The sequence below is a fragment of the Pseudomonas sp. MF09156 genome (genome assembly GCF_059862305.1).
The window spans coordinates 1-165,995 of record NZ_JCBCUR010000013.1; the positions used below are offsets into that span (position 1 = coordinate 1).

The following is a 165,995-nucleotide window of genomic DNA, read 5'->3' on the forward strand; positions in this document are numbered from 1 at the left end:
CAGGCTGAAGCCTTGGGCATGACTGATTTGAATGGTGGCGCGCTCTTCAACGCTGAGTTCGGTATAAGACATAGGGGCAGCACCGTACCGGAAAGGTCAGGTGTTGCACTCAGTTTTTGCCGCCGCCGTTCATTTAACACTCCAGGCTTTAGCTTGGCAGAGTTTCTTTATGAAATTTTTTATAATTATAAAAAGCCACCAGCACGTGAGGATTTATCCTACGTGCCGGCAGACATAATTTCATACAATAGATAACTCCAGCGTGACCTGAAAATTACTTCTATGTCAGCGAACAGTAAGCAGGCTCAAAAAATACCGAACAACCTTGCGCAGTTAGGGCCAACGCTAACTAGCTTCCGTGAGGGCAGTTAGTACCCATAACCTTGTATTCCAGGGTGTTGAGCTTGCCCGCCGAATCTTCATAGGTCATGCGCGAAGGGGCTACGCCACAGGTTTTATTGGCTTGAGTGGTACTGATTACCTTTTGGACATCGAGGTTCATTCCATATTCATAATGAACAACTTCAGGTGTCGTCTTTCCGTTTTCTAAGGCGTACTGCTCCATCGCCTTCTGGTTCTCTTGCATCATTCGACCATAAACGCGGTCACCACCTCCTTCAGCCATGGCCAAAGAAGACATGGTCAAGATGGTAACGGCAAAAAAAACTTTTAGTGATTTCATGATTTTCTCCTAGTGTTCACTTACTTCTGACTAGAGGATAACCAGTGATGCCTTTCAGAAAGCTGCCGCGAATATTACATATGTGTAAGGTGTTCCACAGCACACGTGAGCTCGACTATTAGAAATTTAACTTATTGGCAGAGTAGGCTCAGTGGTGGTTGAATTCAGCATCGTTGCGAAGTGTTGGACCTGACAAATTAAATCAGCTACGCCAAGTGCGGTTTCTAAAAGATTTGGCAACTATGAAGGCGTTGATGGAGCAACATCGTCTGCTACTCAAACCCAGGTTTGATCGCGTGGAGGCTGTGTTCAGATGGAAGCTGGGTCGGCATGGGTTTGCTCGCTGGACCAGGCCTAATGGTGGTTATTTTGTCAGCCTGGAGGTGCTGCCCGGCACCGCCACTAAGGTCGTCGAGCTGGCGGCAAAGGCAGGCGTTATCTTCGCGAGTCCAGGATCGTGTTTTCCCTACGGAATCGATTTCGCCGATTCACAGCTTAGAATCGCACCATCAATGCTTGAGTTGGAGCAACTAGATTGGGCTCTTGCGGTGATTGCCACCTGCGTGATCAAAGCTGTGTGCAGTGCACTGAAGGCCCTTCCCCCGGCTTGAATAGAGTCACGACGGGGCGTTGCGATAAAGATATGATGGGCATCGTTGCAGTGAAGCTTTGCTCTGGGTCAGTTCTCAGAGAAACAAACACAGACGCACTGTCCACTATCTTTGGCCTCATTGTCCAAGCTCGTCTTAAGCACCTGCGCCTCACAACACGTATGTTCTCCATCTTGGGCTCCTGGAGATTAGGTGGCCGAAATCCTTAGCGTCTTGAATAGCAGGCTGTACAAGCTGTCGACCGGCTTTGACCCGAGCGAGGCGTGACTGCGGTAGACGGCAACCTCCATCGGTTCAAGTGGGCCTAGGCCATGCTCAGCGCCGAGGATCTCAAGATGATCTGGCACACTGCATCGAGTCAGTACGGCGACAGCCAGACCACTTTCGACTGCAGCTAGTTGGCCTGCCAAGCTCGAGCTGTTGTAAATCACCTTGTACTGGCGGCCTTGCAAAGCCAGCGATCTAATGGCGCTGTGATGTGGTAGGAAGAGGTACTCGGCGGTCGCGACGGCACCACGCAATGATCACTACACCTGCTCGCGGTCTGGATTCAGATCGCATTGTTTTAGAATGGGCTAGGATTGAAAAATGGTGATAGCGAGCACTTTGAGTGATAACTCAAGTTATGAATCTTTACATATTTGATGACTAAGTCGCGACAGCCCAGTAATTCTTGGATGGGTAACCCTGCTATTCGGCGAAGTTTGTTTGATGAAACGGGAACTAGTAGTTTTGCGTATTCTGCTACCGCCCATTTAATCAAACGATCCTGAAAGCTTTCCTTAGGCTCAGCTGCTGTTGCAAAAATACGTGATATCTCCGATTTGTAGGGCTCTGGAAATGATTGTGGTTGAGTTACTCCGCAGTCTTGTCTTAAGCGTGTTGCGGTGAGACGGGCTGGTCGTTCAGATTTGTTAAATTCTTTTTTCTTTTCGGCTTCAATGGCGAGTCGAATTTGCTGAAAACGTTCACCCCAGGCTGTTCTATTGGTAGGGCCATGATATTTTCTAATAGGTTTTGGGATGTTCTCGCTTGTCCATAATGAGTCGTTAATCAATACAGTATCCATGTACGACGAAAGGGTCTGGCGCAATTCAGTGCGGGTGATGTCGGGTTGTGATTCTACGAGTGCCAAAAGCTTTTCCTTGGCGTGCTGAGTTTTTGAGATTTCCTTGCTCGATTTTCCGCAGAGAAGAAGATGAGGCTGGTCGCCAAAAATTAATGATATGGTATATTTACCTAAGTCAAAAACTCTGCAAGCTTCTCTGAGCCCCGTACCATTCTTGATTGCTTCTCTGATCTCTTTTAGCACGTGCCAACCAATACGGTCACACTGCTTTTCAGTTAGTGGTATGGCTATTTGATGATAGCGCGCAGCGGTACGGAAAATGCCTTCATTTATGTTTAAGCTTTTTGCCGCCGTAACTACCGCGCCTTTAGCTTGGCTCAGTGCGTTTTGAACTGCCGCCTTGTCGGGGTAGTGTTTTTTGCTGAGAGATTTCGATGGGTTAAGAGCTATAACTTTTGGTAAGTCGCATATTTTGCTGATGTCGCGTATGTCGTCGAAAAACAGCTTTGCAACAAATAAGTTATATATAATATTGGTTCCATTATGATTGGTACGAAAAACACGAGCAAGATCATGCCGGACCGAGCCCCTGCGAGAGCATTCGACAATAAAGCCAAACTCGTATAATAGGCTGGACCCAATTTCTTTCTCCAAAGCGTGTATTAGGACGCTATTTCTAATTTTTCCTGATGGCATTATAAAGTCATGCAGTTTTAACAGCTGTCGTAATTTGGATGTTATGTCTGTATGCAGAGAACTGCTGTTCAGCAGATGATCAACCTGCAGCGCCACCCATAATAGAGTGTTTTTTGAGGTTTCATCTGTTGCTTCAACGACCATAGGATGAATAGGCGTTTCGCAATCGCATTGTCCGGCCATTCGCCACATGATTGCCCTAGTCCGACTGTTGCAATTTACACAGCTGAAATGCAGCGGACAGCTGTGGCGTGCGCAATACTTTACGAACGCTGGCTGATGTTGTCGATACAGGACAGAAAATCCCAGGTTCTCGATGTCTTCAGTGACGCAGCTAGGACAGAATTTAGAATTGTGCCGGCCATTTTGGCCAGTTGTTTTTTTTCGTTTGGTTAGTCCTAAAGTCGCTGAAGGATTTCCATTTAGTCCATGACTTATTTCTTCCATTTTACTTTCGTAAAACTCTGGGCCTGATGAGTGCAGGAAAAGTGGAACTATAGTGTGGCTCTCAACAATCCTTCTTGGATTGTTACACCAAGGGTGTCCATCAGCCATTCTGCCTGCAAGTTCCACAACCGCGATGGGCACTATGGCTGCGGCGCTAGCTCTATCAAGTCCGATTAAGCCAAGATTGCGCTTAGTATAACCAGCAGTGCGGTGTAAATAACGTGCCACAACTGAAGAGTATAATTCGCCCGCCACTGGTATAGGAAAACCCGGGACTTTCATGGGCGCTCCAAGATCTTACTTAGATCGTCAGGGTTCTCATTCAGCACCATTTGTTTAATCTCTTCCTTTGAAAGCGGTTCACTTTTGCTATTTGCTTTCTCTACTCGGCTGGAGGGTTGGCGCTCTCGTATAGGATTTAGTGTGTTCTGTTGGGTTAGTAGCTGGCTTTCAGGTAGTCCTGTATTGGGCGAGAGCGCGTTCGAAAGTGCCTCGTCAAATTTATCTATCAAACGTGGGCTGTTGGACTTCAGGATGTTTACTGCAGGATGAAGCGGGGTCATTCGCAAGTTGTACGTTTCAATTATAGTATTTTCATTAATTTTCTCAGAGCCGTCTTCGATTGCAGCGAGTTGAGCGCTAGCAAATACGCTGAGCATAATTCCTGTTATGCCTTGGCTAACATCATAAAGAGCGTCAATAATTCTGTCGCTTATTTCGGATCGTTCTTTGGTCCATTGGTATTTCCAAGCAATCTTACATAATTGATTAAAACTTTCATCATCGGCAGAAAGCGGCCGTTTCAGGTCATAGTACCCACCCTCTACCAATCGCCGAGAGATGCTAAGATCACCCTCTAACAGCCTAAGGGCTTTATAGGTACCCGCGATCACGATAGGAATGCCGAGTTCATCGCGGAGGTTTACAAGAAATGCTATGACTTTTGCAGCACCGACTCCCATCAGTGAAAGGTTTTGAAATTCGTCTAAGACTAGCAACCCAACATGATGAGTGGTTATGATTTTTCGTATTTCAGAGAGGTAGAAGTTTCTGTCGCCTCCACGCACATCCTGAAAAATGCCATGGTACAGCTTTAAGCCAAGAATGCGATCCGTATAGTCGCCAAAAGATGCGCATAAAGTTTTAACTGTACAGTGTTCGGGTACATTACGACGAAGCCACAGTATTTGCCGTTCTGGGAAGGGTTGATCTTGAAATAACGCATGTTGATAACTCTGCTGCCCTGCGCTCTCAAGCACTCGGTCGAGTAAGGTCGATTTACCCATTCCAGAATGTCCAGCTATAAGCGATATAGTTGGGCGGATGGTGATGTCTGCCTTGCCACCGTAAAGTGCCCTCTGCCCCTCGGCTGACATAGGGTTTCGAGGGATATATCCGTCAAATAGCTGAGAGCTAATTCCAATAAGCGCTCTTCGATGCACAGGATGTGTTGGTGCGAAAAAGTGCCTGAGTCGGTTGATTTTTATTCTTCTAAGATACGTGGGAAGCTCACGGTCTAACGTATCGTACTCAGGTTTTAACCCAAGTCTTATGAAAGCTTGGCGATCATTATCTGGCGGAAGATTCAAATGTGCTATCAACGGATTGTCATCAATTTCCGCTGCGCCAGATTTTTGATATATTATGTCATTTAATGATGTTGACTGCATCGACTTCATCCCAAATGGATATCTCGTTTTGGTTATGCTCTGTATCCATGTTTTCAGCGGACAGGTTCGGATGTGGAGTTGCTTCAGGTGTCTGGTTTGGGTGTATACCTCCGTTTAATCCCGGAGAGCGCTCATTTGCCCTTTCTTGCGCCCGATTTTGGCGAATATCCACTCCGTGACCCGCCTTAGGCGAATTGCGTTTCTCCACAACAGATTTTTGCACTGCGGCTTTGACGGCTCGTACACTAACCCTGCGTTTGCTGTAGTGGATGAGTTCGGCTTGGCTGACTAATTGCTTCTGGATCGCTCGAAACTCTTTAGCCTCAGGGAACGACGCTCTAATGTCATAGATTTCCGGGTCTGTATTGAGCGCCGGTAGCCATGAGTTGATACTCGAATCATAAAAATATATTTCGCTAGCAAGCAGCGGGTTGTACGAAATTTTAACTTTTATAGACTGATTGACTGAGGCGCTCAGTAGGCCGGATGTTCTGAGATGGTCACAAATGTAGGTCTCTCCTTGGAACAGTATGCCAAGCGGAGAAATTCGGCCACTACCATTTGTCAGTAAATATTCATATATGAAATGTGGCCCCATATTTCGGGTGAAGCCGGCTCGGTTCGATAGTGCCCAACGGTGTAGTCCAATGCGAGTTGCTACCCTCGGACCTTCGGCTAGAGCATCAGGCGGTATTTTTTTGGGATCAACCGCCGTGTTATTCAAGTCCATGATTATTTCTACTAGGATCTTTTCAAATTCAAATATATCCAACGCAGCTGTTTTTTTTCCGTCGGGCGACCGTCGTTCTCTTTTCTTTGAAAACCTACCAGGCAAATCGAATCTGCTGCTTCTGTTTTTTTTAAGTTCGGCGTTCTTGCCCTCCACGGTACCTTTCGCGATCGGTGTCATAGAAGGTGTGATTTCTACACGTATTCCCGATTGAGGAAAGTTATGCCCCATGTTGGAGATCAACTCTGCGCGGTCTGCCCGCAGTAATGTTGGCAAATGGTGGCACGGCCAATCTGCTGAGGAGTACGGCAGTCCTAGTCGTTCAAAGACTAGAGACTTATCGCTGAAGCAATTGTACAATGCTAGCGCCGCAGTGGCCCAACTAGGGTTTTCCAAGCTTACGGCGTAACCTACAATGGCCCCATCATAGGTATCAACTATTAGATAGACTGTAGGCCTTCCAACGAGCAGGCTTTTTGTAATCCTTGAAACAAGCTGGATTTGAAAGTGAGTCGCGTCGATTTCGTAAAAGCCTGGGCCAGGCACATTGTCGCTAGCCTTGCCTCTTGATCCTCTAGGTGATTCTGCTTCTAATTCGTCATTGGCTTTCTTTAGTTTTCGGCAACGATATCTAAACTGCCGCCATGTAGGAACTTTGTGTTTTTTAGCAAGCGCAGGGTTTAAAAGTAATCCGTCGGTCCCGTCGGATATGGCCTCAGGCGGAAGCTTGTAGGTTGTTAAAAGCATTTCATGAAAAGCATCCTTCCAAGTCATCCGTTGCTGAGCTATATATATTTCATAAGCTTTTTTTATTTGGGGCTCCACTTCGTACGATGGTACCTCAGTGTCGGCTGATAACAGATTTGGTTTTGCTCCCCTTTTTTTACCAGATGTAGGCGGGTTAAATACCCTGGCATCTTTCACAACGAATTTACTAACAACTGCGACCGTATTACGACCTGCTTGAAGCCAGTCACTCACCCAAAGTTTAATAGTTTTCTCTGTCAGGTCTAACGACGCAGCAATCTGCTTTATCTTTGAGTTGGCTGCTTTTTTATTTGTGAGAAACTCAGGCATGACAGAAAGCGCGGAAGTGATGTCAGATACCTGTTTCAGCCTTTTTTCTGCAGCTTGCGGAAGTTTGGGAGGTATCGAAGGGAGATCGCCTAACGGGTCTGATACTTTCACTAACCTTTCGGAAGCGAGCAGGTCAATCCACTCTGAATAATCAACGCTGAATGGCTTAGTGGCTTTATTCTTCTTGATTTTTATGAGTATGACCTTTTTTAGCTCAACGGTTTCCAACACTCTGACCGGGCAGTCGAACATATGGGATGGCGTTGTTGCTACGTACACGTCGTGTATCTCGTACATTTCAGGCCACCTCCCTCAAAAGCACATTCCCTCGGTGTCTTAACGTATTTCTTTCTATGTCAAGTCGGCTTTGATGTCTCCAGACAGCTTGGCCTAAGAGGGTGTGGCCGGTATGCACGTCGATGCCCATTTCCCTAATGGATTTTGTCATGATTGCGTTGAAGGAAAGCTGACGACTGCAGTTTTCCTCAAACCGCCGGCTGAAATCTTCCGGCGTGATTAGTGATCTGAGGCGGCAATCGTCCGAAAGTGACAATTCAAAAAAGCAGAGATTATTAACCCTATGAGTTGAAATCTCTTTCTCGGTGATAAGAACCCACTTAACGCCCCGATTATTCCAATAAACCTTTTCTATCAGCAGTTTTTCGAGGTTACGAGGCGTTAGGTCCTTGGTCAGCTTCACGCTGATCGCTAGGAGTTGATCCCCATTCGGCCGATCAAGTGTGAGTAAAAGATCAGTGGTCATCACTGTTGGTGTTTTTGTCGCAGGGTATGTTGGATGACGCACACCGAGATCTGCCGCTATTTGCTGGGTTTCCGCCAAGGGGAGCAGTGCGTACTGTTCACGAATGTCTCTCGTGGACCTTGAATACTCGGCTTCAAGATGGACCTTGAATTCTTGCCGAGATAGATAGTGATGCGTGCGTCCGGTCAGCCGGCTTTTGACCATACTCGACGTCCCGGTGGAAGGAACGTCTCGGACGTACATGAACGGCTTATAGCCGGCACCGTCACCCTGCCCGTAACCGGCTGCTATCCACCTGTCCACCAAATCTGGATTTGGTGCTCTGCATTTCGTACCTGCCATACCGCCTCCTGATCGGCGATCCCGCGCCCGCTGAGCGAGGGAGATTGAGCTAGGAAATCATCGGTAGTCAGAGTGGTAGCTGGGTTCGATCATAAAGGCTTCGTTCCGTAGCCGGGTGAGTTAAACTAGGAGATCGTGAAGACGCGTACGCCATGGCACGTTGCTACCTAAGATCGTCCATCAAGCGGCGCATATTGGAAATTCTTTTGGCCCCTTCCAGAAATATAGACAAATTTTTTGGCCCTGGGAGAAATTCTTTTGTCCCTCTACACCTAGGAGAACGTTATGGCCCGTGGGGTTAACAAAGTCATATTGGTCGGTACATGCGGCCAGGATCCCGAAGTTCGCTACTTGCCTAACGGTAACGCCGTGACCAACCTGAGTCTGGCGACCAGCGAACAGTGGACTGACAAGCAGACTGGCCAGAAGGTCGAGAAAACCGAATGGCACCGTGTGTCGATGTTCGGCAAGGTCGCAGAGATCGCCGGTGAATACCTGCGCAAGGGTTCGCAGGTCTACATCGAAGGCAAACTGCAGACCCGCGAGTGGGAAAAAGACGGCATCAAGCGTTACACCACTGAAATCGTGGTCGACATGCAAGGCACCATGCAACTGCTGGGCGGCCGTCCACAGGGCGACCAACAGGGCCAGGGTGGCATGTCCAACTCGGCGCCGCGTCCACAGCAGTCCCGTCCGCAGCCAAGCCAGCAGCCACAGCGTGAGTCGCGTCCAGCGCCACAGCAGGCGGCACCGCAGCCAGCGGCTGACTTCGATAGCTTTGATGATGATATTCCGTTCTAAGGCCACATCGGCACGGACTATCCAGTAACACCAGGAACCCCCGCTGGCATTTGCCTCGGGGGTTTCTTGTTTTTGAGTGGGAAAAGTCCAGAGCCCTGGCATTTGTCCCTGGGCGCCACAAGACTTAGGCTGTAGCGCATTCCCTTACCCAAGAAGGAAGCCCCGATGACCTGGTCTGCCAAACAGTATTCGATGTTTGAACAACAGCGCACCCGTCCCGTCCAAGACCTGGTCGCCGCCATCCCCGCGGGCGATGTGCGAACGGCGGTCGACCTGGGTTGTGGCCCGGGCAATTCCACCGAGGTGTTGGCCGGGCGTTTCCCCCAGGCGACGATTACCGGCTTGGACAGCTCGCAGGACATGCTGGTTAGTGCCCGCGAGCGGTTGCCGGCACTTAACTTTGAATTGGCCGATATCGGCGCCTGGAAGCCTGCGCAACAGTTCGATGTGATCCTCGCCAACGCCTCACTGCAATGGGTGCCGGACCACGCCAGCCTTTATCCACACCTGGTGGCGCAATTGACAGCGGGCGGGACGCTGGCGGTGCAAACCCCGGATAACCTCAACGAGCCGGCTCACCGCCTGGCCCGTGAGGTGGCAGCGCAAGGCCCTTGGGCGGGCAAGATCGGCGCGGTCAAACATGAAGCGCGTCATCCGGCGAGTTACTACTACGAGTTGTTGAGCAAACATTGCAGCACCGTGGATGTATGGCACACCACCTATTACCACCCGCTCACCGGTCATGAGGCGGTGGTGGAATGGTTCAAGGGCACGGGCTTGCGGCCATTCCTGGCGCCGCTGGATGAGGCCGCGAAAGGCGCCTTCCTCGACGCCTACCTGGCGCGCATCCGCGAGGCTTACCCGGCCCTGGCCGATGGCACAGTGTTGCTACCGTTTCCACGGCTGTTCATTATCGCTACGCGCTGACAGTCTTCAGGAACTCCTCCGCCGACACCACGCTGGCATAGGCAAATGCCAGCGATGCCATGTAGGCATCATGTACCTGGGCGGCGGCAATGGTCTTGCCATTGAATTCCAGGTCGCGCGTGGCACAGGCGTCATGGATCACCGTCACGTTGTAGCCGTAGTCCGCTGCTGCCCGAACCACTGCGTCAATGCACATGTGGCTCATGCTGCCGACCACCACCAGGTCGGTGATGCTGCGTTGTTCCAGTACCTCGCGCAGGTTGGTTTGGCGAAACGCATTTACAAAATGCTTGAGCACCACCGGCTCGTCGTTTTCGTTCTGCACCTTGGCATGTATATGTGCGCCTTCGGAGCCTGGGGTGAAGAAGGGCGCATCCTCGGAGGTGAACTCATGGCGCACGTGGATCACCGCGTCGCCGGCCTGGCGAAATGCCTGGAGCACCTGTTGCGCCCTGTCGGCCGCCGCTTCCACGCCGGTCAATGGCCACTTGCCCTGGGGGAAGTAGTCGTTCTGGATATCGATTAGGATAAGTGCTTGCTTGGCCATGTGTATGTTCTCGTGATGGGTTGATGCGCCCAGTATCGTGACTGACGCGTGGCACGGGGATTGGCCGTACCGACAATAACAGGGGGAAAACTGACAATGGCTCTGGAACGCTCGATCGTCGAGCTCGGCGTGCTGATTTATCGCGGTGCGCAGATGGCCGCAGTACATGGCTTGACCGACTTGTTTGGCGTCGCCAATCGCATTGCCGCCGAGCATCAGAGCCAGCAGTTGCCCTTGTTACGTGTCAGCCACTGGCAGGTCAATGACGATGGTACCCCTGTTCGAGGTTTCGACAGCCTGCCCGGCCCCGATCAACCCCTGATGGCCGTGCTGGTGCCGCCGTCGATTGGCGAGTTTTGCGAAGAGCAGGCGCCGCCCGCGCTGCTGCACTGGCTGCGCGAGCAGCATGCGGCCGGCACCGTGCTGGGAGGCGTGTGCATCGGTTCGATCATGCTGGCGCGCAGTGGTTTGCTCGATGGGCGCAGCGCCACCACCCACTGGTCTTCGGCCAACACCTTCGCCAGCCGGTTTCCTGCGGTGCGCCTGGAGGCCGACAAACCCATAGTGGACGACGGCGACTTGATCACCACCGCCGGGCTGATGGCCTGGTCCGAACTGGGCCTGCGCCTGGTCGACCGTCTCATGGGCCCCAGCATCGCCGCCGACACCGCGTGCTTTCTGGTGATTGAGCACAGCGACAGCGCCAGCCAGTGCGGCAGCAATTTTGCACCGATCCTCAGCCATGGTGACGGAGCGATCCTCAAGGTCCAGCACGCGTTGCAGGCCAGTGGTGCGGTGGATGTCTCGCTTGCGGCGATGGCCCAGGCGGCCGGCCTGGAAGAGCGCACCTTCCTGCGCCGTTTTCGCAATGCCACCGGCTTGAAACCCACCCAATACTGCCAGCACCTGCGGGTCGGCAAGGCGCGGCAGATGCTGGAGTTCACCAATACCACCATTGATCAGATTGCCTGGACCGTGGGTTATCAAGACCCGAGCGCCTTTCGCGCGATCTTCAAGAAAATCACCGGCCTTGCGCCCAGCGATTACCGCAACCGATTTGGCGTGAAGGCCCCTGCTTGATTGCCGGACACGCCACCCCACCAGTGTGGGCGCGAGCAAGCCCGCCGCCACATTTTTGATCGCCTGCGCGCCCTGGATCGTGCAGAACGCCGGCCGCTCCATCGCCCTTCGTGCAAAATGAAGCAGGCCAAATGCCACTGCTCTTCCCCTAACCGCTTGATCCACCAACCCTTTGCCTGAGTCGCGCCTTGGCCTGATCCCTGCAACCTTTGCGATACACACCCGCAAGCCTTGCACAAGGGGGACGCATGACCCCGACCAACCGCAAAAAGATCGTGGTGGCGCACTCGGTCCGGCCCGATGCCCCACTCCATGAAGTGGAAAGCAACCGCGCCCTCGCTCGCTGGCTGGCGCAGATCCTCGGGCTCGACTACGGCGGCAGCTACAGCGCCGAGCTGCATGCCCATACCGATCTGTACCTGCTGCCTACCCAGACCCTGGTCGGGCCGGCCCAGGCACTCAGCCTGGGGGTGAAGGGGCCGGAGGATTTGTGGGGCGGTTATGTGGACCACGATTTCATCTGCACCAAGGCCATCACCCATGGCTTGCACGACACGGCTGCCCTGGCGCCCGAGGGTTGGTCGCCGCTGTTTGCCGAGCGGGTGCGCGCCGTGGTGCTCGACGGCTGGAGTGTGTTTGGCGTGGAAGATGCCCGCGCTGCCGCCATCCAGTTGCTGGCGCTCGGGCCGATTCGCCTGAAGCCGGTACATGCTTGCGCCGGTCGTGGTCAGGAGGTGGTCGACAACCTCGAGCAATTGCATGCAATCCTCGCCCGTGCCGATGCAGCGCAGCTGTTCGACCAAGGCGTGGTGCTGGAGCAAGACCTGCAGGACGTAGTGACCCACAGTGTCGGCCAGAGCTTTATCGGCGGGCATGTATTCAGTTACTGCGGCGAGCAGTACCTGACCCAGGACGGGCAGGGCGAGGCGGTCTACGGCGGCTCCGACCTGCTGGTGGTGCCGGGTTATTACGAAGCATTGCTGGCCCTGGCGCTCAACGAGGACGTGCGCCTGGCCATTGAGCAGGCACACGTCTTCGATAACGCCGCCGATGAGGCCTATCCTGGTTTCTATGCCTCGCGGCGCAATTACGACATCGCCCAGGGCCTGGACAGCCAAGGCCAGCGCCGCAGCGGGGTGCTCGAGCAATCCTGGCGCATGGGCGGTGCCAGCAGCGCGGAGGTGGCGGCATTGCAGAGTTTTATCAACGACCCCGGCCTGCGTGCGATTCGCGTCTCGTCCGTAGAGACCTATATCGAGCAGTCCTTGCCCGCCAATGCCATCGAGATCTACCGCGGCCCGGCAGAAAACAGCGACTTTCTTCTCAAGTACGTAACGGTCAAATCCTATGACGGCTAGAAGCGAAACCATCACCATTGATATCGACGACGAACAGATGAGCGCCACCTTCCTCAGTCCCAAGTCAAAAGTGCCAGGGGTGTTGTTTGTGCATGGCTGGGGCGGTAGCCAGGAGCGTGACCTGGAACGGGCCAAGGGCATCGCCGGCCTTGGCTGTGTGTGCCTGACCTTTGACCTGCGCGGGCATGCTGGCAACGGCATTCCCTTGTCGCGGGTCACCCGGGACGACAACCTGCGGGACTTGCTGGCGGCCTATGATCGACTGCTGGCGCACCCGGCCATCGATACCTCGGCGGTGGCGGTGGTGGGCACCAGTTATGGTGGCTACCTGGCGGCGATCCTCACCTCATTGCGCCCGGTGCGCTGGCTCGCACTGCGGGTGCCGGCGCTGTATCGCGACCAGCAATGGCACACCCCCAAGCGCGACCTGGATAAAGCCGACCTGATGGATTACCGCAGCACCCTGGTGCAGGCCGAGACCAATCGCGCGCTGCACGCCTGCGCCGCATTTACCGGGGATGTGCTGATTGTCGAATCACAAACGGATGACCATGTGCCCCACGCCACCATCATGAGCTACCGGGCTGCGTGCCAGCAGACCCATTCGCTGACGCACCGGATCATCGACGGTGGCGATCATTCATTGAGCGACCCGGTATCCCAGCAGGCCTACACCTCGATCCTGGTGGACTGGATCACCGAGATGGTGGTGGGCGAGCGGTTGAGCATCATCCAATCCCAATGATGCGTTTCACGCCGGTGTTTTTTTCACCCGCAAGGCCTTGGCCTTCGCCTCCACCGCGAGGTACATCACCAGGGCGATCAGCAGCGGCAAGATAAAATAGATCGCCCGGTAGGCAATCAAACCGGCGAGCAAGCTGCCCCGTGAGGCCTCATGTTGCAGCAGCGCGATAAACACCGCCTCCAGCACGCCAAGGCCGGCCGGAATGTGCGTGACCACGCCGGCAATCGCACTGATCAGCAACACCCCCAGCACCAGCGGGTAGTCCAGCTTCGCCGGCAACAAGGTGAAAATCACCGCTGCCATCAGCGACCAGTTCAGCGCGCCGAGCGCCAGCTGCAGGCACGCCATGCGTAGCGACGGCAGGTTGATCTCGATCCCGCGAATCGACCAGGCGCGCTTCTTCGAGAACTGACAGGCAGCCAGATAGCCGAGGCTTGCCAATACCAGCAACACCCCGACACCTTGCAACGCGCCACTACTGAGCTTCCAGCCCGGCGGCATGGTCACCAGGCCGCTGCTGAACACCACGCCGGCCAGGGCCATATAGCCAAACCAATTGGTGGCCAGGCTCAAGCCAAGGATTTTCGCGATGTTGCCGTTGCTCACCCCCAGCCGCGAATACAGCCGATAGCGCATGGCAATCCCGCCGACCCAGGCGCTGAGGTTGAGGTTGAACGCATAGCTGATGATGCCCACCGGCAGGATCTGTTTCCAGCGCAAGGGCTGGCGGATGTAGGTTCGGCCAATCAGGTCAAAGCACGCATACACGAGGAAACTGCACAGGGTCAGCCCGGCTGCGATCCACAGGGTGCGCAGCTTGAAGTCGCCGAGGGTGTCGAACACTTCGCTCCAGTCGATACGCCGCGCGAGCAGGGTAAACAGCACAATCAGCAGCACAAAGAACGCGACGGTCAGCGGCTTCTTCCAGCGTTTGAACGCATGGGGGCGGGCATCATCCGCGCGGGCTTGGCTCATGGATGCACAAAGGGTTTCAAACGCGGTTTATGCGCGGGCAGCCAGCCGGTCCAGGCCGGGAAATGGCGCAGCACATGGAACACCACAAACCCCACGGTCACCCGCCATAACCAGCCGCGGGGGCTGCGGTTTTCCGGCATGGTCTTGCAGTGGTTGCGGCTCAGGTCTTGCAGGCGCTCGAACAACAGTTGATTGAACCCTCGGTCACGAATCAGCACGTTGGCTTCCAGGTTCAGCGACAGGCTCAACGGGTCGAGGTTGCTCGAACCCACGGTGCTCCATTGCTCATCCACCAGGGCCACCTTGCCGTGCAGTGGGCGCTGGCAATACTCGTGGATCACCACGCCTTCCTTGAGCAGATAGTCGTAGAGCATGCGCGCCGCCAGCTTGGCCAGCAGCACGTCCGGCTGGCCCTGCATGATCAACTGCACCTGCACGCCGCGCCGCGCGGCATTGCGCAATTCGCGCAGCAGGCGATAACCGGGAAAGAAGTAGGCATTGGCGATCACCACGCGCTGGCGGGCGTGGCGCAGGGCGTGCAGGTAGGCTTCTTCGATATCCGAGCGGTGTTGCAGGTTATCGCGGTAGATCAGGCGCACCAGGCCGTCACCTTCCTCCGCAGCCCAGGCAGGTTGTTGCCGGCGCCGCCAACCGCGCCGCATGCGCACCGGGCGGCCGCTTTGCGCGAGGGCAAAGTGATGCAGGTCCGCCACCGCCGGCCCGATCACCTGCACCGCATAATCCTGCTTGGCCTCGGGGCCGAAGTCCGCCAGATGGTCGGCGGAAAAATTGATCCCGCCGATAAACCCCACTGCCGCGTCTACCACCACGATCTTGCGATGCAGGCGGCGAAACCAGTTGGTGCGAACCCCCAGGGTCTTGGGCGCCGGGTCGAACATCTGCACCGTGACCCCGGCCTGGGCCAACTCGCCGAGAAACCCGGGGCTCAGTTCGCCGCAGCCAAAGCCATCGAGGCTGACCACCACCTTCACCCCACGCTGCGCGGCTTCGATCAGAATCCCGTGCAGTTCATGGCCGACCTTGTCTTCGAACAGAATAAAGGTCTCCAGGAGGATTTCCTGGCGGGCCAGGCGCAGGGCCTCGAACACCTTGGGGAAGTACGCCTCGCCGTTTTCCAGCAATTGCACCTGGTTACCGGCCTGCCAGCCGTAGTCCAGGTCCCTGGCCCTGGCGTCACCCGGTGGCTGGTCGGTGGCGATGTGTTCCACGGCGCTGTTCATAACTCAATCTCCACCGACAGCGGCGCGTGATCCGACAGGTGCGACCAGGGGCGCGCCGTCAGCACTTGCGGCTGATGGGCCTTGAGGTTGCGCACATAAATGCGGTCCAGCGCCAGCAGTGGCAGGCGCGCCGGGAACGTACGCGCCGGCTTGCTGTGGGCCTGCACGAACACTTCCTTAAGGCCGCTGCGGCTCAGGTCGGCCTGCTGGCGCCAGTCATTGAAGTCACCGGCGACAATCAGCGGCGCTTCGCCGGGAATCTCGGCAACCCGCCGGGCCAGTAATTTCAGCTGTTGTTGGCGGTGCACCTCGCGCAAACCCAGGTGCACGCAAATGGCATGTACCTCCTGGCCGGTGCCGGGCAGGCGCAGGATGCAATGCAACAGCCCGCGGCTTTCGTGGCCGCTCTGGGAGATGTCGAGGTTGTCATAGCGGATGATCTGGAATTTCGACAGCAGCGCATTGCCATGGTCACCATGGGGATACACCGCGTTGCGCCCGTAGGCGAACTGCGGCCAGATGCTGTCGGCGAGAAACTCATACTGGGGCATGCTCGGCCAGTTGCTGTAGCGCCGGGGATGGTGCTCATGGGTGCCGTGCACCTCCTGCAGGAACACCACGTCGGCCGCCACACCGCGCACCGCCTCGCGCAACTCCGGCAGGATGAAGCGTCGATTGAGGGCAGTGAAGCCCTTGTGGGTATTGACCGTCAGCACCTTGAAGCGGGTGATGGCAGCGCTGGGCGTGACAGGCACCCATTCTGGAATCACAGCCATGGTGGCTCCCGTGGGTTGGCGGGGCAGTGGCCTCCGTTCGTTAACGGCTGACTGTGGTGCTGGCGCGAAAGTTTCGACGATCCTACCAACGGCACTCCCTCTGAAGGCGCCTGAGCCTTGTGCCGTCAATCGCGCAGCGCGTGCCACAGATTGAAGAGGAAGCAGCGCCACTCAACGCCACTTAGTAAGTGACGGTTGCGCTACAAACCCGCAAAATGCAACGATTCTGGCAAATACTAACGGCACGGCATCAACGCCTGTCGATAATAGCCATCGTTCCAAACAGACCGGGCCTGCTCAATCTATGCGAATGCGCCTTATGTTACTGGGCGGCGGGAATGCCCTCGGGCAGGCGCTGATTCGCCTCGGTGCAGAGGAAGATATCGGTTTCCTCGCCCCGCGCCCGCCACAAGACGGCTGGGATGCCGCCAGCCTTACCCAATTGCTCGACGACACCCGTCCCGATGCCTTGATCAATCTCGCCTACTATTTCGACTGGTTCCAGGCCGAAAGCGTGAACGAGGCGCGCCTGGCCGGGCAGGAATCTGCTGTCGAGCGCCTGGCGGAACTGTGCCAGCACCACAACATCACCCTGCTGCAACCGTCCAGCTATCGGGTGTTCGATGGCTCGCGCGCCACCGCCTACAGCGAAAAAGACGAACCCGTGCCCCTGGGCCTGCGCGGCCAGGCGTTATGGCGCATTGAGCAAAGCGTACGCGCGACCTGCCCGCAACATGTGCTACTGCGCTTTGGCTGGTTGCTCGATGACAGTGTCGACGGCGCGCTCGGGCGTTTCCTGGCGCGTGCCGAGAAACCCGAGGAGTTGTTGTTGGCCGATGATCGACGGGGCAACCCGACGCCGGTAGACGATGCGGCACGGGTGATTATCTCGGTGCTCAAGCAGCTCGATTGTGCGGCGCCGCTGTGGGGCACCTACCATTACGCGGGGCAAGAGGCGACCACCCCTGTGGCCCTTGGCCAGGCGATCCTCACCGAAGCGCGTAACTTCCATGCGCTGGCGGTCGAAGCACCGACAGCCCAGGCCCACGCCGCGCGGCCAGATGCCGCCGACGAACCGCAACACGCAGTGCTGGCCTGCAAGAAGATCCTGCATACATTCGGCATCAAGCCACGGGCGTGGCGTGCGGGGCTGCCGGCGTTGCTGGACCGCTTCTACCGGCATCACTAGCTGACAGAACGCAAAAAAATGTGGGAGCAGGCATGTGTGGGAGCTGGCTTGCCTGCGATGCAGACACCTCGGTCTATCAAAGACACCGAGGCGATGCTATCGCAGGCAGCCAGCTCCCACACAAGCCCGCTCCCACATTGTTGTGTGGCGTTTGTTAAGTCGTGCTTAGAACTTGTAGCCGATACCCACCATGTAGACCATTGGATCCACGTCCACATTGACCTTGGCACGAGTACCCGCCGCCAGGGCGTTGTTGTCCACGGTGGCTTTGGTGCTGATGTCGATGTAGCGCACCTGGCCGTTGATCATCCACTTGTCGTTGATCATGTAGTCCGCACCGATCTGCGCGGCCCAGCCCCAGGAGTTCTCGGCCTTGAAGTTGCTGAAGCCTTCGCCCTGGGCGCGGCTGCCGACGTGTTCGTCATAGATCCAGGTGTAGTTGATACCGGCACCGACGTAGGGCTGGAACGCCGACTTGCTGTCCAGCGGGTAGTACACGACGCTCAGGGTTGGCGGCAGGTGCTTGAGGGTACCAAGCTTGCCGTTGGCGGCGCCGAGGGCGGTGTTCTTGATCTTCACATCATGCTCGAACGGCGTGGCCGCCAGCAGCTCGATACCGACGTGGTTGGTCAGCATGTAGGCGAAGTTGAGGCCCAGTTGCGTGTCGCTGCTCATGGTCGCCTTGCCGCCCAGGTTGGTGCCGGCCAATGGACCCTGGTCAACCTTGACGCTGCCGCTGTCGGCCTTTGGGTTAACGGTGATGGCACCGGCGCGAACGAGGATGTCGCCAGCTTCGTGGGCATGGGCGAGAGGGGCGGCGAGTGCAAGCGCGAAGAGGGAAGCGCTGAGCAGTGACTTGTGCATGGGTGGCTCCAAAGGACGTTTTTAGTTGGCTGTGTCCAATGGTAAAGATCGCTGCGGCGGGGCTTTTGACTCAGCTCAATGAAACGGTGATCAGCCAAGTCCGCCGCCAATCAACAGTTTGGGCGCGGGCTTGCCCGCGATTGCAGACTGTCAGTCGCTGCATTTGTCGCTGACCCACCGCCATCGCGGCGATGCGGCGACCCGACAAGCCCCACATTTGATTGGTGGTGCTATTCCGGCAACTCATAGATGTAGATCTTCTCGGCCTCCATCTGATAGCCAGCATCTGCCAATTCGCTGGTGGACGGCTTGACCTGCATCTGGCCTTCGATCCAGTACGGCTGGTACAGCTCTTCCAGCTTCACGCCGATCTCGCTGCGCACATGCACGATCTGGTTCGACGGCGGTGGCGGCACATGGATGCAGGCGCCGAAGTACGGCACCAGCAGGAACTCGGTGGTGCGGCCTGCCTCGCTGACTTCCAGCGGCACGATATAACCCGGCAGGCGGATATGCTGGCCGTTGAGGGTCGCCACCACCGGCGCGTTGGGCAAGTCCTGCCTGGCCGCTGGCGCGGCTTCCGCCGACAGGGCGTCGGCCATGTTCGACAGGTCGTGCAGCGGCGTCATATTCGGCACTTCCACCGGCGCATCCGGCGGAATCATTTCTTGCCACGACAAGTCCCGGGGCGCCTCGGCCCAGGCGGGCAGGGCCGCCATCAATAACAGCGCAAGCAGGGCACGGCGCATCAAAGCCTTCCTCATAAACGGATCGACAGACCATCGGCCAACGATTGGCGATAGGCGCGCCAGGCCGGCACGCTGCCCATCAGCAGGGCAGCGGCCAGGATACCGGCGAGCAGCGTCCATTCATACGGGCTGGGCAGCGCCAGCGGCAGGTCCAGGCCGTAATTGGCCTGCAAATAGCCACGGGACGCGGCGATGCACACATACAGCAGGCCGACCCCCGCGACCACTCCGGCCAGTGCCAGGGCGAACGCCTCGAAAACCAGCAGGCTCGCAATGTGCCACGGCCGTGCGCCCACTGAGCGCAGGATTGCCATTTCCCGGCGGCGCTCGTTGAGGCTGGTGAGGATTGCGGTGAGCATGCCGATCAACCCGGTCAGCACGACAAACAGCGAGATCACGAACAGCGCTTTTTCGGCGGTGCCCATCATGCTCCACAGCTCTTGCAGGGCCACGCCGGGGAGGATCGCCAGCATCGGTTCGCCACGGAATTCGTTGATCTGCCGTTGCAGGGCAAAGGTCGAAATCTTGTTGTTCAGCCCCAGCATAAACGCGGTGATGGCTTGCGGCGTGAGGTCCATGTTACGCGCCTGGTCGGCACTGATCCGGCCCTTGCCCTGGGCCGGCACGCCGTTGTGCCAGTCGATGTGGATCGCCTCCATGCCGCCGAGGCTGATGTGCAGCGTGCGGTCCACCGGGGTGCCGGTGCGTTGCAGGATACCGACCACGGTGAACGGCTTGTCATCGTGCTTGACCAGGCTGACCACCGCCACGCCGTGGGCCAGCACCAGCTTGTCTCCGAGCGTGTAGTGCAGGGCGTCGGCCACTTCGGCGCCGAGCACCACTTCAAACGGGTCGGTATCAAACGCGCGGCCACTGGCCAATTGCAGGTTTTGCTTGCGGCCGTACTGGTAATGCTCGAAGTAGGCCTGAGTGGTGCCCATCACCCGGTAGCCGCGATGGGAGTCGCCGAGGGACATGGGGATTGCCCATTTCACCTGCGGGCTGACGGCAAAGTGCTCGAAGCTGTCCCAGCGGATGTTGTTGGTGGCGTTGCCAATGCGAAATACCGAGTACAACAGCAGGTTGACCGAGCCGGAACGGGCGCCGACGATCAGGTCGGTGCCGCTGATGGTGCTGGCAAAGCTGGCGCGGGCCTCGGTACGCACGCGCTCTACCGCCAACAACAGGCACACCGACAGGGCGATGGCGAAGGCGGTGAGGATCGCGGTAAAGCGGCGGTTTGCCAGGCTGGCCATGGCTAGACGGAACAAATACATCTCAAACCTCGAGCGGCGTGGCGGCGCGATTGAGCTCGGCCAGCGACAGGTTGCGGTCGAACAGCGAAGCCAGGCTCTGGTCATGGCTGACGAACAACAGGCTGGCGCCCGCCTCGCGGCATTCGGCGAACAACAGTTGAAGGAAGGCTTCCCGGGCGTCGTGGTCCAGGGCCGAGGTCGGTTCGTCGGCGATCACCAGTTCCGGCTGGCCGATCAATGCCCGGGCGGCGGCCACCCGTTGTTGCTGGCCGATCGACAGCGCATCGGCGCGGCGCCCGAGCAAGTCAGGGTCCTTGAGACCCAGGTGTGCGAGCAGGGTCGCGGCGGCCTGGTCGACACTGCCATGGCGCTGGATCGCCCGCTGCGCGCGCAGCTTGGAGAAGTGGCAAGGCAGTTCGACGTTCTCGCGGACCGAGAGAAACGGCAGCAGGTTGAACTGCTGGAAGATATAGCCGGTGTGGTCGACCCGAAACCGATCACGGGCGCCGGCCGACAAGTCGGTCAACTCCTGGCCCAGCAGGCGGATGCTGCCACGGCTGGGTGTCTGCACCCCGCCCAGCAGGCCGAGCAAGGTGGTTTTGCCGCTGCCGCTGGGGCCCTTGAGGAACAGGGTTTCCCCCGGCTCCAGGCGAAACGCCGGGATGTCCAGCAACTGCGGGTGACCGGGCCAGTTAAAGCCCAGGTCGGACAGTTCGATCAGTGCTTGGGTCATGGGAACTCAATATCACCTGCAGAGCGCGGTCACCTGTGGGAGTTGGCTTGCCTGCGATGCAGACGACGCGGTGGATCAGTGACACCGCGTCGATGCCATCGCAGGCAAGCCAGCTCCTACATCAACCGTGTGGGGTCAGAATTTCAGGGTCGCGGCAGCCGCCGTTGCTTCAACACCCTGCTGGCCGCTTGGGCCGATCAGTTGTACCTGAATTTTCTGGGTGGCGGGGAAGGTCTTGAAGATGTTCGCCAGGTCGAGATTTTTCAGCGCTGTGGGGTTGGCGCAGGTGAACTGGTAGTGAGCGTGGATTTCACTGTGATCGTGGTCATGGGCGGCCGCGCCTTTGCCATCGGTGGCGTGGTCATGATCGTCTTCTGGCTTGTCGCCAAACAGCGGGCTTTCCAGCTCCTGGGTGCTGACCACGCAACCGGCAGCCTTGGGCAGGCTGAACAGCACCAGCGGTTGTTCCAACTGCTTGCGGGCGGCAGCGACCTTGGCTTTGTCGGCGTCGGTGGTGGCCAGGTGTTCGAAACCCACCAAGTTCATCGCCGGGCTTTCCAGCTCCAGTTCCAGCGCCTTGCCGTCCAGCACCGCATTCAGGCGGCCAACGCCGTGTTCGTGGGCGTCCAGGCTGCCATGTTCATGGTCATGATCGTGGTTATGTTCGTCGGCGGCCTGGGCAGCCAGTGGCAACAGGGCAAACGGCAAAGCGAGCAACAGGCGGCGCATAGGGAGACTCCAGGGCGTGAATGAAGATTTTGTTATGTGATCTTATAACAAAAGTGCCGAGAGTTTGACCCTCTGCTTGGCGTTGCGCAAGACGCGTGGGAGCATGCTCGTCAGAAAAGTGCTGGAGGACGAGCAATGATGCGAATTCGTGGAACCATCGGCGAGCTGCCCGTGGACTTGACCCTGGAGCTGGACGAAAGCGATTGGGCGCGGCTGGGCGTGCACCTGCAGACGGCCACGCCGGCGCCGGAGGCAGTGCCCGCCGCTGCGCCGGTCAATCAGGATGAAAATCTGTGGCAGGCCGCCCAGGACCTGCTGCGCGAGGCCGGGCAACTCAGCGGGTTGGAGTTGTCGGATCGCCTCGAAGCGCTGGCCGGCAGCGCCCAGGCCGGCAAGCGCCTGCTGGTGCGCTTGCGCCATAGCGCCAAGGTGAAGGTGTCCAGCGGCGGGGATACGCCGCAGTACAGTTGGATCGCGGATTAGTACAGCGCGGCAAACAACTTGCGGCGATACACCGTGACCAGCGGGTGGTCGTTGCCCAGCAACTCGAACACTTGCAGCAGCGTCTTGTGCGGCAGGCCTTCGTTGTAGCTGCGGTTGCGGATAAACAACTTCAGCAAGCCTTCCAGCGCCGCGTCGTATTGCTGGCGGGCCAATTGCTGCACGGCCAGTTGATACGCCGCTTCATCGTCTTGCGGGTTCTGCGCCAGGCGCGCCTTGAGGTCAGCGGTGTCCGGCAGGTCGGCCGCCTGGCGCAGGAAAGTGATCTGCGCCTTGGCGCCGGCGAGGGCCGCCTTGTGCGCGTCGCTCTTGACTGCATCGAGCACGGCCTGCGCTTCGCCCAGTTCGCCACGCTCGGCCAGGCAGCGGGCGTAAAGGATCAACGCGGCGGCGTTGGTGTTGTCTTCACCGAGCAAGGCCACCAGCACCGCCTCGGCCTCACTGATCCGGCCTTCGGCAAACAGCGCCTGGGCCTGTTCCAGCGGATCCGCCTCAGCCGGTGGCGGCATCTGCACATGGGGCTCCAGCAGTGCGCGAATCTCAGACTCGGGCTTGGCCCCGGCAAACCCATCCACCGGCTGGCCGTCCTTGAACAGCACCACGGTCGGCAGGCTGCGGATACCAAAACGCGCGACAATATCCTGCTCGGCTTCGCAATCGACCTTGGCCAGCAGCAACTCGCCCTGATAACTCTCGGCAATCTGCGCCAGCAACGGCATCAACGCCTTGCACGGCGCACACCATTCGGCCCAGAAATCCACCAGCACGGGTTTGTGGAACGAGTTTTCGATGACAGCCTGGTCGAAGGTGGCGGTGGTGACATCGAAAATGTAGGGCGTGGGCTCACTCATGGGGTATCTCGAAGAAAGCGGGAATGGGGCAACTATAAGGCTTGGTGGGGTTGGCTGAAAGCGTGGGCAGGTCAAACAGGCTTTGTAGGCGCCGGCTTGCCGGCGATGGCCTCAAGACCTGCGCGAATGGTACAGACTCACTTTACGAAACTCCCAAGGCTCCGCCAGGTCCGGCAGCGTCAGCGCCTCGAGGATCCCCAGCCGTTGGTAATCGGGATGTTGGAAATCGCGTACCCGCGAATCGGCGACCAATGCTTGCCGTCCGCGTGTGAGGAATTGATCCAGCAGCGGCAGGTTCGCCCGGTCGTACAGCACGTCGGCCACCAGGATCAGGTCGAAACGATCGGCTTCGGCAAAAAAATCCGCCGAATAACCCAGCGTTACGCCATTGAGTTGCGCATTCGCACGGCAGGCGCCCAGTGCCAGTGGGTCGAGGTCGCAAGCCACCACTTCCAGGGCGCCGGCTTTCACGGCGGCAATCCCTGCCACCCCGGAGCCGGCGCCAAAATCCAGGACGCGCTTGCCCGCCACCCACTCGGGGTTGGCGGCCAGGTAGCGGGCCAGTGCCAGGCCACTGGCCCAGCAGAAGCTCCAGTAGGGCGGCTCATGGAGGATGCGCCGGGTTTCTTCGGGGCTGAAGGCGCGGTCCATGTTGTCGGCGTCCAGCAGCCACAACGACAGGTCGGTGCCCGGTAACGGGCAGGGCACCAGTTGCGCGTCGCCGATCAGTTCGCTCAAGGCCCGTTGCAGGTGCAGCGGTGGCGTCATGGTGCGCGAACGAGTTGCAGCGGCCCGGTGGTCTGGGTGATCGGCTGTTGGATGCGCACCGCCGGCAGGTGCAGGATCAACTGCCCGGACTGGCTGGCACGCCCTCGCAGCTCAACGCGGGCACCGGCGGGGAACGCTTGCGGGTTGAAGCGCAGGCGAAAGGCCAGCGGTTTGTTGTTGCCGATCAGCACGCTGCTGGCCAGCAGTTGTTGCGGGCGGCTGCGGTCGTCGATCACCAGCAGTGCCAGTTCCACTTCGGCGCCGGCCGGTACGCCGTTGAGGGTGCCGCTCACTTCACGCTGGTAGGCCGGCAATGGCCCGAGCGGTTCCTGGCCGGGGATTTTTTTCTCTTGTTGCGGCGTCGGTTGCGGGGCCGCTGGTTTTGGCGCTTCGCTGCTGCACGCGACCAGGAAACTGAACATTGTGAGTAAAACCAGCGGTCGTAACGGCATGTACGGCTCCAAAAAGGGCAAAAATCCGTGAACTAAACATAAGAAACATAATAGTCAGCCTATATACCGTAAAGGCTATGGCTTGTCTTGCCACGGGGATGCGCTACCATGGCCCTCCCTTTTTTTGTTGCCTGCCACCATGCACTGTCCCTTCTGCGGTGCCAACGACACCAAGGTCATTGACTCGCGTCTGGTCGCCGAGGGCGATCAAGTACGTCGCCGGCGCGAATGCCTGGCCTGCGGTGAACGTTTCACCACCTTCGAAACCGCCGAACTGGTACTGCCACGCCTGATCAAGTCCGACGGCAGCCGCCAGCCCTTTGACGAAGACAAATTGCGCGCCGGTATGCAGCGCGCCCTGGAAAAACGCCCGGTGAGTGTCGAGCGGCTGGAGGCGGCGCTGGCGCATATCAAGCACAAGCTGCGCGCGACCGGCGAGCGCGAGGTCAAGAGCCTGGTGGTGGGAGAGCTGGTGATGGGCGAGCTGCAAAAGCTCGACGAAGTTGCCTACATTCGTTTCGCCTCGGTGTATCGACGCTTCCAGGACCTCAACGAGTTCCGCGAAGAGATCGACCGCCTGGCCCGTGAGCCGGTCAAAGAATGAACCCTCCTTCTGCAGAACAGGCTGTGCTCGACGCCCATTACATGGCCCGCGCCCTCGAATTGGCGCGCAAGGGCCTGTACACCACCCATCCCAACCCTCGGGTCGGCTGCGTGATTGTGCGCGATGGGCAGATTGTCGGCGAAGGCTGGCACGAGCGCACCGGCGAGCCCCATGCCGAGCCCAACGCCTTGCGCGCCGCTGGCGACAAAGCCCGCGGTGCCACGGTGTACGTGACGCTTGAACCGTGCAGCCATTATGGTCATACGCCGCCCTGCGCCGAAGCGCTGGTGAGCGCTGGCGTGGCACGGGTGGTCGCGGGTATGCAGGACCCGAACCCGGAAGTGGCCGGGCGTGGCATGCAGCGCCTGGCCCAGGCCGGTATCGAGGTGCTCAGCGGCGTGCTGGAAAGCCAGGCGCGTGCCCTGAACCCTGGGTTCCTCAAACGCATGGAGCATGGCCTGCCGTTTGTGCGGGTCAAGCTGGCGATGAGCCTGGACGGCCGCACCGCGATGGCCAGTGGCGAGAGCCAATGGATCACCGGCCCCGCCGCCCGCGCCGCCGTGCAGCGCCTGCGTGCCCAGGCCAGTGTGGTGCTGACCGGTGCCGATACCGTGCTGGCCGATGGTGCGCGCCTGACCGTGCGTGCCGCCGAACTGGGCCTGGATGCCGAAACCACGGCCCTGGCCATGTCGCGCCCACCGCTGCGCGTGCTGATCGACGGTCGCCTGCGGGTGCCGCTCAATGCGCCGTTCTTCAAGGCCGGGCCGGCCCTGGTCATCACCTGCGTGACCCCGGAGAACCAGTTCCCCCGTGGCCCGGAATGCCTGGTGGTGCCGGGTGTCGACGGCCAGGTCGACCTGCGCTCGGCGCTGGTGGCGCTGGCGGCCCGTGGCGTCAACGAGGTGCTGGTGGAAGCCGGCCCAAGCCTGGCGGGCGCGTTTGCCCAGCAGGGCCTGGTGGACGAGTATGTGATTTTCATCGCTGGCAAGTTCCTGGGCTCCGCCGCCCGGCCTTTGCTCGACTGGCCGCTTGAGAAACTGGCCGACGCCCCCCAACTCAAGATCACTGAAATGCGCGCTGTAGGCGACGACTGGCGAGTCACTGCCATACCTGTGCCAGCAGCGAGCGTATAATTCCGACCGGGCGCCCAGGCGCCCGTACCGTTTTCCAGGAGAAGGCCATGTTCACCGGCATTATCGAATCCATCGGCAGCATCCGCGCCATGACCCCCAAAGGCGGCGACGTGCGCCTGCTGGTTGAAACCGGCAAGCTGGACCTTGGCGACGTCAAGCTGGGCGACAGCATCGCCGTCAGCGGCGTGTGCCTGACCGTCATCGAACTGCCGGGCAATGGCTTTGCCGCCGACGTCAGCCGGGAAACCCTGGACTGCACCGCGATGAATGACCTCAAGGCCGGCAGCCCGGTCAACCTGGAAAAAGCCCTGACCCCGACCACCCGCCTGGGCGGCCACCTGGTCAGCGGCCATGTCGACGGCGTCGGCGAAGTAGTGGCACGCAGCGAAAACGCGCGGGCCGTGGAATTTCGCATCCGTGCGCCGAAAGAATTGGCCAAGTACATCGCCCACAAAGGCTCGATCACCGTCGACGGCACCAGCCTGACCGTGAACGCCGTCAATGGCGCCGAATTCGAACTGACCATCATTCCCCACACCCTCAGCGAAACCATCATGGCGTCTTACCAGCCAGGTCGCCGGGTGAACCTGGAAGTCGACTTGCTTGCCCGTTACCTGGAGCGCCTTCTGCTTGGCGATAAGGCCGCAGAGCCAAGCCTTTCTCAAGGGCCGAGTAACATCACCGAAAGTTTTCTGGCCGCTAACGGCTACCTGAAATCCTGACCAAGGGGGTGCCGCGTGGCGCTCAATAGCATCGAAGAACTGGTTGAAGATATCCGCCAAGGCAAGATGGTCATCCTGATGGATGACGAAGACCGCGAGAACGAAGGCGACCTGATCATGGCCGCCGAGTTGTGCCAGCCTGAACACATCAACTTCATGGCCAAGCACGCCCGTGGCCTGATCTGCATGCCCATGAGCCGCGAGCGCTGCGAACTGCTCAAGCTGCCGCTGATGGCACCGCGCAATGGTTCTGGGTTTGGCACTAAGTTCACCGTCTCGATTGAAGCGACCACCGGCGTGACCACCGGCATCTCTGCCGCTGACCGCGCCCGCACCGTGCAAGCCGCGGCTGCCAAAGACGCCAAGGCCGAAGACATTGTCAGCCCTGGCCACATCTTCCCGCTGATGGCCCAGCCCGGTGGCACCCTGGCCCGTGCCGGCCATACCGAAGCTGCCTGCGACCTGGCGCGCATGGCCGGTTTCGAGCCGAGCGGGGTGATCTGCGAAGTGATGAATGACGACGGCACCATGGCCCGTCGCCCGGAGCTGGAAGCCTTTGCCGCCGAGCACAACATCAAGATCGGCACCATCGCCGACCTGATTCACTACCGGATGATCCACGAACGTACCGTTCAGCGGATTGCCGAGCAGCCGCTGGACAGCGAACTGGGGCATTTCAACCTGGTGACCTACCGTGATTCGGTGGAAGGCGACGTGCACATGGCGCTGACCCTGGGCAACATCTGCGCCGAAGAGCCGACCCTGGTGCGCGTGCACAACATGGACCCGCTGCGCGACCTGTTGATGGTCAAGCAGCCGGGCCGTTGGAGCCTGCGAGCCGCCATGGCTGCGGTTTCCGAGGCGGGCAGCGGGGTCGTGCTGCTGTTGGGTAACCCGGTGGATGGCGACGTGCTGCTGGCCCATATCCGCGAAAGCGCTGACCAGGTGCCGGTGAAAAAACCGACCACCTACAGCATCGTCGGCGCCGGTTCGCAGATCCTGCGTGACCTGGGCGTGCGCAAAATGCGCTTGATGAGTGCGCCAATGAAATTTAATGCGATATCCGGTTTCGACCTGGAAGTAGTAGAATACGTGCCCTCCGAATAAAGGCCGGCGATTGTCGCACCTTGTTCGCGGTTCAAATATCACTAAGGGGCGCGTCAGATACGCGTCCCGGCTCTTTAAGAGATTTGTCGAATGACCCTGAAGACCATCGAAGGTACCTTCATCGCCCCCAAAGGCCGCTACGCCCTGGTGGTTGGCCGCTTCAACAGCTTCGTGGTTGAAAGCCTGGTAAGCGGTGCCGTGGACGCCCTGGTTCGCCACGGTGTGAGCGAAAGCGATATCACGATTATCCGTGCCCCTGGCGCCTTCGAAATTCCACTGGTTGCGCAGAAAGTCGCGCAACAAGGCGAATACGCAGCAATCATCGCCCTGGGCGCGGTCATTCGTGGCGGCACCCCGCATTTCGAATACGTGGCTGGCGAGTGCACCAAGGGCCTGGCCCAGGTGTCCATGGAGTTCGGCGTGCCAGTGGCCTTCGGCGTCCTGACTGTTGATTCCATCGAGCAAGCCATCGAGCGTTCCGGCACCAAGGCCGGTAACAAAGGCGCTGAAGCTGCCCTGTCCGCGCTGGAAATGGTCAGCCTGCTGTCGCAGTTGGAGGCCAAGTGATTTCCGACGAGAGCGATCGTTTCAACCCGCGCGAGCCACGTCCTGCGGACGCCGGCAAACCATCGAAGAACGAAAAGCGCCGGGCTGCCCGTCAGTTGGCGACCCAGGCGCTGTATCAGCGTCAGATGGCGGGTACTTCGCTGAACGAAATCGAAGCGCAGTTTCGCGTCGACAACGATTTTACCTTCGCCGACCTGCCGTACTTCCACGACATCCTGCACGGTGTGCATGCCAATCTGAGCGAGATCGACACAGCCCTGGCACCCTGCCTGGACCTGACCCTCGAAGAGCTGGACCCGGTTGAACTGTGCGTGATGCGCCTGTCCACCTGGGAGCTGCTCAAGCGCGTTGACGTGCCTTACCGCGTAGTGATCAACGAAGGTATCGAATTGGCGAAAGTCTACGGTTCGACCGACGGTCACAAGTTCGTCAACGGCGTGCTCGACAAGCTGGCCCCGCGCCTGCGTGAAGCCGAAGTGAAGGCGTACAAGCGCTAACCTGCGCTTGGCTCCCTGATGGGCGAGTTCGAGCTGATCCGCACCTACTTCGCCGCCGCGCCCTGTGCGCAAGGCGGCGAGGGCATTGCCCTGGGGATCGGCGACGACTGCGCCTTGCTGGCGGTTCCCCCCGGGGAACAGCTGGCAATTTCCACCGATACCCTGGTGGCCGGCGTGCACTTTGCCGACCCCTGCGATCCGTTCCTGCTCGGCCAGCGCTCGCTGGCGGTGGCAGTCAGCGATCTGGCGGCCATGGGCGCCAATCCCCTGGCCTTTACCCTTGCACTCACCCTACCGACGGTCGCGGCCGATTGGTTGCAGCGCTATGCCCAGGGTTTGAACGCCATGGCCCAGCGCTGCGGCGTGGGCCTGGTGGGCGGCGATACCACTCGTGGGCCGCTGAGCCTGACCGTCACCGTGTTTGGCCGTGTCCCGGCGGGCCTGGCGTTGACTCGCAGTGGCGCGCAGCCGGGCGACCTGCTGTGTGTCGGCGGTGACCTGGGCAATGCCGCCGCAGCCTTGCCGTTGGTGTTGGGCCAGCGTAGTGCCGCGGCGGATGTCGCCGAACCGTTGCTGGGCCATTACTGGTCGCCGCAACCGCAGTTGGCCCTGGGCATAGCGTTGCGTGGCAAGGCGACGTCTGCGTTGGATATTTCCGACGGCCTTCTAGCCGATTGCGGGCATATCGCCAAGGCGTCAGGCGTAAGCCTGGTGATCGAGCGGCAACGGCTGCCGCTGTCGGCGGCGCTGCTGGCCTTTCTCGGCGATGACGGTGCGCGGGCTGCCGCCTTGAGCGGTGGCGACGATTATGTCCTCGCGTTCACCCTGCCGCCCGCTGAGCTGGCGCCGTTGCTGGCCGACGGTTGGCCGGTGCAGGTTGTCGGGCGTGTGGAAGCGGGGGCGGGCGTCAGGCTGCTGGATGCCCGCGGCCACGACATCACCCCGGCCGTGCGCGGCTATCAGCATTTTCGCCAGGCGCCGTGACACGGCGGGCTGCGCTACCCTTTACAGCGTTGTAGAACAGATCGCTTTTCCCAGGAGGACGTCATCATGGGGCTACGTCGCTGGTTGCTGATCCTGCTGTGTGTTGTCGCGCCTGGCGTATGGGCCGATGACAGCTCTGAAGTGCCCAGCCAGATCCGTCTGGCCAGTGAAACCTGGAATGACTACACCAACGCCGACGGCAGCGGCCTGGCCTGGGATGTGTTGCGGGAAATCTTCGAGCCGGCCGGGGTCAAGGTCAAGATTCGCAGCGTGCCCTACACCCGCTCAGTCGGCCTGGCACGGCGGGGCGAAGTGGATGCCTGGGTCGGCTCCTATCATGATGAAACCGAAGGCGTGCTGTACGCCCGCTGGAACTATGACGCCGACCACATCTACGCCCTGGGCCTGGCGGGCAGCCCCGTACCGACCCTGGTGACCCTGGGTACTTACCGCCTGGCCTGGGTGCGCGGCTACAAGTACGAGGAGTACCTGCCCAATATTCATCGTTTCAACCAGATCGAGCGTCGTGGCGGGATTTTGCCGATGCTCCAGCACGGGCGGGCCGACTTCTACATCGATGCCCTGGCCGAATTGAAATACATCCTGGGCCAAGCCGACGACCCGTCCGCGTTCAAGCTCACGCACATTGCCGAACTGCCGTTGTTCCTGGGGTTTACCGACAATGAGCGGGGGCGGGCGCTGATGGCGTTGTTTGACCGGCGCATGGAGGCGCTGGTGAAAAGTGGCGAGTTGAAACCGATTTTCCAGCGCTGGAATCAGCCGTATCCGTTTTGACGCCCATAGAACCAAGGCAAAGGCCAATCGAACCGATTGATCTTTATCAGCGATAATTCAGCTTAAGCGTCTGTAGGAACGTGCTGTTACAATGCCTGCCTCTGTGAAATCTGAAATCAGGAGCACACGGTGCCCGTCGTTTTCGTCGCTGCTTCCAAGCTGCCTACCCCTTTTGCCACGTTTACCATGCATGGCTTTCTTGAAAAAGCCTCCGGGCGCGAGCATGTCGTGCTCAGCCTGGGCGATGTGGCCGATGGCGCCCCGGTCCTGGGCCGCGTGCACTCCGAATGCCTGACCGGTGACGCACTGTTCAGCCAGCGCTGCGACTGCGGTTCGCAACTGGAAGCCGCCTTGCAAGCCATCGCCCGTGAGGGCCGTGGCGTGCTGCTGTATCTGCGCCAGGAAGGCCGGGGCATTGGTTTGCTGAACAAGATCCGCGCCTACGAACTGCAAGACGGCGGCGCCGACACCGTAGAAGCCAATGAGCGCCTGGGCTTTGCCGCCGATCAGCGCGACTACGGCATCTGCCTGCCGATGCTCGAACACCTGGGCATCCAGTCCCTGCGCCTGATGACCAACAACCCGCGCAAGGTCAACGCCTTGACCGAGATGGGCATCACCGTTGCCGAGCGCGTGCCGCTGCACACCGGGCATAACCCGCACAACAAACTCTACCTGGCGACCAAAGCCAGCAAGCTCGACCATATGATGGGCAACGAGCATCAGGGCGAGGTCGACCGGGCGTGACGCGCGGCCAGGTCAAGCGGCGGCTGTCCTTCAGTTGGTGGCAGTACCTGGCGCTGGCGTTGCTGCCGTTGTTCGTGATCAACCTGGTGTTTGGTCAGGGCGAGCCGCTGTTGCCAGTGTTGGCGATGCCGTTCTTTATCGCCGGCGTTGCCTCGATGTTTGCCAGCCTGCGTTACTTCCATGGCTATAAACATGCGCTGATTGCCACCTCCAAGGCCCTGGATACACCTGAAGAGCCCGCCGCCTGGATCACCCTCGCGGCTCGTCGACGCACGGCGCTGCTGGTCGCGGCGTTCCCGGCCTGGATCGGTGCGCTGGCCGTGTTCGTCGGCCTGGAGGCAGTGCCGCTGTTTCTCCTGGCCTTGTCGACCCTGGTGCTGTTCTACCTCTATCGCATCCCGCGTCAGCTCGGTTGATGCGCTTGTGGCTGGCGGTTCTGCTGCTGGCCGCCAGCGCGTCGGCGGCGGCGGTCGAGCGGGTGGTCAGCCTCGCACCGTCCCTATCTGAAATCGTCGTTGAGCTGGGTGCGAGCGATCTGCTGGTGGGCGTGCTCGACGGCGGCGAACGGCCTGACGCGCTGCGCAATGTGCCCTCGGTGGGCCGTTATGGGCAGTTGGATCTGGAGCGGCTGCTCAGCCTGCAGCCTGACTTGTTGCTGCTCTGGCCCGGCAGCGTCGGCCCCGCCCAGCGCGAGCAGCTCAAGCGCTTGAACATCCCGATCTACGTCGCCGAACCCCATAGCCTTGAACAACTGAGCAGCCAGGTCGAAGCCATCGCCCAACAGTTGGGCCGCGCCGAAGCCGGTCGCCAACTGGCCGACCGCTTGCGTCAACGCTTGGCCGAGTTGCGCCAGCGTTATCAGCGTAGCGAGCCGTTGCGCGTGTTCTACCAGGTCTGGAACCAACCGCTGTACACCGTGGGCGGTGGGCAGATCATCAGCGATGCGCTTAGCGTATGTGGCGCGCGCAATGTGTTTGACGACCTCAAGTTGCCAGCCCCGCAGGTCAATATCGAGTCGGTGTTGCAGCGTGATCCCCAGGTGATCCTGGCGGCGGATCAAGCGCAACTGGACGACTGGAAGGCCTGGCCCCAGGTGGCGGCGGTGGTCCAGGGGCGCTTGCTGATCGTGCCGGATAAAGGGCTGGAGCGGCCCAGTGGGCAGATGGTGGAGGCGGTGGCGAGGTTGTGTCAGGTGATTGCGCCGAACCGCTAAGACCGCTATCGCAGGCAAGCGAGCTCCCACATTTGACTGTATTCACACATCAAAAGGTGGGAGCTCGGCAGTGCAGAATATTTTGGCCACACCACAGAACAAATGTGGGAGCTGGCTTGCCTGCAATGGCGTCGGCCCGGACAACCTCAGAGCTGCGGCGTCCACGTCACCCCAAGCATCCACGTCCGGCCTTCTTCGCGGTACGGCTGGTTGTTCGCGAAGTTCGGATCGTCATAGCTGTACCACGCCCGTGTATAGCGGCGATCCAACAGGTTATCGACCTTCAGCGACAGCGCCACTTCCCGATTCAGCGCCCAGCCGCTGCGCAATCCCACCAGGTAATAGCCCGCTAGCCGGTTCTGGTTGTCTTCGGCGTCGTAGCTGCTGCTGATGGCCTGCCAACTGGCGCCCAGGCTCAATTGGTCGAACTGCCGATCCAGGTCCAGGTTCAGGGTGCGCCGGGCACGACGGGCCAGGGTGTGGCCGCTGTTGCGGTCGCGCGGGTCGATGATCGACAGGCCGAGGTTGCCTTGCCAGCCGAAGAACTCCTGCTTGAGGGCGGCTTCGAAGCCGTTGATGCGGGCGGTGGCGACATTTTGTGGCTTGCTGCTGGCGTCGAGGATGATCGCGTCTTTTAAGTCGGTGCGGTACAGCGAGGCTTCCAGGCGTGTGCTGTCACTGAGCTGGCTGCGCCATTGCAGTTCATAGCTTTTCGATGTCTCTGGCTGCAGGTTCGGATTGCTGTACTGGGTGTCGGGGTAGTACAGGTCATTGAAAGTCGGTGCGCGAAACCCTTCGCTGTAACTCAGCAATACGTCGTTATCGCTGTTGACTGGCAAGGTCAGGGTGCCGCTCCAGCTGTTCTGCCCGCCAAATTGCTGGTTCTGGTCGCGGCGCAGCCCCAGTTCGGTGGAAAACCACTCGCCCTTGAAACGATGCTGGATAAATGCGGCACGGTTCCAGCGGCTGTTTTCGCTGAACGTGGTGCTGCCGTGAAAGCGGTCTTCATACCAATCACCGCCCAGAATCAGGCTGTTCTGCTGGTCGAGCGTCAGGTCGTTCTGCCAGTTGATCGAGTCGCGATAGGTGTTGAACACACTGAAGTCAGTGCTGAGCTTGTCGCGCTTGGTGTCGCGGTTTTCGCTGTGGCCCAGCTCTACACGGGTCTGCCAGGCCTCGTTGAGTTGGGCGTCGATGTAAGCGCTGGCGCTGCTGACGGTGTAGTCGGTATAGGGCTTTTGGCCGACACTTTGCCCCGTGGCGAAATCATAGCGTCCAAAGCTGTTGTCATATTCCGACTTGCCCCGGCTATCCAGCAGGTTAAAACCCACCTCCAGCTCATCGCTGAACTCATGGCTAAGGTTCAAGCTCAGCGACTTATTGCGATAGGCATCATGGTCGCGGTCGCTGGGGAAGGAGGCGTGGCTCCAGTCGATACCGGCGGTGTCATCCAGGCTCGCGCCCAGGTTGAAGCGCGTGCGTTGATCACCGCCCGACAGGCCCAGGCTGCGCTCCCAGGTGTTGTTGCTGCCAAAGCCCAACTTCAGGCGCGGTTGCAGGCCTGGTCCGGCATTGCGTCGGGTAAATATCTGGATCACCCCGCCAATCGCGTCACTGCCGTAAATCACCGAGCGCGATCCGCGCAGCACTTCCACCCGTTCAATCTGGTCGACATTCAAGTATTGCAGGCCACTGTCGCCAGAGGTGGCATTGGCGATCCGCTGGCCATCCACCAGCACCAGGCTTTGCGCCGACTTTGTGCCGCGTATGAAGATCCCCGGCAAGCTGCCCCGGCCACCGGTCCGCGCCACTTGTACACCGGGCACGCGGCTGAGCAGGTCGGTCACGCTGGAGGGTTGCAGGCGGTCGATATCGTCGCGAGTGAATACGGTGTTGGCGGCGCTGCTGTCATTGCGCGCCTGCACCTGGCGGTTGGCGCTGATGACCACATCGGGGAGCTTCAGGGCGGCGTCGCGGGTGTCGGCGAGCAGCTCTGGAGTGGGTAGGAGCAGGAGTGGCAGGGCAAGTCGAAGGTGTTTCATGGGCCGTCCATGGGTTCCAAGGCAATACAAAACAAATGTGGGAGCTGGCTTGCCTGCGATGCAGACACCTCGGTCTTTCAGATAGACCGGGGTGATGCTATCGCAGGCCAGCCAGCTCCCACAATTTGATCCGGTTTACAGGCCGAGCAAGGCCATGCGCTGGCGAACCGCAGCCTCGATCCCCGCTTCATCCAGCCCGCACTCAGCCAGCATCTGCGCCGGCTTGGCGTGCTCCACATAAATGTCCGGCAAACCCAGGTGCAGCACCGACTTGAGGATATTCTCCCGCGCCAGGAACTCACTGACTGCCGCACCGGCGCCGCCCATGATGGCGTTTTCTTCAACCGTTACCAGCAATTGATGGCTGCCGGCAATCTCGCGCACCAGGGCTTCATCCAGGGGTTTGACGAAGCGCATGTCGATCACGGTGGCGTCGATTTTTTCCGCCACTTTCAGGGCTTCGGCCAGTTGCACGCCGAATACCAGGAACGCAGTCTGGCTGCCCTGGCGCCGCACGATGCCCTTGCCGATCTCGATCGGCTCCAGGTCTTTCTCGATCAGCGCATTCGGGCCGTTGCCACGGGGGTAGCGTACCGCTGCGGGGCCGTTGTACAGGTGGCCGGTGCTGAGCATCTTGCGCAGCTCGTTCTCGTCGCTTGGGGTCATCACCAGCATGCCGGGGATGCAGCGCAAGTACGACAGATCAAAGCTGCCGGCGTGGGTCGGGCCGTCTTCGCCCACCAAGCCGGCGCGGTCGATGGCGAACAGCACGTCGAGGTTCTGCACCGCCACATCGTGGACAAGCTGGTCATAACCGCGTTGCAGGAACGTGGAGTAGATCGCCACCACGGGCTTGGCGCCTTCGCAGGCCATGCCAGCGGCAAAGGTCACTGCGTGTTGCTCGGCAATCGCCACGTCGAAGTAGCGCAGCGGGAAACGCTCGCTGAACGCCACCAGGTCGGAGCCTTCCTTCATCGCCGGGGTAATGCCCACCAGACGCGGATCAGCGGCGGCCATGTCGCACAGCCATTCGCCAAACACACCGGAATACTTCGGCCCACTGGCCTTTTTCGGCGCCGCCACGGGCGCGTCCAGCGGTTCGAGCTTGGTGATGGCGTGGTAGCCAATCGGGTCGACTTCCGCCGGGGCGAAGCCTTTGCCTTTCTTGGTGACGATATGCAGGAACTGCGGGCCCTTGAGGTCGCGCATATTGCGCAGGGTAGCGATCAGGGTCGGCAGGTCGTGGCCGTCGATAGGGCCGATATAGTTCCAGCCCAGCTCTTCGAACAGGGTGCCGGGGACCAGCATGCCCTTGGCGTATTCTTCGGTACGGCGGGCAATTTCCCAGGCGCCGGGCAGGCGGGACAGCACTTTTTTGCTGCCCTCGCGCATGCTGGCGTAGGTGCGGCTGGACAGGATCTTCGCCAGGTAATTGGACAAACCACCGACATTGCGCGAGATCGACATGTCGTTGTCGTTGAGGATCACCAGCATGTTGGCGTCCACTTCCGGCGCATGGTTCAGCGCTTCAAACGCCATGCCGGCTGTCAGTGCGCCATCACCGATCACGGCAATCGCCTTGCGATCGCTGTTTTGCAGACGGGCGGCAATCGCCATGCCCAGGGCTGCGCTGATCGAGGTGCTGGAGTGGCCGACGCCAAAGGTGTCGTATTCGCTCTCGGAGCGGCGCGGGAAGGCGGCGATGCCGTCCTTCTGGCGCAAGGTGGCCATGCGCTCGCGGCGTCCGGTGAGGATTTTGTGCGGATACGCCTGGTGGCCCACGTCCCACACCAGCCGGTCGTCCGGGGTGTCGAATACGTAATGCAACGCGATGGTCAGCTCGATGACGCCAAGGCCAGCACCAAAATGCCCACCGGTCTGGCCGACCGTGTAGAGCAATTCCAGGCGCAACTCATCGGCCAGGGTTTCCAGCTCGGCTTCACCCAGGCGGCGCAGGCCGGCCGGCGTGTTAGCACGGTCCAGCAGAGGCGTGGTCGGGCGCTTGCGGGGAATCTCTTGAAACGTCGTGGGCATCAGGCGAATCGTTATAGGTATAGAAGAGGCGGCAGTTTACCTCAAGCATCGCAAACTGCCCACGCAGAGCACCGAACTTGGCCGATATGCGGCGGTAAAGGCCGCTGTAATCAGTGGCGGCGTTCGACGATATACCGCGCCAGGTCACGCAGCGGCTCGGCTGCCGCGTCGAATGGTCGCAGGGCGGCCAGGGCCTGGTCGCACAGCTCCAGGGCATAGGCCTTGGCGGCTTCGAGACCCAGCAGTGACGGATAGGTCGGCTTGTCACGGGCAATATCGGCGCCCTGGCGCTTGCCGAGGGTCGCGGTATCGCTTTCTACGTCGAGAATATCGTCCTGCACCTGGAACGCCAGGCCGATGGCCCGGGCATAGGTCTGCAAGGCGGCCAACTGCGCCGCTTCGGCGCGGCCACTGGCCAGGGCGCCGAGGTGCACGGCAGCCTCGATCAGCGCACCGGTCTTGTGCCGGTGCATATATTCCAGGGCTTGCTGGTCCAGCTTGAGGCCCACCGACCCCAGGTCAATCGCCTGGCCCCCGACCATACCGGCCGGGCCCGCAGCGCTGGCCAACGCGGTGACCATACGCAGGCGGATCTCGGCATTCACGCCGCTCAGGCGCGGATCAAGCAAGGCGCTGAACGCCAGGCTTTGCAGGCCGTCACCCGCGAGGATCGCACAGGCTTCGTCAAAGGCTTTATGGGTGGTGGGCTGGCCGCGCCGCAGATCGTCATCGTCCATCGCCGGCAAATCGTCATGCACCAATGAATAGGCATGAATCAACTCCACCGCACACGCCGCGCCATTGGCTTGCGCGGCGTCCACGCCCAGCGCCTCGCAGGCCGCATAGGCGAGCAATGGCCGTACGCGCTTGCCGCCGTTCATCACGCTGTAGCGCATGGCCTCATACAACCTGGCCAGCTCCGGGCTGGGTGCCACAAACAGCGGTTCGAGCGCAGCATTGACCCGAGCCTGACTGCTGGCCTGATAAACGTCGATCATTGCGCTTGTTCCGCGTCGAAAGGTTCTTCGGCCAACTCCCCATCCCGTTCCAGCAATACCTGGACCTTCTGCTCCGCCTGCGCCAGGGCGCTCTGGCAGTCGCGGGTCAGGCCGATACCTTGCTCGAACGCCGTCAACGAGTCTTCCAGCGACAACTCGCCGTTCTCCAGACGCTCGACCAGGGTTTGCAGGTCGGCGAGGGATTGTTCGAAATCGAGTGCAACTTTTTTGCGGGCCATGGCGGCTATTCCGGTTGACGGTAAACGGGCGCGACACTAGCAGATAGGGGGTGGAGGGGCAAATGAGGGGCGTTTTGGCACGCCGGGGTTTTTCAGTCATACAGCCAAGGCTTCAGCTCCTAAGCAGCTCAATGAAATGGTCAGGAAGATGCTGGATGAGCATCAGGACGTGGCCCAACCCGGCGACTTCGAGCTCGATGACATCGTACTGCTGCGTGAAGCTAATGGTTTTGCCCAGCAATGGGTTGGCAGCATGACGCGGGAAATCCTGGCAGAAGAGCGCGTCCTGCAAAACAAATGGGGCGACCTGCTGAACTAGCCGATGCGCGCCGTGCCGGTTTCCACCAGACGTGCAAACTGGCACTGACCCTGGGCCTGTTCCAGGCTGCCCTCAAACGCCACCAGCCCTGCATGCACTTGCTGCAGGGCTTGGATCTGCGTCATCAACTCGAGTTTCTTTTGTGCTATCGCCTGGTTGGCGCGCTGCCAAGGCAGTTCATTGCCACGGTACCCGTGAAGAATCCCCTGCAACTCCTTGAGCTTGAAGCCCAACTGCTGCGCGCACTTGATAAACGTCAGCAGCTCAACGCTCTGCGCCGAATACACCCGATACCGCCCCTCGCGTTGCGGCTGCGGTAGCAAGCCGATGTCCTCGTAGTGACGAATCGCCTTGATCGTCGTGCCTGACAACTGCGCGGCTTTACCGATGTACATGCAGGTCCTTTCCTAAAAGAGTGTGCGGGCCTTCTTCAGCCACTTGTCGCGCTGCGCTGCAGTAGAGCCCAGCAGTGGGCCGAACATCAACGTCTTGATCGGCTTGATGCCACAAAACTCAAGGGTGGTCTTGCGCATTTGGTGCAGGCCGGGCATGCGGTAGAACCAGCGGTAATACCACGGTGGCGTATCCATGGTCACCAGCAGGTGGGCGGTGCGGCCCTTCAAGAGCTTGTCGGGGAACGCCTTGCCCTTGCGGTATTTGAAGGCGAAGCCGGCAAGGAAGATCCGATCGATAAACCCCTTCAACAACGCCGGAACACCGCCCCACCAGATGGGGAACACGAACGTCAGATGAGTAGCCCAGAGGATGTCGGATTGGGCGCCGAGCAAGTCGGGCTCCAGGGGTTGGGCCTGGTGATAGGCATGGTGCAGGATCGGGTCGAACGTCAGCTCGCCCAGGCGCAGGAGACGTACCTCATGCCCGGCGTTTCTGGCCGATTGCAGGTAGGTCTCGGCGAGGGCCGAGCAGAAGCTGGTGCTGGAGGAGTGGCCGAGGATGACCAGGATGCGCTGAACCACGGGAAAGCCCTTGGGGAAATGATCTTCAGCGTAGGGTCTGCCGTATAGGGGAGAGTCAAGGGCCCTACAAAAAAGCCTGCCGTGTAAGGCAGGCTTGGCGCTGTTGCCCACATCAGCCCGGGAGGCTGGAAAGTGGCGACAGAATATCGCTCCACACCTTGTCCCGCAGATGGGGCAGTTGGCTCTTCTCCAACTCGGTCAGCCCGTAGCCATCCGGGTTCTCCAGCACATCGAAGAATTTGACGATGCGGCAGTTGAAACGCGTGTCATCCAATCTTTCGTTAACGATGTAGATAGGCAGTGCTTTGACGTTGAACAGGCGAGTAACACCCAGGAATTTCCCGATGCTGAATTTGAGGGTGTAGGCCAGTTTTGAGTTACGGCTTTCGGGGTGATAACTGACGAAGTCGCCGAACGCGTAGATCACCAGCGCATCCTGCTTGCCAGGGCGCGGGATAAGTTCTGCGGGCTGGCTGACATGCGCATGGTTGCCAAGGATCGTGTCTACACCGCAGGCAATCACCTTGCGTGCGGCTTCCACGATATTGAGGTGGGGGTACATCTCGAACTCCCAGCCCCAGTGGCAGTAGGCGATGATCCAGTCCGCCCCCTTGGCTTTGGCGCGGGCGACCTGTTTTTCGATCAGTGAGTAGTCGGGCGCCGGGTTTACATCGTTGAAGCGCACCACGTTGGCCAGGTACGCCTTGTCAGGCGATGGGTCTCGGCCATTGAGGTCAAAGGTGTAGGCCAGCAAGGCAACCTTGATGCCGTTTTTTTCCACCACCACCACGTCATCCTGCTCGGCCTGGCTGGCGGCAGTGCCGGCATAGTAGGCGCCGGAGCGCTTCAGTACATCGAGGGTGGCGAGTACGCCTTGTTCATCCCAGTCCATGGCGTGGTTGGTCGCGGTACTGAAGAAGTTGATTTTCGCCTCGTCACGGAACTTGCGGAACATCGCCTCGGATGTATTCATCTGGGCCGGTTGCCCTTTGGCCTGATGGCGTCCCGGTTTTCTGTGGCAGTCAACGGTCGATTCCAGGTTGGCGCTGACGATGTCTGCGCTGCTGTAGAAATCCGTGATGTCGTCGAACAGGTGCGGGGTGTTTTCCGGGGTCAGGACATCGACCGCCAGCAGGTCTCCGGCACATGAAACCGAGACCGAACGCAAAGGCGGGTTGCCGAAGCCTGGATCTATCGGCGATTGATTCAGGTTGAAGAAGTTGAACGCCTGGGACTCAAACAGCTCCTCCAGCCCGGAGCCTTTCTCGGCCACTTCAAGTTGATTGAACCAGTAGCGGTAAAGCCATTTGAGTTTTTGGAAAGGCTTGCCCGAGATGTCGTACACCCCGGTTTCTGGCTGTGGGTAGTGGAATTGCTCATAAAAGATGTAGCTGGCCAGAAGTACCGCGAGTCGGGTCAGGGCGCGCAGGTCAATGTGCTTGAGAGCCGGCGGGATGATCCCGAACGGCGGGCCTTCGATGATTTCATCGAGGGTGATGCCGGCGCTCAACTTGGCAGGATCGGCCAGCACGGGCTGGATCGCGGCAAACACCTTTTGCGGGCCCTCCTGCGCCACCCAGCCGAACAGCAGTCGGGCGCACTCCTGCTCATCGGGGCTGAGCGTCTCGGTCATCTTCAGCTCGCCCGTGGCTACGCGGCTGAGTGTGGTGACGACCTCATCCTGATGCTGGTCGAGACGGGTCTGGACCTTTTGCATGACCTCTTTTAACGCTTGCACCAAATATGCACTCATCATGAACATCCTCTGTGGTTTGAGTGGGTACCCCACCGATAGTGGGCATTTTTGTCATTCAAGGCGCGTGGCAAGACCGCGCAGGGTCAGCGCAGTCACTTCTCGGGCTTGTTCCAGGACCCGGCGCTTCCAGAGTTCGGTGTCGATGTAGAAGGCATCGCGCAACTGGCGCTTGATCTGCACCCGTCGGGCTTGTGCCGTATCCGGATGGGCGTGCAGCCAGTGATCGGCACGTAGCGCTTCAAGTACCCGTGGCCCTGGCTGGGTGCCGTATTCCAGGGTCAAGCCGTTGTATTGCGCGTGCGGGCATTCCTCCATCACGGCCAGATCCAGGGTGCCATTGAGCATGGCCGACGAGGAGGTTCCGTCTGCGCTGGCCGTGACCTGCGCGCCCCACCAGCTTCGTGCCCGCGCAATATCGTTGGGGTGGTTGAGCCCTTTATAGATCCGCTCACCCACGCCACACGGGCCTAGCCCGGTGTGCACATCGATCCAGCCGATGCGCCGGCAGTGGTTGCCCAGGCGACGGATAATCTGGCGTAGTTGCAGGTTGCTCCAGGCGGGGGCCGCGCCTGCGTAAAACAGGCCTTCAGGGTGGCTGTGTTGGCCCCGGGTAATGGCTGACTGTAGGGCTTTGGTGCCATGTCGCAGCGCATATCCGGCCAGGCCCAACGTGCTGAGCAGGGTGGGTGGTTGCCGGCGGGGAAGCAGCAGCGGGGCGAGGGCGCGGTAGTCTGGGTTGTCGGGCAGCGGTTGGTTGAAGTCAATGAAGTTACGATTGAGGTCGATATTGTCTTCGTTGACCCGGCGTAGCCAGGAGAAGCCGTAGGGGTTGATCGCATGCAGGTACAGCACCGCCAGGTCCTGGCGCTGGCAGTGCTCCCCCCACTCGCGGTTGCGCAGGTGATCAACCTGTACGGCCGAGCCGCAGAAGCCTTCCACACCATGTACGCCGCTGCTCAGGACCAGCAGGTTGGTGGCCTTTGGTGAGCCGGCAAATACCACATCCAGGGCCAGTTCCTCGCCATCAATACCCGGTAGTGGGTGAGGATGAGATTGAGCCTCCAGACCCGCATTGGCACAGGCCTGGAGGAATTTTTGCCGAGCTTCGGCGTAGCTTTGTGAAAAGCAGGATAAGTCCATCGGGTGTTCCCTATTGGCAGTCGTGCTGGGCGCCGCGCGCAGCGCTCAAGGTGGTGGGCAATCACTGCGCGGTTTAGGCCGGGCTGGTGGCCTCAAAAGCTGCGCTGGGAGTGCTGGCAAGGAGTTCACGACGACTGCGCTCCGGGTCGATCAGTACCAGGCCCAGCAGGCTGAACACCAGCAGGGCAATGCCGAACAGGCCGATCGCCAGCTCGAAGCCGGTCACCAGGTCGCCGTTCTGCCAGCCAATGGCCTGGCCGACCAGCACTGGCGCGAGCATGCCGGCAGTGGTCAGCAGCGCAATATGGATCGCCAGCATGCTCCCGCGCTGGCGGGCCGGGGCGATGTGGGCAACGATGCTGAAACCGAAGGCCGACAGCAGGTTGAGGAGGATGCTGCCGAGCAGGAAAAACCCCAGGGTCACCGTCAGGCTGGTGCTGGTAAAACCCATCAGGATGTAGGTGACGGCGGCGACCAGGCACGCCAGCAGCGGCGGCACAACCATCGCCTTGCGCAGGCTGGCGCCGCGTTTCATCGCGCGTTGCGCCAGGCTGGAAACCAGCAAGTTGATAAAGATCACCCCCAGGGTGGTGGCCAGCACCAGGTACCCCGATTGCATCGGGGTCATGCCCAGGCCCCTTTGCAGGTAGGTGGGCAGCCAGCTGTAGAGCAAGGCATTGGGCAGGTAGCTGCAGAACGCGACCAGGGTAATGCAGACAAACGTGCGGTTGAGCAACAGGCGCTTGTAGGGCAGCGTGGGCAGCAGGTCGCCCTGGGTGTCCCGTGTATCGTCATGCTGGCCTTCACGGCCATAACGTTGCCACAGCAGCAGCCACACCAGGCCGACACCGGCCAGCAGCACATAGCCCGTGCGCCAGCCGTACTGCTCGATCAGCTTGGGCAGGGCGACCGCTCCGGCAATCGCGCCGAGCATGATTGCGACCTGGATCAGCGCTGCTGGCAGCACCCGCTCGCGGCTGGTGTACCACTTGAAGCAGGCGTGCTGGGTCACCGCCGTGCCCGGGCCGCAACCGGCACCGAGCAGGATGCGGCTGGCCAGCAGGGTGAAGAAACTGGTGGACAGGGCCGCGAGCAATTGGGCGGTCATCCATACCAGGGCCATGCCGGAAAGAATCCAGCGACTCGGCATATGGTTGGCGAGAAAACCCACCAGTACCCCAGAGATCGAATAAAGAAAAAAGAACGCGCTGCTGATAAAACCGAACTGTGCTGGCGTGAGCTTTAACTCATCAATGATCTGCGGGCCGGCGAAGGCAAAAATGGTCTTGTCCAGCACGCTGATAATCACCACTGTCATCAGCAGGGCAACGACGAGCGGGCGTCGGCTATCGGTAAATGAACTCATGGTTATGGCCTTGTTTTAAGGGGGACTGCTAGAAGCGAATACCGACACTGGCCTCTAACAGGCTTCGATCTGCCACCAGGTTGTAATCGCCGCCACCGGTGTTCAGGTAGCTGAGATCGAAGGTGTAAGTGTTTTTGTAATCACCCTTCACACCGAGTATTTGCGCGTAGCGGCCTTCGGAAAATACCCCGTCATAGGCGTGCCCCTCGATGTCATAGACGAGTGTCAGCGAAGGCGTCAGGTCCAGCCCGGGCAACACATTCCTGTAGTTGATTTCCCCTTTGATACGGGTACCCCAGGCAAACGGCGTGATAAATCCGTCATCCGCACATCTGGCCGCCGGGCCTGTGCACTTCGCCGCTTTGCCGTAGGGCGCACTGCCAAAACCGGGGCGTCCGTACCGGATCTGGTCGGTGTCGGGCAGGTCATGTACATATTTCAACCCGGCTTCTGCCGATAGCTTCATCGCACCGCCCAGCACTTGGCCAAAAGGGTGGCTGGCGCCGAGATTCAATTGGCTGACGTGGAAGCGGTCGTAGCCGCTTGCCAGGTAGCCCGTCGGGGTTTTGGACAGGTAGCCCATCGGCCCGCTGCCGGCGAGCAGCCCGGCAATAAAGTCAGCGCCGTTCCAGGCGATCGGTTGATTGGGGCGGTAACTGTATTCGGCATAAATCCCGGTGCCACCCGGTAGCCGTGTCTTGAAGTTGAGGGCGTACAGGCGAATGCGGGTTGGGTAGGCGCGTTGATAATAGGCCGCCACTCCAGTAGGTGTTGCCTGCCCCACGTTCGCGGCCGGTGGTGTCAGTACGCCGGGGCCGGTACGCATGACTTGTGTCAGCGCTTCCCGGCTGCTGTAGTCGGCGAAATACAAGCCGAACAACCCGACGTCCTTCCATAAATACTGCAGGCTGGCGCCGTATTGATTATTGCCTGGGCGATGGTCCGGGCCGCGGGCCACGTGATCCAAGGGGTTGTTGAGGGCCTGGCCGTCAGTGGTCGAGATCGGTCGGCCTGCTATCGCGCTCATCACGCTGCCGTTAAGGATAAATTGGTTGCAGCCGGGTTGGGCGTAGTCGCTGGTCGACAGAAATGTGCCACAGCCAGAGTAGGCACTGGGGCGCAATTCAAACTGATTGAACGCATCCACCGACAGGTTCTCGGTCAGGGCCAGCTTGGCGTACAGGGTCGGCATCGGCACGGTGCGGGCTTCGGCAATCGAGGTGGCGCGGCGTGCGGCGGCCCAGTCAAACGCGTTCACTGCCTGCAAGCCACCGCTGATGGTGGTGGGCGTGACCCAAGGGATCGCCTGGTCGCCCAGGCGCACCAGCAGATCATGCCCGGCGGGCTGGAAATTGCCGTAGACATAGGCGTCGTTGAACACCGCATTGGAGAAGCGCGCCAGGGAATCGAACCCCGAATCACTGAGTGGTTCTCCCGAGCGATAGCCGTTGGGGACGCTGCCATGCCCGACGTCCTGGTGTTTCTGGGTGTAGTCGTACCAACCCTTTGCGCTGACGAAAACCCCGAGGTTACGGTGGCTGAGGTCCGCTTGCAGGTAGGCTTCGGCCGACGTGGAAACCGCATCGCCGCGCTTGTAGTTGAGGTTGCCGTCGTTGAACAGGTTCATACCGTATTCGGCACTGGTCAGGCGGTGGCTCGGGTCGTCCATGCGTCGCACTGTGCCCAGGGCCAAGGCGCCTTTTACCTGCAGACGGGTGTCTTCATGTTGCCATTGCATGCCATTCCCCAGCCCTGACTTGAGGTCACTGAACACCAGTTCTCCTGCGGTGACTGGAGTGCCGATGCCAGCACTGAGCAAGGCCGTGGCCAACCCTGCCATCACAGGCTTGCCGGTGTTTCTTATTGTTGTTTTCACTGACTGATACCCTTGTTTTTTTCTTTGCGCAGCTCAGGTGTTTTTCAGTCTATCGTCGAAGCGGTCTCGGTAATAAGGCGAGTACCGACAGCGATAAAGCCAATATCGCCAGTAAAAATCCCGGGCAATTGACTGTTAAAAGCCAGGTGAAAAGGCGGTTCGACCCTGTTTTTAAAGGAGCATCACGCAGGCCGGGCGAGCGGTCGGGAGACAGCGTGAAAAGGCAGGGCTAATATCGCCAACAATAAATCCAATATCGCCAGGTAAGCCCATGAATGTCCGCGTCGATTTATTGCATGGCCCGCACAGTCTCACTGGCACGCTGTTTAGCGTGATCGACATGCTGCGCACCTTTAACAGCCTCTGGCAGTTGCGCAACCCGGAAAAGCGCGGCGCGTTTTTTCACTGGCGCCTGATCGATGCGGCGGGCAATGAGCTGCCGCTTCCCGACTGGCTGGCGCAAATGCGCCCGCCCAACGCCGGCCGCAAAACCCTGCGGCCCTCGCAGACAGCCCTGTTTGTTCCCGGCGTGCAGATGAAAAGCGTGCCGGACCTGAACCATGTTCTCGATCAATGCACCGCCGAGCTGAACTGCATCGCGCGTTACCACGCCCAAGGGCGCGTGATTGCTGCCAGCTTCAATGGCGCGGTGATGCTCGCGCGTGCAGGTGTCCTGGATGGCCGGCGCGCGACGGTCACCTGGATGATTGCCAATTGGTTCGCGTGCGCCTTTACGAAGGTGCAATTGGCGATGGAAGGCCCGGTGGTGGTCGACGGCCCGGTGTTCACCGCTGGAGCCCCGGCGGCGGTCTGCGATTTGATGGTGGAGTTGATCCGGCACTTCGCCGGCGAAGAAATGGCCCAGGTCGCGACCAATGGCCTGCTTTATCACCCGATGCGCTTTGAACACTCAAGCCTGAATTTCCCCGGCATCTCGGTAAAAACCCGCGACAGTGTGGTGTTCCGCGCCAAGCAGTGGCTGCAACAGCATATTCAGACGCCCTACAGCCTGGACGAGGTCGCCCAGGCCGCGACCGCCAGCCCGCGGACCTTGCTGCGTCACTTCAAAGAGGTGGAGGGCATGACCCCCCTGGATTACCTGCATCGCCTGCGGGTTGAGCGCGCCAAGCAGTTACTGGAAGTGACCCTGATCGACCTGACGGAAGTCATGGAGTACTGCGGTTATCAAGACGCCAGTGCATTTCGGCGCCTGTTTTTGCGCAGTACGGGGCTGACGCCTTCGGAGTATCGGCGGCGCTACACCATGCGCATCTCCAGTCGGCGCTGGCGGGCGGATGAAGCAGGGGAGGATTTGATTGAGGGGTTGGGGCTGGAGCGCCTGTGATGTTCGGCCTCAACTGCCCCGATGGGTCTGCCGATACTCGCCCGGCGGCACACCGGTGCGGCTCTTGAAGGTGCGGTGGAACGAGCGCGGCTCGGTGAAACCCAGGTATTGGGCGATGTCCTGGATCGGCAGGTCGCTGTGCAGCAGGTAGTGCTCGGCCAGTTCCTGGCGCAGGTCGTCGAGGATCTGCTGGTAGGACGTGCCGGCCTGCTGCAACTGGCGTTGCAGGGTGCGCACCGACATGGCGAACTGCTCGGCCACCTGTTCCTTGCGCGGCAGGCCTTCCTTGAGCAACTGGCGCAGGGCGTTTTTCACCCGCAGCGCCAGGGTTGAATCGTCCAGTGAGGCCATCAGGGCCAGGGCATGTTCTTCCAGGGTGCGCAGCAATTGCGCATCGGCCTGGCGCAGGGGCGTTTGCAGGTAGCTCAAGGGCGCCACCAGGGCCGAGCAGGGCTGTTCGAACAACACCGGGCAGCCGAAGAAGTCCTCGTATTGGCTTAGTTGTGCGCCGTCCGGCAGCGGATGTTCGAGCAACACCTGGCTTGGCGACAGCTCTGTGTCGGCGATCCAGCGGGCATACACCAGCCAGGATGCCAGGACGTTTTCCACCATGTGCCGGCGGATCTGCGGCTGCTGGTGGCGGCAGTTCCAGATCAGTCGCACCTGGTCATGGACCATTTCCGCGCGGCTGGTGCCCATGTCGCCCACCAGTTTTTCGAACGGCATGATGCGGTTCATCGCCTCGCCCAGGGTCGCGCAGTTCATGGTGATGTAGCCGAGCACGCTCCACGAGTTGGGCAACACGAAGCGCGCCGAATTGAGCCCGAACAGCAAGTCCCCGGAATGTTCGCAGAAGTACCCCAGCAGGCGCTCGTGGGCTTCCACGGGCAGGCGCAGGCTGTTGTCGTCCAGTTGGCCGACAGTGATCCCGGCCGCGTCCAGTGCGGGGGCGGTTGCCACGCCAAGCTGTTCGGCATGGCGCAGGTACTTCAGCAGAGGGGGGACGGAGGTAGAGCCGAGTGTCTGCATGATCGGGTTCCTTGCGGGGTGTTGCTGGCGGCAGTGCCTTGCGCGCGTCGATGGCAGGCAAGGTAATTTGAAATCGTGACTAAAGTAAATGCTCCCGTGGATACATCCGGTAATACAGCGATTGACCCAATTGGCTACTCCATCTGTCCCGATGCGACCGTGACAGCGCGCACCGGCTGTTTAGTATGGGGGCACTGAAAATCATAAGATCTGCTGGGAGAAACAGGCATGCGACGCTGGAACGGCTGGGGCGAAGAAACTACGCAGATGGAGATGCCCGCCCATGGGGCCGCGTTTCTGCGCGAGCGATTGGGCGACGGGCACACCCTGCCGGACGCCAGCCTGGAGCGCGCCCTGGCCGCGGTGCCCGCGTCGCGCCTGGCGCCCCATCCGCTTTACAGTATCGAGCCCCGGGATCGCCTGATGCATGCCCGCGGCCAGAGCCTGCCGGACTGGCTGGCCCTGCGTGAAGGTGCGCTGGGCCGGTACCCGGACGCCGTGGCCCTGCCGGAAACTGTCGAGCAGATCCGCCAGTTGCTGGCCCTGGCCGACAGTGCCGACCTGTGCCTGATTCCCTACGGCGGCGGCACCTCAGTGGCCGGGCATATCAACCCGCCGGCATCCACGCGCCCGGTGCTGACGGTGTCCCTGGCCCACATGAACCGCCTGCTCGACCTCGACGAACAAAGCCTGATCGCTACCTTTGGCCCCGGTGCCAGTGGGCCCCAGGTGGAGAGCCAGCTGCGTGCGAAAGGCTACACCCTGGGGCACTTCCCGCAGTCCTGGGAGCTGTCGACCCTGGGCGGCTGGGTGGCCAGCCGATCGAGTGGCCAGCAATCGCTGCGCTATGGGCGGATCGAGCAACTGTTCGCCGGCGGCACCCTGGAGACTTTCGCCGGGCCCCTGGAAATCCAGAGCTTCCCGGCCTCGGCCGCGGGCCCCGACCTGCGGGAGGTGGTGCTGGGCAGTGAAGGGCGTTTCGGCATCATCTCCAAGGTCAAGGTCCGGGTCAGCGCGTTGCCCGAGGACGAGCGCTTCTACGGCGTATTCCTGCCAGATTGGCCCAAGGCCCTGCAGGCGATCCGCCAACTGGTGCAGGCCCGAGTGCCGCTGTCGATGCTGCGCCTGTCCAATGCCATGGAAACCCAGACCCAACTGGCGCTGGCCGGCCATCCCAATCAAATCGCCTGGCTGGAACGCTACCTGGCACTGCGCGGGGCTGGCGAGGGCAAATGCCTGCTGACTTTCGGCGTCACCGGCAATCGTCGGCAGAATGCCTTGTCGTTGCGCCAGGCGCGCCAGCACCTCAAGGCTTTTGGCGGGGTGTTTACCGGCACCCTGCTGGGCAAAAAGTGGCAACAGAACCGCTTTCGCTTCCCCTACCTGCGGGAGAACCTCTGGAATGCCGGCTACGTGGTCGACACCCTGGAGACCGCGACCGACTGGTGCCATGTCGACGCCCTGCTGCACGCGATCGAGGCCAGCCTGCGCGACTGCCTGGCGGCCGAGGGCGAGCGCGTCCATGTGTTCACCCACCTGTCCCATGTCTATGGCGAAGGTTCGAGCATCTACACCAGCTATGTGTTCCGCCCGGCGGCGGACTACCCGGCCACCCTGGAGCGCTGGAAAGCCCTCAAACAGGTGGCCAGCCGCACCATCGTCGAAAACCACGGCACCATCAGCCATCAGCATGGTGTGGGCAAGGACCACGCGCCTTACCTGCCGAGGGAGAAGGGCGAATTGGCGATGGCTGCGCTGCACAGCCTGAGCCGGCATTTCGATCCGGCCGGGCGTCTGAACCCCGGCACCCTGCTGGAAGACTAGGCCCATGAGCGATGACTGGAATGCCCAATGGCGCGAGGCCGTGTTGCCGCAACTGGCGCGTGAACCCTGGGACTTGATTGTGATTGGCGGCGGCATCAGCGGCGCCGGGATCCTGCGCGAGGCGGCCCGGCGCGGTTGGCGCTGCCTGCTGCTGGAGCAACGGGATTTTGCCTGGGGCACCTCCAGCCGTTCTTCAAAAATGGTCCATGGCGGCCTGCGCTACATCGCCAAGGGCCAGTGGCGCCTGGCGCGCGATTCGGTACGCGAGCGCCAGCGCCTGATGGGCGAAGCACCGGGGTTGGTGGAACCCCTGAGTTTTTTGATGCCGCACTATCGTGGCGGGTTTCCCGGGCCGCGGGTGTTCGGCGGCTTGCTGCGGGTGTATGACGCCCTGGCCGGTTGCCGCAGCCGGCAGTTCCACCGGCCTGCACAACTGCGCTACTTGGCGCCGGGGCTGATGGAGCCGGGGCTGCTGGGGGCGTCGCAGTTTCGCGATGCGCTGACCGACGATGCCCGCCTGGTCATGCGCGTGTTGGCCGAGGCCCGCGCGGATGGCGCCTGGGCGCTCAATGGCCTACGGGTGCGCCAGTTGCTGCGCGAGGACGGGCGGGTGTGTGGGGTCGAGGTCGAAGACGCGCAAGGCGGCGCCGTTATGCAAGTGCGTTGCGCGGTGCTGGCGGTCGCCACCGGCGCCTGGGCTGAGCGCCTGCAACCGGGCGGCGGGCAGCGGCAGTTGCGGCCCTTGCGTGGCAGCCACTTGTTGTTGCCGGGCTGGCGCTTGCCGGTGGCCCATGCCTTCAGTTTTATGCATCGGCGCGACGGTCGCCCGGTGTTCGTCTTTCCCTGGGAAGGGGCCACCGTGGTGGGCACGACCGACCTGGATCATCGCGAGGACCTGGACCTCGAGGCGAGCATTACCCGTGAAGAACTCGACTACCTGCTGGAGGCTTGCGCCCAGCCCTTTCCCCAGGCCGAGGTGACGGCGGCGGACGTGCTGTGCACCTGGTCCGGGGTGCGCCCGGTGGTGGGCGCCGCCGATTCCCAGGCCAAACCCTCCAATGAAACCCGCGAGCATGTGCTGTGGCAGGAACCGGGCTGCGTGACCCTGGCGGGGGGCAAGCTGACCACCTTCAGGCCCCAGGCCATCGAGGTGCTGCGGGCCTGTGCCGGGATGCTCGGGAAGACCCTGGAGGATGACGGCGCGCCAGTGTTCCAGGCTGTGTCGCGGCAGGCGATCCCCGGGCTGAGCGATGCCGGCAGGCGGCGCCTGGCCGGGCGCCATGGCCGCGATCTGCCCCGCCTGGCCAGCCTGATACATAGCCTGGGCAGCGAGTGTGTCGGCGCCAGCGATACCCTGTGGGCAGAGCTGGCCTTTGCCGCCGAGGCCGAGATGGTCCTGCACCTGGACGACCTGTTGTTGCGGCGCACCCGTCTCGGCCTGCTCCTGCCCGGCGGCGCCGCCCACTACCTGCCAGACATCCGCCGGCTATGTCAGCCGCGCCTGGGCTGGGACGACGCGCGCTGGGAACAGGAACAGCAGCGCTACCTGCAACTCTGGCAACGCCATCACAGCGTCCCGTCCGCCTCGATCTGAAGAGCGCGTCATGAATAAAGAGAGCTTCGTGGATAACAATTCCCCCGACAAACACTATGTACTGGCGATCGACAACGGCACCCAGAGTGTCCGCGCGCTGTTGTTCGACCTGCAGGGCAACCTGCTGGGCAAAGGCAAGGTCGAGTTGCAGGCCTACTACTCCACGCAGCCTGGCTGGGCCGAGCAGGATCCGGATTACTACTGGCGCAAACTGGGCGAAGCCTGCCAGCAATTGTGGGCGCAGACCGGCATCGACCGCAGCCTGATCCGTGGCGTGTCCCTGACCACCCAGCGCGGCACCTTGATCAATGTCGATGCCCAGGGCCAGGCCTTGCGCCCGGCCATCCTTTGGCTCGACCAGCGCCAGTGCGAGCCGGAGGGCGGGATCAAGGGCCCCTGGGGCTGGCTGTTCAAGTTGATCGGCGCCGAGGCCACGGTGGACTACTTCCGCGCCCAGGCCGAGGCCAACTGGATCGCCCAGCATCAGCCGGATATCTGGGCCGCCACGGACAAGTTCCTGCTGCTCTCGGGCTTTCTCAGCCATCGCCTGACCGGGCGTTTTGTCGACTCGGTGGGGTGCTGCGTGGGCTACTTGCCCTTCGACTTCAAGCACCTGCGCTGGGCCGCGCCCCGGGACTGGAAATGGCAGGCCCTGGCGGTGCGTGCGCAGCAACTGCCGCGCCTGTACAAGCCAGGAGAAGAACTGGGCCGCATCACCGCCGAGGCCAGCCGCCATACCGGGATCCCCGAGGGTCTGCCACTGATTGCCGCCGGCTCCGACAAGGCCTGCGAGGTGCTCGGCTCCGGCGTGGTGGAGGCGACGACTGCGTGCCTGTCCTACGGCACCACGGCGACCATCACCACCACGCGCTCGCGCTACCTGGAGATAGTCCCGCTGATCCCGCCGTATCCGGCGGCAATCCCCGATCACTACAACTGCGAGGTGATGATCTATCGCGGCTACTGGATGGTCAGTTGGTTCAAGAACGAGTTCGGCATGCGGGAAATGCAGCAGGCCCGGGAGCAGGGCCTGGAGCCGGAGCAGTTGTTCGATGCGCTGGTCAACGCGGTGCCGCCCGGCTCCATGGGCCTGACCCTGCAACCCTACTGGTCGCCGGGCATCCGCGAGCCGGGTGTAGAGGCCAAGGGCGCGATGATCGGCTTTGGCGACGTGCACACCCGGGCCCATATCTACCGGGCGATCCTCGAGGGCCTGGCCTATGCCCTGCGCCAGGGCAAGGAGCGTATCGAGCGCCGTTCGAAACTGTCGATCAAGCGCTTGCGCGTGGCCGGTGGCGGTTCCCAGAGCGATGCGGCGATGCAACTGACCGCCGATATCTTCGGCCTGCCCGCCGAGCGCCCGCATGTCTACGAGGCCTCTGGACTGGGGGCGGCGATTGCCTGTGCGGTGGGGCTTGGGTTGTACGCGGACTTCGATACCGCCATCGCGGCCATGACTCGCACTGCCGAGGTGTTCATGCCCCAGCCCGAGGCGCAACAGATGTACGACCGCTTGTACCGTGAGGTCTACCTGCACATGTATCGCCAGCTCAAGCCGCTGTACCAGAGTATTCGCGAGATTACCGGCTACCCGGCGTAGACCCAGGCTGTATGGCGCTATTGGAGAGTCTTTTTGGCAAGATCGGACAGTGTCGGGGGGTACCCGGATTGTTAGGCTGAACGCATCTACAACAAGAGCGTAAAGCCATGAAGTTGCCGTCGTTGCTGCTGTGCCTGGGGCTGTGCAGTCTGTCGCCCTTGGCCGGTGCATGGTCCAATCACAGCGTGGGTAGCTACCTGGCCTTGCGGGATTTGCCCGCCTTGCGCGAGGCGCCCGAGGTGGCGGTCGAGTCCCTCGAGCAGTTTGTGTCCGAGCAGTATCCAGGCCTGGTGGCTTTGCTGGACGAGCAGGAGAACTTCGCCCGCAGCCACTTCCCCGACTATCCGCCGCGCCCCGACAACCTGCGCCTGGCGCCGCAACCTGGGGCCGATCTGCGCCGGGATTTGCTCATGGCCCTGCGGGTCAACCCGCAGATCCACCTGGCCCAGGTGATCCAGCCCATGCCCGGCGAGGACCTGGCGGGACGCCCGCAGCTCAAGGCCGCCGACGTGATGGTCGAGCAAACGCTTTCGCCGTGGAATCGCCAGCGCTTCATTCAACTGCAGCCGGGGCAGCAGGTCGCGCCACTGGCCGTGCTGGCGACCGCTGCGGACGAGCCGGACTACGGTCACGATATCAATCTGTTCAGCGATAACCCGGGGGCCGTCGGCGCGTTGTATGGCTTCGGCGTGCAGTCGTTTGGCGACGCGCGTTTCCAATACAGCTCCCAGGCGCCGTTCCATATGGGCTTCTTCCACGAGAGCGCGGTGGTCTACGTCGCGGCGCCCTTCCTGCTGCGCAACTGGCCGGACTGGCGGGCCTACCAGTACTTCGGCCTGGCGCGTTTTGCCTTTGCCAATGGCCATCCCTACTGGGGCTATCGCTTCCTGGGCTGGGGCATGCACTACCTGCAGGACCTGACCCAGCCGTATCACGCCACGACCCTGCCGGGCGATGACCTGACCAGCATGCTGCTGATGGAGGGCAAGGCCCTGGCTGGCTATGACAGTGACAAGCGGGCGGCGATCGAGCGTGTCGCCACGCGCCACAACGAGGTGGAGCGCTACCAGTTCGCCTGGCTGCGCCACCTGCTGCTGACGGGGGCGAGCAACCCGATGCTGACGGCCTATGCCGACGCCTCCCGGGACGCCGATTACCCGGCTTATTCGACCGATTACCTGCGCCAGGTAGTCAGCGCCGAGGCGGATGCCCAGGCGGTGGCGTTCGACGAGGCCATCGGCCAGTGGTTGGCGACGCCCGGGGCGACCCAGAGCTTCAGTGCGGGCAACCAATTGCCCGCCGAACGCTACGACCATGCCCAGCTCAACGAACAGTTGGTGCAGTTGCTGCGCCACTTTGGCGCCCACAGTCGCAACTACGTCAGGGCCGGCCTCGACCGCCCGGCGCCGTGACAACAGACATCGCAGTGCAATAACAACAAAAAAGTTGCAGGGGAGAGACGGCAATGAGCACCACAGTGCGCGCGCAAGGCTCGGGATCCGAGGGTAAATGGTCCATTAAATCCACGGGGGCGGGCGTCGGCCTGGTGGGCCTGCTGCAACTGTGCAGCGGCGGGACCGTGCAGGCCATGGAGTTCAGTGTGCTGGACAACCAGGTCACCGGCTCGTTCGACAGCACCCTGTCGTATGGGCGCTTGTGGCGGGTCCAGGGGCGTGACAAGGGCAACGATGACGTCAACACCAACGACGGCAATCGCAACTTCGATACCGGGCTGGTTTCCGAGGTGTACAAGATCACTTCGGAGCTGGAGGCCAACTATCAGAATTACGGGCTGTTCGTGCGTGGCACGGGGTTCTATGACACCCAGATCATGGACAAGCGCAACGACTACTACCGCAACAACAACCCGTCGCAACCCAGCCAGAGCCATCCCCAGGATGACCACTTCACCGACCAGACCCGCGACATCGCCGGTAGCCGCGTGGAGATCCTTGACTCCTATATCTATGGCAACTGGGACGTGGGCCAGATGCCTCTGACCGCGCGTCTGGGGCGCCAGGTGTTCAACTGGGGCGAGGGCATTTTCTATCGCGGCGGGGTCAACACCACCAACCCGGTGGACGCGGCCAAGTACCGGCTGCCGGGCGCCGAGGTCAAGGAAGTGCTGATGCCGGTGGAAGCCATCAGCTTCAATATCGGCTTGAGCGACAACCTGTCGATGGAGAGTTTCTACCAGTGGAACTGGAAGGAGACCCGCATCGATCCGGTCGGCACCTTCTATTCCCAGAGCGACCTGTTCGCCGATGGCGGCCGCACGGGCTACAACAACTTCACCGGCAGCGCTCTCGACACCCCGACGCCCATCGGCGGCAACGTCATCGGGTTATACGACGCCCTGGGCAACAACCCGATGCTCGGCGGCATGCTGCGCAGTACCGGGCTGTATGCCAACGGCATGACCCCGGCCTACGGCAACACCCTCAAGGTGGCGTCCATCGGCAAGGACTACAACGCGCGCAACGATGGCCAGTACGGCTTTGCCTTCCGCTACATCGCCGAGGAACTCAACAGCACCGAGTTCGGGCTGTACCTGGTCAACTACCACGCCAAGGAGCCGACCATTGCCGCTGACCTGGCGGGCTACAAAGGCATCGACATGGCAGCGCTGACCAGCATGCTGTCGTCGGTGGCCGGCAGCCAGGCGGCGGCCTTGGCCAATGGCCTGGCGACGGTGGACGTGATGGGCAATATCCAGGCGCACCGACGCTATGCCGAAGATATCCGCATGTACGGCTTCAGCTTCAACACCACCCTGGGCAAGGCCTCGGTGTTTGGTGAGCTGGCCTACCGGCCGAACCTGCCCATCGGCGTCGCCGCTACCAACGACCTGATCGGCGACCTGGCCAATGGTGCCGGCGCGGCGGCGGGCGGGCAGTACATCAATGTCGGCGGGCAGATGGTCAACCTCAACAGCCAGATCGACAACTCCGAGCGCGTCGAGGCCTTCAACACCTCCTTGGGCAGCATCTACAACTTCGGTCCGGGCCTGAGCTTCGACTCGCTGTTTGGCGTGTTCGAACTGGCCTCCGAGCACCTGCGTGGCAGCAGCCTGAAGTACCAGGCCTACGATGGCAGCACCCGCTACTACGCGGGCAGCGGCAACACCTCCTATGTGTCTGGTGGTGAGCGTGATGACCAGGTCAGCCGTGATTCCTACAGCTATACGGTGATGTTCAACGGTACCTGGAACGACGTGTACGCCGGGGTCAACCTGTCGCCCTACGTGGTCTACAAGGACGACTTCAAGGGCAACTCCTATCAGGCCGGCAACTACATCGAGGGACGCAAGGCCTACACCCTGGGGCTCAAGGCCAACTACCAGAACAAGCTGGAAGCCGAGCTGCAATACACCGAGTTCTTTGGTGGCGGCCAGAACAACGTGATCCGCGACCGCGACAACATCGGTTTCAACCTCAAGTACTTCCTGTAAGCCGCTGCCGTGCTGCGGCGCGAGGGCGGCTGCCCGCCCTCGTTTTTTTGGAGATTTGCCATGTTCCACACACCTCGAATGCTCACCGCTAGCCTGGCCCTGGCCCTCGGCCTGGCCGCTGGCAACGCGCTTGCTGCGCTCTCGCCTCAAGACGCACAACAGCTCAAGGCCCAGCTCACCCCGTTCGGCGCCGAGCGCGCGGGCAATGCCGCCGGCACCATCCCGACCTGGGAAGGCGGCATCACCCAGGCACCCAAGGGCTATGAAAAGGGCAAGCACCATGTCGATCCCTTTGCCGGCGACAAGCCGCTGTTCACCATCACCAAGGCCAACCTGGAACAGTACAAGGCCAACCTGACGGCGGGCGAAATTGCCTTGTTCAACAGCTACCCCGACACCTTCCAGATGCCCATCTACCCAAGCCGGCGTTCCGGCTCGGCACCCCAGTGGGTGTATGACAACACCTTCAAGAACGCCACCAGCGCCAAGCTGCTGGACGGTGGCACCGGCTTCGCCGACGCCTTTGGCGGCGTGCCGTTCCCCATTCCACAAAGCGGTGTCGAGGCATTGTGGAACCACATCACCCGCTACCGTGGCACCTACGTGGTCCGCCGCGCCTCGGAAGCGCCCGTGCAACGCAATGGCAGCTTTGCCCTGGTGACGGCGCAGCAGGAAGGGCTGTTCAACTACTACCGCCAGGGCGGGCAGTACGCCGACCTGAAGAACATCCTGTTCTACTACCTGACCTTCGTAAAAAGCCCGGCCCGCCTGGCCGGTGGTGCGACCCTGGTACACGAGACCCTCGACCAGATCAAAGACGCGCGCCAAGCCTGGATCTACGACGCCGGCCAACGCCGCGTACGCCGCGCGCCGAACCTGGCCTACGACACACCGATCTCATCCTCCGATGGCCTGCGCACGGCGGACGACACTGACATGTTCAACGGCTCGCCGGATCGCTACGACTGGAAACTGCTGGGCAAGAAGGAAATCTACATCCCCTACAACAACTACAAAGTCGCCAGCGCCGACGTGAAATACGCCGACCTGCTCAAGGTCGGCCACCTCAACCCGCAATACACCCGCTACGAACTGCACCGCGTGTGGGTCGTCGAAGGCACCCTGAAACCGACGGCGCGTCACCTGTACTCCAAACGCGTGCTGTACCTCGACGAAGACAGCTGGGGCGCAGCAGTGGTTGATCAGTACGACGGCCGTGGCGAACTGTGGCGGGTGTCGATGGCCTACCTGAAGAACTTCTACGACCTGCCCACGACCTGGAGCGCATTGGATGTATTCCATGACCTGCAGGCGCGGCGGTACTACGTGCAGAACCTGGATAACGAAGAACCGCAGACGGTGGATTTTGGCCAGGCGATTCCTGAGGATTCGTACTTTATGCCGTCGGCGTTGCGGTTGCGGGGTACTCGGTAGGGCTGTTGCTGCTTAGTTAGCGAGAGCTGCACGTTAGGGTGCGGCTCTTGGCTTTTGGTCGCAAGCCTTGCGTGAGTAGTTGGGCTGATGGGGGGCTTTTAGATGGGATTAGATTGTTTGGGGTAATTAAAAAGCCGGCTTGTGGCCGGCTTCTCGGGGACTGGTTAAGTCTATTTTTGGTAAACCTCACCAGCCTTCAATCGTTCACTCAAGCGCTCGCCCAAGTGATAAAAGGGGCATCAGCGGGAACTCCTCCGCATCGCCGGTCAGGGTGTGTCGACGCTACGCCAACCCCTGCCAAATGTGCCGCGCATGATACTGACACTCCTCTCAGTTTTCCAGCGTCTGGTCTGATTTAGAGCTGTCGTAGCCGACCAAGTGCTCGTCCAGCGGGACCGGTGGGCGGCGGTTGTTGAGGGTGGACCACCAGAAGACCCAGCCCAGGATCTGTAGGTTTTGCTCGAAGCGTTGGTCGTAGGTCAGGAGTTCGTCGGGGTGTTCGTTGCTGTTGTGGCTGCGCATGCGCAGGCCGCCGCCGGGGCGGTTGTAGAGGTATTTGATACGGAGCATGCCGTCGTGCTCGAGGGCGTATATTTCGCCGTCGATGATTTGGGTGCGGCCGCGGTCAATGGCCAGGGTGGCGCCGTCCTGGATGATGTCGATCATGCTGTTGCCGACCATGTAGGCCCCCAAGGCGCGGTCGGCGGTGACGTTGAGTTGTTCCAGGGTGCGCAGGGAGAGGCGTAGGCTTTCCTGGGTGTTGAAGGAGGCGTGGAGGGGGATTTCCACGTCGATTTTTTCCGGGCCGCTGCTGGGGCCGCAGCGGTAGTGGCCGCAGTCTTCGCGGGCGGTAGCGCTGTTTGCGTGGTTGGGGCCTTCCAGCTGGAGGTTGGTCGGCGGGTATTTAGGGCCTTCGCCGGTGCGCAGCCAGCGGCTGGTGACAGACAGCAGTTCTGCTATTTCGTCGAGCCGGGCCATGGGCACGCCGCGCTTGAACCAGTTGTTCACGTGCTGGGGCGTGACGTCGCGATTCTTGGCGAAGTCGGATGCGGAAAGATGAACTTCCCGAAGTAACGTTCTTAAGCGATCACCTGATGTATTCATAAACGCAGAGTTTACTGGCCGGAAAATAAGATCAAATAAACTATGTGTTGAGTTGGTGTATGTAGGTATTTCCTTATTGGAAGTAAAGTCGCACTCCAAATTGATCAAGTTAAACGGTAGTTGTATTTATGTTTATCTAATTGAACTTGTCGTTTAAATTTTCCCACAAAAAAAGCCCCGAATGATCGGGGCTTTTTTGACTGCCTTGGCAATGAGTCGTGGTATCAGCCTTTGTAGGCCGCTACCGACTTCATGATCTCGGCACGGGCGGCGTCTGCGTTGCCCCAACCGTCGATCTTCACCCATTTGCCTTTTTCGAGGTCTTTGTAGTTCTCGAAGAAGTGCTTGATCTGTTCCAGCAGCAGTGGCGGCAGGTCGGTGTATTCCTTTACGTCGACATACAGCTGGGACAGCTTGTCGTGTGGCACTGCGATAACTTTGGCATCGCCGCCGCCGTCGTCGGTCATGTTCAGGATGCCTACCGGGCGGGCGCGGATGACCGAGCCTGGGGTGACCGGGTAAGGGGTCACGACCAGCACGTCGAGGGGGTCGCCGTCGTCAGCCAGGGTGTTGGGGATAAAACCGTAGTTGGCCGGGTAGAACATCGGGGTGGCCATGAAACGGTCAACGAACAGGCAGTCGCTGTCTTTGTCGATTTCGTATTTGATCGGCGCGTGGTTGGCCGGAATCTCGATGGCGACGTAGATGTCGTTCGGCAGGTCTTTGCCAGCCGGAATCTTGCTGTAGCTCATTGGGCGTTGCCCCCGTAGTTGGCCAAGTAAATTGGCCGGATTGGCCTAAAAGTGGCGGCGATTATAGGCATATTCCTGCGCCGATGCCACGCGCCAGACGTCGTACGGTACTTAGCCTTCAGTCTGATAGCGTGGGTCGCTGGCTTGCAGATGTTTGAGGCGGGCCAGTGGATCCTGGCGGTAAAAGTGGCTCAGTTGCTCGTAGACCTGTGGATAACTGTCGGCGAGCAAATCCGGAGCACTGAAAAAATATTCGCTGGTGACCGCAAAAAATTCCGCGGGGTTTTCCGCAGCATACGGATCGATGGCGGTTTCGGCGTCGGGGTTGTGGTCGAGCTGGCGGTTGAGGTCATCAAACGCGCTCTGCATCACGCTGGCCCACTCTTGTACGCGCATGTCGTGGTGCAGCGGCGGTAGGCCGTTGGCGTCGCCATTGAGCATGTCGAGCTTGTGCGCCAACTCGTGGATCACCAGGTTGTAGCCTTCCCAATTGCCGCTGGCCAGTACGCCCGGCCAGGCGAGGATCACCGGGCCTTGCTGCCAGGCTTCGCCGCTGTGTTCACCATCCCATTCATGTTCCACGCCGCTGGCGTCGCGATGGCGCTGGGGGCTGCGAAAGTCATCGGGGTAAAGAATGATTTCATGGAAGCCCTGGTACCACTCCAGGTCGCCCAGGTTCATCAGCGGCAGTTGCGCCTGGGCGGCGAGCAGCAGGCGTTGTTCCTGGTGCAGTTCGACCCCGGGCAGGGCAGTGAGGTGTTTTTCGGCGAGGAACAGCACGCTGGCCTCACGTAACCATTGGTCCTGTTCGGCGCTGATGCCGTCGAGGAAGGTCAGGTGATGGCGCACCCGTTGCCAGGTTTCATCGGCAACCGGGTGCTTGGCCAGGACGCGCCGGCGACGCCAGGCGCTGAGGGACCACATGGCCGATCAGTGCGGCTTGGCTTCGGAGGAGGTGCGGCCAAAACGGCTACGGACCACGCCAATGATCATCGGCACCAGCGACAGCAGGATGATGAACACCACCAGCAGCGACAGGTTTTTCTTGATGAACGGTACGTTACCGAAGAAGTAACCGAGGGTGACCAGGCCACCGACCCACAGAATGGTGCCCAGCACGCTGAAGCCGAAGAAGCGCGGATACGGCATTTTGGCGACACCGGCGACGAATGGCGCGAAGGTGCGCAGGATCGGCAGGAAGCGCGCCAGGGTCACGGTCTTGCCGCCGTGCTTGTCGTAGAAGTCGTGGGTTTTTTGCAGGTAGTCGCGGCGGAAGATTTTCGAGTTGGGGTTGCTGAACAAGCGTTCCCCTGCAGTGCGGCCGATCACGTAGTTGGTGCTGTCACCAAGGATCGCCGCGAGCATCAGCAGGCCGCCCAGCAGGACCGGGTCCATGCCGCCACCCGCAGCTACCGCGCCGGCAATAAACAGCAGGGAATCGCCGGGCAAAAATGGCATGACCACCAGGCCGGTTTCGCAAAAAATCACCAGGAACAGAATGGCGTAGATCCACGGACCGTAATTGGTTACCAGCAAGTCGAGGTAAACGTCGAGATGCAGGATAAGGTCGAGCGGGTTGAAATCCATGGATGGCACCTGTGTGAATGGCCCGACTCAGCGGGCCTGTGCGGAGGCAGCGGGTAATAAGGCTACGCGTGTATGCCGTTTTTCTTACAACCCTAAAAGGTCGGCATTATACGGATTGAATGATGAAAAGCGTGTTGGTTTTGTAGCGGGGGATGTCGCAGCTATTCTGACTAGCACTGATCCAAATGTGGGAGCGGGCAAGCCCGCTCCCACATTTTTTTGGTGTTTGGGTGAATGGCTTTTAGTCTTCGCTGATCGGCAATGTGTAGTTCTTGAACTCGGTGTCTTCACGAAAGCCCATGGACTCATAGGTCTTCTGCGCCACGGCGTTATCACTGCTGGTCGACACGCGCAAACGCACGGCATTGGTTTCCTTGGCCATTTTTTTTGCGGTGCGCATCAGGTTGTCGGCCACCAGTTGGCGGCGGGCATCTTCGGCGACGTAGATGTCATTGAGGATCCACACCCGTTTCAACGACAGCGAAGAAAAGCTCGGATACAGCTGGCAAAAGCCCAGCAGTTTGTGGTCGTCGTCATCCGCCAGGGCCAGGTAAATCACCGATTCCTTGCGCCGCAGGCGCTTTTCCAGAAAGGCCCGGGATGAGTCAGGAAAGGGCAGCGCACCATAGAATTCGCGGTATTTGACGAATAATGGGGTCAACAGGTCCAGGTGTTCCAGAGTCGCTTGAGTAATCCGCATGCTAGGCCTCAACTTCTATAGGAATACGACGGCAAACGGTCCATTACTCGGGCGCCCGCTGCTTGATGCTGCCTAAAGCGGCGAAAAATCGCAATCGTGCCGGCATCACTCCTTGGGTGGGCTGAGCAGGAAGTTGCCTTTCATCAGGTCAGGATCGTCCGACTCCAGGGTCTGAACCTGGGCCTCATCCTTGAGGTTGACTCCCGACAACTGCCGCCGACAGGCCTCGCGCATCAAGTACAGCAGGCGGTGCGCGGCCATCCCGTAACTCAGGCCCTCCAGGCGCACATTGGAAATACAGTTGCGGTAAGCATCGGTCAGGCCAACCTTGGGGTTGTAGGTGAAATACAGCCCCAGGCTGTCCGGTGAGCTGAGCCCCGGCCGTTCGCCGATCAGGATCACCACCATTTTGGCCCCAAGCAACTGGCCGATCTCATCGGCGACCGCCACCCGGCCTTGTTCCACCAGGATCACCGGCGACAATGACCAGCCTTCGGCGTGGGTCTGTTCTTCCATGCGTGTCAGAAACGGCGCGGTATGTTTATGCACCGCCAGCGCCGATAAACCATCGGCCACCACCACCGCCAGGTCCACCCCGCCCGGGTTGGCCAGGGCGTAGTCGCGCAGTATCTGTGCCGACTCATCGCTCAGGCGCCGCCCCAGGTCCGGGCGTTGCAGGTAGCTGTGGCGATCGGGCGCGGCGCTGTGCAGCAACAGGCTGTCGCGGCCGCGCTCGGTCATTTGGTTGCTCAGGCCGGCATGGTCAAACGGTAGGTGTACCGCGTCGCGGGCCTGGGCGTGGGCGAACTGGAAGTCCAGTTGCGCGCCCGTGGGAATGCTGGTGCCGGTACGGCCCAGGGCGATCCGCGCCGGGGTCAGGCGCCGCAGTTCCAGCCATGGATTATCGCTTTCAGGTGTGTCGATTTGCACTGGAGGCTCCTTCATCCCAATTGCGCCAAGGCGTGGCGGAAGGCCGGTGGCAGATTGTTGCCAAACCGCACCTTGCCATCGGCTTGGGTGAAGATGCCCATTTTCGCCAGCCACTGTTCAAATTCCGGCGCGGGCTTTAAGCCCAGGGTTTGCCTGGCATAGAGCGCGTCGTGGAAGGAAGTGGTCTGGTAATTGAGCATGATGTCGTCGGAGCCCGGGATGCCCATGATGAAGTTGATCCCGGCTACGCCCAGCAGGGTCAGCAGGGTGTCCATATCGTCCTGGTCGGCTTCGGCATGGTTGGTGTAGCAGATGTCGCAGCCCATGGGCACGCCCAGCAGCTTGCCGCAGAAATGGTCCTCGAGGCCGGCGCGGATGATCTGCTTGCCGTTGTACAGGTACTCGGGGCCGATAAAACCGACCACGGTGTTGACCAAAAACGGCTTGAAGTGCCGCGCTACCGCATAGGCACGGGTTTCGCAGGTTTGTTGGTCAATCCCAAAGTGGGCATTGGCCGACAGAGCGCTGCCCTGGCCGGTTTCGAAATACATCAGGTTTTGCCCCAGGGTCCCGCGATTCAGGCTCAAGCCCGCGTCGTAGCCCTCCTGCAGCACACTCAGGCTGATCCCGAAACTGGCGTTGGCCGCCTCGGTGCCGGCAATCGACTGGAACACCAGGTCCAGCGGCACGCCACGGTTGATGGCTTCGATGGAGGTGGTGACGTGGGTCAGCACACAGGCCTGGGTCGGGATTTCGTAGCGCTGGATGATCGCATCGAGCATTTCCAGCATGGCGCAGATCGAGGCGATGCTGTCGGTGGCCGGGTTGATGCCGATCATGGCGTCGCCGTTGCCGTACAGCAGGCCGTCGAGGATGCTCGCGGCGATGCCCGCCGGCTCATCGGTCGGGTGATTGGGTTGCAGGCGCGTCGACAATCGCCCGCGCAGGCCCAGGGTGCCGCGAAACTGGGTGACGACGCGGATCTTCTGCGCCACCAGCACCAGGTCCTGCACGCGCATGATCTTCGACACGGCGGCGGCCATTTCCGGGGTCAGCCCTGGCGCCAGGGCGCGCAGGCTGTGTTCGTCGGCCGCGTCGCTGAGCAGCCAGTCCCGCAGGCCGCCGACGGTCAGGTGGCTGACCACGGCAAAGGCCTGCTGGTCGTGGGTGTCGATGATCAGGCGGGTGACTTCATCGCTTTCGTACGGGATCAGCGCCTCTTCCAGGAAGTGCTTCAACGGGATATTGGCCAGGGCCATCTGCGCCGCCACCCGTTCGCCGTCGTTCTGCGCGGCGACGCCGGCCAGAAAGTCCCCGGAGCGGGCGGGACTGGCCTTGGCCATCACGTCCTTGAGGCTATCGAAACGGTAGGTCAATGCACCGACCGAGTGGGAAAAACTTGCCATACAGACTCTCCATGACGGCGCGGGCGTTGGCCCGCGCCGTGGTTTACGGCGTTTAGTGCAAGGCGGCCTCTGCGGCCTGGATCGCCGCGAATTCCTCTTCCGGCGTGCCTGCTACCAAGTGATGCCGACTGTAGAAAGCAAAGTAAGCAATTAATACTCCATAGATGATCGCGGCGCCAATCACCACGCGCGGATCCACCAGGAAGCCCGCCACTACAGCGATGCAGGCCAGTACCAACGCCAGGCCCGAGGTGAAGATGCCGCCCGGTGTGCGGTATGGCCGCTCCATTTTGGGGCGACGGATGCGCAGGGTGATATGCGCGGCCATCATCAACACGTAGGAAATGGTTGCGCCAAATACCGCCACCAGGATCAGCAGGTCGCCCTGGCCGGTCAGCGACAGGCCAAAACCGATAATCCCGGGAATGACCAGGGCCAGCACCGGCGCCTTGCTTTTATTGGTTTGCGACAGTTTGCGCGGCAGGTAGCCCGCGCGGGACAGGGCGAAAATCTGCCGGGAGTAGGCGTAGATGATCGAGAAGAAGCTCGCGATCAGCCCGGCCAGGCCCACCAGGTTGACGAAGCTGCCCATCCAGGTCGAGCCACCATAGGCCAGGGCCAGGGATTCCACCAGCGGGTTGCCGGACTTGACCAATGCCAGGGTGCCGGCACCGCCCGGAGCGATCACCAGGATCAGCAGGGCGAAACTGGTGAGCACCACAATCGCGCCGATCAGGCCACGGGGCAGGTCGCGCTTGGGGTTCTTGGTTTCTTCGGCGGCCAGGGGCACGCCTTCGACGGCGAGGAAAAACCAGATCGCATAAGGGATCGCGGCCCACACGCCCACGTAGCCGAACGGCAGGAAACTGCTGGCGCCCTTGGCCTCGGTCACGGGAATGTCCAGCAGGTTGGCGACGTTGAAGTGCGGCACCATCGATACCAGGAACACGCCCAGGGCAATGGCGGCGACGGCGGTGATCACGAACATCAACTTCAGCGCTTCACCGACGCCAAAGATATGGATGCCGATAAAGATGATGTAGAACGCCAGGTAGATCATCCAGCCGCCAATGCCGAAGAGCGACTCGCAATAGGCGCCGATAAACACCGCGATCGCGGCGGGGGCGATGGCGTATTCGATCAGGATCGCCGTGCCGGTAAGGAACCCGCCCCAAGGGCCGAAGGCGCTGCGGGCAAAACCATAGCCGCCGCCCGCCGTAGGAATCATGGAGGACAGTTCGGCCAGGGAGAAACACATGCACAAGTACATGGTGGCCATCAGCAATGTGGCGAGAAACATCCCGCCCCAGCCGCCCTGGGCGAGGCCGAAGTTCCAACCGGCGTAGTCGCCGGAAATCACATAGGCCACGCCGAGGCCGACCAGGAGCACCCAGCCGGCGGCGCCTTTTTTCAATTCTCGTTGCTGGAAGTATTCGGAGCCGACTTTTTCGAAGTCGACGGAGGATCCTGTCGGTTCGCTAGGCATGGGGAAGTACCTTTCATTGTTATTGTTTTAGCTCGACATCTTTGTGCCGGATGAGGAAGCAAGCACTTGGCGACGTTCATTGTAGGAGCTGGCTTGCCAGCGATGGGGCCGGTCAAGTCAGCATCTTTGCTGAATGTGGAATTGCTATCGCTGGCAAGCCAGCTCCTACAGTTGGTTGCATTTCAAATGTAGGAGCGGCGTACCATTTAGTAGAGGCTTAGAAGAAGCCCAGTGGGTTGATGTCGTAGCTCACCAGCAGGTTCTTGGTCTGCTGATAGTGATCCAACATCATCTTGTGCGTCTCACGGCCCACACCGGATTTCTTGTAGCCACCAAACGCCGCATGCGCGGGGTACAGGTGATAGCAGTTGGTCCACACACGCCCGGCCTTGATCGCCCGGCCCATGCGGTACGCGCGGTTGATGTCGCGGGTCCACAAGCCGGCACCCAGGCCAAACTCGGTGTCGTTGGCAATCGCCAGGGCTTCGGCTTCATCCTTGAAGGTGGTGATGCTTACCACCGGGCCAAAGATTTCTTCCTGGAACACGCGCATCTTGTTGGTGCCCTTGAGCAGGGTCGGTTGGATGTAATAGCCGGTTGCCAGGTCGCCGGTCAGTTTCTCCACTTTGCCGCCGGTCAGCAGCTCGGCGCCTTCGCCTTTGGCGATTTCCAGGTACGACAGGATCTTGTCGAACTGCTGCTCGGACGCCTGGGCGCCCACCATGGTGTCGGTGTCCAGCGGGTCGCCACGTTTGATCGACTCGACCTTCTTCATCACCACTTTCATGAAGTCGTCGTAGATCGACTCTTCCACCAGCGCGCGGGATGGGCAGGTGCACACTTCGCCCTGGTTGAAGAACGCCAGCACCAGGCCTTCGGCGGCCTTTTCGATAAATTGCGGTTCGGCTTTCATGATGTCGGCGAAGAAGATGTTCGGCGACTTGCCGCCCAGCTCAACGGTGGACGGAATAATGTTCTCGGCCGCGCAATGCATGATGTGCGAGCCCACCGGGGTGGAGCCGGTGAAGGCGATCTTGGCGATACGCTTGCTGGTCGCCAGGGCTTCGCCTGCTTCCTTGCCGAAACCGTGTACCACGTTCAGTACGCCCGGTGGCAGCAGGTCGCCGATCACTTCCATCAGCACGTTGATGCCCAGCGGGGTCTGCTCGGCGGGCTTGAGTACCACGCAGTTGCCTGCGGCCAGGGCCGGCGCGAGTTTCCAGGCGGCCATCAGCAGCGGGAAGTTCCACGGGATGATCTGCCCGACCACGCCCAGGGGTTCGTGGAAGTGATAGGCGGCGGTGTGTTCATTGATCTCGGCGCTGCTGCCTTCCTGGGCGCGGATGCAGCCGGCGAAGTAACGGAAGTGGTCAGCCGCCAGGGGGATATCGGCGTTGAGGGTTTCGCGCACTGCCTTGCCGTTGTCCCAGGTTTCGGTGACGGCCAGCAGTTCGAGGTTCTGTTCGATGCGGTCGGCAATCTTGAGCAGCACCAGCGAGCGGTCCTGGGCCGAGGTCTTGCCCCAGGCGTCGGCGGCGGCGTGGGCGGCGTCCAGTGCCTTGTCGATGTCCTTGGCTGTGGAGCGTGGGAATTCGGCGATGGGCTTGCCGTTAACCGGCGAAGTATTGGTGAAGTAGTTGCCATCGACCGGGGCCACAAATTCGCCACCGATGTAGTTGCCGTACTTGGCCTTGAACGAAACGATAGCGCCTTCAGTACCGGGGTGTGCGTAACGCATGGTGGGTATCTCCTGACTTCTTATGTTTATTGGAGTGCAGCGTGGCTGCGCTTGATAAAGCGTAGAGCAAAGGTCGGGCCAGTGCCTTGCAGGCCAGGTAAATCAAGGGTTCTGGGTTTGTTGCAAGGCGTTGTTGTGACAGGTCTGGTACAGCCTGTGTGACACTTTGTGCCATGCAAGGTACAGCCTGTGACCCATGGGTCGCCCCGGGATTGCAATGCGCCAAGGCCTGGAGGATGCTGGGTGCCCCGGTCCGCGGTGTGTCCCACGCAACAGGAGAACAATAAGAATATGCACAACGATCATTTCAGCCGCCATGCCCGGCAAGTCCTGACGGTCACCCGTGGGCAAGACCCGCTGCACGGTCCCGGCAGCGACCCCTCGATTGCCCGCTCCTGGCTGCGCTGCCTGGAGGATTACCACCTTGACCCGGCCCTGACCGTCGCTCCCACGGTGCTGGAGCATGATCGCCTGCTGGAAAGCCGCGAGCGCCTGCAACAGGTGCTGCATATCGCCGGCACTGAAATGAACAATTTGCATCAACAGCTTTCCGGCGCCGGGCACGCAGTGCTACTGACCGATGCGCGAGGGGTGATCCTCAATTGCGTCACCGCGCCCAGCGAACGCAAGGTGTTCGAGCATGCCGGCCTGTGGCTCGGCGCCGACTGGAGCGAGGCCTGCGAAGGCACGAACGGTATCGGCACCTGCCTGGTGGAGCGCCAGGCCCTGACCATTCATCGCGACGAACACTTTCGCGGGCGCCATACCGGGTTGACCTGCTCGGCCAGCCCGGTGTTCGACCCCCATGGCGACCTGCTGGCGGTGCTCGACGTGTCCTCGGCCCGCGAAGCGGTGTCGCGCCAGAGCCAGTTCCACACCATGGCGCTGGTCAATCTTTCGGCGAAGATGATCGAGAGCTGCTATTTCCTGCGCCACTTTGAAAACCACTGGCTGCTGCGTTTCCACCTGCAGGCCGAATCCGTGGGCCTGTTCAGCGAAGGGCTGTTGGCGTTCGACGGTGAAGGGCGGATCTGTGCGCTCAACCAAAGCGCGCAGAACCTGCTCGGCCAGCCACGCGGACGCCTGTTGGGCCTGCCGGTGGAGATGTTTTTCGACTGCACCCTGGATGACTTGCTTGGGCGCGCCAGTTCCAACGCCAGCGCCAGTTGGCCCTTGCGTACCCGTGATGGGCGCGGCCTGTTTGCGGTGCTGCGTGGCGAAGCCCGGCGCGCCCCCAGCCCGGTAGTAGCGCCGCCGCCCAAGGTCGAGCGGCCGCACTTGCCGGGCATCTGCCTGGGCGATGAGGCGCTGCAGAATGATTTTCGCAAGGCCCTGCGGGTTTTTGAGCGCGACGTGCCACTGCTGATCAATGGCGAAACCGGCTCCGGCAAGGAGGCCTTCGCCAAAGCTGTACACCACGCCAGCCAACGCGCCGACAAAGCCTTCGTGGCCCTGAACTGCGCGGCCATCCCGGAAAGCCTGATTGAGAGCGAGCTATTTGGCTACCGCGGCGGCAGCTTCACCGGCGCCCGCAAGGAAGGTATGCGCGGCAAGCTGCAACAGGCAGATGGTGGCACGCTGTTCCTCGACGAGATCGGCGACATGCCCCTGGCTTTGCAGACCCGGCTATTAAGGGTGCTGGAAGACCGGTTGGTGGTGCCCATTGGTGGCGAGCCGCAAGCGGTGAACGTGCGCATCATCAGCGCCACCCACCGGGACTTGCTGGCGCGGGTCGCCAACGGCACCTTCCGTGAAGACTTGTACTATCGCCTCAACGGCCTGGAAGTGGCGTTGCCGCCGCTGCGCGAACGCAGTGACAAGTCCCAGCTACTGGACTTTCTACTGGCGCAAGAAGCAGACGGACAGGCGATAGCACTGGCTGTCGAGGCTCGTCAGGCGCTGCTGGATTATTCCTGGCCGGGAAACGTGCGCCAACTGCGTACGGTGCTGCGCACACTGGCCGCCCTGTGTGACGGTGGGCGCGTTGGGCTGGACGACTTGCCGGCGGTCATCCGCCAGGTTCCTTCTCCGGCACATATCTCCGTACAGCGGGGCAAGCAACCTTTGGAGGACGCCGAACGCTTGGCATTGCTGACCACGCTGGAGCAGCAGCGCTGGCATATGACCCTGGTCGCGGAGCAGTTGGGCGTTAGCCGCAATACGCTGTATCGCAAGCTACGCAAGCATGGCATCGCTCTGCGCTCAGCGGGCTGAATCGAGACGAGGGCAGCGCCAGCCCTCTTGCGCCTTTCTTGGCGCATTCACTCGCGCGTCGGCACCGTACGGGTTAAATCTGTAGTCAACCGGCTTTTAGATAAGTGTGTTTTAACTTGGCGGTGTGAGGTTTTTTTTTGGAAGTGAATGTGAAGTAATTATTTAATGCGGGCGTTCTGCTTTTTTAAGCTTGCAGCTATTGCCGCTAATGTGGAGTGTTGCGAGTTGTAATGACTGCTTTAATTTCCCTGCTTAGTGGAACTGAACGCTAGTTTATTCGTACTCAAGGTGAAAGGACGGTTCATTATTTTAGAGCGATTGGCTCTAGGCGTAGGCAAGTTTTGTTCAGGCGTCATGAACGTATTTTTACTATTGAGGTGATGATATGAATGTTACAGGTTTGCCTGTTTCGGTTCCGTTGCAAGTGAAAGATTTAATGCCTGGTATTTCCAATCAACAGGCGTCAGCCAGTACCCAAGGTGCTCCGAATTTAAATGAAGTAGCGGATGAGTTACAGGCCCAGGGCTCCAGCGCGGCCAATAGCACGGGTGAGCATTCGGGTGATGGTTCTGTGCGTGTTAAAAGAGGGTTTAAAGTCCGTAGTTTTCCCAGGGGAATGACCTCGGTCAGTCTTAATTCGCCAAAAATCCCAACTATTGGGCTAGAAGGTAAGTTTGTACCTACATCAAGTTTGGGCCCCCGTGTGCCTGTCGGCCCTCGCAACAGCAAGGCAATCAGTGACTTCAGGGAGATTGCGTTCAAGACGCAGCACCCTGGCTCGTCGCTCTCTGGGCCGGCAAAGCCCGTGGTCGCACAACCCAAGACATTTGGTGATGTGGCAGCCAACCTGATTGCGGCAGATCGCCTAGTCAAGGCGGGCGTGTTTAAGACCGATACTTCCCTGAAGACTGTTACCCGTGATGCTTTTGTGAATGCTTCTATAAATGGGCTTGTCAGCACGCCGTTGAGTGTTGGCACTTACGCGGGGTCTGTCTGGAGTGGTGAAAGTATCAAGGGCAGTTTTACCGCTTCTACCCCATTACTACCTCCTGCTCACCTGCCAGCCCCGAGTAAACTCCCTAATGGCGTGGCGGCAGCAGGTAGTACTGGGTCGCAAGACGCCTCAATGGTGAGTTTGCGCCTGGAAAACGCCGAGATAAAATATTTGTATGCGGCTAATACGATCCAGACATTAGCTGAAGGTGGCGAAGCCGCGGCTCTTGGGAAAAGTCCGAACTGGCCAACCGAGACCGATGCTCGCCTTGACACTCTCGAGAAACTGTACGGTGCAGCAGAGAAAAACCTGGAGGCGGTCGCCACGCAAAACGATTTTGTTTTCAGGCCCTACAAAGCAGAAGCGACGCCCGGGACCCAAGATGCTGCTGGACGATTAGACGCGCTTGATAAAAGGAATGAAGCGATCAATAAAGGGATTGGCAGGTTAGTGGCCATTCGAGAGTTGGAGACGCAGCGCAAAGAATGAGGGTTTTTAAGTAAGGCTTTCTTGTTTTCGATTCGTTAGTTTGAGTGTGATTGTATATTTCCTTGAGTCGCTTTCCAGGCCCCGGTGTTGTAGGGAAGTCCCGAACTCCGGGCCTGATTTCAGCTTATAAACACCCAATGGCGGTGGGTCCCGGCTAGCCACGATCAATGACTGAAAAGATCGCACGTCAATCGCTAAAAGAGTGCGATTTTTCCCACCCTACGCTAACCTGCCTCGATGTTTTACGAGGTCGACTATGCACATTCATATTCTCGGTATTTGCGGCACCTTCATGGGTTCGATGGCGGTCCTGGCCAAAGAGCTGGGTCATCATGTCACCGGCTCCGATGCCAACGTCTATCCGCCCATGAGCACGCAATTGCAGGCCCAGGGCATTGAGCTGACCCAAGGTTACGACCCGGCGCAGTTTGATCCGGTGCCGGACCTGGTGGTGATCGGCAACGCGATGTCCCGTGGCAACCCCGCCGTGGAATACGTGCTGAACAAAGGCCTGCCTTATGTTTCCGGACCGCAATGGCTGGCTGACCATGTGCTGCAAGGCCGTTGGGTGTTGGCGGTGGCCGGTACCCATGGCAAGACCACCACCAGCAGCATGCTGGCCTGGGTGCTGGAACACGCGGGCATGAGCCCCGGCTTCCTGATTGGCGGCGTACCGCAGAACTTCTCGGTGTCGGCGCGCCTGGGCGATACCCCGTTTTTTGTTATCGAAGCCGATGAATACGACAGTGCGTTCTTCGACAAACGCTCCAAATTCGTTCACTACCGCCCGCGCACGGCGATCCTGAACAACCTGGAGTTCGATCATGCGGATATCTTCCCCGATCTGCCGGCCATCGAGCGGCAATTCCACCACCTGGTGCGCACCATTCCCAGCGAAGGCCTGGTGATTCATCCCACCACTGAGCCGGCCCTGCAGCGCGTGATCGAGATGGGCTGCTGGACCCCGGTGCAAACCACCGGCGCGGGCGGGCAATGGCAGGTCAAGCTGTTGAGCGAGGATGGCTCCAAATTCGAAGTACTGTTTGAGGGCGAGGCCCAGGGCATTGTCGATTGGGACATGACCGGCCAGCACAACGTTGCCAACGCCTTGGTGACTCTGGCGGCAGCCCGGCATGTCGGCGTGGTGCCGGCCATGGGTATTGCCGCGCTGAGCGCGTTCAAGAGCGTCAAGCGGCGTATGGAAAAGGTCGCTGAAGTGAATGGGATTACCATCTACGACGACTTTGCCCACCACCCCACGGCGATTGCCACCACCCTCGACGGCTTGCGCAAGCGTGTCGGCGATGCGCCGGTGATCGCGATTATCGAGCCACGCTCCAATTCCATGAAACTGGGCGCGCACCGTGATGGCCTGCCGGAAAGCGTCAACGATGCCGACCAGGTGGTGTGGTACGCGCCGGCCAACCTGGGTTGGGACCTGGCAGCCGTGGCCAGGCTTTGCACCGTGCCCTCGATTGTCAGCGACTCCCTGGAAGGCATCATCGAACGGGTCAAGAGCCAGGCCAAGCCCGGTACCCACGTGGTGATCATGAGCAATGGCGGCTTTGGCGGCCTGCACGGCAAACTCGCCGAGGCGCTGCGATGAACGGGCCGGAGCGCATCACCCTGGCGATGACCGGCGCGTCCGGCGCACCTTATGGGCTGCGCTTGCTCGATTGCCTGGTGCGCGAAGACCGCGAAGTGCATTTCCTGATTTCCAAGGCGGCGCAATTGGTGATGGCCACCGAGACTGATGTCTCGCTGCCGCCCAAGGTGCAGATGATGCAAGCCTTCCTCACTGAATACACCGGTGCGGCGGCGGGGCAGATCAAGGTCTATGGCAAGGAAGACTGGATGTCACCGGTCGCATCCGGTTCCGGTGCGCCAGCGGCGATGGTAGTGGTGCCATGTTCCACTGGCACCTTGTCGGCGATTGCCACCGGGGCGTGCAACAACCTGATCGAGCGCGCGGCGGATGTGACCTTGAAGGAGCGCCGCCAGTTGATCCTGGTGCCGCGCGAGGCGCCGTATTCGAGCATTCATCTGGAGCACATGCTCAAGTTGTCGAACATGGGCGTGACCATCTTGCCGGCGTCGCCAGGCTTTTATCACCAGCCGCAGACCATTGATGACCTGGTGGATTTTGTGGTGGCGCGGATTCTCAACCTGCTGAACATCCCTCAGGACATGCTGCCGCGCTGGGGCGAGCATCATTTGAGCAGCGATGAATAAAACCCTGCTGATCGTGCTGGCGCTGCACCTGACGGGCTGCGCCACCGCACGCACCCTGGATGCGGCGAAACCCGGTGCGCCGGTGGTGTATGCGGGCACGCGCCTGGATCTCTATGCGATGCAGGGTGGTTGCTGTGCGATGGATCGCTTTGGTGCCGAAGCGCCGAGCTATCCGGGCCTCGACCTGCCGGCGAGCGCGCTGCTCGACACGCTGCTGTTGCCGCTGTCGGCGTTGACGGTATTGGGGGTTGGGTTTAATGCGACGGGTGGGTTGTAGCCTGTAGCGGTGGATGTTGTGTGGGCGGGCCCCATCGCAGGCAAGCCAGCTCCTACAGGTGATCGGTGAATACATTCGAGTGCAGGAGCCGGGCTTGCCCGCGATGAGGCCCGCCCGGTCAGCGCAGATTCACTTGCCGAGCTTACGCAACTCATCCGACTCGACAATCCGCACCCCATCCTGCTCTTCCAGCGCCAGGCGCCACATGGCCCGGGCCAGTTCACACACTTCGATGCCGCGATACTTGCCGGGAATCAGCCGCGACAACGGCCCCGCAAGTTTCTCCGCCAGGCGTGTCTCCAGGCGTTCGCCCAGTAGCAGCGAAGGCCTCACGATGGTCAGTTGTGGCCAGCCCTGGGCCTGCAGGGCCTGCTCCATCTCGCCCTTGACCCGGTTATAGAACACCGAGGATTTTGGGTCGGCGCCTATGGCGCTGATTACGATCAGGTGCCGTGCGCCCATGTCCCGGGCGCGCTTGCCGAATGCCACGACCAGATCCAGGTCAACCGCGCGAAAGGCCTGTTCGGAGCCAGCCTGCTTGAGGGTGGTGCCCAGGCAGCAGAAGGCCAGGTCGACCCGGCCGCTCAGTTGTGGCAGCAATACGCTGGGGTCGCCGACCGGGTTTTCCAGGTGCGGGTGTTCTGCCAGCGGGCGGCGGCTGGGCGCCAGTACGCGGGTGACGGTGGGCTCGTTGAGCAGGCGGTCCAGCAGATGTTCCCCGGTCAAGCCCGAGGCTCCGGCAAGCAATATATGCTGAGGCGTCAAGTACATGGTGTTTCCCCCCTTGATACAGTTTCAGCTTAGTTGCTCTTTGCTTCCTTGCTATTGATAGAGACGCTTTCCAGCGCCTTTCGTGCCTGCTGTTTACGCAATAATTGCCAACGCGCGATCACGCCCTTGGGCGCCCAGATCTGTGGTTCGGAGGCTTCGAAGTTGTCAGCCATTTCGCGCTCGGTCACATGCCGTTGCGCCAGCTTGAAGGCGTGCTGCAAGTCGTCGGTCTGGGTCAGGGCCTGGGCAAACAAGGCGTCGCCGAAGTAGGTGAAATTGGCCTCTTCGGAGCAACCGAACGACACGCGATCGGCGCGGGAGGCGGTCATGATCAGGGTGTGCTCATCCTTGAGCGCCGGGATGAAACCACCGGAGTAACACGCGGAAATCACGATGACCTTGTCGCGGTTTTTCAGTGGTGCCATCACCGCAGCCAGTTCGTCGCTTGGCAGGTCGGCCAGCTCCATGCGGGGTTGGTCGAGCACCAGTTGGTGTTCATGGGTGCCGTGGCTGGTCAGGTAGATAAACACCAGGTCTTCGGGGCCGGTGCGCTCGGCCAGGGTCTGCACGGCGCGGCGCAGGCTTTCGCGGGTCGCCATCGGGCGGTCGGCGATATGGTCGCGGTGGTTGACCAGGCGGATCTGCCCGCGCGCGCCAAAGCGGCTGGCCAGCAGGTTGCTGACATAATCTGCCTCACGCAGGAATACGCTTTGCTTGCCGTCACCGGCCACCACCAGGCTGTAGAGCTCGACGGCCGGGGTGGACGCTGGCACGGCCGCGAGGGCGTCGTCAAGCAAATGGCCCTGGGCCAGGACTCCGACTTCCAGGGCATCGGGCAACAGCTTGCCGTCGGCATCGCGCACGCGCAGGCCGTTGGCCCAGGTCCCGGCCTGCACCGTGCCATCGGTGAGCACCAGGGTGCCCTGGCCGTGATAGCTGTCGTTGTCGAAACCGCCGATATAGAAGCTGCCATCACTGAGGTTCAAGCGCCCTTGACCGGTAAAGCGCCAGTCACTGAAGTGCCCGATGTAATGGCTGCCATCCACGCCGGTCAGTTCGCCTTTGCCACTCAGGGCGCCTTCGCGGAATTCGCCGGTCCACACGTCGCCGTCGGCGTTTTCGTAGCGGCCCTTGCCGTTGAGCTGGTTCTGTTTGAAGTGGCCGATGTACATGTCGCCTTCGGCGCTGTTGAAGGTGCCGTTGCCTTCCAGCTGGCCGTCGACGAAGCGCCCGCTGAACTGGTTGCCGCTGTCGTCGTTGCGCTGGCCTTCGCCGTTGGGTTTGCCGTGGGCGAACAGGCCCTGGTATTGGCTGCCGTCTGCCAGCTCCAGGCGGCCGAGGCCGGAATACTGGTCGTCCTTGAATTCGCCGCGATAGGTCATCTGCCCCTCTTTGAGGGTGCCTTCGCCGTTGCGCCGGCCTTGCTTGAAACCGCCGACGTAGGTGTTGGCCGCTGTGGTCAAGGTGCCTTGGCCATCGAACAGGCCTTGCTGGAACTGGCCTTTATAGACCTCGCCATTGCTGCCATGCCATTCGCCCTGGCCGTGCCACTGGCCCTTGTCGAATTGCCCGGCGTACCAACTGCCATTGGGGTAATCCACCCGGCCCTGGCCTTGCAGCAGCCCATCGACCACATCTCCGCGATAACGCCCGCCGTCCGGCAGCCGGGCATCGGGCGGCAACAGGGATTCGCCGTCGCCGCAAGCGGTGAGCAACAAGGCGAGAGCAAGGGGGACGATTGGGCGCATAGCGGGATCCGGATAATTGAGCGCCGAGTATGCCGCAGCGGGCGAAGCTATACCTAGTGGTCTATGTGTGAATTAGGACTTGTCGGCGATGGCGCGCCTGCTGGCGCTATCGCCGGCAAGCCGGCTCCTACGGGTGCATCAGACGAAGCACAGTGACAACGACTCGGCGATGTAGGCCGGTTTTTCCTGGCCGTCGATTTCCAGGGTGCAGGTGGCCTTGAGCAGCCACTGGCCGGGCTTTTTCTCGGTGGCGTCGGTGAGGGTCACCGCCAGGCGCACCTTGGAGTTGACCTTGACCGGCTGGATAAAACGCACGCTGTCCAGGCCGTAGTTGACCGCCATCTTCAAGCCCTCGGGCATGATCAGGATGTCTTCGATCAATTTGGGGATCAGCGACAGCGACAGGAAACCATGGGCGATGGTGCTGCCGAACGGGGTCTGGGCGGCTTTTACCGGGTCGACGTGGATGAACTGAAAATCGCCGGTCGCTTCCGCGAACAGGTTGATACGCTCCTGGTCGATGGTGAGCCATGCGGAACGTCCCAGTTCCTTGCCGACATAATCATTGAGTTGCGCTACAGGTACGAAGGGCATTGCGACTCTCCTTGGTTCATCGATCTCTCCCTGGCGGCGCGGGCACGCGTGTACCGGCAGGGGTGTTGTTGTTTTAGGTAGATTGCAGAGAACCAATGTAGATCATCATGGGCAAATGGCCCGGTCAACCCACCATGCTTTTGGCGAATGCCAGTTCATAGGGGCGGCATGCTTATAATGCCCGGGGGCTTTTGGGGAGAAGGCGGATGTTGTTACGCGGTCTTACATGGTTGGTGTTGTTTCAATTGCTCGGCACGGCGATCAATCACTTGTTCCTGCCGGTCTTGCCGGGACCGATTGTCGGCCTGCTGTTGCTGCTGGCGTACCTGGTGTGGCGCGGCGAGGTCGGTGAACCGCTGAGCCTCGCGGCCGGCAGCCTGTTGCGTTACCTGCCATTGCTGCTGGTGCCGCCGGCAGTGGGGGTGATGGTGTATGCCAAGGACATTGCAGCCGACTTCTGGGCCATCGTCGGTGCGCTGGTGTTGTCGCTGGTGATCGCCATGGCGTTTGTCGGCGTGCTCATGCAAAAACTGGTCAAGCGCCAGGCACAGCGGGAGGAGGGGCAATGACCTTCGATTGGCAGGGCGCGTGGGCGGCGGTCATCCACCATCCGTTATTTGGCATCGGCATCACCCTGGGCGCCTATCAACTGGTGCTGGCGGGGTTCGAGAAAACCCGCTGGATTTTCCTGCAACCGGTGCTGGTCTCGATGTTGCTGGTGATCGGCGTGCTGCTGGGGTGTGGCCTGACCTATGTCGAGTACCGCAAAAGCACCGAAATCATGAGCATCCTGCTGGGCCCGGCCACCGTGGCGCTGGCGGTGCCGCTGTATCTGAACCTGCGACGGATTCGCCAGTTGTTCTGGCCGATTTTTACTACGCTGGTGGTGGGGGGCGTGTTTGCCACTGGCCTGTGTGTATGGCTGGGTTGGTGGTTTGGTGCCGAACACATGGTGCTGATGACCATGGCGCCCAAGTCGGTGACCTCGCCGATCGCCATGCTGGTGGCCGAGCAGATCGGCGGCGTCGCGGCACTGGCGGCGGTGTTCGTGCTGATCACCGGGGTGATCGGTGCGATGATCGGCCCGGCCTTTTTGTCGCGCCTGGGGGTACATAGCCCGGAGGCACGGGGCATGGCCCTGGGCATGACCGCCCACGCGGTCGGCACTTCGGTGGCGTTGCAGGAGAGCGAGGAGTGCGGTGCCTTTGCGGCATTGGCGATGAGTCTGATGGGCGTGGCCACGGCGGTGTTCCTGCCATTGGCCGTGTCTTTAGTGATCTAAGTCGGGTTTAAGGAACGCTTTATGAGTCTGGCACTGTTCCCTCTCAATACCGTGCTGTTCCCGGGCTGCACCCTCGACCTGCAGCTGTTCGAGGCGCGCTATCTGGATATGATCAGCCGCTGCATGAAAAAGGACGAAGGCTTTGGCGTGGTGTGCATCCTCGATGGCCAGGAAGTCGGCCTGGCCCCGGACGGCTATGCGGTGATTGGCTGCGAAGCCCTGATTCGTGATTTCAAGCAGCAGGACAACGGCTTGCTGGGGATTCGGGTCGAGGGTGGGCGCAGGTTTCGCGTGCGCGAGGCCCAGGTGCAGCGCGATCAGTTGTTGGTGGCCGATGTCGAGTGGCTGCAAGAGCAACCCGAACGAGCGCTGGACGAAGAAGATGCCGATCTGTTGGCCCTGCTTGAGGCCCTGGCGCAACACCCGATGGTCGCTTCGCTGGACATGGGCGCCGATGCGCAAGGCCAACAGGAGTTGAGCCACCGCCTGGCCTACCTGTTGCCGTTTACCGACCCCGACAAGATCGAGTTGCTGCAACTCGACGACCCCCAGCAACGCTTGGACGCCATTCAATTGCTGCTGGACGAGTTGCAGGGCGAGCTGTTCCCGTGAGCCTGGTAGGCTCGGATTTATCCGCGCCAGCTTGGGATTTTTCAGCGGTGCCGCGTGCCCATCGCCTGAAATAGTGGAGCCTCAGCCACCACTATCAGGGAATGAACATGATTCGATTGTCGCCATCGGAGCAATTGGTCTGGGACGCTTTTTTCGTCAGTGTGACCGCACAAGTGATTCAGCAGGCAGGCGAGCGTGGCCCGGAGTACATTGCCGAGCGCGCTGCGCAAATTGTCGATGAAATGTTGCTGGAGCGCCGGGAGCGCTGCGCCGAGCGGCGTTACGCTCCCGTGGATTGGATGAGCCCGGCGTAGCTCAATAAGCGTAGCGCAGCAAGGCGTGGGAGGTGCCGGTCAGGGCAAAGAACCCCAGGACCGCCACGCACCCCGGCACGATCAACCACCACACCTTTGGCGCCATGGCCGGTAGCAGGCTGTGGCGCTGGCTCAAGGTCAGGCTGAAGGCGCAGACCGTCATGGCCAGCAAGGTGCCGGCGAGAATATCGCTCGGCCAGTGGGCCCCCAGGTACACCCGCGACAGGGCAATGGCAGCGGCCGGAATGGCGCCCAGCAGCAGCCAGGCCAGGCGCATGCGGGTCGGTTGGCCGCGACCGGCCAGCACCGCCAACGCGAGGAAGAACGCAAACGAGCCCGAGGCGTGGCCGCTGGGCATGCTGAAGCTGGTCAGCGGGTCGACGAGGATTTCTGGCCGGCCGCGGGCAAAGAACAGCTTGCTCCCGGTATTGATCAGTGCGGCCCCGAGCAGGGTGGCGCCGACGAAAATCCCCTGGCGCCATTGGCGTGCCAGCAACAGCAGGCCGGTCAGCACCGCGCTGGCGACGAACATCTTCTTGAACTCACCCAACTGGGTGATCATCACCATGGCCCGGTCCATGGCCGGGCTGCGGTGTTCCTGGACCAGGGCCATCAAGCCTTGGTCAAAATGGTTCAGGTGCGGGTAGCCGATAAACATCGCGATCAACAACGCCAGGCTGGCGCAGCCCATCCACAGCGTGGCCCGGCGGTGGCCGCGCAGGGTGCTGTTGAGGGCGATGCCGAACAACACGGCCAGGCAGGCGGCGACCACCCCGGCTTCGGGCCAGAACCCTTCGGGCAGCGGCAACCGAAACGCCGCACCGGCGGCCCAGCCAGGCAGCAGATAGGCTATTGACCAACCGGTGGCGGCCAGCACGCTGACGGCGGCAAAGCGCGGGAAGGGCATGTCGCACATCCCGGCGACCATGGGCAGCATCGGCCGCAATGGCCCAATGAAACGTCCTACCAGCAAGCTGACGATGCCGTACTTTTGAAAGTAAGCCTCGGCCCCGTCCATCCACTCGGGATGATGGCGCAGGCCGGGCAGGCGCCGGATATTCTGGTGGAAATGCCGGCCCAGGTAGTAGGAAATCCCGTCGCCCAAGAGCCCACCAAGCAGGCCCAGCAGAAGGGTTTCACCCAGGGACAGCGCGCCGCTGCCGGCCAGTGCGGCAATGGCGAACAGCAACACCGTGCCTGGCACGATAATCCCGGCGATGGCCAGGCATTCCACAAAGGCGACGATAAACACCGCCGCGGCCAGCCATTGCGGGTTAAGGGTCAGCCAGCCAGTAATGCCATCGAGCCATGGGCCCATACAATCTTCTCCATCAGTGGTGATGTCCCTCTGTAGGAGCGAGCTTGTGTGGGAGCGGGCTTGCTCGCGATGCAGGCGACTCGGTATGACTGACAGACCGAGGTGATGCTATCGCGAGCAAGCCCGCTCCCACATAAGCCCATTCCTGCAGGGCATATTTCAAATCAAAACGTAATCGCGGCCTTCGACCTGACCGCGTCGCAACGGGTTCCGTGTGCAATAGGGCGCGAAGCCAGCATCGACGAAGCGATACATCAAGTGTTCATCCCGCCCACCGGGAATGCCCAGGCGGGTGGTCTGGATAATCTGCGCGGGCGCCACGCCCACATCTTCGACGTACAGCTGCTCCTGGTCGAAGCGCTTGGCGTCCCACATCGGCACCTTCAACCCCAGGGCCTTGCACAGCAGGGTTTGTCCGGCGCAGAGCTTTTGGGCCGGGCGCGGGCGGCCGTTGGCGTCGGGGTTGTTGAGGAGCATTTGCGCCAGGCTGGCAGGTCCCGAAACGTCATCTACCCAGGGGTAAGCCGACTTGATCAGCACAGCGTTGCCCGGCCCCTGCGCGCTGAAGTTCAGGGAGTCGCCGCCGCGGGCGTAGTACATATAGATGTGGCCGCCATCCAGAAACAAAGCCTTACGCTTTTCTGTGTAGCCTAAGGACGCATGACTGCCTTTTTCGGCCAGGTAATAGGCTTCGGTTTCAATAATTCGCGCCGACAGCCACAAATCGCCGACCCGATGGCGGATGACTTTGCCCAGCAAATCTTTCGCGAGCGTTTGCGCGTCGCGGTCGAAAAAGCCATCAGGCAGGGGGTTGGCGGGGATCTTGGGGGGGGAATTGGACATGACGATGGACGGTTGCACAGGCCAAATGTGACAGGATGATATCAACTTCAGCCTTAATCACCGCTGAACGTCGAGTTTTTACAGTTCATTTCGACCATCCGCCCCTCACCGCTGTCCGTAGGACGGCGCGACAGCTATAATCTGCCGCTTTCCTCTTTGCCAAGACCCCACCAGACCATGACTGAGTCCGTTCTTGACTACATGACCCGCCTGGGTCGCGCTGCCCGTCAGGCCTCGCGGTTGATCGCCCGTGCGAGCACCGCGCAGAAGAACCGTGCCCTGCTGGCCGCCGCCGACGCTCTGGATGCCGCGCGCTCCGAGCTGACCGCCGCCAACGAGCTGGACCTGGCCAACGGCCGGGCCAATGGTCTGGAGCCGGCATTGCTGGATCGCCTGGCGCTGACGCCGGCACGTATCGACGACATGATCGAAGGCCTGCGCCAGGTAGCCAAGCTGCCTGACCCCATCGGTGAAATCCGCGATATGCGCTACCTGCCTTCAGGTATCCAGGTCGGCAAGATGCGCGTGCCCCTGGGCGTGATCGGCATCATCTATGAGTCGCGTCCCAACGTGACCATCGACGCCGCGAGCCTGTGCCTGAAGTCCGGCAACGCCACCATCCTGCGTGGCGGCTCCGAAGCCATCCATTCCAACCGCGCCATCGCCGCCTGCATCCAGCAAGGCCTGGCCGTGGCCGAGTTGCCGGCTGAAGTGGTGCAAGTGGTGGAAACCACCGACCGCGCCGCAGTCGGGGCGCTGATCACCATGCCGGAATATGTCGACGTGATCGTGCCGCGCGGTGGCAAGAGCCTGATCGAACGTGTCAGCCGTGATGCCAAGGTGCCAGTTATCAAGCACCTGGATGGCGTCTGCCATGTATTTATCGACGTGGCGGCCGATCTCGACAAGGCGATCCGCATTGCCGATAACGCCAAGACCCACCGCTACGCGCCGTGCAACACCATGGAAACCCTGTTGGTCCACGCCGGCATTGCCGAGCGCGTGTTGCCGCCGCTGGCTGCAATCTACCGTGACAAGGGCGTGGAGCTGCGGGGTTGCGAGCGTACCCGGGCATTGCTGGGCAGCGACGTGATCGAAGCCACCGAGCAGGACTGGTACACCGAATACACGGCGCCGATCCTGTCGATTCGTATCGTCGATGACCTGGACCAGGCCATCGAGCACATCAATACCTACGGCTCCAAGCATACCGACGCCATTGTTTCCGAGCATTTCAGCGATGCCCGGCGTTTTCTCACCGAAGTGGACTCCGCTTCGGTGATGATCAACGCCTCGACGCGTTTTGCCGACGGCTTCGAGTACGGCCTGGGGGCGGAGATCGGGATTTCCACTGATAAGCTGCATGCCCGTGGCCCGGTTGGCCTGGAAGGCCTGACGAGTGAGAAGTACGTGGTCTTTGGCGACGGTCATGTGCGCACTTGATGGGTAAACGCATCGGGCTGCTCGGCGGTACCTTCGACCCCGTGCACATCGGCCATCTGCGCAGTGCCCTGGAAGTGGCGGATACCCTCGGGCTGCAAGAGCTGCGGCTGATCCCCAATGCCCGGCCGCCGCACCGGGACACGCCACAGGTCAGCGCGCAGGAGCGCCTGGCGATGGTGCAGTGCGCGGTGGCCGGGATTGCCCCGCTGGTGGTGGACGACCGCGAGCTCAAGCGCGATAAACCGTCCTACACTATCGACACCCTGGAACAGACGCGGGCCGAGTTGGCCGCCGATGACCAGTTGTTTCTGCTTTTGGGCTGGGACGCATTTTGCGCACTGCCCACTTGGCATCGCTGGGAAGAGTTGCTCCAGCATTGCCACATCCTGGTTTTGCAACGCCCGGATGCCGACAGCGAACCGCCGGATGCCTTGCGCAACCTGCTGGCAGCGCGGTCGGTAAGTGACCCACAGGCCCTGACCGGGCCGAGCGGGAATATTGCATTCGTCTGGCAGACCCCGCTTGCGGTGTCCGCCACCCAGATCCGTCAACTGCTGGCCAGCGGTAAGTCGGTACGTTTCCTGGTGCCTGACGCGGTCCTGGCCTACATCGATGCGCACGGGCTTTACCGTGCGTCGAACTGAAAAGGCGCGCTTGAAGGCACGAATAGTCGTGTATTGAAGCGCCCGAACTAATGAGCAAAACGAGTTTTATATGACGAACAAAGACGTAAGCAAAGTTAAGCGCAAAGGCACGTTCAAGAGCGCACCGTTGCCGGTAGAAGCCCTGCTGGTCCCAGCTCCAGAAGGCGAAGCGCTGGTAGCGCTGGCTGTAGCCGCCCTGGAAGACGTGAAGGCCCAGGACATCCAGGTCCTGGACGTGCGCGACAAGCAAAGCATCACCGACTTCATGATCATCGCCACCGGTACCTCCAACCGCCAGATCGGCGCGATGCTGGACAAGGTGCGCGAAGCCGTCAAAGCCCAGGGCGTCAAGCCACTGGGTGAAGAAGGCAAGGGCGATAGCGACTGGGTGCTGGCTGACCTGGACACCGTGATCGTCCACATGATGACCAGCAACGCTCGCCAGTTCTACGACCTGGAGCGCCTGTGGAAAGGCGCCGAGCAGAGCCGTGCCGCCGATGGCAAGCACCACAGCCCTGAAGTCGGTCACGCGCACTTCGACAAGCTCAACAAAGACCAGGAATAAGGAACGGCTGTGCGCCTGCGTCTGATTGCTGTCGGTTCACGCATGCCCAAGTGGGTGGAAGAAGGCTGGCATGAATATGCCAAGCGTCTGCCATCCGAATTGGCGCTGGAGCTGGTGGAAATACCCCTCAACACCCGGGGCAAGAACGCCGATGTGGCGCGCTTTATCCGTCAGGAAGGCGAGGCGATGCTGGCCAAGGTCGGTGCCAACGAGCGCATCGTCACCCTTGAGGTGCACGGCAAACCCTGGAGCACCGAGCAGTTGGCGGTGGAACTGGATCGCTGGCGCCTGGATTCGCGCACGGTCAACTTCATGGTCGGCGGCCCCGAGGGGCTGGCGCCGGAAGTCTGCGCGCGGGCCGATCAGCGCTGGTCGCTGTCGCCCCTGACGTTGCCCCATCCGCTGGTGCGGATTCTGATTGGTGAACAGCTGTATCGCGCCTGGACAGTCCTGTCCGGGCACCCTTACCACAAATAGTCTGCGCCCTGCCTGATGACCCAGCCGATCCGCATCAAGGACCACGAGAAAGACGCACGTCTTGTACGCGCGCGCGTGATCTTTGGCGCGATCGCGGTGGTGGCGTTGATGTGTGTGTTGATCGCCCGCCTGTATTACCTACAGGTGATCCAGTACGAGTATCACTCCACGTTGTCGGAAAACAACCGGGTGCATGTGCAGCCGATTCCGCCGACCCGTGGCCTGATTTTCGACCGCAATGGCGTGGTGATCGCCGATAACCGGCCCAGTTTCAGCCTGAGCATGACTCGCGAGCGTTCCGGTGACTGGCAGCAGGTCCTCGATGTGATTGTCGAGGTGCTGCAACTGACGCCGGAAGACCGGGTGATCTTCGAGAAACGCATGAAGCAGGGGCGGCGCCCGTTTGAACCGGTGCCGATCCTGTTTGAGCTGACCGAAGAGCAGATCGCCAGGATCGCGGTGAACCAGTTCCGTCTGCCGGGGGTGGAAGTGGTGGCGCAGCTGGTGCGCCATTACCCGCAAGGGGCGCACTTTGCCCACTCGGTCGGTTATATGGGGCGGATCAACGAAAAAGAGCTGAAAACCCTCGATCCGGTCAATTACAGCGGCACCCACCATATCGGCAAGACCGGCATCGAACGTTTCTACGAGCCGGAACTGCACGGCCAAGTGGGTTACGAGGAGGTCGAGACCAACGCCCGTGGCCGTGTGCTGCGGGTGCTCAAGCGCACCGACCCGATTCCCGGCAAAGACATTGTCCTGAGCCTGGATATCAAGCTGCAGGAGGCCGCGGAAATGGCCCTCGGTGGCCGTCGTGGCGCGGTGGTGGCGCTGGATCCGAACACCGGCGAGGTGCTGGCGATGGTCAGCCAGCCGAGTTTCGACCCCAACCTATTTGTCACCGGGATCAGCTTCAAGGCTTATGCCGAGCTGCGTGATTCCATCGACCGGCCGTTGTTCAACCGGGTGCTGCGCGGCCTGTATCCGCCAGGCTCGACCATCAAGCCGGCGGTGGCGATTGCCGGCCTGGATGCGGGGGTTGTCACTGCTTCCAGCCGGGTTTTCGACCCGGGTTACTACATGTTGCCCAACTACGATCACAAGTACCGTAACTGGAACCGCACCGGTGACGGCTATGTGGACCTGGATACGGCGATCATGCGATCCAACGACACCTACTTCTATGACCTGGCCCACAAGCTGGGGATCGATCGTTTATCGACCTACATGGGCAAGTTCGGCCTCGGTCAGAAAGTGTCCCTGGACATGTTTGAAGAATCCCCAGGCTTGATGCCTTCCCGCGAGTGGAAGCGTGCTACCCGGCGCCAGGCCTGGTTCCCGGGGGAAACCCTGATCCTGGGGATCGGCCAGGGCTATATGCAGGCCACGCCCTTGCAGCTGGCCCAGGCTACGGCGCTGGTCGCCAGCAAGGGCAAGTGGATCCGCCCGCACCTGGCCAAGACCATCGAGGGTGAGAAACCGGTGGATGAAAACCCGATCCCGGACATCGTCCTGCGTGATTCTTCCGACTGGACCAAGGTCAACCATGGTATGCAGCAAGTGATGCACGGCGCGCGCGGTACTGCGCGCAAGGCCGCTGCTGGCGCGCAATACCGGATCGCCGGCAAGAGCGGTACCGCCCAGGTAGTGGCGATCAAGCAGGGCGAGAAATACGACCGCTCCAAGGTTCAGGAGCGCCATCGCGACCACGCCTTGTTTGTCGGTTTTGCCCCGGCCGACAACCCGAAAATCACCGTGGCGGTGATGGTCGAGAACGGCGAGTCCGGTTCCGGCGTGGCCGCCCCGGTGGTGCGCCAGATCATGGACGCCTGGTTGCTGGACCAGGACGGCAAGCTCAGGCCTGAGTTTGCCAACCCTTCAAGCGCGGAGGCTACGGCCCGTGAAGAGTAATTTCGACCGCATTCTCTCCAGTGAGGATGTGATGCGTCGCCGCGCCACCTTGTTGCAGCGCATGCACATTGATGGCCCGTTGCTGATCCTGCTGCTGACCCTGGCGGCCGGCAGCCTGTTCGTACTGTATTCGGCCAGTGGCAAGAACTGGGACCTGCTGATCAAGCAAGCGTCGTCGTTCGGCCTGGGCCTGTTGTCGATGGTGGTCATTGCCCAGCTGGAGCCGCGTTTCATGGCGCGCTGGGTGCCGCTGGGATACGTCGCAGGCGTGCTGCTGCTGGTGGTGGTGGACGTCATGGGGCATAACGCCATGGGCGCCACCCGCTGGATCAATATCCCGGGGGTGATTCGCTTCCAGCCGTCGGAATTCATGAAGATCCTGATGCCGGCGACCATCGCCTGGTACCTGGCCAAGCGCACCTTGCCGCCCCAGCTCAAGCACGTAGGCATCAGCCTGATCCTGATCGGCATTCCGTTCATCCTGATCGTGCGCCAGCCCGACCTCGGCACCGGCCTGCTGATTCTCGCCGGCGGTGCGTTCGTGCTGTTCATGGGCGGCCTGCGCTGGCGCTGGATCATCAGCGTGCTGGTGGCAGCCGTGCCGGTGGCCGTCGCCATGTGGTTCTTCTTCATGCACGATTATCAGAAGCAGCGGGTCTTGACCTTCCTCGATCCCGAGAGCGATCCGTTGGGCACCGGTTGGAACATCATCCAGTCCAAGGCGGCCATCGGTTCCGGCGGCGTGTTTGGCAAGGGCTGGTTGCTGGGCACCCAGTCGCACCTGGACTTCCTGCCGGAAAGCCACACTGACTTTATCATCGCGGTGATGGGCGAGGAGTTCGGCCTGGTGGGCATTTGCGCACTGCTGCTGATCTACTTGCTGTTGATCGGGCGTGGCCTGGTGATTACCGCGCAAGCGCAGACGTTGTTCGGCAAATTGCTCGCCGGTGCGCTGACAATGACTTTTTTTGTTTACGTTTTCGTCAACATCGGTATGGTCAGTGGCCTGCTGCCGGTGGTTGGGGTGCCGTTGCCGTTCATTAGCTACGGCGGAACTTCGCTGGTGACATTACTGTCAGCGTTTGGGGTTTTGATGTCGATCCATACCCATCGCAAGTGGATCGCACAGGTTTGAATAAGGTGAAGATGTCAATGCAAGCAATGCGCGGCTGGGCTGCTCGATATGCGTCCTGCCTGGGCTTGTTGGGCGCCTTTGGCGCTGCACAGCCAGCCCTGGCCGGCGATTACGACGGCTCGCCCCAGGTCGCCGAATTTGTCGGTGAGATGACGCGTGACTATGGTTTCGCCGGCGAACAACTGATGGGCGTGTTCCGCGAGGCGCAGCGCAAGCAGGCGATACTCGACGCCATTTCCCGCCCCGCCGAACGCGTCAAGCAGTGGAAGGACTATCGCCCGATGTTCCTCACCGACGCCCGCGTGGCGCGGGGTGTGGATTTCTGGCGGCAGCACGAGGCCGTGCTGGCCCGTGCCGAGCAGGAATATGGCGTGCCGGCCCAGGTGATCGTCTCGATCATCGGCGTTGAAACCTTTTACGGGCGCAATACCGGCAGTTACCGGGTGATCGACGCCTTGTCGACCCTGGGCTTCGATTACCCGCCCCGCGCCGAATTCTTCCGCAAGGAACTGCGTGAGTTCCTGCTGCTGGCCCGTGAAGAGCAGGTCGACCCGCTGACCCTCAAAGGCTCCTACGCCGGGGCCATGGGCCTGCCGCAGTTCATGCCTAGCAGCTTTCGTGCCTACGCCGTGGATTTTGACGGTGATGGCCATATCAACATCTGGAGCAACCCCGATGATGCCATCGGCAGCGTTGCCAGCTACTTCAAGCGTCATGGCTGGGTGGCTGGCGAGCCGGTGGTGATCCGCGCCGATGTCACGGGCGATCGCGCCGATGAAGGCCTGACCCAGGGGATCGAGCCGGTGAAAACCGTCGGGGAGTTGCGGGCGCTGGGCTGGTCAAGTCATGATGCGCTGCGCGATGATATGCCGGTTACTGCCTTCCGCCTGGAAGGTGCAGACGGCCCGGAGTACTGGATGGGCCTGAAGAATTTTTACGCAATCACGCGTTATAACCGCAGTGTGATGTACGCCATGGCCGTGCATCAGCTGTCAGACATGCTGGTTCAAGCACGGGGCGTCAAGTAATGCGGGTATCGCCGATCAATAAACCGCTCAAGCTGGTGGCGCTGGCCGCATTGTCCTTGCTGGTTGTCAGTTGCTCCACCAGCCGCGCGCCGGCGCAGAAGGCCAGTGGCCCGGTAGTCCGCGCGCAGCCGGGGCTGGATATCAACCGGGCCCACAAGGACGGCGCGCCGTGGTGGGACGTCGATGTCTCGCGCATCCCGGATGCCACGCCGACCCTGCATACCGGCAACTATAAAGCCAACCCCTACACGGTGCTGGGCAAGACCTACTTCCCGCTGCAAGAGTCCAAGAACTACGTGCAGTCGGGCACCGCATCCTGGTACGGCACCAAGTTCCACGGCCAGAACACCGCCAACGGCGAAGTGTATGACCTGTATGGCATGAGCGCGGCGCACAAGACCCTGCCGCTGCCGGCCTACGTACGGGTGACCAACCTGGACAACAACCGCGTGGTAATCCTGCGGGTCAACGACCGTGGGCCGTTCTACTCCGACCGAATCATCGACTTGTCCTACGCTGCCGCGAAAAAACTCGGCTATGCCGAATCCGGCACGGCGCGGGTCAAGGTCGAAGGCATCGATCCGGCCCAGTACTGGGCCCAGCGCGGCAAGCCAGCGCCATTGATGCTCAACGAACCACAAAGCGCACAACCGCAGATCACCGCTTCGGCGGGCAAGGTCGAGCAGTGGACGCCGCCGCCCCAGCAGCACGCCGCGCCAGTCGTGGCGGTGCCACAGGCGGCGCCGGGCAATGCAGCGGGCGGGCAGTACCTGCAAGTCGGCGCTTTCGCCAACCCGGATGCGGCAGAACTGTTAAGGTCCAAGCTCAGCGGGATGGTCAGCGCGCCAGTGTTTATCAGCTCCATCGTGCGTAACCAGCAGACCCTGCACCGGGTACGCCTGGGCCCCATCGGCTCGGCGGGCGAGATTGCCCAGGTGCAGAACAGCGTGCGACTGGCCAACCTGGGTCAGCCCAGCGTGGTCAGCGCCGAATAAGCAGTAGCGGATCTGGGGTGCTGGCGCGTTTGCGTGCCGGGGCCCTGGTTGCAGGCTCGTCGAATAATAAAAACCCGAAGGCAAGGGTTGAGCTGGCAACTGAATACGCGACAGCCTGGCAACGGGCTGTCTGAATAGTTTTGCCCGCGAGGGCAAGTTTCCATAAGCAATTTCGAGAGACGGATGAACATCACCACCTTAGCCAAACGCCTGTGCCTGCTTGTCCCGCTGATCATCGCGCCCGCTGCCTGGGCCGTCGAAATGATGCCAGCGCCACCGCAACTGGCTGCCAAGTCCTACGTGCTCATGGATGCCGCAAGCGGCAACGTGCTGGTCGAAAACAACGGTGACCAGCGCCTGCCGCCGGCCAGCCTGACCAAGCTGATGACCGCCTACATCGCGACCCTGGAAATCCGTCGCGGCCAGATCGGTGAAAACGATCCGGTGACCGTCAGCGAAAACGCCTGGCGTACCGGCGGTTCGCGGATGTTCATCAAGGTCGGCTCCCAGGTGACTGTCAGCGACCTGCTGCACGGCATCATCATCCAGTCCGGTAACGACGCCAGCGTCGCCCTGGCCGAGCATATTGCCGGCAGCGAAGATGCATTCGCCGACATGATGAACAAAACCGTGACTGACCTGGGCATGACCAACAGCCACTTCATGAACCCGACCGGTCTGCCAAACCCAGACCACTACTCGTCGGCCCATGACATGGCGATCCTGGCCCGCGCGATCATTCGCGTCGACCCGGTGCACTACGCCATCTACTCCCAGAAAGAGTTCTTCTGGAACAACATCAAGCAGCCTAACCGCAACCTGTTGCTGTGGCGCGACAAGACCGTCGATGGCCTGAAAACCGGCCACACCGACGAGGCCGGCTACTGCATGGTGTCCTCGGCTGTGCGTGATGGCCAACGCTTGATCGCCGTGGTGTTCGGCACCAACAGCGAGCAGGCCCGTGCGGCTGAAACCCAGAAGCTGCTGACCTACGGTTTCCGCTTCTTCGAAACCCAGACCTTCTACCAGAAGGGCGCTGAGCTGGCCCAGGCTCCTGTGTGGAAAGGCACCGAGCGTCAAGTCAAGGCCGGCCTGGCTGACGACCTGACCTTGACCATGCCTAAAGGCCAGCTGAAGAAACTGGCTGCCAGCATGACCATGAACCCACAACTGACCGCGCCAATCGCCAAGGGCGATGTGATCGGTAAAGTCGAAGTGAAGCTGGACGACAAAGTCGTACACAGCGCCGATCTGATCGCACTCGACGCCGTTGAGGAAGGTGGTATCTTCCGCCGCGTGTGGGATAGCATCCGTCTATTCTTCTACGGCTTGTTCAACTGATTGTGTGCACCCGCAAAGCCCTGCGTTGATCCGACGCGGGGCTTTGCTCGTCGCCACGGCTTACCGCTTACGAGGCCGTTACGCCATGACCGATAAAGAAGTAAAGGCGCCAAAGATCGAATTCCCGGTGACGGACTATCCCGTCAAGGTGATCAGCGATACCGGTGTGGGCAACAAAGACAAGATCCTCGAGATCATGCGTAAACACGCAACGATCAACGACAACCGTGTGGATGAGCGCTTGAGCACCAACGGTAAGTACACCACGATCCAGTTGCACATCGTTGCGACCGGTCAAGACCAGCTTTACGACATCAACAGCGAACTGCGAGCCACCGGTTTCGTACATATGGTGTTGTGATGTCACAGGTCCTGGGCTTTCGCGAGCTCGGCCAGATGGCGTACGAGCCTGTCTGGCACGCCATGCAGCGCTTTACCAATGAGCGCGGCAGCTCGGCTCCCGACGAAATCTGGCTGGTGGAGCACCCGCCGGTATTCACCCAGGGCCAGGCTGGCAAGGCCGAGCATCTACTACTTCCGGGTGATATTGCGGTGGTGCAGGTCGACCGGGGTGGTCAAGTGACTTACCATGGGCCCGGACAACTGGTGGCTTACTTGCTGCTGGATGTGCGCAAGCTGGGTTATGGCGTGCGTGAGCTGGTCAGTCGCATGGAGAACTGCCTGATCGAGCTGCTTGCCAGTTACGGTGTGACTGCCGCGGCCAAGCCCGATGCTCCAGGTGTGTATGTCAACGGCGCGAAAATCGCCTCCCTGGGCCTGCGTATTCGTCATGGCTGTTCCTTTCATGGCCTGGCCCTGAACGTGGACATGGACCTGGCGCCGTTTCTCCGGATCAATCCCTGTGGTTACGCCGGTTTGGCCATGACCCAGTTGAGCGATCACGCAACACCCATAGAATTTGCCGAGGTAAGTGCCCGGCTGCGCGCGCAGCTCGTCAAACACCTCGACTATGCTGAGCAGACGACCCTGACGGGCGGAATCGACTGATATGACTACTGATGTTGTGCAAACCATGATCCCGACGCTGGACATTACCGACCGTCCGGCCCCGGCTCCGCGTGCCAAGGTGGAAGCCGGCGTCAAGCTGCGCGGCGCCGAGAAGGTTGCACGCATCCCGGTGAAGATCATTCCGACCACCGAACTGCCGAAAAAGCCCGACTGGATTCGCGTGCGCATCCCGGTCTCGCCGGAAGTCGACCGTATCAAGGCGCTGCTGCGCAAACACAAACTGCACAGCGTGTGCGAAGAAGCCTCCTGCCCGAACCTAGGCGAGTGCTTCTCTGGCGGCACCGCGACCTTCATGATCATGGGTGACATCTGCACCCGTCGCTGCCCGTTCTGCGACGTTGGCCACGGCCGGCCCAAGCCACTGGACGTCAACGAGCCGGAAAGCCTGGCCATCGCCATTGCCGACCTGAAACTCAAGTACGTGGTGATCACCTCGGTTGACCGCGATGACCTGCGCGACGGCGGTGCCCAGCACTTTGCCGACTGCATCCGTGAAATCCGCAAATTGTCGCCGAATGTGATGCTTGAGACCCTGGTCCCGGACTACCGTGGCCGCATGGACGTCGCCCTGGAAATCACCGCCGCCGAGCCGCCAGATGTGTTCAACCACAACCTGGAAACCGTGCCACGCCTGTACAAGGCCGCGCGCCCGGGTTCGGACTACCAGTGGTCGCTGACCCTGCTGCAGAAATTCAAGCAGATGATGCCGCACATCCCCACCAAGTCCGGCCTGATGCTGGGCCTGGGCGAAACCGACGAAGAAGTCATCGAAGTCATGAAGCGCATGCGCGAACACGACATCGACATGCTGACCCTCGGTCAGTACCTGCAGCCGTCGCGCAGCCACTTGCCGGTGCAGCGTTTCGTGCACCCGGACACCTTTGCCTGGTTTGCCGAAGAAGGTTACAAGATGGGCTTCAAGAACGTCGCGTCGGGCCCGCTGGTGCGTTCGTCGTACCACGCCGACGAGCAGGCCAAGCTGGTCAAGGCTAGCCTGGTTTCCTGAGCCTTGGCGCCCATCTGTCTGGATGGGTGTGTATGGAGCTGGCTTGTGTGGGAGCGGGCTTGCCCGCGATAGCATCGCCTCGGTGCAACTGATACACCGAGGCGTCTGCATCGTGGGCAAGCCCGCTCCCACAGTTCGTTGCGCTGTACAGAATAGGGAGAACCAAGGATGACCGACCCGCTTGCCACCGCCGTACCCGCCCTGCGCGCCGAAGGCGTGATCGGCCTCATCGCTCCCGCCGGCCCCGCCGCGCTGGATGTTGACAAGGCCGGGCAATGGATGCGCGCCCGTGGCTACGAGCTGCGGATCTTCTCGGGGGTGTATGAGCGCGATGGCTACCTGGCCGGCAGCGATAAAGTCCGCCTGCGTGATCTGCATGCGGCCTTTGCCGACCCCGAGATCGACGCCATCTTCTGCCTGCGCGGCGGCTACGGCACCCCGCGTTTGCTCGACAGCGTGGATTTCGCGCTGCTGGCGGCCAATCCCAAGCCCTTCGTCGGCTACAGCGATATCACCGCGCTGCACTTGGCGATCAGTCGCTACGCCGGCTTCGTGACTTTCCACGGCCCGATGCTGAATGCCGACCTGCTCGGTGACAAGCAACAACCCACCGAATCATCACTGTTCAGCCTGCTGCGTGGGCGGCTGGGCGCTGGCAGTGTGCTGGCGCACCCAGTGGCGTACCCGTTGACCACCGTTGAGCCTGGCATCGCCTGTGGGCGCCTGTTGGGGGGCAACCTGTCGATGATCGCGGCCGTGATGGGCACGCCCTTTGAGCTTGATGCCGACGGCATCATTCTGTTTATCGAGGACGTCAATGAGCCGATCTACCGCGTCGACCGCCTGCTGACGCACTTGCGCCTGGCGGGCAAGCTGGCGCAGGTGCGCGGTGTGCTGGTGGGGGATGTGGCGGGGGTGGATAGTGTGGCGCTGGAGCGGCTGTTGAAACAGACCTTCCAACCATTCTGTGTTCCGGTCCTGTCCGGCTGGCGCAGCGGCCATTGCGACCCCAATCTGACCTTGCCGATGGGCGCCTTGGTGCGCCTTGATGCGGGGGAGCAGCGGTTGGTGCTGGAGCAGGATGTGGTGTCTCGGCTCTGAGTGTTTTGCCGCCTGTCAGCACGCTATCGCGAGCAAGCTGGCTCCCACAGGGAATGGCATTCCAAATGTGGGAGCGGCAGTCGCCCTACGCCGATTTATCGGCTACGCAACGACTCCAACAACTTCACTGTCGGATACCCATCCGCCGGCCAGCCCAACGACTGCTGCGCCGCCCGAATCGCCTTGCGCGTATTGGCGCCGATAATCCCGTCCGGGTTGCCAGCCTCATAGCCCTTGGCACTCAACACCGTCTGCAATTCGATACGCTGGGAGCGGGTCAGCGGCAGTTCGTCCGTTGGCCAATCCCCGCGAATCACCCCGCCACCGCCAAAGCGCTCGGACAACAGGCCGACCGCCAGGGCGTAGGACGACGAGTTGTTGTACTTGAGGATTGCGCGGAAGTTGTCCAGCACCAGGAACGCCGGGCCGCGATGGCCGGCCGGCAGCAGCAGGGCGGCCGATAGCGTTTCTACGTTGGGTGGCACGCTGGCCCCGGCCGGCACCTGCAGGCCGAGTTTCATCCACTCGCCGACCGGCTTGCGCACTGCACCATCCGCCAGGGCATAGTCGAAGTTCGCCGGCAATTGCCGCACCTCAAAGCCCCACGGTTGGCCTTTCTGCCAGCCCGAGCTTTGCAGGTAGTGCGCGGTGGAGGCGAGGGCGTCGGCCGAGCTGTTCCAGATGTCGCGGCGACCGTCGCCATCGAAGTCCACCGCGTGGGTGTTGTAGGTGGTCGGTATGAATTGGGTCTGGCCCATGGCACCGGCCCAGGAACCGCGCATTTGCTCGGCCGGGATATCACCGTGCTGGATGATTTGCAGCGCAGCCAGCAACTGCGCCTGGGCGAATGCCGGGCGACGGCCTTCGTAGGCCAGGGTCGCCAGGGAGCGGATCACCGAGTTATTGCCCTGGAACGAACCGAAGTTGCTTTCCATGCCCCACACCGAGACCAGTACCTGGCGATCGACACCGTAGCGCTGCTCAATGCTTTGCAGGATATCGGCGTGCTTGACCAGCAGGGCCTGGCCGTTGCGCACACGCAGCGGCGACAGGGCGCCGTTGAGGTATTCCCATACCGGGCGGGAAAACTCCGGTTGGCTGCGGTCGGCACGGATGACCGCCATGTCAGGGGTGACGTTGGCGAAGGCCGTGTCGAATACTGCAGGGGTGATACCGGCTTTCAGCGCTTCGACGCGAAAACCTGCCTGCCATTGGGCAAAGGTCTGGGTCGGCTGGATATCGAGATTGCTCACGGCCAGGGGCGCAACTACGGCGGGTGCGGCAACCGGTGCGGTCTGGAGCGTGGGCAGGGGCTGAGCGTCGGCGGCGGTGGGTTTTTCGGCGCAGGCGACTAACAGGATCAGGCTGGAGGCAGCAATCAATTGGCGAAGGTGCCAACGACGGGAAAGACTAGAGGGCATGCACAGGTCCAGGAAATACGAATCAGGTGCAGACCTTATCATGCCAGAGGGGCGCTTGCCTTCAGGCAGCCAGAAAGTAAGAAGCCTCCCAGCTATTAGACTGGAAGGCTTCGCGGCGGTAGCTGCCTTTGCCTTTGCCGGCGGGTTCCTGGCGACTGCGGAACAACGGCTGGGCGATGATGGATTTGGCCTTGTTGGGGCCATGCTTGGATGGCTTTTTGCTCATAATCGGGACTCTCCGATGGGGTGGGGGATGCGGTGCGAATCATCTGCCGAAGTTTGGCTGCTGTCCAGCCCGGCGCGATGTAGGAAATATCAAAGACCTGAATACGGCGACGATCAAACCTGTAGGAGCTGGCTTGCCAGCGATGCAAGCACCTCGGTATGTCAGTCACACCGTGGTGATGCCATCGCTGGCAAGCCAGCTCCTACATTGGATTTGTGGTGTTTGGGCGAGCGTGCTATTCGGCTGGCAGTGCCAGGCGCTGGCCGGACATCAGCAGCGACAAACGGCTCAAGCTCATCCACGGTGACCCAGCCGCCTGGCCCTTGATCTGCGCATCGATGCGCTGGGCTTCGAGCAACAGTTGCGCCCAGCGTTGCGCCGAGTGCCGTTGCAGGGCCTTGCTCATCAGGGGCTTGCGCTTGTCCCATACCGGCGGGCGGGCTTGGCTGAAAGCCTTGTCCAGCGGCGTACCCTGGCTGTATTGCAGGGCGATATTGGCCAGCAAGCGCAACTCCCGCGCCAGGGCCCAGAGAATCACCGGCGGCTCGACCCCTTCACCGCGCAGCCCTTCGAGCATGCGCAAGGCATGGGCCGCGTCGCCATTGAGGATCGCATCCACCAGCCCGAACACGTCAAAACGCGCGCTGTCGGCCACCGCGCCTTGCACTGTCTCGACGGTGATCTGGCCACCTTCGGCCATCAGCTTGAGCTTTTCGATTTCCTGGGCGGCGGCCAGCAAGTTGCCTTCAACCCGGGCGGCGATCAACTCGACCGCGTCCTGGCTGGCAGACAACCCGGCTTGGGACAGGCGTTGGCGAATCCATTGTGGCAACTGATTGCTGTCGACTGGCCAGATCTGGATGAACTGGGTTTGCGCCCCTTCCACCAGGGCCTTACCCCATTTGGTCTTCTGCGCACTGCCATCGAGCTTGGGCAGGCTGATCAGCAACAGCGTGTCCTCGGCGGGGCGGGCGCAATATTCCATCAGGGCCGCCGCGCCTTTGTCGCCGGGCTTGCCCGAGGGCAGACGCAGCTCCAGCAGGCGTTTTTCGGCAAACAGCGACATGCTCGCCCCGGCCTGGAGCAGGGTGCCCCAGTCGAAGCTGGCATCGGCGCTGAACACCTGGCGCTCATCAAAGCCTTGCTGGCGCGCAGCCTGGCGGATGGTGTCGGCAGCTTCCTGGCACAACAGCGGATCATCGCCACTGACGATGTACACAGGCGCGAGGTTGCCTTGCAGGTGTTTGGCGAGTTGGGCGGGGGCGAGTTTCATAGGCTGGATGGACGGGGCGCATGACGCGCCCCGCCTGGTTTACTCGGCAGGGACTTCAACAGGCGATTGCTTGGGAATGCTGTTTTCGTAGTCCTGCGCGGCTTTCAGCGCCTCGGCATCTGCCTTGGCCTTGGCGTCGGCAGTCTGTTGCAGAGCGTCGAGCTGGGCCGGGCTGATCATTTGCAGGCGCAGGACCATACGCTGGACCAGGTCACGGCGCATTTCATTGCGCACCTGATTGACCTCCGTGTCGGAGCCCACCAGGTTGTTGCCGTCATGCGTCACGACTTTCTGCACTTGCAGCTTGTCGCTGATCAGCGGCAACTGGTCGTGGCCCTGGATCTGGAACATGAGCACGCTGCTCAACTCGATGTCCGAAGACCGGCCGGCACTGGCGTAGCTGAGGTTACGCTGGGTCTCTTTCTCGTCGATCAGTACCAGCTTGTAAGCGGCACCGTTATAGACTTTGACGCCGCTGTTTTCCAGGGTTTGGCGCAGCTGGGTCACGGTTTCGCCATAGGCGTTGCGCGCGCTGACATCCAGTTCCTTGATCGCCAGTTCCGTGGTGCCAGTGCCGCGCAGCTGGAAGCCGCAAGCGCTCAGCAGTACGGCAAGGCCCATAACCAGCAGGTTGCGTTTGATCATTTTGTTGCTCCCCTTGAAACCATGTGGGCCTTATCGAGGCCCTGGAGGTTTTGTTCGGCGCCGGGGCTCTTTCCCTGGCGCCCGATCCGATTAGCTAGCGACGATATTGACCAGTTTGCCGGGCACCACGATCACTTTGCGGATCGTCAGGCCTTCGGTGAAGCGCAGCACGTTCTCGTTGCTACGCGCGGCGGCTTCGACTTCTTCGCGGCTGGCGCTGGCAGGCATGTCGATCTGGCCGCGCAGCTTGCCGTTGACCTGAATCACCAGTTGCAGCGTGTCCTGGACCAGGGCGCTGTCATCCGCGACCGGCCATGCAGCATCGATCACCGCGCCGCTGTGGCCCAACTGGCTCCACAGGTCGTGGCTGATGTGCGGGGTGATCGGCGCCAGCAGCAGGACGACTGCTTCCAGGCCTTCCTGCACCAGTGCGCGGTCTTGTTCGGTAGCCTGTGGCGCTTTTTCCAGCACGTTCATCAGCGTCATGACCTGGGCGATGGCGGTGTTGAATTTGTGATGCTGGCCCACGTCCTGGCTGGCTTGCTTGATGGCCAGGTGGGTGCTGCGGCGAATGAGCTTTTGCTCGTCGCTCAACGACGCCACGTCCAGCTTGCCCGGCAAGCCCTGGCTGATATGGGCATGCGCCAGGCGCCAGACGCGCTTGAGGAAGCGGTGCGAACCTTCGACACCGGAGTCCGACCATTCGGCGCTCATGTCAGGCGGCGAGGCGAACATCATGAACAGGCGGCAGGTGTCGGCGCCGAACTGGTCGATCATCGACTGTGGGTCGACGCCGTTGTTCTTCGACTTGGCCATCTTCTCGGTGCCGCCGATTTCCACCGGCAGGCCGTCGGATTTCAACTTGGCACTGATCACCTTGGCCTTGCTGTCACGCTCAAGCTCCACGTCCGCCGGGTTGAACCAGGTGTAGGCGCCATTGGCTTCGCGGCGATAGTAAGTCTCGGCGATCACCATGCCCTGGGTCAGCAGGTTCTTGAACGGCTCGTCGGAGCTGACCAGGCCTTCGTCACGCATCAGCTTGTGGAAGAAGCGTGCGTACAGCAGGTGCAGGATCGCGTGTTCGATGCCACCAATATACTGGTCCACCGGCAACCAGTGGTCGGCCGCGGATTTTTCCACCAGGCCGCCTTCATAGTGCGGCGAGGCGTAGCGGGCGTAGTACCACGAGGACTCGACGAAGGTGTCCATGGTGTCGGTTTCACGCTTGGCAGGCTGGCCGCATTTCGGGCAACTGCACTCGTAGAACTCGGGCATGCGCGCCAATGGCGAACCGGCGCCGTCCGGCACCACGTCTTCAGGCAGTACCACCGGCAATTGGTCTTCCGGTACCGGTACGTCGCCACAGCTTTCGCAGTGGATGATCGGGATCGGGCAGCCCCAGTAGCGCTGGCGGCTGATGCCCCAGTCGCGCAGGCGGAACTGGGTGCGCGAGGCACCGAGGTTTTTCTTGATCAGGGCGACTTCCATGGCGTCGAAGGCGCCTGCGAAGTCCAGGCCGTCGAACTCGCCGGAGTTGATCAGGGTGCCGTGTTCGTTATAAGCGTCCTGCCACGGGGCCGGGTTGGTTTCACCGGAGCTGGTGCGCACCACGGACTTGATCGGCAGGTTGTACTTGGTGGCGAATTCGAAATCGCGCTCGTCGTGGGCGGGCACTGCCATTACTGCGCCATCGCCGTAGTGCATCAGCACATAGTTGGCGACCCATACCGGCAGTTTTTCGCCGGTCAGCGGGTGCTCGACAAACAGCGAGGTCGGCAGGCCCTTTTTCTCCTGGGTGGCGACGTCGGCTTCGGCCACGCTGCCGCCTTTGCATTCGGCGATAAAGGCCTGCAACTCAGGGTTGTTTTTTGCGGCCAGGGTGGCCAGCGGGTGTTCGGCGGCCACGGCGACGTAGGTCGCGCCCATCAGGGTGTCGGGACGGGTGGTGAAGACTTTCAGTGCGCCAGCAACGCCTATGGAATCCACGTTGTACGGGAACTGCACTTCCATGCCCTTGGACTTGCCGATCCAGTTGCGCTGCATGGTCTTGACCTGTTCAGGCCAGCCCGGCAGGTCGTCGAGGCTCGACAAGAGCTCATCGGCATAGGCGGTGATCTTGAAGTAGTACATCGGGATTTCGCGCTTCTCGATCAGCGCGCCGGAACGCCAGCCGCGACCGTCGATCACCTGCTCGTTGGCCAAGACGGTCTGATCGACCGGATCCCAGTTCACGGTGCCGCTTTTTTTGTAGATCACGCCTTTTTCGAACAGGCGAGTGAACAGCCATTGTTCCCAGCGGTAGTAGTCCGGCTTGCAGGTGGTCACTTCGCGCGACCAGTCCACGGCCAGGCCCAGGCTGCGCAGCTGGGTCTTCATGTAGGCGATGTTTTCGTAGGTCCACTTGGCGGGCGCTACGTTGTTTTTCATCGCGGCGTTTTCCGCAGGCATGCCGAAGGCGTCCCAACCCATAGGTTGCAGGACGTTTTTGCCGAGCATGCGCTGGTAGCGGGAAATCACGTCGCCGATGGTGTAGTTACGCACGTGCCCCATGTGTAGTTTGCCGCTGGGGTAAGGGAACATCGATAGGCAGTAGTAAGTCTCCTTGCCTGGCTGTTCACTGACTTCAAAGGACTTTTGCTCATCCCAGAAAGTTTGGGCGGCATTTTCTATTTCACGGGGCTGATATTGTTCGTGCATGGCTACTTTTGAACTGAATAGGGGTGGCCTAATCCTCTTCGGTGCATTGTCCGGGTTGATCGACACCAAAAAGCGGCGCGTCCGTGCCCAAACCCTGCGGGAAGTGGAGTTACAGGAAGCGCCGTAGCATACATGACCCCACTCTATCGAGGGAAACCCTGATTGCGCAGCGCAGGCCGTTGGTCGCGGCGTGCGGTTGGTTGCGTCAGCGCAGCTACGCTGTTTATTGGGGAGTGAGACTTATCTTTAATGAGGTGAGGGGATGGTTGATTCGCAGCGAATGAGAACGAAACCGGAAGTGTATGAAGGACTGATCGACCGCTTGGGTCGAGCACTGGACGCAGCAAGAACCGCGGGCCGATTGCGTGACGAACGGCCCGATGAGCTGGAACTGCGAGGCTTGAGCCCTGCAGAGTTTGAAGTGATCAAGGCCTACCTGGACTTGAACGCGCGCCCAATTCCGCAATGGGTGGCTCCTGTGCCAGCCAGGGAGGCGGTGCGATCGTCCAAGGTGGTATGGCTCAAGGACTTGTCGGCCGGCCGCGGCCCGGAAAAGCTGCGGTCTGTACGATTCAAGTAACCTGCTCAGCGTTATCCGCCGCTGGTAAAGATTGTCGCTAAACCCCGTTACACCTTAGGCTTCGGGCATCTTTGGAGATGCTCGATGCCTATTCGTTATTTCATCAAACAATTATTGCTGCCGCCCGGCATTCTCTTGCTGCTGCTGGCCCTTGCCTGGTGGTTTCGCCGCACCCGCCCACGCTTGGCTGGCGTGTGCTTTGCCCTGGGGTTTGGCGGGATGTGGCTCATCAGCCTGCCGGTGATGGTGGAGTGGGGCGCGCGTGCCCTGGAAACCGAGCCGCCATTGGCCCTGGACGACTGGGCCAGCCTGGCACAACGGGCCGATGCCATTGTGGTGCTGGGCTCGGGCCGCGAGCGCGGTGACCCGGCCTGGGGCGCTGATCAGCCGACTGGCGTGGGCCTGGAGCGTCAGCGCTACGCGGCGCGATTGGCCAAGGCCTCGGGCTTGCCGGTGCTGACCACCGGCGGCCTGCACTATGGCACGCCGCCCAGCGAGGCAGAGTTGATGGCGGTGTCGATGCAGCAAGACTTTGGTGTGGCCGTACGCTGGAAGGAAGAGCGCAGCCGCACTACCTGGGAAAATGCGCAGATGAGCGCCGAGATCCTGTTGCCCCAGGGCGTCAAGCGCGTGGTAGTCGTGACCCAGGCCTGGCATATGCCGCGTTCAGTGTGGAGCTTCGAGAAGGCCGGCTTTACCGTGGTGCCGGCGCCGGTCGGCTTCCTGGGAGTGGACAATGCCCGGCCGCTGGGCGGCTGGATGCCGGAGTTCAAGTCGATCTGGCAGAGCGGGCAGTTGATCAATGAGGCGGTGGGGCAGGTAGGTTACCGCCTGTTCTATCGTTGATGGCGCAAATCAAAATGTGGGGCTTGTGTGTCTGTCAGACGGTCTTGGCCATGCGCCCGGCCAGCAGCGCCCAGCCAAACAGCCCCAGGCACAGGATGATCAGCGGCCACGAACGCCATTGCAGGTATGGCGTCAGGTTGTGCATCGGCACCACTTCCCCATAGAGGATGCCGCGTTCGAACTGCGGGATCTGCTCGGTTATCTGCCCGAATGGGTTGATCAGGCCGGTCACGCCGTTGTTGGTCGCGCGAATCATCCAGCGGCCGGCTTCCAGGGCGCGCATCTGGGCCATTTGCAGGTGTTGCAAGGGGCCGATGGAGGTGCCGAACCAGGTGTCATTGCTGATGGTCAGCAACAAGTCGCTGCGGGCGGCGAGGCCGGCGGCAAACTCCGGGTAGACCACTTCGTAGCAGATATATGGCGCGATCTGATAACCCTTGGCTTGCAGCATGGCCTGGTCCTCAGGCCCGCGGGCAAAGTCCGACATCGGCAGGTCGAAGAACGCAATCAGGCCGCGCAGCACATCCTGCAGCGGCACGTACTCGCCAAAGGGCACCAGTTTCTGCTTCAAATAGGTGCCATCACCCTGGCCAACCACGGTGATGCCATTGAAATAGCGCTTTTCGTGGCGTACTTCCTGGCGGATCGGCACGCCGGTGATCATCGCGGCATCCCGGTCGGCGGCGAACTTGCCCATCATTGCCAGGTAGCCCTCGACGGACTCCTTGAGCACCGGCACGGCGGTTTCCGGCCAGATCAGCAGGTCCACGCGCTTGGAGGCAAAACTCATGTCGCGGTACAGCGCCAGTTGCTCATTGAGCTGCGCCGGGTCCCACTTCATGCTCTGCTCGACATTGCCCTGGATCGCCGCGACGGTCAGCGGTTCACCGGCAGGGCTGGTCCAGGCGTGGTGCTTGAGCGCCAGGCTAATCGCCCAGGGCGCAACCAGCAGCACCAGGCCCGTGGCGATGAACGCGTTGCGCCTGGCCGCCAGCAAACGCGGCAGGTTGACGATCAGCGCCGCGCTCAAGGCCAGGGCAAACGAAATCAGCCACACCCCGCCCAGCGGCGCGAGCCCGGCCAGCGGGCCGTCGAGCTGGCTGTAACCGGAATACAGCCAGGGAAAGCCGGTGAGGAACCAGCCGCGAAATGCTTCCTGGCCCACCCACAGCGCGGCAAACGCCAGGGCATCGGCCAGCGGCGCTTCGTTACGGCGCAGCCAGCGGGCCCAGAGCCAGGCAGGCAGGGCAAAGAACAGCGCGATCGCGGCGGTAAAGGCGAGCATCAACAGCCCGGCCAGCAACACCGAAGCGCCACCAAAGTGGTGGATGCTGTAATAAATCCAGCTGGTGCCCGCGCCAAACAGGCCAAAACCGAAGCACCAGCCACGCCCGAAGGCCTGGCGTGGTGTCAGTTGGCGCATTCCGGCATAGAACACCCCGACCGCCACCAGTGCCAGCGGCCAGATATCGAACGGCGCCAGCGCCAGGGTGGTGATAGCACCGGCCACCACGGCCAGCAGGTTACCGGGCCAGCCGGGTGCGGTGAGACGGCGCATATCAGTCCTTAGCGGGCAATAGGTGTCAGGCGGATCAGGTGGATGCGACGGCTATCGGCATTGAGGATGCGGAAGCGATAGGCGCCGATCTCGGTGGTTTCGTTACGCTTGGGCAGATGGCCAAACGCACTCATCACCAGGCCGCCGACGGTGTCGAATTCATCGTCGGAGAATCCGCTGTCGAAGAACTCGTTGAAGTTCTCGATCGGCGTCAGCGCCTTGACCAGGAAATCACCGCTGGGCAGGGGCTTGATGTAGCTGTCTTCTTCGACGTCGTGTTCGTCTTCGATATCGCCGACGATCTGTTCCAACACGTCTTCGATGGTCACCAGGCCCGCGACGCCGCCGTATTCGTCAATGACGATGGCCATGTGATTGTGGTTGGCGCGAAACTCGCGCAGCAGCACATTCAGGCGCTTGGATTCAGGCACGAAGGTCGCAGGACGCAGCAGGTCCTTGATGTTGAAGCTGTCGCCGTTCTCCTTGAGGATCAACGGCAGCAGGTCCTTGGCCAGCAGGACACCCATGACGTCGTCATGGCTTTCGCCGATCACCGGGTAGCGCGAGTGCGCCGAGTCGATCACGGCCGGGAGGAATTCCCGTGGGGTCTGGGTCGCCTTGATGCTGATCATCTGCGAACGCGGGACCATGATGTCCCTAACTTGCAGGTCAGCCACCTGGATGGCGCCTTCGACGATGGCCAGCGCTTCGCTGTCCAGCAACTTGTTCTGATGGGCCTCGCGCAGCAGCTCCAGCAGCTCCTGGCGGTTTTTCGGCTCGTGGGCAAAAGCCTGGGTCAGTTTACCCAGCCATGACTTTTGCCCGTTGCTCGATCGGTCTTCGCTCATAGCGATTACTCTAAATCCTTGATTGTTTCAGTTGAGTGTCGATTAGTGTTCGTCGTCTGCATAGGGGTCAGGATGACCCAGCTCTGCAAGCAACGTTCGTTCCAGTGCTTCCATTTCTTCGGCTTCTTCATCATCTATATGGTCGTAGCCCAACAGATGCAAGCAGCCGTGCATGACCAAATGGGCCCAGTGGGCCTCAACGGCCTTGCCTTGTTCTTGCGCTTCGCGCTCCACCACGGCGACGCAGATCACCAGGTCACCCAGCAGCGGGATATCCAGCAGTTCGTCCGGTACATCGGCGGGGAACGACAGCACATTGGTCGCGTAGTCTTTCTGGCGCCAGGTGTGATTCAGCTCGCGGCCTTCAGGTTCGTCCACCAGACGGATGGTCAGTTCCGAGTCAGCGCTGCGCTGGCGCAGGGCCAGTGCGCACCATTGGCGGAACTGCGCTTCGCTGGGGGCTGGCGCTTCGGTGGCCAGTTGCAGGTCAAGCTCAAGCATCGCGGCGGTTGTCCTTCGACAGGCCGTCGTCGCGGTGTTCGAAACGCTCGTAGGCCTCGACAATGCGCTGTACCAACGGGTGACGCACCACGTCCTTGGGCATGAAGTGGGTAAAGCTGATCCCCGGCACGTCCTTGAGCACCTCGATTACTTGGCCCAGGCCCGACTTGGTGCCCTTGGGCAGGTCGACCTGGGTGATATCGCCGGTGATCACGGCCGTGGAGCCGAAACCGATGCGCGTCAGGAACATCTTCATCTGTTCGACCGTGGTGTTCTGGCTTTCGTCGAGGATGATGAAGCTGTTGTTCAACGTGCGGCCGCGCATATAGGCCAGCGGGGCGATCTCGATCACCTGGCGCTCGATCAGCTTGGCCACGTATTCGAAGCCGAGCATTTCATACAGTGCGTCGTACAGCGGGCGCAGGTACGGGTCGATCTTCTGGGCCAGGTCGCCGGGCAGAAAGCCCAGTTTCTCGCCCGCTTCCACCGCCGGGCGCACCAACAGGATGCGTCGCACCTGTTCGCGCTCCAGGGCGTCTACCGCACAGGCCACGGCCAGGTAGGTCTTGCCGGTACCGGCCGGGCCGATGCCGAAGTTGATGTCGTTGCCGAGGATTTCCTTGACGTACTTCTGCTGATTCAAGCCCCGTGGGCGAATCATGCCTTTTTTGGTACGCAGCGCCACGCTGGCTTCGGCCACCGGGTTGTTGGCCAGGTCTTCCACGGCCGATTCCTGCAGGTACAGGTGCACCGTTTCCGGCGACAGCTCGCTACCCTTGGTCTCGCGGTAGAGGCGACGCAGCAGGTTTTCTGCAGACGTGGTGTGCTGGGGTTCACCAATAAGCTCGAACTGGTTGCCGCGGTTGCGGATCTCGATGCTCAGGCGTTGTTCGATCAGGCGCAGGTGCTCGTCGAACTGTCCGCACAGATTGGCGAAACGACGAGCCTCAAACGGCTCGAGGAGGAAACGATGGGGTTCTGCTATGGGTGCGTTCAAGGTTGCTTTTAGCCGCCCTTTGGCTGTTTAGGTGAAATAGAGGATAACGCCAGCTGCCGGTGTGCGAAAGCACTTAAATGGACGGGCTTGGCTCTCAGGAACAACGAAGATCCACTGTGGGAGCTGGCTTGCCTGCGATAGGGCCGCCCCGTTCGAAAGAGATACTGCCTGTTACATCGCTATCGCAGGCAAGCCAGCTCCCACATTTGATCTGCATTTGCCTTCGGATCTGCTCCGTCAGTTGATCAACGAGCCGCGCAGCGAGTGCGGTTGCGCCGCGTCGATGTGCACGTCGGCGAACTGGCCGATCAGCGTCGGGTTATCACAGCGGAAGTTGACGATCCGGTTGTTCTCGGTGCGCCCCTGCAACTCGCCCGGGTCTTTCTTCGAGTAATCGGTGACCAGGATACGCTGGGTCGAACCGACCATCTGTCGGCTGATCTCGAAGCCTTGCTGGTTGAGGCGATGCTGCAGCGCGTTCAGGCGCTCCTTTTTCAGCTCCTCCGGGGTTTCGTCGACCAGGTCGGCAGCCGGAGTGCCGGGGCGCTGGCTGTAGACGAAGGAGTAGGAGAAGTCGAAACCGACGTCTTCAATCAGCTTCATGGTCTGCTGGAAGTCTTTCTCGGTCTCGCCGGGGAACCCAACGATAAAGTCCGAGCTGATGCAGATGCCCGGCACGGCGGCGCGCAGTTTGCGCAACTTGGACTTGTACTCCAGCGCCGTGTGGTTGCGCTTCATCGCCGAAAGGATACGGTCCGAACCCGATTGCACCGGCAAGTGCAGGTGCTTGACCAGCTCCGGCACTTCGGCGTGGGCCTGGATCAGGCTGTCGGAGAACTCCAGCGGGTGCGAGGTGGTGTAGCGAATCCGCTCGATGCCATCTACCGCCGCAACCACGCGAATCAGCTCGGCCAGGTCCGCCAGGCGCCCATCGTGGGTCTGGCCGCGGTAGCCGTTGACGTTCTGCCCCAGCAGGGTCACTTCACGCACGCCGTTTTCGGCCAGGTGGATGATTTCTGCAAGCACATCGTCGAACGGCCGGCTGACTTCTTCGCCACGGGTATAAGGCACCACGCAGAAGGTGCAGTACTTGCTGCAACCTTCCATCACCGACACATAGGCGCTGGGGCCGTCGATGCGTGGCTCGGGCAAATGGTCGAATTTTTCGATTTCCGGGAACGAGACGTCCACCTGCGGCAGCTTGGTGATACGCGCAGCGTCGATCATTTCCGGCAGGCGGTGCAGGGTCTGCGGGCCGAAGACCACGTCGACGTAGGGCGCGCGGTCACGAATGGCGGCGCCTTCCTGGCTGGCCACGCAACCGCCGACGGCGATTACCATGTCCGGGTTGGCCAGTTTCAGTTCGCGCCAGCGGCCCAGCTGCGAGTAGACACGGTCCTGGGCCCGTTCGCGGATCGAGCAGGTATTGAGCAGGATCACGTCGGCATCTTCGGCGCGAGCCGTGACTTCCAGGGCCTGATGTTCACCCAGCAGATCGACCATGCGCGAGCTGTCGTACTCGTTCATCTGGCAACCGTGGGTTTCGATGTAAAGCTTCTTGGCCATGGGAATCGTCAACTGGTGGTAAAGAACCGCGCATTATAGGGGGCATGCCCATTGGTTCCTAGCACTGTGCATCAGGTGCCATGCTATAGTTCGCGCCCTCATTTATATCCGCCGATGTGCTGCCCGCCCCCCATGACCAAACGTGAAGCTCCAATCTACAAGGTGATTTTCCTTAACCAGGGCCAGGTGTTCGAAATGTACGCCAAGCAGATCTATCAAAGTGATCTGTGGGGCTTCCTGGAAGTGGAAGAGTTCGTCTTTGGCGAGCGCACGCAACTGGTCGTCGATCCGGGCGAGGAAAAGCTCAAGGCCCAGTTCGAAGGCGTGGTGCGCAGTTTTGTGCCGATGCATTCGATTGTGCGTATCGATGAAGTCGAACGCTTGGGTACGCCGAAGATCAGCGAAGCGCGGGGCATGAGCAATGTCATGCCGTTTCCGATGCCGATGCCTGAGAAGTAGGCTTTTAGACCGCGTCGCGCCCATCCCAGGCAAGCAAGCTCCCACATTTTGATTTGTGAACACATTCAAATGTAGGAGCTGGCTTGCCTGCGATGACGTCAGAAGGGTTTAGACAACCTCAAGGCAGCGGCGAAAAGGGCGAGCGCCCATCCGCACTCTGCAATTCCTGCAAGTAATTGCGGAAAATCTGCCCCAGTACTTGGGTCGCCACTTCCAGCTCATCACGCTGCATGTGCTCGGCCACTTCGTCAGCGGTGTCGAGGGCATCTTCGGCGCCGTTGACCGCCGCCATCTTCAGCACGATATACGCCTGCACGTTATTGGCCGGCACGCCTTCGCCGTGGAAGAACATGCTGCCCAGCTTGAACTGCGCCTGGGCGTGGCCCTGCAACGAGGCTTTCTCGAAGAAACTCAGGGCTTTGTTCAGGTCGCGGGCAGGGTTTTTGTCGTCGTAGAAGAATTCGCCCAACTCGTATTGCGCCTGCGCATCCCCGCTATCGGCCAGGGCCTGGCAGGCGTTCAGCGCCTCGGCCTGGCTGTCGGGCTGAGTATTGAGGGTGCAACGACCCATCGCTGGGATCAACAACGAGTTGCCGCCCGCTTGTGCATGTGCAAGCAGCGGTTGAAGGAGCAACAGGCAGCCCAGAACCAGGGTGCGGCCGGTGCGTTTCATGGGAATCGACTTACCTCTGACGGGGCGCGTGGAGCCACGTGGGGATCCAATAAGCGCGCATTATGAAATAAGCAGGCCTCTGCTTACAAAGTCTTTACTCGTTTTTCTGCTGCGTGGGCAAGTTATCTGCCGGATTGCAGGTGATTTCTCGAAAAAACGAGGAAATTTCTGTAAGCAAGGTAGCAAATCTGACGCCACCAGGGGCGGCGTCAGGTTGTGGCTGTCTTACTTCAAAGCGGCGAAGGCACGCTCGCCAGCATCCAGGGTCAGTTTCAGCTCGGCTTCGCCATGGGCGATGGAGGTGAAACCGGCCTCGAAGGCACTCGGTGCCAGGTACACACCGCCTTCGAGCATCAGGTGGAAGAAGTGCTTGAACAGGTTGGCATCGCTGCCCATCACATCGTCAAAGGTGACGATATCGTCGGCGCCGCTGAAATACAGGCCGAACATGCCGCCGGCCTGGGTGGTGACGAACGGGATGCCCGCCGCATCGGCGCGTTGTTGCAGGCCGTCCAACAGGCGAGTGGTGTAGTCGCTCAGTTCGGCATGGAAGCCCGGGCGGCTGATCAGGCGCAGGGTGGTCAGGCCGGCGGCCATGGCCAGCGGGTTACCGGACAGGGTGCCAGCCTGGTAGACCGGGCCCAGTGGCGCGATGTGCTGCATGATCTCGCGCTTGCCGCCGAAGCAGCCTACCGGCATGCCGCCGCCGATGATTTTGCCGAAGGTGCTCAGGTCCGGCGTTACACCGTAGTGAGCCTGGGCGCCGCCAAGGGCGACGCGAAAACCGGTCATCACTTCGTCGAAGATCAACACCACGCCGTGCTTGTCGCACTGCTCACGCAGACCTTCGAGGAATCCCGGGGCCGGTGGCACGCAGTTCATGTTGCCGGCCACCGGCTCGACGATGATGCACGCCACCTCCTGGCCGACTTCGCTGAGCATCTGCTCGACGGCGCCGATGTCATTGAACGGCAGGGTCAGGGTGTGCTTGGCAAACGCTGCTGGCACGCCCGCCGAACTCGGAACACCCTGGGTCAGCAGGCCGGAACCGGCCTTGACCAGCAGGCTGTCGGAGTGGCCGTGGTAGCAGCCTTCGAACTTGATGATGCTGTCGCGGCCGGTGAACCCACGGGCCAGGCGAATCGCGCTCATGGTCGCTTCAGTACCGGAGCTGACCATGCGCACCATCTCCATCGACGGCACGATCGAACACACCAGGTCCGCCATCTCGGTTTCCATGGCGGTGGGTGCGCCATACGACAAACCATGCTCCAACTGCTTGCGCACCGCGTCCAGCACGTCGGGATGGCTGTGGCCGAGGATCATCGGGCCCCATGAACCGACGTAGTCCACGTAGCGCTTGTCATCTTCGTCGGTGACGTAGGCGCCTTCGGCGTGCTTGAAGAACAGGGGCGTGCCGCCGACGCTCTTGAACGCACGCACGGGGGAGTTCACACCACCGGGGATGTGTTTCTGGGCATTGGCAAACAACGTTTCGGAACGAGACATGGGCAGGCTCTCTGAATTCAGGATTTGAGGAGTTCGTTGAAGGCGCGGGCGCGGCGCGTCACTTCCTGGGTGCTGTCGGCACCGAACAGGCCGTGGACCACCGCCAGCAGATCGGCGCCGTGCTCCACCAGGGGCGCGGCGTTTTCCAGGGTGATGCCGCCGATCACGCAGATCGGCAGCTGCAAGCGGGCGCGGGCCTGGGCGAGCATTTCAACGGTGGCCGCGGGCGCGCCGGGCTTGGTCGTGGAGTTGAAGAAACGGCCAAAGGCAACATAGCTGGCGCCTTCGCGCGCGGCTTGTTCGGCCAGTTCGATCTGGCTGTGGCAGGTGGAACCGATGATGGCATTGCGCCCGAGCAGCGCCCGGGCCGGGGTCAGCGGGCCGTCGGTCTGGCCCAGGTGGACGCCGACGCCAAGGCGCGCGGCCAGTTCGGCATCGTCATTGATGATCAACTGGGTCTTGTAGCGCGCGCACAGTTCACGCAGGGCCTCGGCTTCGCGCAGGCGACGGGCCTCGTCGCTGCTTTTGTCGCGGTATTGCAGCAAGGTCACGCCGCCTTCCAGCGCGGCCTCGACGTAGGACAGGAACTTACCGGCCAATAGTTGGCTGTCGGTAATGGCATACAGGCCACGTAGTTTCATCGAGCAGGCCCCTTGGTGTTACGAACAGAAATCCAGTGGCAGGCGCCGCGGCACAAATTGCCCCTGGCCCAATTGTTCGGCGTCCCGCAGGGTGCGCCAGGTGTAGTTGAGTGCCGACTCCACGGCGCTGGCCAGGCCTTCGCCCTGGGCCAGGCGGCCGGCCAGGGCGCTTGCCAGGGTGCAGCCGGAGCCATGATAGCTACCGGGCAGACGCTGGCAGGTGAAGGTGCGGCGCGTGCCATCGCGGCTGTACAGGCGATTGTGCACCTCATGCTCGTCGCCATGACCGCCGGTGATCAACAGGTGCTTGATAAACGGCAGCAGCTTTTCGGCGCATTCGTCTGCCGTGCCTTCGGGCAGTTCGGCGAGGATGCGTGCTTCAGGCAGGTTGGGCGTGGCGATCAGCGACAACGGCAACAGCCGCTCGCGCATCGCATAACCGACCTCATCCTTGCCCAGGCTGCCGCCGCCACCGGCGCGCAGCACCGGGTCGCAAACCACCGGCAGGTGCGGCTGCTGCTGGAGCAGTTCGACCACGGTATCGACCATCACGGTGGAGCCGAGCATGCCCAGCTTGACCGCCGCAACTTGCGAGTCGCCGAGCACGGCGTTGGCCTGGGCCAATACCCACTCGCGGTCGAGCACGCGAAAATCACTGACATTGACGGTGTTCTGCACGGTCAGCGCGGTCACGGCTGGGGCCGCATGACAGCCTTGGGCGAGCAGGGCTTCGATATCTGCCTGCAAGCCGGCGCCACCACTGGGATCATGGCCGGAGAGACAGAGGACAACGGGGCGGGAGCTGTAGATATTCATGGTGCGCGAGCTTACCACCAAACGCTTTTTGCGTGGCTGTCGGGCAGTGCTTGTATTTTACGCCGGAGCATGCGCAAAAATGGCTATAAGCCATCATTCATTTGTGGGCGATTGAACGCTGAAAGCCCCGTCCTAGAGCCTTTCAAAAAATTATTTCAATGGTGTCTTTTGGCCTTTACCGGCTATGCTAGAGTGGATCCAAACAACTTAAATGTATCGCCGGTGTACGTCATCTCAAAAGGAATGGGGGGCTTTTGACATAACCGGACAGGCCACGCTGGGGCTCTATGCGCTATTTGCTGATGTTTCTCTTGTGCGGGCTGCCGATGCTGGCCGGCGCCGTCGAGTTCAATGAAACCACCCGCAGCCTTCCCCTCGGCCGGATCATGCAAGTCCTCGAAGATCCCAGTGGCAGCGTCACTATCGCCGATGCCCGTTCCGCGGCACTGGCCAACCGCTACACCCGCCATGATAAAGACACCCTCAATGCCGGCTATTCACGCTCGGCGTTCTGGCTCAAGGTCGACCTGCATTACCTGCCCAAGGATCCCCACGCCCAGCGCACCTGGCTGCTGGAACTGGCCTATCCGCCCCTGGATCATCTTGAGTTGTACGTGCCCGATGGCGCCGGTGGCTACCGCCTGGCCGGGCGCACCGGGGATGCATTGCCGTTTGCCAGCCGGGAAATCCGCCAGAACAACTACCTGTTCAATGTCGATTTCAAGGCGGGCGAGGAGAAGACCCTCTATCTGCGCCTGCAAAGCGAAGGCTCGATCCAGGCCCCGTTGACCCTATGGTCGAGCACCGCCTACCTGGAAGACCAGCCGCTGCGCCTGTATGTGCTGGGCCTGATCTACGGTGTGCTGCTGGGGATGCTGGTATACAACCTGTTCATCTACCTCAGCGTGCGCGATACCAGCTACCTCTATTACATCCTCTATATCGCCTCGTTCGGCATGTACCAGCTTTCGGTGAATGGCGCGGCGGTGGAGTATTTCTGGCCGGACAACCCCTGGTGGGCGAATGCGGCGACACCGTTCCTGATCGGCGCGTCGGCATTGTTTGGCAGCCTGTTTGCCCGCAGCTTCCTGCACACCGCCCTCTATAGTCGCTGGGTGGACCGGCTGCTGCTGGTGCTGGTGGGCACGGGGGCGGTGGTGATGGTGTTGTCGCTGATGACCAGCTATGCCCTGGCCCTGCGCCTGGCGACCGCGCTGGCGCTGATTTTCACCGTGACCATCTTTGTCGCCGGGATCAGGGCCTGGTGCTGTGGCCAGCGCGTGGCGCGGTATTTCATCATCGCCTGGTCGGCGTTCCTGATCGGCGGGGTGGTCAACACGATGATGGTGTTGGGCTACCTGCCCAATGTGTTTCTCACCATGTACTCCAGCCAGATCGGCTCGGCCATCGAAGTCGCCCTGTTGTCCCTGGCCCTGGCCGACCGGATCAACGCGATGCGCGAACAGCAGGCGCAAATCCTGTTTGATGCCAGCCAGAAACTGGAAGTGCTCAACCAGCAACTGGCCCACAGCAACCAGTTGAAAGACGAATTCCTCGCGACCCTGACCCATGAACTGCGCACGCCGATGAACGGGGTGATTGGTTCACTGGAACTGATGCAGACCGAGCCCCTGGCCGGCGACCTCGCCCAGTACCAGCAAACCGCCGCCGGCTCGGCGCGGGACATGATGCGCATGGTCAACGGCATCCTCACCCTCACCGAGCTGCAGGCCGGCCGCCTTAGCGCGCAGCCGCAGGTGTTCAGCCTGCGCGGGGTGCTCGATACCTTGCGCCAGCAGTTCCTGGGTAATGCCCAGGGCAAGGGCCTGGAGTTTTCCATTGATGTGGCGGGCGAGTTGCCGGATCGCCTGGAGGGCGATGCTGGCAAACTGATGCAGTGCCTGGAATGCCTGCTGGATAACGCGTTCAAGTTCACCCACGAAGGCGCCGTGCGCGTACGTGTGGTGGGGGTGCCCCGGGCTGATGGCCATTTGCATCTGACCTTTATCGTCACTGACTCCGGGATTGGCTTTGCGCAGTTGGATGAGGCGACCCTGTATCAGCGTTTCTTCCAGGTGGATGGCTCGACCACCCGCGAATACGGCGGCCTGGGTATTGGCCTGGCAATCTGCCGGCAGTTGATCGAGTTGCTCGGTGGGCGCCTGACCCATCATTCCGAACCGCGCAAAGGCAGCCGTTTCCAGCTGGAGGTGGCGGTGATCGCGGTGCCGCCGGAGCCGTCCCGGGCCGTGGAACTGCACCGCGCGCCACAGGACTGCACGGTACTGCTGGTGGACGACAACAGCGTCTCGCAATTGGTCTTGCGCGGCATGTTGCTCAAGTTGGGCTACCGGGTAAAAGTGGCCGACAGCGGCCCCGTAGCCCTGGCGATGCTGCAGGAAGGGGCGTTTGATGCGGTGCTGCTGGATGTGCCCGAGGACGGCTTTTCCCTGTGCTGCCAGGTCCGCGCCTTGCCAGGCTGCGCTGAGCTGCCGGTGATCGCCTTGAGCGACTCCCTGCAAGGCAGCGCGCGCCAGCATTGTCATGGCATCGGCTTGACGGAGCAGTTACTCAAGCCGGTGCGTTTCGAGTTGTTGCAGGCCGTCTTGCAGCGGCGCCTGCTGTGCCCGCTAGAGGGTGAAAGCGCCGGCAGTTAGGCGCATATGCCACTTTTTTAAGGGGGGTGACGATGCTTAACTGAATTCAAGGCCCCAATGAACGTGGCCTTTTATCAGGAGGCCCGTCATGAATCTGCACCAGTTCGCCGAAACCCACGACGTTACCAACCAGCCGCCGTCCCTGGACGGCGCCAATCTGTATCGCCTCGACCTGCCCTTGCAAGAGTGGTCGCGGCGTTTCGGGGCGGGCTGGGCCGAAGCGCGTATCGATACCTACGGCGCCTTGGCAGGCGGGCCGCTGATGGAGGCGGGGTTCCTGGCGAATCAGAACAAACCAGTGTTCAGCAGCCATGATCGCTATGGCCACCGCATTGACCTGGTGGAGTTTCATCCGGCCTATCACGAGCTGATGCGCACCGCCGTTGAACATGGCCTGCCGTCGCTGCCCTGGGCCCATCCGCAGCCTGGCGCGCATGTTGCCCGTGCGGCCATGACCTACCTGCACAGCCAGGCCGAAGCCGGCACCGGTTGCCCGCTGACCATGACCTTCGCCTGCGTACCGGCCCTGCGCCTGCAGCCAGACCTGGCTGATAGCTGGCTGCCAAAAATCCTCAACACCGAATATGACCCGCGCAATGTCGGCATCGCCCACAAGGCCGGCGCAACCATCGGCATGGCCATGACCGAGAAGCAGGGCGGCACCGATGTGCGCGCCAACACCACCCGCGCCTATCCCGTGGGCGCCGGCGGCCCTGGCCAGCCCTATGAGCTGGTGGGCCACAAGTGGTTCTGCTCGGCACCGATGTGCGATGCCTTCCTCACCCTGGCCCAGACTGACAAGGGCCTGACCTGCTTCCTACTGCCAAGACAGCGTCCGGATGACACGCGCAATCAGTTCTATATCCAGCGCCTGAAAAACAAGCTCGGCAATTGCTCCAACGCCTCCAGCGAAGTCGAATTCCGCGGGGCCCTGGCGTGGATGGTCGGCGAAGAAGGCCGTGGTGTGCCGACCATTATCGAGATGGTGGCCATGACCCGGTTCGATTGCATGGTCGGTTCCAGCTCCTTGATGCGCCAGGCGCTGACCCAGGCCAGCCATCATTGCGCTCATCGGTTGGTCGGTGGCCGGGTGCTCAGTGAGCAACCGTTGATGCAAAACGTGCTGGCCGACCTGGCCCTGGAAAGCGAGGCGGCCCTGGCCTTGAGCCTGCGCATGGGGCGGGCGTTGGATCATCTGGATGATGAGCAGGAGGCCAAGTTCGCGCGGCTGGTGACGGCGGTGGGCAAGTATTGGATCTGCAAACGTGCCCCGGCGATGATCAACGAAGCCGCCGAATGCATGGGCGGCGCCGGGTATGTCGAGGACAGCATCCTGCCGCGCCTGTACCGTGAGGCGCCGGTCAATTCGACGTGGGAAGGTTCTGGCAACGTGCAATGCCTGGACGTGCTGCGGGCCTTGTCGAAAGAGCCGGGCGTGCTGGAAACATTGTTTGTCGAGTTGGGCGACGGGCATGGTGATAAACGCCTGGCTCGGCATATCGAGCAGTTGAAATCGGCGTTTATGGACACCCAGGACATCCAGTACCGGGCGCGACAGCTGACCGAGGACATTGCCGTGGCGTTGCAGGCCAAGCTGTTGCTGGAGGCGGGCAATGCCAGTGTCAGCGATGGATTTATAGCCAGCCGCCTGGGTGAGTCGTCGGGGCGGGTATATGGCACCTTGCCACGGGGTGTGGATGTGCAGGCCATCGTCGCCCGCTCAACCCCGTCTCTCTGAATAAACCCGGTAAAAAATGTGGGAGCTGTGGCTTGCCTGCGATAGCGCTGGGTCAGCTACCTATGTATTGGCTGACCCGCCGCCATCGCAGGCAAGCCAGCTCCCACAGAGATTGCATTGATCTTGAGTGGGCGTGCCAATTCAGAGTTTGCGTCTGGCGGCGATGCAGGCAAGATGACCTCCTGCATGTAAGAAAACAGGAAGCCTACCGTGACCGAAGCTTTTGTTGTCGTTCAAACCGCCGAAGAGGCCGTGGACCGGCTGGCGGCTCTGCATGAGCGTGCCACCGGCGCGCTCAACCAGGCTCTCAAGCAATACCTCAAGGATCGCGTCGAGCCCGACGCCGCACAACGTGCGCTGTTTCGTTACCCGGAACTGCGCCTGACCTACCACTGCCACGGCGAAGTCCCACAGACCACTCGCGCTTACGCCAAGGTGCAGTTGCCGGGTACCTACAGCGTCACCGTCACCCATCCGGCGGCGTTCCGTAAATACCTGCTGGAACAACTGGTGCCGCTGATGCACGACTTCACCGTGACGGTGGAAGTGGGCGTCAGCCAGCAGAACATCCCTTATCCATACGTGGTGGAGCAGGGTGACGAACTGGCTGGCTCCGGCGTGACCGCCGCGACCCTGGCGCGGGTATTCCCCAGCACTGACCTGTCCGCCGCCACCGATGGCATCGCCGATGGCCTGTATGACTGGGAAAACACCGACCCACTGCCCCTGGCGCTGTTCGATGCGGCCCGCGTGGATTTCTCCCTGCGCCGCCTGGTGCACTACACCGGCAGCGATTGGCGCCATGTGCAGCCGTGGATTCTGCTGACCAACTACCACCGCTATGTCGACCAGTTCATCGTCCATGGCCTGGAGCAGTTGCGCAGCGACCCACGCTTTATCCGCATGGTGCTGCCGGGCAACGTGATCATCGAAAAAGGCATGGACCATGGCGAAGCGTCTGCCATTGCCGCAGGCGTGGTCTGGCACCGTTATCAGATGCCGGCCTACCACTTGCAGGCCAGCGATGGCCACGGCGTGACCCTGGTCAACATCGGTGTCGGTCCGTCCAATGCCAAGAACATCACCGACCACCTGGCGGTGCTGCGTCCCCATTGCTGGTTGATGATTGGCCACTGTGGCGGCCTGCGCCAATCCCAGACCATCGGCGACTATGTGCTGGCCCACGCTTATATGCGGCGTGATGGCATTCTCGACCGCGTGGTGCCGCCGAACATCCCGATCCCGGCCCTGGCCGAAGTGCAGATGGCGTTGCAACAAGCGGCGGCCAACGTCACTGGCGAGAGGGGCGAAGAGCTGAAAAAACGCCTGCGCACCGGCACCGTATTGACCTACGACGACCGCAACTGGGAACTGCGCTGGGCCCAGGAACGGCCGCTGATCAACCTGTCCCGCGCGGTGGCCGTGGATATGGAAAGCGGCACCATCGCCGCGCAAGGCTACCGTTTGCGGGTGCCTTACGGCACGTTGCTGTGTGTGTCGGACAAGCCGTTGCACAGTGAAATCAAGTTGCCTGGTTCGGCCAACGCGTTCTATGAGCGGGCCGTGAGCCAGCACCTGAAGATCGGCATCGAGGCGGTGGACTTGTTGCGCACCGAGCTTAACTCGTTGCATTCGCGCAAGCTGCGCAGCTTTGACGAGCCGCCGTTCCGCTAAGTAGCGGGGTGGTTATTTAACGGTCAGGCCACTAGCATGGTCGGCCCTGACCGTTAGATATTCCGTTGCCATGTCCCGTCCGCCCCGTCCCGACTCGCGCCGTCCTGGCGTGAAACCTCCCCATGTCGCTGCTCGCCGTGTCGCCAAGGCGCCGCCGGCCGAGCCGAAGTTGATCCTGTTCAACAAACCTTTCGACGTGCTGACCCAGTTCAGTGACGAAGGCGGGCGCGCGACCCTCAAGGACTTCATCGATATCCCGGGCATCTATCCGGCCGGGCGCCTGGATCGGGACAGCGAAGGCCTGTTGCTGCTGACCAATGATGGCCAGTTGCAGGCGCGGATTGCCGATCCCAAGCACAAACTGGCGAAAACTTATTGGGTGCAAGTAGAGGGCGAGCCCACCGAGGAGCATCTGCAACGCTTGCGCGCGGGGGTGGAGTTGAATGACGGCATGACCTTGCCGGCTGAAGCCCGTCGACTGGACGAGCCGGCGCTATGGCCACGCAACCCGCCGGTACGCTTTCGTAAAAACCTGCCGACCTATTGGTTGGAACTGGTGATCCGCGAGGGGCGCAACCGTCAGGTGCGGCGCATGACCGCCGCCGTGGGTTTGCCGACGTTGCGCCTGGTGCGGGTGAAAATCGGCGACTGGTCGATTGAAGGCCTGGGCCAAGGCCAGTACCGCGAAGTGCCGGCGCGCTTATAAAGCCCCGGACTCGATCAGGCCGATGACCACGCTCTTGATGATAAACGCGGCCACGCCCAGGCCCAGCACGAAGAACAGAATCAGCGAGCCAAAGCGCCCGGCCTTGGACTTCTTCGCCAGGTCCCAGACGATAAAGCCCATGAAAATGATCAGGAGGGTGACCAGGCCGGTCATCATCCACTCTTCAAACAGCACGGGGTCAATCGAATTCATTGGGCAGTTTCCGACAAAGGCAGGCGCGAAGTATAAGGCAAGGGGGTAGGTTCAAAGTTGACCTGCGTCGGTGCGTCGCACCCAGGTGTCACCGCCTGAGCGCGCTCAAAATGTGGGAGCTGGCTTGCCTGCGATAGCGGACTGTCAGCTGGCATATCAGCGACTGAAATTTCGCTATCGCAGGCAAGCCAGCTCCTACAGGGGGTTAGTGGTGAGTTTCAGGTGCGCAGGTGAGTCAACGGCAACTCGGTGCTGTTGAGCACCTGGTTCAGCACAAAGCTGGAGCGCACGCTGGTCACGCCTTCGATCCGGGTCAGGTGGCCCAGCAGCAGTTTTTGATAGTGATCCATGTCCGGCACCACCACCTTCAGCTGATAGTCGGCATCCATCCCGGTGACCAGGCTGCACTCCAGCACCTGCGGCAAGGTGCGGATCGCCGCTTCAAAGTTCTCGAAACGCTCGGGTGTGTGTCGGTCCATGCCGATCAATACGTAGGCCGTCAGGCTCAGGCCGAGCATCTTGCGGTCGAGCAGGGCGACCTGGCGTGAGATGTAGCCGTCGTCCTCCAATTGCTTGACCCGGCGCGAGCAGGGTGACGGCGACAGGCCAATCCGCTCGGCCAGCTCCTGGTTGGAGATCCTCGCGTCGCGCTGTAATTCCGCCAAAATACTCAGGTCGTATCGGTCAAGTTTGCTCATGGGGCTGGCCTTTGTCGTAACTATTGCTGCGAATTATCTATCCAGGGTTAAAAATTGCGCAAGCACTGTTTATTGACGCAATCTTCGCAATCATCTACCAGCGCCTCACGCCTATGATTACCAACAGAATCACTGCCCGGACATAGAGTCCACTGCAGCCCGCCCAATCAGGCCGGCTGCGGCCCGCCAACCCCACCGGGTTGCGCCGGCCCCCGGGCTGCACACTGTCCACAAGACGGCGTGAGGTGAGCCAACGTCATAAGCGTTGAGCCAGGACGAAGTTCTCAAGGGGCGACCGACGGGTCGCCCCTTTTCTTTTGCCGGCGAAAATTGTGCGGGTGACTGTTAACCTGTTGCAGAACCGGGCCCGGCTTTTCCAGTCTCATGCATAGGCCCTAATCCGCAGTGAGGAATAGCATGAAGCCCATCTGGCGCTTGGCAGGTGTAGGTGTGTTGATGGTCACCATGGGTTTTCAGGTGATGGCCGACGAACGAGACAATGCACCCCGCCAGGGCCAAGGCCCGCAGGGTGGTGGTGGGCAGCATGAGCGAGGGCCGGGGAACAACCAGCCGCGCCCGGAACACAACCAGCCCCGCCCGCAAAACCAGCAGGGCGAGCGCGGCGGCCAGAATGGCCAGTGGCAGGCTCGTCCGCAAGGCAATCAAGCCCCGCACCCGGCACCCCAGGCGGGAAGCAATCTGCCGATCCAGGCCCGGCCCGATTCTGTCGGCCAGACCCAGGAGCCGCGCCAGGGCAACTACCGTGACATTCCCCGGCGCAATGATGGCAACCCGCATTGGCAAGCTGGCGGCCCCGGCTCGCGTCCTGGCTACGACGGCCACCCCAATGACAACCGCTGGCCAGGCCGCCCCGACGGGCACGGCAATGGCTGGGGCCCGGGCCCGCAGTATCGGCCCGGCTACACCGTGGATCGCTTCCCCGACCGCAATTACCGCGTGCCCTATCGCGGCCAGGATTATTTCTTTTCGGGCGGCTATTGGTACCGGCCCCAGGGCCCGCGCTACGTCGTGGTCACGCCTCCCTATGGGATTCGTGTGCATTACCTGCCGGACTATGCGCGGGAAGTGTGGGTCGGCAGCGCGCTGTTTTTCCTCGCCGCTGGCGCCTATTACAGCTACGAGAGCAGCACCCAGCAGTACGTGGTGGTGCAACCGCCGGTCGCCAGCCTGCCGCCGCAGCCGGCGCCCCAAGGCAACGGCTATGACGTGGTGGCCTATCCCGCCAACGGCCAATCGCCCGCCCAGGTGCAGCAGGACGGTTACGATTGCTATCGCTGGGCGGTGCAGCAGAGTGGCTTCGATCCCCAGACAGTCACCTACGCGCCTGCGCCGGCGGTGGTGCAAACCTACCGCCAGGCCCAGGGCAACTGCCTGAGCAGCCGCGGGTATCAGGTGACCTACTAGGCCTTGTTCCCCGTGACCACTTCCTGCGGGTCGGCGTGCACCAGCACTTCGGCCCGTGGATAGGCCTGGTGGATGGCATCGGCGGCCTGGTCGCTGATGCCGTGGGCCACCGACAGGCTCAACTCTCCCGGTAACTCCAGGTGCAACTGCACAAACCAGTGGTTGCCGGAGATCCGCGTGCGCAAATCGTGGGCGCCCAGCACGCCAGGCACGCCCTGGGCCAGTTCGAGCATGTGCTGGCTGACTTCGGCCGGTAGCTCTTCATCCATCAGCACCGCAAAGCTTTCCCGGGCGATCTGGATCGCGCTCCAGATGATGTAGACGGCGATCCCCAGGCCAAACCAGGCATCGACTTGATGCAAGCCGAAGGCGGCCAGCACCAGCGCCAATAAAATGCTGCCATTGAGCAGCAGATCCGAACGGTAGTGCAGCGAGTCGGCGCGCACCGCGTTCGAGCCGGTTTCGCGGATGACCCGGTGTTGCAGGATCAGCAGCGCCACGGTCAGCGCCAGCGACAGCACAATCACCGCAATACTCAGCCAGGGCGCACCCACCGGTTCCGGGTGCTGCAAACGCTGGTACGCCTGGAAGGCGATCAACACCGCACTGCCGGCGATAAACAGCGCCTGGGCCATGCCCGCCAGGGATTCCGCCTTGCCATGCCCATAACGGTGATCGTCATCCGCTGGGCGCAGCGCGTAGTGCACCGCCAGCAGGTTGACCAGCGAGGTCACGCCATCGAGCAGCGAGTCGGTCAACCCGGCGAGCATGCTCACCGAACCACTGAGCCACCAGGCGATGGCTTTGCCGACAATCAAGACACAGGCCACGCCGACCGAGGCGCGGGTAGCCAGGCGCAAGAGCCGGGCGTGTTCGGTGCTGGTGCTCATGGGGCGCTCAAATCCTTATGCCGCAGGTTGCAGGCCCAGGGTGGCGAGTTGTTGCACGCTGCCCTTGAACTGGATCAGGCGCGGGTCGTCCAGCGGCAGGCTGCGGCCGGTTTCGTGCTCGATGATGGTTTGCAGCTTGGTGTTATCCACCTTGCCGTCGGCGCCGATGGCTTCTTGCAGTTTTTCGGGGGCCACTTGTGCGGTTTTGCCGGGCTCGAAGTAAATCGCGCCGGTGGCGAAGTCCACGCCAAAGGCGATCAGGCCGGGGATCACATAAAACAGCAAGCCGACCGCATCGAGCACGGCAATTGCCGGGTCGATCTTGCCGTCGATCTGGCCACGGCGATCAGGATAGAAAATCGAACCGCAAGCCGTCAGTTGGCTCAGCAGGGTGACGGCCAGAACACCGCCGATGACACGGGAAGCAATACGCATGGGACTCTCCTGAACACTTGTAGGGTGTGACTATAAAGCAGATCTGCCTGGTGCCATCGCTCAAATGTGGGAGCCGGCTTGCCTGCGATAGCGGTGGGTCAATGAACAAATCCGCTACTGGCCCAGCGCTATCGCAGGCAAACCAACTCCCACATGTGGCCGTATTTGAGCACCTGAGAGACCATCGATATCCAGCCGTTCGCCGTTATACTCGCCGTTATGCCTTGGAGCCAGTATGAATTCGTTGCCAATCGATGATGTTTTACCCGCCTTGCGTGAAGCCTTGGCGACGCGCCATGAAGCGGTGCTTGAAGCACCGCCCGGCGCCGGTAAAACCACACGGGTACCGTTGGCGCTGTTGCAGGAAACCTGGCTGGCCGGGCAAACCATCCTGATGCTTGAGCCGCGTCGGCTCGCCGCTCGCGCCGCCGCCGAACGCCTGGCCAGTGAGTTGGGGGAGAAGGTCGGCGAAACCGTCGGCTACCGCATCCGCCTGGACAGCAAGGTCGGCCCCAACACGCGGATCGAGGTGGTCACCGAAGGCATCCTCACCCGCCGCCTGCAGGATGATCCTGCGCTGGACGGCGTGGGTCTGCTGATCTTCGACGAATTCCACGAACGCAGCCTCGACGCCGACCTGGCGCTGGCCCTGAGCCTGAACGGCCGCGAGCTGTTTCGTGACGAGCAGCCGCTGAAAATCCTCCTGATGTCTGCCACCCTCGAAGGCGAACGCCTGTCGGGTCTGCTGGGCGACGCGCCGATCCTGCGCAGTGAAGGGCGCATGTACCCGGTGCAGATGCGCTGGGGCCGGCCATTCCAGCCCGGTGAATTTATCGAGCCGCGGCTGGTGCAGACCATCCTTGAAGCCCTGCACGACGAAACCGGCAGCGTGCTGGTGTTCCTGCCAGGGCAGGCGGAGATTCGCCGGGTCAATCAGCAGTTGGCGGACGCCCTCGGTGAGCGCAGCGACGTGCTGCTCTGCCCGCTGCACGGCGAACTCGACCTGACAGCCCAGCGGGCAGCCATCGACCCGGCGCCGGCGGGCAAACGCAAAGTGGTGCTGGCCACCAACATTGCCGAGACCAGCCTGACCATCAATGGCGTGCGGGTGGTGATAGACGCCGGGTTGGCACGGGTCCCGCGTTTCGACCCAGGCAGTGGCATGACCCGCCTCGACACCCAGCGCATCTCCCGTGCCAGTGCCACTCAGCGCGCCGGCCGGGCCGGGCGATTGGAGCCTGGCGTATGTTACCGCCTGTGGTCCGAGGACCAGCATGAAGGGCTGGCGGCCTATGGCAGCGCAGAGATCCTCTCGGCGGACCTGGCCGGCCTGGCCCTGCAACTGACGCGTTGGGGCGTGACGCCGACGCAACTGGTGTGGCTCGATGTGCCGCCCACCGCCGCCTATGCCCAGGCCCAGGATCTGCTTGAGCGTCTGGGCGCGTTGAAGGACGCGAGCTTGACCACCCACGGGCAGAAAATGGCCAGCCTGCCGGCGCACCCACGTATCGCGCATTTGTTGTTGCGCGGTCAGGACCTGGGGTTGGCGAATATGGCCTGTGATGTCGCCGCGCTACTGGGCGAGCGCGACATCCTGCGCGGCGCGGGCGCGGATTTGCACAGTCGCCTGGCATTGCTGTCCGGCGAGGAGCGGGCCCGTGGCACTCAAGGTGGTGTGCAGCGGGCCAGGCAGTTGGCGCGGCAATATCGCGGCTATCTCAGAGGCAAGGCCGAGCAACCGGTGGCCGATCCCGATCATCCGCGCTGGCTGGGTGCCTTGCTGGCGTTGGCCTACCCGGACCGGGTGGCCCAGCAACGCCGCGCCGGCGGCGCTGAGTATCGCCTGGCCAATGGCCGCGCGGCGCTGTTTGCCGAAGCCGACAGCCTGATGAAACAGCCGTGGCTGGTCATCGCCGACCTGGGCAGCCGCCAGGGGCAGCGTGAGGAGCGGATCTACCTGGCCGCCGACTTCGATCCGGCATTGTTCGATTCGGTATTGGCCGAGCAAGTGCGCAGCTTCGATCAGTTGGATTGGGACGAACGCGAAGGTGTATTGCGTGCCGAGCGCCAGCGCAAGGTCGGTGAATTGGTGCTCAGCCGCGAGCCACTGACTGGCCTGGACGAGTCCGCCCGCAGTCAGGCGCTGGTCAACCTGGTGCGACGCAAAGGCCTGGAACTGCTGCCCTGGACCCCGGAACTGCGCCAGTGGCAGGCCCGTGTCACGTTGTTGCGCCAACTGGACGCCGGCAAACCCAGCGAATGGCCCGACGTCAGTGACAGCGCCTTGCTCGCCAGCCTGGAGCGCTGGTTGATGCCGTACCTGGGCAAGGTCTCGCGCTTGAGCCATTTCGCCAACCTGGACATCTCCAGCTTCCTGCACAACCTGTTGCCCTGGCCGCTGCCCCAGCGCCTGGACGAATTGGCGCCCCAGCATTTGAAAGTGCCGTCGGGCTCATCGGTACGCCTGGATTACAGTGAGCAGCCGCCGATTCTCGCGGTGCGCCTGCAGGAGCTGTTCGGCCTGGCCGACACTCCGCGCATTGCCGGTGGGCGGCAGGTGGTGAAGTTGCACCTGCTGTCGCCAGCGCGGCGGCCGGTGCAGGTGACCCAGGATCTGGCGAACTTCTGGCGCAGTACCTACGCCGAGGTGAAGAAGGATCTAAAAGGGCGGTACCCCAAGCATTACTGGCCGGATGACCCGCTGGTGGCGGAGGCGACTGCGCGGATCAAGCCGCGCAAATAATCATGCTTAATATCCAAATGTAGAAGCTGGCTTGCCTGCGATAGCGGTGGGTCAGTTGGTCAGGTTCTGGCTGACAGACCGCTATCGCAGGCAAGCCAGCTCCTACGCAAACCCTATTCCACATCCGGTTGTGTGCTGTGGGCTATTGCGCAGCGGGCAGCAGGAACCGCGCAATCACCGGCAGGTGATTGGAAATACGCAACGTATCGTCCTGCCTCACCCGCGCTTCAACCTTCTTCAGCCTAGGGCTATAGAACAGATAATCCACCGTGCGATCCGGCCCATCGAGGCCCGGGTCGTTGGGGAAGTGGGTCAGCCACTGCGCCCGGTCAATCCCGCTGGATTGGCTGTTGCTGGGGACCATCGGATATTTGTCCCACAGCAGATGCAGTTCACTGTCCGGCGAATACTGCCCGCGTCTGCCGGCGTCCAGGCGTAGGAATTGCCCCAGCGGCAGCAGGTTGAAATCCCCGCCAATCAGCCACGGCGTGCCCCGGCTTTCGAATTTATCCAGCAGCTTGATGGTCGCCTGCACCTGCTCGCGCACTGCGCTGTGGCCGGGTGCGGCGTTGTCCAGGCGAGTGTTGAGCACCGCCAGTTGGCCGCCGTCGCTCAACGGCAGGTAGCTGAGCAGCAACGCAGGCTTGGGCTGGAACTGACGGCTGATCAGGTTGGCCGGGGCCACCGGCAGTTGCAGGCGCTCGGCATGTTCGATCTGGTAGCGGCTCAGGGTCACCAGCTTGCGGCCAACACTGCCGAAGATATGCCAGTCGGGCACAAAGTCGGCTTTCCAGTCGAAGGCCTGGACGCTGCACGGATAGAGGTCCACCAGGCGCTCCTGGAGCAGCGCCAGTTGATCCTGGTAATGGGATGGCTTGGCGCCTTCGTCCAGTTCCTGCAGCAACAGCACGTCTGGCTGTTCGTCGCGGATCACCCGCGCCACTTCGTCCAGGCTGGAGGCCATGTCTTCGATAGTGGGGCGCTCGTCCGGGCCGCTGCCGTCGGGGGTGTCGTACCAGAACACGTAGTTTTTGCCGGCCAGGTATTGCACGTTCCAGGTCATCACCTTGAGCGCCTGGCCGGGCAGCAGCGTCGGCGCACGCGGGGCGACACAGCTTACGGGCAAGGTCTCTTTTTCGGCGGGGCGCCAGGTCAGGCTGTAGACTAGGGCGGTCAGCAAGCCTGCGAGGATCAGCAGGCCCACCAGGGTGGTACGCAGTAAACGGGTCATCGGCTCGCCTTATGGCGCTGCTGAACAGGCCCCGAGCATACCCGACCGGTGGCCGGGAGCCCAAGGACCATGTTAGCGGGCGTCGGCATCACCGGCGATCAGCATGAACAGGCGGAACAGCACCACGCTGGTAAACAGCTGCAGGAAGCTGTGGGCACTGTCGATCAGCACCGCCAGCAACGGGTTCTGCGGGTCGGGCCAGGCCGCGACGCTGGCGCCCTTGAGCAGCCACAGCGGGGTCATCACGCACAACAGGCAGACCAGGATGCGCAGGAAATGCCCTCGGGTCAGGCGAAAACTTTCCTTCATCGCCGCCAGCGCCGTCATACCACGCAGTACCAGCAGGTATTCGGCGAAGGCCAGGGTGACCATCAGCCACAGCCCCGGCAGGAAATACAGCGACAGCCCGAGCAGGATCAGCAGGGTGCTCATGGCGGTCAGCAGCGCATAGCGGGGCCACAGGGTCAGCGCCATGGCCAGCACGTCGGCGGTGCGCGGCGACTCGCCACGGCTGCGGGCGTCGAGGAACAGGATCAGGGCGGCGGTGTACAGCGGGTACACCAGCAGGCCGACGATCATGCTGTAGCCGGTAAACGCCTGCGGGCCCAGGGTGCGATCGAGCACTTGTTGCAGCACGGCTTCCAGGATCACCAAGGGCAGGCACAACTGTACGATGGCGCCCAGGTTGCGCTGGAAAAAGTAGAAAGAGTCGCGCAGAACGGTCAACGGATTCATCAAAGTCATCACAGGCCAAAAAAGCAGCGGACACTTTAACCGATCACCGACAAACGTAAACCTTGGGTAAAGATCATTGAAACGCCGCAGGCCAGCCCCATTACTGGTGGCGTACCTTGCCCAATGCGGGCGGGACGCAGATTTTTACCGGCAATCTAACGAGGTCGCCATGAACAGCGAAGAGCAAACCCTGATCGATGGACTGTTTTCACGGTTGCAGCAAGCCGAAACGGACTCAGCCCCCCGCGACGCCCAGGCAGAAGCGCGGATCAAGGAGCACATCACTCGCCAACCGGCCGCCGGGTATTTCATGACCCAGGCGATTCTGGTGCAGGAAGCCGCGATCAAGAGCCTGGATGCGCAGAACAAGCAGCAGGCGCAGCAGATCCAGCAATTGCAGGATGAACTGCAACGGGCCAGGACAACGCCGCCGGCCACCAGCGGTGGTGGGTTCCTGTCGAGCATCTTTGGCGCCAGCTCACGCGAGCCGCAACCTGCGACCAGCGCACCGGCATCGAACGCGGGTGGTTGGCGCGAGCCGACCCGGCCGGGCTTCAACAGCGCGCCTGCGCCGCAACAGAACTATCAGCAACCCCAGCAGGCGGCCCCCGCAGGTGGTGGCTTTCTTGGCGGCGCCCTGAAAACCGCAGCCGGCGTGGCCGGTGGTGTGATGCTGGCCCAAGGCATCAGCAGCCTGTTCAGCCACAACCAGCAACCGCAGGTAGTGGAAGAGATCATCCGCGAAGAGCCGGCGCCTGCCAGTGACAACAGCGGCTGGGGCAATGACAGCGCGGACACCTACGCCGACAGTGGTTATGCCGACGATTCCTCCTTCCTTGGCGACGACGACTCCTTCGTCTGACACACACTGAACCGGGGCGCGCGGTCGCCCCGGTCTGATTTTTCTCGGAAACCTCCTCTTGACTGGCATACTGACGGCCTTTGCGGGCCATCACGTCCCCGTGCCATGAGGATATGCGGTGAAAAAAATAGCAGTGTTCGCCGATGTCCAGAACCTCTACTACACCGTGCGCCAGGCCTACGGCTGCCACTTCAACTACGCCGCCCTGTGGGCTGATATCAGCCAGCGCGGGCAGATCGTCGAGGCGTATGCCTATGCCATCGACCGTGGCGACAGCAAGCAGCAGCAATTCCAGCAAATCCTGCGCAACCTGGGCTTTACCGTGAAGCTCAAGCCGTACATCCAGCGCAGCGACGGCTCGGCCAAGGGCGACTGGGACGTGGGCATCACCATCGACATCATGGACGCCGCCGCCCATGTCGACGAAGTGGTGCTGGCCTCGGGGGATGGCGACTTCGACATGTTGCTCGATCGCATCATCCACAAGCATGGCGTCGAAGCCGTGGCCTACGGCGTGCCGGGGCTGACGGCCAACTCGTTGATTCGCGCGGCCAGCCGCTACGTGCCTATCGAAGGCGCGTTGTTGCTCAAATAGATTTTCAGATGGGGTTGGAACAGGTTTGGAACGGATAGCGGTCATCGACTTTGAAACCACCGGCATCTCGCCGAGCAGCAGTTGCCGGGCCACGGAAATCGCCGTGGTCATCCTGGAGCAGGGCCAGATCGTGGACCGCTACCAAAGCCTGATGAACGCCGGCGTACGCGTGCCGGGGTTTATCGAGCAACTGACCGGCATCAGCAACGCCATGCTGCGCAGTGCACCGCCGGCCGAGCGGGTGATGAACGAGGTCAATGAATTCGTCGGCACTACACCGCTGTTGGCGCACAACGCCGCGTTCGACCAGAAGTTCTGGGACTTCGAGCTGGGCCTGATCCGCCGCACCCGCCTGCAAAAATTCGCCTGCTCGTTGCTCCTGGCCCGCCGGCTGATGCCCACGGCGCCCAACCACAAACTCGGCACCCTGACGTCCTACGCGCAACTGCCCCACACCGGCAAGGCTCACCGGGCGATGGCGGATGCGGAAATGGCGGCCAACCTCACCGCCCACCTGGCCCAGGAACTGCGCCGCACCCACGGCTTGCGCGAGCTGTCCCATGATCTGCTGTGCAGCTTGCAGAAAGTACCGGCGGCGAAGATCACTGATCATCTGAAGAAACATCGCGGGTTCTGATCCCAATCCTGAGAACAACCAGGACCACGCTGTGGGAGCCGGGCTTGCCCGCGATGGCGCCCGCTCAGGCGCCGCCATTCTTCCCCTCCAAATGCCCCAGCGGCACCCGCCGCGCTATGGCGCTCGACAAGATGATCGAGGTCTTGCTGAAGCCGAACTTCGCCACCCGGTTGATCAGGTTTTCCAGTTCCGGCATCGAGCCCACCGCCGCCTGCATGATCACGCATGGGTCCCCGGTGACTCGGTGGCATTCGGTCAGCTCGGGGATTTCTGCCAGTGCGTCGTACACCTTCTGGCTGCCGTTGTTGGTCAAGCGCAGTTCGATCGTGCACTGGATCGGCAAGCCGATCTTGGACAGGTCCACTTTGGCCTGGTAGCCGGTGATCACGCCGCTGGCTTCCAGCTTGGCCACGCGCTCGGCCACGGCGGGGGCGGAGAGGTTTACGGTGCGGGCCAATTGCGCGTAGGTGGCGCGGCCATCCTCCAGCAGGGCGCTGAGGAGCATGCGGTCGTATTTGTCCATGATAAGGCTCTGGCAATAGGGGGCTTTCGAATACAAGGCTTATAGCCCTGATAACCATGATTTGAAAAGTGTATGGGCGCTTTAAACAGGTTTTGTAACTTATGTTTACGGGCGTGGATTCCTAAAATAGCGATCCCTTGTCCTGCCGCAGAGCTGCCCATGCCTGGCCCACGTCGTTTTCCCTTACCGTTGATCGCCGCTTTTTTTGCGTTGTACGTGATCTGGGGTTCCACCTACCTGGTGATCCGCATTGGCGTGGAGTACTGGCCGCCGCTGATGCTGGCGGGGATTCGTTTTTGTACGGCGGGGGCGCTGATGTATGGCTACTTGCGCTGGCGCGGGGTGCCGGCGCCGACCTGGGCGCAGTGGAAAGCCGCGGGCATGATCGGCATCTTGCTGCTGACCTTCGGTAACGGCGCGGTGAGTGTGGCTGAACACACCGGCGTGACCTCCGGTGTCGCCGCGCTGGCGGTGGCGACGGTGCCGTTGTTTACCTTGCTCTGTGGATATTTCTGGGGCGCGCGTAATACCCGTCTGGAGTGGGCCGGGGTGATTCTGGGGATGATCGGCATCGCCATGCTCAATATGGGCTCCAACCTGCAATCGAGCCCGCTGGGCGCTGGTTTGCTGTTGTTCGCCGCCGCTTCCTGGGCTTTTGGTTCGGTATGGAGCCGGCACTTGCCGTTGCCGCAGGGCGCCATGGCCAGCGCCGCAGAAATGCTGATCGCGGGCGTGGTGCTGTTGATCGGCAGCGCGCTCAAGGGTGAGCACCTTGACGCGATGCCCCCGGTGGAAGGCTGGCTGGCCCTGGCTTACCTGACCGTATTTGGCTCGATCATCGCCTTCAACGCTTATATGTACTTGCTCAAGCACGTGCGTCCGGCAGCGGCCACCAGCTATGCCTACGTCAACCCGGCAGTGGCGGTGTTGCTGGGGATTGTGTTCGTGGGCGAGACCATCGGCCTGGAAGAAACCCTGGCGATGCTGGTGATTATCAGCGCCGTGTTGCTGATCAGCCTACCCCAGTGGCGCAAGCCGAAGCCGGAAATAAGGTAAACTGCCGCGCATTACGCCCTTGCGCTGAATTTTTCCTACGGTAAACACATGACTTTCGCCACACTTGGCCTGATCGAACCCTTGCTGCGCGCCCTCGAGGCGCTTGGCTACCAGACCCCGACGCCGGTGCAGGCGCAAGCCATTCCGGCGGTGCTGGCCGGTCGCGACCTGATGGCTGCGGCCCAGACCGGCACCGGCAAGACCGCCGGTTTCGCCGTGCCGCTCCTGCAACTGCTGACCCTGGAAGGGCCAAAAGTCACCGCCAACTCGGTGCGCGCGCTGATCCTGTGCCCAACCCGCGAGCTGGCCGAGCAGGTTCACGCCAGTGTTGCCCAGTACGCTGAACACCTGCCCCTGACCACTTACGCGGTGTATGGCGGTGTCAGCATCAACCCGCAGATGATGAAGCTGCGCAAGGGTGTCGACGTGCTGGTGGCCACCCCTGGCCGGCTGATCGACCTGTTCCGCCAGAACGCGCTGAAACTCAATCAGCTGCAAACCCTGGTGCTGGATGAAGCCGACCGCATGCTCGACCTGGGCTTCTCCGAAGAGCTGGCAAATATTTACCGCATGCTGCCGAAAAAGCGTCAGACCCTGCTGTTTTCCGCGACCTTTTCCGATGATATCCGCCTGCTGGCCGGGCAGATGCTCAATGACCCGTTGAGCATCGAGGTCAGCCCGCGCAACGTCGCCGCCAACACTGTCAAGCAGTGGGTGGTGCCGGTGGACAAGAAGCGCAAGGCCGAGTTGTTTGTGCACCTGATGCGCAAAGGCAAATGGAAACAGGTGCTGGTGTTTGCCAAGACCCGCAATGGCGTGGATGCGCTGGTAGATAAGCTACAAGGCTTGGGGATCAATGCCGACGGCATTCACGGCGACAAGCCACAAGCCACGCGCCAACGTGCGCTGGATCGCTTCAAGGCCAGCGATGTGCAGATCCTGGTGGCCACCGATGTGGCAGCCCGTGGCCTGGATATCGAAGATTTGCCGATGGTGGTCAACTTTGACCTGCCGATCGTTGCCGAGGATTACATCCACCGTATCGGCCGCACTGGCCGGGCCGGCAACACCGGCGAGGCGATTTCCCTGGTATGTGCCGATGAAGTGAACATGCTCTCGGCCATCGAGATGCTGACCCGCCAGACCCTGACCCGCAAAATGGAGCAGGACTTCGAACCGGAACACCGAGTGCCGGACACCGACGCCAGCGGCCAGGTGGTGAAGAAGCCGAAAAAACCGAAGAAGCCCAAGACCTCCGGTGGTGGCGGCAAGCGCAACCTGGGCAAGTGGGTGGAGAGCGGTGACGTTGCGGCAGAGCCATCGATCAAGCCGGTGCGCAAGGTGCCTGTGTTTAATACCGGGCCGCGTAAGAAGAAGTAACTTCTTTGGCGCCTGTCAGGGCCTCATCGCAGGCAAGCCAGCTCCTACATTTTGATCTGTGAATACGTTCAAATGTGGGAGTTGGCTTGCCTGCGATGGCGGACTGGAACTCACCGCAACTATCGGCGCTGGAGCCACTCCAGCATGCCCCGCCCCGCCGCCCGCCCGCTGGCAAAACACCCCGTCAGCAGATACCCGCCCGTCGGCGCCTCCCAGTCCAGCATCTCGCCGGCACAAAACACCCCCGGCAATTGCTTGAGCATCAAACGCTCATCCAAAGCTTCAAACGGCACGCCGCCTGCGGTGCTGATGGCTTCGTCCATTGGCCGGGTTTTCACCAGGGTCAACGGCAGAGCCTTGATATCGACGGCCAATTGCTGCGGGTCGTTGAAGTGTTCGGCGGGCGCCAACTCGCGCAACAGCGCGGCCTTTACCCCATCCAGGCCCAACTGGCTGTGCAAATGCTTGCTCATCGAACGTGAGCCGCGAGGCTTGGCCAGTGCCGCCTGCACCTTATCCAGCGGCTTGCCCGGCAGCAGGTCGATATGCACGGTGGCTGAGCCTTCGCGGTTGATCCCTTCGCGAATCGGTGCCGACAGGGCGTAGATCAAACTGCCTTCGATACCCGTGGCGGTGATCACGCATTCACCCAACCGAGGCTTGTCATCCGCAAGGCCAATGGCGACGTTTTTCAACGGCGCGCCGGCGAATTTGCTCACCATCAATTCGCTCCAGGCTGACACCTCGAAGCCGCAATTACTCGGCTGCAGCGGGGCGTAGGGCACGCCTTGGTCTTCCAGCAACTTGAGCCAGGCACCGTCCGAGCCCAGACGCGACCAGCTGCCGCCGCCGAGGGCCAGTAGCACGGCATCGCTGTGGACAGTTTTTTCGCCCTCCGGGCTGTGGATAATTAAGCCGCCGTCGGCACTCCAGCCCAGCCAGCGATGGCGGGTGTGGATAACTACCCCCTGGTCGCGCAGGCGCTTGAGCCAGGCCCGTAGCAGCGGTGCGGCTTTCATATCGGTAGGGAATACCCGGCCAGAGCTGCCGACAAAGGTTTCAATGCCCAAGCCATGGATCCATTCGCACAACGCCTCGGCACCGAACTGGCGCAGCAAGGGGGCAATGTCCGACGCACGTTCAGCGTAGCGTGAGAGAAATGCCGGGTAGGCTTCAGAGTGGGTGATGTTCATGCCACCCACGCCTGCCAGCAGGAACTTGCGCCCCACCGATGGCATGCCGTCATACAGCTGCACCCCAACCCCGGCCTGGCTCAGGACTTCGGCGGCCATCAGCCCGGCGGGGCCGCCGCCGATGATCGTGACGTGAAAAGGCTGGGCTGGGATCTGGGGCATGGGGGTGACTGCGGTTCGGCGAAGTAGGGCGAGCATTCTACCCGAGGACCGCCAAACTGCCTGATCAAAAAACGTACACCTTCCTACAAGCTATGCGACGCCTGGCTTACAGGCGGTTACGCTCAAGTTATCCACAGGCCGTTCCACAGGCATTGTGGGTAACGCCCACGTTTCAATGACAACCTGATGACGTCCACACCCGCTGGGCACTGTGGTGCAGGATGCCGTGGCGGCGGGCCAGGGCGTGGCGGTCCTTGCTGTAGCCGCCACCGATCACGCCCACCACCGGGATGTCGCGGCCCAGGCAATGGCGCATCACGCTTTCGTCACGGGCGGCGACGCCGGCGTCTGTCAGCTTGAGGTAGCCGAGGGCGTCGTCCTTGTGCACATCCACGCCCGCGTCATACAGCACCAGGTCGGGCTGATACAAAGGCAGCAGGTAGTTGAGGGCATCGTCCACCACCGTGAGGTAGTCAGCGTCGCCCATGCCCATGGGCAGGGGGATGTCCCAGTCGCTGGTGGCCTTGCGCGCCGGGAAGTTCTTTTCGCAGTGCAGGGACACGGTAATGGCATCCGGCGTGTCGTGGAGGATGCGCGCGGTGCCATCACCCTGATGCACGTCGCAGTCGAAGATCAGTACCCGGTTGACTCGGCCGCTGGCCAGTAGGAAATGGCTGATCACGGCCAGGTCATTGAAGATACAAAAGCCCGCCGGGTAATCGTAATGGGCGTGGTGGGTGCCCCCTGCCAAGTGGCAGGCCAGGCCGTGTTCCAGGGCCTGTTCGGCCGCCAGTAGCGAACCGCCGACCGCGCGCACGGTGCGTCGGGCCAGGGCTTCGCTCCAGGGCAGGCCCAGGCGCCGTTGGTCTTCGCGGGACAACTCACCGCTCATGTAGCGTTCGATATAGCCAGGGTCATGGGCCAGGGCGAGTACTTCGGCCGGGCACAACTGGGGGCGCAGCAGTTGGCTGTCCTGGGTCAGGCCGCTGTCGACCAGGTGATCGCGCAGCAGTCGGAACTTGTCCATGGGGAAGCGATGATCCGCCGGGAACTCGGGGCTGTAGTCGTCGTGGTAGATCAGTGGCAAAGGCATGGCAATTTCTGACAGGAACCAGCGAAGGATCTTAACAGCGCTGTACACTCACGCACATGGCAAGGGAGGGGAACGATGGAGCCGATACTGGAGTTGGAAAGCGCGCGCCTGGTGCTGCGCCAATGGCGCGACAGCGATTTGCCGGCGTTTGCCCGGATGTGCGCCGACCCGCAGGTGATGCGCTATTTCCCGGCCCCCCTGGACCGCCTGGAAAGCGCGGCATTGATCGGGCGAATACGTGGTCATTTTGCCGAGTATGGGTTTGGCCTGTGGGCCCTGGAGCGCAAGGACAGCGGCGAGTTTATCGGCCTGACGGGCTTGATGAATGTCGGCTTTGAAGCCGGTTTTACCCCGGCGGTCGAGATTGGCTGGCGCCTGGCCCGCGAGCACTGGGGCCTGGGTTTTGCCAGTGAGGCGGCCTGGACTGCACTGCGTTGTGGGTTTGACCGTTTGCAGTTGGAGGAGATCGTGGCGTTCACCACCGAGGCCAACCTGGCGTCGCAGAAAGTCATGCAGGCCATCGGCATGCATTACGATCCGGCGGCAGATTTTCAGCACCCAAGGCTCGCGGCGGATGATCCGCTGCGCCATCATGTGCTGTACCGCATCACCCGCGCCCAATGGTTGGATACGCTGCACGGATAGGCAGGCCGCCCGATGTTATTACCCGCCGCAGCCAAGACTGCGCGGTTTTGCCCTGTGTGAGGAGAATTTGAATGAGCCAAGTGTTGGAAGATCTGGTCGACTTGCTGACCCTGGAACCGATTGAAGAAAACCTCTTTCGCGGCCGCAGCCAGGACTTGGGCTTTCGCCAACTGTTCGGCGGCCAGGTATTGGGCCAGTCGCTGTCGGCAGCCAGCCAGACCGTCGAAGAAGCGCGGCATGTGCATTCGTTGCACGGCTATTTCCTGCGCCCTGGGGATGCCGGGCTGCCGGTGGTCTATCAAGTGGACCGGGTACGCGACGGTGGCAGCTTCAGCACGCGCCGGGTGACGGCGATCCAGAAGGGCAACCCGATCTTCACCTGTAGCGCCTCGTTCCAGTACGACGAAGAAGGCTTTGAGCACCAGACCACCATGCCGGTGGTGGTGGGCCCCGAGAACCTGCCATCGGAGCTGGAGCTGACCCAGCAGCGGGCGCACCTGATCCCCGAGGCCATGCGCGAAAAACTGCTGTGCCCCAAGCCGATCGAAGTGCGCCCGGTGACCGAAAAAGACCCGTACAACCCGCAGCCGTCCGATCCGGTCAAGTATGTGTGGTTCCGCGCCGATGGCGCCCTGGCCGATGCGCCCGCGCTGCATAAATACCTGCTGGCCTACGCCTCGGACTTCGGCCTGCTGACCACTTCGCTGCTGCCCCATGGCAAGACCGTGTGGCAGAAGGACATGCAAGTGGCCAGCCTTGACCACGCCTTGTGGTTCCACGCCGACCTGCGGGCCGATGACTGGTTGCTGTACGCCATGGACAGCCCGTGGGCCGGCAATTCCCGTGGGTTCTCCCGTGGCAGCGTGTACAACCGCGCCGGCCAACTGGTGGCCTCGGTGACCCAGGAGGGCTTGATCCGCCATCGCAAGGATTGGGCATGAGCCTGGCGCACGTTAAGCACTGGGTGTTTGATATGGACGGCACCCTGACCGTGGCCGTGCATGACTTTGCGGCGATCCGCGTGGCCCTGGATATTGCGCCTGCCGATGACATCCTCACCCACCTGGCCGCGTTGCCAGCGGCTGAGGCGGCGGCCAAACATGCCTGGTTGCTGGAACATGAACGCGAGCTGGCGCTGGGCTCGGTAGCGGCCACAGGCGCGGTGGAGTTGGTGCGCGACCTGGCGGCACGGGGCTGTCGCCTGGGGATCCTGACGCGCAACGCCCAGGAACTGGCGCACATCACCTTGAAAACCATCGGCCTGGCGGACTGTTTTGCCGTGGAAGATGTGTTGGGCCGCGACGACGCACCGCCCAAGCCGGATCCCGGTGGCCTGTTGAAGCTGGCCCAGGCCTGGGAGGTGGCGCCCGCCGAGATGGTGATGGTGGGGGACTATCGCTTTGACCTGGATTGCGGGCGGGCGGCGGGGGCGCAGACGGTGTTGGTCAACGTTCCCGAAAACCCATGGCCGGAATTGGCCGATTGGCATGCCAAGGACTGCGCGGCATTGCGCCAGATGATCTAGCCAACCCCCCACAAATCACCGGTAGGAGCTGGCTTGCCAGCGATAACGGCGGGTCAGCCAATACAGATGTTGACTGATCCGTCGCTATCGCAGGCAAGCCAGCTCTTACATTTTTGATTAGGGGGGATCAGTGGAACACGGCCTTCTGCCCCTCGGGCGAGGTGAACATCTTGTCGCCGTCATGCCCAACCCCTGGCACTTCAACCAACCTCTGGCTCAATTGCGGATGCCGCAGCTTGAGGTAGTCAAAATAGTTGTGCCCACGAATCAGCCGATAAGCCCCCTGGGTCTCTGCTGCGCAGCTCTTGTCCAGGGCCGGGTGGTTGGGGTCGGTATCCTGCTGGCCCAGCAGGTAAGTGATATCGCGCGCGACGTAGGCTTTTTCCAGTTGCTGGGGGCTTTGGCCATTGGCGTAGGCCGGCAGCTTTTGCATGCCGTACTTCCAGTCATTGAAATCCGGGCAACTGGCCGGGGCAAACTGCACCGGGCGTTGCGGGCTGAAGTAGGCGTAGGACGACGGGTTGGCGATCACATAGCGCAGGCTGATCCCCGCCGCTTGCAGCGCCGGGTGGTCATGGCCGGTCAGGGCAAAGCGCTGCACCACCTGCCCGCCACCGGAATGCCCGGCGACCACTATTTCCTTGAGGGCCGGGAACAGCTTGCGGTTGCCCAAGTGCTTGATGATCTGGTCCAGGGCGCCGTAGGAACTGATCTGGCCATGGCCGATTGACGCCTCGCCAGCCATCCACCCATTGCCATGCCAGCGCAGCACGCTATCGCCCAGGTGATGGCGCTGGATATCGGCCGCGTTGAGAAACTGTGGCGCGATTACCAGGGTATTGGCACTTTGCCCGGCATGGGCCGCTGCGTCTTCGGCGCTTTTGAGGTAGGTCTGGGCGTTGCGCAGCCGGCCATGCACGATGATCAGCGCGCGGGTTACTTGCGGCAGCGGCTGGCGCCAGTCCTGGCTCAGGCCCAGGCTCAGGTCGCCGGCTTGCAGGGTGAAACGTTCGGGGCTGACCACCTTGACCGCCTGCCCGGCGGCGAAGGTGGTGGCAGAGCAGGTGACCATCAAGCCCAGCAGCCATGCGGATCGTCTGTTCATTTAAAGACTCTTGGCCGAAAACGTATCGCATTGGCTGATCTGGCCCTGGGCAAAGCCAGTCTTGAACCAGCGGACCCGCTGCTGCGAGGTGCCATGGGTGAACGAGTCGGGTACCACGCGGCCCTGGCCCTGTTGCTGCAGGCGGTCATCGCCAATGGCGTTGGCGGCGTTCAGTGCTTCTTCGATGTCGCCCGGTTCCAGCCAGTTCAGGCGCTTTTGCGCCCGGTTGGCCCAGACTCCGGCGAAGCAGTCGGCCTGTAGTTCCTGGCGCACCAACAGGCCGCCATCGCCTTGCATCTGCCGGCCTTGCTGGCGCGCGACCTGGATCTTCGACGAAATCCCCAGCAGGGTCTGCACGTGGTGGCCGACTTCGTGGGCGATCACATAGGCCTGGGCAAAGTCGCCGGCCGCCTGGAAGCGCTGGGACATTTCCCGGAAGAAATCCAGGTCCAGGTAGACCTGCTGGTCGGCCGGGCAGTAGAACGGGCCGCTGGCGGAGGTCGCGCCACCGCAGGCGGAATTCACCCGGCCACGGAACAGGATCAACTTGGGGTTCTTGTAGGCCAGGCCGTTTTCCTGGAACACCTGGCCCCAGGTGTCTTCGGTGTCGCCCAGTACGGCGCGTACGAAGTCTGCCTGCTCATCATTGGCGGGCGGTGCCTGGCGTGTTTGCGGGCTGACCGAAGGGGCCTGCTCGGTCATCTGGCCGCTCAGTTGCCCGAGGATCTGCATCGGGTCCTGGCCGGTGAGCAGGCCGATGCCGACGATCAGCACAATGGCGGTCAGGCTCAGGCCCTTACCGCCGCCAAAGCGCATGCCGCCGCCACCGCCGCCGTCATTGCGCGCGTCGACCACGTTGTCGCTGCGTCGACCCTTTTTCCATAGCATGGGGCAATCCTCTTGATGTACCTGTTTGCACCGCGTTTTTGTAGGAGCCGGCTTGCCGGCGATGGTCGTCAACGATGATGTTGGCTACCTGACGCCCCGCGCGCTAAATCGGCTGCTATCGCCGGCAAGCCGGCTCCTACAGTGGGGGTTGTGATTGAGTATGGCCGTTATTCGCGGCAATACCCTTCGCCCGTATTGACCACCAGGCAATCTTTTTTATCTGCCAGCCATTTCAAGCCAGTGGCGGCGCCGTCGCCGGCACGCAGCATCTGCGGGCCGTCCGGGCGGTTGAAGGTGATGCCGTCTTCGCTGGCCTCACCTTTAAACGTGCCGGAGGCGTCGGCATCCAGGCCGTATTGCATGCTCAGCAGGTAATGCCCGCGACCGATGCTGTCGTCCTTGCTGACGGTCAGGTGCAGGCCTTCGACGCCGATCCACTTGCCGACCCATTTGTCGGTGGGCGGGGTTTGCGGCACCAGGGTCGCCTGGACCGATGGCGGTGCGGGCTTCGGGGCCTCGGGGGCTTTATCGCAGGCGCTGAGCAGGGCGAGGGTCGAAAGGAGCAACAGGGTTTTTTTCATCGGGGATTGGCCTTGGTTAAAAAGCCTGCAATGGCAGGCTGGCGTGCAGCGTTGGACTGGGTTTGGGCGAATTAGTGCGCTGATCGCCCGCTGTTTGGTTATGCTCTTGAGACCGATGCACCACCCGCTCTAGATTAGCGCGTTGAGTGCCACTGCTTGCGGCGGTCATTTCAGCCTGTCACGCACGAGAATTCAATGACCCTCAGCACCCCTCTTTCCGGCGTCAACCATCCCTTCAAGGGCATCGTGCTGATTGTGCTGGCGACGTTTTTGTTTTCCAGCCACGACGCCTTGTCCAAATACCTCGCCGGCTTCTATCCGATCGTGATGGTGGTGTGGGCCCGCTACATGGTGCATACGCTGCTGATGGCGGGGATTTTCCTGCCGCAATCGGGCCTGCGTGTGCTGCGCAGCAAACGCCCGTTGTTGCAGGTGGCCAGGGCCTTGTGCCTATTGGGTACCAGCCTGTTTTTCACCGCAGCCCTGCATTACATCCCGCTGGCGGAGGCCACGGCGGTGAACTTCCTCGCGCCGATCCTGGTGACGGCCCTGTCGGTGCCGCTGCTGGGCGAGCATGTAACGCGTGGCCAGTGGCTGGCGGTGATCTGCGGGTTTGTCGGGGTGATCATCATCGTGCACCCGGGCGGTGAGTTGTTCACCCCGGCGGTGTTGTTGCCATTGGTCTCGGCGTTGTTCTTCTGCTTCTACCAACTGCTGACCCGCATCCTCAGCCAGTACGACAGCCCGACCACCAGCAACTTCTTCGCCGGCCTGTGCAACACCCTGGTGATGAGCGCGCTGGTGCCGTTTTTCTGGGAGGTGCCGAGCCTGGGCCACGGCCTGCTGATGCTGGCGCTGGGCACCTGCGGGATGACCGCGCACTTGATGCTGACCCAGGCCTTCCGCTTTGCCGCGCCGGCCTTGCTGGCACCGTTTGGCTATTGCCAGATCGTGTTTGCGGGGTTGTTGGGCTGGCTAGTGTTCAATCACACCCCGGACCTGACCACGGTGGTCGGGATCGGGGTGATCTGCCTGAGTGGCTTGGCCGCTGCCTGGCAGCAGCGGCGGCGTTGAGTCACACCGCGACGGTGGGGATCTTGCGCGGCGCCATGAAGTACATCCAGGTCAGGGCGATGAAGTACATCGCCGGGATCAGGGTGAACAGCACGGTGTAGTTGTTATGGGTCACTGTCAGGATATGGCCGACGATCTGCGTCATGAACATCCCGCCGATGGCTGCGCACATCCCGCCAAAGCCAAACACCGTGCTCATCATGTGCTTGGGCGTGTAGTCCATCACCAGGCTCCATATATTGGCGGTCCAGGCCTGGTGCGCGCCGATGGCCAGGGAGATGGCAAACACCGCGACCCACAGCTGGCTGGAACCTGCGGCCATGATCACGCCGACGATGCAGCAGGCAAACAGCAGCATCGACAGCAAGCGCGCCTTGATCGGCTGCATGCCGCGCCCGATCAGGAACGAGGACAGAATCCCGCCGCCCACGCTACCGAAGTCTGCCGTCAGGTAAATGATGATCAGCGGGATACCCATCTGCGTCACGTTGATCCCCAGGTTGTATTGCTGGTTGAGGAACGGCGGCAGCCAGTACAGGTAGAACCAGAACACCGGGGCGGTCAGGGCATAGGCAATAGCGAAGGCCCAGGTGCCGCGCATGCGCAGGATGCGGCTGAAAGGCACGCGGGGCTGTTCCGGCTCGATTTCCTGTTGCACGTAGTCCAGTTCTGACTGTTTTACGCTCGGATGGTCTTCCGGGTTGTAGTACTTCAGGCCCCAGAACACCAGCCAGATCCCACCCAGTGCCGCCATGCACAAAAAGGCGGCCTGCCAGCCCCACACATGCAGCACCAGCGGCAGCAACATTGGCGTGAGCATGGCGCCGACGTTGGTGCCGGCGTTGAAGATCCCGGTAGCCACTGCTCGCTCACCGGCGGGGAACCACAGGCGGGTGGTCTTGACGCAAGCGGGGTAGTTGGCCGCTTCGGTCAGGCCGAGGATAAAGCGGCAGACCATAAAGCCTACCGCCGAGGTCGCCAGGCCGTGGGCGCCGGTGGCGATGCTCCACAACAGCACTGCGCAGAAGAACACGCGCTTGACGCCGACCCGGTCGATCAACCGGCCTTGCAACACAAAACCAATGGCGTAGCCGACCTGGAACCAGAAGTTGATGTTGGCGTAGTCCATCGCCGTCCAGCTCATCTCCTTGGCCAGGATCGGTTGCATCACGCCCAGGGCGGCGCGGTCGATGTAGTTCAGGGTGGTGGCGAAAAACACCAGGGCCAGCATGCCCCAGCGGGTTTTGCCAACGGCGAGGGCGCCGCGAATCTTGTCGCCAATGGCCGCTTGCGGGTTGCCGGGGCGCGGGGCCACGGCGGAATTTTGCGAAGGCATGAGAGGTACCCGTTTTTTGAAATTTTTATGGTGTGTTCTGGGTCTTGATCACAGGTAGGCGCCTTGAGAAAACGGCCCTGGATGCGCAATCGATGGTGCGCAGTGGCTAAAAAATCGTCAATTCGCCAATCGCCATTGTGTTCGATAATCGCCCATAAAACTAACCGGTTGGTACATTTTAAATTGCTGCTTTATCGCGCGCGGCCAATAATTTGCCGCAAACAAGACCAGCCTTCATTGCCGGGAGTCACCCCATGCAACGTTCCATCGCCACTGTTTCCTTGAGCGGCACCCTGCCGGAAAAGCTCGAAGCCATTGCTGCGGCCGGGTTTGATGGGGTGGAAATCTTCGAGAACGACTTGCTGTATTACGACGGCAGCCCCCGTGAAGTGCGGCAGATGTGTGCCGACCTGGGCATTGCCATCACCTTGTTCCAGCCGTTTCGCGACTTTGAAGGATGCCGCCGTGAACGCCTGGCGCGCAACCTGGAGCGGGCCGAGCGCAAGTTCGACCTGATGCAGGAGCTGGGCACTGACCTGGTGCTGGTGTGCAGCAATGCCTCGGCGGACTCCACGGGCGAGCATTCGATCCTGCGTGATGACCTCAGCCTGCTGGCCGAACACGCCGGGCGCCGTGGCTTGCGCATTGGCTATGAAGCCCTGGCCTGGGGCCGGCACGTCAATACCTGGCAACAGGTGTGGCAACTGGTGCGGGAGATCGATCACCCGAGCCTCGGGGTGCTGCTGGACAGTTTTCATACCTTGTCGCTCAAGGGCGATCCGGCGGCTATCGCCCAGATCCCTGGTGACAAAATCTTCTTCGTGCAAATGGCCGACGCGCCGATCCTGGCCATGGACGTGCTGGAGTGGAGCCGGCACTTTCGCTGCTTCCCTGGCCAGGGCGAGTTCGACCTGCCGGGTTTTCTTGCGCCGATCATCCAGAGTGGCTACACCGGGCCGCTGTCCCTGGAGATTTTCAACGACGGCTTTCGCGCCGCGCCCACCCGGGCCAACGCGGCGGATGGTTTGCGCTCGCTGCTGTACCTGGAAGAGAAGACCCGCCAACGCCTGGAGCAGCAGGCCGCGCCGTTGGATATCCTGTTCGAGACCCCGGCCGCCAGCGAGTACGACGGTATCGAGTTCCTGGAGTTTGCAGTGGATGAAAACCTCGGCGCCCGGCTGACCCAATGGCTGCAACGCCTGGGCTTCGTCAAGGCCGGGCAGCACCGTTCCAAGAGTGTGAGCCTGCTGCGCCAGGGTGATATCAACCTGATCCTCAACTGCGAGCCGTACTCCTTTGCCCACAACTTTTTCGAGGCCCATGGCCCGTCGTTGTGCGCCACGGCGATTCGCGTCAAGGACAGCGCCAAGGCCCTGGAGCGGGCGGTGGCCTACAAGGGCCAGCCTTATCGCGGCCTGGTCGGGCCCAACGAGTTGGAGCTGGCGGCGGTGCGTGCGCCGGATGGCAGCCTGATCTACCTGGTGGACCAGCATGCCGGTGGGATCTACGACACCGATTTCAACCTGCAAGCGTCCAGCACCAGCGGCGGCGGCTTGCTGCGCATCGACCATATGGCCATGGCTTTGCCGGCCGACAGCCTCGACAGTTGGGTACTGTTCTACAAGAGCCTGCTGGATTTCGAGGCCGACGATGAAGTGGTGCTGCCGGACCCTTATGGCCTGGTCAAGAGTCGGGCGCTGCGCAGCCGCTGCAGTTCGATCCGCCTGCCGCTGAATATTTCCGAGAACCGCAATACGGCAATTTCCCACGCGCTATCGAGCTACCGTGGCTCCGGCGTGCACCACATTGCCTTCGATTGCGCGGACATTTTCGCCGAAGTCAGCCGGGCCAAGGAGGCGGGCGTGCCACTGCTGGATATCCCCCTCAACTACTACGATGACCTGGCAGCGCGTTTTGATTTCGACGATCAGTTCCTCAGCGAACTGGCGTACTACAACGTGCTGTACGACCGTGACGCCCAGGGCGGTGAGCTGTTTCATGTGTACACCGAACCGTTCGAAGGGCGGTTTTTCTTCGAGATCATCCAGCGCAAGAACGGCTACGCCGGCTATGGCGCGGCCAATGTGGCGGTACGCCTGGCAGCCATGGCGAAGTCGCGCAGCGGCGCGGTGCGCCAGGCCAAGTTGTAGGGCGTTGGCGCTTCCTTCGTGAGACGCGGCGGCCCATAATCACGGCCTGCATAAATGGCCGTGAGCGCACCATGACCCCGACGTCCGAACTGCCCGACGCCCCCCTGGCGCCGCGCAAGAGTCGCAAGAACAACCCGGAAAAGACCCGCGAGAACATTCTGCAAGAGGCCATTGTCGAGTTCGTGCAGCAGGGGCTTTCCGGGGCGCGGGTGGACGCCATCGCTGAGCGCATCCACACCTCCAAGCGCATGATCTATTACTACTTCGGCAGCAAGGAGCAGCTGTACGTCGAGGTCCTGGAAAAGCTCTACGGTGATATCCGCAACACCGAAACAAGGATGAACCTCACCGAGCTGGAACCCCGGGAAGCGATCCGGCGCCTGGTGGAGTTCACCTTCGACCACCATGACCAGAACGTGGATTTTGTGCGGATTGTTAGCATCGAGAACATTCACAACGCCGAGTATGTGAAACAGTCGGATGCGATCAAGGCGATGAACAGCAATATCCTTGAGGCGTTGGGCGCGACCTTGCGCCGGGGCGCGGAGCTGGGGGTATTTCGCGCGGGGCTGGAGCCGCTGGATGTGCATTTGCTGATCAACTCGTTCAGCTTTTACCGGGTGTCCAACCGGCATACCTTCAGTGAGATTTTTCAGATCGAATTGTCGGATGAAGCGATCAAGCAACGGCATCGCGCGATGATCTGCGAGTCGGTGCTGCGTTACCTGCAGGCCTGATCCACCGCCGAATTCAATGTCGTGCGGGTTTGTGTGGGAGCAGGCAAGCCAGCTCTCACATTAGGATCCGGTTTCTACAGTGAGGTATTCATGTGTTGGAAATGATCGAGCATCCTTTGTGCATCTGCTTTCTCACCACTGAACAACTCAAAGGCCTTCACCGCCTGGAACACCGCCATATTCCCCCCATCCAGCGTGCGACAGCCCAAGGCCCGGGCGCTGCGCAGCAGCTCGGTTTCCAGCGGGAAGTAGACGATTTCCGCGACCCACAGATCTGCGCGTAGCAACACGGCTGGCACTGGCATGCCCGGTAGCTTGGCCATGCCCATGGGCGTGGTATTGACCAGCCCGTCAGCCGCCGCCATCGCGCTGTCCAGATCACTGGCGGCATGCGCGCGGCCGGGGCCGAAATGCTGGTTGAGGTTATCCGCCAGGCTTTGCGCGCGCCCATGGTCCACATCGAAAATACTCAACTGCCCGACACCTTCGGCCAGCAGTGCATGGGCCACTGCCGCGCCCGCGCCACCAGCGCCCATCTGCACCACGCGCTGGCGCGCAGCCTCATGCAGGCCACGGCGAAACCCTTCGGCGAAACCCAGGCAGTCGGTGTTGTGACCGATGCGCTTGCCATCGCGCCAGACCACGGTGTTGACCGCGCCGATGCCCTGGGCTTCGGGCGACAGCTCATCGAGCAACGGCAGGATCGCCTGCTTGCACGGGTAGGTGATGTTCAACCCGGTGAAGTTCATCTGCTCGGCGGCCTTGAGCAGCTCGGGCAGGGCGCTGCTGTCCAGTTGCAGCGGGTCCAGGTCGATCAGGCGATACAAGTAGCGCAGACCCTGGGCATCGCCTTCCTGCTCATGCAGGGCCGGCGTGCGGGACGCCTGGATGCCGGCGCCGATCAGGCCGGCAAGAATGCGCGGTTTCATTTGAGCTCCCGACTGAAATGTTCGAGGGCCAGGTGATAACCGTGGCTGCCAAACCCGGCGAGCACGGCCTTGGCGATAGGGGAAACAAAGGAGTGATGGCGGAAGGGTTCACGGGCATGCACGTTGGACAGATGTACTTCGATCACTGGCAGTTCACTGGCCACCAGGGCGTCGCGGATGGCCACCGAGGTGTGGGTCCAGGCCGCCGGGTTGATCACAATCCCGGCGCACCGGGCACGGGCGCCATGGATCCAGTCCAGCAACTCGCCTTCGTGGTTGGTCTGGCGAAATTCCAGTTTCAGCCCGAACTGTTCGGCACTGCGCCCACATAGCGCGGCGACGTCAGCCAGGGTCTCGTGGCCATAGGTGGCCGGTTCGCGGGTGCCGAGCAGGTTCAGGTTGGGGCCGTTGAGGACCAGTACGATAGGCGGCATGGGGATGTCTCCACTGTTGTTTTTATTGATGGAGACAAAATGTACTGAATGGTTAATTTGGTCAATTGGCCAGGCGCCATGCCGTGGATAACCGTTCGATTATCGAACGCTGAATACGGCCTGCCGGTACTGCCCAAGAGTTGATATCAATTGAAAATCATTCTCGACAACGCTTAAGATGCCCGCCTGTTTCCTTTACATCCCCAGGGAGTCGGTTTGTCGGACGTGGATCTCAAGGGCCTGTTTCTCAAGCATGCCGATACCCTGCGCCGGTATTTGCTGCGCAAGGTACGGGACCCTCAGTTGGCTGCGGACCTGGTGCAGGAGAGCTTCCTGCGCCTGGCGCAAAAGCCGTCCAGCGAGCGGATCGACAACTCCCAGGGTTATCTCTACCGCACGGCGAGCAATCTTTTGATCGACCATATCCGCCAGGAGGCCCGGCGCAAGACCGACTCCGTGCCCCATGAGGCGTTGGCCGAGATTGAAGATGAAGTGGCCGGGTTGGAGGCTCAGGCAATGGCGCAGCAACAGCGACAGGCATTGAAGCAGGCGTTGGCGGAACTGCCGGAGCGCACCCAGCAGATTTTCCGCCTCAACCGCGTCGAGGGCATGACCCACGCCCAGGTTGCGCGGCATCTTGAAATTTCCGACAGTTCAGTGCAAAAGCATCTGGCCAAGGCACTGGCGCATGTCATGCAGCGTTTGCGGGAGGGCGATGTGACGCCGTCCGACGAATGATTTACTGAAAAAATGCTGCTCAAACGTCACTGTTTCATACAACGAGAATTCGAGACTCACACGTGAATAGCCAGGAGTCGCAACAGCCCAGCATTACCGAGGTCGCCGCCGATTGGGCGGTGCGCCTGCATGCGGGCGGGCTGGGTGTGCAGGAACACGCCGAACTGCAACGCTGGATTGCCAGCGACAGCCGCCACGCCGCGGAACTGGATTTTGCCCGGCAGACCTGGGCGGCGCTGGGTGATTTGCCAACAGATACGCCCGTGCATCGCCAGCGCCCGCCGTCGGCAGGCATGCCACTGCGCCGCGCCCAGCGTCGGCGGCCATGGCGCGTGGCCGCAAGTGTCGCGCTGTTGCTGGTGGTCGCCGGAATTGGCTGGTTGCAGGCGCCGCAAGCCTTGTTGCAGATGCAGGCCGACTACCTGACCGCCAAGGGCGAAGTGCGCATGGTGCGCCTGGCGGACGGCAGTACCGTGGAGCTGGATTCCTCCAGCGCCATCCGCCTGGATTTCGACGGCGAGCAGCGGAGGATCAGCCTGCTGGCCGGCTCGGCGATTTTTGACGTGGCGCCCATGGTCGGGCAGGAAACCCGGCCGTTCGTGGTGCAAAGTGCCGGCGGACAAACCCGGGCCCTGGGCACGCGTTTTGTGGTTGGCCGCGAGGCAGACGACCAGGCGTGGGTGGGTGTGCTGCAACACAGCGTGGCCGTGACCCAGCAAGACCGGCCGCAAACCACGGTCCTCGAGGAGGGGCAGGCCGCCCGCTACAGTGCGCAGGACGGTGTGAAAGGCCTGCCCGGCTTCGACCTGGCGCGGGCCACCAGTTGGCGGCGTGGGGTGCTGGTGTTCGATCGCCAGCCGCTGGCCAAGGTGGTTGAAGAACTCAATCGCTACCGCCCCGGCCGGGTAGTGCTGCGCAATGCCGAACTGGGCAAGCGTGAAGTCAGTGCGGTGGTGCGCCTCGACATGCTGGACAAGGCGCTGGGCACCTTGACCGAAGAGCTGCAGGTGCACCGCTTTGATCTGGCGGGTGTCAGCCTGATCTACTGACATACCGCAAACCTCCCTGTGAACGGGCGCTTTTGTGTGGGCGCTGGCTAGCCTGCGATAGCATCACCTCGGTCTACCTGGTAGACCGAGTTGCCTGCATCGCCGGCAAGCCAGCTCCTACACAAGCCCGCATTCCTGGCTGATCTTCAAACAATTTTCAGAAACACTTACTGAGTCTCTATCCCTGACGCGTCTTGCTAATCGAGAAGTATTCGCATAAACAAAAAACGCTCAGCGAAGGGATCACAACGATGTCTGCAATCACCAAAGGGCGCGTCACCGGCAGTCGGTTGGCCCTGGCCATTCACTTGGGTCTGTTTGCCAGCGCCGGGCAGGCCTACGCCGCCGCCCCGGTGGCCGGCGCTTCGCAGCCTGCGACGCTGATGTTCGATATTCCCGCCCAACCCCTGGGCGGCGCGGTCCTGGCGTTTGCCGACCAGGCTGGTTTGCAGGTGCTGTTCGATAGCCCGCGCCTGCAAGGCCTCAGCAGCACCGCGCTGAAGGGCCAATACAGTGTCCAGGAAGGCCTGGGGCGTTTGTTGGGCAGTGCGCCGGTGGAGTATCGCTTCACCGGCGAGCGCCAGGTCACCCTCAATCGCGTCAATGTCGAACAGGACAACGCGTTGACCGTTGGCACCACCACCATCAACGCCAACACCAACGGCAAGCCCAGTGACTGGGTGTATGAAACCCCGCGCTCGGTGGCGGTGATCACCCGCGAGCAGATCGACAAGCGCCCACCCCGGCACGCCGCCGACATGCTCGAGGAAACCGCCGGTGTCTACACCGCCGTCAACCAGCGTGACCCTGGCTTGTCGGTGAATATCCGTGGGGTGCAGGACTATGGCCGGGTCAATATGAACATTGACGGCATGCGCCAGAACTTCAACGTCAACGGCCACCAGCAGCGCAACGGCACGATGGTGATCGACCCTGAATTTATCTCCAGCATCGAGATCGACAAAGGCAGCCAGTCGGGCATGGGCGGTGCGGCGGTGCTCGGTGGCATTGCGTCATTCAAGACCCTGGACGCCAGCGAGTTCCTGGCCGATGGCAAGGAGTACGGCGGGCGTCTGCGCGCGGGTAATGGCATCGGCAAACTGGGCAATGGCACCCACTTCAATGGCAGCGGTGTATTTGCCTTTGGCGATGAGCGTGGCGATGTGCTGCTGGGTTACAGCGAGCGGCATTTCGGCGATTACCACGCCGGCACCCACAACGACCAGAAACTGGGCACCAACCTGCGCGCGCGCAAGTATCAGCCCGAGGCGTTTGATGATTGGTTGAACAGCGAGGTCGGCGATATGGGCAGCGTGACTCGCTCGCAGATCGTCAAACTGGGCCTGAACCTGCCCAATGACCAGCGTGTGCAACTGAGCTACCTGCAAAGCGACAGTGACAGCAACGACGCCTGGGCCTATACCGCCGACGATGCACAAAGCGTTTACTACCGGCGCGTGAGCAAGAACAACCTTGCGGCCAAGAACGTCGCGCTGGACTACAGCTACACGCCAGACAACCCGCTGATCGATTTCAAGGCCAAGGCGTATTACGTCAGCACCCAGTTGGAACGCACCAATGCGCCAAACCTGTCGTCACCTGGTACGGGCAACGAGGTCGGCGGCTACACCGATCACTTCCAGACCGATACCTGGGGCCTGCAAGCGGACAACACCTCGCGCTTCGATTTCGAGGTACTGGGCCGGGTCAAATGGAACTACGGCCTGGAGATGTACCAGGACCAATTCAAGCCGCGCACCAACAAGGTCGAGGCGGTCAACCTCCAGGGGCTGCTGCCGTATGTCGAAGGCGACACCCCGGGCGGTAAACGCACCATCGCCAGCTTGTTCAACAACCTGCAATACGAATATGGCAACTGGCTGACCCTGGATGCCGGCCTGCGTTACGACCGCTACCGGCTTGAAGGCAAAACCGGGATGACCCTGTACAAGCGCGACCGCTTCTACAACAGCCTGGTGGGCGCCAAGCGTGTGGCCGAGGTGTTTGATATCGATAATGAAGAGGGGCACTTCTCGCCCACCTTCGGCATCGGCGTCAAGCCGGGGCTTGAGTGGATGCAACTCTATGCGCGCTGGGGCAAGGGCTGGCGCCCGCCGGCGGTCACGGAAACCTTCATGACCGGTCGCCCCCATGGTGGCAGCTCGGCAGAGCGGGTGTTCCCCAACCCGTACCTTAAGGCTGAAGAGTCGCGGGATTGGGAAATGGGCGTCAACGTGTTCAAGGAAGGGCTGTTTTTCAACGACGACCGCCTGGGCATGAAGGTCGCCTACTTCGATACCAAGATCGACAATTTCTCGTTCCTCAACCACAGCGTCAGCTTGCCAGATACCAGTGTCGGCGGTTTTCTCGGAACCATGGCCTACGTCAACAACACCGGCCCGACGCGCTTTCGCGGTATGGAGTACCAGCTCAACTACGACATGGGCCGGGCCTACGCCAACCTGAGCTACACCCATATGATCGGCAGTAACGACTTCTGCTCGAAGAACTACTACATGGGCGGAGCCAAGACCAGCGGGCCGCGGACTACGCGGATCGAGTCCTACATCCGCCCGGACGGGCGCCCCGGCATCCGGCCGGTCACTACTTATGAAGTGCTGGATGATGACGTTGCCAACAACAAGGAAAGTTGCGGGCGGATCATGGGCAACGCCACCTATATGCCGGCGGATCGCGGCTCGGTGACGTTGGGCGCGCGGTTCCTGGAAAAACGCCTGGATACCGGCGTGCGGGTGCGCTACAGCTCGGGCAACGGTGCCAACCTCAACCAGCAGGGTTATGACTTTATCGACCAGGCGCTGTGGCCGCAGTACACCCTCTACGACCTGTATGCCAGTTACTGGATGACCGACCACTTGAACCTTGGCCTGGCCCTGGAAAACGCCACCGATGAAGCCTATTTCGTGGCCATGGGCGACGCCAACAACCTCAGCCTGGCGCGGGGCCGTACGTTGAGCGGGATGCTTGAGTACAAGTTCTGAGCAAGGTGCTCCAGCCTTCCGGCCCTGGCACTTAGAAGGAGCCGCCAAGTCGGCCGCCGCCCGCGCCAATGGCAAGCAGGGCGGCCGGCCCCGCAAGGAGCAATGATGTTAAACCTGGGGTAGCGGGCTTATGTGGGAGCGGGCTTGCCCGCGATTACGGTGGGTCAGCCAGATAGATTTTGACTGATACACCGTAATCGCGGGCAAGCCCGCTCCTACATTTTTCCAGATCTGCCGGGACCGAGGGTTTAGCGCCGGGTCAGCAGCACGCCCGATTCCATATGGTGGGTCCACGGGAACTGGTCGAACATCGCACACCGGGTGATGCGGTGCGTGTCATGCAGTTGCGCAATGTTCGCCGCCAGCGTTTCCGGGTTGCAGGAGATGTACAGGATGTTCTCGAAGCGTCGGGTCAACTCGCAGGTGTCTGGGTCCATGCCTGCGCGGGGCGGGTCGACGAAGATGCTGGCGAACTCATAGCTCTTGAGGTCGATACCGTGCAGGCGTCGGAATGGCCGCACTTCGTTCAGGGCTTGGGTCAGTTCTTCGGCGGACAGGCGCACCAGGGTGACGTTATCCACCGCGTTTTCATCGAGGTTGCTCAGGGCGGCGTTGACCGAGGTCTTGCTGATCTCGGTGGCCAGCACTTTGCGCACGCGGGTAGCCAGGGGCAGGGTGAAGTTGCCGTTGCCGCAATACAGCTCCAGCAGGTCATCACTGCGATCGCCCAGGGCGTCATAGGCCCAGTTGAGCATCTTCTGGTTCACCGTGCCGTTGGGCTGGGTGAAGGCGCCTTCGGGCTGGCGATAGCTAAAGGTGCGACCGCCGACATCGAGTTTCTCCACCACATAGTCGTGGCCGATCACATCGCGCTTGCCCTTGGAACGGCCGATGATGCTGACGTTCAGGTCGGCCGCCAGCTTGTTGGCAGCGGTGTGCCAATGCTCATCCAGCGGGCGGTGATAGCACAGCGTGATCATCGCATCGCCGGCCAGGGTGGTGAGGAACTCCACCTGGAACAGCTTGTGGCTCAGGGCGGCGCTGGCTTGCCAGGCGGCCTTGAGTTGCGGCATCAGCTGGTTGATGCGCAGGCTGGCGATGGGAAACTCTTCGATCAGGATCGGCGTGCGCTTGTCGTCCTGGGAGAACATCGCGTAATGGCGCTGACCGCCTTCGCGCCACAGGCGGAACTCGGCGCGCAGGCGGAAGTTCTGCAGGGGCGAATCGAACACCTGTGGCTGGGGCGCATCGAACGGCGCGAGCAGGTCACGCAAGCGCGTGACCTTTTCTTGCAGTTGCAGGGCGTAACTTGCTGCGTCAAAAGTCATGCGGGGAACCAGCCTAGCTTGATCACGAACAGGATCGACAGGATCACCAGCGCTGGGTTGAGTTCACGGTAGCGGCCTGTCAGCAGCTTGATACCGGTCCAGGCGATGAAGCCGAAGGCGATGCCGTTGGCGATGGAGTAAGTGAAGGGCATCGCCAGGGCGGTGATCACCACCGGCGCGGCAACAGTAATATCGTCCCAGTCGATTTCCGCCAGGCCCGAGGTCATCAACACTGCGACAAACAGCAGCGCGGGTGCGGTGGCAAATGCCGGGACGCTGGCCGCCAGCGGCGAGAAGAACAGCGCCAGCAGGAACATGATCGCGACCACGATGGCCGTCAGGCCAGTGCGGCCACCCGCACTCACGCCAGCCGCCGACTCGATGTAGCTGGTGGTGGTCGAGGTACCCAGCAACGAACCGGCCATGGCCGCAGTGCTGTCGGCAATCAGGGCGCGGCCCATTTTCGGCATGTGGCCGTCCTTGCCCATCAGGCCGGCGCGCTTGGCGACGCCGATCAGGGTGCCGGAGTTGTCGAACAGGTCAACGAACAGGAAAGCGAAGATCACGCTGATCAAGCCCACGTCCAGGGCGCCGGCGATGTCCAGTTGCAGGAAGGTCGGGGCCAGGGACGGAGGCATCGATACCACGCCGCCGAATGGGGTGACGCCGAGCGCGATGGCGGCGATGGTCACCGCAAGGATGCCGATCAACACCGCGCCGCGCACTTTCAAGGCTTCCAGGGCCACGATCAGGAAGAACCCCAGGGTGGCGAGGATGGGGGCGGGTTTGGCCAGGTCGCCCATGCCCAGCATGGTCGCCGGGTTGCTGACCACGATGCCGGCGTTATGCAGGGCGATCAGCGCCAGGAACAGGCCGATACCGGCGGCAATCGCCGAGCGCAGGGGCAGGGGGATGGCATTGATGATCCATTCGCGGATGCGGAAGATCGACAGCAGGAAAAACAGCACGGCGGAGATAAACACCGCACCCAGCGCCACTTGCCAGGTATGGCCCAGGTGCAGGACCACGGTGTAGGTAAAGAAGGCGTTCAGGCCCATGCCCGGCGCCAGGGCAATCGGGTAGTTGGCGATCAGGCCCATGATCGTCGAGCCGATGGCCGCCGCCAGGCAAGTGGCGACAAACAGCGCGCCCTTGTCCATGCCGGTCTCGCCGAGAATGCTCGGGTTGACGAACAGGATGTAGGCCATGGCCAGGAATGTCGTGATACCGGCGAGAATCTCGGTACGCACGTTGGTGTTGTGTGCCTTGAGTTGAAACAGCTTTTCCAGCATGCCTGCTCCCTGTGGCGCGCTCGGCGCCGTGATTTGTTGACCTCAAAGTCAAAGCACAAACTGCGCCAAGCGCCGCGTGTTTTCTACAGAGGATCGGAAAAAGCGGCGCATCATACCAGCAGGTCGACGGCCTGTGGCGCCCAGCCTCGGTTTTGTTGAGTGTGGCCTTGAGGCATACTCCGTCGACGTTCAGTCCAGGGTCATCCAAAGCATGAAAAAAGCCATCGCGTGGAGTCTAGCTCCGTTCGCCTGTATCGGCCTGTGGCTGGCGGCGGCACCGGCGTGGGGCGCGCCTGCACCGGCCTTGAGCGAGGTGCGGGTATTCCAGGTGCAGTCCCAGGCGTGCAAAGAGTCCATCGCCGAGGGCGTCGACAGCACCCGGCAGTGCCAGCACCGTGGGCCGACACAGGTCTCGGTGATGGAAGTGGGGCTGGGCAATAATTCCATCGCCACCTTTGATGGGGCGCGGCTTGCGGGGCAAAAGACCGCGATCTGCCAGGTCGGCTCCGTCAGCCAGGCCTGCAATGGCGCTGGCACATTGATGGGCTACATCTATGTATTTGACGTGGATATCCGCGCCGCCGGTTGGTTCGAGTACAGCAACACATCGATCAATGCGCCGCGCAATACCCTGAAGACTCAGCTGCGCATCCAATGATGGCCCCCTGTAGGAGCCGGCTTGCCGGCGAAAATCGTCAACGATAACGCTGGGTGCCTGGTGGCCCGTGTTGCTCTCTGGTTTTTCGCCGGCAAGCCGGCTCCGACAGGTTCAGGGCGTTTCGGCCGGGGTATGCATGCGGTCCCGCTTGGCCAGCGTCGGGAACAGCTTGATCCATACCCCCGTCACCACCAACGTCCCGACCCCGCCCAATACCACGGCTGGCACTGTGCCCAGCCAGTGGGCGGTGACGCCGGATTCAAATTCGCCCAACTGATTGGACGCCCCGATAAACAGCCCATTGACCGCACTGACCCGCCCGCGCATTTCATCGGGGGTTTCCAGTTGCACGAATGAGGCGCGGATCACCATGCTGATCATGTCTGCCGCCCCCAGCACCACCAGCACCGCCAGCGAAAACCAGAACGAGGTGGACAGGCCGAACGCGATGGTCGCTACGCCAAATACCCCGACAGCGGTAAACATCACGCGGCCCACGTGCCGGTCCACGGCAAACCGCGCTAGCCACAATGACATCAACAGCGCCCCAACCGCTGGCGCCGAGCGCAGCAGCCCAAGGCCCCAGGGGCCGGTCAGCAGGATGTCCTTGGCAAATACCGGCAGCAACGCTGTGGCGCCGCCCAACAGCACGGCGAACAGGTCCAGGGAAATCGCCCCGAGGATGTCCGGCCGGCTGCGGATAAAACGAATCCCCGCGAGCAGCGAGTCGAGGGTGGCCTTGCCCTTGTTCAGTGGGGTCTGCCGCGCGGGCAGGTTGAGGGTGAGCATGCAGGCAATCAGGTACAGCAGCACCGTCGGGCCATACACCCAGGCGCTGCCGAAGGCATAGAGCAAGCCGCCCAGGGCCGGCGCGACGATGGTTGCCGATTGCTGGGCCGACTGCGCCGCCGCCACTGCCCGTGGAAACAGGGCGCTGGGCACGATGCTCGGCAACAGCGCCTGGGTGGTGGGCAGTTCGAAGGAGCGGGCTGCGCCCAGCAGGAAGGCGAGGATAAAAATCATCTCGCGGGTGACATTGTCCGTCAGGCTGCCGATGACCAGGGCCAGGGCGATCAACGCCTGCAACGTCTGGCAAATGGCGGCGACCCTGCGCCGTTCGTAACGGTCGGCCACATGCCCGGTGTGCAGCATGAACAGCACCCGTGGGACAAATTCCACCAGGCCCACCAAGCCCAGGTCCAGCACGTTGCCGGTCAGTTGGTAGAGGTTCCAGCCGATGGCCACGGTGAGCATCTGGAAGCCGCTGGCGGTAAAAATCCGGGCCAGCCAGAACGCGATAAAAGGGCGGTGATGACGTAACAGCAGCGGGGTTTCACTGGGCATCGGCAAGGACTGGACTGAACCTGGGAAGTGCCGAGGTTAGCATCAAGCTGTAACAAATAGTTGCTGCCAGGCAAATATCCTTAGCAAGGCATCTATTTGGCTGAGTCAACCTGTCACGCGGCAAAAGACCACACAGTCCAACCTGGAAAATGGGACTACTCTTTCAACGATGCTTGATCCAGATCAATGCCGATTGCAGCGTTGGTGTGGGGGTCAAGAAGCCAGAATCCCTACGTGGTTGGTAAAAAAAGAACGAATTGCAATTCGCCACACTCCATATCCGTGGGAGCAGTGGGTGCAGGCCTCCCTGCCTGTAGCCGGTATTACCTGACAGAGGAAGACTTATGTTCGGTTTGGAGGCGCTAGATCTCGCCCGAATTCAATTCGCATTCACCATCTCGTTCCATATCCTGTTCCCGGCCATCACCATTGGCCTGGCCAGTTACCTCGCGGTACTGGAGGGCCTGTGGCTCAAGACCCACAACGATACCTACCGTGACCTCTACCATTTCTGGTCGAAGATCTTTGCCGTCAACTTCGGCATGGGGGTAGTCTCGGGCCTGGTCATGGCCTATCAGTTCGGTACCAACTGGAGTCGCTTCTCGGACTTCGCCGGCTCTGTCACGGGGCCATTGCTGACCTATGAAGTGCTCACCGCGTTCTTCCTCGAAGCGGGCTTCCTTGGGGTGATGCTGTTTGGCTGGAACAAGGTCGGGCGCAAGCTGCACTTCTTTGCCACGGTGATGGTGGCCGTCGGTACGCTGATCTCGACCTTCTGGATCCTCGCCTCCAACAGCTGGATGCAGACGCCACAAGGCTTTGAAATCATCGACGGCCGGGTGATCCCCACCGATTGGCTGGCCGTGATCTTCAACCCTTCGTTCCCCTATCGCCTGGCGCACATGGCCACGGCGGCGTTTGTCGCCACCGCGTTTTTTGTCGGCTCGTCGGCGGCCTGGCATCTGCTGCGGGGCAAGGACAACCCGGCGATCCGCACCATGCTGTCGATGGCAATGTGGATGGCCCTGATCGTCGCGCCGATCCAGGCGGTGATCGGTGACTTCCACGGCCTCAACACCCTCAAGCACCAGCCGGCGAAAATTGCGGCGATTGAAGGCCACTGGGAAAACATCGGCAATGAGCCGACCCCGCTGATCCTGTTCGGCTGGCCGGACATGAAGGAAGAGCGCACCAAGTACAAGGTAGAAATCCCCTACCTGGGCAGCCTGATCCTCACCCACTCCCTGGACAAGCAAGTGCCGGCCCTCAAGGAGTTCCCACCTGAGGATCGTGCCAACTCGACCATTGTGTTCTGGTCGTTCCGGGTCATGGTCGGCCTGGGCATGCTGATGATCTTCACCGGCCTGTTCAGCCTCTGGCTGCGCAAGGGCGACAGGCTGTACACCAACAAACCGTTCCTGTACCTGGCGCTATGGATGGGCCCGTCGGGGTTGATTGCGATCCTGGCCGGCTGGTTCACCACCGAAATCGGGCGCCAGCCCTGGGTGGTCTACGGCTTGATGCGCACGGCGGACGCCTCTTCCAACCACAGCGTGGTGCAGATGAGCATTACCCTGGCGCTGTTTGTGGTGGTGTACTTCGCCCTGTTCGGCGCAGGCCTTGGCTACATGATGCGCCTGGTGCGCAAAGGCCCGGTCACCCACGACAGCACCGAACCGGCCCACGGTGGCCCCGGGCAGCAACGTACCCCGGCGCGTCCATTGTCGGCAGCCGATGACAGCGGCGACGCCGATCACGGCGACACTCTGAACAAGGGGAATTGAGTCATGGGTATTGATCTTCCGCTGATCTGGGCCGTGATCATCATCTTCGGCATCATGATGTACGTGGTCATGGATGGCTTTGACCTGGGGATCGGCATTCTCTTCCCGTTTATCCCGGGCAAGACTGACCGCGACGTGATGATGAACACCGTCGCCCCGGTGTGGGACGGCAACGAAACCTGGCTGGTGCTGGGGGGCGCGGCATTGTTTGGCGCCTTCCCATTGGCCTACTCGGTGGTGCTCTCGGCGCTGTACCTGCCGCTGATCCTGATGCTGATCGGCCTGATCTTCCGTGGCGTGGCCTTTGAGTTCCGCTTCAAGGCCAAGGATGACAAGCGCCACTTGTGGGACAAGGCGTTTATCGGCGGCTCGCTGGCGGCGACCTTCTTCCAGGGCGTGGCGCTGGGGGCATTCATTGAAGGCATTCCGGTGGTTGACCGCCAGTTCGCCGGCGGCTCATTGGACTGGTTCTCGCCGTTTGCCCTGTTTTGCGGCGTGGCCTTGATCGTGGCCTATGCCCTGCTGGGCTGCACCTGGCTGATCATGAAGACCGAAGGCAAGCTGCAAGAGCAGATGCACAACCTGGCGCGACCCCTGGCGTTCGTCGTGTTGGCGGTGATTGGCATCGTCAGCATCTGGACGCCCCTGGCCCACCCGGACATCGCCTCGCGCTGGTTCACCCTGCCGAACCTGTTCTGGTTCCTGCCGGTGCCGATCCTGGTGCTGGTGACCATGTATGCGCTGGTGCGTGCCGTGGCTCGCAATGCCCATTACGCGCCGTTCCTGCTGACGCTGGTGTTGATCTTCCTCGGCTACAGCGGCCTGGGCATCAGCCTGTGGCCGAACATCATCCCGCCGTCGGTGTCGATCTGGGATGCCGCCGCGCCGCCGCAAAGCCAGGGCTTCATGCTGGTGGGTACGCTGTTCATCATCCCGTTCATCCTGGGCTACACCTTCTGGAGCTACTACGTGTTCCGCGGCAAGGTGACCCATGAAGATGGCTATCACTAGGAGGCTTGGACCATGACCGGTAAACCTTCACTGGACGATATCGAACAGGCCGAGAAAAAGCCGCTGTGGCAACGCCTGGGCTGGTTGGCAATGATCTGGACCGGCAGCGTCCTGGCCCTGTTCGTGGTGGCCAGCCTGATGCGCATGTTCATGAACGCCGCGGGCCTGAGCACTCACTGACATCCCATGCAGTCTTGACCCTCCTTTAATGGAGGGTTTTTTTTGCCTGTGTTATTTGCGGGCCTTGAGAATCACGAACTTTGGTGTCGCCGCCACCTGCTCCACACCACGGAACAGGCGCGCCAGCTTGCTGTGATAACCCAGGTGGCGGTTGCCGACGATGTACAACGCGCCGCCGACTACCAGCGCTTCGCGGGCCTGCTGGAACATGCGCCATGCAAGGAAATCCCCCACCACCTGCTGCTGGTGGAACGGCGGGTTGCATAGCACCACGTCCAACGATTGCGGCTCCTGGTCCGCCAGGCCGTCGCCGGGGCGAATCATCACGGGCCGCTCACCGAGGGCCGCGCGCCAGTTTTCGGCGGCCGACTGTACGGCCATATAGGACTCGTCCACCAAGGTGTACTGCGCCTCGGGGTTGTGCAGGGCGCTGGCAATCGCCAGCACGCCGTTGCCGCAACCCAGGTCAGCCACGCGGGCGTTCCCCAGGTTGTGAGGCAGATGGGGCAGGAAGGCACGGGTGCCGATATCCAGGCCTTCGCGGCAGAACACATTGGCGTGGTTGAGTAGCTCGATGGCCGGCGCGTCCAGGCGATAACGCGTGGGGTAGGGCGATACGATGCGAGGGCGATCAGCCAGGGTGGCGATCAGCAACCTGGCCTTTTTCACCGCCAGCGACGCGTGCATCGGCCCGATGTAACGCTCCAGCAGTTCACCGGCGGCGCGGGGCAGGTGCTTGACCATGGCCCCCGCGATCACTTCGGCACCTGGCGCCAATTGGTCCTGCAGGCGGATCAATTGTTCTTCGAGCAGCGCCAGGGTTTTTGGTATCCGGATCAGTACACGATCGAAGGGCCCGCTGGGCACCTGGCTGGCAGGCACGAACGAAAGGGCATCGAAGGCCTTGCCATTGCGCATCAGGTTTTTTTGCAGGGCCTGGGCGCCGAGGAATGAATCGCCGCTGCTGGTGACATGCACATGCCCCTCAAGGCTGGCCGCCAATGCCCCAAAGCTGTCATTGAGCACCAGTACGCGGGTGCTGCTGGCCGGTTGCTGCTCGGCCAGGTAGGCAAGCAGATACTCGTCGGCCGCATCGAAGGCTTGCAGCGGTTCGTTTTGCTGCTCGGGCTGGCGGATCAGGTCGAGTTGGGCGAAGGGGCTATCGAGCAGGGGCATGGCGGGGGGAACTCTGGATAATCGACGGGTGTTCCGGGCCTGGCGCGGAACCTTCTGAGTGGACTGCGACGCGGGCGTTGACGAGCGGCGTCATCACTCAGAACTGGCCGTAAATGTTACGTTTTTTTCTGGCGGATTACATTCGGTGTTTTCAACATGGGGGCGCGGGCTGTACTCAAAAAAGGCCGTGTTTGACTGCCGTGATCACCGCGGCAATCTTATTGCTCACCCCCAGCTTGCGCATCGCACTGCTGATATGAAAACCGACAGTGCGCTCGGACAGGCAGAGAATTGTCGCGATATCGGCAGCTGTCTTGCCCAGTGCCGACCATTGCAGGATTTCGGTCTCGCGACTGGTGAGCTTGGTGGGGCACTGGCAGGCCGGCTCCTTGGCATAGGCCTGGGCCGCGACGGTATGCAAGGCATGGCAGATCCACAAGACCTGGCCGGCTTTCTCATACAGTTCCTGGGCTTGCACCGGTTCCTGGCGTCGTCCCAGGTTGATCATGCTGAAAAAGCCACGGAAGTCATGCACCGACTGCGCCCAGCCAAAATTGAGACCCTGGGCTTGCAAGTGAACCCACATGTCCGGCACTGAAGAGTAGGTTTTTTCTTCCCAGACGATGGGCAGTACATCGCGTTTGCAGTGGCTGACCAGCGGGTCCATATCGAAGTAATGTTCTGTTTTGTAGAGAGTGTTCCATTCACTTGGATAATTATTGAGGTGGATGTTCTTGAATGGCTGATAAACCGCATTGGAGCCCATCATAAAACCGCAATATTCAAAGCCCAGCTCATAGGTAATGTTCAGAGCAGCCTCGAACATAGTCGTCACCTCATCCTCACCTTCTAGTTTGGGTAGACGTGTGTTTCGCCAGTTGACCATTGGTAAATCTCCATGAGTCGCACACTGATTGTTCGCAACGCGGTCCCCTTAGCGTTACCGAATCGAGTGTAGGACAGCATGTAAAACCCAGATGGGAGTTTTCGCACTTAGCGTTGCGTTTTTTAGTAGAACTGATTGATACCCATGGTCCTGGGCCCGCGGGCGGGGGGGCTGATGATGTGAGTGAATTTCTTTGTCATTCATTTGCTTAGGGCAGGGTTGCGACACAGTTTATGAATTTTCATGTAGGGGTTATGAGTAGGACTTAATAGCCAAATGGTTTGAATTGAAGGCAGATGGCCATCTTTTCTGTATTGGTCAGTGGAGGCACGCAGGATGTCACTACAAACCAACGGTGTTTCCAGGCGTCGCTTTGGGGGACACTAGGGGTTACCTGTAGACCGGAGCCCCCCATGACGGCCAGTGCGGAAAAATTCACACGCCAGACCCTGATCGATGTGCAGTCGTTGACCCCCAGCCTGTTTACCCTGCGTACTACCCGGGACCCGGGGTTCCGTTTCACCGCCGGGCAGTTTGTTCGCCTGGGCGTGACCAAACCCGATGGCAGCCTGGTGTGGCGTGCCTATTCGGTGGTGTCGTCGCCCTTTGATGAGTTCCTGGAGTTTTTCTCTATTGTGGTGCCCGGTGGTGAGTTCACCAGTGAGCTGAGTCGCCTGCGGGTGGGCGACGAGTTGCTGGTGGAGCGCCAGGCCACCGGTTTCTTGACCCTGAATCGTTTTGTCGATGGTCGTGACCTTTGGCTGCTGGGCACCGGCACGGGGATCGCGCCATTTCTGTCGATCCTGCAGGACTTTGAAGCCTGGGAAAAATTCGAGCGGATCATCCTGGTCTACAGCGCCAGGGAAGCTCGGGAGCTGGCCTACCAGACCCTGATCAAGGAATTGGGCGAGCGCGAGTACTTGAGCGAACACGCCCATAAACTCACCTACCTGCCTATCGTGACCCGTGAGCAGCGGCCGGGTGCGTTGAATGGGCGGATCACGACCCTGATCGAAAATGGCGAGCTGGAGCGTGCGGCGGGCGTAGCGCTGACGCCTTTGCATTCGCGGGTGATGATTTGCGGCAATCCGCAGATGATCGATGACACCCGGCAACTGCTCAAGCAGCGTGATATGCAACTGAGCCTGGCGCGTCGGCCAGGGCAGGTGGCGGTAGAAAACTACTGGTAGAAAAAAGGCGCCCGGTCAGGGGCGCCTTTTTCTGTGGCCGACAGGTATTGCGGGTCGGCTACAGGGGCTTGTTGTTCTGGGCCTTGAGCAGATCGCGGATCTCCCCCAGCAGTTCCTCTTCCTTGGTGGGGACCGGTGGCAGGCTTGGCGCCACGGCTTCTTCACGCTTGAGACGGTTGATGGCCTTGACACCCATGAAGATCGCGAACGCGACGATCACAAAGTCAATGACGCTCTGGATGAATTTACCGTAGGCCAGGACCACCGCAGGTGCATCGCCCTGGGCTGCCTTGAGCGTTACCGCCAGGTCACCGAAGTCTACACCGCCGATCAGCAGGCCGATGGGCGGCATCACCACGTCGCCTACGAAGGACGAAACAATTTTGCCGAAGGCGGCGCCGATGATAATACCGACCGCCATGTCGACCACATTACCTTTGACCGCGAAGGCCTTGAACTCACTGATCACGCCCATAGGTTATTCCTTGTTACAGTTGAGAGGAGAGGAACTCAGTGTAAGTCAGTCTGCAGTGACTTGCTCGACACAACTGTTAACACTGTTCGTTGCAATCGACACATTAAAACGCAAATAGTTTATGGGCGCTGGTGGTTGTGACATTTGTTTCCAGTGGTTGTGAGCCACTCAAGTTGCAACGCGGCGCATGTCGAGCACTGACCCAGCGGCCCCCAAGAATGGACTGCCCTCAGCATCGTAGACATCTCCAGCCTATGCTTGGACTGAGCCGCCGAGGAAACTGCTGGGACAATGCCGTGGCTGAGTCTTTTTTCAGTAGCCTGAAAAAAGAACGCATCCGCAAGAGGATCTACAAAACCCGGGACATGGCCCGTGCCGACGTATTCGATTACATTGAGGCGTTTTACAACCGAACGCGTCGTCACAGTCACCTGGGCGGCGTCAGTCCTGAGGCCTTTGAAAGTGCCTCACTTTGAGGCTGGAAAATGTCTACGGGAGCGGGGGTAGTCCAGCATAGGCTGGAGATGTCTACGATGCCGGGGGCAGTCCAGTCCAGCCTTCGGCTCACATTAATTGCAAATGAGCTTGCATTCGACGGCGTGGGCTCGCGTTTCATCGCGACGGGCTCACGCTACCTGCAAATGAAAATCTGGGGATTCCGGCTCCCACCATTTATAGCTTTAAATCATTCAAATAGTGGATTCTTTCAATACTTTGTCTAGCCATACAAAAATTTTTTGTCGTTTCGAATGCTTGTGTTCCAGGGTCAACCATAAAGCTTTCAATGGCGCAATTTTCATTCCTTAGAATAATCCAGGCTCTCTGTGATTTTTTTATGTGTTCTTTAAGTGAAGCACCTAACATTGGATCGATTTTATACTCAGTATCTATTTTATTGTTTAGCGCTTTGTAGGTGCTATTTAATTGAATGTCTGCATCTGTATTTTTACGTTTAGAGCATTCGTATATTCCTTGGCTATCTGTACCTACATCAGAGCAAAAAACTGGCTGTGGAGATTCTGCATAACAAGCGTATGAAACAAAAAATGATAAAGTCAAAATAAATCTTATAGTCATAATGTATCCTCTACTAATATTTTCTTAAGTAATCGGCTCGTTTCCGACCTTGCTCGTACTGGTTAATGGCGGGCGTACTTTCAATGTATGAAATCATTTCCGACCTGCTATTGCGCATGCCTGATTTCATTGGGTTAGGCCCAGTAGTAAACCCCTGGTACACAAAATCAACTAGCACATCGCGAATGGCCTGATCCAGGCTCACCCACTCAAGTCTTCCAACCTCAGAGGCAGTCCATTTATTATAAATAAAAACTGCTCTACCTATGTAGTCAGGGTAAACAATGTTAAACAGGCGTATTTGTTGGTCGCCTGTTATTTCGCCAATCAATGCTTGGTTGTTTCTTACAAAGTTTCTTGCATCCAATCCTTTTAATCCATGCGCTAACGAAATTTTTCTGGCTTGCTCATTTTCTATGCCTGCTTGAGTCATATGAGCGTATATTTCGCTCTGTGTTCGACTCCCCATATCATAACCCCGACCTAAAGTTACTCCAGACAGATCATTTCCAGGCCAGTGAATGACTTTGCTATAGTACATTGAGCTTGATATATCATTCCCCTCAGCATTGAAGGTGATTTGACCAGCAAGTATCTTCGACCCAGGACCAATATAGGCGAATAGCCCCACCAACCCCACCGGATGAAAGTGATACACACCCCCCAACACTGGCAACCCAACCTTGGGCGCTACCTCATTCCACCAATTGATTTGCTTGATCCGCTCTTTCTCCGCGACCCAGTTCAGGAGTGGGGTTGAGCCGCTATGGCCCAGCACTTCGTCCAGTGCGTCCCACTTACTGGGGGTGTACTGCCACTCGCTGACGTAATAGATAATTAATTGCGCAAGTGCCTGCGCTTGCGCGGGCAAACCAATCGCTGCTTGAAGCTCTTCAGCGGTCATCTTTCCATCATGGTTACGGTCGATAATGTCGTACAGACGACACATCATCGTGCCGTTATCCGCCTTATCAGCCAAAGCCCCATGGCGCTCAACTTCCCCTTCACTGAAGCGGCTAACCGCTCGGAAGAACGAGGCCAGGTATTGCCGGGGAGCGTCGTAGTTGTGAATGATTCCATACCCCTCCCACGACCAAGGATTAACCCAAGGAGTAACCCCCACTTCTTCGCGCACCCAACCGTCGAGCAACTCGTTGTTAGCGTCATGCAGCAGCCCATCGAGGTGGTACCAGTTATAAGCTTTGCGATCAGCCGTCGCCGGGATCACGATTTTATCCGTGGCGCGCAGGCTATTGAGAAGGCTTTTAGGGACCAATAAATCGGCATCGCTGGGTGTATTGGCGGCGTTCAAGGTTGGGGGCTGCGTGGCGTTGAAACTCGCCTGATGCGTCACCACCGTGGTGCCCTTGGCCAGTTTCAGCCAGGTCTTGCCAGTGGCGGGCAGTCGATCTGCCCAAGCCCGGCTAGCTTCGATGAACAGACCCACGTCATCGGCGCTGAACACTTCCAGGTGCAGTTTCTTTTCCGGGTGCTGCGCACCGCCGTCTTGATACAACCCAAGGTGACCAATTAGCTCGCCGGCCTTGATGGCTATGGGGTGGTCGAGGACCACGATGCGGTCCGCCATCGGCGCACGCGCACCCTCCAGCGAATTGAAATGAATGTACTGGTTCACCCGCTCTATCTTGCGGAATTCGCCCTCACCACGGACCGTCACTTCCGTACCCTGTGGTAGCGTCGTAATAACGGTGCTACTGCCGTTCGCTTCAGCCCGGACGTTGAGCGACGGATTGCCCTTGACCCGATACTCGTCCCCGGCGATGGGTTCCAAAAAATTCATGGAAAGGTAGCCGCATAACGAACCATCGGCGCTTTTCAGGCCGTCCGGTCCATTGGTGTTCTCCAGCTTGCGGTAATCCCCCTCTCCGGTAACGGTCACCTCCGCACCCCGCGGTAGGATGGCGAGCACTTTGCCCTGCTGCGCCTGGTTAAACACCTTCAGACCTCGTTGCTCTGGATGGCCTGGGAGTATGTCTGTCACCGTTGCCTTGACCCGACGGTTCTGCCCCTCGGGCCAGAACGCTGGGCGGGCTATGCCCAAGTCACGTTGGTAATCCGCCCAGCCCTGTAGGTGCATGTACAGGCTGTAGACGGTCAAGCTGGGCGGCGCATCCTGGCTGCCTTCGATTTTAGGCGGCTGGAGGTGGTGGCGCACTAGCACAAAATTACGTGAGAACGGCTTTGCTACGCACAGTTCATCGACGAAGTAGGTCGTGGTCGGTGAGTGCTCATCGATGCGATAAGCCACCACTTCGCCGTCCCCCAGGCAATGCACGCTGGACTGATCCAGGGTGTCAGCGGTGCCACCGTCAAAATGCACACCGCCGTGCCAGAGGCCATTGCGCCCCAACGGGTAGTAACCCGCCGTCGCCTTGGCCAATTGAGTTAACTGAAGCAGCGGATTGCGTCCGTCCTTGAAAGGATGGCTCCAGTTCCTCAGTGGTTGCAGGGCAGCGGTACTTGTTGGTGTCAGCACATGAGGCGGGACCTGATCTGCTTCTGACGGCACTAAATCCGGCGCACTTGACGCATAACTCGGGGCCACACGGTCACTGCTGAAGAAGTTAAAAACCTGAGATAGCACGTTAGCCATGCTGTATTTCACTCCTGCTTGTGCAATGGGGTGGGACCAAGGCACCCTGGAGCGGTGGTTATCGGAAGTAAATAGGACCTTTCCCAAAGTCACTCACTCCCAAAGGATTTGGTTGATCAGCAGGGCATTATCAGCTCGCGATTGGTTCGCAATCGCCGGAATGCACACGCTGGAAGGGCTTATGTTGGTTTTTGGCTCCATTGCTCCCCCTCCAAAACGAACGCTTGATGGGCTGTCAGTTGCAAACAATGTGAGCGCAAAGAGTCCGTCAGGCAGAATTAACCTGAGCAGAAAAAGCATTGATTGAGAACATGGCTAATTTCGATTACAAGCAGCTACAGCTAGCTAACTAAACTGATGACTCAAGTTGCAAATTAACCGTCTATTGGGTGAACCCCGTAAGCAGGATTTCGCCTGGCTCAGAATCACCAGCACAGGTGGCTCACATTCTCTGGAATGAGTGGTAACTATCACTGGAGTACACAAATAGTTTGCAAAGTGCCACCAATCGCGCGCGAAATACCCGGCATTTCAGTGTCTTACCACACTATTTTTTTAATCGGGTTGGTGTGGCTTTTCTATTTATCTTCTGGCGCCAGGATCACTAGCCTCTGGCAAGCACCCGTAAAAGTGCATTTAAAAAAACCAGAGGATTGCTTGATGAAAAACCTGGCGGCGGCAAAAACTGAGTGCAACACCTGACCTTTCCGGTACGGTGCTGCCCCTATGTCTTATACCGAACTCAGCGTTGAAGAGCGCGCCACCATTCAAATCAGTCATGCCCAAGGCTTCAGCCT

The 165,995-nt window shown here is 61.0% G+C and carries 156 protein-coding genes and 3 pseudogenes; 79 read left to right on the forward strand and 80 right to left on the reverse strand.

What is annotated here, in order from left to right; genetic code table 11:
- A partial coding sequence (locus AC19YY_RS22745) for a hypothetical protein (RefSeq protein WP_500604915.1) occupies window positions 1–255 on the forward strand: 255 nt, incomplete at its 5' end.
- Window positions 256–349: 94 nt separating this feature from the next.
- On the opposite strand, the gene AC19YY_RS22750 is transcribed toward AC19YY_RS22745, so the two are convergent.
- Window positions 350–682, reverse strand: coding sequence for a DUF2790 domain-containing protein (locus AC19YY_RS22750; protein WP_033902856.1), 333 nt, complete (start codon window positions 680–682; stop codon window positions 350–352).
- A 173-nt stretch (window positions 683–855) separates the two neighbouring features.
- On the opposite strand from AC19YY_RS22750, the gene AC19YY_RS22755 reads away from it, so the two are divergent.
- Window positions 856–1,293, forward strand: coding sequence for a PLP-dependent aminotransferase family protein (locus AC19YY_RS22755; protein ID WP_255032559.1), 438 nt, complete (start codon window positions 856–858; stop codon window positions 1,291–1,293).
- A 188-nt stretch (window positions 1,294–1,481) separates the two neighbouring features.
- Here AC19YY_RS22755 and AC19YY_RS22760 read toward each other — a convergent pair.
- The 5 genes and pseudogenes from AC19YY_RS22760 to AC19YY_RS22780 all read right to left on the reverse strand — a co-directional run.
- Window positions 1,482–1,772 (reverse strand): annotated as a pseudogene (locus tag AC19YY_RS22760) (type 2 periplasmic-binding domain-containing protein); the annotation flags it as partial.
- 86 nt (window positions 1,773–1,858) lie between these two features.
- Window positions 1,859–3,787 (reverse strand): TniQ family protein, encoded by a 1,929-nt coding sequence (locus AC19YY_RS22765; protein WP_500604916.1) that lies wholly within the window; start codon window positions 3,785–3,787, stop codon window positions 1,859–1,861.
- Window positions 3,784–5,175 carry an ATP-binding protein gene (locus tag AC19YY_RS22770; protein WP_167496686.1) on the reverse strand — a complete coding sequence of 464 codons (1,392 nt, stop codon included), beginning with the start codon at window positions 5,173–5,175 and terminating at the stop codon, window positions 3,784–3,786. The genes AC19YY_RS22765 and AC19YY_RS22770 overlap by 4 nt, the downstream gene beginning before the upstream one ends.
- Window positions 5,153–7,279: a TnsB C-terminal domain-containing protein gene (locus AC19YY_RS22775; protein WP_099456566.1), complete on the reverse strand. Its 2,127-nt coding sequence runs from the start codon at window positions 7,277–7,279 to the stop codon at window positions 5,153–5,155. The genes AC19YY_RS22770 and AC19YY_RS22775 overlap by 23 nt, the downstream gene beginning before the upstream one ends.
- A 1-nt stretch (window position 7,280) precedes the next feature.
- Window positions 7,281–8,087 carry a TnsA endonuclease N-terminal domain-containing protein gene (locus tag AC19YY_RS22780; protein ID WP_099456567.1) on the reverse strand — a complete coding sequence of 269 codons (807 nt, stop codon included), beginning with the start codon at window positions 8,085–8,087 and terminating at the stop codon, window positions 7,281–7,283.
- A 285-nt stretch (window positions 8,088–8,372) separates the two neighbouring features.
- On the opposite strand from AC19YY_RS22780, the gene AC19YY_RS22785 reads away from it, so the two are divergent.
- Window positions 8,373–8,888: a single-stranded DNA-binding protein gene (locus tag AC19YY_RS22785; RefSeq protein ID WP_017849542.1), complete on the forward strand. Its 516-nt coding sequence runs from the start codon at window positions 8,373–8,375 to the stop codon at window positions 8,886–8,888.
- A 165-nt stretch (window positions 8,889–9,053) separates the two neighbouring features.
- Window positions 9,054–9,815: a trans-aconitate 2-methyltransferase gene (gene tam / locus AC19YY_RS22790; protein ID WP_170041634.1), complete on the forward strand. Its 762-nt coding sequence runs from the start codon at window positions 9,054–9,056 to the stop codon at window positions 9,813–9,815.
- Here the strand turns inward: tam and AC19YY_RS22795 are convergent.
- Entirely contained in the window at window positions 9,805–10,362 is a 558-nt protein-coding gene (locus AC19YY_RS22795; protein ID WP_500604917.1) for a cysteine hydrolase family protein, read from the reverse strand. The two genes, tam and AC19YY_RS22795, sit on opposite strands and share 11 nt — an antisense overlap.
- Before the next feature lie 96 nt (window positions 10,363–10,458).
- Between AC19YY_RS22795 and AC19YY_RS22800 the strand changes: the two genes are divergently transcribed.
- The 3 genes from AC19YY_RS22800 (at window position 10,459) to AC19YY_RS22810 (ending at window position 13,545) form a co-directional block, all read left to right on the forward strand.
- Window positions 10,459–11,442 (forward strand): GlxA family transcriptional regulator, encoded by a 984-nt coding sequence (locus AC19YY_RS22800; protein ID WP_500604918.1) that lies wholly within the window; start codon window positions 10,459–10,461, stop codon window positions 11,440–11,442.
- Between the two features lie 248 nt (window positions 11,443–11,690).
- On the forward strand, window positions 11,691–12,800 hold the full coding sequence (locus tag AC19YY_RS22805; protein ID WP_500604919.1) for a DUF3182 family protein: 1,110 nt from the start codon (window positions 11,691–11,693) through the stop codon (window positions 12,798–12,800).
- Window positions 12,790–13,545, forward strand: coding sequence for an alpha/beta hydrolase family protein (locus AC19YY_RS22810; protein ID WP_169951359.1), 756 nt, complete (start codon window positions 12,790–12,792; stop codon window positions 13,543–13,545). The genes AC19YY_RS22805 and AC19YY_RS22810 overlap by 11 nt, the downstream gene beginning before the upstream one ends.
- Before the next feature lie 6 nt (window positions 13,546–13,551).
- Here AC19YY_RS22810 and AC19YY_RS22815 read toward each other — a convergent pair whose 3' ends face one another.
- Genes AC19YY_RS22815 through AC19YY_RS22825 form a run of 3 tightly spaced genes read right to left on the reverse strand, consistent with a single transcriptional unit; the run spans window position 13,552 to window position 16,537 of the window.
- A complete protein-coding gene (locus tag AC19YY_RS22815; RefSeq protein WP_169951357.1) occupies window positions 13,552–14,520 on the reverse strand; it encodes a lysylphosphatidylglycerol synthase domain-containing protein in 969 nt (322 codons plus the stop codon).
- Window positions 14,517–15,761, reverse strand: a complete 1,245-nt coding sequence (gene clsB, locus AC19YY_RS22820) for a cardiolipin synthase ClsB (protein ID WP_170058489.1) — start codon at window positions 15,759–15,761, stop codon at window positions 14,517–14,519. The genes AC19YY_RS22815 and clsB overlap by 4 nt, the downstream gene beginning before the upstream one ends.
- Window positions 15,758–16,537 carry an endonuclease/exonuclease/phosphatase family protein gene (locus tag AC19YY_RS22825; protein ID WP_170058488.1) on the reverse strand — a complete coding sequence of 260 codons (780 nt, stop codon included), beginning with the start codon at window positions 16,535–16,537 and terminating at the stop codon, window positions 15,758–15,760. The genes clsB and AC19YY_RS22825 overlap by 4 nt, the downstream gene beginning before the upstream one ends.
- Window positions 16,538–16,841: 304 nt before the next feature.
- Between AC19YY_RS22825 and AC19YY_RS22830 the strand changes: the two genes are divergently transcribed.
- Window positions 16,842–17,726, forward strand: a complete 885-nt coding sequence (locus AC19YY_RS22830; protein ID WP_169951349.1) for a sugar nucleotide-binding protein — start codon at window positions 16,842–16,844, stop codon at window positions 17,724–17,726.
- Window positions 17,727–17,891: 165 nt separating this feature from the next.
- On the opposite strand, the gene AC19YY_RS22835 is transcribed toward AC19YY_RS22830, so the two are convergent.
- From AC19YY_RS22835 to AC19YY_RS22855, 5 genes are all read right to left on the reverse strand, one after another.
- Window positions 17,892–18,590, reverse strand: a complete 699-nt coding sequence (locus AC19YY_RS22835) for an OmpW/AlkL family protein (protein ID WP_029299417.1) — start codon at window positions 18,588–18,590, stop codon at window positions 17,892–17,894.
- A gap of 230 nt (window positions 18,591–18,820) precedes the next feature.
- Window positions 18,821–19,339, reverse strand: a complete 519-nt coding sequence (locus AC19YY_RS22840) for a DUF3299 domain-containing protein (RefSeq protein WP_169951347.1) — start codon at window positions 19,337–19,339, stop codon at window positions 18,821–18,823.
- An 11-nt stretch (window positions 19,340–19,350) separates the two neighbouring features.
- The gene (locus AC19YY_RS22845) at window positions 19,351–20,616 is read right to left on the reverse strand and encodes an ABC transporter permease (protein ID WP_500604920.1); all 1,266 of its coding nucleotides are present in this window, start codon (window positions 20,614–20,616) and stop codon (window positions 19,351–19,353) included.
- Window position 20,617: 1 nt separating this feature from the next.
- Window positions 20,618–21,328 (reverse strand): ABC transporter ATP-binding protein, encoded by a 711-nt coding sequence (locus AC19YY_RS22850; protein WP_169951343.1) that lies wholly within the window; start codon window positions 21,326–21,328, stop codon window positions 20,618–20,620.
- A 135-nt stretch (window positions 21,329–21,463) separates the two neighbouring features.
- Window positions 21,464–22,057: a DUF2796 domain-containing protein gene (locus AC19YY_RS22855; RefSeq protein WP_500604921.1), complete on the reverse strand. Its 594-nt coding sequence runs from the start codon at window positions 22,055–22,057 to the stop codon at window positions 21,464–21,466.
- A 135-nt stretch (window positions 22,058–22,192) separates the two neighbouring features.
- On the opposite strand from AC19YY_RS22855, the gene AC19YY_RS22860 reads away from it, so the two are divergent.
- Complete coding sequence (locus tag AC19YY_RS22860) at window positions 22,193–22,540, forward strand: hypothetical protein (protein WP_500604922.1); 348 nt, start codon at window positions 22,193–22,195, stop codon at window positions 22,538–22,540.
- Here AC19YY_RS22860 and trxA read toward each other — a convergent pair.
- The 3 genes from trxA to AC19YY_RS22875 all read right to left on the reverse strand — a co-directional run bounded on the left by trxA (window position 22,537) and on the right by AC19YY_RS22875 (window position 24,629).
- Entirely contained in the window at window positions 22,537–23,409 is an 873-nt protein-coding gene (gene trxA / locus AC19YY_RS22865) for a thioredoxin (protein WP_169951337.1), read from the reverse strand. The genes AC19YY_RS22860 and trxA overlap by 4 nt on opposite strands.
- Before the next feature lie 111 nt (window positions 23,410–23,520).
- Window positions 23,521–24,177 (reverse strand): class I SAM-dependent methyltransferase, encoded by a 657-nt coding sequence (locus AC19YY_RS22870; protein ID WP_170041645.1) that lies wholly within the window; start codon window positions 24,175–24,177, stop codon window positions 23,521–23,523.
- A complete protein-coding gene (locus AC19YY_RS22875; RefSeq protein WP_169951333.1) occupies window positions 24,174–24,629 on the reverse strand; it encodes a YbaY family lipoprotein in 456 nt (151 codons plus the stop codon). Before AC19YY_RS22875 ends, AC19YY_RS22870 begins: the two co-directional genes overlap by 4 nt.
- Window positions 24,630–24,768: 139 nt before the next feature.
- Between AC19YY_RS22875 and nrdR the strand changes: the two genes are divergently transcribed.
- From nrdR to AC19YY_RS22930, 11 genes are all read left to right on the forward strand, one after another.
- A complete protein-coding gene (gene nrdR / locus AC19YY_RS22880) occupies window positions 24,769–25,233 on the forward strand; it encodes a transcriptional regulator NrdR (RefSeq protein ID WP_057439031.1) in 465 nt (154 codons plus the stop codon).
- Window positions 25,230–26,366, forward strand: a complete 1,137-nt coding sequence (gene ribD, locus AC19YY_RS22885) for a bifunctional diaminohydroxyphosphoribosylaminopyrimidine deaminase/5-amino-6-(5-phosphoribosylamino)uracil reductase RibD (protein WP_500604923.1) — start codon at window positions 25,230–25,232, stop codon at window positions 26,364–26,366. Before nrdR ends, ribD begins: the two co-directional genes overlap by 4 nt.
- Window positions 26,367–26,413: 47 nt before the next feature.
- Window positions 26,414–27,088, forward strand: coding sequence for a riboflavin synthase (locus AC19YY_RS22890; RefSeq protein ID WP_169951329.1), 675 nt, complete (start codon window positions 26,414–26,416; stop codon window positions 27,086–27,088).
- Window positions 27,089–27,103: 15 nt separating this feature from the next.
- Window positions 27,104–28,195, forward strand: a complete 1,092-nt coding sequence (gene ribBA, locus AC19YY_RS22895; RefSeq protein WP_169951326.1) for a bifunctional 3,4-dihydroxy-2-butanone-4-phosphate synthase/GTP cyclohydrolase II — start codon at window positions 27,104–27,106, stop codon at window positions 28,193–28,195.
- Window positions 28,196–28,285: 90 nt separating this feature from the next.
- Window positions 28,286–28,762: a 6,7-dimethyl-8-ribityllumazine synthase gene (gene ribH, locus AC19YY_RS22900; protein ID WP_003176356.1), complete on the forward strand. Its 477-nt coding sequence runs from the start codon at window positions 28,286–28,288 to the stop codon at window positions 28,760–28,762.
- Window positions 28,759–29,259, forward strand: a complete 501-nt coding sequence (nusB, locus tag AC19YY_RS22905) for a transcription antitermination factor NusB (RefSeq protein WP_029299437.1) — start codon at window positions 28,759–28,761, stop codon at window positions 29,257–29,259. Before ribH ends, nusB begins: the two co-directional genes overlap by 4 nt.
- Before the next feature lie 18 nt (window positions 29,260–29,277).
- Window positions 29,278–30,243, forward strand: coding sequence for a thiamine-phosphate kinase (gene thiL, locus AC19YY_RS22910; RefSeq protein WP_169951324.1), 966 nt, complete (start codon window positions 29,278–29,280; stop codon window positions 30,241–30,243).
- A 66-nt stretch (window positions 30,244–30,309) separates the two neighbouring features.
- Window positions 30,310–31,038 (forward strand): substrate-binding periplasmic protein, encoded by a 729-nt coding sequence (locus AC19YY_RS22915; protein ID WP_172312329.1) that lies wholly within the window; start codon window positions 30,310–30,312, stop codon window positions 31,036–31,038.
- A 129-nt stretch (window positions 31,039–31,167) separates the two neighbouring features.
- Window positions 31,168–31,785 (forward strand): GTP cyclohydrolase II, encoded by a 618-nt coding sequence (ribA, locus tag AC19YY_RS22920; RefSeq protein WP_169951320.1) that lies wholly within the window; start codon window positions 31,168–31,170, stop codon window positions 31,783–31,785.
- Entirely contained in the window at window positions 31,782–32,201 is a 420-nt protein-coding gene (locus AC19YY_RS22925; protein WP_169951318.1) for a nuclear FMR1 interacting 1 family protein, read from the forward strand. Before ribA ends, AC19YY_RS22925 begins: the two co-directional genes overlap by 4 nt.
- Window positions 32,201–32,998 carry a cobalamin-binding protein gene (locus AC19YY_RS22930; RefSeq protein ID WP_169951315.1) on the forward strand — a complete coding sequence of 266 codons (798 nt, stop codon included), beginning with the start codon at window positions 32,201–32,203 and terminating at the stop codon, window positions 32,996–32,998. The genes AC19YY_RS22925 and AC19YY_RS22930 overlap by 1 nt, the downstream gene beginning before the upstream one ends.
- Before the next feature lie 146 nt (window positions 32,999–33,144).
- Here AC19YY_RS22930 and AC19YY_RS22935 read toward each other — a convergent pair whose 3' ends face one another.
- The 4 genes from AC19YY_RS22935 to AC19YY_RS22950 form a co-directional block, all read right to left on the reverse strand.
- Window positions 33,145–35,040 (reverse strand): TonB-dependent receptor domain-containing protein, encoded by a 1,896-nt coding sequence (locus AC19YY_RS22935; protein ID WP_432754676.1) that lies wholly within the window; start codon window positions 35,038–35,040, stop codon window positions 33,145–33,147.
- Window positions 35,041–35,175: 135 nt separating this feature from the next.
- The gene (gene dxs, locus AC19YY_RS22940) at window positions 35,176–37,074 is read right to left on the reverse strand and encodes a 1-deoxy-D-xylulose-5-phosphate synthase (protein WP_170041652.1); all 1,899 of its coding nucleotides are present in this window, start codon (window positions 37,072–37,074) and stop codon (window positions 35,176–35,178) included.
- A 110-nt stretch (window positions 37,075–37,184) separates the two neighbouring features.
- Window positions 37,185–38,072, reverse strand: a complete 888-nt coding sequence (ispA, locus tag AC19YY_RS22945) for a (2E,6E)-farnesyl diphosphate synthase (RefSeq protein WP_169951308.1) — start codon at window positions 38,070–38,072, stop codon at window positions 37,185–37,187.
- Complete coding sequence (locus AC19YY_RS22950; protein WP_029299452.1) at window positions 38,069–38,311, reverse strand: exodeoxyribonuclease VII small subunit; 243 nt, start codon at window positions 38,309–38,311, stop codon at window positions 38,069–38,071. The genes ispA and AC19YY_RS22950 overlap by 4 nt, the downstream gene beginning before the upstream one ends.
- 148 nt (window positions 38,312–38,459) lie before the next feature.
- Here AC19YY_RS22950 and AC19YY_RS22955 point away from each other — a divergent pair, with 148 nt between their 5' ends.
- Window positions 38,460–38,630: a hypothetical protein gene (locus tag AC19YY_RS22955; protein ID WP_500604924.1), complete on the forward strand. Its 171-nt coding sequence runs from the start codon at window positions 38,460–38,462 to the stop codon at window positions 38,628–38,630.
- Here the strand turns inward: AC19YY_RS22955 and AC19YY_RS22960 are convergent.
- The 6 genes and pseudogenes from AC19YY_RS22960 to AC19YY_RS22985 form a co-directional block, all read right to left on the reverse strand.
- Complete coding sequence (locus tag AC19YY_RS22960; protein WP_169951303.1) at window positions 38,627–39,025, reverse strand: MerR family transcriptional regulator; 399 nt, start codon at window positions 39,023–39,025, stop codon at window positions 38,627–38,629. The genes AC19YY_RS22955 and AC19YY_RS22960 overlap by 4 nt on opposite strands.
- Window positions 39,012–39,607: pseudogene (locus AC19YY_RS22965) on the reverse strand (NAD(P)H-dependent oxidoreductase). The gene AC19YY_RS22960 and the pseudogene AC19YY_RS22965 overlap by 14 nt, the downstream one beginning before the upstream one ends.
- Window positions 39,608–39,719: 112 nt before the next feature.
- Window positions 39,720–41,360 (reverse strand): CapA family protein, encoded by a 1,641-nt coding sequence (locus tag AC19YY_RS22970; RefSeq protein WP_500604925.1) that lies wholly within the window; start codon window positions 41,358–41,360, stop codon window positions 39,720–39,722.
- A gap of 54 nt (window positions 41,361–41,414) precedes the next feature.
- On the reverse strand, window positions 41,415–42,503 hold the full coding sequence (locus AC19YY_RS22975) for a M14 family metallopeptidase (protein WP_169951296.1): 1,089 nt from the start codon (window positions 42,501–42,503) through the stop codon (window positions 41,415–41,417).
- Between the two features lie 73 nt (window positions 42,504–42,576).
- Entirely contained in the window at window positions 42,577–43,869 is a 1,293-nt protein-coding gene (locus tag AC19YY_RS22980) for an MFS transporter (RefSeq protein WP_500604926.1), read from the reverse strand.
- A 28-nt stretch (window positions 43,870–43,897) separates the two neighbouring features.
- Entirely contained in the window at window positions 43,898–45,745 is a 1,848-nt protein-coding gene (locus tag AC19YY_RS22985; RefSeq protein ID WP_500604927.1) for a DUF1302 domain-containing protein, read from the reverse strand.
- 271 nt (window positions 45,746–46,016) lie between these two features.
- Between AC19YY_RS22985 and AC19YY_RS22990 the strand changes: the two genes are divergently transcribed.
- On the forward strand, window positions 46,017–47,090 hold the full coding sequence (locus AC19YY_RS22990) for a GlxA family transcriptional regulator (RefSeq protein WP_500604928.1): 1,074 nt from the start codon (window positions 46,017–46,019) through the stop codon (window positions 47,088–47,090).
- Between the two features lie 9 nt (window positions 47,091–47,099).
- Here AC19YY_RS22990 and gliR read toward each other — a convergent pair whose 3' ends face one another.
- Window positions 47,100–48,119: an AraC family transcriptional regulator GliR gene (gene gliR, locus AC19YY_RS22995; protein WP_500604929.1), complete on the reverse strand. Its 1,020-nt coding sequence runs from the start codon at window positions 48,117–48,119 to the stop codon at window positions 47,100–47,102.
- A 228-nt stretch (window positions 48,120–48,347) separates the two neighbouring features.
- On the opposite strand from gliR, the gene AC19YY_RS23000 reads away from it, so the two are divergent.
- The 6 genes from AC19YY_RS23000 (at window position 48,348) to AC19YY_RS23025 (ending at window position 58,022) form a co-directional block, all read left to right on the forward strand.
- Entirely contained in the window at window positions 48,348–49,943 is a 1,596-nt protein-coding gene (locus AC19YY_RS23000) for an FAD-binding oxidoreductase (RefSeq protein WP_500604930.1), read from the forward strand.
- A gap of 4 nt (window positions 49,944–49,947) precedes the next feature.
- Window positions 49,948–51,537 (forward strand): glycerol-3-phosphate dehydrogenase/oxidase, encoded by a 1,590-nt coding sequence (locus AC19YY_RS23005; RefSeq protein ID WP_170058475.1) that lies wholly within the window; start codon window positions 49,948–49,950, stop codon window positions 51,535–51,537.
- 10 nt (window positions 51,538–51,547) lie between these two features.
- Complete coding sequence (locus tag AC19YY_RS23010) at window positions 51,548–53,137, forward strand: FGGY-family carbohydrate kinase (RefSeq protein WP_500604931.1); 1,590 nt, start codon at window positions 51,548–51,550, stop codon at window positions 53,135–53,137.
- A 107-nt stretch (window positions 53,138–53,244) separates the two neighbouring features.
- A complete protein-coding gene (locus tag AC19YY_RS23015) occupies window positions 53,245–54,549 on the forward strand; it encodes a phospholipase (RefSeq protein ID WP_169951283.1) in 1,305 nt (434 codons plus the stop codon).
- A 53-nt stretch (window positions 54,550–54,602) separates the two neighbouring features.
- Entirely contained in the window at window positions 54,603–56,588 is a 1,986-nt protein-coding gene (locus AC19YY_RS23020) for a DUF1302 domain-containing protein (protein ID WP_492633782.1), read from the forward strand.
- 60 nt (window positions 56,589–56,648) lie between these two features.
- Window positions 56,649–58,022, forward strand: coding sequence for a DUF1329 domain-containing protein (locus AC19YY_RS23025; protein WP_172312312.1), 1,374 nt, complete (start codon window positions 56,649–56,651; stop codon window positions 58,020–58,022).
- A 330-nt stretch (window positions 58,023–58,352) separates the two neighbouring features.
- On the opposite strand, the gene AC19YY_RS23030 is transcribed toward AC19YY_RS23025, so the two are convergent.
- The 9 genes from AC19YY_RS23030 to exaC form a co-directional block, all read right to left on the reverse strand.
- Window positions 58,353–59,126 carry a LexA family transcriptional regulator gene (locus AC19YY_RS23030; protein WP_500604932.1) on the reverse strand — a complete coding sequence of 258 codons (774 nt, stop codon included), beginning with the start codon at window positions 59,124–59,126 and terminating at the stop codon, window positions 58,353–58,355.
- A gap of 224 nt (window positions 59,127–59,350) precedes the next feature.
- Entirely contained in the window at window positions 59,351–59,878 is a 528-nt protein-coding gene (gene ppa, locus AC19YY_RS23035; RefSeq protein ID WP_003176323.1) for an inorganic diphosphatase, read from the reverse strand.
- 111 nt (window positions 59,879–59,989) lie between these two features.
- On the reverse strand, window positions 59,990–60,802 hold the full coding sequence (locus tag AC19YY_RS23040; RefSeq protein ID WP_170041665.1) for a M90 family metallopeptidase: 813 nt from the start codon (window positions 60,800–60,802) through the stop codon (window positions 59,990–59,992).
- Window positions 60,803–60,808: 6 nt separating this feature from the next.
- On the reverse strand, window positions 60,809–61,465 hold the full coding sequence (locus AC19YY_RS23045; protein ID WP_169865984.1) for a DedA family protein: 657 nt from the start codon (window positions 61,463–61,465) through the stop codon (window positions 60,809–60,811).
- A gap of 241 nt (window positions 61,466–61,706) precedes the next feature.
- Window positions 61,707–62,165 (reverse strand): GNAT family N-acetyltransferase, encoded by a 459-nt coding sequence (locus AC19YY_RS23050; RefSeq protein WP_076964951.1) that lies wholly within the window; start codon window positions 62,163–62,165, stop codon window positions 61,707–61,709.
- A gap of 105 nt (window positions 62,166–62,270) precedes the next feature.
- On the reverse strand, window positions 62,271–63,110 hold the full coding sequence (eutC, locus tag AC19YY_RS23055) for an ethanolamine ammonia-lyase subunit EutC (protein WP_172312308.1): 840 nt from the start codon (window positions 63,108–63,110) through the stop codon (window positions 62,271–62,273).
- Window positions 63,107–64,501: an ethanolamine ammonia-lyase subunit EutB gene (locus AC19YY_RS23060; RefSeq protein ID WP_169951269.1), complete on the reverse strand. Its 1,395-nt coding sequence runs from the start codon at window positions 64,499–64,501 to the stop codon at window positions 63,107–63,109. Before AC19YY_RS23060 ends, eutC begins: the two co-directional genes overlap by 4 nt.
- A 52-nt stretch (window positions 64,502–64,553) precedes the next feature.
- On the reverse strand, window positions 64,554–65,987 hold the full coding sequence (eat, locus tag AC19YY_RS23065) for an ethanolamine permease (RefSeq protein WP_169951267.1): 1,434 nt from the start codon (window positions 65,985–65,987) through the stop codon (window positions 64,554–64,556).
- Window positions 65,988–66,204: 217 nt separating this feature from the next.
- Window positions 66,205–67,725: an acetaldehyde dehydrogenase ExaC gene (gene exaC / locus AC19YY_RS23070; protein ID WP_169951264.1), complete on the reverse strand. Its 1,521-nt coding sequence runs from the start codon at window positions 67,723–67,725 to the stop codon at window positions 66,205–66,207.
- Between the two features lie 291 nt (window positions 67,726–68,016).
- On the opposite strand from exaC, the gene AC19YY_RS23075 reads away from it, so the two are divergent.
- The 5 genes from AC19YY_RS23075 (at window position 68,017) to AC19YY_RS23095 (ending at window position 73,931) form a co-directional block, all read left to right on the forward strand.
- The gene (locus tag AC19YY_RS23075) at window positions 68,017–69,939 is read left to right on the forward strand and encodes a sigma-54-dependent Fis family transcriptional regulator (RefSeq protein ID WP_500604933.1); all 1,923 of its coding nucleotides are present in this window, start codon (window positions 68,017–68,019) and stop codon (window positions 69,937–69,939) included.
- 385 nt (window positions 69,940–70,324) lie between these two features.
- Window positions 70,325–71,422 carry a hypothetical protein gene (locus tag AC19YY_RS23080; RefSeq protein ID WP_432754669.1) on the forward strand — a complete coding sequence of 366 codons (1,098 nt, stop codon included), beginning with the start codon at window positions 70,325–70,327 and terminating at the stop codon, window positions 71,420–71,422.
- Window positions 71,423–71,678: 256 nt separating this feature from the next.
- Window positions 71,679–73,028, forward strand: coding sequence for a UDP-N-acetylmuramate:L-alanyl-gamma-D-glutamyl-meso-diaminopimelate ligase (mpl, locus tag AC19YY_RS23085; RefSeq protein ID WP_170041667.1), 1,350 nt, complete (start codon window positions 71,679–71,681; stop codon window positions 73,026–73,028).
- On the forward strand, window positions 73,025–73,654 hold the full coding sequence (ubiX, locus tag AC19YY_RS23090) for a flavin prenyltransferase UbiX (protein ID WP_169951254.1): 630 nt from the start codon (window positions 73,025–73,027) through the stop codon (window positions 73,652–73,654). Before mpl ends, ubiX begins: the two co-directional genes overlap by 4 nt.
- Entirely contained in the window at window positions 73,647–73,931 is a 285-nt protein-coding gene (locus AC19YY_RS23095; RefSeq protein WP_169951252.1) for a YceK/YidQ family lipoprotein, read from the forward strand. Before ubiX ends, AC19YY_RS23095 begins: the two co-directional genes overlap by 8 nt.
- Window positions 73,932–74,060: 129 nt before the next feature.
- Here the strand turns inward: AC19YY_RS23095 and AC19YY_RS23100 are convergent, their stop codons facing one another.
- The 3 genes from AC19YY_RS23100 to AC19YY_RS23110 form a co-directional block, all read right to left on the reverse strand.
- On the reverse strand, window positions 74,061–74,702 hold the full coding sequence (locus AC19YY_RS23100; RefSeq protein WP_170041668.1) for an oxidoreductase: 642 nt from the start codon (window positions 74,700–74,702) through the stop codon (window positions 74,061–74,063).
- Between the two features lie 29 nt (window positions 74,703–74,731).
- A complete protein-coding gene (locus tag AC19YY_RS23105; RefSeq protein ID WP_169951246.1) occupies window positions 74,732–76,450 on the reverse strand; it encodes a C13 family peptidase in 1,719 nt (572 codons plus the stop codon).
- 138 nt (window positions 76,451–76,588) lie between these two features.
- On the reverse strand, window positions 76,589–77,044 hold the full coding sequence (locus AC19YY_RS23110) for a MaoC family dehydratase (RefSeq protein ID WP_169951243.1): 456 nt from the start codon (window positions 77,042–77,044) through the stop codon (window positions 76,589–76,591).
- 206 nt (window positions 77,045–77,250) lie between these two features.
- On the opposite strand from AC19YY_RS23110, the gene AC19YY_RS23115 reads away from it, so the two are divergent.
- The 4 genes from AC19YY_RS23115 (at window position 77,251) to AC19YY_RS23130 (ending at window position 79,252) form a co-directional block, all read left to right on the forward strand.
- Complete coding sequence (locus tag AC19YY_RS23115; RefSeq protein WP_057438999.1) at window positions 77,251–77,613, forward strand: CidA/LrgA family protein; 363 nt, start codon at window positions 77,251–77,253, stop codon at window positions 77,611–77,613.
- Window positions 77,610–78,326 (forward strand): LrgB family protein, encoded by a 717-nt coding sequence (locus AC19YY_RS23120; protein ID WP_076964939.1) that lies wholly within the window; start codon window positions 77,610–77,612, stop codon window positions 78,324–78,326. Before AC19YY_RS23115 ends, AC19YY_RS23120 begins: the two co-directional genes overlap by 4 nt.
- Window positions 78,327–78,347: 21 nt before the next feature.
- Window positions 78,348–78,938 (forward strand): LON peptidase substrate-binding domain-containing protein, encoded by a 591-nt coding sequence (locus tag AC19YY_RS23125; protein ID WP_170041669.1) that lies wholly within the window; start codon window positions 78,348–78,350, stop codon window positions 78,936–78,938.
- Between the two features lie 107 nt (window positions 78,939–79,045).
- Window positions 79,046–79,252: a hypothetical protein gene (locus AC19YY_RS23130; RefSeq protein WP_169951231.1), complete on the forward strand. Its 207-nt coding sequence runs from the start codon at window positions 79,046–79,048 to the stop codon at window positions 79,250–79,252.
- A 1-nt stretch (window position 79,253) separates the two neighbouring features.
- Here the strand turns inward: AC19YY_RS23130 and AC19YY_RS23135 are convergent, their stop codons facing one another.
- The gene (locus tag AC19YY_RS23135) at window positions 79,254–80,570 is read right to left on the reverse strand and encodes a bifunctional DedA family/phosphatase PAP2 family protein (RefSeq protein WP_500604934.1); all 1,317 of its coding nucleotides are present in this window, start codon (window positions 80,568–80,570) and stop codon (window positions 79,254–79,256) included.
- Window positions 80,571–80,729: 159 nt separating this feature from the next.
- Complete coding sequence (locus AC19YY_RS23140) at window positions 80,730–81,413, reverse strand: DNA-3-methyladenine glycosylase (RefSeq protein WP_500604935.1); 684 nt, start codon at window positions 81,411–81,413, stop codon at window positions 80,730–80,732.
- 177 nt (window positions 81,414–81,590) lie between these two features.
- Between AC19YY_RS23140 and AC19YY_RS23145 the strand changes: the two genes are divergently transcribed.
- The 13 genes from AC19YY_RS23145 to AC19YY_RS23205 all read left to right on the forward strand — a co-directional run bounded on the left by AC19YY_RS23145 (window position 81,591) and on the right by AC19YY_RS23205 (window position 94,088).
- A complete protein-coding gene (locus AC19YY_RS23145) occupies window positions 81,591–82,856 on the forward strand; it encodes a glutamate-5-semialdehyde dehydrogenase (RefSeq protein WP_169951224.1) in 1,266 nt (421 codons plus the stop codon).
- Window positions 82,856–83,500 carry a nicotinate-nucleotide adenylyltransferase gene (gene nadD, locus AC19YY_RS23150; RefSeq protein WP_169866005.1) on the forward strand — a complete coding sequence of 215 codons (645 nt, stop codon included), beginning with the start codon at window positions 82,856–82,858 and terminating at the stop codon, window positions 83,498–83,500. Before AC19YY_RS23145 ends, nadD begins: the two co-directional genes overlap by 1 nt.
- Window positions 83,501–83,570: 70 nt before the next feature.
- A complete protein-coding gene (rsfS, locus tag AC19YY_RS23155; RefSeq protein ID WP_032861691.1) occupies window positions 83,571–84,065 on the forward strand; it encodes a ribosome silencing factor in 495 nt (164 codons plus the stop codon).
- 9 nt (window positions 84,066–84,074) lie between these two features.
- Window positions 84,075–84,542, forward strand: a complete 468-nt coding sequence (gene rlmH / locus AC19YY_RS23160; RefSeq protein WP_029292262.1) for a 23S rRNA (pseudouridine(1915)-N(3))-methyltransferase RlmH — start codon at window positions 84,075–84,077, stop codon at window positions 84,540–84,542.
- 15 nt (window positions 84,543–84,557) lie between these two features.
- Window positions 84,558–86,453: a penicillin-binding protein 2 gene (gene mrdA / locus AC19YY_RS23165; protein ID WP_169951222.1), complete on the forward strand. Its 1,896-nt coding sequence runs from the start codon at window positions 84,558–84,560 to the stop codon at window positions 86,451–86,453.
- A gap of 31 nt (window positions 86,454–86,484) precedes the next feature.
- A complete protein-coding gene (gene rodA / locus AC19YY_RS23170) occupies window positions 86,485–87,588 on the forward strand; it encodes a rod shape-determining protein RodA (RefSeq protein ID WP_169951409.1) in 1,104 nt (367 codons plus the stop codon).
- A 17-nt stretch (window positions 87,589–87,605) separates the two neighbouring features.
- On the forward strand, window positions 87,606–88,616 hold the full coding sequence (mltB, locus tag AC19YY_RS23175; protein ID WP_169951220.1) for a lytic murein transglycosylase B: 1,011 nt from the start codon (window positions 87,606–87,608) through the stop codon (window positions 88,614–88,616).
- Window positions 88,616–89,611: a septal ring lytic transglycosylase RlpA family protein gene (locus AC19YY_RS23180; RefSeq protein ID WP_170058467.1), complete on the forward strand. Its 996-nt coding sequence runs from the start codon at window positions 88,616–88,618 to the stop codon at window positions 89,609–89,611. The genes mltB and AC19YY_RS23180 overlap by 1 nt, the downstream gene beginning before the upstream one ends.
- Before the next feature lie 183 nt (window positions 89,612–89,794).
- Window positions 89,795–90,952 carry a D-alanyl-D-alanine carboxypeptidase family protein gene (locus AC19YY_RS23185; protein WP_029292257.1) on the forward strand — a complete coding sequence of 386 codons (1,158 nt, stop codon included), beginning with the start codon at window positions 89,795–89,797 and terminating at the stop codon, window positions 90,950–90,952.
- An 85-nt stretch (window positions 90,953–91,037) separates the two neighbouring features.
- Window positions 91,038–91,313 (forward strand): DUF493 domain-containing protein, encoded by a 276-nt coding sequence (locus AC19YY_RS23190; RefSeq protein ID WP_029292256.1) that lies wholly within the window; start codon window positions 91,038–91,040, stop codon window positions 91,311–91,313.
- The gene (gene lipB / locus AC19YY_RS23195; protein ID WP_169951215.1) at window positions 91,313–91,960 is read left to right on the forward strand and encodes a lipoyl(octanoyl) transferase LipB; all 648 of its coding nucleotides are present in this window, start codon (window positions 91,313–91,315) and stop codon (window positions 91,958–91,960) included. Before AC19YY_RS23190 ends, lipB begins: the two co-directional genes overlap by 1 nt.
- A gap of 25 nt (window positions 91,961–91,985) precedes the next feature.
- On the forward strand, window positions 91,986–92,987 hold the full coding sequence (gene lipA, locus AC19YY_RS23200) for a lipoyl synthase (protein ID WP_162237654.1): 1,002 nt from the start codon (window positions 91,986–91,988) through the stop codon (window positions 92,985–92,987).
- A 168-nt stretch (window positions 92,988–93,155) separates the two neighbouring features.
- The gene (locus AC19YY_RS23205; protein ID WP_500604936.1) at window positions 93,156–94,088 is read left to right on the forward strand and encodes a S66 peptidase family protein; all 933 of its coding nucleotides are present in this window, start codon (window positions 93,156–93,158) and stop codon (window positions 94,086–94,088) included.
- 95 nt (window positions 94,089–94,183) lie between these two features.
- Here the strand turns inward: AC19YY_RS23205 and AC19YY_RS23210 are convergent, their stop codons facing one another.
- From AC19YY_RS23210 to leuS, 5 genes are all read right to left on the reverse strand, one after another.
- Window positions 94,184–95,509 (reverse strand): lytic murein transglycosylase, encoded by a 1,326-nt coding sequence (locus tag AC19YY_RS23210; RefSeq protein WP_169951202.1) that lies wholly within the window; start codon window positions 95,507–95,509, stop codon window positions 94,184–94,186.
- Window positions 95,510–95,570: 61 nt separating this feature from the next.
- Window positions 95,571–95,735, reverse strand: coding sequence for an alternative ribosome rescue factor ArfA (gene arfA / locus AC19YY_RS23215; RefSeq protein ID WP_056744572.1), 165 nt, complete (start codon window positions 95,733–95,735; stop codon window positions 95,571–95,573).
- 235 nt (window positions 95,736–95,970) lie between these two features.
- Window positions 95,971–97,008, reverse strand: a complete 1,038-nt coding sequence (gene holA / locus AC19YY_RS23220) for a DNA polymerase III subunit delta (protein ID WP_169951200.1) — start codon at window positions 97,006–97,008, stop codon at window positions 95,971–95,973.
- Between the two features lie 39 nt (window positions 97,009–97,047).
- Window positions 97,048–97,653 carry an LPS-assembly lipoprotein LptE gene (locus AC19YY_RS23225; RefSeq protein ID WP_057960695.1) on the reverse strand — a complete coding sequence of 202 codons (606 nt, stop codon included), beginning with the start codon at window positions 97,651–97,653 and terminating at the stop codon, window positions 97,048–97,050.
- 90 nt (window positions 97,654–97,743) lie between these two features.
- Complete coding sequence (leuS, locus tag AC19YY_RS23230; RefSeq protein ID WP_492633774.1) at window positions 97,744–100,350, reverse strand: leucine--tRNA ligase; 2,607 nt, start codon at window positions 100,348–100,350, stop codon at window positions 97,744–97,746.
- A gap of 262 nt (window positions 100,351–100,612) precedes the next feature.
- Here leuS and AC19YY_RS23235 point away from each other — a divergent pair, with 262 nt between their 5' ends.
- Both AC19YY_RS23235 and AC19YY_RS23240 read left to right on the forward strand, forming a co-directional pair.
- On the forward strand, window positions 100,613–100,930 hold the full coding sequence (locus tag AC19YY_RS23235; protein ID WP_169951196.1) for a hypothetical protein: 318 nt from the start codon (window positions 100,613–100,615) through the stop codon (window positions 100,928–100,930).
- Between the two features lie 84 nt (window positions 100,931–101,014).
- Window positions 101,015–101,776, forward strand: coding sequence for a YdcF family protein (locus tag AC19YY_RS23240; RefSeq protein WP_169951193.1), 762 nt, complete (start codon window positions 101,015–101,017; stop codon window positions 101,774–101,776).
- Window positions 101,777–101,810: 34 nt separating this feature from the next.
- On the opposite strand, the gene lnt is transcribed toward AC19YY_RS23240, so the two are convergent.
- From lnt to miaB, 5 genes are all read right to left on the reverse strand, one after another.
- A complete protein-coding gene (gene lnt, locus AC19YY_RS23245; protein WP_500604937.1) occupies window positions 101,811–103,334 on the reverse strand; it encodes an apolipoprotein N-acyltransferase in 1,524 nt (507 codons plus the stop codon).
- Between the two features lie 8 nt (window positions 103,335–103,342).
- Window positions 103,343–104,182 carry a CorC family transporter gene (locus tag AC19YY_RS23250; protein WP_169951188.1) on the reverse strand — a complete coding sequence of 280 codons (840 nt, stop codon included), beginning with the start codon at window positions 104,180–104,182 and terminating at the stop codon, window positions 103,343–103,345.
- A 42-nt stretch (window positions 104,183–104,224) separates the two neighbouring features.
- Entirely contained in the window at window positions 104,225–104,683 is a 459-nt protein-coding gene (gene ybeY / locus AC19YY_RS23255) for an rRNA maturation RNase YbeY (RefSeq protein WP_500604938.1), read from the reverse strand.
- Window positions 104,676–105,680 (reverse strand): PhoH family protein, encoded by a 1,005-nt coding sequence (locus AC19YY_RS23260; protein WP_169951184.1) that lies wholly within the window; start codon window positions 105,678–105,680, stop codon window positions 104,676–104,678. The genes ybeY and AC19YY_RS23260 overlap by 8 nt, the downstream gene beginning before the upstream one ends.
- A 237-nt stretch (window positions 105,681–105,917) precedes the next feature.
- Window positions 105,918–107,246, reverse strand: coding sequence for a tRNA (N6-isopentenyl adenosine(37)-C2)-methylthiotransferase MiaB (gene miaB / locus AC19YY_RS23265; RefSeq protein ID WP_170041675.1), 1,329 nt, complete (start codon window positions 107,244–107,246; stop codon window positions 105,918–105,920).
- A gap of 132 nt (window positions 107,247–107,378) precedes the next feature.
- Here miaB and AC19YY_RS23270 point away from each other — a divergent pair, with 132 nt between their 5' ends.
- Complete coding sequence (locus tag AC19YY_RS23270; RefSeq protein WP_003215457.1) at window positions 107,379–107,705, forward strand: DUF1820 family protein; 327 nt, start codon at window positions 107,379–107,381, stop codon at window positions 107,703–107,705.
- Between the two features lie 118 nt (window positions 107,706–107,823).
- Here the strand turns inward: AC19YY_RS23270 and AC19YY_RS23275 are convergent, their stop codons facing one another.
- The 4 genes from AC19YY_RS23275 to AC19YY_RS23290 all read right to left on the reverse strand — a co-directional run bounded on the left by AC19YY_RS23275 (window position 107,824) and on the right by AC19YY_RS23290 (window position 111,344).
- Window positions 107,824–108,378 (reverse strand): tetratricopeptide repeat protein, encoded by a 555-nt coding sequence (locus AC19YY_RS23275; RefSeq protein WP_169951182.1) that lies wholly within the window; start codon window positions 108,376–108,378, stop codon window positions 107,824–107,826.
- A gap of 225 nt (window positions 108,379–108,603) precedes the next feature.
- Entirely contained in the window at window positions 108,604–109,887 is a 1,284-nt protein-coding gene (gene hemL, locus AC19YY_RS23280; RefSeq protein ID WP_500604939.1) for a glutamate-1-semialdehyde 2,1-aminomutase, read from the reverse strand.
- Between the two features lie 17 nt (window positions 109,888–109,904).
- On the reverse strand, window positions 109,905–110,528 hold the full coding sequence (thiE, locus tag AC19YY_RS23285) for a thiamine phosphate synthase (RefSeq protein WP_170041677.1): 624 nt from the start codon (window positions 110,526–110,528) through the stop codon (window positions 109,905–109,907).
- Between the two features lie 18 nt (window positions 110,529–110,546).
- The gene (locus AC19YY_RS23290) at window positions 110,547–111,344 is read right to left on the reverse strand and encodes a hydroxymethylpyrimidine/phosphomethylpyrimidine kinase (RefSeq protein WP_169951175.1); all 798 of its coding nucleotides are present in this window, start codon (window positions 111,342–111,344) and stop codon (window positions 110,547–110,549) included.
- A gap of 287 nt (window positions 111,345–111,631) precedes the next feature.
- On the opposite strand from AC19YY_RS23290, the gene AC19YY_RS23295 reads away from it, so the two are divergent.
- The 4 genes from AC19YY_RS23295 to AC19YY_RS23310 all read left to right on the forward strand — a co-directional run bounded on the left by AC19YY_RS23295 (window position 111,632) and on the right by AC19YY_RS23310 (window position 118,119).
- Window positions 111,632–114,001 (forward strand): hybrid sensor histidine kinase/response regulator, encoded by a 2,370-nt coding sequence (locus AC19YY_RS23295; protein WP_172312294.1) that lies wholly within the window; start codon window positions 111,632–111,634, stop codon window positions 113,999–114,001.
- Between the two features lie 88 nt (window positions 114,002–114,089).
- Window positions 114,090–115,739, forward strand: a complete 1,650-nt coding sequence (locus AC19YY_RS23300; RefSeq protein WP_169951171.1) for an acyl-CoA dehydrogenase family protein — start codon at window positions 114,090–114,092, stop codon at window positions 115,737–115,739.
- 210 nt (window positions 115,740–115,949) lie between these two features.
- Window positions 115,950–117,413 (forward strand): AMP nucleosidase, encoded by a 1,464-nt coding sequence (amn, locus tag AC19YY_RS23305; RefSeq protein WP_170041679.1) that lies wholly within the window; start codon window positions 115,950–115,952, stop codon window positions 117,411–117,413.
- A gap of 70 nt (window positions 117,414–117,483) precedes the next feature.
- Entirely contained in the window at window positions 117,484–118,119 is a 636-nt protein-coding gene (locus AC19YY_RS23310; RefSeq protein WP_262376926.1) for a pseudouridine synthase, read from the forward strand.
- Here the strand turns inward: AC19YY_RS23310 and AC19YY_RS23315 are convergent.
- Both AC19YY_RS23315 and AC19YY_RS23320 read right to left on the reverse strand, forming a co-directional pair.
- A complete protein-coding gene (locus AC19YY_RS23315; RefSeq protein WP_038448064.1) occupies window positions 118,114–118,323 on the reverse strand; it encodes a DUF2788 domain-containing protein in 210 nt (69 codons plus the stop codon). The genes AC19YY_RS23310 and AC19YY_RS23315 overlap by 6 nt on opposite strands.
- Before the next feature lie 227 nt (window positions 118,324–118,550).
- Window positions 118,551–119,030 (reverse strand): Lrp/AsnC family transcriptional regulator, encoded by a 480-nt coding sequence (locus tag AC19YY_RS23320; RefSeq protein WP_003176264.1) that lies wholly within the window; start codon window positions 119,028–119,030, stop codon window positions 118,551–118,553.
- 417 nt (window positions 119,031–119,447) lie between these two features.
- On the opposite strand from AC19YY_RS23320, the gene AC19YY_RS23325 reads away from it, so the two are divergent.
- Entirely contained in the window at window positions 119,448–120,455 is a 1,008-nt protein-coding gene (locus AC19YY_RS23325; protein ID WP_170041680.1) for a DUF6515 family protein, read from the forward strand.
- Here AC19YY_RS23325 and AC19YY_RS23330 read toward each other — a convergent pair.
- Window positions 120,452–121,345 carry a cation diffusion facilitator family transporter gene (locus tag AC19YY_RS23330; RefSeq protein WP_169951167.1) on the reverse strand — a complete coding sequence of 298 codons (894 nt, stop codon included), beginning with the start codon at window positions 121,343–121,345 and terminating at the stop codon, window positions 120,452–120,454. The two genes, AC19YY_RS23325 and AC19YY_RS23330, sit on opposite strands and share 4 nt — an antisense overlap.
- A gap of 15 nt (window positions 121,346–121,360) precedes the next feature.
- Window positions 121,361–121,780: a periplasmic Zn2+ metallochaperone PmcY gene (pmcY, locus tag AC19YY_RS23335; protein ID WP_500604940.1), complete on the reverse strand. Its 420-nt coding sequence runs from the start codon at window positions 121,778–121,780 to the stop codon at window positions 121,361–121,363.
- Window positions 121,781–122,015: 235 nt separating this feature from the next.
- Between pmcY and hrpB the strand changes: the two genes are divergently transcribed.
- Entirely contained in the window at window positions 122,016–124,523 is a 2,508-nt protein-coding gene (gene hrpB, locus AC19YY_RS23340; protein ID WP_432754660.1) for an ATP-dependent helicase HrpB, read from the forward strand.
- 142 nt (window positions 124,524–124,665) lie between these two features.
- Here the strand turns inward: hrpB and AC19YY_RS23345 are convergent, their stop codons facing one another.
- The gene (locus AC19YY_RS23345; RefSeq protein ID WP_169951161.1) at window positions 124,666–125,754 is read right to left on the reverse strand and encodes an endonuclease/exonuclease/phosphatase family protein; all 1,089 of its coding nucleotides are present in this window, start codon (window positions 125,752–125,754) and stop codon (window positions 124,666–124,668) included.
- Window positions 125,755–125,826: 72 nt separating this feature from the next.
- On the reverse strand, window positions 125,827–126,489 hold the full coding sequence (locus tag AC19YY_RS23350) for a DUF7847 domain-containing protein (RefSeq protein ID WP_170041681.1): 663 nt from the start codon (window positions 126,487–126,489) through the stop codon (window positions 125,827–125,829).
- 169 nt (window positions 126,490–126,658) lie between these two features.
- Here AC19YY_RS23350 and AC19YY_RS23355 point away from each other — a divergent pair, with 169 nt between their 5' ends.
- The 3 genes from AC19YY_RS23355 (at window position 126,659) to AC19YY_RS23365 (ending at window position 128,583) form a co-directional block, all read left to right on the forward strand.
- Window positions 126,659–127,351, forward strand: coding sequence for a DUF2076 domain-containing protein (locus AC19YY_RS23355; protein WP_500604941.1), 693 nt, complete (start codon window positions 126,659–126,661; stop codon window positions 127,349–127,351).
- 118 nt (window positions 127,352–127,469) lie between these two features.
- The gene (locus AC19YY_RS23360; RefSeq protein WP_032861784.1) at window positions 127,470–127,946 is read left to right on the forward strand and encodes an NYN domain-containing protein; all 477 of its coding nucleotides are present in this window, start codon (window positions 127,470–127,472) and stop codon (window positions 127,944–127,946) included.
- Between the two features lie 25 nt (window positions 127,947–127,971).
- A complete protein-coding gene (locus AC19YY_RS23365; RefSeq protein WP_169951154.1) occupies window positions 127,972–128,583 on the forward strand; it encodes a 3'-5' exonuclease in 612 nt (203 codons plus the stop codon).
- Between the two features lie 64 nt (window positions 128,584–128,647).
- Here AC19YY_RS23365 and AC19YY_RS23370 read toward each other — a convergent pair whose 3' ends face one another.
- The gene (locus AC19YY_RS23370; protein ID WP_169951152.1) at window positions 128,648–129,106 is read right to left on the reverse strand and encodes an Lrp/AsnC family transcriptional regulator; all 459 of its coding nucleotides are present in this window, start codon (window positions 129,104–129,106) and stop codon (window positions 128,648–128,650) included.
- Between the two features lie 159 nt (window positions 129,107–129,265).
- Here AC19YY_RS23370 and yedA point away from each other — a divergent pair, with 159 nt between their 5' ends.
- Together yedA and rhlE1 are read left to right on the forward strand one after the other, a co-directional pair.
- Window positions 129,266–130,162, forward strand: a complete 897-nt coding sequence (yedA, locus tag AC19YY_RS23375; RefSeq protein ID WP_500604942.1) for a drug/metabolite exporter YedA — start codon at window positions 129,266–129,268, stop codon at window positions 130,160–130,162.
- Window positions 130,163–130,210: 48 nt separating this feature from the next.
- Entirely contained in the window at window positions 130,211–131,542 is a 1,332-nt protein-coding gene (rhlE1, locus tag AC19YY_RS23380; protein WP_169951146.1) for an RNA helicase RhlE1, read from the forward strand.
- A 119-nt stretch (window positions 131,543–131,661) separates the two neighbouring features.
- On the opposite strand, the gene AC19YY_RS23385 is transcribed toward rhlE1, so the two are convergent.
- Window positions 131,662–132,897, reverse strand: coding sequence for a TIGR03862 family flavoprotein (locus tag AC19YY_RS23385; RefSeq protein WP_170056687.1), 1,236 nt, complete (start codon window positions 132,895–132,897; stop codon window positions 131,662–131,664).
- 172 nt (window positions 132,898–133,069) lie between these two features.
- Window positions 133,070–133,990 carry a histone deacetylase family protein gene (locus tag AC19YY_RS23390; RefSeq protein WP_169951142.1) on the reverse strand — a complete coding sequence of 307 codons (921 nt, stop codon included), beginning with the start codon at window positions 133,988–133,990 and terminating at the stop codon, window positions 133,070–133,072.
- Between the two features lie 75 nt (window positions 133,991–134,065).
- Between AC19YY_RS23390 and AC19YY_RS23395 the strand changes: the two genes are divergently transcribed.
- The 3 genes from AC19YY_RS23395 to AC19YY_RS23405 all read left to right on the forward strand — a co-directional run bounded on the left by AC19YY_RS23395 (window position 134,066) and on the right by AC19YY_RS23405 (window position 136,160).
- Window positions 134,066–134,635 (forward strand): GNAT family N-acetyltransferase, encoded by a 570-nt coding sequence (locus AC19YY_RS23395; protein WP_169951140.1) that lies wholly within the window; start codon window positions 134,066–134,068, stop codon window positions 134,633–134,635.
- Window positions 134,636–134,706: 71 nt separating this feature from the next.
- On the forward strand, window positions 134,707–135,576 hold the full coding sequence (gene tesB / locus AC19YY_RS23400) for an acyl-CoA thioesterase II (RefSeq protein ID WP_169951138.1): 870 nt from the start codon (window positions 134,707–134,709) through the stop codon (window positions 135,574–135,576).
- Window positions 135,573–136,160: an HAD family hydrolase gene (locus AC19YY_RS23405; protein WP_500604943.1), complete on the forward strand. Its 588-nt coding sequence runs from the start codon at window positions 135,573–135,575 to the stop codon at window positions 136,158–136,160. The genes tesB and AC19YY_RS23405 overlap by 4 nt, the downstream gene beginning before the upstream one ends.
- Window positions 136,161–136,287: 127 nt before the next feature.
- On the opposite strand, the gene AC19YY_RS23410 is transcribed toward AC19YY_RS23405, so the two are convergent.
- From AC19YY_RS23410 to AC19YY_RS23420, 3 genes are all read right to left on the reverse strand, one after another.
- Window positions 136,288–137,265: an alpha/beta hydrolase gene (locus AC19YY_RS23410; RefSeq protein WP_500604944.1), complete on the reverse strand. Its 978-nt coding sequence runs from the start codon at window positions 137,263–137,265 to the stop codon at window positions 136,288–136,290.
- Entirely contained in the window at window positions 137,266–138,153 is an 888-nt protein-coding gene (ypfJ, locus tag AC19YY_RS23415) for a KPN_02809 family neutral zinc metallopeptidase (RefSeq protein ID WP_029292172.1), read from the reverse strand.
- A gap of 167 nt (window positions 138,154–138,320) precedes the next feature.
- Window positions 138,321–138,734: a hypothetical protein gene (locus AC19YY_RS23420; RefSeq protein WP_169951132.1), complete on the reverse strand. Its 414-nt coding sequence runs from the start codon at window positions 138,732–138,734 to the stop codon at window positions 138,321–138,323.
- Between the two features lie 195 nt (window positions 138,735–138,929).
- On the opposite strand from AC19YY_RS23420, the gene AC19YY_RS23425 reads away from it, so the two are divergent.
- Window positions 138,930–139,808 (forward strand): DMT family transporter, encoded by an 879-nt coding sequence (locus AC19YY_RS23425; RefSeq protein WP_169951130.1) that lies wholly within the window; start codon window positions 138,930–138,932, stop codon window positions 139,806–139,808.
- A gap of 1 nt (window position 139,809) precedes the next feature.
- Here AC19YY_RS23425 and AC19YY_RS23430 read toward each other — a convergent pair whose 3' ends face one another.
- Window positions 139,810–141,144 (reverse strand): MFS transporter, encoded by a 1,335-nt coding sequence (locus AC19YY_RS23430; RefSeq protein WP_172312280.1) that lies wholly within the window; start codon window positions 141,142–141,144, stop codon window positions 139,810–139,812.
- Window positions 141,145–141,398: 254 nt separating this feature from the next.
- Here AC19YY_RS23430 and quiC point away from each other — a divergent pair, with 254 nt between their 5' ends.
- Window positions 141,399–143,294, forward strand: a complete 1,896-nt coding sequence (gene quiC / locus AC19YY_RS23435; RefSeq protein ID WP_492633765.1) for a 3-dehydroshikimate dehydratase QuiC — start codon at window positions 141,399–141,401, stop codon at window positions 143,292–143,294.
- 71 nt (window positions 143,295–143,365) lie between these two features.
- Window positions 143,366–144,031 carry a TetR/AcrR family transcriptional regulator gene (locus AC19YY_RS23440; RefSeq protein ID WP_057958369.1) on the forward strand — a complete coding sequence of 222 codons (666 nt, stop codon included), beginning with the start codon at window positions 143,366–143,368 and terminating at the stop codon, window positions 144,029–144,031.
- Window positions 144,032–144,105: 74 nt separating this feature from the next.
- Here the strand turns inward: AC19YY_RS23440 and AC19YY_RS23445 are convergent, their stop codons facing one another.
- Window positions 144,106–144,960: a shikimate dehydrogenase gene (locus tag AC19YY_RS23445; protein ID WP_500604945.1), complete on the reverse strand. Its 855-nt coding sequence runs from the start codon at window positions 144,958–144,960 to the stop codon at window positions 144,106–144,108.
- A complete protein-coding gene (gene aroQ, locus AC19YY_RS23450) occupies window positions 144,957–145,394 on the reverse strand; it encodes a type II 3-dehydroquinate dehydratase (RefSeq protein WP_032861827.1) in 438 nt (145 codons plus the stop codon). The genes AC19YY_RS23445 and aroQ overlap by 4 nt, the downstream gene beginning before the upstream one ends.
- A gap of 216 nt (window positions 145,395–145,610) precedes the next feature.
- On the opposite strand from aroQ, the gene AC19YY_RS23455 reads away from it, so the two are divergent.
- The 3 genes from AC19YY_RS23455 (at window position 145,611) to AC19YY_RS23465 (ending at window position 150,183) form a co-directional block, all read left to right on the forward strand.
- Entirely contained in the window at window positions 145,611–146,132 is a 522-nt protein-coding gene (locus AC19YY_RS23455; protein ID WP_032861829.1) for an RNA polymerase sigma factor, read from the forward strand.
- 62 nt (window positions 146,133–146,194) lie between these two features.
- Window positions 146,195–147,181: a FecR family protein gene (locus AC19YY_RS23460; protein WP_500604946.1), complete on the forward strand. Its 987-nt coding sequence runs from the start codon at window positions 146,195–146,197 to the stop codon at window positions 147,179–147,181.
- Between the two features lie 251 nt (window positions 147,182–147,432).
- Window positions 147,433–150,183, forward strand: a complete 2,751-nt coding sequence (locus AC19YY_RS23465) for a TonB-dependent receptor (RefSeq protein WP_500604947.1) — start codon at window positions 147,433–147,435, stop codon at window positions 150,181–150,183.
- Window positions 150,184–150,431: 248 nt separating this feature from the next.
- Here AC19YY_RS23465 and trmA read toward each other — a convergent pair whose 3' ends face one another.
- Together trmA and AC19YY_RS23475 are read right to left on the reverse strand one after the other, a co-directional pair.
- On the reverse strand, window positions 150,432–151,511 hold the full coding sequence (gene trmA / locus AC19YY_RS23470; RefSeq protein ID WP_500604948.1) for a tRNA (uridine(54)-C5)-methyltransferase TrmA: 1,080 nt from the start codon (window positions 151,509–151,511) through the stop codon (window positions 150,432–150,434).
- Complete coding sequence (locus tag AC19YY_RS23475) at window positions 151,508–152,803, reverse strand: NCS2 family permease (RefSeq protein WP_169951112.1); 1,296 nt, start codon at window positions 152,801–152,803, stop codon at window positions 151,508–151,510. The genes trmA and AC19YY_RS23475 overlap by 4 nt, the downstream gene beginning before the upstream one ends.
- Before the next feature lie 211 nt (window positions 152,804–153,014).
- Here AC19YY_RS23475 and AC19YY_RS23480 point away from each other — a divergent pair, with 211 nt between their 5' ends.
- On the forward strand, window positions 153,015–153,461 hold the full coding sequence (locus AC19YY_RS23480; RefSeq protein ID WP_170041695.1) for a DUF4879 domain-containing protein: 447 nt from the start codon (window positions 153,015–153,017) through the stop codon (window positions 153,459–153,461).
- A gap of 111 nt (window positions 153,462–153,572) precedes the next feature.
- Here AC19YY_RS23480 and AC19YY_RS23485 read toward each other — a convergent pair whose 3' ends face one another.
- Window positions 153,573–154,805: an MFS transporter gene (locus AC19YY_RS23485; protein ID WP_169951108.1), complete on the reverse strand. Its 1,233-nt coding sequence runs from the start codon at window positions 154,803–154,805 to the stop codon at window positions 153,573–153,575.
- Window positions 154,806–155,149: 344 nt separating this feature from the next.
- Here AC19YY_RS23485 and AC19YY_RS23490 point away from each other — a divergent pair, with 344 nt between their 5' ends.
- From AC19YY_RS23490 to AC19YY_RS23500, 3 genes are read left to right on the forward strand one after another with little or no spacing between them, the layout of a single operon-like run.
- Complete coding sequence (locus AC19YY_RS23490) at window positions 155,150–156,589, forward strand: cytochrome ubiquinol oxidase subunit I (protein WP_169951106.1); 1,440 nt, start codon at window positions 155,150–155,152, stop codon at window positions 156,587–156,589.
- 3 nt (window positions 156,590–156,592) lie between these two features.
- Complete coding sequence (gene cydB / locus AC19YY_RS23495; RefSeq protein WP_029292140.1) at window positions 156,593–157,600, forward strand: cytochrome d ubiquinol oxidase subunit II; 1,008 nt, start codon at window positions 156,593–156,595, stop codon at window positions 157,598–157,600.
- 12 nt (window positions 157,601–157,612) lie between these two features.
- Window positions 157,613–157,780, forward strand: a complete 168-nt coding sequence (locus AC19YY_RS23500; protein ID WP_169951104.1) for a DUF2474 domain-containing protein — start codon at window positions 157,613–157,615, stop codon at window positions 157,778–157,780.
- A gap of 51 nt (window positions 157,781–157,831) precedes the next feature.
- Here AC19YY_RS23500 and AC19YY_RS23505 read toward each other — a convergent pair whose 3' ends face one another.
- Window positions 157,832–158,956, reverse strand: coding sequence for a methyltransferase (locus AC19YY_RS23505; RefSeq protein WP_500604949.1), 1,125 nt, complete (start codon window positions 158,954–158,956; stop codon window positions 157,832–157,834).
- A 175-nt stretch (window positions 158,957–159,131) separates the two neighbouring features.
- Entirely contained in the window at window positions 159,132–159,842 is a 711-nt protein-coding gene (locus tag AC19YY_RS23510; protein WP_500604950.1) for a helix-turn-helix transcriptional regulator, read from the reverse strand.
- A 413-nt stretch (window positions 159,843–160,255) separates the two neighbouring features.
- On the opposite strand from AC19YY_RS23510, the gene AC19YY_RS23515 reads away from it, so the two are divergent.
- A complete protein-coding gene (locus AC19YY_RS23515) occupies window positions 160,256–161,032 on the forward strand; it encodes a ferredoxin--NADP reductase (RefSeq protein WP_169951097.1) in 777 nt (258 codons plus the stop codon).
- Window positions 161,033–161,090: 58 nt separating this feature from the next.
- On the opposite strand, the gene mscL is transcribed toward AC19YY_RS23515, so the two are convergent.
- Window positions 161,091–161,507, reverse strand: coding sequence for a large-conductance mechanosensitive channel protein MscL (gene mscL / locus AC19YY_RS23520; RefSeq protein ID WP_169951095.1), 417 nt, complete (start codon window positions 161,505–161,507; stop codon window positions 161,091–161,093).
- Window positions 161,508–161,770: 263 nt separating this feature from the next.
- Here mscL and AC19YY_RS23525 point away from each other — a divergent pair.
- Window positions 161,771–161,983 (forward strand): annotated as a pseudogene (locus AC19YY_RS23525) (IS3 family transposase); the annotation flags it as partial.
- 196 nt (window positions 161,984–162,179) lie between these two features.
- Here the strand turns inward: AC19YY_RS23525 and AC19YY_RS23530 are convergent.
- Window positions 162,180–162,584: a lysozyme inhibitor LprI family protein gene (locus AC19YY_RS23530; protein ID WP_500604951.1), complete on the reverse strand. Its 405-nt coding sequence runs from the start codon at window positions 162,582–162,584 to the stop codon at window positions 162,180–162,182.
- Between the two features lie 13 nt (window positions 162,585–162,597).
- Window positions 162,598–165,198, reverse strand: a complete 2,601-nt coding sequence (locus tag AC19YY_RS23535) for a DUF8812 domain-containing protein (RefSeq protein ID WP_500604952.1) — start codon at window positions 165,196–165,198, stop codon at window positions 162,598–162,600.
- Window positions 165,199–165,995: the final 797 nt, after the last annotated feature.

Excerpts from the sequence above, each read along its gene's own strand:
- AC19YY_RS23420 (WP_169951132.1), bottom strand. The coding sequence starts at position 138,734 with ATGAAAAAAACCCTGTTGCTCCTTTCGACCCTCGCCCTGCTCAGCGCC.
- AC19YY_RS22915 (WP_172312329.1), top strand. The coding sequence starts at position 30,310 with ATGGGGCTACGTCGCTGGTTGCTGATCCTGCTGTGTGTTGTCGCGCCT.
- AC19YY_RS22980 (WP_500604926.1), bottom strand. The coding sequence starts at position 43,869 with ATGAGTTCATTTACCGATAGCCGACGCCCGCTCGTCGTTGCCCTGCTG.
- AC19YY_RS23440 (WP_057958369.1), top strand. The coding sequence starts at position 143,366 with ATGACCCCGACGTCCGAACTGCCCGACGCCCCCCTGGCGCCGCGCAAG.
- AC19YY_RS22870 (WP_170041645.1), bottom strand. The coding sequence starts at position 24,177 with ATGACGCCACCGCTGCACCTGCAACGGGCCTTGAGCGAACTGATCGGC.
- thiE (WP_170041677.1), bottom strand. The coding sequence starts at position 110,528 with ATGAAACTACGTGGCCTGTATGCCATTACCGACAGCCAACTATTGGCC.
- AC19YY_RS23045 (WP_169865984.1), bottom strand. The coding sequence starts at position 61,465 with ATGGATTTCAACCCGCTCGACCTTATCCTGCATCTCGACGTTTACCTC.
- AC19YY_RS23275 (WP_169951182.1), bottom strand. The coding sequence starts at position 108,378 with ATGAAACGCACCGGCCGCACCCTGGTTCTGGGCTGCCTGTTGCTCCTT.
- AC19YY_RS23350 (WP_170041681.1), bottom strand. The coding sequence starts at position 126,489 with ATGAATCCGTTGACCGTTCTGCGCGACTCTTTCTACTTTTTCCAGCGC.
- ubiX (WP_169951254.1), top strand. The coding sequence starts at position 73,025 with ATGAACGGGCCGGAGCGCATCACCCTGGCGATGACCGGCGCGTCCGGC.
- AC19YY_RS23395 (WP_169951140.1), top strand. The coding sequence starts at position 134,066 with ATGGAGCCGATACTGGAGTTGGAAAGCGCGCGCCTGGTGCTGCGCCAA.
- AC19YY_RS23310 (WP_262376926.1), top strand. The coding sequence starts at position 117,484 with ATGTCCCGTCCGCCCCGTCCCGACTCGCGCCGTCCTGGCGTGAAACCT.
- AC19YY_RS23020 (WP_492633782.1), top strand. The coding sequence starts at position 54,603 with ATGAGCACCACAGTGCGCGCGCAAGGCTCGGGATCCGAGGGTAAATGG.
- mscL (WP_169951095.1), bottom strand. The coding sequence starts at position 161,507 with ATGGGCGTGATCAGTGAGTTCAAGGCCTTCGCGGTCAAAGGTAATGTG.
- nadD (WP_169866005.1), top strand. The coding sequence starts at position 82,856 with ATGGGTAAACGCATCGGGCTGCTCGGCGGTACCTTCGACCCCGTGCAC.
- AC19YY_RS23125 (WP_170041669.1), top strand. The coding sequence starts at position 78,348 with ATGAGTCTGGCACTGTTCCCTCTCAATACCGTGCTGTTCCCGGGCTGC.
- eutC (WP_172312308.1), bottom strand. The coding sequence starts at position 63,110 with ATGAAGGAGCCTCCAGTGCAAATCGACACACCTGAAAGCGATAATCCA.
- AC19YY_RS23325 (WP_170041680.1), top strand. The coding sequence starts at position 119,448 with ATGAAGCCCATCTGGCGCTTGGCAGGTGTAGGTGTGTTGATGGTCACC.
- AC19YY_RS22840 (WP_169951347.1), bottom strand. The coding sequence starts at position 19,339 with ATGCGCCGTGCCCTGCTTGCGCTGTTATTGATGGCGGCCCTGCCCGCC.
- mrdA (WP_169951222.1), top strand. The coding sequence starts at position 84,558 with ATGACCCAGCCGATCCGCATCAAGGACCACGAGAAAGACGCACGTCTT.
- AC19YY_RS23330 (WP_169951167.1), bottom strand. The coding sequence starts at position 121,345 with ATGAGCACCAGCACCGAACACGCCCGGCTCTTGCGCCTGGCTACCCGC.
- AC19YY_RS22795 (WP_500604917.1), bottom strand. The coding sequence starts at position 10,362 with ATGGCCAAGCAAGCACTTATCCTAATCGATATCCAGAACGACTACTTC.
- AC19YY_RS23205 (WP_500604936.1), top strand. The coding sequence starts at position 93,156 with ATGACCGACCCGCTTGCCACCGCCGTACCCGCCCTGCGCGCCGAAGGC.
- AC19YY_RS23025 (WP_172312312.1), top strand. The coding sequence starts at position 56,649 with ATGTTCCACACACCTCGAATGCTCACCGCTAGCCTGGCCCTGGCCCTC.
- AC19YY_RS23445 (WP_500604945.1), bottom strand. The coding sequence starts at position 144,960 with ATGAAACCGCGCATTCTTGCCGGCCTGATCGGCGCCGGCATCCAGGCG.
- arfA (WP_056744572.1), bottom strand. The coding sequence starts at position 95,735 with ATGAGCAAAAAGCCATCCAAGCATGGCCCCAACAAGGCCAAATCCATC.
- AC19YY_RS23030 (WP_500604932.1), bottom strand. The coding sequence starts at position 59,126 with ATGAATACATCAGGTGATCGCTTAAGAACGTTACTTCGGGAAGTTCAT.
- holA (WP_169951200.1), bottom strand. The coding sequence starts at position 97,008 with ATGAAACTCGCCCCCGCCCAACTCGCCAAACACCTGCAAGGCAACCTC.
- AC19YY_RS22955 (WP_500604924.1), top strand. The coding sequence starts at position 38,460 with ATGCTGGATGAGCATCAGGACGTGGCCCAACCCGGCGACTTCGAGCTC.
- ispA (WP_169951308.1), bottom strand. The coding sequence starts at position 38,072 with ATGATCGACGTTTATCAGGCCAGCAGTCAGGCTCGGGTCAATGCTGCG.
- gliR (WP_500604929.1), bottom strand. The coding sequence starts at position 48,119 with ATGCAGACACTCGGCTCTACCTCCGTCCCCCCTCTGCTGAAGTACCTG.
- AC19YY_RS23410 (WP_500604944.1), bottom strand. The coding sequence starts at position 137,265 with ATGAACAGACGATCCGCATGGCTGCTGGGCTTGATGGTCACCTGCTCT.
- AC19YY_RS23320 (WP_003176264.1), bottom strand. The coding sequence starts at position 119,030 with ATGAGCAAACTTGACCGATACGACCTGAGTATTTTGGCGGAATTACAG.
- AC19YY_RS23100 (WP_170041668.1), bottom strand. The coding sequence starts at position 74,702 with ATGTACTTGACGCCTCAGCATATATTGCTTGCCGGAGCCTCGGGCTTG.
- AC19YY_RS22950 (WP_029299452.1), bottom strand. The coding sequence starts at position 38,311 with ATGGCCCGCAAAAAAGTTGCACTCGATTTCGAACAATCCCTCGCCGAC.
- eat (WP_169951267.1), bottom strand. The coding sequence starts at position 65,987 with ATGCCTAGCGAACCGACAGGATCCTCCGTCGACTTCGAAAAAGTCGGC.
- AC19YY_RS22750 (WP_033902856.1), bottom strand. The coding sequence starts at position 682 with ATGAAATCACTAAAAGTTTTTTTTGCCGTTACCATCTTGACCATGTCT.
- AC19YY_RS23465 (WP_500604947.1), top strand. The coding sequence starts at position 147,433 with ATGTCTGCAATCACCAAAGGGCGCGTCACCGGCAGTCGGTTGGCCCTG.
- mpl (WP_170041667.1), top strand. The coding sequence starts at position 71,679 with ATGCACATTCATATTCTCGGTATTTGCGGCACCTTCATGGGTTCGATG.
- AC19YY_RS23250 (WP_169951188.1), bottom strand. The coding sequence starts at position 104,182 with ATGAGCGAAGACCGATCGAGCAACGGGCAAAAGTCATGGCTGGGTAAA.
- AC19YY_RS23145 (WP_169951224.1), top strand. The coding sequence starts at position 81,591 with ATGACTGAGTCCGTTCTTGACTACATGACCCGCCTGGGTCGCGCTGCC.
- AC19YY_RS23510 (WP_500604950.1), bottom strand. The coding sequence starts at position 159,842 with ATGGTCAACTGGCGAAACACACGTCTACCCAAACTAGAAGGTGAGGAT.
- rsfS (WP_032861691.1), top strand. The coding sequence starts at position 83,571 with ATGACGAACAAAGACGTAAGCAAAGTTAAGCGCAAAGGCACGTTCAAG.
- AC19YY_RS22935 (WP_432754676.1), bottom strand. The coding sequence starts at position 35,040 with ATGAAACACCTTCGACTTGCCCTGCCACTCCTGCTCCTACCCACTCCA.
- ribH (WP_003176356.1), top strand. The coding sequence starts at position 28,286 with ATGACCCTGAAGACCATCGAAGGTACCTTCATCGCCCCCAAAGGCCGC.
- AC19YY_RS23500 (WP_169951104.1), top strand. The coding sequence starts at position 157,613 with ATGACCGGTAAACCTTCACTGGACGATATCGAACAGGCCGAGAAAAAG.
- AC19YY_RS23270 (WP_003215457.1), top strand. The coding sequence starts at position 107,379 with ATGACCAAACGTGAAGCTCCAATCTACAAGGTGATTTTCCTTAACCAG.
- AC19YY_RS22850 (WP_169951343.1), bottom strand. The coding sequence starts at position 21,328 with ATGACCCAAGCACTGATCGAACTGTCCGACCTGGGCTTTAACTGGCCC.
- AC19YY_RS22875 (WP_169951333.1), bottom strand. The coding sequence starts at position 24,629 with ATGCCGTTACGACCGCTGGTTTTACTCACAATGTTCAGTTTCCTGGTC.
- AC19YY_RS23000 (WP_500604930.1), top strand. The coding sequence starts at position 48,348 with ATGCGACGCTGGAACGGCTGGGGCGAAGAAACTACGCAGATGGAGATG.
- AC19YY_RS23110 (WP_169951243.1), bottom strand. The coding sequence starts at position 77,044 with ATGCCCTTCGTACCTGTAGCGCAACTCAATGATTATGTCGGCAAGGAA.
- AC19YY_RS22930 (WP_169951315.1), top strand. The coding sequence starts at position 32,201 with ATGCGCTTGTGGCTGGCGGTTCTGCTGCTGGCCGCCAGCGCGTCGGCG.
- quiC (WP_492633765.1), top strand. The coding sequence starts at position 141,399 with ATGCAACGTTCCATCGCCACTGTTTCCTTGAGCGGCACCCTGCCGGAA.
- AC19YY_RS23355 (WP_500604941.1), top strand. The coding sequence starts at position 126,659 with ATGAACAGCGAAGAGCAAACCCTGATCGATGGACTGTTTTCACGGTTG.
- cydB (WP_029292140.1), top strand. The coding sequence starts at position 156,593 with ATGGGTATTGATCTTCCGCTGATCTGGGCCGTGATCATCATCTTCGGC.
- hemL (WP_500604939.1), bottom strand. The coding sequence starts at position 109,887 with ATGTCTCGTTCCGAAACGTTGTTTGCCAATGCCCAGAAACACATCCCC.
- AC19YY_RS23130 (WP_169951231.1), top strand. The coding sequence starts at position 79,046 with ATGATTCGATTGTCGCCATCGGAGCAATTGGTCTGGGACGCTTTTTTC.
- AC19YY_RS22780 (WP_099456567.1), bottom strand. The coding sequence starts at position 8,087 with ATGGCAGGTACGAAATGCAGAGCACCAAATCCAGATTTGGTGGACAGG.
- ypfJ (WP_029292172.1), bottom strand. The coding sequence starts at position 138,153 with ATGCTATGGAAAAAGGGTCGACGCAGCGACAACGTGGTCGACGCGCGC.
- AC19YY_RS22770 (WP_167496686.1), bottom strand. The coding sequence starts at position 5,175 with ATGCAGTCAACATCATTAAATGACATAATATATCAAAAATCTGGCGCA.
- AC19YY_RS23240 (WP_169951193.1), top strand. The coding sequence starts at position 101,015 with ATGCCTATTCGTTATTTCATCAAACAATTATTGCTGCCGCCCGGCATT.
- AC19YY_RS23050 (WP_076964951.1), bottom strand. The coding sequence starts at position 62,165 with ATGCGGATTACTCAAGCGACTCTGGAACACCTGGACCTGTTGACCCCA.
- AC19YY_RS22890 (WP_169951329.1), top strand. The coding sequence starts at position 26,414 with ATGTTCACCGGCATTATCGAATCCATCGGCAGCATCCGCGCCATGACC.
- trxA (WP_169951337.1), bottom strand. The coding sequence starts at position 23,409 with ATGAGTGAGCCCACGCCCTACATTTTCGATGTCACCACCGCCACCTTC.
- AC19YY_RS22765 (WP_500604916.1), bottom strand. The coding sequence starts at position 3,787 with ATGAAAGTCCCGGGTTTTCCTATACCAGTGGCGGGCGAATTATACTCT.
- AC19YY_RS23015 (WP_169951283.1), top strand. The coding sequence starts at position 53,245 with ATGAAGTTGCCGTCGTTGCTGCTGTGCCTGGGGCTGTGCAGTCTGTCG.
- ybeY (WP_500604938.1), bottom strand. The coding sequence starts at position 104,683 with ATGCTTGAGCTTGACCTGCAACTGGCCACCGAAGCGCCAGCCCCCAGC.
- AC19YY_RS23005 (WP_170058475.1), top strand. The coding sequence starts at position 49,948 with ATGAGCGATGACTGGAATGCCCAATGGCGCGAGGCCGTGTTGCCGCAA.
- AC19YY_RS23135 (WP_500604934.1), bottom strand. The coding sequence starts at position 80,570 with ATGGGCCCATGGCTCGATGGCATTACTGGCTGGCTGACCCTTAACCCG.
- ppa (WP_003176323.1), bottom strand. The coding sequence starts at position 59,878 with ATGAGCTACAGCAAGATTCCGGCTGGCAAAGACCTGCCGAACGACATC.
- AC19YY_RS23425 (WP_169951130.1), top strand. The coding sequence starts at position 138,930 with ATGACCCTCAGCACCCCTCTTTCCGGCGTCAACCATCCCTTCAAGGGC.
- AC19YY_RS23530 (WP_500604951.1), bottom strand. The coding sequence starts at position 162,584 with ATGACTATAAGATTTATTTTGACTTTATCATTTTTTGTTTCATACGCT.
- AC19YY_RS22860 (WP_500604922.1), top strand. The coding sequence starts at position 22,193 with ATGATGCGAATTCGTGGAACCATCGGCGAGCTGCCCGTGGACTTGACC.
- clsB (WP_170058489.1), bottom strand. The coding sequence starts at position 15,761 with ATGAACAGCGCCGTGGAACACATCGCCACCGACCAGCCACCGGGTGAC.
- lipA (WP_162237654.1), top strand. The coding sequence starts at position 91,986 with ATGATCCCGACGCTGGACATTACCGACCGTCCGGCCCCGGCTCCGCGT.
- AC19YY_RS23095 (WP_169951252.1), top strand. The coding sequence starts at position 73,647 with ATGAATAAAACCCTGCTGATCGTGCTGGCGCTGCACCTGACGGGCTGC.
- AC19YY_RS23475 (WP_169951112.1), bottom strand. The coding sequence starts at position 152,803 with ATGCTGGAAAAGCTGTTTCAACTCAAGGCACACAACACCAACGTGCGT.
- AC19YY_RS22990 (WP_500604928.1), top strand. The coding sequence starts at position 46,017 with ATGAATGTCCGCGTCGATTTATTGCATGGCCCGCACAGTCTCACTGGC.
- mltB (WP_169951220.1), top strand. The coding sequence starts at position 87,606 with ATGCAAGCAATGCGCGGCTGGGCTGCTCGATATGCGTCCTGCCTGGGC.
- lipB (WP_169951215.1), top strand. The coding sequence starts at position 91,313 with ATGTCACAGGTCCTGGGCTTTCGCGAGCTCGGCCAGATGGCGTACGAG.
- AC19YY_RS23225 (WP_057960695.1), bottom strand. The coding sequence starts at position 97,653 with ATGATCAAACGCAACCTGCTGGTTATGGGCCTTGCCGTACTGCTGAGC.
- AC19YY_RS22845 (WP_500604920.1), bottom strand. The coding sequence starts at position 20,616 with ATGTATTTGTTCCGTCTAGCCATGGCCAGCCTGGCAAACCGCCGCTTT.
- thiL (WP_169951324.1), top strand. The coding sequence starts at position 29,278 with ATGGGCGAGTTCGAGCTGATCCGCACCTACTTCGCCGCCGCGCCCTGT.
- AC19YY_RS22835 (WP_029299417.1), bottom strand. The coding sequence starts at position 18,590 with ATGCACAAGTCACTGCTCAGCGCTTCCCTCTTCGCGCTTGCACTCGCC.
- nrdR (WP_057439031.1), top strand. The coding sequence starts at position 24,769 with ATGCACTGTCCCTTCTGCGGTGCCAACGACACCAAGGTCATTGACTCG.
- leuS (WP_492633774.1), bottom strand. The coding sequence starts at position 100,350 with ATGCACGAACAATATCAGCCCCGTGAAATAGAAAATGCCGCCCAAACT.
- hrpB (WP_432754660.1), top strand. The coding sequence starts at position 122,016 with ATGAATTCGTTGCCAATCGATGATGTTTTACCCGCCTTGCGTGAAGCC.
- AC19YY_RS22960 (WP_169951303.1), bottom strand. The coding sequence starts at position 39,025 with ATGTACATCGGTAAAGCCGCGCAGTTGTCAGGCACGACGATCAAGGCG.
- AC19YY_RS23535 (WP_500604952.1), bottom strand. The coding sequence starts at position 165,198 with ATGGCTAACGTGCTATCTCAGGTTTTTAACTTCTTCAGCAGTGACCGT.
- AC19YY_RS22975 (WP_169951296.1), bottom strand. The coding sequence starts at position 42,503 with ATGGACTTATCCTGCTTTTCACAAAGCTACGCCGAAGCTCGGCAAAAA.
- AC19YY_RS23080 (WP_432754669.1), top strand. The coding sequence starts at position 70,325 with ATGAATGTTACAGGTTTGCCTGTTTCGGTTCCGTTGCAAGTGAAAGAT.
- AC19YY_RS23370 (WP_169951152.1), bottom strand. The coding sequence starts at position 129,106 with ATGGACAAATACGACCGCATGCTCCTCAGCGCCCTGCTGGAGGATGGC.
- AC19YY_RS23185 (WP_029292257.1), top strand. The coding sequence starts at position 89,795 with ATGAACATCACCACCTTAGCCAAACGCCTGTGCCTGCTTGTCCCGCTG.
- AC19YY_RS22855 (WP_500604921.1), bottom strand. The coding sequence starts at position 22,057 with ATGCGCCGCCTGTTGCTCGCTTTGCCGTTTGCCCTGTTGCCACTGGCT.
- AC19YY_RS23235 (WP_169951196.1), top strand. The coding sequence starts at position 100,613 with ATGGTTGATTCGCAGCGAATGAGAACGAAACCGGAAGTGTATGAAGGA.
- rhlE1 (WP_169951146.1), top strand. The coding sequence starts at position 130,211 with ATGACTTTCGCCACACTTGGCCTGATCGAACCCTTGCTGCGCGCCCTC.
- AC19YY_RS22830 (WP_169951349.1), top strand. The coding sequence starts at position 16,842 with ATGCGAATGCGCCTTATGTTACTGGGCGGCGGGAATGCCCTCGGGCAG.
- AC19YY_RS23515 (WP_169951097.1), top strand. The coding sequence starts at position 160,256 with ATGACGGCCAGTGCGGAAAAATTCACACGCCAGACCCTGATCGATGTG.
- AC19YY_RS23485 (WP_169951108.1), bottom strand. The coding sequence starts at position 154,805 with ATGCCCAGTGAAACCCCGCTGCTGTTACGTCATCACCGCCCTTTTATC.
- AC19YY_RS23040 (WP_170041665.1), bottom strand. The coding sequence starts at position 60,802 with ATGTGGTCCCTCAGCGCCTGGCGTCGCCGGCGCGTCCTGGCCAAGCAC.
- AC19YY_RS23405 (WP_500604943.1), top strand. The coding sequence starts at position 135,573 with ATGAGCCTGGCGCACGTTAAGCACTGGGTGTTTGATATGGACGGCACC.
- exaC (WP_169951264.1), bottom strand. The coding sequence starts at position 67,725 with ATGCGTTACGCACACCCCGGTACTGAAGGCGCTATCGTTTCGTTCAAG.
- yedA (WP_500604942.1), top strand. The coding sequence starts at position 129,266 with ATGCCTGGCCCACGTCGTTTTCCCTTACCGTTGATCGCCGCTTTTTTT.
- AC19YY_RS23190 (WP_029292256.1), top strand. The coding sequence starts at position 91,038 with ATGACCGATAAAGAAGTAAAGGCGCCAAAGATCGAATTCCCGGTGACG.
- rodA (WP_169951409.1), top strand. The coding sequence starts at position 86,485 with ATGCGTCGCCGCGCCACCTTGTTGCAGCGCATGCACATTGATGGCCCG.
- miaB (WP_170041675.1), bottom strand. The coding sequence starts at position 107,246 with ATGGCCAAGAAGCTTTACATCGAAACCCACGGTTGCCAGATGAACGAG.
- AC19YY_RS23010 (WP_500604931.1), top strand. The coding sequence starts at position 51,548 with ATGAATAAAGAGAGCTTCGTGGATAACAATTCCCCCGACAAACACTAT.
- AC19YY_RS22805 (WP_500604919.1), top strand. The coding sequence starts at position 11,691 with ATGACCCCGACCAACCGCAAAAAGATCGTGGTGGCGCACTCGGTCCGG.
- AC19YY_RS22815 (WP_169951357.1), bottom strand. The coding sequence starts at position 14,520 with ATGAGCCAAGCCCGCGCGGATGATGCCCGCCCCCATGCGTTCAAACGC.
- AC19YY_RS23505 (WP_500604949.1), bottom strand. The coding sequence starts at position 158,956 with ATGCCCCTGCTCGATAGCCCCTTCGCCCAACTCGACCTGATCCGCCAG.
- AC19YY_RS23210 (WP_169951202.1), bottom strand. The coding sequence starts at position 95,509 with ATGCCCTCTAGTCTTTCCCGTCGTTGGCACCTTCGCCAATTGATTGCT.
- tesB (WP_169951138.1), top strand. The coding sequence starts at position 134,707 with ATGAGCCAAGTGTTGGAAGATCTGGTCGACTTGCTGACCCTGGAACCG.
- lnt (WP_500604937.1), bottom strand. The coding sequence starts at position 103,334 with ATGCGCCGTCTCACCGCACCCGGCTGGCCCGGTAACCTGCTGGCCGTG.
- AC19YY_RS23480 (WP_170041695.1), top strand. The coding sequence starts at position 153,015 with ATGAAAAAAGCCATCGCGTGGAGTCTAGCTCCGTTCGCCTGTATCGGC.
- AC19YY_RS23430 (WP_172312280.1), bottom strand. The coding sequence starts at position 141,144 with ATGCCTTCGCAAAATTCCGCCGTGGCCCCGCGCCCCGGCAACCCGCAA.
- dxs (WP_170041652.1), bottom strand. The coding sequence starts at position 37,074 with ATGCCCACGACGTTTCAAGAGATTCCCCGCAAGCGCCCGACCACGCCT.
- AC19YY_RS23075 (WP_500604933.1), top strand. The coding sequence starts at position 68,017 with ATGCACAACGATCATTTCAGCCGCCATGCCCGGCAAGTCCTGACGGTC.
- AC19YY_RS22810 (WP_169951359.1), top strand. The coding sequence starts at position 12,790 with ATGACGGCTAGAAGCGAAACCATCACCATTGATATCGACGACGAACAG.
- AC19YY_RS22970 (WP_500604925.1), bottom strand. The coding sequence starts at position 41,360 with ATGAGTGCATATTTGGTGCAAGCGTTAAAAGAGGTCATGCAAAAGGTC.
- aroQ (WP_032861827.1), bottom strand. The coding sequence starts at position 145,394 with ATGCCGCCTATCGTACTGGTCCTCAACGGCCCCAACCTGAACCTGCTC.
- AC19YY_RS23180 (WP_170058467.1), top strand. The coding sequence starts at position 88,616 with ATGCGGGTATCGCCGATCAATAAACCGCTCAAGCTGGTGGCGCTGGCC.
- AC19YY_RS23295 (WP_172312294.1), top strand. The coding sequence starts at position 111,632 with ATGCGCTATTTGCTGATGTTTCTCTTGTGCGGGCTGCCGATGCTGGCC.
- AC19YY_RS23490 (WP_169951106.1), top strand. The coding sequence starts at position 155,150 with ATGTTCGGTTTGGAGGCGCTAGATCTCGCCCGAATTCAATTCGCATTC.
- AC19YY_RS23115 (WP_057438999.1), top strand. The coding sequence starts at position 77,251 with ATGTTGTTACGCGGTCTTACATGGTTGGTGTTGTTTCAATTGCTCGGC.
- AC19YY_RS23290 (WP_169951175.1), bottom strand. The coding sequence starts at position 111,344 with ATGAATATCTACAGCTCCCGCCCCGTTGTCCTCTGTCTCTCCGGCCAT.
- AC19YY_RS23060 (WP_169951269.1), bottom strand. The coding sequence starts at position 64,501 with ATGGCAAGTTTTTCCCACTCGGTCGGTGCATTGACCTACCGTTTCGAT.
- AC19YY_RS23140 (WP_500604935.1), bottom strand. The coding sequence starts at position 81,413 with ATGTCCAATTCCCCCCCCAAGATCCCCGCCAACCCCCTGCCTGATGGC.
- AC19YY_RS23385 (WP_170056687.1), bottom strand. The coding sequence starts at position 132,897 with ATGCCCCAGATCCCAGCCCAGCCTTTTCACGTCACGATCATCGGCGGC.
- tam (WP_170041634.1), top strand. The coding sequence starts at position 9,054 with ATGACCTGGTCTGCCAAACAGTATTCGATGTTTGAACAACAGCGCACC.
- AC19YY_RS22825 (WP_170058488.1), bottom strand. The coding sequence starts at position 16,537 with ATGGCTGTGATTCCAGAATGGGTGCCTGTCACGCCCAGCGCTGCCATC.
- AC19YY_RS23105 (WP_169951246.1), bottom strand. The coding sequence starts at position 76,450 with ATGCGCCCAATCGTCCCCCTTGCTCTCGCCTTGTTGCTCACCGCTTGC.
- pmcY (WP_500604940.1), bottom strand. The coding sequence starts at position 121,780 with ATGCGTATTGCTTCCCGTGTCATCGGCGGTGTTCTGGCCGTCACCCTG.
- AC19YY_RS23120 (WP_076964939.1), top strand. The coding sequence starts at position 77,610 with ATGACCTTCGATTGGCAGGGCGCGTGGGCGGCGGTCATCCACCATCCG.
- AC19YY_RS23345 (WP_169951161.1), bottom strand. The coding sequence starts at position 125,754 with ATGACCCGTTTACTGCGTACCACCCTGGTGGGCCTGCTGATCCTCGCA.
- ribD (WP_500604923.1), top strand. The coding sequence starts at position 25,230 with ATGAACCCTCCTTCTGCAGAACAGGCTGTGCTCGACGCCCATTACATG.
- AC19YY_RS22800 (WP_500604918.1), top strand. The coding sequence starts at position 10,459 with ATGGCTCTGGAACGCTCGATCGTCGAGCTCGGCGTGCTGATTTATCGC.
- AC19YY_RS23300 (WP_169951171.1), top strand. The coding sequence starts at position 114,090 with ATGAATCTGCACCAGTTCGCCGAAACCCACGACGTTACCAACCAGCCG.
- AC19YY_RS22775 (WP_099456566.1), bottom strand. The coding sequence starts at position 7,279 with ATGTACGAGATACACGACGTGTACGTAGCAACAACGCCATCCCATATG.
- AC19YY_RS23390 (WP_169951142.1), bottom strand. The coding sequence starts at position 133,990 with ATGCCTTTGCCACTGATCTACCACGACGACTACAGCCCCGAGTTCCCG.
- trmA (WP_500604948.1), bottom strand. The coding sequence starts at position 151,511 with ATGACTTTTGACGCAGCAAGTTACGCCCTGCAACTGCAAGAAAAGGTC.
- AC19YY_RS22785 (WP_017849542.1), top strand. The coding sequence starts at position 8,373 with ATGGCCCGTGGGGTTAACAAAGTCATATTGGTCGGTACATGCGGCCAG.